General features: G+C 61.1%; 215 protein-coding genes, 1 other RNA gene and 2 pseudogenes (2 of these 218 only partly in view). 95 read left to right on the plus strand and 123 right to left on the minus strand.

The window, feature by feature from the left end; all coding sequences use genetic code 11:
- The 7 genes from RB216_RS27715 to RB216_RS27745 all read right to left on the minus strand — a co-directional run.
- Positions 1–269, minus strand: the 5' portion of a protein-coding gene (locus RB216_RS27715) for a phosphonate degradation HD-domain oxygenase (protein ID WP_308908108.1). It extends 286 nt beyond the left edge of the window; 269 of the gene's 555 nt are visible here — the first part of the coding sequence; the start codon lies at positions 267–269; its stop codon lies off the left edge, out of view.
- Positions 269–1402, minus strand: a complete 1134-nt coding sequence (locus RB216_RS27720; RefSeq protein WP_308908109.1) for a TIGR03364 family FAD-dependent oxidoreductase — start codon at positions 1400–1402, stop codon at positions 269–271. Before RB216_RS27720 ends, RB216_RS27715 begins: the two co-directional genes overlap by 1 nt.
- A gap of 129 nt (positions 1403–1531) precedes the next feature.
- A complete protein-coding gene (locus tag RB216_RS27725) occupies positions 1532–2545 on the minus strand; it encodes a putative 2-aminoethylphosphonate ABC transporter substrate-binding protein (RefSeq protein ID WP_016975997.1) in 1014 nt (337 codons plus the stop codon).
- A gap of 21 nt (positions 2546–2566) precedes the next feature.
- Positions 2567–4273 carry a putative 2-aminoethylphosphonate ABC transporter permease subunit gene (locus tag RB216_RS27730; RefSeq protein ID WP_308908110.1) on the minus strand — a complete coding sequence of 569 codons (1707 nt, stop codon included), beginning with the start codon at positions 4271–4273 and terminating at the stop codon, positions 2567–2569.
- A 1-nt stretch (position 4274) separates the two neighbouring features.
- The gene (locus tag RB216_RS27735) at positions 4275–5339 is read right to left on the minus strand and encodes a putative 2-aminoethylphosphonate ABC transporter ATP-binding protein (protein ID WP_028618341.1); all 1065 of its coding nucleotides are present in this window, start codon (positions 5337–5339) and stop codon (positions 4275–4277) included.
- 184 nt (positions 5340–5523) lie between these two features.
- Complete coding sequence (locus tag RB216_RS27740; RefSeq protein WP_028618342.1) at positions 5524–6387, minus strand: LysR family transcriptional regulator; 864 nt, start codon at positions 6385–6387, stop codon at positions 5524–5526.
- Positions 6388–6403: 16 nt separating this feature from the next.
- Positions 6404–8662: a heavy metal translocating P-type ATPase gene (locus RB216_RS27745; RefSeq protein ID WP_308908111.1), complete on the minus strand. Its 2259-nt coding sequence runs from the start codon at positions 8660–8662 to the stop codon at positions 6404–6406.
- 85 nt (positions 8663–8747) lie between these two features.
- Between RB216_RS27745 and cadR the strand changes: the two genes are divergently transcribed.
- Positions 8748–9188, plus strand: a complete 441-nt coding sequence (gene cadR / locus RB216_RS27750) for a Cd(II)/Pb(II)-responsive transcriptional regulator (RefSeq protein WP_308908112.1) — start codon at positions 8748–8750, stop codon at positions 9186–9188.
- Between the two features lie 68 nt (positions 9189–9256).
- Here cadR and RB216_RS27755 read toward each other — a convergent pair whose 3' ends face one another.
- The 3 genes from RB216_RS27755 to RB216_RS27765 form a co-directional block, all read right to left on the minus strand.
- On the minus strand, positions 9257–10090 hold the full coding sequence (locus RB216_RS27755) for a thymidylate synthase (protein ID WP_028618344.1): 834 nt from the start codon (positions 10088–10090) through the stop codon (positions 9257–9259).
- 54 nt (positions 10091–10144) lie between these two features.
- Positions 10145–10957, minus strand: coding sequence for a prolipoprotein diacylglyceryl transferase (gene lgt, locus RB216_RS27760; RefSeq protein WP_010207296.1), 813 nt, complete (start codon positions 10955–10957; stop codon positions 10145–10147).
- A gap of 78 nt (positions 10958–11035) precedes the next feature.
- On the minus strand, positions 11036–11818 hold the full coding sequence (locus RB216_RS27765; RefSeq protein ID WP_028618345.1) for a sulfite exporter TauE/SafE family protein: 783 nt from the start codon (positions 11816–11818) through the stop codon (positions 11036–11038).
- 120 nt (positions 11819–11938) lie between these two features.
- Between RB216_RS27765 and RB216_RS27770 the strand changes: the two genes are divergently transcribed.
- A complete protein-coding gene (locus RB216_RS27770) occupies positions 11939–12685 on the plus strand; it encodes an NRDE family protein (protein WP_028618346.1) in 747 nt (248 codons plus the stop codon).
- A 92-nt stretch (positions 12686–12777) separates the two neighbouring features.
- Here RB216_RS27770 and ptsP read toward each other — a convergent pair whose 3' ends face one another.
- Together ptsP and RB216_RS27780 are read right to left on the minus strand one after the other, a co-directional pair.
- On the minus strand, positions 12778–15057 hold the full coding sequence (gene ptsP, locus RB216_RS27775) for a phosphoenolpyruvate--protein phosphotransferase (RefSeq protein WP_028618347.1): 2280 nt from the start codon (positions 15055–15057) through the stop codon (positions 12778–12780).
- A gap of 22 nt (positions 15058–15079) precedes the next feature.
- Entirely contained in the window at positions 15080–15559 is a 480-nt protein-coding gene (locus RB216_RS27780; RefSeq protein ID WP_003176750.1) for an RNA pyrophosphohydrolase, read from the minus strand.
- Between the two features lie 143 nt (positions 15560–15702).
- On the opposite strand from RB216_RS27780, the gene RB216_RS27785 reads away from it, so the two are divergent.
- Positions 15703–16359, plus strand: coding sequence for a histidinol-phosphatase (locus RB216_RS27785; protein ID WP_028618348.1), 657 nt, complete (start codon positions 15703–15705; stop codon positions 16357–16359).
- Positions 16360–16465: 106 nt separating this feature from the next.
- Here the strand turns inward: RB216_RS27785 and RB216_RS27790 are convergent, their stop codons facing one another.
- Both RB216_RS27790 and ilvA read right to left on the minus strand, forming a co-directional pair.
- Positions 16466–16879 (minus strand): DUF2269 family protein, encoded by a 414-nt coding sequence (locus RB216_RS27790; RefSeq protein WP_028618349.1) that lies wholly within the window; start codon positions 16877–16879, stop codon positions 16466–16468.
- A 41-nt stretch (positions 16880–16920) separates the two neighbouring features.
- Positions 16921–18435, minus strand: coding sequence for a threonine ammonia-lyase, biosynthetic (gene ilvA, locus RB216_RS27795; protein WP_028618350.1), 1515 nt, complete (start codon positions 18433–18435; stop codon positions 16921–16923).
- Between the two features lie 137 nt (positions 18436–18572).
- Between ilvA and rpiA the strand changes: the two genes are divergently transcribed.
- The gene (gene rpiA, locus RB216_RS27800) at positions 18573–19244 is read left to right on the plus strand and encodes a ribose-5-phosphate isomerase RpiA (RefSeq protein ID WP_068936376.1); all 672 of its coding nucleotides are present in this window, start codon (positions 18573–18575) and stop codon (positions 19242–19244) included.
- 117 nt (positions 19245–19361) lie between these two features.
- Here the strand turns inward: rpiA and RB216_RS27805 are convergent, their stop codons facing one another.
- The 4 genes from RB216_RS27805 to RB216_RS27820 form a co-directional block, all read right to left on the minus strand.
- Positions 19362–20276, minus strand: coding sequence for an SdiA-regulated domain-containing protein (locus tag RB216_RS27805; RefSeq protein ID WP_308908113.1), 915 nt, complete (start codon positions 20274–20276; stop codon positions 19362–19364).
- 120 nt (positions 20277–20396) lie between these two features.
- Positions 20397–21323, minus strand: a complete 927-nt coding sequence (locus tag RB216_RS27810; RefSeq protein WP_308908114.1) for an SdiA-regulated domain-containing protein — start codon at positions 21321–21323, stop codon at positions 20397–20399.
- 213 nt (positions 21324–21536) lie between these two features.
- Entirely contained in the window at positions 21537–22202 is a 666-nt protein-coding gene (locus RB216_RS27815; protein ID WP_308908115.1) for a fumarylacetoacetate hydrolase family protein, read from the minus strand.
- A 21-nt stretch (positions 22203–22223) separates the two neighbouring features.
- Positions 22224–23618: a D-2-hydroxyglutarate dehydrogenase gene (locus RB216_RS27820; RefSeq protein ID WP_016979015.1), complete on the minus strand. Its 1395-nt coding sequence runs from the start codon at positions 23616–23618 to the stop codon at positions 22224–22226.
- A 205-nt stretch (positions 23619–23823) separates the two neighbouring features.
- Between RB216_RS27820 and serA the strand changes: the two genes are divergently transcribed.
- Entirely contained in the window at positions 23824–25053 is a 1230-nt protein-coding gene (serA, locus tag RB216_RS27825; RefSeq protein ID WP_003195214.1) for a phosphoglycerate dehydrogenase, read from the plus strand.
- A 62-nt stretch (positions 25054–25115) separates the two neighbouring features.
- On the opposite strand, the gene RB216_RS27830 is transcribed toward serA, so the two are convergent.
- Positions 25116–25556, minus strand: a complete 441-nt coding sequence (locus tag RB216_RS27830) for a DUF4399 domain-containing protein (RefSeq protein WP_028618355.1) — start codon at positions 25554–25556, stop codon at positions 25116–25118.
- A gap of 134 nt (positions 25557–25690) precedes the next feature.
- Here RB216_RS27830 and RB216_RS27835 point away from each other — a divergent pair, with 134 nt between their 5' ends.
- Positions 25691–26215, plus strand: coding sequence for a transporter substrate-binding domain-containing protein (locus RB216_RS27835; protein ID WP_068936379.1), 525 nt, complete (start codon positions 25691–25693; stop codon positions 26213–26215).
- Here the strand turns inward: RB216_RS27835 and RB216_RS27840 are convergent.
- Both RB216_RS27840 and RB216_RS27845 read right to left on the minus strand, forming a co-directional pair.
- Positions 26209–26697, minus strand: a complete 489-nt coding sequence (locus RB216_RS27840) for a 2-thiouracil desulfurase family protein (protein ID WP_308908116.1) — start codon at positions 26695–26697, stop codon at positions 26209–26211. The genes RB216_RS27835 and RB216_RS27840 overlap by 7 nt on opposite strands.
- A 2-nt stretch (positions 26698–26699) precedes the next feature.
- Positions 26700–27332 (minus strand): 2OG-Fe(II) oxygenase, encoded by a 633-nt coding sequence (locus RB216_RS27845; RefSeq protein ID WP_308908904.1) that lies wholly within the window; start codon positions 27330–27332, stop codon positions 26700–26702.
- 131 nt (positions 27333–27463) lie between these two features.
- Here RB216_RS27845 and RB216_RS27850 point away from each other — a divergent pair, with 131 nt between their 5' ends.
- A complete protein-coding gene (locus RB216_RS27850; RefSeq protein WP_308908117.1) occupies positions 27464–28216 on the plus strand; it encodes a DUF2059 domain-containing protein in 753 nt (250 codons plus the stop codon).
- Between the two features lie 43 nt (positions 28217–28259).
- On the opposite strand, the gene bipL is transcribed toward RB216_RS27850, so the two are convergent.
- The gene (gene bipL, locus RB216_RS27855) at positions 28260–29183 is read right to left on the minus strand and encodes a phospholipase BipL (protein ID WP_028618360.1); all 924 of its coding nucleotides are present in this window, start codon (positions 29181–29183) and stop codon (positions 28260–28262) included.
- A gap of 99 nt (positions 29184–29282) precedes the next feature.
- On the opposite strand from bipL, the gene RB216_RS27860 reads away from it, so the two are divergent.
- Positions 29283–29858: a DUF6436 domain-containing protein gene (locus RB216_RS27860; RefSeq protein ID WP_028618361.1), complete on the plus strand. Its 576-nt coding sequence runs from the start codon at positions 29283–29285 to the stop codon at positions 29856–29858.
- A 31-nt stretch (positions 29859–29889) separates the two neighbouring features.
- Complete coding sequence (locus RB216_RS27865) at positions 29890–32244, plus strand: penicillin acylase family protein (protein WP_308908118.1); 2355 nt, start codon at positions 29890–29892, stop codon at positions 32242–32244.
- 50 nt (positions 32245–32294) lie between these two features.
- Here the strand turns inward: RB216_RS27865 and RB216_RS27870 are convergent, their stop codons facing one another.
- The gene (locus RB216_RS27870; protein WP_308908119.1) at positions 32295–33197 is read right to left on the minus strand and encodes an AraC family transcriptional regulator; all 903 of its coding nucleotides are present in this window, start codon (positions 33195–33197) and stop codon (positions 32295–32297) included.
- Between the two features lie 103 nt (positions 33198–33300).
- Between RB216_RS27870 and RB216_RS27875 the strand changes: the two genes are divergently transcribed.
- Positions 33301–33654, plus strand: a complete 354-nt coding sequence (locus tag RB216_RS27875) for a carboxymuconolactone decarboxylase family protein (protein WP_028618364.1) — start codon at positions 33301–33303, stop codon at positions 33652–33654.
- On the opposite strand, the gene RB216_RS27880 is transcribed toward RB216_RS27875, so the two are convergent.
- Positions 33632–34597, minus strand: coding sequence for a GlxA family transcriptional regulator (locus RB216_RS27880; RefSeq protein WP_028618365.1), 966 nt, complete (start codon positions 34595–34597; stop codon positions 33632–33634). The two genes, RB216_RS27875 and RB216_RS27880, sit on opposite strands and share 23 nt — an antisense overlap.
- A 285-nt stretch (positions 34598–34882) precedes the next feature.
- Between RB216_RS27880 and RB216_RS27885 the strand changes: the two genes are divergently transcribed.
- Entirely contained in the window at positions 34883–35524 is a 642-nt protein-coding gene (locus tag RB216_RS27885) for an HD domain-containing protein (protein ID WP_028618366.1), read from the plus strand.
- A gap of 131 nt (positions 35525–35655) precedes the next feature.
- On the opposite strand, the gene RB216_RS27890 is transcribed toward RB216_RS27885, so the two are convergent.
- The 8 genes from RB216_RS27890 to RB216_RS27925 all read right to left on the minus strand — a co-directional run bounded on the left by RB216_RS27890 (position 35656) and on the right by RB216_RS27925 (position 44396).
- Positions 35656–36540, minus strand: a complete 885-nt coding sequence (locus RB216_RS27890; protein ID WP_016979003.1) for an ABC transporter permease subunit — start codon at positions 36538–36540, stop codon at positions 35656–35658.
- Positions 36537–37457: an ABC transporter permease subunit gene (locus RB216_RS27895; RefSeq protein ID WP_016979002.1), complete on the minus strand. Its 921-nt coding sequence runs from the start codon at positions 37455–37457 to the stop codon at positions 36537–36539. Before RB216_RS27895 ends, RB216_RS27890 begins: the two co-directional genes overlap by 4 nt.
- Entirely contained in the window at positions 37454–38596 is a 1143-nt protein-coding gene (locus tag RB216_RS27900) for an ABC transporter ATP-binding protein (protein ID WP_028618367.1), read from the minus strand. Before RB216_RS27900 ends, RB216_RS27895 begins: the two co-directional genes overlap by 4 nt.
- Positions 38597–38667: 71 nt before the next feature.
- Positions 38668–39762 carry a polyamine ABC transporter substrate-binding protein gene (locus tag RB216_RS27905; RefSeq protein WP_308908120.1) on the minus strand — a complete coding sequence of 365 codons (1095 nt, stop codon included), beginning with the start codon at positions 39760–39762 and terminating at the stop codon, positions 38668–38670.
- 240 nt (positions 39763–40002) lie between these two features.
- Positions 40003–41097, minus strand: coding sequence for a polyamine ABC transporter substrate-binding protein (locus RB216_RS27910; protein WP_028618369.1), 1095 nt, complete (start codon positions 41095–41097; stop codon positions 40003–40005).
- A 198-nt stretch (positions 41098–41295) separates the two neighbouring features.
- The gene (locus RB216_RS27915) at positions 41296–42660 is read right to left on the minus strand and encodes an aspartate aminotransferase family protein (protein ID WP_016978998.1); all 1365 of its coding nucleotides are present in this window, start codon (positions 42658–42660) and stop codon (positions 41296–41298) included.
- A 58-nt stretch (positions 42661–42718) separates the two neighbouring features.
- Positions 42719–44077 (minus strand): glutamine synthetase family protein, encoded by a 1359-nt coding sequence (locus RB216_RS27920; RefSeq protein WP_028618371.1) that lies wholly within the window; start codon positions 44075–44077, stop codon positions 42719–42721.
- A 79-nt stretch (positions 44078–44156) separates the two neighbouring features.
- Positions 44157–44396 (minus strand): hypothetical protein, encoded by a 240-nt coding sequence (locus RB216_RS27925; RefSeq protein WP_028618372.1) that lies wholly within the window; start codon positions 44394–44396, stop codon positions 44157–44159.
- Positions 44397–44674: 278 nt separating this feature from the next.
- Here RB216_RS27925 and RB216_RS27930 point away from each other — a divergent pair, with 278 nt between their 5' ends.
- Both RB216_RS27930 and RB216_RS27935 read left to right on the plus strand, forming a co-directional pair.
- Positions 44675–46051 (plus strand): glutamine synthetase family protein, encoded by a 1377-nt coding sequence (locus RB216_RS27930; RefSeq protein ID WP_010207341.1) that lies wholly within the window; start codon positions 44675–44677, stop codon positions 46049–46051.
- 241 nt (positions 46052–46292) lie between these two features.
- Complete coding sequence (locus RB216_RS27935; RefSeq protein WP_028618373.1) at positions 46293–46931, plus strand: TetR/AcrR family transcriptional regulator; 639 nt, start codon at positions 46293–46295, stop codon at positions 46929–46931.
- A gap of 91 nt (positions 46932–47022) precedes the next feature.
- Here RB216_RS27935 and RB216_RS27940 read toward each other — a convergent pair whose 3' ends face one another.
- The 8 genes from RB216_RS27940 to RB216_RS27975 all read right to left on the minus strand — a co-directional run bounded on the left by RB216_RS27940 (position 47023) and on the right by RB216_RS27975 (position 54275).
- Positions 47023–47238: a TOBE domain-containing protein gene (locus RB216_RS27940; protein WP_003213899.1), complete on the minus strand. Its 216-nt coding sequence runs from the start codon at positions 47236–47238 to the stop codon at positions 47023–47025.
- 28 nt (positions 47239–47266) lie between these two features.
- The gene (gene ssuB / locus RB216_RS27945; RefSeq protein ID WP_016978995.1) at positions 47267–48073 is read right to left on the minus strand and encodes an aliphatic sulfonates ABC transporter ATP-binding protein; all 807 of its coding nucleotides are present in this window, start codon (positions 48071–48073) and stop codon (positions 47267–47269) included.
- Positions 48070–48858, minus strand: coding sequence for an aliphatic sulfonate ABC transporter permease SsuC (gene ssuC, locus RB216_RS27950; RefSeq protein ID WP_028618374.1), 789 nt, complete (start codon positions 48856–48858; stop codon positions 48070–48072). The genes ssuB and ssuC overlap by 4 nt, the downstream gene beginning before the upstream one ends.
- Before the next feature lie 8 nt (positions 48859–48866).
- Positions 48867–50015 (minus strand): FMNH2-dependent alkanesulfonate monooxygenase, encoded by a 1149-nt coding sequence (ssuD, locus tag RB216_RS27955; protein WP_028618375.1) that lies wholly within the window; start codon positions 50013–50015, stop codon positions 48867–48869.
- A 25-nt stretch (positions 50016–50040) separates the two neighbouring features.
- On the minus strand, positions 50041–51009 hold the full coding sequence (locus tag RB216_RS27960) for a sulfonate ABC transporter substrate-binding protein (RefSeq protein WP_028618376.1): 969 nt from the start codon (positions 51007–51009) through the stop codon (positions 50041–50043).
- Positions 51010–51104: 95 nt separating this feature from the next.
- Positions 51105–51698 carry an NADPH-dependent FMN reductase gene (gene ssuE / locus RB216_RS27965; protein WP_015886424.1) on the minus strand — a complete coding sequence of 198 codons (594 nt, stop codon included), beginning with the start codon at positions 51696–51698 and terminating at the stop codon, positions 51105–51107.
- 292 nt (positions 51699–51990) lie between these two features.
- Positions 51991–52629 (minus strand): peroxiredoxin, encoded by a 639-nt coding sequence (locus tag RB216_RS27970; protein WP_308908121.1) that lies wholly within the window; start codon positions 52627–52629, stop codon positions 51991–51993.
- A gap of 272 nt (positions 52630–52901) precedes the next feature.
- The gene (locus RB216_RS27975) at positions 52902–54275 is read right to left on the minus strand and encodes an OprD family porin (RefSeq protein ID WP_028618377.1); all 1374 of its coding nucleotides are present in this window, start codon (positions 54273–54275) and stop codon (positions 52902–52904) included.
- A gap of 370 nt (positions 54276–54645) precedes the next feature.
- Between RB216_RS27975 and tauA the strand changes: the two are divergent.
- Positions 54646–55632: pseudogene (gene tauA, locus RB216_RS27980) on the plus strand (taurine ABC transporter substrate-binding protein).
- Positions 55633–55710: 78 nt separating this feature from the next.
- On the opposite strand, the gene argA reads toward tauA, so the two are convergent.
- Positions 55711–57012 carry an amino-acid N-acetyltransferase gene (argA, locus tag RB216_RS27985; RefSeq protein ID WP_068937307.1) on the minus strand — a complete coding sequence of 434 codons (1302 nt, stop codon included), beginning with the start codon at positions 57010–57012 and terminating at the stop codon, positions 55711–55713.
- A 136-nt stretch (positions 57013–57148) separates the two neighbouring features.
- Positions 57149–58297: an acetylornithine deacetylase gene (gene argE, locus RB216_RS27990; RefSeq protein WP_068937306.1), complete on the minus strand. Its 1149-nt coding sequence runs from the start codon at positions 58295–58297 to the stop codon at positions 57149–57151.
- Positions 58298–58455: 158 nt separating this feature from the next.
- Here argE and RB216_RS27995 point away from each other — a divergent pair, with 158 nt between their 5' ends.
- On the plus strand, positions 58456–59823 hold the full coding sequence (locus tag RB216_RS27995; protein ID WP_308908122.1) for a CYTH domain-containing protein: 1368 nt from the start codon (positions 58456–58458) through the stop codon (positions 59821–59823).
- Between the two features lie 19 nt (positions 59824–59842).
- On the opposite strand, the gene RB216_RS28000 is transcribed toward RB216_RS27995, so the two are convergent.
- Complete coding sequence (locus RB216_RS28000) at positions 59843–60313, minus strand: Lrp/AsnC family transcriptional regulator (protein ID WP_010207358.1); 471 nt, start codon at positions 60311–60313, stop codon at positions 59843–59845.
- Positions 60314–60440: 127 nt separating this feature from the next.
- Here RB216_RS28000 and RB216_RS28005 point away from each other — a divergent pair, with 127 nt between their 5' ends.
- The 6 genes from RB216_RS28005 (at position 60441) to RB216_RS28030 (ending at position 65795) form a co-directional block, all read left to right on the plus strand.
- Positions 60441–60779 (plus strand): ACT-like domain-containing protein, encoded by a 339-nt coding sequence (locus tag RB216_RS28005; RefSeq protein ID WP_028618382.1) that lies wholly within the window; start codon positions 60441–60443, stop codon positions 60777–60779.
- An 84-nt stretch (positions 60780–60863) separates the two neighbouring features.
- A complete protein-coding gene (locus RB216_RS28010) occupies positions 60864–62543 on the plus strand; it encodes a GspE/PulE family protein (RefSeq protein WP_068931514.1) in 1680 nt (559 codons plus the stop codon).
- A 77-nt stretch (positions 62544–62620) separates the two neighbouring features.
- Positions 62621–63541 (plus strand): SPFH domain-containing protein, encoded by a 921-nt coding sequence (locus RB216_RS28015; protein WP_010207363.1) that lies wholly within the window; start codon positions 62621–62623, stop codon positions 63539–63541.
- Between the two features lie 10 nt (positions 63542–63551).
- Positions 63552–63998, plus strand: a complete 447-nt coding sequence (locus RB216_RS28020) for an NfeD family protein (protein WP_016978979.1) — start codon at positions 63552–63554, stop codon at positions 63996–63998.
- Positions 63999–64067: 69 nt separating this feature from the next.
- A complete protein-coding gene (locus tag RB216_RS28025) occupies positions 64068–64382 on the plus strand; it encodes a DUF2388 domain-containing protein (RefSeq protein ID WP_003176799.1) in 315 nt (104 codons plus the stop codon).
- Between the two features lie 270 nt (positions 64383–64652).
- Complete coding sequence (locus RB216_RS28030; RefSeq protein ID WP_028618384.1) at positions 64653–65795, plus strand: DegT/DnrJ/EryC1/StrS family aminotransferase; 1143 nt, start codon at positions 64653–64655, stop codon at positions 65793–65795.
- 126 nt (positions 65796–65921) lie between these two features.
- On the opposite strand, the gene gcvH is transcribed toward RB216_RS28030, so the two are convergent.
- From gcvH to RB216_RS28075, 9 genes are all read right to left on the minus strand, one after another.
- Entirely contained in the window at positions 65922–66305 is a 384-nt protein-coding gene (gene gcvH, locus RB216_RS28035; protein WP_068931512.1) for a glycine cleavage system protein GcvH, read from the minus strand.
- 53 nt (positions 66306–66358) lie between these two features.
- Entirely contained in the window at positions 66359–67441 is a 1083-nt protein-coding gene (gene gcvT / locus RB216_RS28040) for a glycine cleavage system aminomethyltransferase GcvT (RefSeq protein WP_028618386.1), read from the minus strand.
- A gap of 156 nt (positions 67442–67597) precedes the next feature.
- The gene (locus RB216_RS28045) at positions 67598–69214 is read right to left on the minus strand and encodes an ABC transporter permease (protein WP_236318449.1); all 1617 of its coding nucleotides are present in this window, start codon (positions 69212–69214) and stop codon (positions 67598–67600) included.
- 139 nt (positions 69215–69353) lie between these two features.
- Positions 69354–70358, minus strand: coding sequence for an extracellular solute-binding protein (locus RB216_RS28050; protein WP_028618388.1), 1005 nt, complete (start codon positions 70356–70358; stop codon positions 69354–69356).
- A 160-nt stretch (positions 70359–70518) separates the two neighbouring features.
- Entirely contained in the window at positions 70519–71736 is a 1218-nt protein-coding gene (locus tag RB216_RS28055; protein ID WP_308908905.1) for a 2-octaprenyl-3-methyl-6-methoxy-1,4-benzoquinol hydroxylase, read from the minus strand.
- A 9-nt stretch (positions 71737–71745) separates the two neighbouring features.
- Entirely contained in the window at positions 71746–72231 is a 486-nt protein-coding gene (locus tag RB216_RS28060; RefSeq protein ID WP_308908123.1) for a DUF4442 domain-containing protein, read from the minus strand.
- The gene (gene ubiH / locus RB216_RS28065) at positions 72224–73411 is read right to left on the minus strand and encodes a 2-octaprenyl-6-methoxyphenyl hydroxylase (protein WP_068931510.1); all 1188 of its coding nucleotides are present in this window, start codon (positions 73409–73411) and stop codon (positions 72224–72226) included. The genes RB216_RS28060 and ubiH overlap by 8 nt, the downstream gene beginning before the upstream one ends.
- On the minus strand, positions 73408–74730 hold the full coding sequence (gene pepP, locus RB216_RS28070) for a Xaa-Pro aminopeptidase (RefSeq protein WP_308908124.1): 1323 nt from the start codon (positions 74728–74730) through the stop codon (positions 73408–73410). The genes ubiH and pepP overlap by 4 nt, the downstream gene beginning before the upstream one ends.
- 20 nt (positions 74731–74750) lie before the next feature.
- Complete coding sequence (locus RB216_RS28075) at positions 74751–75308, minus strand: YecA/YgfB family protein (protein WP_017739071.1); 558 nt, start codon at positions 75306–75308, stop codon at positions 74751–74753.
- Positions 75309–75446: 138 nt separating this feature from the next.
- On the opposite strand from RB216_RS28075, the gene RB216_RS28080 reads away from it, so the two are divergent.
- The 4 genes from RB216_RS28080 to RB216_RS28095 all read left to right on the plus strand — a co-directional run bounded on the left by RB216_RS28080 (position 75447) and on the right by RB216_RS28095 (position 76865).
- On the plus strand, positions 75447–75656 hold the full coding sequence (locus RB216_RS28080; protein ID WP_007982902.1) for a TIGR02449 family protein: 210 nt from the start codon (positions 75447–75449) through the stop codon (positions 75654–75656).
- On the plus strand, positions 75653–75970 hold the full coding sequence (locus RB216_RS28085) for a cell division protein ZapA (RefSeq protein ID WP_003176812.1): 318 nt from the start codon (positions 75653–75655) through the stop codon (positions 75968–75970). The genes RB216_RS28080 and RB216_RS28085 overlap by 4 nt, the downstream gene beginning before the upstream one ends.
- Positions 75971–76000: 30 nt before the next feature.
- Positions 76001–76179: non-coding RNA, 6S RNA (ssrS, locus tag RB216_RS28090), on the plus strand.
- 56 nt (positions 76180–76235) lie between these two features.
- Positions 76236–76865: a 5-formyltetrahydrofolate cyclo-ligase gene (locus tag RB216_RS28095; protein WP_028618394.1), complete on the plus strand. Its 630-nt coding sequence runs from the start codon at positions 76236–76238 to the stop codon at positions 76863–76865.
- Positions 76866–76872: 7 nt separating this feature from the next.
- Here RB216_RS28095 and RB216_RS28100 read toward each other — a convergent pair whose 3' ends face one another.
- Entirely contained in the window at positions 76873–77022 is a 150-nt protein-coding gene (locus RB216_RS28100) for a hypothetical protein (RefSeq protein ID WP_010207387.1), read from the minus strand.
- A 195-nt stretch (positions 77023–77217) separates the two neighbouring features.
- On the opposite strand from RB216_RS28100, the gene RB216_RS28105 reads away from it, so the two are divergent.
- The 4 genes from RB216_RS28105 (at position 77218) to RB216_RS28120 (ending at position 82645) form a co-directional block, all read left to right on the plus strand.
- Complete coding sequence (locus RB216_RS28105) at positions 77218–77667, plus strand: EVE domain-containing protein (protein ID WP_028618395.1); 450 nt, start codon at positions 77218–77220, stop codon at positions 77665–77667.
- A gap of 174 nt (positions 77668–77841) precedes the next feature.
- Positions 77842–78807 carry an HlyD family secretion protein gene (locus RB216_RS28110; protein WP_308908125.1) on the plus strand — a complete coding sequence of 322 codons (966 nt, stop codon included), beginning with the start codon at positions 77842–77844 and terminating at the stop codon, positions 78805–78807.
- Entirely contained in the window at positions 78804–81530 is a 2727-nt protein-coding gene (gene rbbA / locus RB216_RS28115) for a ribosome-associated ATPase/putative transporter RbbA (protein ID WP_236318452.1), read from the plus strand. The genes RB216_RS28110 and rbbA overlap by 4 nt, the downstream gene beginning before the upstream one ends.
- Positions 81530–82645 (plus strand): ABC transporter permease, encoded by a 1116-nt coding sequence (locus RB216_RS28120; protein ID WP_068935479.1) that lies wholly within the window; start codon positions 81530–81532, stop codon positions 82643–82645. Before rbbA ends, RB216_RS28120 begins: the two co-directional genes overlap by 1 nt.
- 19 nt (positions 82646–82664) lie before the next feature.
- Here the strand turns inward: RB216_RS28120 and RB216_RS28125 are convergent, their stop codons facing one another.
- On the minus strand, positions 82665–83072 hold the full coding sequence (locus RB216_RS28125) for a flagellar basal body-associated protein FliL (protein ID WP_016978962.1): 408 nt from the start codon (positions 83070–83072) through the stop codon (positions 82665–82667).
- A gap of 150 nt (positions 83073–83222) precedes the next feature.
- Here RB216_RS28125 and RB216_RS28130 point away from each other — a divergent pair, with 150 nt between their 5' ends.
- Positions 83223–84200 (plus strand): NADPH:quinone oxidoreductase family protein, encoded by a 978-nt coding sequence (locus RB216_RS28130; RefSeq protein ID WP_068935477.1) that lies wholly within the window; start codon positions 83223–83225, stop codon positions 84198–84200.
- 252 nt (positions 84201–84452) lie between these two features.
- Positions 84453–85790, plus strand: a complete 1338-nt coding sequence (gene glpT / locus RB216_RS28135) for a glycerol-3-phosphate transporter (protein WP_028618400.1) — start codon at positions 84453–84455, stop codon at positions 85788–85790.
- On the opposite strand, the gene RB216_RS28140 is transcribed toward glpT, so the two are convergent.
- Together RB216_RS28140 and RB216_RS28145 are read right to left on the minus strand one after the other, a co-directional pair.
- Positions 85787–86440 carry a gamma-glutamylcyclotransferase gene (locus RB216_RS28140; protein WP_028618401.1) on the minus strand — a complete coding sequence of 218 codons (654 nt, stop codon included), beginning with the start codon at positions 86438–86440 and terminating at the stop codon, positions 85787–85789. The two genes, glpT and RB216_RS28140, sit on opposite strands and share 4 nt — an antisense overlap.
- Positions 86441–86466: 26 nt before the next feature.
- Positions 86467–88854 (minus strand): TonB-dependent receptor plug domain-containing protein, encoded by a 2388-nt coding sequence (locus RB216_RS28145; RefSeq protein WP_028618402.1) that lies wholly within the window; start codon positions 88852–88854, stop codon positions 86467–86469.
- Between the two features lie 326 nt (positions 88855–89180).
- On the opposite strand from RB216_RS28145, the gene RB216_RS28150 reads away from it, so the two are divergent.
- Entirely contained in the window at positions 89181–89663 is a 483-nt protein-coding gene (locus tag RB216_RS28150; protein WP_068935472.1) for a sn-glycerol-3-phosphate transporter, read from the plus strand.
- Here RB216_RS28150 and RB216_RS28155 read toward each other — a convergent pair.
- The 5 genes from RB216_RS28155 to RB216_RS28175 all read right to left on the minus strand — a co-directional run bounded on the left by RB216_RS28155 (position 89660) and on the right by RB216_RS28175 (position 94891).
- Positions 89660–90628, minus strand: coding sequence for a CDP-6-deoxy-delta-3,4-glucoseen reductase (locus RB216_RS28155; protein WP_122686933.1), 969 nt, complete (start codon positions 90626–90628; stop codon positions 89660–89662). The two genes, RB216_RS28150 and RB216_RS28155, sit on opposite strands and share 4 nt — an antisense overlap.
- Positions 90628–92094, minus strand: a complete 1467-nt coding sequence (ubiD, locus tag RB216_RS28160; protein WP_028618405.1) for a 4-hydroxy-3-polyprenylbenzoate decarboxylase — start codon at positions 92092–92094, stop codon at positions 90628–90630. The genes RB216_RS28155 and ubiD overlap by 1 nt, the downstream gene beginning before the upstream one ends.
- Positions 92095–92250: 156 nt before the next feature.
- The gene (rho, locus tag RB216_RS28165; RefSeq protein WP_016973082.1) at positions 92251–93510 is read right to left on the minus strand and encodes a transcription termination factor Rho; all 1260 of its coding nucleotides are present in this window, start codon (positions 93508–93510) and stop codon (positions 92251–92253) included.
- A gap of 234 nt (positions 93511–93744) precedes the next feature.
- Complete coding sequence (gene trxA / locus RB216_RS28170; protein WP_015886460.1) at positions 93745–94074, minus strand: thioredoxin TrxA; 330 nt, start codon at positions 94072–94074, stop codon at positions 93745–93747.
- A gap of 121 nt (positions 94075–94195) precedes the next feature.
- Positions 94196–94891: a FadR/GntR family transcriptional regulator gene (locus RB216_RS28175; RefSeq protein WP_028618406.1), complete on the minus strand. Its 696-nt coding sequence runs from the start codon at positions 94889–94891 to the stop codon at positions 94196–94198.
- Positions 94892–95146: 255 nt separating this feature from the next.
- Here RB216_RS28175 and RB216_RS28180 point away from each other — a divergent pair, with 255 nt between their 5' ends.
- The 4 genes from RB216_RS28180 to RB216_RS28195 are packed head-to-tail and all read left to right on the plus strand — an operon-like array spanning position 95147 to position 97989.
- Entirely contained in the window at positions 95147–95932 is a 786-nt protein-coding gene (locus RB216_RS28180) for a transporter substrate-binding domain-containing protein (RefSeq protein ID WP_095013955.1), read from the plus strand.
- 17 nt (positions 95933–95949) lie between these two features.
- Complete coding sequence (locus tag RB216_RS28185; protein WP_028618408.1) at positions 95950–96618, plus strand: amino acid ABC transporter permease; 669 nt, start codon at positions 95950–95952, stop codon at positions 96616–96618.
- A complete protein-coding gene (locus tag RB216_RS28190; RefSeq protein WP_028618409.1) occupies positions 96615–97265 on the plus strand; it encodes an amino acid ABC transporter permease in 651 nt (216 codons plus the stop codon). Before RB216_RS28185 ends, RB216_RS28190 begins: the two co-directional genes overlap by 4 nt.
- A complete protein-coding gene (locus RB216_RS28195; RefSeq protein ID WP_016978950.1) occupies positions 97252–97989 on the plus strand; it encodes an amino acid ABC transporter ATP-binding protein in 738 nt (245 codons plus the stop codon). Before RB216_RS28190 ends, RB216_RS28195 begins: the two co-directional genes overlap by 14 nt.
- On the opposite strand, the gene RB216_RS28200 is transcribed toward RB216_RS28195, so the two are convergent.
- The 4 genes from RB216_RS28200 to RB216_RS28215 all read right to left on the minus strand — a co-directional run bounded on the left by RB216_RS28200 (position 97970) and on the right by RB216_RS28215 (position 102496).
- Positions 97970–98500, minus strand: coding sequence for a DUF1120 domain-containing protein (locus RB216_RS28200; protein WP_308908126.1), 531 nt, complete (start codon positions 98498–98500; stop codon positions 97970–97972). The genes RB216_RS28195 and RB216_RS28200 overlap by 20 nt on opposite strands.
- Entirely contained in the window at positions 98490–101006 is a 2517-nt protein-coding gene (locus RB216_RS28205) for a fimbria/pilus outer membrane usher protein (RefSeq protein WP_308908127.1), read from the minus strand. Before RB216_RS28205 ends, RB216_RS28200 begins: the two co-directional genes overlap by 11 nt.
- 7 nt (positions 101007–101013) lie before the next feature.
- On the minus strand, positions 101014–101715 hold the full coding sequence (locus tag RB216_RS28210; protein ID WP_372514818.1) for a fimbria/pilus chaperone family protein: 702 nt from the start codon (positions 101713–101715) through the stop codon (positions 101014–101016).
- Between the two features lie 130 nt (positions 101716–101845).
- On the minus strand, positions 101846–102496 hold the full coding sequence (locus tag RB216_RS28215) for a DUF1120 domain-containing protein (protein WP_028618413.1): 651 nt from the start codon (positions 102494–102496) through the stop codon (positions 101846–101848).
- A 444-nt stretch (positions 102497–102940) separates the two neighbouring features.
- Between RB216_RS28215 and ppx the strand changes: the two genes are divergently transcribed.
- Entirely contained in the window at positions 102941–104443 is a 1503-nt protein-coding gene (gene ppx / locus RB216_RS28220; RefSeq protein WP_028618414.1) for an exopolyphosphatase, read from the plus strand.
- 184 nt (positions 104444–104627) lie between these two features.
- Here the strand turns inward: ppx and ppk1 are convergent, their stop codons facing one another.
- Together ppk1 and hemB are read right to left on the minus strand one after the other, a co-directional pair.
- A complete protein-coding gene (gene ppk1 / locus RB216_RS28225; protein WP_028618415.1) occupies positions 104628–106850 on the minus strand; it encodes a polyphosphate kinase 1 in 2223 nt (740 codons plus the stop codon).
- 18 nt (positions 106851–106868) lie between these two features.
- Positions 106869–107882: a porphobilinogen synthase gene (gene hemB / locus RB216_RS28230; RefSeq protein WP_068935457.1), complete on the minus strand. Its 1014-nt coding sequence runs from the start codon at positions 107880–107882 to the stop codon at positions 106869–106871.
- 208 nt (positions 107883–108090) lie between these two features.
- On the opposite strand from hemB, the gene RB216_RS28235 reads away from it, so the two are divergent.
- Positions 108091–108726, plus strand: a complete 636-nt coding sequence (locus RB216_RS28235) for a DedA family protein (RefSeq protein WP_033897595.1) — start codon at positions 108091–108093, stop codon at positions 108724–108726.
- On the opposite strand, the gene RB216_RS28240 is transcribed toward RB216_RS28235, so the two are convergent.
- The gene (locus tag RB216_RS28240; protein ID WP_028618418.1) at positions 108707–109942 is read right to left on the minus strand and encodes a sterol desaturase family protein; all 1236 of its coding nucleotides are present in this window, start codon (positions 109940–109942) and stop codon (positions 108707–108709) included. The two genes, RB216_RS28235 and RB216_RS28240, sit on opposite strands and share 20 nt — an antisense overlap.
- Before the next feature lie 116 nt (positions 109943–110058).
- On the opposite strand from RB216_RS28240, the gene elbB reads away from it, so the two are divergent.
- The gene (elbB, locus tag RB216_RS28245) at positions 110059–110724 is read left to right on the plus strand and encodes an isoprenoid biosynthesis glyoxalase ElbB (protein WP_028618419.1); all 666 of its coding nucleotides are present in this window, start codon (positions 110059–110061) and stop codon (positions 110722–110724) included.
- 36 nt (positions 110725–110760) lie between these two features.
- Here the strand turns inward: elbB and RB216_RS28250 are convergent, their stop codons facing one another.
- Positions 110761–111216, minus strand: coding sequence for a YaiI/YqxD family protein (locus RB216_RS28250; protein ID WP_236320736.1), 456 nt, complete (start codon positions 111214–111216; stop codon positions 110761–110763).
- A gap of 1 nt (position 111217) precedes the next feature.
- Entirely contained in the window at positions 111218–113113 is a 1896-nt protein-coding gene (locus RB216_RS28255; protein ID WP_028618421.1) for an FTR1 family protein, read from the minus strand.
- A gap of 268 nt (positions 113114–113381) precedes the next feature.
- On the opposite strand from RB216_RS28255, the gene RB216_RS28260 reads away from it, so the two are divergent.
- Genes RB216_RS28260 through RB216_RS28275 form a run of 4 tightly spaced genes read left to right on the plus strand, consistent with a single transcriptional unit; the run spans position 113382 to position 116525 of the window.
- Entirely contained in the window at positions 113382–114776 is a 1395-nt protein-coding gene (locus RB216_RS28260; RefSeq protein WP_308908128.1) for a COG3014 family protein, read from the plus strand.
- A 10-nt stretch (positions 114777–114786) separates the two neighbouring features.
- Positions 114787–115158, plus strand: a complete 372-nt coding sequence (locus RB216_RS28265; protein ID WP_028618423.1) for a YcfL family putative periplasmic lipoprotein — start codon at positions 114787–114789, stop codon at positions 115156–115158.
- 35 nt (positions 115159–115193) lie between these two features.
- Entirely contained in the window at positions 115194–115781 is a 588-nt protein-coding gene (lpoB, locus tag RB216_RS28270; protein ID WP_028618424.1) for a penicillin-binding protein activator LpoB, read from the plus strand.
- Between the two features lie 3 nt (positions 115782–115784).
- The gene (locus tag RB216_RS28275; RefSeq protein WP_236320740.1) at positions 115785–116525 is read left to right on the plus strand and encodes a penicillin-binding protein activator LpoB; all 741 of its coding nucleotides are present in this window, start codon (positions 115785–115787) and stop codon (positions 116523–116525) included.
- Between the two features lie 91 nt (positions 116526–116616).
- Here RB216_RS28275 and RB216_RS28280 read toward each other — a convergent pair whose 3' ends face one another.
- The 3 genes from RB216_RS28280 to RB216_RS28290 all read right to left on the minus strand — a co-directional run bounded on the left by RB216_RS28280 (position 116617) and on the right by RB216_RS28290 (position 119820).
- Entirely contained in the window at positions 116617–117249 is a 633-nt protein-coding gene (locus RB216_RS28280; RefSeq protein WP_028618426.1) for a LysE family transporter, read from the minus strand.
- Between the two features lie 88 nt (positions 117250–117337).
- A complete protein-coding gene (locus tag RB216_RS28285) occupies positions 117338–117910 on the minus strand; it encodes a mechanosensitive ion channel family protein (protein ID WP_028618427.1) in 573 nt (190 codons plus the stop codon).
- Positions 117910–119820 carry an ATP-binding cassette domain-containing protein gene (locus tag RB216_RS28290; RefSeq protein WP_028618428.1) on the minus strand — a complete coding sequence of 637 codons (1911 nt, stop codon included), beginning with the start codon at positions 119818–119820 and terminating at the stop codon, positions 117910–117912. The genes RB216_RS28285 and RB216_RS28290 overlap by 1 nt, the downstream gene beginning before the upstream one ends.
- Positions 119821–119870: 50 nt before the next feature.
- Here RB216_RS28290 and RB216_RS28295 point away from each other — a divergent pair, with 50 nt between their 5' ends.
- The gene (locus RB216_RS28295; RefSeq protein ID WP_308908129.1) at positions 119871–120338 is read left to right on the plus strand and encodes a TIGR02444 family protein; all 468 of its coding nucleotides are present in this window, start codon (positions 119871–119873) and stop codon (positions 120336–120338) included.
- Here RB216_RS28295 and RB216_RS28300 read toward each other — a convergent pair.
- Positions 120335–121561 carry an AlgP family protein gene (locus RB216_RS28300; protein ID WP_308908130.1) on the minus strand — a complete coding sequence of 409 codons (1227 nt, stop codon included), beginning with the start codon at positions 121559–121561 and terminating at the stop codon, positions 120335–120337. The two genes, RB216_RS28295 and RB216_RS28300, sit on opposite strands and share 4 nt — an antisense overlap.
- A 192-nt stretch (positions 121562–121753) precedes the next feature.
- Here RB216_RS28300 and RB216_RS28305 point away from each other — a divergent pair, with 192 nt between their 5' ends.
- Positions 121754–122431: an FKBP-type peptidyl-prolyl cis-trans isomerase gene (locus RB216_RS28305; protein ID WP_028618431.1), complete on the plus strand. Its 678-nt coding sequence runs from the start codon at positions 121754–121756 to the stop codon at positions 122429–122431.
- Between the two features lie 53 nt (positions 122432–122484).
- Here RB216_RS28305 and RB216_RS28310 read toward each other — a convergent pair whose 3' ends face one another.
- The 7 genes from RB216_RS28310 to RB216_RS28340 all read right to left on the minus strand — a co-directional run bounded on the left by RB216_RS28310 (position 122485) and on the right by RB216_RS28340 (position 128870).
- Positions 122485–122943 carry an Rsd/AlgQ family anti-sigma factor gene (locus RB216_RS28310; RefSeq protein ID WP_028618432.1) on the minus strand — a complete coding sequence of 153 codons (459 nt, stop codon included), beginning with the start codon at positions 122941–122943 and terminating at the stop codon, positions 122485–122487.
- A gap of 209 nt (positions 122944–123152) precedes the next feature.
- The gene (locus tag RB216_RS28315; RefSeq protein WP_308908131.1) at positions 123153–123674 is read right to left on the minus strand and encodes a disulfide bond formation protein B; all 522 of its coding nucleotides are present in this window, start codon (positions 123672–123674) and stop codon (positions 123153–123155) included.
- A gap of 236 nt (positions 123675–123910) precedes the next feature.
- The gene (locus RB216_RS28320) at positions 123911–125152 is read right to left on the minus strand and encodes a heme biosynthesis protein HemY (protein WP_308908132.1); all 1242 of its coding nucleotides are present in this window, start codon (positions 125150–125152) and stop codon (positions 123911–123913) included.
- 5 nt (positions 125153–125157) lie between these two features.
- The gene (locus RB216_RS28325; protein WP_308908133.1) at positions 125158–126270 is read right to left on the minus strand and encodes a uroporphyrinogen-III C-methyltransferase; all 1113 of its coding nucleotides are present in this window, start codon (positions 126268–126270) and stop codon (positions 125158–125160) included.
- 18 nt (positions 126271–126288) lie between these two features.
- Complete coding sequence (locus RB216_RS28330) at positions 126289–127047, minus strand: uroporphyrinogen-III synthase (protein WP_028618436.1); 759 nt, start codon at positions 127045–127047, stop codon at positions 126289–126291.
- Positions 127044–127985: a hydroxymethylbilane synthase gene (gene hemC / locus RB216_RS28335; protein WP_236317225.1), complete on the minus strand. Its 942-nt coding sequence runs from the start codon at positions 127983–127985 to the stop codon at positions 127044–127046. The genes RB216_RS28330 and hemC overlap by 4 nt, the downstream gene beginning before the upstream one ends.
- A gap of 138 nt (positions 127986–128123) precedes the next feature.
- Positions 128124–128870 (minus strand): LytR/AlgR family response regulator transcription factor, encoded by a 747-nt coding sequence (locus tag RB216_RS28340; RefSeq protein WP_028618438.1) that lies wholly within the window; start codon positions 128868–128870, stop codon positions 128124–128126.
- A gap of 505 nt (positions 128871–129375) precedes the next feature.
- Between RB216_RS28340 and argH the strand changes: the two genes are divergently transcribed.
- Positions 129376–130770, plus strand: a complete 1395-nt coding sequence (gene argH, locus RB216_RS28345) for an argininosuccinate lyase (RefSeq protein WP_028618439.1) — start codon at positions 129376–129378, stop codon at positions 130768–130770.
- A 93-nt stretch (positions 130771–130863) separates the two neighbouring features.
- Here the strand turns inward: argH and RB216_RS28350 are convergent, their stop codons facing one another.
- A complete protein-coding gene (locus RB216_RS28350; protein WP_308908134.1) occupies positions 130864–131523 on the minus strand; it encodes a glutathione S-transferase family protein in 660 nt (219 codons plus the stop codon).
- A 126-nt stretch (positions 131524–131649) separates the two neighbouring features.
- Between RB216_RS28350 and RB216_RS28355 the strand changes: the two genes are divergently transcribed.
- The 3 genes from RB216_RS28355 (at position 131650) to RB216_RS28365 (ending at position 135294) form a co-directional block, all read left to right on the plus strand.
- The gene (locus RB216_RS28355; protein WP_028618441.1) at positions 131650–131934 is read left to right on the plus strand and encodes a hypothetical protein; all 285 of its coding nucleotides are present in this window, start codon (positions 131650–131652) and stop codon (positions 131932–131934) included.
- 96 nt (positions 131935–132030) lie between these two features.
- A complete protein-coding gene (locus RB216_RS28360; RefSeq protein WP_010207442.1) occupies positions 132031–132285 on the plus strand; it encodes a TIGR02647 family protein in 255 nt (84 codons plus the stop codon).
- Between the two features lie 168 nt (positions 132286–132453).
- Positions 132454–135294, plus strand: coding sequence for a class I adenylate cyclase (locus RB216_RS28365; RefSeq protein WP_308908135.1), 2841 nt, complete (start codon positions 132454–132456; stop codon positions 135292–135294).
- On the opposite strand, the gene rnk is transcribed toward RB216_RS28365, so the two are convergent.
- The 3 genes from rnk to cyaY all read right to left on the minus strand — a co-directional run bounded on the left by rnk (position 135291) and on the right by cyaY (position 136389).
- On the minus strand, positions 135291–135704 hold the full coding sequence (gene rnk, locus RB216_RS28370; RefSeq protein WP_236317229.1) for a nucleoside diphosphate kinase regulator: 414 nt from the start codon (positions 135702–135704) through the stop codon (positions 135291–135293). The genes RB216_RS28365 and rnk overlap by 4 nt on opposite strands.
- A gap of 131 nt (positions 135705–135835) precedes the next feature.
- Complete coding sequence (locus tag RB216_RS28375) at positions 135836–136054, minus strand: DUF1289 domain-containing protein (protein WP_015886498.1); 219 nt, start codon at positions 136052–136054, stop codon at positions 135836–135838.
- 2 nt (positions 136055–136056) lie between these two features.
- The gene (cyaY, locus tag RB216_RS28380; protein WP_308908136.1) at positions 136057–136389 is read right to left on the minus strand and encodes an iron donor protein CyaY; all 333 of its coding nucleotides are present in this window, start codon (positions 136387–136389) and stop codon (positions 136057–136059) included.
- 238 nt (positions 136390–136627) lie between these two features.
- On the opposite strand from cyaY, the gene lptM reads away from it, so the two are divergent.
- From lptM to RB216_RS28410, 6 genes are read left to right on the plus strand one after another with little or no spacing between them, the layout of a single operon-like run.
- Entirely contained in the window at positions 136628–136798 is a 171-nt protein-coding gene (lptM, locus tag RB216_RS28385; RefSeq protein ID WP_010207449.1) for an LPS translocon maturation chaperone LptM, read from the plus strand.
- A gap of 9 nt (positions 136799–136807) precedes the next feature.
- Complete coding sequence (lysA, locus tag RB216_RS28390; protein WP_308908137.1) at positions 136808–138055, plus strand: diaminopimelate decarboxylase; 1248 nt, start codon at positions 136808–136810, stop codon at positions 138053–138055.
- 3 nt (positions 138056–138058) lie between these two features.
- On the plus strand, positions 138059–138889 hold the full coding sequence (dapF, locus tag RB216_RS28395) for a diaminopimelate epimerase (RefSeq protein WP_028618447.1): 831 nt from the start codon (positions 138059–138061) through the stop codon (positions 138887–138889).
- Positions 138890–138902: 13 nt separating this feature from the next.
- On the plus strand, positions 138903–139619 hold the full coding sequence (locus RB216_RS28400) for a DUF484 family protein (protein WP_068935429.1): 717 nt from the start codon (positions 138903–138905) through the stop codon (positions 139617–139619).
- 2 nt (positions 139620–139621) lie between these two features.
- Positions 139622–140521, plus strand: coding sequence for a tyrosine recombinase XerC (xerC, locus tag RB216_RS28405; RefSeq protein WP_028618449.1), 900 nt, complete (start codon positions 139622–139624; stop codon positions 140519–140521).
- Positions 140518–141213 (plus strand): HAD family hydrolase, encoded by a 696-nt coding sequence (locus RB216_RS28410; protein ID WP_308908138.1) that lies wholly within the window; start codon positions 140518–140520, stop codon positions 141211–141213. Before xerC ends, RB216_RS28410 begins: the two co-directional genes overlap by 4 nt.
- 160 nt (positions 141214–141373) lie before the next feature.
- Here RB216_RS28410 and sutA read toward each other — a convergent pair whose 3' ends face one another.
- The 4 genes from sutA to glnK form a co-directional block, all read right to left on the minus strand.
- A complete protein-coding gene (sutA, locus tag RB216_RS28415) occupies positions 141374–141700 on the minus strand; it encodes a dormancy-specific transcriptional regulator SutA (protein ID WP_015886504.1) in 327 nt (108 codons plus the stop codon).
- A gap of 103 nt (positions 141701–141803) precedes the next feature.
- Positions 141804–142229 carry a secondary thiamine-phosphate synthase enzyme YjbQ gene (locus RB216_RS28420; protein ID WP_010567185.1) on the minus strand — a complete coding sequence of 142 codons (426 nt, stop codon included), beginning with the start codon at positions 142227–142229 and terminating at the stop codon, positions 141804–141806.
- A gap of 211 nt (positions 142230–142440) precedes the next feature.
- The gene (locus RB216_RS28425) at positions 142441–143778 is read right to left on the minus strand and encodes an ammonium transporter (RefSeq protein WP_016975881.1); all 1338 of its coding nucleotides are present in this window, start codon (positions 143776–143778) and stop codon (positions 142441–142443) included.
- 34 nt (positions 143779–143812) lie between these two features.
- Positions 143813–144151, minus strand: a complete 339-nt coding sequence (gene glnK / locus RB216_RS28430; RefSeq protein WP_002555808.1) for a P-II family nitrogen regulator — start codon at positions 144149–144151, stop codon at positions 143813–143815.
- 422 nt (positions 144152–144573) lie between these two features.
- Between glnK and RB216_RS28435 the strand changes: the two genes are divergently transcribed.
- The 3 genes from RB216_RS28435 (at position 144574) to RB216_RS28445 (ending at position 147723) form a co-directional block, all read left to right on the plus strand.
- A complete protein-coding gene (locus RB216_RS28435; protein ID WP_010207460.1) occupies positions 144574–144834 on the plus strand; it encodes an accessory factor UbiK family protein in 261 nt (86 codons plus the stop codon).
- A gap of 17 nt (positions 144835–144851) precedes the next feature.
- Positions 144852–146132: an MFS transporter gene (locus RB216_RS28440; RefSeq protein ID WP_308908139.1), complete on the plus strand. Its 1281-nt coding sequence runs from the start codon at positions 144852–144854 to the stop codon at positions 146130–146132.
- A 94-nt stretch (positions 146133–146226) separates the two neighbouring features.
- The gene (locus tag RB216_RS28445; RefSeq protein WP_028618452.1) at positions 146227–147723 is read left to right on the plus strand and encodes a YifB family Mg chelatase-like AAA ATPase; all 1497 of its coding nucleotides are present in this window, start codon (positions 146227–146229) and stop codon (positions 147721–147723) included.
- Here RB216_RS28445 and RB216_RS28450 read toward each other — a convergent pair.
- A complete protein-coding gene (locus tag RB216_RS28450) occupies positions 147720–148304 on the minus strand; it encodes a TetR/AcrR family transcriptional regulator (RefSeq protein ID WP_308908140.1) in 585 nt (194 codons plus the stop codon). The two genes, RB216_RS28445 and RB216_RS28450, sit on opposite strands and share 4 nt — an antisense overlap.
- A 111-nt stretch (positions 148305–148415) precedes the next feature.
- Between RB216_RS28450 and RB216_RS28455 the strand changes: the two genes are divergently transcribed.
- Positions 148416–149330 carry an ABC transporter six-transmembrane domain-containing protein gene (locus RB216_RS28455; RefSeq protein ID WP_028618454.1) on the plus strand — a complete coding sequence of 305 codons (915 nt, stop codon included), beginning with the start codon at positions 148416–148418 and terminating at the stop codon, positions 149328–149330.
- Between the two features lie 3 nt (positions 149331–149333).
- Here RB216_RS28455 and RB216_RS28460 read toward each other — a convergent pair whose 3' ends face one another.
- Both RB216_RS28460 and RB216_RS28465 read right to left on the minus strand, forming a co-directional pair.
- Entirely contained in the window at positions 149334–151310 is a 1977-nt protein-coding gene (locus RB216_RS28460; protein WP_122729850.1) for a methyl-accepting chemotaxis protein, read from the minus strand.
- Between the two features lie 177 nt (positions 151311–151487).
- Complete coding sequence (locus RB216_RS28465) at positions 151488–152408, minus strand: LysR substrate-binding domain-containing protein (protein ID WP_028618456.1); 921 nt, start codon at positions 152406–152408, stop codon at positions 151488–151490.
- 152 nt (positions 152409–152560) lie between these two features.
- Here RB216_RS28465 and RB216_RS28470 point away from each other — a divergent pair, with 152 nt between their 5' ends.
- Complete coding sequence (locus RB216_RS28470; protein WP_028618457.1) at positions 152561–153958, plus strand: NorM family multidrug efflux MATE transporter; 1398 nt, start codon at positions 152561–152563, stop codon at positions 153956–153958.
- A 113-nt stretch (positions 153959–154071) separates the two neighbouring features.
- On the opposite strand, the gene RB216_RS28475 is transcribed toward RB216_RS28470, so the two are convergent.
- The gene (locus RB216_RS28475; protein ID WP_028618458.1) at positions 154072–155736 is read right to left on the minus strand and encodes a putative bifunctional diguanylate cyclase/phosphodiesterase; all 1665 of its coding nucleotides are present in this window, start codon (positions 155734–155736) and stop codon (positions 154072–154074) included.
- Between the two features lie 255 nt (positions 155737–155991).
- Here RB216_RS28475 and rep point away from each other — a divergent pair, with 255 nt between their 5' ends.
- Together rep and RB216_RS28485 are read left to right on the plus strand one after the other, a co-directional pair.
- Complete coding sequence (gene rep / locus RB216_RS28480) at positions 155992–158001, plus strand: DNA helicase Rep (RefSeq protein ID WP_028618459.1); 2010 nt, start codon at positions 155992–155994, stop codon at positions 157999–158001.
- Positions 158002–158059: 58 nt separating this feature from the next.
- Positions 158060–158632: a xanthine phosphoribosyltransferase gene (locus tag RB216_RS28485; protein ID WP_025856334.1), complete on the plus strand. Its 573-nt coding sequence runs from the start codon at positions 158060–158062 to the stop codon at positions 158630–158632.
- Positions 158633–158715: 83 nt separating this feature from the next.
- Here RB216_RS28485 and RB216_RS28490 read toward each other — a convergent pair whose 3' ends face one another.
- From RB216_RS28490 to dadA, 6 genes are all read right to left on the minus strand, one after another.
- The gene (locus tag RB216_RS28490) at positions 158716–160638 is read right to left on the minus strand and encodes an acetyl-CoA hydrolase/transferase C-terminal domain-containing protein (protein ID WP_236317241.1); all 1923 of its coding nucleotides are present in this window, start codon (positions 160636–160638) and stop codon (positions 158716–158718) included.
- Between the two features lie 133 nt (positions 160639–160771).
- The gene (locus RB216_RS28495; protein ID WP_016975909.1) at positions 160772–161185 is read right to left on the minus strand and encodes a c-type cytochrome; all 414 of its coding nucleotides are present in this window, start codon (positions 161183–161185) and stop codon (positions 160772–160774) included.
- A gap of 181 nt (positions 161186–161366) precedes the next feature.
- Positions 161367–161915: a cupin domain-containing protein gene (locus tag RB216_RS28500; RefSeq protein WP_003176893.1), complete on the minus strand. Its 549-nt coding sequence runs from the start codon at positions 161913–161915 to the stop codon at positions 161367–161369.
- 116 nt (positions 161916–162031) lie between these two features.
- Complete coding sequence (gene alr / locus RB216_RS28505; RefSeq protein WP_028618461.1) at positions 162032–163105, minus strand: alanine racemase; 1074 nt, start codon at positions 163103–163105, stop codon at positions 162032–162034.
- A 79-nt stretch (positions 163106–163184) separates the two neighbouring features.
- Positions 163185–163538, minus strand: a complete 354-nt coding sequence (locus RB216_RS28510) for a RidA family protein (protein WP_308908141.1) — start codon at positions 163536–163538, stop codon at positions 163185–163187.
- Positions 163510–164811 (minus strand): D-amino acid dehydrogenase, encoded by a 1302-nt coding sequence (gene dadA, locus RB216_RS28515; RefSeq protein WP_028618463.1) that lies wholly within the window; start codon positions 164809–164811, stop codon positions 163510–163512. Before dadA ends, RB216_RS28510 begins: the two co-directional genes overlap by 29 nt.
- Positions 164812–164967: 156 nt before the next feature.
- Between dadA and RB216_RS28520 the strand changes: the two genes are divergently transcribed.
- On the plus strand, positions 164968–165456 hold the full coding sequence (locus RB216_RS28520; RefSeq protein ID WP_003176896.1) for an Lrp/AsnC ligand binding domain-containing protein: 489 nt from the start codon (positions 164968–164970) through the stop codon (positions 165454–165456).
- An 8-nt stretch (positions 165457–165464) separates the two neighbouring features.
- Here RB216_RS28520 and RB216_RS28525 read toward each other — a convergent pair whose 3' ends face one another.
- The gene (locus tag RB216_RS28525; protein ID WP_068935975.1) at positions 165465–165818 is read right to left on the minus strand and encodes a YkgJ family cysteine cluster protein; all 354 of its coding nucleotides are present in this window, start codon (positions 165816–165818) and stop codon (positions 165465–165467) included.
- A 115-nt stretch (positions 165819–165933) separates the two neighbouring features.
- Here RB216_RS28525 and RB216_RS28530 point away from each other — a divergent pair, with 115 nt between their 5' ends.
- The gene (locus RB216_RS28530) at positions 165934–167226 is read left to right on the plus strand and encodes an NAD(P)/FAD-dependent oxidoreductase (RefSeq protein WP_068935978.1); all 1293 of its coding nucleotides are present in this window, start codon (positions 165934–165936) and stop codon (positions 167224–167226) included.
- A gap of 1 nt (position 167227) precedes the next feature.
- Here the strand turns inward: RB216_RS28530 and RB216_RS28535 are convergent, their stop codons facing one another.
- On the minus strand, positions 167228–167452 hold the full coding sequence (locus RB216_RS28535) for a DUF1127 domain-containing protein (RefSeq protein WP_016975915.1): 225 nt from the start codon (positions 167450–167452) through the stop codon (positions 167228–167230).
- 167 nt (positions 167453–167619) lie between these two features.
- Here RB216_RS28535 and RB216_RS28540 point away from each other — a divergent pair, with 167 nt between their 5' ends.
- On the plus strand, positions 167620–169044 hold the full coding sequence (locus tag RB216_RS28540; RefSeq protein WP_068935982.1) for an aminotransferase-like domain-containing protein: 1425 nt from the start codon (positions 167620–167622) through the stop codon (positions 169042–169044).
- Positions 169045–169106: 62 nt separating this feature from the next.
- Entirely contained in the window at positions 169107–170675 is a 1569-nt protein-coding gene (locus tag RB216_RS28545; protein ID WP_308908906.1) for a phospholipase D family protein, read from the plus strand.
- Between the two features lie 18 nt (positions 170676–170693).
- Here the strand turns inward: RB216_RS28545 and RB216_RS28550 are convergent, their stop codons facing one another.
- Positions 170694–171839 (minus strand): MFS transporter, encoded by a 1146-nt coding sequence (locus RB216_RS28550; RefSeq protein ID WP_068935984.1) that lies wholly within the window; start codon positions 171837–171839, stop codon positions 170694–170696.
- 160 nt (positions 171840–171999) lie between these two features.
- Positions 172000–173493, minus strand: coding sequence for an aldehyde dehydrogenase (locus RB216_RS28555; protein WP_028618469.1), 1494 nt, complete (start codon positions 173491–173493; stop codon positions 172000–172002).
- A gap of 229 nt (positions 173494–173722) precedes the next feature.
- Here RB216_RS28555 and RB216_RS28560 point away from each other — a divergent pair, with 229 nt between their 5' ends.
- Positions 173723–174085, plus strand: a complete 363-nt coding sequence (locus RB216_RS28560) for a cupin domain-containing protein (RefSeq protein ID WP_028618470.1) — start codon at positions 173723–173725, stop codon at positions 174083–174085.
- A gap of 71 nt (positions 174086–174156) precedes the next feature.
- Here the strand turns inward: RB216_RS28560 and rpmG are convergent, their stop codons facing one another.
- Entirely contained in the window at positions 174157–174312 is a 156-nt protein-coding gene (rpmG, locus tag RB216_RS28565; protein ID WP_003176906.1) for a 50S ribosomal protein L33, read from the minus strand.
- An 11-nt stretch (positions 174313–174323) separates the two neighbouring features.
- Entirely contained in the window at positions 174324–174557 is a 234-nt protein-coding gene (rpmB, locus tag RB216_RS28570; protein ID WP_010207494.1) for a 50S ribosomal protein L28, read from the minus strand.
- A 458-nt stretch (positions 174558–175015) separates the two neighbouring features.
- On the opposite strand from rpmB, the gene RB216_RS28575 reads away from it, so the two are divergent.
- Entirely contained in the window at positions 175016–176605 is a 1590-nt protein-coding gene (locus tag RB216_RS28575; RefSeq protein ID WP_308908142.1) for an ABC transporter substrate-binding protein, read from the plus strand.
- Positions 176606–176688: 83 nt separating this feature from the next.
- On the opposite strand, the gene radC is transcribed toward RB216_RS28575, so the two are convergent.
- Complete coding sequence (gene radC / locus RB216_RS28580; RefSeq protein WP_028618472.1) at positions 176689–177363, minus strand: RadC family protein; 675 nt, start codon at positions 177361–177363, stop codon at positions 176689–176691.
- 157 nt (positions 177364–177520) lie between these two features.
- Between radC and coaBC the strand changes: the two genes are divergently transcribed.
- The 6 genes and pseudogenes from coaBC to RB216_RS28610 all read left to right on the plus strand — a co-directional run bounded on the left by coaBC (position 177521) and on the right by RB216_RS28610 (position 182742).
- A complete protein-coding gene (gene coaBC / locus RB216_RS28585) occupies positions 177521–178729 on the plus strand; it encodes a bifunctional phosphopantothenoylcysteine decarboxylase/phosphopantothenate--cysteine ligase CoaBC (protein WP_028618473.1) in 1209 nt (402 codons plus the stop codon).
- Positions 178730–178734: 5 nt separating this feature from the next.
- Positions 178735–179190 (plus strand): dUTP diphosphatase, encoded by a 456-nt coding sequence (dut, locus tag RB216_RS28590; protein WP_016975923.1) that lies wholly within the window; start codon positions 178735–178737, stop codon positions 179188–179190.
- A 240-nt stretch (positions 179191–179430) separates the two neighbouring features.
- Positions 179431–180852, plus strand: a pseudogene (locus RB216_RS28595) (phosphomannomutase/phosphoglucomutase); the annotation flags it as partial.
- A 19-nt stretch (positions 180853–180871) separates the two neighbouring features.
- A complete protein-coding gene (gene argB, locus RB216_RS28600) occupies positions 180872–181777 on the plus strand; it encodes an acetylglutamate kinase (RefSeq protein WP_017735763.1) in 906 nt (301 codons plus the stop codon).
- A gap of 203 nt (positions 181778–181980) precedes the next feature.
- Positions 181981–182193 (plus strand): hypothetical protein, encoded by a 213-nt coding sequence (locus RB216_RS28605; RefSeq protein ID WP_028618475.1) that lies wholly within the window; start codon positions 181981–181983, stop codon positions 182191–182193.
- A gap of 165 nt (positions 182194–182358) precedes the next feature.
- Positions 182359–182742, plus strand: coding sequence for a hypothetical protein (locus RB216_RS28610; RefSeq protein WP_236317250.1), 384 nt, complete (start codon positions 182359–182361; stop codon positions 182740–182742).
- Between the two features lie 97 nt (positions 182743–182839).
- On the opposite strand, the gene pyrE is transcribed toward RB216_RS28610, so the two are convergent.
- Entirely contained in the window at positions 182840–183484 is a 645-nt protein-coding gene (gene pyrE, locus RB216_RS28615) for an orotate phosphoribosyltransferase (RefSeq protein ID WP_028618476.1), read from the minus strand.
- A gap of 82 nt (positions 183485–183566) precedes the next feature.
- On the opposite strand from pyrE, the gene crc reads away from it, so the two are divergent.
- Entirely contained in the window at positions 183567–184346 is a 780-nt protein-coding gene (crc, locus tag RB216_RS28620) for a catabolite repression control protein Crc (protein WP_003195493.1), read from the plus strand.
- Positions 184347–184404: 58 nt separating this feature from the next.
- Here crc and RB216_RS28625 read toward each other — a convergent pair whose 3' ends face one another.
- The gene (locus RB216_RS28625) at positions 184405–184776 is read right to left on the minus strand and encodes a DUF4870 domain-containing protein (RefSeq protein WP_025856354.1); all 372 of its coding nucleotides are present in this window, start codon (positions 184774–184776) and stop codon (positions 184405–184407) included.
- A 22-nt stretch (positions 184777–184798) separates the two neighbouring features.
- Positions 184799–185521: a ribonuclease PH gene (rph, locus tag RB216_RS28630; RefSeq protein ID WP_016975928.1), complete on the minus strand. Its 723-nt coding sequence runs from the start codon at positions 185519–185521 to the stop codon at positions 184799–184801.
- Positions 185522–185706: 185 nt separating this feature from the next.
- Here rph and RB216_RS28635 point away from each other — a divergent pair, with 185 nt between their 5' ends.
- From RB216_RS28635 to RB216_RS28660, 6 genes are all read left to right on the plus strand, one after another.
- The gene (locus RB216_RS28635) at positions 185707–186570 is read left to right on the plus strand and encodes a YicC/YloC family endoribonuclease (protein ID WP_236317252.1); all 864 of its coding nucleotides are present in this window, start codon (positions 185707–185709) and stop codon (positions 186568–186570) included.
- Positions 186571–186580: 10 nt separating this feature from the next.
- Complete coding sequence (gene gmk / locus RB216_RS28640) at positions 186581–187201, plus strand: guanylate kinase (protein ID WP_308908143.1); 621 nt, start codon at positions 186581–186583, stop codon at positions 187199–187201.
- A gap of 167 nt (positions 187202–187368) precedes the next feature.
- Positions 187369–187632 carry a DNA-directed RNA polymerase subunit omega gene (gene rpoZ, locus RB216_RS28645; RefSeq protein WP_003176920.1) on the plus strand — a complete coding sequence of 88 codons (264 nt, stop codon included), beginning with the start codon at positions 187369–187371 and terminating at the stop codon, positions 187630–187632.
- Between the two features lie 60 nt (positions 187633–187692).
- A complete protein-coding gene (gene spoT / locus RB216_RS28650) occupies positions 187693–189798 on the plus strand; it encodes a bifunctional GTP diphosphokinase/guanosine-3',5'-bis pyrophosphate 3'-pyrophosphohydrolase (protein ID WP_016975931.1) in 2106 nt (701 codons plus the stop codon).
- 22 nt (positions 189799–189820) lie between these two features.
- Complete coding sequence (gene ridA / locus RB216_RS28655) at positions 189821–190201, plus strand: deaminase RidA (RefSeq protein WP_003176922.1); 381 nt, start codon at positions 189821–189823, stop codon at positions 190199–190201.
- A 56-nt stretch (positions 190202–190257) separates the two neighbouring features.
- Positions 190258–191001, plus strand: coding sequence for a hypothetical protein (locus RB216_RS28660; RefSeq protein ID WP_016975932.1), 744 nt, complete (start codon positions 190258–190260; stop codon positions 190999–191001).
- A 123-nt stretch (positions 191002–191124) separates the two neighbouring features.
- Here RB216_RS28660 and RB216_RS28665 read toward each other — a convergent pair whose 3' ends face one another.
- Positions 191125–191976: an SDR family oxidoreductase gene (locus RB216_RS28665; RefSeq protein WP_308908144.1), complete on the minus strand. Its 852-nt coding sequence runs from the start codon at positions 191974–191976 to the stop codon at positions 191125–191127.
- Between the two features lie 187 nt (positions 191977–192163).
- On the opposite strand from RB216_RS28665, the gene exbB reads away from it, so the two are divergent.
- The 6 genes from exbB (at position 192164) to RB216_RS28695 (ending at position 199080) form a co-directional block, all read left to right on the plus strand.
- On the plus strand, positions 192164–193144 hold the full coding sequence (gene exbB / locus RB216_RS28670; RefSeq protein WP_308908145.1) for a tonB-system energizer ExbB: 981 nt from the start codon (positions 192164–192166) through the stop codon (positions 193142–193144).
- Positions 193145–193150: 6 nt separating this feature from the next.
- A complete protein-coding gene (gene exbD, locus RB216_RS28675) occupies positions 193151–193576 on the plus strand; it encodes a TonB system transport protein ExbD (protein WP_003195519.1) in 426 nt (141 codons plus the stop codon).
- Positions 193573–194322, plus strand: coding sequence for a TonB family protein (locus tag RB216_RS28680; protein ID WP_016975935.1), 750 nt, complete (start codon positions 193573–193575; stop codon positions 194320–194322). The genes exbD and RB216_RS28680 overlap by 4 nt, the downstream gene beginning before the upstream one ends.
- A 143-nt stretch (positions 194323–194465) precedes the next feature.
- Positions 194466–195386: a hydrogen peroxide-inducible genes activator gene (locus tag RB216_RS28685; RefSeq protein ID WP_016975936.1), complete on the plus strand. Its 921-nt coding sequence runs from the start codon at positions 194466–194468 to the stop codon at positions 195384–195386.
- Positions 195387–195394: 8 nt separating this feature from the next.
- The gene (gene recG, locus RB216_RS28690) at positions 195395–197470 is read left to right on the plus strand and encodes an ATP-dependent DNA helicase RecG (protein WP_308908146.1); all 2076 of its coding nucleotides are present in this window, start codon (positions 195395–195397) and stop codon (positions 197468–197470) included.
- 209 nt (positions 197471–197679) lie between these two features.
- Positions 197680–199080: an aminoacyl-tRNA deacylase and HDOD domain-containing protein gene (locus RB216_RS28695; protein WP_122729884.1), complete on the plus strand. Its 1401-nt coding sequence runs from the start codon at positions 197680–197682 to the stop codon at positions 199078–199080.
- Between the two features lie 80 nt (positions 199081–199160).
- Here the strand turns inward: RB216_RS28695 and RB216_RS28700 are convergent, their stop codons facing one another.
- The 13 genes from RB216_RS28700 to tagH form a co-directional block, all read right to left on the minus strand.
- On the minus strand, positions 199161–199538 hold the full coding sequence (locus RB216_RS28700) for a hypothetical protein (RefSeq protein WP_028618482.1): 378 nt from the start codon (positions 199536–199538) through the stop codon (positions 199161–199163).
- 124 nt (positions 199539–199662) lie between these two features.
- Positions 199663–200586 (minus strand): type VI secretion system-associated lipoprotein TagQ, encoded by a 924-nt coding sequence (gene tagQ, locus RB216_RS28705; RefSeq protein WP_308908147.1) that lies wholly within the window; start codon positions 200584–200586, stop codon positions 199663–199665.
- Positions 200587–200670: 84 nt separating this feature from the next.
- Positions 200671–202380 (minus strand): formylglycine-generating enzyme family protein, encoded by a 1710-nt coding sequence (locus RB216_RS28710; RefSeq protein ID WP_068936324.1) that lies wholly within the window; start codon positions 202378–202380, stop codon positions 200671–200673.
- Positions 202373–203557: an ABC transporter permease family protein gene (locus RB216_RS28715; RefSeq protein WP_308908148.1), complete on the minus strand. Its 1185-nt coding sequence runs from the start codon at positions 203555–203557 to the stop codon at positions 202373–202375. Before RB216_RS28715 ends, RB216_RS28710 begins: the two co-directional genes overlap by 8 nt.
- A complete protein-coding gene (locus RB216_RS28720; RefSeq protein ID WP_028618486.1) occupies positions 203557–204261 on the minus strand; it encodes an ABC transporter ATP-binding protein in 705 nt (234 codons plus the stop codon). Before RB216_RS28720 ends, RB216_RS28715 begins: the two co-directional genes overlap by 1 nt.
- Positions 204261–207218 carry a serine/threonine-protein kinase gene (locus RB216_RS28725; protein ID WP_122687017.1) on the minus strand — a complete coding sequence of 986 codons (2958 nt, stop codon included), beginning with the start codon at positions 207216–207218 and terminating at the stop codon, positions 204261–204263. The genes RB216_RS28720 and RB216_RS28725 overlap by 1 nt, the downstream gene beginning before the upstream one ends.
- Positions 207215–207934, minus strand: coding sequence for a PP2C family protein-serine/threonine phosphatase (locus tag RB216_RS28730; RefSeq protein WP_122687016.1), 720 nt, complete (start codon positions 207932–207934; stop codon positions 207215–207217). The genes RB216_RS28725 and RB216_RS28730 overlap by 4 nt, the downstream gene beginning before the upstream one ends.
- On the minus strand, positions 207935–208588 hold the full coding sequence (gene tagF, locus RB216_RS28735) for a type VI secretion system-associated protein TagF (RefSeq protein ID WP_028618489.1): 654 nt from the start codon (positions 208586–208588) through the stop codon (positions 207935–207937).
- Positions 208585–212085 (minus strand): type VI secretion system membrane subunit TssM, encoded by a 3501-nt coding sequence (gene tssM, locus RB216_RS28740; RefSeq protein WP_305383290.1) that lies wholly within the window; start codon positions 212083–212085, stop codon positions 208585–208587. The genes tagF and tssM overlap by 4 nt, the downstream gene beginning before the upstream one ends.
- A complete protein-coding gene (locus RB216_RS28745; RefSeq protein WP_028618491.1) occupies positions 212082–213371 on the minus strand; it encodes a DotU family type VI secretion system protein in 1290 nt (429 codons plus the stop codon). The genes tssM and RB216_RS28745 overlap by 4 nt, the downstream gene beginning before the upstream one ends.
- 6 nt (positions 213372–213377) lie before the next feature.
- A complete protein-coding gene (tssK, locus tag RB216_RS28750; protein WP_028618492.1) occupies positions 213378–214712 on the minus strand; it encodes a type VI secretion system baseplate subunit TssK in 1335 nt (444 codons plus the stop codon).
- 18 nt (positions 214713–214730) lie between these two features.
- Positions 214731–215240, minus strand: coding sequence for a type VI secretion system lipoprotein TssJ (gene tssJ, locus RB216_RS28755; protein ID WP_028618493.1), 510 nt, complete (start codon positions 215238–215240; stop codon positions 214731–214733).
- Between the two features lie 57 nt (positions 215241–215297).
- A complete protein-coding gene (gene tagH, locus RB216_RS28760) occupies positions 215298–216593 on the minus strand; it encodes a type VI secretion system-associated FHA domain protein TagH (RefSeq protein WP_305383291.1) in 1296 nt (431 codons plus the stop codon).
- A gap of 394 nt (positions 216594–216987) precedes the next feature.
- Between tagH and tssA the strand changes: the two genes are divergently transcribed.
- The 8 genes from tssA to tssH form a co-directional block, all read left to right on the plus strand.
- Complete coding sequence (tssA, locus tag RB216_RS28765) at positions 216988–218007, plus strand: type VI secretion system protein TssA (RefSeq protein WP_028618495.1); 1020 nt, start codon at positions 216988–216990, stop codon at positions 218005–218007.
- 54 nt (positions 218008–218061) lie between these two features.
- On the plus strand, positions 218062–218568 hold the full coding sequence (tssB, locus tag RB216_RS28770; RefSeq protein ID WP_010207547.1) for a type VI secretion system contractile sheath small subunit: 507 nt from the start codon (positions 218062–218064) through the stop codon (positions 218566–218568).
- Positions 218569–218570: 2 nt separating this feature from the next.
- Positions 218571–220070: a type VI secretion system contractile sheath large subunit gene (gene tssC, locus RB216_RS28775; RefSeq protein WP_028618496.1), complete on the plus strand. Its 1500-nt coding sequence runs from the start codon at positions 218571–218573 to the stop codon at positions 220068–220070.
- A 170-nt stretch (positions 220071–220240) separates the two neighbouring features.
- Positions 220241–220729, plus strand: coding sequence for an Hcp family type VI secretion system effector (locus RB216_RS28780; RefSeq protein ID WP_005792512.1), 489 nt, complete (start codon positions 220241–220243; stop codon positions 220727–220729).
- A 78-nt stretch (positions 220730–220807) separates the two neighbouring features.
- Positions 220808–221323, plus strand: coding sequence for a type VI secretion system baseplate subunit TssE (gene tssE / locus RB216_RS28785; protein ID WP_005792513.1), 516 nt, complete (start codon positions 220808–220810; stop codon positions 221321–221323).
- Positions 221320–223179, plus strand: coding sequence for a type VI secretion system baseplate subunit TssF (gene tssF / locus RB216_RS28790; protein WP_308908149.1), 1860 nt, complete (start codon positions 221320–221322; stop codon positions 223177–223179). The genes tssE and tssF overlap by 4 nt, the downstream gene beginning before the upstream one ends.
- Positions 223143–224186, plus strand: coding sequence for a type VI secretion system baseplate subunit TssG (gene tssG / locus RB216_RS28795; RefSeq protein WP_068937812.1), 1044 nt, complete (start codon positions 223143–223145; stop codon positions 224184–224186). Before tssF ends, tssG begins: the two co-directional genes overlap by 37 nt.
- Positions 224179–226444 carry the 5' portion of a type VI secretion system ATPase TssH gene (gene tssH, locus RB216_RS28800; RefSeq protein WP_028618499.1) on the plus strand. It continues 392 nt past the right edge of the window, so 2266 of the gene's 2658 nt are visible here — the first part of the coding sequence; it begins with the start codon at positions 224179–224181; the stop codon falls past the right edge of the window. Before tssG ends, tssH begins: the two co-directional genes overlap by 8 nt.

The raw sequence follows: 226444 nt of genomic DNA on the forward strand, positions 1-226444 counted from the left end.
AAGCCCGCGCGGCGCAGGTAATCCGCCCCCAGCCGCTCATGACTGACCACGCCGTACCCGCCCATGTTCTCGCCGCCCTGGCCGCAGAGATGCCCGATGTCGTGGAAAAACGCCGCCAGCACCACTTCATCATCAAAGCCTTCGGCCATGGCGAGTTGCGCGGCCTGGGACATGTGCTCGATCTGCGACACCGGCTCGCCGATGTAATCCGCCGTGCCGTGCTGCTCATACAAGCCGAAGACCTCGGCGATGGTCTGTTCCGGGTTCATCACGCAGCTCCCCACAGGGTACTGATATTGTGCTCGGCCATCGCCGGCCCCACGCTCATGCCCACGCCCGTGTGCATCAACGCGGCGCTCACTCCCGGCGCCACGCGCAGGAATGAAAACGGCCCCGGCCCCCGCGAGCCGTACACACCCTGCCAACGCTCCACCACCTGAATTTTGCAGCCCAAGGTCTGCTCAGCCAGTTCGATCATCCAGTCATCCACCTGCTCGGCGTTGAAGGGCGACGCGTCGCTGCCGTAGTCATGGGAATCACCGATGATCAATTCGCCATGGGGCGTCGGGCTGATCAGAAGGTGAATGCCGTGTTCGTGCAGGTACGGAGCATCGCGCAGGATTTGCGCCTGCACCGGCGCCGCTTCCGGCAGGTCGGCGAAAGCGCCGTAGTGCACGCAGCTCAAGCCGGTGAGCAACGCGTGTTGCAGGTTCAGGTTGACGGCAGGTCGGGCACGCAACATTTGCAGACGGCAGATACTCGGATTGAGTTCGGCCATCGCTTCGGCCAGCAAGGTCTGGTAGTCGTGGCCGGAGCACACGATGATCTGTTCGCCGCGAAAGCTGCCTGCCGTGCTGTGCAACTGGCCCGGTTCAACGTCACGCACCAAGGTTGAGAAATAAAACTCCACGTTCAGCTCTTGCGCCAAGTAGTTGATCAGCGCTGGGATCGCTTCACGGGAATACAGTTGCTGATCGTCCTTGCCGTGCAGCGCAGCGCGGTGATGACGAAACTGGCCGCCATACAGGTCCTTCATCGCCGCGCCTTGCAGCAGTTCGACGTTGTAGCCGTGCTCTTGTGCACGTCCCTCACAGAAGGCTTCCAGCAAGTGTTCTTCCGCTTCAGTGCGGGCGAACAGGTACGCGCCGTTGCGCTTGAGTTGCAGCCCGGCGACATGCGCCCAATGGCCCCAAATGTCACGGCTTTGCCGTGCCAGGTCCAGCATCGCCCCCGGCGGTTGCCCGGTGACCAGGGCCTGGCCGAAGTTGCGCACCGAGGCGCCCAGTGGCGTGGCGCTGCGTTCGAACACCTTGACCTTGAGCCCGCGTTTGGCGGCGGCAAAGGCGTGGGACAGGCCGAGGATGCCGGCGCCGATAATCAGTAGATCACTGTGCTTCGTCATGGATTTCGCAGCCCTCTGTAGGAGCGAGCTTGCTCGCGAAGAGCGTCAACGATGACGCAGCGCTTCTGGTTGCTCGCGTCGCCTATTCGTTCTTCGCGAGCAAGCTCGCTCCTACAGGTAGAGGTAAAATTATTGTTTTTCCGACTTGCCGTCATAGCGCTTGCGCCATTCGGTCAAAATGCTGTCACGGTTCTTCGAGGCCCACGCGAAGTCGTTCTTGATCAGGCGTTGTTCATAGTCGGCTGGCAATTCGGTCTGCGGCTTGGCAATGCCAGGCTGAGCGAGGACGGCGAAGTTGTCCTTGTACAGGTCCATGGCAGCCGGGCTGGCGGAGAAATCCGCGAGCTTTTTCGCGGCGTCGGCGTTGTGGGTGCCTTTCATGACGGCAGTGGCTTCGATGTCCCAGCCCAGGCCTTCTTTCGGCAAGATGATGTCCAGCGGCGCGCCCTGGCGTTTCAACTGCACGGCCGGGTATTCGAAGGAAATACCGATCGGGAACTCACCCGAAGCCGCGAGCTTGCAAGGCTTGGAGCCGGAGTGAACGTACTGGCCGATGTTCTGGTGCAGATCGTCCATGTACTGCCAGCCTTGCTTCTCGCCGTAGGTCTGCAACCAGGCGCTGACGTCCAGGAAACCGGTGCCGGACGAGGCAGGGTTGGGCATGACGATCTTGCCCTTGTACTCAGGCTTGGTCAGGTCCTGCCAGCTCACCGGCTTGGTCAGGCCCTGCTTTTCGGCTTCGACGGTGTTGAAGCAAATCGTTGCGGCCCACACATCCATGCCGACCCAGGCCGGCGGGTTGGCGGCGTCGCGATAGTTCTTGCCGATCTTGTCCAGGTCCTTCGGCGCGTAGTTGTCCAGCATGCCCTGCTGATCGAGGATCGCCAGGCTGGAAGCGGCCAGGCCCCAGACTGCGTCGGCTTGCGGGCGGTCTTTCTCGGCCAGCAGCTTGGCGGTGATGATGCCGGTAGAGTCGCGCACCCATTTGATTTCGATATCAGGGTTGGCCTGTTCGAAGGCCTTTTTGTAGGTCTTCAACTGCTCGGCTTCGAGGGCCGTGTACACGGTCAACTCGGTCTTGGCGAAGGCATTCAGGCTGAATGCTGTCAGTACGGCAGCGACCAGCGCCAGGGGCTTGAACATGGAGCACCTCCTTCAGGGATATTATTGGCCGGGTGCGCTCTGGCGCCAGGCTTGGGAGCGGCGCAACGCGCCACGTGAGGCCCACGCCAGCAGCAGCGAGACGCCGGCTGAGGTGAACAGGATCAGGGTCGACATGGCCGCCGCGCCGCCCACGTTGCCGGCGTCGTCCATGTTCAACACGGCGACGGCGGCGAGGATGGTGTCGGGGCTGTAAAGGAAAATCGCGGCTGACACAGTGGTCATCGCCGACACAAACAGGTAGCGCACGATGTCCAGCAACGCCGGCAGACAGATCGGCACCGTCACTTTCAGGTAATGCCGGTACAGCGGTGCCTTGAGGGACAAGGCGGCGGCTTCGAACTCGGCGTCCAGTTGGCGCAGCGCCGTGGTGGCAGTCATCTGCGCGGTGGTCAGATAGTGAGCAATGGTGCACACCACCAGCAACGTCATGGTCCCGTAGAACACATGCAGCGGGTTTCCATTGAGGTTGAAAAAGAACACGTAGCCCAAGCCCAGCACCAAGCCCGGAACGGCCATCGGCACAAAGCTGAGCATGCGCAGGGCCAGGTTCAGCCCCTTCTGGCCCTTGGTCTTCTCCATCAGGTACGCGCCGGTGAAGATCAACACGCTGCCGATCAATGCGGTGCACAGCGCCATGGTCAGGCTGTTGCGATAGGCCAGCCAGCCGCCGCCAGCCGTGTCTTCGAACTGGTAGTGGTTGAGCGATAGCGACAGGTTGTACGGCCAGAACTTCACCAGCGACGAATACACCGCCATGCCGAACACCAGCAGTAACACGGCGCAGATCAGCAGCACGATGGCCAGGTAGCAGCCGTCCCTCATGCGTGATGGTGCTGGCTGAAACACTTGGGCACGGCCGCTCATGGAATCGCCATGACGGCGGCGCAGCCAGGCATCCACAGCAAAGCTGAACAGCGCCGGCAGCAGCAACACCATGCCGATCAGCGCGCCGCGACCGAACTGTTGCTGGCCGACCACCGCCTTGTAGGCTTCCAGCGCCAACACCTGATAATCGCCGCCAACCACCACGGGCACGCCGAAGTCGGTGATGGTCAGGGTGAACACCAGACAGAACGCGGCGAACACGGCCTGGCGCGTGGCCGGCCAGGTAATGCTGCGAAACGCCCGCGCCGGGCTGGCGCCCATGCTGGAGGCTGCATCGAACAGGCGCGCATCCGCCAGGGACAGCGCCGACAACAAAATCATCAAAGCGTGTGGGAAGGTGTAGATCACCTCACCCAGCACAATGCCCCAGAAGCCGTAGATATTGTCCGAGAGCAACCCGCGCAGCATGCCCTGGTTGCCGAACAAGTAGACCAGCGCAATGCCCGGCAACATCGACGGCGCCATCAACGGCAGCAACGACATGCCACGCCAGATCGCCTTGCCGGGGATCAACGTGCGTTGCAGGGCGTAGGCAAACAGGTAGGCCAGCGGTACGACGATAGCCGCCACGCTAAGGGAAACTTTCAGGCTATTGCCCAGCAGCCAGTGGAAGTTGGCGCTGGTGATCAGTTCCTGTGCAGCCACCAGACCACCGCCCTGCCCGGCTTCACTACTGAAACCGCGCCAGAAGATCGCCAGCAGCGGCATCAAGACAGCCAGGCCCAGCAGCAACAGCCACAGCAGTTTGCCGCCGACGACGAAAATTCGGTCACCGGTTTCGGCGCGGGACACCGGTCGTGGCAGCGTCATGACAGCGGCCATCTCAGGCAAACACCTGCAGGCTGCGCGGCGGCAAGGCCACCCAGATGTCCTGGGCGCCCAGGCGCGGCATGGCTTCCGGGGCCAATTCAGCGAGCAGCGGATGACCGGGCAGTTGCTCCAGCTCGAAACTCATGCGGCAACGGTTGCCGAGGAAAGTGATCTCGCGGACCTTGGCCGGAAACAGGTTTTCTTCATGCACCGGCGGGTTGACGCTGATCGCCTCAGGGCGGCAGAACAAGCGGCCTGACTTGGCCACACCGGCATCGTCGGCCAGGCGCATGTTCATCCCACCGACCTGGGCGTGACTGGCACTGTTGCGACTGAACGGCAACCAGTTGCCCTGGCCGACAAACTCCGCCACGAACGGCGTGGCCGGGCGGTCGTAGATCTCCTGGGGCGTGGCGTATTGCTCGACCTTGCCGTTGTTCATCACGGCGATGCGGTCGGCCATCAGCATGGCTTCGTCCTGGTTGTGGGTGACCATCAGCGTGGTGATGCCCAGGCGACGTTGCAGTTGGCGCAACTCGGTGCACAGATGCTCACGGACGCGGGCGTCGAGGGCCGACATTGGTTCGTCCAGCAACAACAGTGAAGGTGCAGGCGCCAGGGCTCGGGCCAGTGCGACGCGTTGTTGCTGTCCGCCGGAGAGTTGGCCGGGGTATTTCTTTTCGCTGCCGACCAGGCCGACCAATTCCAGCATCTGCCCGACACGCTTGCGCACTTCCTCGCGACCGCTGCCAGTGAGACCGTAGCCGATGTTCGCTTCGACGGTAAGGTTGGGGAAAAGCGCGTAGGACTGGAACAGAATGCCGTAGTCCCGTGCCTGGGGCGGCAGTAGGGAAACATCACGGCTGCCCAGGTACAGTTCGCCGCTGTCCTGGCGCTCCAGGCCAGCGATGCAACGCAGCAAGGTGGTCTTGCCGCAACCGGACGGGCCCAGCAGGCACACCAGTTCGCCGGCGGCGACGTCCAGGGAGACGTTGTCCAGCGCGGTGAAGGCGCCGAAGCGTTTCTGGATACCGCGCACTTTCATCGGCGCGCCGGGTTGGGTCAGGGCTGTGTTCATGCAAGGCACCTCATCGAACTGATGAAGCCCATGCTAGGCAGGCATTGCGTCCCTCATGTGGCAGAAAGGCAAAACCCGGCGATAGTGGTATTGGTGGATTTGGGTAGGACGCGAACACCATTGTGGTGAGCGGGCTTGCCCCGCGCGGGGCAAGCCCGCTCACCACAGAGATCTTACTCGACCGTTAGAGTGGAGACATTTCCTGCGCCAACCCCAGGAACGCCGCCGGCAATCGTGCGCCTTTGCGCTCCTTGAGGCAGTACAGGTACTCCGGAATCTGCGGCGCATTCTCGATAGTCAGCACGCGCAGTTGCGGGTCGTGTGGCACTTCCTGCCGCGCAATGATGCTGATGCCTATGTTGCGCAACACCGCCTCACGGATCGACTCGCGGCTGCCAATCTCCAGCAACGGGCCATAGCTCACGTTGGCGCTTTGCAAGAGTTCCTCAGTCAGGCTCCGCGTGGTTGAGCCCGCCTCGCGCATCAACAATGTGTGCCCGGCCAACGCCGAGAGCGGCACATGATCCAACTTGGCCAGCGGATGGTTGCGATGCACTGCCAGCACCAGCGGGTCGGTGCCCAGCACACGGCGGATCAGGCGCGGGTCCTCCAGCAGTTGCGAGGAGGCGGCGACGTCGACGCGGTAGTCGTCCAAGGCTTCAAGCACTTGTTGGGAGTTGCCGATTTCCACCGACACTTCCACTTGCGGCAGACGCTCGCGGAAGGCTTTGACCAGGTCGAGGATGTAGTAAGGCGCCGTGGCGGCAATCCTCAATGCGCCCTGGACCTGGCCACTGTTGCGCAGGAAAAACTCGATGTCCGCTTCTTGCTGCAACAGCGCCTTGACCATCGGCAGCAAGCGCGCACCCTCGTCGCTGACGGTGAGGCGGCGGCCGCCGCGGTAGAACAGCTCGACGCCGTACTGGCTTTCCAGGTTACGGATCTGGGTGGTGACCGTAGGTTGGCTCAGGCCGAGTTTTTTCGCCGCCTGGGTAATGCTGCCCAGGCGGGCGACCATGAAAAACGCCTTTAACTCGGCACTCAGCACACCACCCTCTCATCGTTTATTTGCGCAACAGGCGCAGGCCATTGAACACCACCAGCAGGGCCACGCCCATGTCGGCGAACACCGCCATCCACATGGTGGCCAAGCCCAGGAAGGTGACCACCAGGAAGATCGCCTTGATTACCAACGCCAGGGCGATGTTCTGCTTGAGGATACTCGACGTTTGCCGCGACAGACGAATGAATGCCGGAATCTTGCGTAAATCATCGTCCATCAAGGCCACGTCGGCGGTTTCGATGGCGGTATCGGTGCCCGCTGCGGCCATGGCAAAACCGATCTCGGCACGGGCCAACGCCGGGGCGTCGTTGATGCCGTCACCGACCATACCCACGCGGTGGCCTTGGCCGTAGAGCGATTCGATGGCTTGCAGCTTGTCCGTCGGCAACAGGTCACCCTGAGCCTGGTCGATGCCCACCTGGGCGGCAATCGCCTGGGCGGTATGAGTGTTGTCGCCGGTGAGCATCAGGGTCTTGATGCCCAGCTCGTGCAGTTGTTGGATAGCTTCGCGGCTGCTGTCCTTGACCGTGTCGGCCACAGCGAACAGTGCCAATGGGCCGGACTTATCGAGTAACAGCACCACCGATTTGCCCTGTTTTTCCAGGGCGAAGAGTTTTTCTTCCAGTTCCGGCGAGCACAGGCCCAGGTCTTCCACCAGGCGGTGGTTGCCCAGGTGGTAGGTTTCGCCGTTGATGTCGCCACGCACGCCTCGACCGGCCAGGGCCTCGAAGTTATCCACACCATGGGTGGGCAGGTTTTTATCCCCAGCCGCGTTGGCAATCGCCAGCGACACTGGGTGATCGGAACGCCCGGCCAGACTGGCGGCCAAAGCCGGCGCGCTGTCTGCGACATTGGGGAACAGCGCCAGGTAATCGGTTTGCACCGGCTTGCCGTGGGTGATGGTGCCGGTCTTGTCGAGGGCCAAATAATCGAGCTTGTAACCACCCTCCAAGTACACGCCGCCCTTGATCAAGATGCCTTTACGCGCCGCCGCCGCCAGGCCGCTGACGATGGTCACCGGGGTGGAAATCACCAGCGCACACGGGCACGCCACCACCAGCAGCACCAGGGCGCGGTAGATCCAGTCGAACCAGGCGCCGGCCATGAACAGCGGCGGAATAATGGCCACGCCGAGGGCGAACAGGAACACCGCCGGGGTGTAGATTTTCGAGAAGCTGTCGACAAAGCGCTGGGTCGGCGCGCGCGCGCCTTGGGCCTGTTCCACCGCGTGAATGATGCGCGCCAAGGTGGAGTTGTTGGCCGCTGCAGTGACTTTGTATTCCAGGGAACCGGCCTGGTTGATGGTGCCGGCGAAGACCTTATCGCCCACGGTCTTTTCGATCGGCAGGCTTTCACCGGTGATCGGCGCTTGGTCGATGGTGGATTGGCCGGCGGTGACTTCCCCGTCCAAGCCGATACGCTCGCCAGGTTTTACCCGCACGATTGCGCCCAACTCAATGCTTTTGACTTCTTTTTCAACCCAGGAACCATCAGCATGCCGCACCGTGGCTTGCTCCGGCGTCATCTGCATCAAGCCGCTGATGGCATTACGCGCACGGTCCAGGGACTTGGCTTCGATCAACTCGGCCACGGTGAACAGGAACATCACCATGGCGGCTTCCGGCCATTGGCCGATCAGGATCGCACCGGTGACGGCGATGCTCATCAGGGCATTGATGTTCAGGTTGAGGTTTTTCAGGGCAATCCAGCCCTTTTTGTACGTGGTGAGGCCGCCGCTGAGGATCGACACCAACGCTACCAATGCGATCACCCAGGTGGGCGCGACGCCACTGAAGTGCAGCACTTCGGCACCCAACGCACCCACGCCGGACAACGCCAGGGGCCACCAATGTTTCTTGGCCGGTGGCTCTGCGGCCGGGGTGCCCTCTTCGATCGGATCAGCCTGCATCCCCAGGGATTTGATCGCTTCGATGATCGGTGCAGTACTCGGCAAGTCGTGAGTGACGCCGAGGATGCGGTTGATCAGATTGAACTCCAGCTGCTGCACGCCGGCCAGCTTGCCCAGTTTGTTCTGGATCAGCGTCTGCTCGGTGGGGCAGTCCATGGCTTCGATGCGGAAAGTGCTCAGCCGCGAGCCGGCGGTGGGCGCCTCGCTCAGTTGCACCAGCGCCGGAGTTGGAGTGCCGGAACAGCAGGAGCCGCCGTGGCCGTGGTCATGTACAGGCGTGAGTTTTTTCGGGGCATGATCGTGGTCGTGATCATGCTCGTGTTTATGCGGGGTGTGGATGGAATCGCTCATTCTGTCGCGTCCGTAAAGGTGCCTGTTGCCAAGTAAAGACCCTGTAGCCACTATAGGGTCAAGCACCCATTTGGAGATTGCTGCGATGAAGATCGGCGAACTGGCCAAACTGACCGACTGCCGGGTGGAAACCATCCGTTACTACGAGAAGGAAGGCCTGCTGCCACCCCCGGCGCGCACCGACGCCAATTACCGCGTTTACACCCAAGCGTACACCGAGCGACTGGTGTTTATCCGTAATTGCCGCAGCCTGGACATGACCTTGGAAGAAATCCGCAGCCTATTGGGCTTGCGCGACAGCCCCCAGGACCAGTGCGAAAACGTGAATGCGTTGATTGACGAGCACATCCACCATGTGAAGGCGCGGATCGATGGGCTGTTGGCGTTGCAAGAGCAATTGCTGGACTTGCGCCAACGCTGTGGCGGCGGGCCCGAGTGCGGGATTCTGCAGCGGCTGGAAGTCAGCGGGAGTGTGGCAGCCAGCGAGGCTGAGCCCTCGCATGTAGGCAGAAGCCACGGCCACTAAATCAAGTGAACACCGGCTAAATGTGGGAGCGGGCAAGTCGAATCGTCGCACCGCCGCTCCCACATTGATCAGATGGCGACGTCGGCCTTGATGCTTGGGTCGGCGTCGTAACCGACGATTTCGAAGTCTTCAAACTTGTAGTCGTAGATCGACGCAGGCTTGCGCTTGATTACCAGCTCCGGCAGTTTCTTCGGCGTGCGCGCCAGCTGGGTCTGGATCTGCTCCATGTGGTTGCTGTAGGCATGGGTGTCGCCGGTGGTGACGATGATCTCGTGAGGGATCAGGTCGCACTGCTGGGCCAGCATATGGGTGAGCAAGGCCAGCGCGGCGGTGTTGTACGGCAGGCCGAGGAACACGTCGGAGCTGCGAATGTACAACTGCATCGACAGGTGACCGTCGTGCACAAACGCCTGGTACAGCAGGTGGCACGGCGGCAGGGCTTGCTTGCCGTTGCGCGCGTTTTCCTGCGGGCTCTGGGTCTCGTCGGGCAGGTACTCGACGTTCCAGCCGTGGAACAGGATGCGGCGGCTGTTGGGGTTGGTCTTCAGCGTGTGGACCATGTAATCGATCTGGTTGATCGTGCCACCGTCCTTGGTCGGCCAGGCGGTCCACTGTTCGCCGTACACCGGGCCCAGGTCACCGTCTTCGGTGGCCCATTCGTCCCAGATCTTTACGCCGTTTTCGTTGAGCCATTTGATATTGGTGTTGCCGCTCAACATCCAGATCAGTTCGTTGGCGATGCTTTTGAAGTGAAGCTTCTTGGTGGTCAGCAGCGGGAAGCCGTCGGCCAAGTTATGCCGATACTGACGGGCAAACACGGCCTTGGTGCCGGTGCCGGTGCGATCGCCCTTGGTCAATCCATTGGTCACGACGTCGTTCAGTAGTTCGAGATATTGCTTCATTTTTTTACCCGTATCGTTGAAGCCGAGGCTGCGCAACAGCCTCGGCATTCGAATTTAAAGCGCGGTGTTCTTCAAAGGTTGCGGGCGATTGTACGCCCACCACAGCAAGCCCAGGCCGCCGAGGATCATCGGCAAGCTGAGGATCTGGCCCATGGTCACCCAACCGAACGCCAAATAGCCCAACTGTGCGTCCGGCACGCGCACGAACTCGACGATGAAGCGGAAGATCCCGTAGAACAACGCGAACATGCCCGACACCGCCATGGTGGGGCGCGGTTTGCGCGAGAAGATGTACAGGATAAGGAACAGCGCCACGCCTTCCAATGCGAACTGATAAAGCTGCGACGGGTGGCGCGGCAGTTGCGCCGGGTCACTGAACGGCGGGAACACCATGGCCCACGGCACGTCGGTCGGCTTGCCCCACAGTTCGGCGTTGATAAAGTTGCCGATACGCCCGGCGCCCAGGCCGATCGGTACCATCGGCGCAACGAAGTCCATCAGCTGGAAGAACGATTTGCCGTTGCGACGGCCGAACCACCAGGCGGCGATCATCACGCCGATAAAGCCGCCGTGGAACGCCATGCCGCCCTTCCACACCTCGAAGATCAGCGTCGGGTTGGCGATGTACGCGGAGAGATCGTAGAACAACACATACCCCAGGCGTCCGCCGACAATCACCCCCATCGACAGCCAGAAAATCAGGTCGGAGAGTTTCTCCTTGGTCCAGGTCGGGTCGAACCGGTTCAGGCGTCGAGAGGCCAGAAACCAGGCACCGCCGATGCCGATCAGGTACATCAACCCGTACCAGTGGATTTTCAGCGGACCGATGGCCAGGGCCACCGGGTCGATCTGCGGGTAAGGCAGCATTGCGACTCCTCGTTAATCATTCGTTATGGCGACCGGGACCATGCCGGGCCGCGATTAAGCCTGCATTATTCAAATTCTTTAAAGCAAAAAGTTCAGACCGACACAGAACAACAGCCCGGCGAACAAGCGCTTGAGCAGACGCGGCGACAATCGATGTGCCAAGCGTGCGCCGAAGCGGGCAAACACCATGCTGGTCAGGGCAATGCCCAGCAGCGCCGGCAAATACACGAACCCTAGACTATGAGCGGGCAACAGCGGGTCATGCCAGCCCAGAATCATGAAACTTAATGCACTGGCCAGCGCAATCGGCAGGCCGCAGGCCGATGAAGTGGCCACCGCCTGCTGCATAGGCACGCTGCGCCAGGTCAAAAACGGCACCGTCAGCGAGCCGCCGCCAATCCCGAAAATCGCCGAGGCCCAGCCGATAAACGTACCGGCGACGGTCAAGCCAAACTTGCCCGGCACCGTCCGGCTGGCCTTGGGCTTCACCTCCAGTGCCAGTTGAACGGCCACCAGCAAGGCAAATACGCCGATGATCTTTTGCAGGTGCGGGCCGGAAATCGCCTCGGCGGTCAATGCGCCAAAACCGGCGCCGATCAGGATGCCCACGGTCATCCACACAAAGATCGGCCAACGCACCGCGCCCCGTCGATGATGCTCGCGCACAGCATTCACCGAGGTAAAAATGATGGTCGCCAGGGAGGTGCCCACGGCCAGGTGGGTCAGCACCTGCGGGTCGAATCCCTGCAAGGTGAAGCTGAACACCAGTACCGGCACGATGATGATCCCGCCGCCCACGCCGAACAGCCCGGCGAGTACACCCGCACAGGCACCGAGCAGCAAATACAGCAGAAATTCCATGGGAGCCCCCGAACCAAGTCCGGCATGTTAACGGATGGAAGGCATGCGACCCAACTGCATACGATGGAACGCCTCGGCTTGAGTGGGTAGAGTGGCTAAAAACACAAAAGGGATCGCCTGATGTGCCTGATTGTTTTCGCCTGGCGGCCGGGCCACGCCCAGCCACTGATCGTCGCGGCCAACCGCGACGAGTTCTACGCCCGCCCCAGCCTGCCGCTGGCCCAGTGGCTGGATGCGCCCGAGGTCTACGCCGGTCGTGACCAGGAAGCCGGCGGTACTTGGCTGGGGGTCAATGCCGATGGCCGCTTTGGCGCGCTGACCAATATCCGCGACCCGCACCAGCCTCCGGCCCGTAAGTCCCGTGGCGAGTTGGTCGCGCGATTTCTCAGCGGCTCGCTGCCGATTGAAGAGTATTTGGCCGACGTTAACGGCCGCTCGATTGAATATGCCGGGTTTAACCTGCTGATAGGCACGCGCGATGAGCTGTGGCATTACAACGCCAACCATACGGAGCCGACGCGGCTGAAGTCCGGCGTGTATGGATTATCCAACGCAGGGTTGGATACACCGTGGCCCAAATTGCTCAAGGCCAAGGCGGCGTTGAGCGAAATACTCGTAGACCCACAGCCTGACGCGTTATTGGGGATTTTGAGTGATCCGCAGACGGCGCCGTTTGCGGACCTGCCAGATACAGGGGTGGGATTGGCAACGGAAAGCCTTTTATCCAGCGTGTTTATTGCCAGCCCGAGCTACGGGACACGGGCGAGTACGGCATTGATCGTGAATGCCGACGGGACGCGGCAGATGGTGGAGCGCAGTTTTGGGCCGCATGGTGGGCGGCTTGGTGAGGTAGAACTCAGGATTTAGCGGTGTTTGGGCTGGCGCCATCGCTGGCAAGCCAGCTCCTACAATGGAATACATCCCCCTGTAGGAGCCGGCTTGCCGGCGATGGCCTCGGTCTAGAGGGTTTTCGCCGAAGCCGGGTTGATCATCCGTGTCAGCCCCAGATTCTTCAGCGCCAACTGCAGCGAGCTGTGGATAACTTGCGGGTTGTCGATGGTCATCAACTCCGCCAGCAAGTCCTTGGCCATGCTCAACTCAACCTGGCGCAACATCCACTTCACTTTCGGCAAGTTGGTGGCGTTCATCGACAGGCTGTCAAAACCCATCGCCATCAACAGCACTGCCGCCGCCGGGTCGCCGGCCATTTCGCCGCAGATGCTCACCGGCTTGCCTTCGGCATGGGCGTCGCGCACCACATGTTGCAGTGCTTGCAGAACCGCCGGGTGCAGGTAGTCGTAAAGGTCGGCCACCCGTGGGTTGTTACGGTCCACGGCCAGCAGGTATTGGGTCAGGTCGTTGGAACCTACCGAGAGGAAGTCCACCTGGCGCGCCAGCTCCTTGGCCTGGTACACCGCCGCCGGGATTTCGATCATCACGCCAATCGGCGGCATCGGTACGTCGGCACCTTCGTCGCGCACTTCGCCCCAGGCGCGGTGGATCAAGTGCAGCGCCTCTTCCAGCTCGTGGGTGCCGGAGATCATCGGCAGCAGGATGCGCAGATTGTTCAGGCCTTCGCTGGCCTTGAGCATGGCGCGGGTCTGTACGAGGAAAATTTCAGGGTGGTCGAGGGTTACGCGAATGCCGCGCCAGCCCAGGAAGGGGTTGTCTTCCTTGATCGGGAAATAAGACAGTGACTTGTCGCCGCCGATATCCAGGCTGCGCATGGTCACCGGCAACGGGTGGAAGGCCTGCAGTTGCTCGCGATAAATCGCCAGCTGCTCCTTCTCGCTCGGGAAACGCTGGTTGATCATGAACGGCACTTCGGTGCGGTACAGCCCCACGCCCTCAGCGCCGCGCTGTTGCGCACGGGCCACGTCGGCCAGCAGGCCGGTGTTGACCAGCAGCGGCACGCGATGGCCGTCGGTGGTTACGCACGGCAGTTCGCGCAATGAATCGAGGCCCAGCGCCAGTTGTTTCTCTTCCTCAACCACTTCGGCGTATTGCTTGCGCAACACTTCGCTGGGGTTGGTGAACACTTCACCGCGATGGCCATCGACGATCATGCCGATGCCGTCGACCTTGGCATACGGCAGGTCGACCAGGCCCATCACCGTCGGGATGCCCATGGCACGCGCCAGGATCGCAACGTGGGAGTTGCCCGAACCGAGTACTGAGACCAGGCCCACCAACTTGCCCTCGGGCACTTCGCCGAGCATGGTGGCGGTCAGTTCCTCACTGATAAGGATGGTGTTGTCGGGGTAAACCAGGTTGGTAGTGCGGTCTTCCTGCAGCTTGGCCAGCAGACGGCGACCGAGGTCGCGCACATCCGAGGCCCGCTCACGCAGGTAGTCGTCATCCATCATTTCGAAACGGTTGACGTGATCGGTGACCACCTGGCGCAGTGCGCCCTGGGCCCACTGGCCGGTCTTGATCACCGTCTTGACTTCGTTACCCAACGACGCGTCGTCGAGCATCATCTGGTACACGTCGAACAGCGCACGCTCTTCGGGGCGCAGCTGGGTGGCCAGCTTGTTCGACAGGTTGCGCATGTCAGCGCGCACGCCTTCCAGGGCGGTTTTGAACAGTTTGATTTCAGCGTCGATGTCGTTGACGGTCTTGTCCGGCACCACATCCAGGTCCGCTGGCGGCAACATGACTACCGCCGTACCGACCGCAGCGCCCGGTGAACCCGGCACGCCGACGAACTTGGCTTCCTGGATGCCCTTACCCTCACGCCCCAGGCCGCGAATCGAGCCGGTGGCTTCGGCGTGGGCGATAACCCCAGCAAGCTGCGCGCTCATGGTCACGAGGAAGGCTTCTTCACCTTCGTCGAACTGGCGGCGTTCTTTTTGCTGGATGACCAACACGCCGACGACACGGCGGTGGTGAATGATCGGTGCGCCTAGGAACGAGGCGTAACGCTCTTCGCCGGTTTCGGCAAAGTAGCGGTAACGCGGGTGATCGGCCGCGTTTTCAAGGTTCAGGGGTTCTTCACGCGTCCCCACCAGGCCCACCAGACCTTCATTGGGCGCCATGCTGACCTTACCGATCGAGCGCTTGTTCAAGCCCTCGGTGGCCATCAGCACAAAACGGTTGGTCTCGGGGTCCAGCAGGTAAACCGAGCAGACCTGGCTGCCCATGGCTTCCTTGACGCGCAACACAATAATCCCCAACGCCGCCTTGAGATCCTTGGCGGAGTTAACTTCCTGGACGATCTTGCGCAGCGTATTGAGCATGGCTCGGGGTCGAACTCCGTCGTCAGTCGCGCGCTAAAAGGCGCGGGGCAAGCTCTTTGAGAGCGCGACGATAAACTTCGCGCTTGAATGTCACCACCTGGCCCAACGGGTACCAATAGCTGACCCAGCGCCAACCATCGAACTCCGGTTTACCGGTCAAATCCATCCGCACCCGCTGCTCGTTGGAGATCAGGCGCAGGAGAAACCACTTCTGCTTCTGGCCGATGCACAGCGGTTGGCTGTGGGTACGCACCAGGCGTTGCGGCAAACGATAGCGCAACCAGCCACGGGTACACGCCAGAATTTGTACATCTTCGCGCTCAAGGCCGACTTCTTCATTCAACTCACGGTACAAGGCGTCTTCAGGGGTTTCGTCGGGGTTGATTCCACCTTGAGGAAACTGCCAGGCATCTTGGTTGATTCGGCGAGCCCATAGCACCTGTCCGGCATCATTCGTAAGAATAATCCCGACATTAGGACGGAAACCATCGGGGTCGATCACGGCAACAACCTCGCAAACGCATGTCGCCGCATTGTTCCACAAAGGTTGATGAAGCGGCAACGAGGCTTCTTACCTTATGTGCACTCTTGTGAAAAGACCGTATTCTGGACGCCTTTTTACAGACATTTCAGCGAGTAACTGCAATGCGCCTGGCTTTATTCGACTTGGACAACACCCTCCTCGGCGGTGACAGCGATCACGCCTGGGGCGATTACCTCTGTGAACGCGGGATTCTTGACCCGATCGCCTACAAGGCCCGCAACGACGGGTTCTACCAGGACTACCTGGCCGGCAAGCTCGACAACGCCGCCTACCTGAACTTCAGCCTGGAAATCCTCGGCCGCACCGAGATGGCCCAACTGGACGAGTGGCACAACGACTTCATGCGCGACTGCATCGAACCGCTAATGCTGCCCCTGGCCGCAGAATTGCTGGCCAAGCACCGCGCCGCCGGTGACAAGCTGGTGATCATCACCGCCACCAACCGTTTCGTCACCGCGCCGATTGCCGCACGCCTGGGCGTGGACACCCTGATCGCCACCGAATGCGAGATGGAAAACGGCCGCTACACCGGACGCAGCACTGATATTCCGTGCTTTCGCGAGGGCAAGGTGACGCGTTTGAATCGTTGGCTGGAAGAGACCGGGTATAGCCTGGAAGACAGCTACTTCTATAGCGACTCGATGAATGATCTGCCGCTATTGGAGCAGGTGACTCACCCGGTGGCAGTGGATCCGGACCCGAATTTGCGGGCTGAAGCTGAGAGACGTGGCTGGCCGGTGATTACGCTGCGAAGCTGATGGGTTTCACCTGTAGGAGCGAGCTTGCTCGCGAAAATCGTCAATGATGACGCGGGCATTCTGAATGAACGCGGTATCCTCGCGCTTTTCGCGAGCAAGCTCGCTCCTACACGGGCTTGGCACCCATCAATCCGGCAATCGCCACGAACCCCACCAGGCTGACCACCGCCAGCACCAACGTGAAGTTCAGGCTACCGCCCTCGCCCTTGCGCAGGCGATTGAGCCGCGCCACCAGCCAGAACCAGGCCAGCGCCGCCACGGTATAGAGGAGGCTGGAACCCAGGATCCAGGTCTGCCCCAGCGGCCAGCCGACCAGGTGCACCAGCCACCAACCGGTAAACGGCATGCTGACCACACACACGCCCATCAACAACCAGACGAACGCCCACGGGCGCTGCACGGTCACCGCCGGACCCGCGCTGCGTTTGCGCCAGGCCAGTATCGCCAGGCCCAGGCCGCTAAGCAGCAGCAATACCGTGGCCGCGATGTGGATAACTTTCAGGGTGATCAGGGTTTCCATGTCTCGTCTTCCTTAAAGGCCGCCCCCATCAGCGTAGTCGCTCAACCGAGGAACAGTTTGTAGGCCGGGTTATCGCTTTCATCCCAGTACGGGTAGCCGATGGCCTCCAGGGCTGCCGGTACCAGGTGACGCTCGTTCGCCGGCACTTGCAGGCCGGCGACCACACGACCGTCGGCTGCGCCGTGGTTGCGATAGTGGAACATCGAGATGTTCCAGCGCCCGCCCAATTTGTTAAGAAAGTTGAACAAGGCCCCCGGACGCTCCGGGAATTCGAAGCGAAACACCACTTCATTGCTGACGTGAGCCGCATGGCCGCCGACCATATGGCGGATGTGCAACTTGGCCAGTTCGTTCTCGGTCAGGTCCAGCACCGGAAAACCATGGCCTGTCAGGCTGGCGATCAGCGCACTGCGCGGGTCGTTTTCCGGGTGGGTCTGCACGCCGACAAAGATGTGCGCCTCGCTGCCGGAGTGGAAGCGGTAGTTGAATTCGGTGATCTGGCGCTTGCCCACGGCCTCGCAGAACGCCTTGAAGCTGCCGGGTTTCTCGGGGATGGTCACGGCGATGATGGCTTCGCGGCCCTCACCCAACTCAGCGCGCTCGGCTACATGGCGCAGGCGGTCGAAGTTGACGTTGGCGCCGGAATCGATGGCAACCAGGGTCTGCCCGGTGACGCCACGGGTCTCGACGTACTTCTTGATCCCGGCCACACCCAATGCCCCTGCCGGCTCGGTGATGGAACGGGTGTCGTCGTAGATGTCCTTGATCGCCGCACAGATTTCATCAGTGCTCACGGTGATCACTTCGTCTACATAATCTTTGCAGATATCAAACGTGTGCTGGCCGATCTGCGCGACCGCCACGCCATCGGCGAAGATACCAACGGTTGGCAACACCACGCGCTCGCCCGCGGCCAGGGCGGCTTGCAAGCAATTGGAGTCGTCCGGCTCGACGCCGATGACCTTGATGTCCGGGCGCAGGTATTTCACGTATGCCGCAATTCCGGCAATCAGCCCGCCGCCGCCCACCGGGACGAAAATCGCGTCCAGAGGCCCCGGATGCTGGCGCAGGATCTCCATCGCCACGGTGCCCTGCCCGGCAATGGTGTGCGGATCATCATAAGGATGGATGTAGACGTAGCCTTTTTCGTCGACCAGTTTTAGCGAGTAGGCCAGGGCTTCCGGGAAGGAATCGCCATGCAGCACCACTTTGCCGCCACGCGAGCGCACGCCTTCGACCTTGATTTCCGGGGTGGTCTTGGGCATCACGATAGTAGCTTTCACCCCGAGCACCTTGGCCGCCAGGGCCAGGCCCTGGGCATGGTTGCCGGCCGACGCCGTGACCACGCCGCGTGCGCGTTCCTCAGCCGTCAGTTGGGTCAGCTTGTTGTACGCGCCGCGAATCTTGAACGAGAACACCGGCTGCAAGTCTTCACGCTTGAGCCAGACCTTGTTGCCAAGCCGCTCCGAGAGCTGGCGGGCGGTCTGCAACGGGGTTTCTACGGCAACGTCGTAGACGCGCGAGGTGAGGATCTTTTTGACGTACTGTTCAAGCATCGGCGGGAATCACTGAGCAGGTTGGGCAGGGCCAAGGAGTCTAACCCAGCGTTTGGCCGGGCGACCACACGAATCCAGAGGTTTTGTTGGGTTATACTCGCGCCCCTCGATAACTCCCCGCCCGTTCCGGAGCCCGCATGACCCAGGATCAACTCAAACAGGCAGTGGCCCAGGCCGCCGTCGATTTAATCCTTCCTAAACTCGACGACAAGAGCATCGTCGGTGTCGGCACCGGCTCCACCGCCAACTGCTTCATCGACGCACTGGCCCAACACAAGGGTGCATTCGACGGCGCCGTGGCCAGCTCCGAAGCCACTGCCGCGCGCCTGAAAGGCCATGGTATTCCGGTGTACGAGCTCAACACCGTGAGCGACCTGGAGTTCTACGTCGACGGCGCCGATGAAAGCGACGAGCACCTGAACCTGATCAAAGGCGGCGGCGCAGCCCTGACCCGCGAGAAAATTGTCGCGGCCGTGGCCAAGACCTTTATCTGCATCGCCGACGCCAGCAAGTTGGTGCCCGTACTCGGCGCGTTCCCGCTGCCGGTGGAAGTGATCCCTATGGCCCGCAGTCACGTGGCCCGAGAGCTGGTAAAACTGGGCGGCGACCCGGTGTACCGCGAAGGCGTATTGACCGACAACGGCAACATCATCCTCGACGTGTTCAACATGCAGATCACTAATCCGGTGGAGCTGGAAACTCAGATCAACGCGATCGTCGGCGTGGTCACCAACGGTCTGTTCGCCGCGCGTCCAGCGGATGTGCTGTTGCTGGGCACCTCCGAAGGCGTGAAAACCCTCAAGGTTTGACGCGTTACTAAATGTGGGAGCGGGCTTGCTCGCGAAAGCGGTGTGTCAGTGAAAGATTCTTCAACTGAACAACCGCTTTCGCGAGCAAGCCCGCTCCCACATTGGTCCTGCGGTACTTCAGGGATGGGTTTTCTTGAACACGTAAAACAGGTTCGGCTCGCTGACGAGGTACAACGCGCCCTCGTCGTCCATGGCGATCCCTTCGGCCTGAGGCACCCGCTTTTTCAGGCCATGGCGCCCGTTCAGCAGTGACAGACTGCTCAGCGGGCGACCGTCGATATCCAGTTCCAGCACCAGGAACGACTCATCCGACAGCGCCAGTAAATGGCCGCTGCGCTCGTCGTATTGCAGGCTCGACAGGTCACGCACAAACAATCCGGCATCACGCTTGGGGTTGTTGATCACGTGCACCGAATAGGTCTTTTCCGGCTTGAAGTGGGGAAAACCGTGGACCTCGTAGATCAGCATCGGATCGCGCTCCTTGGCCACGAACAGGCGCTTGCCCAGCGAGTCATAGGCCAGGCCTTCAAAGCCCTTGTTGCCGCCAACGTGCAGACCCAGGGTCATCTGCTCCGCATCGGCGGCGTCGAGGAATTGGGTGTCGTCGTCCACATGCACTTTGATCAGCCGCTGCTGGCGCTCATCGCTGATCACGTAAATGTTATCGCTGATGAATTCCACCGCCTCGGCATCGCCAAACCCTATCAAGGGAATCCGCCGAAGGATCTTGCCCTCAAGGGACAGCTCGATCAGTTCGGCGTTTTTATTGGTGACGGTAAACAGGCTTTTGCGCACAGGATCGAAGGTCAAGGCCGACACATCGTCGTCCAACCCCTCGATCACTTGGGCTTCCAGGGTCACACGGTAGTCCGCCAGGCCAATGGAGCGTTCATCCGTCGGCTGGCGCCACGCCTGCCAGTTGAACCAGGCGCGCTCGAACAGGCGGAAATGTTGCGCAACGGCCCCGGCGCTGACCAAGGCGATCAGCGCAAGCATGATGAGAAGGGGTTTGGGGCTGGCTAGTCGTCGCATCGGGCGGGCTCAAAATCAAAAGTGGCGAATGAATATCACGCCTGTCTGAATTTAAACTTAAACGCGCCCTGATGTCTGGCGAATGCCGCTCATAGAGACATATCCGACGTAATCGGTGTGCTATTTCTGCTTTTCGAAACGATAGAACAGGTTTGGCTCACTGACAATGTAAAGCGTGCCGTTCTCATCCATGGTCACGCCTTCCGCCCGTGGAATGGTGTTTTTGAGACCGTTGAAACCGCCGAGCAGGGTCATGAAGCTGACTTGCTCACCCTTCTCGTCCAACTCCAGCAGCAGGTGAGAGTCGGCCGACAGCACCAGCAGATGCCCGGTGCGCGGGTCGACGGCCAGGGCCGAGAGGTTACGCATGTCCAATTCTTTGCTGGTCAGCTTTTGCTTATCGCCGGACAGGGTCGGGCCGCCGTCGCTTTTCCAGGTGAACAGCGCCGGCGGGCGCTCCTCGCCCAGCACCAGTTGCTGGTTGCGCTTGTCCCAGGTGATGGCTTCAAAGGCTTTGTTCTGGTCTTTGGACGGGCCCAGGTCATAACTCGGGAAGTCGGCCTTGTTCAACGCCGCGGTGGTGGCGTCGACCTTGACGATGGTCAGTGTGTGCTGGCGCTCATCGACCACGGCGATCAGGCCGTTTTCCATCACTGTCACGCCTTCCGGGTTATCCCAGCCGTTGAGCGGCATCTTACGCAGCACATCGCCTTGCAGGCTCAACTCAGCGAGGAACGGGTTCTTGCCCATCACGGAAAACAGGGTTTTGGTCTGAGGGTTGTAGGAGACGTCGGACGCTTCGTCCTTCTCCATGCCCGGCAAAAGCTTGCCGTCGATCACGACATGGTAGTCCGGCAGCCAGACGCTTTCCTGGCGTTCAGCGGGCGATTCAAAACGCTCCAACACCCACAGGACACCCCGATCATCCCAGTGCATGATCCAGGCAAGGCCGTAGGAAATCACTCCCACCAGCAACAGCCAGGAATACCAGCGCAAGGCAAACCGAGAACGCGGCTTGGGTGTAGCGGAGGGCAAGGACAGGGCCATTGAGCGCTTTTTCCGGAAAGTCAGCGTTAGGTGATAGCACAGGAACCACAGGCCCGCGCGCAAGAGGCTGAGGATTATCCGGATGGCGTGTGAAAAAAATGCAAAAAGCGATTGAACTGTAGAAGCCGGCTTGCCGGCGATGGGATCGACGGGGTGTGCCAGTTGCACCGCACTGACCCCATCGCCGGCAAGCCGGCTCCTACAAGAGCGGGTTCAGCGAACGCTGCTTTCGAAGCGGCTCACACCCGACAGCTCCAACACCAGCTCATCGCCCACATTCAGCGGGCCCACGCCGGCCGGGGTGCCGGTGAAGATCACATCGCCCGCTTGCAGCGAGAAGCAGCCGGCCATGTGCTGGATCATCGGAATGATCGGGTTGAGCATCTGCGCGCTGTTGCCATCCTGGCGCACTTCGCCATTGATGCTCAGGCGGATGCCGATGTCGGTCACGTCCGGGAAGGTGCTGCCCACCACGAACGGCGCGATTACCGCTGCACCATCAAAGGACTTGGCGATTTCCCACGGCAGGCCCTTAGCTTTCAGCTCGGCCTGTTTGTCGCGCAGGGTCAGGTCCAGGGCCGGGGCGAAGCCGGAAATCGCATCCAACACTTCTTCACGGCTGGGCTTGGTCGACAAGGGTTTGCCGATCAATACCGCGATTTCCGCCTCGTAGTGCACCGAGCCGCGTTCGGTCGGGATGCTGAAACCGCCTTCCAGCGGCACCACGCAGCTGCCCGGTTTGATGAACAGCAGCGGCTCGGTGGGCACCGGGTTGTCCAGTTCCTTGGCATGTTCGGCATAGTTACGCCCGATACATACCACTTTGCCGAGCGGAAAGTGGATGTTGGTGCCGTCGACATACTTGTGCTGGTAGCTCATGGAACGACTCCTTCAGGGCGATTAAACAGCGAAGATCTTGCCAGGGTTCATGATCCCGTTCGGGTCGAACACGGCTTTGACGGCCTTCATGTATTCGATTTCAACCGGCGAGCGGCTGTAGGTCAGGTAGTCACGCTTGGTCATGCCCACGCCGTGTTCGGCGGAGATCGAACCGTTGTACTTCTCGACGGTTTCAAACACCCACTTGTTCACAGTGGCGCACTTGGCGAAGAACTCGTCCTTGCTCAGGTTTTCTGGCTTGAGGATGTTCAGGTGCAGGTTGCCGTCGCCGATGTGGCCGAACCAGACGATTTCAAAATCTGGGTAGTGTTCACCGACGATCGCGTCGATTTCCTTCAAGAACGCCGGTACTTTGGAGACAGTTACCGAGATATCGTTCTTGTACGGGGTCCAGTGGGAAATGGTTTCGGAGATGTACTCGCGCAGTTTCCACAGGTTGTGCAGTTGGGTTTCGCTCTGGCTCATCACGCCGTCCAGCACCCAGCCCTGCTCGACGCAATGCTCAAAGGTTTCCAGCGCGTGGTTGGCGACTTCTTCGGTGGTGGCTTCGAATTCCAGTAGCGCGTAGAACGGGCACTCGGTTTCGAACGGCGCCGGCACGTCGCCACGGCCCATGACCTTGGCCAGGGCCTTGTCGGAGAAGAATTCGAAGGCGGTCAGGTCCAGCTTGCTTTGGAACGCGTGCAATACCGGCATGATCGAATCAAAGTCGGTGGTGCCCAGCACCATCGCGGTGAGGTTTTTCGGCGCACGGTCCAGGCGCATGGTGGCTTCGACCACAAAACCCAAAGTGCCCTCGGCGCCGATGAACAGCTGGCGCATGTCGTAGCCGGTGGCGTTCTTGATCAGGTCGCGGTTCAGCTCAAGTACGTCGCCCTTGCCGGTGACAACCTTCATGCCGGCCACCCAGTTGCGGGTCATGCCGTAGCGAATAACCTTGATCCCGCCGGCATTGGTGCCGATATTGCCGCCAATCTGGCTGGAACCCGACGATGCGAAGTCCACCGGGTAGTACAGGCCCTTTTCTTCAGCGACGTTCTGCAATTGCTTGGTGACCACGCCCGGCTGGCACACGGCGGTGCGGTCGGTGAGGTTCACGTCGAGGATCTGGTTCATATAGTCGAACGACACCACCACTTCGCCATTCGCCGCCACGGCAGCGGCCGACAAGCCAGTACGTCCGCCCGATGGCACCAGCGCCACCTTGTGGGTATTGGCCCAGCGCACAATAGCCTGGACCTGCTCAGTGGTCTTGGGGAAGACGATGGCGGTCGGCGCGGGTGCGAAGTGCTTGGTCCAATCCTTGCCGTAAGCCTCCAGGGAGTCTGCATCGGTCAGCACTTTGCCGGGCTCAACCAGGGTCTTTAGCTCATCAATCAGGGCAGGATGGGTCATCGACAGAACTCTCGAACAATTCATGGTCATCCTGAGAACGCTTCACGTCGCAGGAATAGGTGTTTAGCGGGGCGCGTATGCTAGCATACCGCCCCCGCAGGACAGAGCCCAAGGGCGTTTCTGCGGTGACGGCTTTCCTGCCGTCCGGGTCAGCTTGTGCTGCTCGATTCCCTGCCATTTTTCTCCGGGATACAGGTTTACGCAGATGAGCAAGACTTCTCTCGATAAGAGCAAGATCAAGTTCCTTCTTCTGGAAGGCGTCCACCCATCGGCTGTCGACGTTCTGAAAGCCGCCGGGTACACCAGCATTGAGTACATCACCAGTTCTCTGCCGGAAGCCCAACTCAAGGAAAAGATCGCCGACGCGCACTTCATCGGCATTCGCTCCCGCACTCAGCTGACCGAAGAGATCTTCGATCACGCCAAGAAACTCGTGGCGGTCGGCTGTTTCTGCATCGGCACCAACCAGGTCGACCTCAACGCAGCGCGCGAGCGCGGCATTGCGGTGTTCAACGCACCGTACTCCAACACCCGCTCCGTTGCGGAGCTGGTGCTGGCCGAGGCCATCCTGTTGTTGCGCGGCATTCCTGAGAAGAACGCTTCCTGCCACCGTGGCGGCTGGATCAAGAGCGCAGCCAATTCCTTCGAAATCCGCGGCAAGAAGCTGGGTATCGTCGGTTACGGCTCGATCGGCACTCAGTTGTCGGTCCTGGCTGAAGGCCTCGGCATGCAGGTGTTCTTCTACGACACCCTGACCAAGCTGCCATTGGGCAACGCCACGCAAGTGGCCAGCCTGACCGAGCTGTTGGGCATGTCCGACATCGTGACCCTGCACGTTCCGGAAACCGCTGAGACCCAGTGGATGATCGGCGAGAAGGAAATCCGCGCCATCAAGAAAGGCGGCATCCTGATCAACGCTGCCCGTGGCACCGTGGTCGAGCTGGACGCCCTGGCCGACGCGATCAAGGACAAGCACCTGATCGGCGCCGCCATCGACGTGTTCCCGGTGGAGCCGCGCTCCAACGACGACATCTTCGAAAGCCCGCTGCGTGGCCTGGACAACGTGATCCTGACCCCGCACATCGGCGGTTCCACCGCTGAAGCGCAGGCCAACATTGGCCTGGAAGTGTCGGAGAAGCTGGTCAAGTACAGCGACAACGGTACGTCGGTGTCGTCCGTAAACTTCCCGGAAGTGGCCCTGCCGGCTCACCCTGGCAAGCACCGTCTGCTGCACATCCACCAGAACATCCCTGGCGTGATGATGGAGATCAACAAGGTTTTCGCGGAAAACGGCATCAACATCTCCGGTCAGTTCCTGCAGACCAACGAGAAGGTCGGCTACGTGGTGATCGACGTCGACGCCGAGTACTCGGACCTGGCGCAAGAGAAGCTGCAGCACATCAACGGTACGATTCGTAGCCGCGTGTTGTTCTAAGGCTTCCACTGCACCACGAAAAAGGGAGCCCTCGGGCTCCCTTTTTTACATCTGAACAAATCTTATTTGACGTTAACCGTGATCACTTTCGAGGCTACAGTCGGGTTGAACTGCATGTGCAGCTTGTCGCCGGCCACCAGTTGCAAGGTGTGCTTGCCTGGGGTGAGGGTCAGTTCGGTTTCGGTCTGGGCCTTGCCGTAGTGGATCACGGTGTCGGTGGCCGGGATCGGCACGCTGGCGTCAGGCAGTTCTTTCTGGTCGATCAGCAGGTGGTGGTGACCGGTGCCTGGATCCTGGCTGGTGGCCGGGGCCAGTTTCAGGCCTTCCATGCCGAATTTGACGGTGAAGGTTTTATCGACCGTCGCGCCGTCTTTAGGCGAGACGATGAATACTTTGGCATCTGCAGGTGGAGCGCTGCGCGGGATACCGTCCGCAGCAGTGGCCAACATCGAAGCACCCAGCAGCAGGGAGGCCAGGGTGGCACGGGACAAAAGGGCTTTCATTCGCTTCTCCAGTTTTTCTATGAAATCTGTAGGGTTATGACAACTTCGCGACAAATTGCTGTCCAAGGCACTCAACACCATAGCAAAGCGATGCTGAACGGCGCCTCGCACATTAAAAATCTCTAGGAGTGACCATGCGCTTTTCGCCTGGCCTGTTACTGCTGCTTCCCCTTCTAAGTCCCTTGGCGCATGCCGAACTGCTCGATGATGTATACGATCGAGGCGAACTGCGCATTGCACTCGTGGCCGACAACCCGCCATACAGTTTCAAGGAAGGAAACAAACTCACCGGTTTGGAAGTAGAACTCGGCGAGCAACTGGCCAAGGAGATGGACGTGCGCGCATCGTTCATTACCACCGATGCGAATGACCTGCTGCCAGGAGTGGAAAGCGGCAAGTACGACGTAGCGATGAACTATATCGCTGTGACCCCCAAATTGCAGGATCGGTTCGATTTCAGTGAGCCTTACGGCGAATCCCGTGGGCGCATGACAGGCCCGTCGACCCTTTATGCGATGCCGTTCCAGAAGGGCAACCCGGCATTCAAGTCAAGCCTGAACAACGCACTGCAACGACTCAAATCCGACGATCGATTCAGGGAGCTGTTGCAGAAGTGGCTTGTAGATTACCCCAACCGTCCGGCGGCCCAGACTCAATAACCGCAGGCCTGCAATGCCTGCGCGGCTTGTGCCAGTTCCAGCTCACTGAATACCAATACACCGTGCTGCTTGAGCAGCGCAGCCGTCACACCTTCGCCACTCACCTTCACGCCACTGAAGGTGCCGTCGTAAGTCAGCAGATTGCCGCACGACGGGCTATTGGCCTTGAGCACGGCGATGCGGATGTTATAGCGCTGCACCAGCGCCAGGGCCTGGCGCGCCCCCTCAAGGAACGCCGCGCTGAAATCTTCGCCCTCGGCGGTGAGTACCTGGGCGCGGCCCTCCCAGACATCCACGCCTTGCCCGCCTGGAATTTCGGCAGCGGGGCGAGGCGTCGGCAAACCACCCGACACTTCCGGGCAGATGGCAACCACACGCCCTTCGGCCTGCCACACCGCCAGCTGGTCGAACGGCCCGCTGGCCCCACCGTCGTAGCGCACCTTGTGCCCCAGCAGGCAGCGGCTGATCAGAATCTTTTGCATACTTAAAACGGCTCGTTACCCCGCCGACGAAACCAACCGGTGAGGGACAGGCGTTCGCGCGTGGCGGGTAGAACTTCATGGGGCACTTCGCCCGACAGGAACACCACCAGGCAACCGCCGATGGGCACCACATCGTATTCGACGCCGTCCTTGAGGTACATGCGCAACTGGCCACCATGCTCGGGCAGCCAGGCATCGTTCAAGTAGATCACTGCCGAGACCATGCGCCGGTCATCGTCGCGAAAACGGTCCAGGTGCTTGAGGTAGAACGCCCCCGGCGGGTACATGGCGAAATGGCTCTCGAAATCTTCCAGGCCGAGGAACAGGCCACGGTTCATCGCCAAACGCAGGCTGTCCATCAGCGCCATGTAGGTGTCGCAGATCGCCGCGTCACCGTCCTCCAGCCACTGGATATGGTCACCGCGAATGCCTTCGCGAATCTCCTGGGCCGGGCCACGCCCTACCGCCGCCGGAGCCAGCTCACCCTCGGCCGCACGTTTACGGCACTCAGCCGCCAGTTCCAGGGTCAGAGCCTGGGGCAGGAAGCCGTCCTGCCGGGACCAGCCCTTTTCGGCCAGGTCGTCGACAATACGTTGCAGCAAGGTGTGATCGAGGGGTATTTGCATGGCGCGCATAGTATCCATACGCCTGTGAATCCGACAGAGCCACCGAGCGTCTGACTGCACTTTAGTCAGGTGACTGATAGGACTTCTCGACAAATCCTACGCCCGACACGGACAATAGTGGCCGACTGACAGGAGTCCATATGCGTCGTTTGTTTTTTTCCTTGCTGATGTTCTGCGTTTTGCCCGCCTGGGCAGACGGCCATGACCAGTTGTACAAGGTCGCCGGCTGGGCCGAACAACGTGCGCATTTCAATGACGCCCTCAGCGCCGCCCAGCAGCGCTACCGCAACAGCCTGCCGCCGGCGGTGTACCAGGCGCTGGTGGACAACAGCAATAAACGCTTTGCCGCCAAGGCGGTGGACCAGCGTGCCGAAGCACAGTTGCGCAAAAACCTGGCGGACCCTAAGCCGGCCCTGGCGTTTTTCCAATCGCCCCTTGGCCGCAAGATTGTCGCCGCCGAGTTGCTCGCCACGCGCCGTGATCAATTGGCGAAAAACGCCCAAGGCCTGCCGAAAATCGAAGCCGACGCGACTCGCAGCCTGATCATCGGCCACCTGGGCCAGGCCCTGCCGGCCCGTGAAGCCGGCGCGGAAGTCAGCCTGGCGATTGCTGGTGTGGCGGCCGATAGTCTGAGCCAGATGATTCCCGGACTGTTGGGCGGCGGGCAGGCCCAAGGCATGTTGAACGGCCAGCGTGAGCGGTTGATGCAGCAGATCGACAAAGATCTGAACAACACGCTGCTGTACGTCTATCGGGATTTGTCCGACCCGGAGCTGGAAGAATTCGCGACGTTTGCCGAGTCGCCGGAGGGCAAGGCGTATTACCAGGCGGCCCTTGCCGCTATTCGTGCCGGGCTGGCTGTCGGCCAAAGCACCTCAAGCCTCGCCCCCTGACCCCTTGTAGGCGCTGGCTTGCCTGCTCCTACAGTGGGGTGAGTCAGGTCAGGTGGTGGGTGAGATAGCTGAAGTATTGCTGGCGAATCTCTGGAATCTCATTGGCCAGGTGATGCCTGCCACGCGGCAGCATCAACACCTCGGGCTGGTCGAACTTGCTCCGTAGCACCTGCAGGTTGTGCTGCCAGTCCACCGTCATATCTTCCTCACCCTGCACAATCACCGGCCGACGTGGGCTACGCGGTGCGGCTTCGATGCGTTTGATCCAGCGCGCCAAGGCGCCGACCCAGGCGGTCGGCAGTTGGCGCGGCTGCAGCGGGTCGGCTTCCAGGAACGGCTTGAACGCCGGATCGTGGGTGTTCTCGCTGAATCGCCGCGCAATGCCTTTGACGAACGGGCGCAGCAGGTAATAGCTGACCTGCGACCACCCCCAGGCACGCGGCCGCACCAGGGGTGACAGTAGGAAAGTCTTGCCCTGGGCCGGGCTGTCGGCGCCATGGTTGAGCAGGTGATCCACCACCACCGCGCCGCCGGTGCTTTGCCCGAACAGGTGCCAGGGTTGCGGCAGTTGCAGCGCTTGCGCCTGGGTGAACAGCGCATTCACCACCTGTTGATACACCGCAAAATCATCGATGCTGGCACGCACGCCACTGGACAGGCCGTGCCCCGGTAAATCGCAGGCGATCACCACGAAGCCCTGCTCCAGCGCCCACTTCACCACATGGCGGTACAGCCCCATGTGGTCGTAGAAACCGTGGAACATGAACATCGTCGCCACCGGCGTGGGCGGCCACCACACCTGCGCCACCACCTCAAAACCCTCCACCTCGAAACGCCCCAGACGGCTCACGGCCTGGTCCAGACCGTAAAAACGCTGGTAGACCCGCGCCTCGGCTGAAAGCGGTTGCGCATCCACCAGGGGCCGCAAGCTTTCGCGCAGATGATCAGGGTCAAAGGTAACGGGCATAAAGGCTTCCAGACTTGCGGCAAAGATGAATATCGAGCTGCGATATTCATCTGTCAGGACAAGCATGGCAAGCTACGCGACCTTCGAGGATACAACTGAATGCGACAGCCCTACCGCACCGCCTTGTTCGCCAGCCTGATCCTGGTTATCTGCGCCGGCGTGCTATGGGCAGCGTATGACTGGTTCCAGGGCCGCTACCTGCGCGCCTTCAGCGAGCACACGGCGGTGTTTTCCGGCGACCCGTTGAAGCTACCCGCCGACCTTGCCGGCCCCGGCCCGATTCGCCTGGTGCACTTCTGGGACCCGGCTTGCCCGTGCAACGTCGGCAACCAGCAGCACCTGGGCGAGCTGATCGAGCAGTACGCGCCCCAAGGCGTCGAGTTCTACGCCCTGCAAAAGCCCGGCAGCCACGGCCAACTGCCCGACAACCTGCGCAGCATGAAAACCCTCACCGCCCTGCCCGGCGCCGAGCAGGTGCCGGCCAGCCCGGCCGTGGGTATCTGGGATCGCAGCGGCAAGCTCGCGTACTTCGGGCCCTACAGCGAAGGCCTCACGTGTAATTCCAGCAACAGTTTTATTGAGCCGATCTTGAAGGCCCTTGAAACAGGACGCGAGGTAAATGCCACGCACACCCTGGCGGTGGGCTGCTATTGTTCTTGGCCAAAAGGCTCGTAACTCGCCACCCCACTCTTGGTAAGGAATGTTCATGAAGCGCGTCTTGCGGGTTCTCGCGGTTCTTGTCGTGCTGGTCGCCCTAGGCGCCGGTTGGTACCTGTACAGCAAGCAGCCCACCCGCCAGGGCACGGCAACACTGGCCAACCTGCAAGGCTCGGTCACCGTGCGTTACGACGACCGTGGCGTGCCACACATCCAAGCCGAGAACGAAACCGATCTTTACCGCGCCTTGGGCTACGTGCACGCCCAGGACCGGCTGTTCCAGATGGAGATCATGCGGCGCCTGGCCCGTGGCGAGCTGGCCGAGGTACTCGGGCCCAAGGTGCTGGAGACCGACAAGTTGTTCCGCAGCCTGCGCATTCGCGACCGCGCGGCCGCCTATGTCGCGCAACTCGACCACGAGTCAGCGCACTGGAAGGCCCTGCAAGCCTATCTGGACGGGATCAACCAGTATCAGGACAACCACGCCAGCCCGATGGAGTTCGACGTGCTGGGCATCCCTAAACGACCGTTTACCGCCGAGGACACCATCAGCGTCGCCGGGTACATGGCCTACAGCTTTGCCGCCGCGTTTCGTACCGAGCCTGTGCTGACGTACATCCGCGACCAACTGGGCAGTGACTACCTGAAAGTCTTCGACCTGGACTGGCAGCCCAAGGGCGCCCTCAACCTCGCCACCAGCGATTGGCAAGCCCTCGGCGCCATCGCCTCCCTGAGCGAACAGGCCCTGGCCGACAACGGCCTGCCGCAGTTCGAAGGCAGCAACGCCTGGGCCATCAGCGGCAACCGCACCAAGAGCGGCAAACCGTTGCTGGCCGGTGACCCGCATATCCGTTTTTCGGTGCCGTCGGTGTGGTACGAGGCGCAGCTGTCTGCGCCGGGGTTCGAGCTATATGGCTACCACAACGCACTGGTGCCGGTGGCGTTCCTGGGGCACAACCTGGACTTCGGCTGGAGCCTGACCATGTTCCAGAACGATGACCTCGATCTCATCGCCGAGAAGGTCAACCCGGACAACCCCAACCAGGTCTGGTACCACGACCAATGGGTCGACATGAGCAGCACCGAGCAGCAAATCGCCGTGAAAGGCCAGGCGCCGGTGACGTTGACCCTGCGTCAATCCCCCCACGGCCCGATCATCAATGACGTGCTGGGCGAAAACGCCGGCAAGACGCCGATTGCCATGTGGTGGGCGTTCCTCGATACCCAGAACCCGATCCTTGAGGGCTTCTACCAGCTCAACCGTGCCGACACGCTGGTGAAGGCCCGTGCGGCGGCGGCCAAGGTGTCGGCGCCGGGGCTGAATATCGTGTGGGCCAACGCCAAGGGCGATATTGGCTGGTGGGCGGCAGCGCAGTTGCCGATCCGCCCGGCCGGGGTCAACGCCGGGTTTATCCTCGACGGCAGCACCTCCCAGGCCGACAAGCTGGGCTTCTACCCCTTCAGCGCCAACCCCCAGGAAGAAAATCCGGCACGCGGTTACGTGGTATCGGCCAATGCCCAGCCGGTCTCACCGACTGGCATGGAGATTCCCGGTTACTACAACCTGGCCGATCGCGGCCAACAGTTGAACGCGCAGCTGAGCGACAAGAGCGTGAAGTGGGATGTGAACAACAGCCAGGCTTTGCAGCTCGGCACCACCACCGCCTTTGGCCCACGCCTGTTGGCGCCGCTGTTGCCGGTGCTGCGTGAGGTGGTCAAGGATCCGGCGCAGTTGAAACTGGTGGAGCAGCTTGCAAGCTGGAAGGGTGACTACCCGCTGGACTCGACCAGCGCCACGCTGTTCAACCAGTTCCTGTTCAACCTGGCTGACGCCGCCTTCCACCCGAAACTGGGTGACGGAATGTTCAAGACCCTGCTCGGCACCCGCGTGATCGACGCTGCCTTGCCACGCCTGGCCGCCGCGCCGGATTCGCCGTGGTGGGACGGCAAGCGCGCCGACACCGTCAAGCTCGCCTGGGACAACAGCCTCACGCACCTCAAGGCCACCTTCGGCGATGACCCGAGCCAATGGCAGTGGGGCAAGGCCCATACCCTGACCCACGGCCATCCGCTGGGCTCGCAGAAACCCTTGGACCTGATCGTCAATGTCGGCCCGTTCCCGGCGCCGGGCACCCACGAAGTGCCAAATAACCAATCGGCCAATATCGGCCCGGCACCGTGGCCCGTCACCTACGGGCCTTCGACTCGCCGCCTGATCGACTTCGCCGACGCGGCCCACGCGTTGACCATCAACCCGGTCGGCCAAAGCGGTGTGCCGTTCGACAAGCACTATGGCGACCAGGCAGAAACCTACATCGAAGGCGGCTATGAGCAGGCGCATTTCAGCGATGAGGAAGTGACGGCGAATACGCGTGGCACACTGAAACTGCTACCCGCCAGATGAGCGCCTGGAACTCGGTCAACTGCTCCCACATTGGATATACGCTACAGCGGCTATCGTGCCCGCACCCGGCCCGGCGCCTCGCCATAGGTCTCCTTGAATTTCTTGCTAAACGCCGCCTGGTACTGGTAACCCACCTGGGCGGCGATATCCAGCAGGCTCAGGTGCGACTGGCGCAACAGGTTGAAGGCCAGTTCCATGCGCAACTGGGTCAGCAGCACCCACGGCGATACGCCCGCCACTTTCACGAACGCACGCATGAAGGTGGCACGTGACATCGTCGCGGCAGCCGCCAGGCTGTCGATGGTCCACTCATGCCCCGGATCGGCCAGCATCGCCTGCCAGGCTTTGCTCAAGCGCTTGTCGGCGAGCAACGCGAAGGTGCCGGCCACGGGCGCCTGGCGGCTCAGCCAGGTGCGCAGGATCAGCGTGAACAGCGCCGACGACAACGCGTCGATAAAGGAGCGCGCGCCCAATTGCTGGCCGTCCGCTTCACTGCGCAATAACGCGATCAACGCCGCCAGTTGGCCGTCGCCCTGCCACTCGCGGCTGGACACCACCAGGTACTCCGGCAACGCGCCGAGCAGCAATGACTGGCGGTTGTAGTGGAAACTGCCACAGAGCATGTCCAGGTCCGGCCGGTCGCCGCCCAGGCGATGCACCGGGAGCAGGCCACCGCTGACCACTTGCGGTTGCATCGGCCGAATCCGCGCACCCTGGCTGCGCAGCAAATGGGTGGCACCGCCGGGCATCAGCAGGATATCGCCCTCCTCCAGCGTCACCTGCTGCCCGCCGGACAACTCGGCACGACAGGTGCCGCTGAGCACGATGTGGTAAGGCGCCACACCGAGGCTTTCCGGTGAATGACCCAGGGCCCACTCCCCCTGGAATTGGCAACGTAGATCTAGACTGCCGCGCAGGTTGGCCAGCGCGATGAGCGTGTCGATCGAATTCATTTGCGAGCATCGGTCAAAAAGATGAGCGGATTGAACAATAACGCCACCCCCGAACAGAAGAGACTGGCTCCACACCACTCAAACCTGTTCAGGAGTTACCGCAATGTTCAATAACTGGTCCGACTTGCTGCCTACCGTAAAGAAAGCCTTTGGCACACTGGGCAAGAGCAACCCGAAGATGGTCAAAGCCTACATGGCGCTGGGCGAGGCCGCTGAAGAAAACAACGTGCTCGACGCCAAGACCCGTGAACTGATCTCCATCGCCGTGGCCATCACCACCCGCTGCGACGGCTGCATCGGCGTGCATGCCGACGCGGCGATCAAGGCCGGCGCCACTCGCGAAGAAGTCGCCGCAACCCTGGCCACAGCGATCTCGCTGAATGCGGGCGCGGCGTACATCTACTCGTTGCGCGCACTGGAAGCCTACGACACCCTCAAACCGGCGCCGCAAAGTTAAGCCGGAACTGTTGCGGCGTCACGCCCAGCCGGCGATTGAACACACTGCGCATGTGCTGGGCGTCGCGAAAGCCGCATTGGTAGGCAACGGTCTTGAGCGGCGCGGGGCTGCTTTCGAGCATGACCCGTGCCGCGTCTACCCGCGCTCGTTCGACAAATTCCGCTGGTGTGATCCGCGCCTCTCGGGCAAACACCCGGGAGAAATTACGCGCGCTCATATTGGCCGCCTTGGCCAGGTCGGCAATGGTCAAATCCCCTGTTAGGTTCGCCAACACGTACAGCTGCACCAGCGCCACCGCCGAGGTGGTTTCGGCGTGGGGGGTGAGGAACGGACTGAACTGCGACTGCCCGCCCGAGCGCTGGGTGAACACCACTAGGCGCTTGGCCACGCTCAACGCGATTTCCGGGCCGTGATCCTGGGCCAGCAAATACAGCGACAGATCGATGCCCGCCGTGACCCCGGCCGAGGTGTAGAGGTTGCCGTCCTGCACGTAGAGGCGGTCGGCTTCGACCTGGGCTGTGGGGCACAGGCGCGCCAGATCAGCCGCGTCATTCCAATGGGTGGTCACGGTTTTACCGTCCAAAAGCCCGGCGCGTGCCAGCATGAAGGCGCCGTTGCAGATCGAGCCGAAACGTTGCGCACGAGCACTGGCGCCACGCAGCCAGTCATCGAACTCGGCGCCGAAGTCTTCGAAGGGCAACTGCGGGCCGCCGGCAACCAACAGCAGGTCGTAGGCTCGCAGGGCTTCGCTGTAGTGATGGTGGGCCTGCAATGACAGGCCGTTGGAAGCGGCCATGCTGCCGTGGCCGAAGCCGATCACGTCCAATTGGTAATGGTCTTGCGGCGGTAGAAAACGGTTGGCTTCGCAGAACACGTCCATGGGGCCGGTCACGTCCAGTGACTGGACGCCGGGGAAGATCAGGATGGCGACGGTTTTGCCCATGAATGGTTAGCCTTGGTTAACTGAATGAACACAAACCCATGTGGGAGCGGGCTTGCTCGCGAATGCGGTGGATCAGTCGACACATGTATTAACCGACATACCGCATTCGCGAGCAAGCCCGCTCCCACACTTGATCCTCTCAGGCTTCAAGAGATTACTCCGGCTGGCACGATGTGACGGCACATTGGCCGGGATCGCTCCCTCGCCGCCATAGCCCCTTCGCGGGCACGCGACCAGACTGGACTCATCGGCGCCACCCCCGGCGCTTTGTTGAGGAGAACGACCATGAGTACCACCATCGCCGGCATCCAGATCCCGGACAGCGCCCTGGCCAAGGCCACCACCGAATACATCCGCGACGTCGAATCCGACCTGCTCTACCACCACTCCCGCCGGGTATTCCTGTTCGGCGCCTTGAGCGGCGAACGCAAGCAACTCGCTTACAACCCGGAGCTGCTCTACGTCGGCGCGATGTTCCATGACCTGGGCCTGGTGGAAGGCCTTCGCAGTGACAACGAGCGCTTCGAAGTCGACGGTGCCAACGCCGCCGCCGCTTTCCTCAAGCCTTACGGGCTGAGCGATGACGACATCGAACAAGTGTGGCTGTCCATCGCCCTGCACACCACACCGGGCGTACCGCAGCATCTGCGTCCGACCGTGGCGCTGGTGACGGCCGGTGTGGAAATGGACGTGCTGGGCATGGACTACGCCGCGTTTTCCAGCGTGCAGCGCGAAGCCGTGGTGCATGCGCATCCACGCGGTGAAGGGTTCAAGGAGTGCATCATCTGCGCGTTTGCCGACGGCTTGCGCCATCGTCCGCAGACCACGTTTGGCAACGTGAAGACGGATGTGCTGGTGGATCAGGAGCCGGGGTTCAAGCCGATGAATTTTGTGGAGGTGATCCGCAAATCTCCCTGGACTGCATAGTTGACCTGAAATGCAATCAACTGTGGGAGCTGGCTTGCCTGCGATGAGGCCCTGCCAGTCGACTCATCTGTCGACTGATAGACCGCTATCGCAGGCAAGCCAGCTCCCACTTCTTTACCGCATTCCGTCAGTTAGACCGGTGCAGCCGCCCGACGCTTGTCCGGCTGCTGCCAGCCATCGGCGGCGGCTTCTTCAATGGCTTGCTGGATGGCTTTCTTGCGGTGCTCTTCGGCACGACGGCTGAAGAACCACACCAGGAAGGTCACCAGCGACACCGCCAACAGGATCAGGCTGGCCACGGCGTTGATCTCGGGTTTAACCCCAAGGCGCACTGCCGAGAACACTTCCATCGGCAAGGTGGTCGAACCCGGCCCCGACACGAAGCTGGCCAATACCAAGTCATCCAGCGACAGTGCGAACGACATCATGCCGCCCGCCGCCAACGACGGCGCGATCATCGGGATAGTGATCAGGAAGAACACCTTCCACGGCCGTGCGCCCAGGTCCATCGCCGCTTCTTCGATCGACAAGTCCAGCTCACGCAGTCGCGCCGACACCACCACCGCCACATACGCCGCACAGAACGTGGTGTGGGCGATCCAGATGGTGACGATGCCACGCTCCTGGGGCCAGCCGATCATTTGCGCCATGGCCACAAACAGCAGCAACAGCGAAAGACCGGTGATCACTTCGGGCATGACCAACGGCGCAGTCACCAGGCCACCGAACAACGTGCGGCCCTTGAACTGGCTGATGCGTGTCAGCACGAAGGCCGCCAACGTACCCAGCGCCACCGCGGCCACCGCCGTGTAGCAGGCGATTTCCAGGGAGCGCGCCACCGAGCCCATCAACTGGGTGTTGTCCAGCAGGCCCACGTACCACTTGATCGACCAACCACCCCACACTGTCACCAGCTTGGATTCGTTGAACGAGTAGATCACCAGGATCAGCATCGGCAGGTAGATGAACAACAACCCCGCCACCAGCATAAAGCTGGAGAATCTGAAGCGCTTCATATCTTGCCCTCCATCTCTTTGGCTTGGCTGCGGTTGAACAGGATGATCGGCACGATCAGGATCGCCAGCATCACCACCGCCAGGGCAGACGCCACCGGCCAGTCACGGTTGTTGAAGAATTCTTGCCACAACACTTTACCGATCATCAGGGTTTCCGGGCCACCCAGCAGTTCCGGGATCACAAACTCACCCACCACCGGAATGAACACCAGCATGCACCCCGCGATGATGCCGTTCTTGGACAGCGGCACAGTGATTTTCCAGAAGCTGTTGAAGGTGCTCGACCCCAGGTCGGATGCGGCTTCCAGCAGGCTCTGGTCGTGTTTCACCAGGTTGGCGTACAACGGCAGGATCATGAACGGCAAGTACGAATAGACCACGCCGATATACACCGCAATGTTGGTGTTGAGGATCTGCAGCGGCTCGTTGATCAGCCCGATGGACATCAGGAAGCCATTGAGCAAGCCGTTATTGCTGAGGATGCCCATCCACGCATAAACGCGGATCAGAATCGCGGTCCAGGTCGGCATCATGATCAGCAGCACCAGCACGGTCTGCATCTCTTTGCGCGCACTGGCAATGGCGTAGGCCATCGGGTAGCCGATCAGCAGGCACAGCAGCGTGCTGAAGAACGCCATTTTCAGCGAGCCCAGGTACGCGGCGATGTACAACTCGTCGTCGCCGAGCATCGCGTAGTTGCCCAGGTTGAGCACCAACTGCAGTTTCTGCTCAACGAAGGTGTAGATCTCGGTGTACGGCGGGATCGCAACGTCGGCTTCGGCAAAACTGATCTTCAGGACGATGAAGAACGGCAGCATGAAGAACAGGAACAGCCACAGGAAGGGAATGCCAATGACCGCATGACGGCCACTGGGCGTTATTCGTTGCAGGCGGCGCTTGAGCTTCTTCATGTTCATGAGCGAAGTACCACGCCGCTGTCGTCTTCCCACCACACGTAGACCTGGTCACCCCAGGTTGGCCGCTGGCCACGGCGCTCGGCGTTGGCCACGAAGGACTGCACCAGCTTGCCGCTCGGCAGCTCCACGTAGAACACCGAGTGACCGCCCAGGTAGGCGATGTCGTGCACCTTGCCGCTGGACCAGTTGTGCTCGCAGGTCGGCATTTCGGTGGTGACCAGCAGTTTTTCCGGGCGAATCGCGTAGGTCACCGACTTGTCTTCCACCGACGTGGCGATGCCGTAACCCACGTAGATGTCGCGGTCCAGGTCCGGGCACTTGAGCACCGCATGGCCTTCGGCGTCATCGACCACTTGGGTGTCGAAGATGTTGACGTTGCCGATGAACTCGCACACCAGACGGCTGGTAGGCGTTTCGTAGATGTCGATCGGGCTGCCGATCTGGGCGATCCAGCCCAGGTGCATGATCGCGATGCGCTCGGCCATGGTCATGGCCTCTTCCTGGTCGTGGGTCACCATCACGCAGGTCACGCCGACGCGCTCGATGATTTCCACCAGTTCCAGCTGCATCTGCGAACGCAGTTTCTTGTCGAGGGCGCCCATGGGCTCATCGAGCAGCAGCAGTTTCGGGCGCTTGGCCAGGGAACGGGCCAGGGCCACACGCTGACGCTGGCCACCGGACAACTGGTGCGGCTTGCGCTTGGCGTACTGGCTCATCTGCACCAGCTTGAGCATCTCGGCCACACGGGCGTCGATCTCGGCCTTGGGGATCTTGTCCTGTTGCAGGCCGAACGCGATGTTCTGCGCCACAGTCATGTGTGGGAACAAAGCGTAGGACTGGAACATCATGTTGATCGGCCGCTCATAGGGCGGCATGTCAGTGATGTCCACACCGTCGAGGTAGATGCGGCCCTCGGTCGGGCGCTCGAAACCTGCGAGCATGCGCAGCAAGGTGGACTTGCCCGAACCCGAACCGCCGAGCAGGGCGAAGATCTCGCCTTTCTTGATTTCCAGGGACACATCGTCCACGGCAATCGTCTCGTCGAACTTCTTCGTGACCCGGTCGATTTTGACCAGCACCTTCTTCGGTGTCTGGTCCCCTTCGAGGGCTTTCTTATAGGCGCCGGAGGCAACTGCCATTTACGAAACTCCCAACAAAATTGCTGTTCGCCCGATGCAGGCGAACCCAGGATAGTTTGAGCTTTAAAGCTTTATTTGCCCGTCTTGACCTTGGTCCAGCTACGGGTCATCAAACGTTGCACTTTCGGGGGTAGCTCGAAGTTGACAAAGGTCCTGTCGAGTACCGCCTGCGGTGGGTAAACCGCTTCGTCCGTGCGTATCGATTGCTCCATCAGTTTGTCCGCCCCAGGGTTAGGGTTGGCATAACCGACGTAATCACTGACCTGGGCGATCACCTCAGGTTGCAGCAAATAGTTGATGAAGGCGTGGGCTTCTTTGACGTTGGTGGCATCCTTGGGGATGGCCAGCACGTCGAACCACAGGTTGCCGCCTTCTTTCGGAATCGCGTAGGCGATGTTCACGCCCTTGCCCGCCTCGGCCGCACGGGCCTTGGCCTGAAACACATCGCCGGAGAAACCAGCCGCCACACAGATGTTGCCGTTGGCCAGGTCCGAGATGTATTTGGAAGAATGGAAGTAGGTCACGTACGGCCGCACTTTCAGCAGCTTCTCTTCGGCCTTCTTGTAGTCATCCGGGTTCGTACTGTTGGGGTTCAGGCCCATGTAGTTGAGCACCGCCGGCAGCATTTCATCCGCCGAGTCCATGAACGACACGCCGCACGTCGCCAGCTTCTTCATGTTCTCAGGCTCGAACAGCACCGCCCAGGAGTCGATATGGTCGACGCCCAGCACTTCCTTCACTTTATCGACGTTGTAACCAATGCCATTGGTGCCCCACAGGTACGGCACGGCGTACTGGTTGCCCGGGTCATTCTTTTCCAGGCGCTTGAGCAGCGCCGGGTCAAGGTTGGCGTAATTCGTCAGCAATGACTTGTCGAGCTTCTGGAACGCCCCGGCTTTGATCTGCTTGCCCAGGAAGTGGTTGGACGGCACCACCACGTCGTAACCGGTACGCCCGGCCAGCAGCTTGCCTTCCAGGGTTTCGTTGGAGTCAAACACGTCATACACGAGCTTGATGCCGCTGGCCTTTTCGAAGTTGGCCAGGGTGTCGGTGCCGATGTAATCCGACCAGTTATAAATATGCACCGTCGGTGCGGCCTGCACGCTCAACGTCAGCGTGATACCTGCACCCACCAGCATGGCTTTGCGAAATAAAGAAATTGGCAAGTGGAGGTCCTCTTAAATAGTTGGGCCCAAAGTTGTTGCCCGGCAACAAAACCGGCGCGCAACTTACCCTCGATAAACCGATCCGGCAAAACTTTCTGTCATTTAATTTATGGGAGGGAGCGTGCTGTGGTGAGGGGGCTTGTCCCCCGCCGGGTTCACCGCAGATTGATTGGGCTGCTTCGCAGCCCAGCGCGGGGCAAGCCCGCTCACCACATTTCCCCCTCCCACAGCTTTTAAGGCTTATTTACCGGACTTGATCTTGGTCCAGCTGCGTGTCATTTCACGCTGGGTTGCAGCCGGCAGGTCAGCAATGGCGTAGAGCTTGGCCTGCACGTCCGCTGGCGGGTAGATGCCCGGGTCGCTGGTGATTTCTTTGTCGACCAGTGCGGTAGCCTTCTCGTTACCGTTCGGGAAGTGCACGCTGTTGGTGATTTCAGCCATGACTTCCGGTTTGAGCAGGTAGTTCATGAACTTGTAGGCGGCGTCGACGTTCTCGGCATCTTTAGGGATGGCGACCATGTCGAAGAAGCTGCCAGCGCCTTCTTTCGGAATATCGTAGGCCACCTTGACCTTGCCACCGGCTTCAGCCGCGCGGGACTTGGCCTGTTCGATGTCACCCGAGTAACCCACGGCCACGCAGATGTTGCCGTTGGCCAGGTCGGAGATGTATTTGGACGAGTGGAAGTAGCCGATCGAAGGACGGATTTTCAGGAACAGGTCTTCAGCCTGCTTCAGGTCGGCCTTCTTCTGGGTGTCGGTCGGCAGGCCCAGGTAATGCAGCGCCACCGGCAGCATTTCGGTTGGCGAATCGAGGAAGCTCACGCCGCAGCTTTTCAGCTTGGCGATGTTCTCTGGCTTGAGCAGCACGTCCCACGAATCGATCTTGTCCACGCCCAGCGCGGCCTTGACCTTCTCCGGGTTGTAGCCGATGCCGATGGAGCCCCACATGTACGGGAAGGCGTGCTTGTTGTCCGGGTCGCTGACCGACACGGCTTTAAGCAGGGATTTGTTCAGGTTGTCGTAGTTGGATAGCTTGGACTTGTCCAGCTCCTGGTAGACACCGGCCTTGATCTGCTTGGCGAGGAAGTTGTTCGACGGTACGACGATGTCGTAACCGGACTTGCCTGCCAGCAACTTGGCTTCCAGGGTTTCGTTGCTATCGAAAACGTCGTACACCACCTTGATGCCGGACTCTTTTTCAAAGTTGGCGATGGTGTCCGGTGCAATGTAGTCGGACCAGTTGTAGACGTGCAGCACTTTATCGTCGGCCTGGGCCGCGCCCGCCATTGCGCCCATCAGGGACAAGGCGAGGAGGGTCTTGCCAGCGTTCTTCAAACCTAATGCCTTCATTTGGTGATGCTCCAATTTTTTCTTTTTTGGGCCACAAGCTTCATATGTTTCGAGGCCCAGCCAAAGGGCAACAAAACAGGGCGACAGTCTGGCAAGTTCGAGGGCCGGCTTTCAACCAATGCCCCCATTTTTATAACCACTCAGACGCAGCGCCCGAAAGCCGCTGCGTTCTGAGCCTAGCACTTAGCCCTGCAATGCCGCCAAAGTCAGGTCCAGGCACTGGCGAGCTTTAGTGACCAGCTCGTCGATCTCTGCCTTGCTGATCACCAGCGGTGGCGAAATGATCATGGTGTCGCCGACGGCGCGCATGATCAGGCCATTTTCGAAGCAGAACGTGCGGCAGATCATGCCGACGCCCTTGCCTTCGTAACGCTTGCGGGTGGCTTTGTCCTGCACCAGTTCGATGGCACCGAGCATACCCACACCGCGCACTTCGCCCACCAGCGGATGATCCGCCAATTCCCTCAGACGTTTCTGCAAATACGGTGCCGTTTCGTCGTGGACCCGGTTAACGATTTTTTCATCGCGCATGATGCGGATGTTTTCCAGCGCCACTGCCGCCGCCACCGGGTGACCGGAGTAGGTGAAGCCGTGGTTGAAATCACCACCTTCGTTGAGGACGTCCACCACTTCATCGCGCACGATCAGGCCGCCCATGGGGATGTAGCCCGAGGTCAGGCCCTTCGCGATGGTCATCATGTGCGGTTTGAGGTCGTAGAAGTCGCTACCGAACCACTCACCGGTGCGACCGAAACCGCAGATGACTTCGTCGGCAATGAACAGGATGTCGTACTTGGCGAGGATTTCCTTGATGCGCGGCCAGTAGGTGGCCGGCGGTACGATCACGCCACCGGCACCCTGGATCGGCTCGGCAATAAAGGCACCGACGTTGTCCACGCCCAGTTCCAGGATCTTCTCTTCCAACTGGTTGGCCGCCCACACGCCGAATTCTTCCGGGCTCATGTCGCCGCCTTCGCCAAACCAGTAAGGCTGGGCGATGTGGGTGATGCCAGGGATCGGCAAGTCGCCCTGCTCATGCATATACGTCATGCCGCCCAGGCTGGCGCCGGCCACGGTGGAGCCGTGGTAGCCATTCTTGCGGCTGATAATAGTTTTCTTGTTTGGCTGGCCCTTGATCGCCCAGTAGTGGCGAACCATGCGCAACATGGTGTCGTTGCCTTCGGAGCCGGAACCGGTGAAGAACACGTGGTTCATGCCGGCAGGCGCGATGTCGGAAATGGCCTTGGCCAGTTCCAGCACCGGCGGGTGAGCGGTCTGGAAGAACAGGTTGTAGTACGGCAGTTCTTTCATCTGCTTGGCGGCGGCGTCAGCCAGTTCATCGCGACCGTAACCGATCGCCACGCACCACAGGCCGGCCATGCCGTCGAGGATCTTGTTGCCTTCGCTGTCCCACAGGTAAACGCCGTGGGCTTTGGTAATGATGCGCGGGCCTTTCTCTTTCAATTGCTTGAAGTCGCTGAACGGCGCCAGGTGGTGATCACTGCTCAAGGCTTGCCATTCACGGGTTTGCGGGTTGTTGCTGGACATACCAATCTCCTAGACTTTTCAGTGAAGGGCGCGCCGTTTAAAGGGCGCGCCCGGCGCATCAGACGGCGAAGAGCAGGAATTCCCGCTCCCACGAACTGATCACGCGCTTGAAGTTTTCATGCTCGGCCCGCTTGACCGCGACGTAGCCTGTGATGAATTTTTGACCCAGGTATTTTTCGATGGTCTTGCTGTTTTCCATGCGTTCCAGGGCGTCTTCGATGGTCAACGGCAGGCGCAGGTTGCGTCGCTCGTAACCACGACCCACCACTGGCGCGCTCGGGTTATGGCCTTCGACCATGCCGATGTAGCCGCACAACAAGCTGGCGGCAATCGCCAGGTACGGGTTGGCATCGGCGCCCGGCAGACGGTTTTCCACACGACGGTTCTGCGGGCCGGCATCCGGTACGCGCAAGCCGACGGTGCGGTTTTCTTCGCCCCACTCCACGTTCACCGGCGCTGAGGTGTCGGGCAGGAAGCGGCGGAACGAGTTCACGTTGGGGGCAAACAGCGGCAGCAATTCAGGGATGAATTTCTGCAGGCCGCCAATGTGGTTGAGGAACAGCTGGCTCATGGTCCCGTCTTCATTGGAGAAGACGTTCTTGCCGGTGGCGATGTCGATGATGCTCTGGTGCAGGTGCATCGCGCTGCCGGGCTCACCGGTCATGGGCTTGGCCATGAAGGTGGCGGCCACGTTGTGCTTGAGCGCGGCTTCACGCATGGTGCGCTTGAACACCAGGATCTGGTCGGCCAGGGACAGCGCATCGCCGTGACGGAAGTTGATTTCCATCTGCGCGGTGCCGTCTTCGTGGATCAGGGTGTCAAGGTCCAGCTCCTGCAATTCGCACCAGTCGTAGACGTCTTCGAACAACGGGTCGAATTCGTTGGCCGCTTCTATAGAGAAGGACTGGCGACCGGTCTCCGGGCGACCGGAACGACCAATCGGCGGTTGCAGCGGGAAGTCCGGGTCTTCGCAGCGCTTGGTCAGGTAGAACTCCATCTCCGGCGCCACGATGGGCTGCCAGCCCCTGTCGGCGTAGAGCTTGAGGACTTTCTTGAGTACGTTGCGCGGCGACAGCTCGATCGGGTTGCCTTGCTTGTCGTAGGTGTCGTGGATCACCTGGGCGGTGGGCTCGATGGCCCAGGGCACCAGGTACACAGCGTTCTGGTCAGGGCGGCAGATCATGTCGATGTCGGCCGGGTCGAGCAATTCGTAATAGATGTCGTCTTCGACATAGTCGCCGGTCACGGTCTGCAACAGCACGCTCTCGGGCAGGCGCATGCCTTTTTCGGCGATGAACTTGTTGGTCGGCGAGATCTTGCCCCGGGTGATACCGGTGAGGTCGCCAATCATGCATTCGACTTCTGTGATCTTGTGGTCTTTCAACCAATCGGTGAGCTGGTCGAGGTTGTTACTCATAAATGCCTCTGGGCTGGGTTTCCTGGCATCCATTAAAGGCCAGGCGTTGGTTGACGCAGCATCCGCGTCGTTTTTTCATTCAGGGTAGGAGCTTACCTGCCATTTGCTGCTGCGTTGCATTCCTCACGCCAAAGTTGTGCGTAATCTTGAGCAGCATGCGGGGCGCATGCCGTTCAGTGGCAAATGAGGAGGCAAAAAAGAGGCTGGCCCGGGCGTCAAGAATATTGGCCGGTGCGCGGGCATTCACGCGGGAGGAATGGACGGATGACACAGCCTGGCTGAAGCAGGCCAAGACGCCGTTGGGCGGCAGGTGAAACATGAAGCACCCCGGTATTATTGCTGTTATGGGTTTGAATCGAGCTTAGCCTTGTTCATTTTTTTACACAACACCCCCGTAAAAAATACAACACGGGGCGCTCAAGCCTGCTAGTCCCAAGACCTTCAAACCCAAAAAACCGCCCCAAAAAGCCCCAAAAAAGCCATCGCAGCGCTTTTTTAGGGCAAAAAAGGCCTCGCTTGACTTCGGCATGCCGTTCGGGTTGACTGAAACCAGAAAAGATCAATGATTGATATTTTTAACAACAAAGGTGTTGCATCATGTCGGTACCCCCGCGTGCCGTTCAGCTTAACGAAGCGAACGCGTTCCTTAAGGATCATCCTGAGGTTCTGTACGTAGACCTTCTAATTGCGGATATGAATGGTGTGGTGCGCGGCAAGCGCATCGAACGCACCAGCCTCCACAAGGTTTACGAGAAGGGCATTAACCTGCCTGCCTCTTTATTTGCCCTGGATATCAACGGCTCTACGGTGGAAAGCACCGGTCTGGGCCTGGACATCGGTGATGCTGACCGAATCTGTTATCCGATCCCCGACACCCTGTGCAATGAACCCTGGCAAAAGCGCCCCACCGCGCAACTGCTGATGACCATGCACGAACTTGAAGGTGAACCTTTCTTCGCCGATCCGCGCGAAGTGCTCCGCCAAGTTGTAAGCAAATTTGACGACCTCGGTCTTACCATCTGCGCCGCCTTCGAGCTTGAGTTCTACCTGATCGACCAGGAGAACGTGAACGGCCGCCCACAACCGCCCCGCTCGCCGATCTCCGGCAAACGCCCGCATTCGACACAGGTCTACCTGATCGACGACCTCGACGAATACGTCGACTGCCTCCAGGACATTCTGGAAGGTGCCAAAGAGCAAGGCATCCCGGCGGACGCCATCGTCAAGGAAAGTGCTCCGGCGCAGTTCGAAGTGAACCTGCACCACGTGGCCGACCCGATCAAGGCCTGCGACTACGCGGTACTGCTCAAGCGCCTGATCAAGAACATCGCCTACGACCATGAGATGGACACCACCTTCATGGCCAAGCCTTACCCAGGCCAGGCAGGCAACGGTTTGCACGTACACATCTCCATTCTGGACAAGGACGGCAAGAACATCTTTGCCAGCGAGGATCCCGAGCAGAACGCCGCATTGCGTCACGCGATCGGCGGTGTGCTCGAGACCCTGCCCGCCCAAATGGCGTTCCTGTGCCCCAACGTCAACTCCTACCGTCGTTTCGGCGCACAGTTCTACGTGCCGAACTCGCCGTGCTGGGGCCTGGATAACCGCACCGTGGCGATCCGCGTACCGACTGGCTCGTCCGATGCCGTACGTATCGAACACCGTGTTGCCGGTGCCGACGCCAACCCTTACCTGCTGATGGCTTCGGTCCTGGCAGGCGTGCACCACGGCCTGACCAACAAGATCGAGCCTAATGCACCGGTGGAAGGCAACAGCTACGAGCAAAACGAGCAAAGCCTGCCGAACAACCTGCGCGATGCATTGCGCGAGTTGGACGACAGCGAGGTGATGGCCAAGTACATCGATCCTAAATACATCGATATCTTCGTCGCCTGTAAGGAAAGTGAGCTGGAAGAGTTCGAACACTCCATCTCCGACCTTGAGTACAACTGGTACTTGCATACCGTGTAAGCGGTTGCTGCCGTAACTGCGGTGAGTAGGCTTGCTGTGGTGAGCGGGCTTGCCCCGCGCTGGGTGGCGAAGCCGCCCTAAAACCAGACGCCGCATTCTGCCTGATAGAATGCGGCGTTTTTATTGGGGCCGCTTCGCAGCCCAGCGCGGGGCAAGCCCGCTCACCACAAAAGCCTCCGCCCTAGGTATGGATCATCCTCAGGCTCTGCGTACAATGCCCCCTGCCTTGTAGGAGACCTCCATGACCACCCGCCCCGCCGCCCCTCGCAAACCCCGCGCCCGCAGCCAGGCCCGGATCGACGCGATCCTCGACGCCGCCCGCACCTTGCTGGCGGCCGAAGGCGTGGCGGGTTTGTCGATCTACAGCGTGGCCGAGCGTGCGCAGATTCCACCGTCGTCGGTGTATCACTTCTTCGCCAGCGTACCGGCCTTGCTGGAGGCACTCACGGCAGACGTCCACGCGGCCTTCCGGGCTGCGATCCAGGCGCCCATCGAGCACGATTCACTCAAGCACTGGCGCGACCTGTCCTGCATCGTCGAGCAACGCATGCTCGCCATCTACGACCAGGATGCCGCCGCACGCCAGTTGATCCTGGCCCAACATGGGCTTACTGAAGTGACCCAGGCGGATCGCCAGCATGATCTGGAGTTGGGAAACCTGATGCTGGAAGTGTTCAATCGCCACTTCGAAGTGCCGACACTGCCCAGCGATGTGGACGTGTTTGCCTTGGCGTTGGAACTGAGCGACCGCGTGTATGCGCGCTCGGTGCATCAGCATGGGCTGATCACGCCGCGCATGGCGGATGAAGGGATGCGGGTGTTTGATGCGTATGTGGGGCTTTACCTGCCGCCCTATCTGCCCAAGCGCAAAAACCTGTAGGAGCCGGCTTGCCGGCGATAGCGCTCCCGACATCACCGCAAGGCGTGAGGGCCTATCGCCGGCAAGCCAGCTCCTACAGTGGCTTGTGCAATCACAACTTGGCGATCGACACCTCGGTGGATTTAACGAAGGCAATCACTTCACTGCCAATCACCAGTTCCAGCTCTTTGACCGAGCGGGTGGTGATCACGGACGTCACGATGCCGGACGCGGTCTGCACGTCGATTTCCGACAGCACGTCGCCTTCGACGATTTCCTTGATGGTGCCTTTGAACTGGTTACGCACGTTGATCGCTTTAATAGTCATGTCGTTCTCTCTTCGTAGGACAAGTGAGTTATTGAGCCCAGCGCAATTGCGTAGGCAGCGGTGAAACAGGTTCGGGTTCCGGCGGCGACCCCGGCAGGGACAACACACGGTTGAGCACTTCAGCTTCCAGTGCGGCCAGGCGATGTGAGCCGCGGGCCCGTGGGCGTGGCAGGTCGACGATCAGGTCCAAGCCGATTTCACCGTCCTCGATCAGGATCACCCGGTCGGCAATCGCCACGGCTTCGCTGACGTCGTGGGTCACCAGCAACACGGTGAACCCGTGCTTCTGCCACAGGTTTTCGATCAGTTGCTGCATCTCGATACGGGTCAAGGCATCCAGCGCACCCAACGGCTCATCCAGCAGCAACAAGCGCGGTTGGTGGATCAGCGCACGGGCCAGGGCCACGCGTTGCTTCTGCCCGCCGGACAGCGCCGCCGGCCATTCATTGGCGCGCTCAGCCAGGCCGACCGCTTCCAGGGCTTCCAACGCTTTGGGGCGCCAGTTGCCTTTAAGGCCCAGGCCGACGTTGTCGATGATCTTTTTCCACGGCAACAGGCGCGCTTCCTGGAACATCAACCGCGTGTCTTCAATGGCTTCGCTCAGCGGTGCGGAACCGGCCAGCAGCTCGCCGCCGCTGGCCTTGTCCAGGCCGGCCAGCAGGCGCAGCAAAGTACTTTTGCCGCAACCGCTGCGCCCGACCACCGCAACGAATTGACCGGCGGGGATGTGCAGGTCGATGTCCTTGAGCACTTCGCGCGCGCCAAAGGCCTTGCGCAACTTGCGTACCGCCAGGGGAATGCCCTTGAGCAGGCGCGGGGGTTGTTGAGCTGTCATGCCGCACCTCCTTTATTCACTTGATACGCCGGGTGCCAGCGCAGCCACACACGTTCCAGGCCGCGAGCCGCCAGGTCCGCGAGCTTGCCGAGGATCGCGTACATGACGATGGCCAGTACCACCACATCGGTTTGCAGGAATTCGCGGGCGTTCATCGCCAGGTAGCCAATACCGGAGCTGGCGGAGATGGTTTCTGCCACGATCAGCGTCAGCCACATGAAACCCAGGGCAAAGCGCACGCCCACCAAAATCGATGGCAGTGCGCCCGGCAGGATCACCTGCCGGAACAGGCTGAACCCGGACAAGCCGTAGCTGCGCGACATTTCCACCAGCGCCGGGTCGACGTTGCGAATGCCGTGGTAGGTGTTGAGGTAAATCGGAAACAGCGTGCCGAGGGCGACCAGGAAAATCTTCGCGGTCTCATCAATGCCGAACCACAGGATCACCAGCGGAATCAGCGCCAAATGTGGCACGTTGCGGATCATCTGCACCGAGCTGTCCAGCAGGCGTTCGCCCCATTTCGACAGGCCGGTGATAAAGCCCAGGGCCAGGCCGATGCTGCCACCAATCACGAAGCCCAAACCCGCACGCCAGCCACTGATGGCTAGGTGAGTCCAGATTTCGCCACTGGCGACCAAGTGCACACCGGCTGCGATTACAGCACTCGGCGCTGGCAGAATGCGCGTCGACAACCAACCCGCCGAGACCGACAACTGCCACACCGCGAGTAACAAAATCGGGAGTACCCAGGGCGCTATCCGATGGCTCAATTTTTCATAGTTCATGGGCTGCCTCAGCTCGCCGACGCAGCTTTGGGAAGGATGTCGTTGGCGACCATTTCGCCGAACGGGCTGACGTAGCCGGCACTTTTCGGCAACTCGGGACGTTCGATATCCAGGTGGGGGAACAGCAGTTCCGCGACGCGATATGACTCTTCCAGGTGTGGATAACCGGAGAAGATAAAAGTGTCGATGCCCAGCGCGGCGTATTCCTTCACGCGTTCCGCCACGGTGGGGCCATCGCCCACCAGCGCGGTGCCTGCGCCGCCACGCACCAGGCCGACGCCGGCCCACAGGTTGGGGCTGACTTCGAGGTTGTCGCGGTTGCCACCATGCAGCGCCGCCATACGTTGCTGGCCGACGGAATCGAACCGCGCCAGGGAGGCCTGGGCACGAGCGATGGTGTCATCGTCCAGGTGGGAGATCAGTTTGTCGGCGGCTTTCCATGCTTCGTCGTTGGTTTCACGCACGATCACATGCAAACGAATGCCGAAACGCACGGTGCGCCCAAGCTTCGCGGCCTTGGCGCGAACCTGTTCGATTTTTTCCGCAACCGCTGCCGGTGGCTCACCCCACGTCAGCACCATCTCCACCTGCTCGGCCGCCAGGTCCTGGGCCGCCTCGGAGGAACCGCCGAAGTACAGGGGTGGACGCGGTTGCTGGATCGGCGGATACAGCAGCTTGGCGCCTTTGACGCTGATGTGTTCGCCGTCGTAGTCCACGGTTTCGCCTTCCAGCACACGGCGCCAGATGCGGGTAAATTCCACCGAGGCCTGGTAACGCTCTTCATGACTGAGGAACAAGCCGTCACCGGCCAATTCTTCCGGGTCACCGCCAGTGACCAGGTTGAACAAGGCACGCCCGCCGGACAGACGATCCAGGGTCGCAGCCTGACGCGCCGCCACCGTCGGCGAAATAATCCCGGGCCGCAGGGCGACCAGGAATTTCAGACGCTGGGTCACCGGGATCAGCGAGGCGGCCACCAGCCACGAGTCTTCGCAGGAGCGACCGGTAGGGATCAGCACCCCGCCGAAACCCAGACGGTCAGCGGCCTGGGCCACTTGCTGCAGGTATCCGTGGTCAACGGCGCGAGCGCCTTCGGCGGTGCCAAGGTAATGGCCGTCGCCGTGGGTAGGCAGGAACCAGAAAATATTGAGGCTCATGGAGTTGTCTCCTGAAGAAGTCGGATTACGGCGCTTTGGCAACGGCGGCGGGGGGTGTCCAGATCACGTCCTTGATGTTCAAGGGCTTGGGGATCAATTTGAGCTGGTAGAAGCTGTCGGCGATTTTCTGCTGGGCGGCGACCACTTCCGGGGTCAGGAACAGCGCGCCGTAGCCTTGGCGTTTCACCGAGGTCAGGGTGATGTCAGCCGGCAGGCCGAGCAGCGGGGCAACTTGCTCAGTCACTTCCTGCGGGTTGGCCTTGGACCACTCGCCCACGGCGCGCACTTCTTCGATCAGCGCCTTGACCACTTCAGGGTGTTTTTCAGCGTAAGGCTTGGTCGCGAGATAAAACTGGTGGTTGTCGGCAATGCCAGTACCGTCACGCAGGGTGCGGGCTTGCAGTTGTTTCTCGGCGGCGGCCTGGTACGGGTCCCAGATGACCCAGGCGTCCACGCTGCCACGCTCGAAGGCGGCACGCGCATCGGCGGGCGGCAGGAACACAGTCTGCACGTCGGTGTATTTCAGGCCGGCGTCTTCCAGGGCACGCACCAGCAGGTAATGCACGTTGGAGCCTTTGTTCAGGACGATTTTCTTGCCCTTGAGCTCGGACACGGATTTGATCGGCGAATCTTTCGGCACCAGGATCGCTTCGCTGGTCGGCGCGGGTGGCTCGTAGGCCACGTAGAGCAAATCGGCGCCAGCGGCCTGAGCGAAGACCGGTGGGGTTTCGCCAGTCACGCCGAAGTCGATGGAGCCGACGTTCAGGCCTTCCAGCAATTGCGGGCCGCCAGGAAACTCGGTCCACTGCACGTTCACGCCTTGGGCAGCCAGGCGTTTCTCCAAGGTGCCCTTGGCTTTGAGCAGCACCAGCGTGCCGTACTTCTGATAACCGATCCGCAGGGTCTCGGCGGCTTGAGCTTGAACAATGACGCCGAAGGACACAGCCGCAGCAAACAGTGCGACCAGACCACGACGCAAGATGACAGTGCGCATGGCGCTCTCTCCAAATAGTGCGTTCAGGGGGTTGGCTGCACCTGCTTGGCCGTTGGCGGCTGAGTAAGGTGAGTTTTTTTACATTTCGGTGTGGCTTAAATGCTCCAGCGAGCACTCAACAAACGTTCATTCAACACATGAGGGTCCAGCGGTTTCGGGCGACGGGCCATGGCGCCATACAGCGTTTCCAGGGCCTCGTGCAAACGGTGTTCAAGTACCGGCACCAGTTGCGCCTGGGCGCTGCCTTCGCCGTACGCGATCTGGCTGTCTTCGGCGAAGATGCCGTGGAGCAACTCCTGGGCCTTCAGCGCCGACAGCACCGGCTTCAGGGCGTAGTCCACCGCCAGCATGTGGGCGATGCTGCCACCGGTCGCCATCGGCAATACGATCTTGTGGGCCAGTGCGCGTTCGGGCAGCAGGTCCAGCACGGTTTTCAGCGCTCCGGAAAACGAAGCCTTGTAGACCGGCGTAGCGATCACCAGGCCATCAGCGTTAGCCACTTGTTGCAGCAGGTCGATGACCTTGGGGCTGTCGAAGCGCGCATGCAGCAAGTCTTCAGCCGGGAAGTCCCGTATCTGGTAACTCACCACTTCTACGCCTTTGTCTTGCAACCACTGACGGGTTTTATCCAGCAACACCCCGGAGCGGGAACGCTGGCTGGGACTGCCTCCAAGTGTTACGACCAACATGCAGGAATTCCTTGAGCAGGTGTCGGCGGTTCGCTGTGTGGCGATGGCGCCAAGATGGAACAGACATTATCAGCAGATTCATATATCTTTAAATCTTATTTTTTCATGTGTTTATTCCTTAAATGCATATAAAAGTTATCAAATCCCAGGCGAAAAAAAAGGCCGTTAAAACGGCCTGAAAACCCCTGCTATGTGATTCTTCAGAACGATCGCCATCGCCGGCAAGCCAGCTCCTACAACTGGAATGTGATCACCTGTAGGAGCCGACTTGCCGGCGGTAGCGACATCAGCATCAACGGTTGGGCTGAGGGGTAAGCCGCAGGTAAGGCTTCACCGCCCGGTAACCCTTCGGAAAGCGTTTCTTGATTTCCTCCTCGTCCTTGAGCGACGGCACGATCACCACTTCATCACCGTCCTGCCAGTTGGCGGGCGTGGCGACCTTGTGGTTGTCGGTCAGTTGCAACGAGTCGATGACCCGCAGGATTTCGTGGAAATTGCGCCCGGTGCTGGCCGGGTAGGTGATGGTCAGGCGGATCTTCTTGTTCGGGTCGATCACGAACAAGGAGCGCACGGTGAGCGTGTCACTGGCGTTGGGGTGAATCAGGTCGTAGAGGTCGGACACCTTGCGATCGGCGTCGGCCAGGATCGGGAAGTTGACGATAGTGCTCTGGGTTTCGTTGATGTCTTCGATCCACTTGTGGTGCGAGTCCACCGGGTCGACCGACAGGGCGATGGCCTTGACGCCGCGCTGGGCGAATTCGTCCTTGAGCTTGGCAGTGAAGCCCAGCTCAGTGGTGCACACCGGGGTGAAGTCCGCCGGGTGGGAAAACAGCACACCCCAGCTATCGCCCAGCCATTCGTGGAAACGAATTTTGCCGGCGCTGGAATCCTGTTCGAAGTCGGGGGCGATATCGCCCAGTCTTAGGCTCATGGTGTGGCTCCTGGTGAGTGCTTATGGAGCCCACTGTGCATGGATTGTGGATTATTTAAAAAGAATAAATATCGATTTATCTAGACGATAAAGGAATATTAAAAATCTGTTCATTGGACGTATTCGAAGGCGAGGAGCACCATCGTTTCCAAGGTTCGAGAAGGCCTTGAGACGCTGTACACAGAGGGGTTCAGGAAGGGCTTGCGGGGGTTTAGCCCGACTTGAAAGCAAGACACCTTGCCCGGTGTTGCACCGGGCAAGGTTTTACGCAGTTACTTGAACGCGTAGGTGTAGCTTACGATGACGCGGTTTTCGTCTTGATCGCGCGCGGCAGCAACATCGTTGCGCCACATAGCGTTTTTCCAGGCAACACCGACGTTTTTGAACAGACCTTCTGGCACAACGTAGGCAACAGTAATGTCACGCTCCCACTCGGACTGGCCGGTGAACTCAGCGCGGCTACCGTTGACGGTGTCGATGTCAGTGCCTTTGAGGTACACAACACCAGCGGTCAGGCCAGGAACGCCAACCTTGGCGAAGTCGTAGGAGTAGCGAGCTTGCCAGGTACGTTCGCCAGCACGGGCGAACTTGGCGATCTGCATGTCAGTGGTCAGGTAAGCGGACGAACCGTCGCCTTGGTTCAACCAAGGGAAGTCACTGCTACCGTTGCTGACTTGATAACCACCACCGAAGGTGTGACCGGCAACGGTGTACAGGAACAGACCGCTGTACAGGTTGTTATCAACCTTGCCGCGACCGGAGTTGACACCGCTGTAGTTGCCCGACGAGAAGTAGGCGGATTCGTGACCGTTCTTACCGTCGTCGGAGCTGTTGAAGTAACGCAGGTCAGACTTCAGCACGCCCGGGCCGATTGCCCAGTTGTGAGTCAGGCCGAGGAAGTGTTGCTTGTAGAAATCTTCCAGGTTGCCATAGTAGTACTGTGCGGTCAGATCCTTGGTGATCTTGTAGTCACCACCGGCATAGTAGAACTTGTTGCTGTCACGCCAGGCGGCGCCACGGGAGTTGGCACCCGAGATCGACAGATTGTCGACGTTGCTGGAGTTACGACCTTTGGCTTTTTCGATCTGACCCGCAACCAGCGTCAGGTCTTTGTTGAGATCGTTGGTGGTGATCTGGCCACCTTGGAAGGTCTGCGGCAGCAGACGACCATCGTTGGTCACGATAACCGGCAGTTTAGGCTGCAGAGTACCCAGCTTCAGTTCGGTCTGGGAGATCTTGGCTTTGGCAGTCAGGCCCAGGCTCGAATAGTTATCAACGGCTTCGCCATTGGACTTGCTCGGGAACACAGTGCCGCCGTACGAGGAAGCAGTGGCGCCGTTGGTGCCGCCGCCGGAATCCAGGCGAACACCCAGCAGGCCGATTGCGTCAAGGCCGAAACCTACGGTGCCTTGGGTGTAACCGGAGATGAAGCGCAGGTCGAAGCCTTGGCCCCACTCTTCCTGCTTGCTCTGAACACCGGCGCGCTTGTTGGCAGCAGTGCCAGCAGCGGAGTCACGGTTGTCAGTGTTGATGTAAAAGTTACGCAGACCCAGTGTTACTTTGCTGTCTTCGATGAAACCGGCAGCGCCTGCTTGCTGAGCGATTGCGCCCAGGGCTACAGCCAGTGCCAAGGTGGACTTCTTCATGTACCGCTCCTCTCATTTCTAATTTTTGTATTTCTTTGGTCTCGGGTCTGACGCCCTCGATCCACAGATGCGCGATTAGCGCCAGATAGTGACTACCAAGTCAATCGTAACCTTGTGTGTCTACTACCTTCGTCTAATCGCAGTTGATTTGGTCCCTGCAGGGTAATGAGTTTTTCATACACCCAAAAAGAATTGTTTCATTCTTTTTCATACGATTCGGGAATAAGCCTTTCCATGATGCGGACAAGTCAGGGTAGACAAACCGCTCCATAAGCTAATTCCTAAAGGGTATTTGTTAGCGTTTTTTTAGATCGATTAGTGTGGCCGTACTGTTGCATACGTCACCCACGATCAAAAAGGCGACGCCATCATGGCCAAACGCACATCCTCCCGTCAATTTGTTACAGTTTTTGTGTCACTAATACTTTCTTTTGGTGTCAAAGCCGCCGATTTAACCATCGGCTACCAAACCGGCATTGACCCCAGCAAAGTCCCACAGGCCGACGGCCTCTATGAGAAGGCCATCGGTGAAAAAATCGCCTGGCGCCGGTTCAACAGTGGGCCGGAAGTCGTAACCGCTATTGCCTCAGGCGATGTGCAGATTGGCAATCTCGGTTCCAGCCCCCTCGCGGCAGCGGCTTCTCGCAATCTACCCATCGTCGCGTTCATCGTATCGGCCCAGATCAATACTTCTGAAGCATTGGTGGTGCGTAACGGCAGCCACATTGACGCCCCCAAGGATCTGATCGGCAAAACCATCGCCACGCCATTTGTCTCAACCTCGCATTACAGCCTGCTCGGCGCGCTGAAGCACTGGGGTCTGGACACCAGGCAAGTCAAGGTGGTGAACCTGCAACCGGCAGAAATTGCCGCCGCGTGGAAACGCGGCGATATCGACGGCGCATTCGTGTAGTCGCCGGCTCTGGGCGAAATCCGCAAGACCGGCAAGACCCTGACAGACGCGGCCCAGGTGGGTCAGTGGGGCGCACCGACCTTTGAAGTATGGGTGGCGCGTAAGGATTTCGCGGAAAAACATCCTGACGTAGTGGCCAAGTTTGCCAAGGTCACCCTGGATTCGTTTGCCGAGTATGCGGCCCATAAGGACGGTTGGACGGTGGACTCCGAGCCGGTGCAAAAAATCGCGAAACTGACAGGTTCAAATGCTGCCGACATCCCTGAGCTGTTAGCCGGTACCACGTTCCCGGATGCGCAGGCACAGCAAACTGACGCGCTGCTAAAGGGCGGCACGGCGAAGGCGATTGGGGAGACGGCGAAGTTCTTGAAGGAACAAGGAAAGGTTGAGGCAGTGTTGCCAGACTATTCAGCGTACGTGACCGACAAATTCGTCAAGCCCTGACCCTGTAGGAGCCGGCTTGCCGGCGATGGCTCCCTTGAAAACGCCATCGCCGGCAAGCCGACTCCTACAGAATGGGGATTACAGGGCCTTCTCGAAAATCTTCGAATTACGCTGATAGTTGTACAGCGATGCCCGCGCCGACGGCAGACGGTCCACGCTACTCGGCACAAACCCCCGCTCACGGAACCAGTGGGCGGTGCGGGTGGTGAGCACAAACAAAGTCTTCAACCCCTGCGCACGAGCGCGGGCCTGGATGCGTTCCAACAACACATCGCCGCGCGCGCCATGACGGTATTCCGGATTCACCGCCAGGCACGCCAGCTCACCTGCGTCCGAATCTGCGATCTGGTACAGCGCCGCACAGGCGATGATCATGCCTTCGCGCTCCACCACACTGAACTGTTCGATCTCACGCTCCAGCACTTCCCGCGAACGGCGCACCAGGATGCCCTGCTCTTCCAACGGGCTGATCAGGTCGAGCAAGCCGCCCACGTCTTCAATCGCCGCTTCACGCACCTGCTCAAATTGTTCTTGGGCCACCAGCGTACCGCCGCCGTCCCGGGTGAACAGTTCGGTAAGCAAGGCACCGTCTTCGGCGTAGCTGACAATATGACTGCGCCCTACCCCACCCCGGCACGCTTCGGCAGCCGCATCGAGCAGTTCAGCCTGATAGTTGCTGTTGCCCAAGCGCTGCAAGTGAGCCGGCACTTGTTGCGGGCGCAGTTCGCGCACCAGGCGACCGTTCTCATCGAGCAGGCCCATGTCGGCACCGAACAGCAGCAGCTTGTCGGCACCCAGGTCGATGGCGGCGCGGGTGGCGACGTCTTCGCAGGCCAGGTTGAAGATTTCACCGGTCGGCGAGTAGCCCAACGGCGACAGCAGCACGATGGAGCGCTCGTCCAGCAGGCGGTTGATGCCCTTGCGGTCGACACGGCGCACTTCGCCGGTGTGGTGGTAGTCCACGCCGTCCAATACGCCGATGGGGCGTGCGGTCACGAAATTACCGCTGGTTACACGCAAGCGCGAGCCCTGCATCGGCGACGAGGCCATGTCCATCGACAGGCGCGCTTCAATGGCGATGCGCAGGTGGCCGACCGCGTCGATCACGCACTCCAGCGTCGCCGCGTCAGTGATGCGCATGCCTTCGTGATAAGTCGGGATCAGGCCACGCGCCTCAAGGCGCACTTCGATCTGCGGACGCGAACCGTGTACCAACACCAAGCGCACACCCAGGCTGTGCAGCAGCACCAGGTCGTGGACGATATTGCCGAAGTTGGGATGTTCCACACCATCGCCGGGCAACATGACCACAAAGGTGCAGTCGCGATGGGCGTTGATGTAAGGGGACGCGTGACGAAGCCAATTAACGTAGTCGGGCATAAAACCTGGGCCTGTAATAAAAAGCAGCCGAAAAAGGATGAATCGTGAAAGCGCACAGCGGGCTGATGGTTATCGTCGGAACAGGCTTGGCGACACGCTCACTCTCCTTTCTATGTACGAACAGGTTGGGGTTAATTTATGCAGGTTTCAGGCAGTAATGGTCGATCAGTTCCCGCAATAGACGCACTGTAGGCGTCAAGCGTGACATTTCGAGGTACTCGCCGGGTTGGTGAGCGCAGGCGATGTCGCCAGGGCCGAGCACCAGGGTTTCACACCCAAGGCGCTGAAGATAAGGCGCTTCGGTGCCGAACGCTACTGCTTCGGCACGATGGCCAGTCAATCGTTCCGCGACCCGCACCAGTTCGGCATCTTCGGGTTGCTCGAAAGGCGGCACTTCGGGGAACAGCGGCGCGTAATCGATCTTGACCTGATGGCGTTCAGCCAAGGGGACGAGCTTTTGCCGGATGGCGTCGCGCAGCACTTGCGGGTCCATGCCGGGCAGAGGGCGAAGGTCGAACTCCAGGGAACACTGACCGCAGATGCGGTTGGGGTTGTCGCCGCCGTGGATGCAGCCGAAGTTCAGGGTCGGTTGCGGCACGCTGAATTGCGGGTTGCGGTATTCGCGCTGCCAGGCCAGGCGCAAGCCGCGCAGTTCGCCAATGGCGTCGTGCATGGCTTCGAGGGCGCTGTGCCCAAGGCTGGGATCCGACGAATGGCCGCTTTGGCCAAGAATGTCGATGCGTTCCATCATTACGCCTTTGTGCAGGCGGATCGGCTTGAGCCCGGTTGGCTCGCCAATCACCGCGGCGCGGCCCAACGGGCGCCCTGCCTCTGCCAATGCGCGAGCGCCGGACATGGAGCTTTCTTCATCGCAGGTGGCGAGAATCAGCAGTGGCTGCTTGAACGGCTGATCCAACAACGGCAGCACCGCCTCGATGGCCAGGGCGAAAAAGCCTTTCATGTCGCAACTGCCCAGTCCTACCCAACGACCGTCGACTTCCGTCAGCTTGAGCGGATCGGTCTTCCACAACGCGGCGTCATAGGGAACGGTATCGCTATGGCCTGCCAACACCAGCCCGCCGGGGCCGCTGCCGTAACTGGCCAGGAGGTTGAACTTGCCGGGGCTGACTTGTTGAATGTCGATGGCGAAACCCAGGTCGCCCAGCCAACTGGCGAGCAAATCGATCACCGGGCGGTTGGTCTGGTCGAGAGACGCCTGGGTACAACTGACCGATGGCGCGGCAATCAGCGCGGCGAACTGCTCTTTCATGGACGGTAATGGCATGCGCGGCCTCTCGACTTCCCGGATGAGCCCCACTATAGAGCCATCTGCACGACACAATAAACCGTTGCGGCACGTTGCCGGGCTCACTCCTGTACACTGCACGACCTTGGCAGCCACTCTTTTCCCCGGCTGCGCTCCCGATCCTGGATGTACCGGCCATGCAAAAAGAAACTGAAATCAAGCTTCGCGTCAGCCGCGAGACCCTCGCCGCGCTGCGTGAGCACCCGCTGCTGAAAAAACGCAACAAAAGTGGCTGGGAACGCCGTGAGTTGATGAACCAGTATTTCGACACCCCCGAGCGCGACCTGGCCCAGGCCAAAGTCGCCCTGCGCCTGCGCAAGGACGGTGACGACATCATCCAGACTCTCAAGACACGTGGCCAGAGCGTCGCCGGCTTGTCGGAACGTAACGAATACAATTGGGACTTGCCCAAAGCCAAGCTCGACGTGAAAAAACTCGACGGCGAATGCTGGCCCGAGCAACTGGCCGAGCTGGACAAAAAGACCCTCAAGCCGATCTTCACCACCGACTTCGTGCGTGAACGCGCCGAAATCGCCTGGGGCCGTGGCAAGGCCAAGGTGGTCATCGAAGCTGCTCTGGACCTGGGCCACGTGGTGGTCGGCAAGCAGAAAGAAGAAATCTGCGAGCTGGAACTGGAACTGCGCGAAGGCGAACCGGCCGCCCTGCTGGAGTTGGCCGCCGAACTGGCCGCCACCCTGGCCCTGATGCCGTGCGATATCAGCAAGGCCGAGCGTGGCTACCGCCTGTACGACGCCAGCAGCTACTCCCTGAGCCTGCCGGCGCCGCAGATCCACGCTGAAATGCCGCTGGACGATGCCTTCGCCGCGATCATGTGGCACCTGCTGGGCAGCAGCCAACGCCTGGCCGAGCAATACCGCTTCAATGGCCACTGGCGCCTGCTGCAAGATTGGGTCGACAACCTCGGCGAACTGCGCGCCTTGGTCGGCAGCCTCGGCCAGGCAGCACCACGTCAATCCACCAGCGAGCTGCGCAGCGCATTGGATGCCCTGCTGGAAGACTGGCGCCCACTGGTGCAAGCCGGTGACGACGACGAAGACATCCGCAAAGCCGCGCCGGAACAGTTCGCCGAAGAACTGGAAGACGTACGCTGGGGCCTGTTCTCACTAAACGCTTCACGCTGGCTGCTGGCCCGTACCTGGACCGCCGACCGCAACGTGCGTGGCAACCGCCAGGGCGCTGCACAAATCACCAACTGGCTGCCACGCCTGCTGGCCGAAGACGCCGTCGCCCTGCAACTGCCGCGCTACCAGCAACAGCCGGAAGACCTGGCCGAGCAACTGCCGCGCATCGAACGCATCCAGGCCTGGCTGCACCATGCGCGTCATGTGGTGGACACCCCGGAACTGGACCGTCTATACGGCGAGCTCAACAAGTTGGCACAACTGGCTAACCAGCCGATTACCGATGAGTCGCTGGATGCGCGGATGCATCAGGCGATTGCGGTGTACCAGAACCGTGCGTGGAAGACGCTGCTGCGTCTGTAAAATCGCTACCTCCAGCCTGTCAGCGCAACACTGGCAGGCTGGTGGTGGACTTGATCTCCGACAACGCCACAATCGAATTGACCTCCTGAATCCCCGGCACCATCGACAACTTCTCGAAGAAAAACCGCTCGTACGCCTCGATATCCGAGGTGACGATACGCAACAGAAAATCCACCGCCCCCATCAGCACATAACACTCCAGCACTTCCGGAAACCCGCGAATCGCGTCGGTGAACTCGGTGAAGTTGGAGCGGCCGTGGGCGTTGAGTTTGACCTCGGCAAAGATCTGCGTGTTGAGGCCGATCTTCTTGCGGTCCAGTAACGTCACCTGGCCGCGAATTACCCCCTCTTCCTTGAGACGTTGAATACGCCGCCAGCACGGTGACTGGGATAAGCCGACCTGCTCGGCGATCTGAGCACTGGACAGCGAGGCGTCCTCCTGCAGCAAGGCCAGGATACGGCGGTCGTAGGCGTCCAACTCACTGTGCATATAAATACCCTAAATGGTGCTTGTCTTGAATTGATCAATTCGATTAATCCTGAAACAGCCTCATCTTAGATAAGAAATCTCCGTTGGCGAATGTAAAAATTTCTACAGTCGAATCTGGAGCTTTCCCATGCACGCCGTTGAAACCACCCACCCTATTACCCGCGTCGATGCGTGGGCCGTCACCAGCGTTCATTGCCAGGCGCATTACCGGATCGTTGCCGAGGCGGAGCCTGATGTTTTGTGCCGAGTCCTCAACTATTTCGCGCTGCAATTCCTCACGCCGCGACAGGTCATGGTGAACCGGGAAGGTGACCTGCTGAACATCGACATCATGATGGACGGCCTGAGCTGGCACCGCGCGCAAGTGATCGGTGAAAAGATTCGAAACCTGATCAGCGTGTGCACGCTGGATGTGTGGTCGGCTGACTCCATGGGGCCTCAAGCGGTGGTGGCGGTCGCCCAGTAAAAGCCTGCAATACACGCTGGGAGGCAGATATTCAGGGGCTGGCTAGCCTGGGATTTACACCCACTGCCACCCAGGAAAACCTTCATGCCGGTTGATCAACGATTGGAACTGCATCAGCTGTTGCCGGCTTTGGTCGAAGGGCGGCTGATCACGCCTGAACTCGCCCACCGCTTGTCGGCGCTGCCGGCCAGCAACACCCAGCATCCACTAGAGAGCATCGCAGCCCAAGGCGCATGCCTGGAAACCCTGACCGAATGGCTCGCCCAGCAGGCCAGGCAACCTTATCTGCGCATCGACCCGTTGAAGATCAACGTGGCGACAGTGGTGCCGCTGATGTCCCACGCATTCGCCCAGCGCCACGCCATCCTCGCGGTGGCGGTGGATGCGCAAACCGTTACCATCGCCAGCGCCCAGCCCCATGTCACCAGCTGGGAAGCCGGGCTTGCGCAGGTGCTCAAGCGCTCGATCAAACGCGTGGTCGCCAATCCCCAGGACATTACGCGCTGTATCGATGAGTTCTACCGACTGGCGAAATCCGTCAGCAGCGCCGATCAAAAGGTCACGGCGCCTGGCAATGTCGACCTGCTCAACCTTGGCGCCAGCGACCAGGAACCGGATGCCAACGACGCGCACATCGTTAATATCGTCGATTGGCTGCTGCAGTACGCGTTCGCCCAGCGCGCCAGTGATATCCATGTCGAACCCTGCCGTGAACAAGGGCGTGTGCGGTTTCGCATCGACGGGCTGCTGCACGACGTCTATCAATTTCCGCCCCAGGTGACGATGGCCGTCGTCAGCCGCCTGAAAAGCCTGGGTCGCATGAACGTGGCAGAAAAACGCAGGCCCCAGGACGGACGGGTCAAGACCAAAAGCCCGGCGGGCGTGGAAGTTGAGCTGCGCCTTTCCACCTTGCCTACGGCGTTTGGCGAGAAGCTGGTAATGCGGATTTTCGACCCGCAGGTCCTGCTCAAGGGCTTTGACCAGCTGGGTTTGTCGGCTGATGACCAGCAACGCTGGCAATCCATGACGCGCCAGACCCACGGCATCATCCTGGTGACCGGTCCGACCGGTTCGGGCAAGACCAGCACGCTCTACACCACGCTCAGGCAACTGGCGACCCGGGAGGTCAACCTATGCACCGTGGAAGACCCGATTGAAATGGTCGAGCCGGCGTTCAACCAGATGCAGGTGCAGCACAACATCGACCTGACCTTCGCCAGCGGCATCCGCGCCCTGCTGCGCCAGGACCCGGACATCATCATGATTGGCGAGATCCGCGACCAGGAGACCGCCGAAATGGCGATCCAGGCCGCACTGACCGGGCATCTGGTGCTGTCGACCCTACATACCAACGACGCACCCAGCGCCATCAGCCGTTTGCAAGAACTGGGCATTGCTCACTATTTGATCAAGGCCACGTTATTGGGGGTGATGGCGCAGCGGTTGGTGCGGGTTCTGTGTCCTCACTGCAAGCCGACGCTGGGTGAGGTCCATGAGGCGGTCGGATGCGTGGAATGTCGACACAGCGGTTATCGGGGCCGAGCGGGTGTTTACGAAATCATGGTGCTGAACCAAGCGCTCAAGATGCTGATCACACCCGGCGCCGATGTACAGGCCTTGCGCCAGGCGGCGATTGCCCAAGGTATGTGCAGCCTGCGCATGGCTGGCCTGCATAAGGTCGAGACGGGGCTGACCACGATGGCGGAAGTGTTACGAGTGACACCTGGGGATTCGGTAACAAATCCTTTATTTGATGAGCAGTGAAACCGTTCTTATCGGTGACAACACCGTTACAATCGGCCCAACGTCGTTTCACTGACACATTCAGATAGGGAATCGCTATGCAGATCGGAACCGTACTGCTTCTTTTCGTGGGCTTGGCCATCGCCATCCTGTTCATGGGCTTCAAGGTCGTCCCCCAGGGTTACCAGTGGACAGTCGAGCGTTTCGGCCGCTACACCAACACCCTCAAGCCTGGCCTGAACATCATCATCCCGGTCATGGACCGCATCGGTCGCAAGATCAACGTGATGGAAAGCGTGCTGGATATCCCGCCCCAGGAAGTCATCACCGCCGACAACGCCACCGTGCAGATCGACGCCGTGTGCTTCTTCCAGGTGGTCAACACCGCCCAGGCCGCGTACGAGGTCAACAACCTCGAACACGCCATCCGCAACTTGCTGCAAACCAACATCCGTACCGTGCTCGGTTCCATGGAGCTGGATGCCATGCTCAGCCAGCGTGACGGCATCAACGAAAAACTCCTGAAAACCGTGGACGAAGCCACCGCACCGTGGGGCATCAAGATCACCCGTATCGAGATCAAGGACATCAGCCCGCCTGCCGACCTGATGGCCGCCATGTCGGGCCAGATGAAAGCCGAGCGCATCAAGCGTGCGCAAATCCTTGAGGCTGAAGGCCTGCGAGCGTCGGCAATCCTGACCGCCGAAGGCAAGAAGCAAGCGCAGATCCTGGAGGCCGAAGGTAGCCGACAGGCGGCATTCCTTGAGTCCGAAGCCCGTGAGCGTCAGGCCGAAGCCGAAGCCCGCGCGACCCAGGTGGTGTCGGAAGCGATTGCGTCGGGCAACGTGCAAGCGGTCAACTACTTTGTCGCGCAGAAATACATCGATGCGCTGGGCAAGCTGGCATCGGCCAACAACAGCAAGGTCATCCTGATGCCGCTGGAAGCCAGCCAAGTGATCGGTGCGGTCGGCGGTATCGGCGAAATCGTCAAGGCAACGTTCGACAACAAGAAAGGCTGAGGCCAGCGCCATGTGGGATTTCCTGCAGCATCTGTCGTTTTGGGATTGGCTGGCGCTGGGTACGGTCCTGTTGATTCTTGAAGTATTCGGCGCCGGTGGTTACCTGCTGTGGATGGGCATCGCCGCGGCAGCCGTGGGCGTGATCAAGTTCCTGGTGCCGCCTTTGGGGCTGGAGTGGCAACTTCTGTTGTTTGCCGTGTTGTCGATCCTGACAGCCGTGTATTGGTGGAAGCGCCAGCGCAGCAGTGCCAAAGCCAGCGACCAGCCGGGCCTCAACGAACGCGGTTCGGAATTGATCGGCCGCACATTCATGGTGCATCAAGCGATTGTGGATGGCCGGGGCAAGGTAAAAGTCGGTGACGGCGTGTGGATGGTGACGGGTCCAGACAGTCCCGTAGGCGCTCAAGTCCGGGTGGTTGGCCAGGATGGTGTGGTGTTAAGGGTTGAAACTGTTTAGTCAGTGATGGAACTCGGTTGGGTTAACTACAATCATAAAGTACAGATAACCCACCCGGAGTCACCCATCATGCGTCTCAAATATGCTGTCGCAACCCTTGCTGTGCTTTCCCTCCCAGTCGGTTCAGCCATGGCCGACAGTTTCTGGCGCAATGTCATCTCGTCGGGCGCCACTACCGGCTCGACGTACCTGACCTTCAAGGACCATAAGCTGGTGGTCGCTGCGCAAGACGACGCAGGCAGCTTTGTTGCCAGCGACGGCGGCATCCGTGGCCCGTACCTGGAAGCCGCCATGCAGAAAGTCCGCGCCGACAACCCTGGCCTGCAAGCCACGGATATGGAGCTGGCCAACGCCATCCTCGCGAAAAACGCCGTTACCGAATAACTCGGGTTTAGTAAAAAATACCGCTTTGAACAGCGGTATTTTTTTGTCTTCAATTCCTATGATCATCGCGGCTGAGCACTACGTAAGCATTCCTGCTTTCACAGCTGATAAAGCCCGGTAGAGAATGCCGCTGTTGAAGCGGCATTTTTTTGCCCGGACGGTGACGATTCATTCACAGGCGACAGGCTATATTCAGTCAAGCCGTGCAACCATGCCGGTACTGATACCTCGCCTACTCATCGCCAATCTGAAACGGATGCCTTCGTCGTCATGAGCCAACAGCCCTTCCTGCCGTTCTCCAAACCCACCATTGATGAAGCCACCATCGCGGCGGTCGGCGATGTACTGCGCTCGGGCTGGATCACCAGCGGGCCGAAAGTGCAGGCATTCGAAGCTCAGCTGTCGGAATACTTTGGCGGCCGGCCGGTGCGCACCTTCAACTCGGGCACCTGCACCATGGAGATTGCCTTGCGCATTGCAGGGATCGGGCCTGGCGATGAAGTCATCACCACGCCGATCTCCTGGGTTGCCACGGCCAACGTGATCCTGGAAGTCGGCGCCACGCCGGTGTTTGCCGATATCGACCCGGTCACCCGCAACATCGACTTGGCCCAGTTGGAAGCCGCGATTACCCCACGTACCAAGGCGATCATCCCGGTTTACCTGGCCGGCCTGCCGCTGGACATGCCGATGCTGTATGCACTGGCGAACAAGTACAACCTGCGCATCGTCGAAGACGCGGCCCAGGCACTGGGGTCGAGCTGGGATGGCCAACGCATTGGCGCCACCGGTGATTTCGTGTCGTTCAGCTTTCAGGCCAACAAGAACATCACTTCTTCCGAGGGCGGTTGCCTGGTCTTGAACAACGCCGAAGAAGCGCGGCTGGCGGAGAAGTATCGCCTGCAAGGCGTGACCCGCACCGGCTTCGATGGCTTGGATGTGGATGTGCTGGGCGGCAAATTCAACATGACCGACATCGCCGCAGCCATTGGCTTGGGGCAGTTTGCCCATATCGAGCAGATCACCACGCATCGCCAGCACCTGGCGCGGCACTATTTCAAATGCTTTGGCAGTGATTTTGAAGAGAAGTACGGCGCACAACTGCCACCAGCCGACTTCGAAAACAGCAACTGGCACCTGTTCCAACTGGTGCTACCGGAACGCCAGGACGGCCAGCCGGCCCGCGCCACCTTCATGGAACAGATGCAGGCCCACGGCGTCGGCATTGGCTATCACTACCCGCCAATCCACCTGCTGAGTCTTTATCGGGCACAGGGCTTCAAGGAAGGCATGTTCCCGGTGGCGGAAAAAGTCGGTCGTTTGATTGTGTCGTTGCCGATGTTCACGGCGATGACGGAGGCGGATGTGGAGCGGTCGGTGGCAGCAGTGAAAGCGGTTCTGAAAGCGAACTAAGCACTCACAGCTGACACAATCCAATGTGGGAGCGGGCTTGCTCGCGAAAGCGGTGTATCAGAAACACATTCAGTGACTGACATTCCGCTTTCACGAGCAAGCCCGCTCCCACAGTGGGTTTTGCGTTTACTCGCCGATGGCGGCTTTGTAGCCAGCAGCATCCAGCAGTTTTTCCAGATCAGCCGGGTTGCTTGGCTTGAGCTTGAAGATCCACGCGCCGTACGGGTCGGAGTTCAGCAGCTCAGGGCTACCGCTCAGTTCCTCGTTGACTGCAATCACTTTGCCGGCAACCGGGGCGTAGATATCCGAAGCAGCCTTCACCGACTCAACCACACCCGCCTGGCCTTCGGCTTCAAACGTAGCGCCGACTTCAGCCAGCTCAACAAACACCACATCACCCAACGCTTCCTGAGCATGGTCGGAGATACCGACGGTCACGGTGCCGTCAGCTTCCAGGCGTGCCCATTCGTGGCTTTCGGCAAAACGCAGGTCGGCAGGGATATCGCTCATAATCTGTGTCCTCAAGAAGTAATGTCAGCGGCCATTGGCCTGCCGGAAATAGGTTAGATCAAGGTTTTGCCATGGCGCACGAAGGTCGGTTTGACCACTCGAACCGGGTACCACTTGCCGCGGATTTCCACTTCGGCCCGATCAGCGGTTGCCGTCGGTACTCGCGCCAGGGCAATGGATTTGCTCAGCGTAGGAGAGAAACTACCACTGGTGATCTCCCCTTCGCCAATATTGGCGATACGAACCACCTGGTGAGCGCGTAAAACCCCACGTTCTTCCAGTACCAGCCCGACCAGTTTGAACTGCACACCCGCCGTTTTTTCCGCTTCCAGCGCGGCGCGGCCGATGAAATTGCGCTCGGCCGGCTCCCACGCAATGCTCCAGGCCATGTTCGATGCCAACGGCGAAACCTCCTGATGGATGTCCTGGCCGTAGAGGTTCATACCGGCTTCCAGGCGCAGAGTATCGCGAGCACCGAGGCCAATGGGGGAAATACCGGCGCCTACCAGATCGTTGAAAAAGCCCGGCGCCTGATCAGCCGGCAGGACAATCTCCAGTCCATCTTCGCCGGTGTAACCCGTGCGTGCGATAAACCAATCGCCATCGGCCTGGCCTTCGAAAGGCTTGAGCTGGTGAATCAGCGTGCTGCGAGACTGCGTGACCAACTCGGCGATCTTCTGCCGGGCGTGGGGGCCTTGGATGGCGAGCATGGCCAACTCAGGGCGTTCATGCAGCTGCACCTGGTAATTGCCCAGTTGCGCGTGCATCCAGGCCATGTCTTGGTCACGGGTAGCAGCATTCACCACCAGCCGATAAGCGGCTTGCGTGCGGTAGACAATCATGTCGTCCACCACGCCGCCCTTTTCGTTGAGCATGGCGCTATACAACGCACGGCCGCAGCCATGCAGACGTTCGACATCGTTGGCCAGCAGGTACTGGAGCCATTCCTTGGCCTGGGGGCCGGTGACATCGATCACGGTCATATGAGATACATCGAACACCCCGCAGTCGCGTCGCACCTGATGGTGTTCTTCAACTTGCGAGCCGTAGTGCAGAGGCATATCCCAACCGCCAAAATCGACCATTTTCGCGCCGAGGGCGAGATGCAGGTCATACAGAGGCGTACGCTGTCCCATGGGTTTCTCCTTCCGGGCGTGGCGAAGGTGCGCGGAGCTACTGTTCGTGCTGAACGCCTTGAATTACAAGGCCTGCAGCCACGCCCAGCGACCCGCTCCGAAAGACGAAGCGCACCGAATGCCGCGCATTGTAGCCGCAAGCTGTAGGACTGGCACCTAACCGATTTGCCGGGCGGAGCGTCGAATCAGCCCGATCACCGGCAACAGGCCGACCAGCACCAGTGTCAACGCGGGCAGAGAAGCCCGTGCCCATTCGCCTTCACTGGTCATTTCAAAGATCCGCACCGCCAGCGTGTCCCAGCCGAACGGGCGCATCAGTAGGGTCGCGGGCATTTCCTTGAGCACATCGACGAAGACCAACAGCGCTGCACTCAAGGTCCCCGGCAGCAGCAACGGCAGATACACTTTGCAAAACAGTCGTGGGCCGCTGACGCCAAGGCTGCGCGCTGCCTCCGGCAACGAGGGCCGGATGCGCGCCAGGCTGTTTTCCAGCGGCCCATAGGCCACTGCCAGGAATCGCACCAGATACGCCAGCACCAGCGCCGACAGGCTACCCAACAGCAAGGGCTTGCCCGCGCCGCCGAGCCAGCCGGACAACGGCACCACCAGTTCACGGTCCAGATAGCTGAACGCCAACATGATCGACACCGCCAGCACCGAACCCGGCAAGGCATAACCGACATTGGCCAGACTAATGCCGGAGCGGATCGCCCGCGTCGGTGCCAGCCGATTGGCGAAGGCCAGCACCAGCGCCACACTGACCGTGATCAAGGCGGCGATCCCGCCCAGATAAAGCGTGTGAACTATCAAGCCGGAGTAGCGCTCATCCAGATCGAAGCGACCGCGCTGCCAGAACCAGGCGACCAGTTGCAGCATCGGGATGACAAAAGCGCAGGCGAACACCAGCCCACACCAACCACTGGCCGCCGCCGCCTTGAACCCGCGCAGGTGATACAGCGCCTTGCCCCGTGGCCGCTCGTTGCTCGGCCGGCTGGCGCCGCGTGCTCGGCGCTCGCCATACAGCACCAGCATCACCACCAGCAGCAACAGGCTGGCCAACTGGGCGGCGCTGGATAGGCTGAAAAAGCCGTACCAGGTCTTGTAGATGGCTGTGGTAAAGGTATCGAAGTTGAACACCGAGACCGCACCGAAATCCGCCAGGGTTTCCATCAATGCCAGGGCCACCCCGGCCCCAATCGCCGGCCGCGCCATGGGCAGGGCCACATGCCAGAACGCTCGCCACGGCGATTGCCCCAACACCCGCGCCGCTTCCATCAGGCCTTTGCCCTGGGCCAGGAATGCGCTGCGCGCCAGGAGGTAAACGTAGGGGTAGAACACCAGCACCAACACGATGATCACTCCACCGGTGGAACGTACCCGTGGCAGCCTCAAGCCGCTGCCGAACCATTCGCGCAGCAAGGTTTGCACCGGGCCGGAGAAATCCAGCAAGCCGACAAACACAAAAGCCAGGACGTACGCAGGAATGGCAAACGGCAGCATCAACGCCCAGTCGAGCCAACGCCGACCGGGGAACTCACAGAGGCTGGTCAGCCAGGCCAGGCTCACGCCCAGCAGGGTCACGCCGACACCGACACCCAACACCAGGGTCAGGGTGTTGCCCAGCAGGCGCGGCATCTGGGTTTCCCAGAGGTGGGACCAGATTTGTGCGTCGATACTTTGCCAGGACAGCAACAGCACACTCAGCGGCAGCAGCACCAGGGCGGCGACGGTGAAGACCGGCAGGTACCAGCGGCGTTGGGCGGGGTGGGCCAAAGTCAGTTCTCAGTGAGTGAATAGCTTGAAAACACCACAATCGAATCTGGGAGGGGGCTGCTGCGCAGCCCAGCGCGGGGCAAGCCCGCTCACCACAGCAAGCCCGCTCCCACATTTCGATCTGCGGCGTTTTACAAATTTAGTTCCAGCCAGCTCGATCCATCAACCGGATCGCCTCGGCCTGGCGCTTGCCCGCCACTTCCACCGGCAAGGTGTCCGCCACGAACTTGCCCCAGCTCGCCACTTCCGCCGACGGCGGCACGGCCGGGTTGGCCGGGAATTCCTGGTTCACGTCGGCAAAGATCTTCTGCGCCTCAGGCGTGGTCATCCACTCCACCAGTGCCTTGGCGGCTTCCGGGTGCGGAGCGTGTTGGGTCAGGCCGATGCCCGATAGGTTCACGTGCACACCACGGTCACCCTGGTTCGGCCAGAACAGTTTTACCGCCAGGTCCGGCTTCTGCTTGTGCAAGCGACCATAGTAGTAGGTGTTGACGATGCCCACGTCGCATTGCCCGGCGTTGATGGCCTCCAGCACGGCAATGTCATCGGAGAACACGTCGGTGGACAGGTTGTTCACCCAACCCTTGACGATCTCTTCGGTCTTGGCCGCGCCATGGGTTTCGATCAGGGTGGCGGTCAGCGACTGGTTGTAGACCTTTTTCGCCGTGCGCAGGCACAGGCGGCCTTCCCACTGCTTGTCGGCCAAGGCTTCGTAGGTGGTGAGGTCACCCGGTTTTACCCGGTCGGTGGAATAGGCGATGGTCCGCGCGCGCAGGCTCAGGCCGGTCCAGGTGTGTTTGGAAGAACGGTATTGCAGGGGGATGTTCTTGTCGATCACCGGGGAGGTGAACGGTTGCAGGATGCCCATTTGCTCAGCCTGCCAGAGGTTGCCGGCATCGACGGTGAGCAGCAGGTCGGCGGTGGCGTTTTCGCCCTCGGCCTTGATGCGCTGCATCAGCGGGGCTTCCTTGTCGGTGATGAACTTCACCTGCACGCCGGTTTTTTTGGTGTAGGCATCGAACACCGGCTTGATCAGTTCGTCGATGCGCGAGGAGTAGACCACCACTTCGTCGGCGGCCTGCACGGTGGTGCTGCCGATCAGGGTGAGTGCCAGGGCAGTCAGGAGGCGCTTGGGTGCCAACATGGGTGCGGTCTCTCATTTGCAAAAAGTGGGCAAATGATAAGGACTCACATTTGGTAGCGCTCGGTGGAGGCGTTACCAGATGTTGCATGGCCGGGATTTGCAGTGCGGCTTATGGCCTCATCGCGGGCAAGCCGGCTCCCACAGAGGTCGTATTTCAATGTCAGGGCTTGGCCAGCTCCGGCAGATCCCCGCTCAGCCCCAGCGCCTGGCGCACAAACACGGCCTTGGCTTCGGGCATTTGATCGACCATCTTCAATCCGGCATTACGCAACCAGCGCAGCGGCAGTTGATCGGCCTGGAACAGTCGCTCAAACCCTTCCATTGCCGCCATCAACGCCAGGTTATGCGGCATGCGTCGACGCTCGTAGCGGCTCAACACCTTCACATCGGCCAGGCGCTCGCCGCGCTCGGTTGCCGACAACAAGACTTCAGCCAATGTCGCCGCATCCAGGAAACCCAGGTTCACACCCTGCCCCGCCAAGGGATGGATGACGTGAGCCGCGTCGCCAATCAACGCCAGGCCTTCGGCCACATAGCGCTTGGCGTGGCGCTGGCGCAGTGGCACGCAGACGCGCGGGTCGGCGCTTACCACCGTACCGAGCCGCCCCTCAAAGGCGCGCTCCAGCTCACGGCAGAAGCTTGCATCATCCAGCGCCATCAAGCGCTCAGACTCAGCAGGCGTGGTCGACCAGACGATCGAACACCAATCCTCCTGACCATCGCGCACCAGCGGTAAGAACGCCAGTGGGCCGGTGTCGGTAAAGCGTTGCCACGCAGTGCGCTGGTGCGGCTGGCTGCTGCGCACGCTGGTGACGATGGCGTTATGCAGGTAATCCCATTCGCGGGTCGCGGTGCCGGTCAGGCGGCGCACGGCGGAGTTGGCGCCATCGGCCGCCACCACCAGCGGCGCGCGTAACGTGCGGCCGTCAGCCAGGGTTAGCAGCCAGTCATCGCCGGAACGGCGCATCTGTTCCAGGCGCGCATTGGCCAACAGGCCCAGGTCGCAGTCGTGCAGACGGTCGAGCAGCGCATCCTGCACCACGCGGTTCTCGACGATATGCCCCAGCACCTCGGCATGCACGCTGGCGGCCGAAAAGTGAATCTGACCGGTGCCGCTGCCGTCCCACACCTGCATCTCGCCGTAAGGGCTGGCGCGGCGCGACACAATGCCGTCCCACACGCCCAGGCGCTCAAGGGTGCGCTGGCTCGCGGCCGACAAGGCGCTCACGCGCGGTTCGAAAGCGGCCTCGCGGTCGAACGGCTTGACGCTCAGCGGGCTGCCGTCGAGCAGCAGCACCTGCAGGCCACTGCCCTGTAACGCCAGCGCCAGGGCGCTTCCGACCATTCCGGCCCCGACAATCAGCACATCTGCGCGCATGTCCATGCTTTAAGCCTGTCTCACTGGCGGCTTGCGCCGCACGTAAAGGGTTTTGTCGACCTGCGCCACCAGGGTGCCGGAGCCGTCATGAATCTGGACCTTCAGGTGGGGCAAGTACTTCTCGCCTCCTTCGGTCTGCCGGCGGACCTCATCGAGCAAGGCGTCGTCGATGGAGAACTCCGCGTACACCGGGCCTTTGCCCGGCGAAATGAAGTCGATACTCGCGGCCTTGTCCCACACGATGTAATCGCGGCCCAGGTTCTCCATCAGCATCAGCATGTAGAACGGATCAACCATCGAATACAGGCTACCGCCGAACTGCGTGCCGACATAGTTGCGGTTGTACCAGCCCAGGCCCATGCGCACTTTGACGTGACGAAAATCGGTGCTCATGTGCCGCACGCTCACTCCCGCACCCAAGTAGGGCGGATACAAGGTCATGATCCAACGCAACAACCGCGCCTTGCCCAGGCGCTCGATCAACCACTTACGCATCGGGACGCGTGCCCAGGCCCATGGCCTGACGGGCGAACCAGCGCTTGGCCGGCGGCAGCAAGTCCAGGCCCAGCAGGCCCATATTGCGGCCCAGGGCGACCAGCGGCTGGGCGCTGCCGAACAGGCGCGTGACCTGGTCGGAGAAGCCCACGGTGAGTTTCTGGTCCAGGCGCTGACGCTCGCGATAGCCTTGCAAGGTCGCCAGGTCACCTGGCACTTGCGGTCCGGCCAGCAAGGCCTCGGCCAGCGCATTCGCATCGCGCAGGGACAGGTTGAAGCCCTGCCCGGCAATCGGGTGCAAGCTGTGAGCGGCATTGCCGAGAATCGCCAAGTGCGAGCGTACTTGCTCCTCGGCTTCCACCAATGTCAGCGGGTACAGATGACGGGCGCCCACTTGCTTAAGCGTACCCAGACGGTAGCCGAACACGCCCTGCAATTCACTCAAGAAGCTGCGCTCATCGAGATTGGCCAGGCGCTGGGCGTCCATGCCGATGCGCGTCCACACCAGTGCGCAGCGGTTGTCCGGCAGCGGCAACAGGGCCATCGGGCCTTCGTCGGTGAAACGTTCGAAGGCTTCGCCGTTATGGGATTCGCTTGGCGTGATGTTGGCGATCAACGCGCTCTGGTTGTACGGGCGGGTTTTCACGCCGATGCCCAACTGCTCGCGCAAGCCGGAACGGCCACCGTCAGCCAGCACGGCGAGGTCGCATTCCAGCACGGTTTCATCATTGAGGGTCAGGCGGTAGCCGTCGGGCAGCGGCTCCATGCGTGTGACTTCGGCCGGGCAACGCCAGCTGACCACGTCTTTGTCCAGGCCCTGCCACAGGCATTGGCCCAGCCAGGCGTTCTCCACCACGTAGCCGAGGGCCGGCACGCCCTCTTCCATGGCAGACAAGCGCGCGGTGGAGAAACGCCCACGATCAGACACATGGATTTGCTTGATCGGTTCGGCGCGGCGCGAAATGTCCTGCCACAGGCCCAGGCGCTGATAAATCTGCCGGGCGCCGTAGGAGAGCGCCGAAGAACGCGCATCGTAGCTCGGCTGGTAGCTGTCGCCCGGCGCAAAGGGCTCGATCAGCACGATCTTCCAACCGCGCGCTTTGGCCCCAGCCTGCAACGCCAGCGCCAGGCTGGCGCCGACCAGGCCGCCGCCAATGATTGCCAGGTTGACCCGGCTCATCGGGCAGCCGCCATCAGCGCTTCAATTTCAGCGACGGTCTTGGGCACGCCACTGGTCAGGATTTCACAGCCTTGCTTGGTCACTACCACGTCGTCCTCGATGCGTACGCCAATGCCACGCCATTTCTTTGCCACGTTCGGGTTGTCCGGCGAAATGTAGATGCCCGGCTCCACGGTCAACGCCATGCCAACTTCCAGCACCCGCCATTCACCGCCCACTTTGTACTCGCCCACGTCATGCACATCCATGCCCAGCCAGTGGCCGGCGCGGTGCATGTAGAAGGCTTTATAGGCTTCGCTGGCGATCAACTCGTCGACGTCACCCTGCAACAATCCCAGCCTCACCAACCCGGCGGTGATCACCTGCACGGTTGCCTCATGCGCCTGGTTCCAATGCTTGTCCGGGGCGATCTCGGCAAACGCGGCTTCCTGGGAAGCCAGCACAATTTCGTAGATCGCCTTCTGTTCCGGCGAAAACCTGCCATTGACCGGCCAGGTGCGGGTGATGTCGCTGGCGTAGCAGTCGATCTCGCAGCCGGCGTCGATCAGCACCAGATCGCCGTTCTTGAGCACCGCGTCATTCTGCTGGTAATGCAGGATGCAGCTGTTGCGCCCGGCGGCGACGATGGAGCCGTAGGCTGGCATTTTCGCGCCGCCTTTGCGGAATTCATAATCCAGCTCGGCTTCCAGGCTGAACTCATGGAGACCGGCACGGCTGGCCAGCATCGCCTTCACGTGGGCGGCGCAGGAGATTCGCGCGGCCTCGCGCATCACCTTTACTTCCGCAGCCGATTTATACAGGCGCATGTCGTGGAGCAGATGATCCAGGGCAACGAATTCGTTCGGTGGCTGGGCGCCCAGGTGGGCCTTGGAGCGGATCACGTTGATCCATTCCATCAGGTGCCGGTCAAACTCGGCATTGCTGCCCATGGCCGAGTACACCCGGTCGCGGCCTTCGATGAGGCCGGGCAGGATGTCGTCAATATCGGTGATGGGGAACGCGTCGTCGGCGCCAAAGTCACGGATCGCGCCTTCGGTGCCGGCGCGCAGGCCGTCCCACAGTTCGCGTTCGGCGTTGCGCTCGCGGCAGAACAGCACGTACTCGCCGTGCTGGCGACCGGGCATCAGCACGATCACCGCTTCCGGCTCCGGGAAACCGCTCAGGTACTGGAAGTCACTGTCCTGGCGGTACACGTGCTCGACATCACGGTTGCGGATCGCCACGGCGGCAGCCGGCAGGATCGCGATGCTGTTGGGTTCCATCTGCGCCATCAGCGCCTTGCGGCGTCGGGTGTATTCCGCTCGGGGGATATGGATCATGGGCAGATGGACTTCCTTTCTTAGTGCAGCGAAGGCTTGGGCGCGGCTGGCTCAGCGGACTTCTTGGTCTCGGTGAACAGCAGCAACGGCGCGACGCGCAGGTATTCCATGACTTCCATGTAGTCGCCTTCGCCATCTTCGGACTCTTCCAGGGCGTCTTGCACCTGGGAGATCGCCGCGAGGTCCTGCAACACTTCCTTGGCGTCGGTGCTCAGTTCCAGGCCGCCGGCGTTGACGCCGAAACCGTGGAGGAAGCCTTGGCACCATTGGCCCAGGGCGGCGGCGCGCTCGGTGAGCGGCGCGTCGTCGGTCGGCAGCAGCAGGACCACGGTGACGTCATCACCGGTCAGCTCGCCCTTGACCATCTCTTGCAGGCCGATCAGTGCGTTACGCACGTTCTCGGTCGGTTCGGTTTCCAGCAGCTCGGCCACGTCGGCCAGCCAGTTGTCGGCATCAAAGCCAACGCCAGTGCAGCTGCGGCCCAACAGCACGCCGTGCAGTTCGGCAGGCGAGCAAGGGTGGCCGCTGGTGCTCAGCAGTTTGGAAAAAGCATCGTACGGGGAGTTCTGAATGGGCATGGTGAGCTAGGCGCCAGACGGCGCAATGTCTAGAATGGAGCGCTGTATCCTAGCACCGGCAGACGTACCAAGACTATCAAGGGCGTCAGATCGTTTATCCTGCAGTTGCCATTCATCAGACAAATCCAGTGGAACCCAATGGAAGACACCGACCTGCAAGCGCTGATGGCCAGACTCGAACTGCTAATTACTCGGGTCGAGCAACTTAAGAGTCAAAACGGACTCCTATTAGCTCAGGAAAAGACCTGGCGCGAGGAACGCGCTCACCTCATTGAAAAAAACGAAATCGCCCGGCGTAAGGTCGAATCGATGATTTCGCGCCTGAAGGCCCTGGAGCAAGACTCATGAGTTCAAGCAATAGCGTCACCGTGCAGATCCTCGATAAAGAATATTCGATCATCTGCCCCCAGGAAGAGCGCAACAACCTGGTGAGCGCCGCCCGCTACCTGGATGGCAAGATGCGCGAAATCCGCAGCAGCGGCAAAGTGATCGGCGCAGACCGTATCGCCGTGATGGCCGCGCTGAACATTACCCACGATTTGCTGCATAAGCAGGAACGCCCTGACGTACAGGCCAGCGGCTCGACGCGTGAGCAGGTGCGTGACCTGCTGGAGCGTGTCGATCTGGTGCTTTCCAGCGATTCAGACGCACCCAAGGGCTGATTGCCGCGACTGTTTAAGGTATACTCGCCCCACTCCCTGGCGTGTTTGCCAGTCGGCGATGTCCCTGAGCCGATTCGCACTACCCTGGAAGTTGCACGTTGGGCTGGTGTGCATGTCCGCTAGACGGAAAGCCTTAAAGCCTACTGCATCTTCCACCTTGAACTTTCGGGTTCAAGGGCTAAGTCGACAGCGGCTCTGTCGGGGAGCCTGAATTCCTAAACTCAATGCCAGTCCTCGGACTGGCATTGTTTTATGAGCCGAAACCATGACCGAACCTGCGCCGCTTTCCCGTCCGCAACTTCGACGCATGTTGCGTAAAGCCCGCCGCGCCCTCACGCCGAGCGAGCAACGCAAGGCCGCCCACGGCCTATATCGGCAACTGGCACAGCACCCGCTGTTTCGCCGGGCCAAACATATCTCTTTGTATCTACCGACGGACGGTGAAATCGATCCGCGCCTGCTGCTGCGCGCCGCCCAGCGCCGTGGCAAGGCCACTTACCTGCCGGTGCTCAGCGCGTGGCCGCGAACCAAGATGGTGTTCCAGCGTGTACGGCCTGGGGAAAAGCTGCTGCCCAACCGTTTTCGCATCCTGGAGCCACGGGTGAATATCAGCCGCCAACGCAAAGTCTGGGCGCTGGACCTGGTGCTGCTGCCGCTGGTGGGGTTCGATGATGCCGGGGGGCGCCTGGGCATGGGCGGCGGGTTCTACGATCGCAGCCTGGCTTACCTGGCGCGGCGACAGAGCTGGCGCAAGCCGACGCTACTGGGCCTGGCCCATGAATGTCAGAAGGTTGATCGGTTGGCACAGGCAAGCTGGGATGTGCCGTTGGCGGGCACCGTCACTGATAAGCATTGGTATATTGCGAAGACGCCACTGGAGTCAGCGGCGCCTTGAAGACGGGTCAGCGTTTGAACGGTTGCGGCTGCTGCTGAGCCAGTTCAACGGGAGCATCGGTCTTGTTCGACCATAAGCTTTGGGCATACCCGGTGGTCACGACGCCCAGACCAAACAAAATCACCAAAATCCATAGTAAATCCGGTTTACGTTGCATCGATTGCCCCCCTGCAGGCACCTCGTACACGATGACAACAACGTTCCAAAGTAGTCCGTTGCAGCTGCGTCAAGCTTTAAAAGCCGGCATTCTGCGGTAACGTGAACCAACACGCAAACCTTGACGCCAACCGACTGTCGGTTTGTCACCAAATTGCCTGACAACTTGCCCACTGCCTTTTTCAGGAGCCCCAAAATGGCCTACTGGCTGATGAAATCCGAGCCCGACGAACTCTCTATCAAAGGCCTGGAAAAGCTCGGCGAAGCGCGCTGGGACGGGGTGCGCAACTATCAGGCGCGCAACTTCCTGCGTGCCATGGCGGTGGGTGACCAATTTTTCTTCTACCACTCCAGCTGCCCGGAGCCGGGCATTGCCGGCATCGGCAAAATCGTCGAGGCGGCCTACCCGGACCCCACCGCGCTGGAGCCCGATAGCCACTACTTCGACGCCAAGGCCACCCCGGAAAAAAATCCGTGGAGCGCGATCAACGTCGCGCATGTCCAGACGTTCCCCAAAGTGCTGGGCCTGGGCTACCTGAAACAGCAAACCGCCCTCGCCGAAATGCCTTTGGTGCAAAAAGGCAGCCGGCTTTCGGTGATGGCCGTCACGCCCGAGCAATGGGCCGCCGTACTGGCGCTGCGCTAAGCACTGTAGGAGAGAGCTTGCTCGCGAAAAACGCCAGGACACCGCGTCAAATCAGAGAGGACGCGTTATCGTTGACGTTTTTCGCGGGCAAGCCCGCTCCTACAGTTGATGGGTATCAACACTACGCAGGGGCGAACCGCTCACACTAGGACGCTAATGCCGCAGGAAGCAGCCATGTCGACGAACCACCACACCTCCCGTCTTTTCGCTATCGCCCTCATCGCCCTGTTGTTGGGTGCCGGTGGCTTCGGCTACTGGCGCTCCACCCAGGACCGCTTGCCCGAAGGCCTGAGCATGGGCAACGGCCGCCTGGAATCCACCGAAGTGCAGATCGCCGCCAAGATCCCAGGGCGCCTGGCAGAGGTGCGGGTGGACGAAGGCGACAAGGTCCTCAAAGGCCAACTGCTCGCACGCATGGATACTCGCACGCTGGAAGCCCAGCGCGCCCAGGCCGAAGCCGAAGTGCTGCGCGCCAAGGAAAACTTCGCTGCCGCCGAGGCCAACGTGCAATTGCGCCAGAGCGAGCAACTGCTGGCCAACCAGGAACTCAAGCGCACCCAGGAGCTGTACAAACGCGGCTTCGCCAGCAGCCAGTTGATTGACCAACAGCAGGCGCGGCAGAACACCGGCAATGCGGCCGTGATCGCAGCACAAGCCCAAGTCAACTCGGTGAAGGCCGCGATCGGCGCCGCCGAGGCCCAGGTCGCCCAGCTCACCAGCGAGATTGACGACAGCAGCCTACGCGCGCCCATCGACGGGATTATCCAACTGCGCCTGGCCGAGCCAGGCGAAGTACTCAGCGCCGGCGGGCGTGTCCTGTTGCTGATCGATCCCAACGATCAATACATGAACCTCTACCTGCCGGCCTCCGTCACCGGCCGGCTCACCGTCGGCAGCGATGCGCGCATTCTGCTCGACGCCCTGCCCGGCCAACCGCTGCCGGCCAAGATCAGCTTTGTCGCCGCCAAATCCCAGTTCACCCCCAAGGAAGTGGAAACCCGAGACGAACGCCAGAAACTGGTGTTCCGGGTCAAACTGCGCCTGACCCAACCCAGCGCCGTGCCCCAAGCCAAACCGGGCATGCCCGGCGCCGGCTACGTGCGCACGGCTGATATCGACTGGCCGGCCAACCTGCGATGAGCGCCCTGGCGCTGCAAGCCACGGCAATCAACCATCGCTACGGCAAGCAACAGGCCCTGGTCGACATTACGTTCAGCCTGCCAGCCGGTACGCGTTGCGGGTTGATCGGACCGGATGGCGCGGGCAAGTCGAGCCTGCTGGGGTTGATCGCCGGGGTTAAAAAGCTTCAGGACGGTCAACTGCAAGTGCTTGGTGGTGCGATTGAAGACCGCCGCCACCGCAACAGCCTGTACCCGCGCATCGCCTTCATGCCTCAAGGGTTGGGCGGCAACTTGTATCCTGAGTTGTCCATCAGCGAAAACATCCGTTTCTTTGCCACGCTGTTTGGCCTGTCGAAAGCCGACTGCGACCAACGCATGCACAACCTGCTGCTGGCCACCGACCTTGCGCGCTTCGCCGAACGCCCGGCGGGCAAGCTCTCCGGTGGGATGAAGCAGAAACTCGGCCTGTGTTGCGCGCTGATCCACGACCCGGACCTGTTGATTCTCGACGAGCCCACCACCGGCGTCGACCCACTGTCACGTCGGCGCTTCTGGGAGCTGGTCGAAAGCGTACGCAGCGAACGCCCGCAACTGACACTGCTGGTGGCCACGGCCTACATGGAAGAAGCCGAGCAATTCGAACATTGCCTGATGCTCGATCGCGGCAAGCTGATTGCGGACGGCCTGAGCCGTGAATTGGCGGGCGCGACCGCCAGCGGCAAACTGGACGAAGCGTTCACCCACTTCCAAGGCGACAGCGCCCACGACAACCAGCCGCTGGTGATTCCACCGCGGCAAAGCGACAACGCCGATATCGCCGATATCGCCATCGAAGCTCACGACCTGACCCTGCGTTTCGGCGATTTCACCGCCGTGAACAAGGTCAGCTTCGCCATTGGCCGCGGCGAGATCTTCGGCTTCCTCGGCTCCAACGGCTGCGGCAAGACCACCACCATGAAGGTGCTCACCGGCCTGATGCCCGCCACCGAGGGCAGCGCGACGCTGCTGGGCAATCCGGTGAACGCCAAGGACCTCGCGACCCGCAAGCGCGTGGGCTTCATGTCGCAAAGCTTCTCGTTGTATGGCGAGCTCAGCGTGCGCCAGAACCTGGTGCTGCATGCGCAATTGTTCGACCTGCCCAAGGCAGACAGCGGCCCGCGCATTGATGAGCTGATCCAGCGTTTCGACCTCGCTGACGTGGCCGAACAACCGTCCGGCGAGCTGCCGCTCGGCTTGCGTCAGCGTTTGTCATTGGCCGTGGCGGTGCTGCATCGCCCGGAAGTGCTGATCCTCGACGAACCTACGTCGGGCGTCGACCCGGCGGCGCGGGATGACTTCTGGCGACTGCTGATCGAGCTGTCCCGCGAACAAGGTGTGACAATTTTCCTGTCCACGCACTTTATGAACGAGGCCCAGCGCTGCGACCGCATTTCCCTGATGCACGCGGGCAAGGTGCTCGCCTGCGATACGCCGGATGCGTTGCAACGGCAGTTCCAGGGCGACACCTTGGAAGCCGCGTTCGTCACCTGCCTGGAGCAAGCCCAGGGTGAACCGGAGCCCACTGCGCCCGCCGCGACCGTCAGCGAAACCAGTGCCCCTCCCGTGAGCAAACGCGGCTTCAGCCTGGCCCGCCTATTGGCCGTGGCCAGCCGCGAAGGCAAAGAGCTGCTGCGCGACAAGGTGCGCATGGCCTTCGCGTTGCTGGGCGCGATGTTCATGATGGTGATCTTCGGCTACGGCATTTCCCTGGATGTGGAAAAACTCGCCTTCGCCGTCTACGACCAGGACCAGACACCGCAAAGCCGCGCCTACCTGGAGGCATTTCGCAGTTCACGCTATTTCGCCGAGCAGCCGCCGATTCAGGACTCAACCGAATTGCACCGGCGCCTGCAACGTTCAGAAATCAAACTGGCCCTGGAGATACCACCCGGCTTTGGCCGCGATCTCTACGCCGGCCGCCAGCCCAGCGTGGCCGCCTGGCTCGATGGCGGCATGCCGTTTCGCGCGGAAACCAGCCGCAACTATGTCGAGGCCGTGCACCAGGAAAACCTGCAGCAACTGGCCGAACTGAGCAGCCTGCCGCGCAACACCCCAGCGGCCGCCAAGCTGGAAACGCGCTTTCGCTATAACCAAGACGTGGTCAGCGTGAATGCCATCGGCCCCGGTGTGATGGCGCTGATCCTGGCGTTTATCCCGGCGATGCTCACCGCCCTCGGCATCGTGCGCGAGAAGGAACTGGGCTCGATCACCAACTTCTACGCCACACCGCTGACGCGCCTGGAGTTCCTGCTCGGCAAACAGGCGCCGTACCTGGCCGTGAGCCTGGTCAACCTGGCAGTACTGGTGGCGATGAACCGCTGGCTGTTCGGCGTGCCGTTCAAGGGCAGCGGCCTGACGCTGGCGTTCGGCGGCCTGCTCTATGTGCTGGCGACCACCAGCATGGGCCTGCTGATTTCGGCGTTCACCCGTACGCAGATCGCGGCGATCCTCGGCACCATGATCATCACCAGCCTGCCGACCATTCAATTCTCCGGACTGATCGTGCCGCGCTCGTCCCTTGAAGGCGCAGCGGCGTTGATGGGCATGCTGTTTCCGGCGGGGCACTTCCTGGATGTCGCCGTGGGCACCTTCACCAAGGCCTTGGACCTGCGCCAGTTGTGGCCGCAATGCCTGGCGCTGTTCGGGTTCTTTGTCGGGTTTACCGGGCTGAGCCTGGTCATGCTCAAGAAGCAGGAGGCCTGATGCATAAGTTCGCGCACATCCTGCGCCTAGGGATCAAGGAACTGACCAGCCTGCGCCATGACAGCGTATTGCTGCTGTTTCTGTTCTACGCCTTCACCGTCGCCATCTATATGCCCGCCGCCGGCTCGGTGATCGGCGTGCATAACGCCAGCGTGGCGTTTGTCGATGAAGACCACAGTTCGCTGTCGCGGCAACTGGCCGAGGCGCTGCAGCCGCCCGAGTTTCAAACCCCCACGCCGTTGGCCTATGACCAGTTGGACAGGGTCATGGACAGCGGCGAATACACCTTCGTGATCAATGTGCCGGCGAACTTCCAGGCTGACCTGTTGGCCGGTCGCCAACCCGGCGTGCAGGTGAACGTGGACGCCACGGCCATGAGCCAGGCGTTCATGGGCGCGGGCTACATCGGGCGGATTTTCCAGCGGGAATTGCTGACCTACAGCGGGCAAGCCGCCGCCAGCCAGACGCCCGCCCTGCTCACGACTCGCGCGCTGTTCAACACCAACCTGGAGGGTGGCTGGTTTTTGGCGGTGATCCAGATCGTCAACAACATCACCATCCTCGCCATTATCCTGACCGGCACCGCGCTGCTGCGTGAACGCGAACACGGCACCCTCGACCATCTGCTGGTATTGCCGCTGACAGCGCTGGAAATCATGCTGGCGAAAATCTGGAGCAATATGCTGGTGGTGGTGCTGTGCACTTGGCTGTCGCTGGAAGTGGTGGTCAAAGGTTTGCTCGGCGTGCCGCTGGCCGGGTCGCTGAGTTTGTTTCTGTTGGTGACGGCGCTGTACTTGTTTGCCAGCACCGCGCTGGGCATCTTCCTCGCCACCCTCGCCCGCTCGACGCCGCAGTTCGGCCTGCTGGCAATCCCGGTGATCATCCCGATGCTGCTGCTCTCCGGCGGCAGTACGCCGTTGGACAGCATGCCCGAGTGGTTGCAGTGGGTGATGCAGGGCTCGCCGTCGACGCATTTTGTGAGTTTGAGCGCGGCGATTCTGTTCCGCGATGCGGGCGTGAGCGTGGTGTGGCCGGACTTGCTGGCGCTGGCGGGGATTGGGTTGGTGTTCTTTGCAGTGGCACTGGCGCGGTTCAGGAAGAGCCTGGCTTCCTGAAACCGCACCCTATTGGTGATTACTGGATGATCAAGTTGTTGAACAGCAGATCTTCCACCACCGGTTTGCCGGTCTCGTCATTCATCACTTGCTGGGTTTGCTTGAGGGCTTCCTGGCGCAGTTTTTCCTTGCCTTCAACGGTGCTCATAGCCTCGTTGGTCTGCTGGGTGAACAGCGCCACCAGCTGATTACGGATCAACGCGTCGTTGGCTTTGACGGCAGCAGCCGCTTCGGGGCCGGTCACGCGCAGGGCGATGTCGGCCTTGAACACCTTGAGTTTCGCCGTGCCATCCAGGCCGTAGTTGCCCACAAATGGCGGGCTCAGGCTGATATAGCTGACCTTCGGCGCCTCGCCTTCTTTGGCTTCTTCGGCTTGGGCCGCCATCGGCAACGTCAGGGCCAGCATCAACAGGATCCACGCTTTCACAGTTCATTCCTCACATTCGGTTGCCGGGTAGCATAACGCTAGCAAGGCAGAGCACAAGCTTATGGCGGCTTATCAGGCCCGGGCATGCTCGTTGACCCACGGGCGTACCCTCCTACACTTATCGGCCACGATGCCAAAAGGAATAGTCCGATGAAAGCTGTGCTGTGCAAAGCCTTCGGCCCCGCCGAAACCCTGGTGCTGGAAGAGATCGCCAGCCCGGCGATCAAGAAGAACGAAATCCTGCTGGACGTGCATGCCGCCGGGGTCAACTTCCCGGACACGCTGATCATCGAGGGCAAGTACCAGTTCAAGCCGCCTTTCCCGTTCTCGCCGGGTGGCGAGGCGGCGGGCGTGGTCAGTGAAGTCGGGGAAAAGGTCAGCCACCTGAAAGTCGGTGACCGGGTGATGGCGCTGACCGGCTGGGGCAGTTTTGCCGAGCAGGTCGCGGTGCCCGGCTACAACGTGCTGCCGATCCCGCCTAGCATGGACTTCAACACCGCCGCCGCCTTCAGCATGACCTACGGCACCTCCATGCACGCGCTGAAACAACGCGCCAACCTGCAACCCGGCGAAACCCTGCTGGTGCTCGGCGCCTCCGGTGGCGTGGGCCTGGCCGCCGTAGAGATCGGCAAGGCCATGGGCGCGCGGGTAATCGCCGCCGCCAGTAGTGCCGACAAACTCGCAGTGGCCAAGGCCGCCGGCGCCGATGAGCTGATCAACTACAGCGAAGCCAGCCTGAAAGACGAGATCAAGCGCCTCACCGACGGCAACGGCGCCGATGTGATCTACGACCCAGTGGGTGGCGACCTGTTTGACCAGGCCATCCGTGCCATTGCCTGGAACGGCCGCCTGCTGGTGGTGGGTTTTGCCAGCGGGCGCATACCGGAGCTGCCGGTGAACCTGGCGCTGCTCAAGGGTGCCGCGGTGGTCGGGGTGTTCTGGGGTTCGTTTGCCCAGCGCCAGCCGCAGGATAATGCCGCGAATTTCCAGCAGTTGTTCAGTTGGTATGGTGAAGGCAAGCTCAAGCCGCTGGTGTCGCAGGTGTATCCGCTGGAACAAGCCGCCCAGGCGATCAATGACCTGGGGCAGCGCCGGGCTGTGGGCAAGGTCGTCGTCCAGACTCGCTGACCTTCCCCTGTAGGAGCCGGCTTGCCGGCGATGACCGCCGAAAGATCACCGCCACCTTTCGGGCCTCATCGCCGGCAAGCCAGCTCCTAGAGATCTATTTACGACCATCACTTATCTATTCGCGACATGTTCGTAAGAGAACATGCAATTGCTCTGATTTCCGGTGTTTGCAGATAAGAGGCGATGCTATTTTCGGTAACGAAACTGTAACATTCGCATCCGCAGTCAAAACAAGAAATTTGGAGCTCTTGAATGTTTGCTTTCTTTCGTCCTGCCGCCCATCAGGCGCCCCTGCCTGAAGAAAAAATAGACAGTACCTACCGACGTCTGCGCTGGCAGATCTTCGCCGGTATTTTCTTCGGCTACGCCGGTTACTACCTGCTGCGCAAAAACTTCTCCCTGGCCATGCCCTACTTGATCGACGAGGGTTACACCCGCGGCGAACTGGGCCTGGCGATGTCGGCCATCGCGATTGCCTACGGCCTGTCCAAGTTCCTCATGGGCCTGGTGTCCGACCGCTCCAACCCACGCTACTTCCTGCCCTTCGGCCTGCTGGTTTCCGCCGGGGTGATGTTCATTTTCGGTTTCGCACCTTGGGCGACGTCCAGCGTGACCATGATGTTCATTTTGCTGTTCATCAACGGCTGGGCCCAAGGCATGGGCTGGCCGCCAAGTGGGCGCACCATGGTGCACTGGTGGTCGCAGAAAGAACGCGGCGGCGTGGTTTCGGTATGGAACGTGGCGCACAACGTCGGCGGCGGCCTGATCGGCCCGCTGTTCCTGCTGGGCATGGCCTGGTTCAACGACTGGCACGCAGCCTTCTACGTACCGGCCACTGTGGCCCTGCTGGTGGCGGCCTTTGCCTTCATCACCATGCGCGACACCCCACAGTCGGTGGGCCTGCCCCCGATCGAGCAGTACAAGAACGACTACCCGGAAGGCTACGACGCCAGCCACGAAGACGAATTCAGCGCCAAGGAAATCTTCGTCAAGTACGTACTGCGCAACAAAATGCTGTGGTACATCGCCTTCGCCAACGTGTTCGTCTACCTGCTGCGCTACGGCGTGCTGGACTGGGCACCGACCTACCTGAAAGAAGCCAAGCACTTCACCGTGGATAAATCCTCGTGGGCGTACTTCTTCTATGAGTGGGCCGGTATCCCGGGCACGCTGCTGTGCGGCTGGATGTCGGACAAGATCTTCCGTGGCAACCGTGGCCTGACCGGCATTGTGTTCATGGCGCTGGTAACGGTGGCGACCCTGGTGTACTGGCTCAACCCGCCAGGCAACCCGATGGTCGACATGATCGCGTTGTTCTCCATCGGCTTCCTGATCTACGGCCCGGTGATGCTAATCGGCCTGCAGGCGCTGGAGTTGGCTCCGAAGAAAGCTGCGGGTACGGCTGCGGGCTTTACCGGCCTGTTCGGTTACCTGGGTGGTTCGGTGGCGGCCAGTGCGGCCATGGGCTACACCGTGGACCATTTCGGCTGGGACGGTGGTTTCGTGCTGCTGATCGGTGCGTGCCTGCTGGCGATCGCCTTCCTGATCCCAACGCTGTGGCACACCAACAGCGTCAGCTCGGCGCGTTAAGCGCCTGAGCCACCCTTTGCACAACGCTTGAGCCGCGCCTCCAGATTCTTGTCTGGCATGGCGTGGCTACGCAGGGCGTTGACGGTCTGCTCGACATAATCGCGAGTGGTACCGTAACGCCCGCAAGCACTCTGCAACACATGGTTCAACACGATATCGGGCAAGTTGCCGGCGTAGCTGGGCAAGTGCCGCTCCAAGACAAATCCCAACGCCTGCACCGTGCTGCCATCTTCGAGACGGCAACTGAGCCAATGCGGCCGGTAAGAAGGATAGGGCATCTCGCGCTGCCACAAGGCGTAGAGCGAGGCCTCCAGCTGATCCTCCGGCAAGCGGTAGGCAAACCCGCTGCAGGAACCGCCGCGATCCAGCCCAAAGACCAATCCTGGAATTTCCGGTGTCCCACGATGCTCATGGGACCACAGGTAAAGGCCCCGGTGATAACCGTGGACCCGTGCCCGCATCCGCTCGGTGGACGAACACTCAGGGCGCCAGATCAGCGAACCATAAGCGAAAAGCCAGACCGGCCCACCCTTATGCTGGGCCATGGTGGCCTGCATCGAGCTCATCAACTGTTCGTGAGTGAGTTGCGGCCCAAGATCGAGCCGCGGAGGGTAAGCCAATTGCAAAAGATCGGATTCAATAACGGTCATGGCGGATCGCTTAGGTCTCCTGTGCTTTACCAGTTATAGGCAACTTTACCGTAATAGAACGCGCCGCTGTAACCGTACGGCGAAAAAGTGCTATAGGCCAAATTGCCACCACTGCTGGCGAAGGCATTGACCTTTTCCGGGTATTTATCGGTGACGTTGTCGCCGCCGAGGGTGAAGGTCCAGTTCTTCAACTTGTAGTCCGCCGACAAATCCAACACCCAGGCCGCCTTGAAGGTCTGGTCGTTGGCCTTGTCGGCCTGGTAGCTGGTGAATTCACCATAGCGCACCAGGTTACTGTGCAGTGCCCAATTGCCGAAGGTGAAGTCGTTACCCAGGCTCAGCTTGTGTTCAGGCGTGGTATCGCCCAGCAAACCGCTCTTCTCGCGACGGTCCACGCGCACCAGATTGGCGCCCAGGCTGTCGAGGATGGCCGGATTGGGCTTCACGTCCGTGACCTTGGTGTGGTTGTAGTTGTAGCCCACTGTGCTGTTCCAGCGGATGCCGTTATCGAACTGGTAGCGGTAGTTGGCCACCAGGTCGACGCCGTCAGTGCTGGTATCGGTGGCGTTGGTGAAGTAGCGGGCAGTGGTGTAGTTGATGTTGCCCACGCCATTGGCGCGCAGATAAGCCTGGGTTGCCGGGTCCAGGTTGAGGTTGGACGACAGGCTGATGCGATCACGAATGTCGATGCGGTACACGTCCACCGTTACGGTCAGGTCGTCGGCGGGCTCCAGTACCAGACCAAGACTGTAGTTACGCGACTTCTCGGCCTTCAGGTCCTCTGCGCCCAGCAGGCGTGCGACCTGGCTGGAGGCTGGGAAAGTACCGGCCTCGCGGATGTCGCTGCCGATCAACTGCGACGAAGTAAACGCGAAGTTCTGCTGAGCCAGGGACGGCGCGCGGAAACCGTTGGAAATACTACCGCGCAAGGCCACCTGCGGGGTGAAGTCGTAGCGGGCCGACAGCGAGCCGCTGACATTGGAACCGAAGTCACTGTAATCCTCATGCCGTACGGCTGCCGACGCGCTGAGTTTGTCGGTGAAGTTGGTTTCCAGGTCCAGGTACTGCGCCCAATTGTGACGTGAACTGCTGCCGGCGTCGGCATCACGGAAACCACCGAGGCCCGAACTGCCGGTCTGGTAGTAGGACGCCGGCTCACCTGCTTCAATCTCATAGCCCTGGCGCAGGTATTCTCCGCCAAAAGCCACGGAGACCGGGTATGGCAGGAAGCCCACGTCGAATTCACGGGACAGGTCCAGGCTGACTTGTTTCTGGTCGTTGCTCAGGGTGCCGTTGTCGAACTTGCGCGGCGTGGCCAGGCCCAGTGACGTGTTGATGGTTTCGGTGCTCAGCTCGTACTGGTTCTTGCCGTAGTTGGCCGACAGGTCGTAATGCCAGTCATAGGCCAACAGCCCACGCAGGCCCACCACCAACGACGTGTCTTCCAGGTTGCCCTTGATCAACGGCAGGTAGCCATTGGGGTTGAGCGCCGGAATATTGTTGGACGCATTGCTCGCCCGGTAGAACGCCGCCGTCTCGCCGCGACGCTTGCTGTAGCCGCCGAAGGTGTAGAACTCGGCCGCATCGTTGAAGGAATATTCCGAGTTGAACTGGAACTTGCCTTCATTGGTAGCCGGCTCGCCCTGGCGAAACACCTGCTGGCCGTAGGTCGTAGAACCTACGCTGGCCGGGCGCAAATCCTTGCCGGCGCGGTTGGTGTAGTCGTTGTCGGCGCCTTCGGCCGAGAGGTTGATAAAGCCGTTGTCACCCAATGCCACGCCGGTATTGCCACTGAGGTTGCGCTGGATGCCGTCGCCCTTCTTGTACTCGCCGAACTTGGAGGAGATAGAACCACCATGGTCGGCGTGTTTGAGGATCACGTTGATCACCCCGGCAATCGCATCGGAGCCATAGCGCGCGGACGCACCATCGCGCAGCACTTCGATATGGTCGACTGCCGACAGCGGGATCGCATTCAAGTCCGCCGGGGCCGAGCCACGGCCCACTGCCCCGCCCAGGTTGACGAAAGCACTGGTGTGGCGGCGCTTGCCATTGACCAACACCAGCACCTGATCCGGCGACAACCCACGCAACTGCGCAGGGCGCACCAGTTCGGCGCCGTCCACCAGGCTTGGGCGCGGGAAGTTGATCGACGGAATCAGCCGCGCCAATACCGCCCCCAGCTCATCGGAGCCGGTGCTGCGCAGGGTGTCGCCGGAAATCACATCGATCGGCGACAGCGACGCACTGGCCGTGCGCTCTTGGGCGCGGGTGCCGGTGACGATCACGGTGTCGAGCTTGGGTGCATCGGTGGCGGACGTTTCGGCCGCGAAGACTGGATTGAAACTCACGGCGGTCAGCAAATTGGCCGACAAAATCGCCGAGTACAGCGCGTGTTGCTTGTAGCTCCCCATACCGCTCCCCTTGAATCAAAAACCAGAACGTCGTGTCCTGAGTTCATACGATCGATCCGGCTGGCGGGCGGTGGCGGTCAGTTATTGGTGGTTGTGAATGAGTCGGTAGTCCGTTGCGATATAGCTTAAGGATATTTATGCAACAAATTAAATACCTTTAAAGCATAAGCGAATGCATAAGCAAATGGCCCATTCGTCAGGATTGCATGGGCCAATCCAGCTACTTTCAGCCCCGGTTCAGCCTGGGAACACGCCAAGCCGTCAAAATGGCGCACAGATCACGACCCACCTAGCCGCCCATCACATCGACTACCGAGGTCGCACCCATGAAAAAATTCCGCTTGCCTGGCCTGCTGTTCCTGGCCCAGGCCACCACCGCCCTGGCGGGTGAAGCGCCGGTCACCGAAGACGACAAAGGCTTCTGGTACGCGCAAACCAGCGTCTACACCCGGCATTTCGCGCCCGACCCCGAGCACAACAATAACCAGGACTTGATTGGCCTGGAGCGCAATGAAGCCTCAGGTTTTGTGTATGGCGGGGCGACGTTCCGCAACTCGTTCCGGCAGCGCTCGTACTATGCGTATGCGGGAAAACGCTACGACATGGCCGACTATCCGGTGTATTTGAAGCTGACGGGCGGGGCGATCCAGGGTTATCGCGGCAAGTACCGCGACAAGATCCCGTTGAACCGTTTCGGCGTGGCGCCGGTGATCATTCCGTCCGTGGGCGCGCATTACGGGCCGGTGGCGGCGGAATTGGTGTTGCTGGGGTTCAATGCCGCAATGGTCACGACTGGCGTACGCTTTTAGGGCCGAGGCGCGTAGGCAAATACATCGGCACGCATCTGGTGCGCATCCATACCAGCCTCGACCAGTGCGTCCAGCGTGCCGTAGATCATGGCCGGTGAACCGCTGGCGTAGACGTGTACCGACTTGAGGTCGGTGATGTCTTCGCACACGGCTTCATGCAACAACCCGCAACGCCCCTCCCAGCCGCACAGGTCACTGACGACTTTGTGCAGGAACAGGTTGGGCAGTTGCAGCCACTGGTCCCAGTGTTCGATCTGGTAGAAATCTTCCGGGCGACGCACGCCCCAGTACAGGTGCACCGGGTGCTTGAAGCCGGACGCGCGGCAATGTTCGATCAGGCTGTGCATCTGCGCCATGCCGGTGCCAGCAGCGATCAACACCAGCGGCCCATCCGGCAGCTCGGCCAGGTGGGTATCACCAAATGGCAGCTCGACGCGGGCCATCTGGTTGCGCTGCAGTTGCTCCAGCAGGCTGCGCGCGCTGTCTTCACGCACCAGCACATGCAGCTCCAGCTCGCGCCCCGCATGGGGTGCCGAGGCCAGGGAGAATGCCGACTTCTCGCCGTTCTCGCGCTCGATCATCAGGTACTGACCGGCGTGGTAACGCACCGCCTTGCCGGCCGGCGCGCGCAGGCGCACACGCCACACATCGCCACCGACCTCGACGCATTCACTCAATTGGCACGACAACTTGCGCAACGGCAACTCTCCCGGCGCCAGCACGCCATCCCACAACACCACGCAATCTTCCAGCGGCTCGGCAATGCAGGTGTAGAACTCACCATGGTCACGCACTTCCCCGGCTTGCTGCACCCGGCCTTCTACCAACAGCGCGGCACACACGTGGCACACGCCGTTGCGACAGGCCTGAGGGCATTCGTACCCTAGGCGGCGCGCGCCTTCGAGGATTCGCTCGCCAGGGACCAGCTCCAGCACGGCGCCGGAAGGTTGCAGGGTTACACGCATCAATCTATTCCCAATTCTTTCCAGATCGCATCGACACGGGCGGTGACAGCCTCATCCTTGACGATCACCCGACCCCATTCGCGGGTGGTTTCACCCGGCCACTTGTGGGTGGCGTCCAGGCCCATCTTCGAACCCAAGCCCGACACCGGCGAGGCGAAGTCGAGGTAGTCGATCGGCGTGTTGTCGATCATCACCGTGTCGCGCTTGGGGTCCATGCGCGTGGTGATGGCCCAGATCACGTCGTTCCAGTCGCGGGCATTGATGTCGTCGTCGGTGACAATAACGAACTTGGTATACATGAACTGTCGCAAAAACGACCACACACCGAGCATTACCCGCTTGGCATGGCCTGGGTACGACTTCTTCATGGTCACAATGGCCATGCGGTACGAGCAGCCTTCCGGCGGCAGGTAGAAGTCGGTGATCTCCGGGAATTGCTTTTGCAGGATCGGCACGAACACTTCGTTGAGTGCCACGCCCAGAATCGCCGGCTCATCCGGCGGACGGCCGGTATAGGTGCTGTGGTAAATCGGTTTGATCCGGTGGGTGATGCGCTCGACGGTGAACACCGGGAAGCTGTCGACTTCGTTGTAGTAGCCGGTGTGGTCGCCGTAAGGGCCTTCATCGGCCATTTCGCCCGGATGAATCACACCCTCAAGGATGATTTCGGCAGTAGCCGGCACTTGCAGGTCGTTGCCACGGCACTTCACCAACTCGGTGCGGTTACCTCGCAGCAGGCCGGCGAAGGCGTATTCGGACAGGCTGTCGGGCACCGGGGTCACGGCGCCGAGGATGGTGGCCGGATCGGCGCCCAGGGCCACGGAGACCGGGAAAGGTTTGCCGGGGTGTTTTTCGCACCATTCGCGGAAGTCCAGCGCGCCGCCACGGTGGCTCAGCCAACGCATGATCACCTTATTGCGGCCGATCACTTGCTGGCGGTAGATACCGAGGTTCTGGCGGTCCTTGTTCGGGCCCTTGGTGACGGTCAGGCCCCAAGTGATCAACGGGCCGACATCGCCGGGCCAGCAGGTTTGCACCGGCAGCATGGACAGGTCGACATCGTCGCCTTCAATAACTACTTCCTGGCACACCGCGTCCTTGACCACTTTGGGGGCCATGGCAATGATCTTGCGGAAGATGGGCAGCTTCGACCAGGCGTCCTTGAGCCCCTTGGGCGGCTCGGGCTCCTTGAGGAAGGCCAGCAGCTTGCCGATCTCGCGCAGCTCGCTGACCGACTCGGCGCCCATGCCAAAGGCCACGCGCTCGGGCGTGCCGAACAGGTTGCCGAGCACCGGGATATCAAAGCCGGTCGGGTTCTCGAACAGCAGCGCCGGACCCTTGTTACGCAGGGTACGGTCGCAAATCTCAGTCATCTCCAGCACCGGGGAAATCGGCATCTGGATACGTTTCAACTCTCCGCGCTGCTCAAGTTGCTGCACGAAATCCCGAAGATCCTTGAATTTCATTAACCATGCCACCCGTAAAATAGGCGTACATCCTACCTGCTATGGCGGCCGCTGGCAGCTTATCGCGGTGCATTTGGGTGCCAACGGCGCTTAAAAAGCAGGCGAAAAAAAATGGCGCCCCTGAGGGCGCCATTCTTTCGGACCTGAAACGTCGTATTACTTACGCTTCATCGACAGGAAGAACTCGTCGTTGGTCTTGGTGGTTTTCAGCTTGTCGACCAGGAACTCGATGGCTGCAACTTCATCCATCGGGTGCAGCAGCTTGCGCAGGATCCACATGCGCTGCAGTTCGTCGTCGGCGGTCAGCAACTCTTCGCGGCGAGTGCCGGAACGGTTGATGTTGATCGCCGGGAACACGCGTTTTTCCGCGATGCGACGGTCCAGGGGCAGTTCCATGTTACCGGTACCCTTGAACTCTTCGTAGATCACTTCGTCCATCTTCGAACCGGTTTCAACCAGTGCGGTGGCGATAATGGTCAGCGAGCCGCCTTCTTCGATGTTCCGCGCGGCGCCGAAGAAACGCTTCGGTTTCTCCAGGGCGTGGGCATCGACACCACCGGTCAATACCTTGCCAGAGCTTGGGATCACGGTGTTGTAGGCACGGGCCAGACGGGTGATGGAGTCGAGCAGGATCACCACGTCTTTCTTGTGTTCGACCAGGCGCTTGGCCTTCTCGATCACCATTTCGGCAACCTGCACGTGGCGGGTTGGCGGCTCATCGAACGTGGAGGCAACCACTTCGCCGCGCACGGTGCGCTGCATTTCGGTCACTTCTTCCGGACGCTCATCGATCAACAGCACGATCAGGTGAACTTCAGGATTGTTACGCGCGATGTTCGCTGCAATGTTCTGCAGCATGATGGTCTTACCGGCTTTCGGCGGTGCGACGATCAGGCCACGCTGGCCCTTGCCGATCGGGGCGCACAGGTCGATCACACGACCGGTCAGGTCTTCGGTGGAACCGTTGCCGGCTTCCATCTTCATGCGCACGGTCGGGAACAGCGGGGTCAGGTTCTCGAAGAGAATCTTGTTTTTCGCGTTCTCGGGACGATCGAAGTTGATCGTGTCGACCTTGAGCAGGGCGAAATAACGCTCGCCTTCCTTCGGAGGTCGGATCTTGCCAACGATGGTGTCACCGGTGCGCAAGTTGAAGCGACGGATCTGGCTCGGCGAGACGTAGATATCGTCTGGGCCGGCAAGATAGGAGGCGTCAGCAGAGCGGAGGAAGCCGAAGCCGTCCTGGAGAATCTCCAGCACGCCATCACCGGAGATTTCCTCGCCGCTTTTCGCGTGCTTTTTCAGCAGGGAGAAAATCACGTCCTGCTTGCGCGAACGGGCCATATTTTCTATGCCCATTTCTTCGGCCAGCTGGAGCAGGTCGGTAATCGGCTTTTGCTTGAGTTCAGTCAGATTCATATAGGAATGACGTAATCATTTATGGAGGGGGGAAATTAAGCTTTTGGCTTAATGAGGCCGCGCCGCGGAGAAGGCGACAGGATCGCGTACTAATCGAAAAGGAGTGCGTCGGCGACGGCATGCAGGGGGCAGTGGAGAAACCAGTGCGGGGCCGAATGTACCACCTGAGTTTCGGAGCGTCTAGCCCTGTTTCACGAAAAAGCCCCGCTATTTGCGGGGCTTTTTTGACGACGCTTAGATGTTCGCGTCGAGGAAAGCTTGCAGCTGAGACTTCGACAGCGCGCCTACTTTGGTCGCTTCGACGTTGCCGTTCTTGAACAGCATCAGGGTCGGGATACCACGCACGCCGTGCTTGGCCGGGGTTTCCTGGTTGTCGTCGATGTTCAGCTTGGCAATGGTCAGCTTGCCTTCGTAGGTGGTCGCAATGTCGTCCAGGACTGGAGCGATCATTTTGCAAGGGCCACACCATTCAGCCCAGTAGTCAACCAGCACCGGGCCAGCAGCCTTGAGTACTTCGGCCTCAAAGGTCGCGTCGGTGACGTGCTTGATAAGATCGTTGCTCATGGATGTCTCCGGATTGTAAGCAAAAAAAACGTGGCCCATCATAGCCGCCCTTCCACCGTTCAGGAAGCCGCCTCTGATTGAGTCTTGCTATGGTGATGCATGAGTTTGGGTATAGCCCAACTCAGGGCGTGACGGGAATCACGAAGGCAATACCTGTACGCAGCGCCGCATTGCGCACGTGTTCCTGCATGGTTTTCTGCGCCGCCGCACTGGCGCGCCGAGCCAGGGCGCGCAGGATCCGGCGGTGTTCCTGCCAGGTTTCCATGGCCCGCTCCGGCCGGATGAACGGTAGCTTCTGACTCTCCAGGAACACCTCGGCGCTGGCACTCAGGATGCTCACCATGGCCTGATTACCGCTGGCCAGCAGGATGCGCTGGTGGAATTCGAAGTCCAGTCGGGCGGCCGCCTCGAAGTCGCCAGTCTTGAGTACCTTGCGCATGGCCTCGACGTTATCTTCCAGGCTGTCCAGCTCATCAAGGGTCAGCGTCACCGCCGCCAATCCCGCCGCGAACCCTTCCAAGGCATAACGCAGTTGGAAGATATCCAGTGGCGTGGCCTGGGCCGCGAAGGGCCAGGCAAACCCTGGCGATTCCTCCGCGGCCTGCACGAACACGCCCTTGCCGGGCTGCACACTGACCACACCCAGCGCGCTGAGGGACGACAACGCCTCGCGCAACGACGCCCGGCTCACGCCCAACTGCACCGCTAGGTCGCGTTGGGACGGCAGTGCATCGCCCGGCCCGAAGCCTTGCTCCTTGATCAGTTTGCGGATGGCCTGCAGGGCCGCTTCCGGTACGGCTTGGGCGATGGAATTCATAGAAAACTCAAGGTTCCAGTCAACTGAGCGGCTAGTTGTAAAGCTATTCGAAGCCGGCGGCAAGCCACGCCCCAAAGGGGCTCGCGGGGTTTTGTCGGCGCTCGAAAAGGGTGCGAAAAGTCCGCGAACTGTTCAGACCAGTCCGACCACCAAAACGCAATGGGTGCCTGGCTTTCAAGCGTTATTGAGCGTGATGGCATGGGCTGTGCACTGAGCAAATCCAGAAAATTCCTTCGCCCTTCTCGGAGAGTTGCCATGACCAAGCGCTACAGCGCCCTGCTTACTGCCCTGTTTGCCAGCCTGATGCTGAGCCAGGCACCCGCCCAGGCCAACGGTCTGGACGACATCGTCGCCCGTGGCACCCTCAAGGTCGCCGTGCCTCAGGACTTCCCGCCGTTCGGCTCGGTCGGACCCGACATGAAGCCCCGCGGCCTGGACATCGACACCGCCAAGCTGCTGGCCGACCAGCTCAAGGTCAAGCTGGAACTCACCCCAGTCAACAGCACCAACCGCATTCCCTTCCTCACCACCGGCAAGGTCGACTTGGTGATCTCCAGCCTGGGCAAGAACGCCGAGCGGGAAAAGGTCATCGACTTCTCCAAGGCCTATGCACCGTTCTACCTGGCCGTGTTCGGCCCGCCTGAAGCGGCCATCAGCAGCACCGACGACCTCAAGGGCAAGACCATCAGCGTGACCCGTGGCGCCATTGAAGACATCGAGCTGACCGCCGTCGCGCCCAAGGAAGCCACGATCAAGCGTTTCGAAGATAACAACTCGACCATCGCCGCCTACTTGGCCGGCCAGGTCGACCTGATCGCCAGCGGTAACGTGGTGATGGTGGCGATCAGCGAACGCAACCCGAAACGCGTGCCCGCGCTGAAAGTGAAGCTCAAGGATTCGCCGGTGTACGTGGGCGTGAACAAGAACGAGCCGGCACTGCTGGAGAAGGTCAACCAGATCCTGGTCGCGGCCAAGGCCGATGGCAGCCTGGAAAAGAACGCACTGCAATGGCTTAAAGAGCCACTGCCCGCCGATCTCTGAAACGACGGAGCTGACTCATGGCGTATCAATTTGACTTCGTGCCGGTGCTGGCCAATACCGACCTGCTGTTGCGCGGCGCGCTGTTCACCCTGGAGCTGACGGCCATCGGCGCTATCCTCGGCGTGGCCCTGGGCACCGTTGGCGCAGTGGTGCGGGCGTGGAAGATCCAGCCGTTTGCGTGGATCTTCGGTGTGTATGTCGAGTTGATCCGCAACACGCCATTCCTGGTGCAGTTGTTCTTCATCTTCTTCGGCCTGCCGTCCCTGGGGCTGAAGATCACCGAATGGCAAGCCGCGGTGCTGGCGATGGTGATCAACCTGGGCGCCTACTCCACAGAAATCATCCGCGCCGGCATTCAAGCGATACCGCGCGGGCAGCTGGAAGCCGCCGCCGCGCTGGCCATGACGCGCTTCGAAGCCTTCCGCCACGTAGTCCTGCTGCCGGCGTTGGGCAAGGTGTGGCCGGCCCTGAGCAGCCAGATCATCATCGTGATGCTCGGTTCGGCGGTGTGCTCGCAGATCGCCACGGAAGAACTCAGTTTTGCCGCCAACTTCATCCAGTCGCGCAACTTCCGCGCCTTTGAAACCTATGCCCTGACCACCCTGGTGTATCTGTGCATGGCGCTGATGATTCGCCAGTTGCTCAACTGGATCGGCCGCCGCTTCGTGATGAGGAACAGCCGATGAGTGATTTTTCGTTCTGGGACATCGTGCGCAACCTGGCTACAGGCCTGCAGTGGACCTTGCTGCTGTCATTGGTGGCGTTTGTCGGTGGCGGGGTGATCGGTTTGCTGGTGATGACGATGCGCATCAGCCGCAACGCGTTCCCGCGCAACCTTGCGCGCACCTATATCGAACTGTTCCAGGGTACGCCGCTGTTGATGCAGCTGTTCCTGGTGTTTTTCGGCATCGCCCTGCTCGGCGTGGATATCTCGCCCTGGCTGGCGGCGGCAATTGCCCTGACGTTGTTCACCAGCGCCTACCTCGCCGAAATCTGGCGGGGCTGCGTCGACTCCATCGCCCACGGGCAATGGGAAGCTTCGGCCAGCCTTGCACTCAACCCGCTTGAGCAACTGCGCTACGTGATCCTGCCCCAAGCGCTGCGGATTGCCGTCGCGCCCACCGTGGGGTTTTCGGTGCAGGTGGTCAAAGGCACCGCCGTGACCTCGATCATCGGCTTTACCGAACTGACCAAGACCGGCGGCATGCTCGCCAACGCGACCTTTGAGCCCTTCATGGTCTACGGCCTGGTGGCCCTTGGTTACTTTTTGCTCTGCTACCCCTTGTCCCTCAGTGCGCGCTACCTGGAAAGGAGACTGCATGCCTCTGCTTAGAATTTCCGCCCTGCATAAGTATTACGGCGATCACCATGTACTCAAAGGCATCGACCTGACCGTTGAAGAAGGCCAGGTGGTGGCGATCATCGGCCGTAGCGGTTCGGGCAAATCCACTTTGCTGCGTACCCTCAACGGCCTGGAGTCGATCAACGACGGCGTGATCGAAGTCGATGGCGAATACCTCGACGCCGCCCGCGCCGACCTGCGCAGCCTGCGGCAGAAAGTCGGCATGGTGTTCCAGCAATTCAACCTGTTCCCGCACCTGACCGTCGGCGAAAACGTCATGCTCGCGCCGCAAGTGGTGCAGAAAGTGCCGAAGGCCAAGGCGGCCCAGTTGGCCAGGCAAATGCTGGAGCGCGTCGGGCTGGGCGAAAAGTTCGACGCCTTTCCCGATCGCCTGTCCGGTGGACAGCAACAACGCGTGGCGATTGCACGCGCCCTGGCCATGTCACCCAAGGTGCTGCTGTGCGACGAAATCACCTCGGCCCTCGACCCGGAACTGGTCAATGAAGTGCTCAGCGTGGTGCGCCAACTGGCCAAGGACGGCATGACCCTGATCATGGTGACCCACGAAATGCGCTTCGCCCGTGAAGTCGGCGACAAACTGGTGTTCATGCACCAGGGCAAGGTGCATGAGGTGGGCGACCCCAAAGTGTTGTTCGCTAGCCCGCAAACCGCCGAGCTGGCCAATTTCATTGGTTCTACGGAACAGCCGGGCTGACCAGTTCGAATTGGCCATGGCCTTCCAGCAGCGTCTCACGAGTCAACGCGAGGGCATTGGCCGGCAGTTGAACCGCGACCTCCACCTGGGCTGTCAGCCGACGGCCCGTCACCGGCGTACCGCCTACGCTTGCATACAACATACGCCCCGGTAGCAACTGTCCGCTGGAGGTGTCATCGGACTGCCACGATACCGGCCTGCCGTCGACCTGAGCCTGCCTCAGGTTCAAGGTAAAACGTCCCTGTCGACCAAACTGGAAGCCCTGGGCATCGGCGGCTGCACCGTTGAAACGCAGCGACATCGCCGAAGGGTCCGTGCAAAGCACGCTCAAGTGCAGCGTGCGCGGTGTGTCCAGCGTCATTAGCGTCCTGCTGGAGGAAGCTTGCGCTGGGCGAATCACACCATAGTCGACACGGGGCTCACTCAGGGTCATCCGGCAGTTTTCAGCCTGCACCTGGGTCGCCACAAGGGCCACCCACAACAGCCACAGGTTCCTGCGCTTAGCGAACATGGCAGACCACCGGTGCGGTTTCATAGAGTTTGTCATCGTCAGGCTCTTGCTCCGGGTTGACTTGCAGCAGGCAGGATTGCGAATCCGGCAGTGAAACCTTCAAGGTTTGAGGACCATCGATATTGCTGAGGAAAATCATGCCGTCACCCACCACACTGGTCACAAAGGTGTTGTCCTGACCAAACACTGCGGCGCCTTGAGGCAGTGGCCGGCCCTGTTCGTCCTGGGCTTCAAGCAACAGACGACGGACTTTCACCACATCAAAGTTGAGAATATTGACTGAACCCCGACCGGCAGCGAGCACCTTGGTGCCGTTCTTCAAGTCGACGCGCTTGGGCAGCGACTGGGTCTGCACCTGCAGATGGTTGTTGCTGTAGGCCTGCAGCCCGGGGATCACCGCCTGGCCGCTGAAATCGGTCCATACCGGTCCTTGGGGCGTCGAAACCTTGGCCGTCCCGATATCGCCCACCGAAACAATGCCAAAGGTGTCCTGCACCGCATACGGCGAGAAGGTTACCCCGCGCTCATGGGCTACGATGCCGCCTTGCAGTTGGCCGGAATAGTTGGTGTTCGACGGATCGCGGTCGATACCCAAGCTCACGCGGGTATACAGCGGTAAGGCGTCCACACGACCGCGCACACTTTGCTCGCGCTCTTTCATGTCCCGATCAACACCGACTTCGTAGTTCACATAGTCGTTGACCCGCTCGCTGAGGGCGGTGCCGGCATCCAGCCGGTCACCTCGACGACTGACGTAAGTGCTCATACTCCGATCGGCCCCGAGTGGCACCGTGACCTGCAGCCTGACAGACGTGCCCTCATCCAGCCGATCGTCGCGGCGACTGCCCCGAGCCGGGTCCAGGCGCCGAGGCTCGGTCGCACCTACCTGGGCGTCGGCAATCAGTGCAACACCCACGCCGTTGAACGTGTTGTTCCACGAGGCAAAGAGGTGATCGTTGGATTGCCCGTCGAATTGCGAATTGCGGGTAAAACCGAAGGAGAAGCCGCCCAAGGACGGGTCCGCCCAGTTCAACCCTGCCGTGTACTGGCGCTTGAAACGCGCATCGAGGTTGTACCCCCGCGACGCCTGGCCGGCGTCCAGTACCTCACGGTAGCCGCGAGTCTGTGCCGAAGCGCTCAGGTTGATATCAAGATTGGCGAATAGAGGAGCTCCCAAAGACAGCGTGCTACGCGCGCCACCCACTTCATCTTGAGCATCACGGGACAGGTTATGACGCACGCCCACGGTCATCTGATGGAAAAACACACTGCTCAGTGATCCGCCGGCCGACTGGTACTCGTCGGTACTCAGCAAACCGAAGCCCAGCGACGAGCGCTGGCCCAGCCCCCAGGTGCCGCTGCCCATGGCGACCACTGGTGAGTCCTGGTTGTCGATGGACGTTTCACGCACCTTGCCGAGGGAAAAGTAATATCCCGGCTCGATCGGAGCCCCACCCCGAAAGGACGCAGCGGGCACCACAAAACTGCGCTTTGCCCCACGCACGTCAATCACGCTCACGTCGAGATCGCTGGTGCTGTTCAGCAACGGCAAACCGGTCAGCCTGAACGGACCTTCCGGTACCAGGGTGGAATGGATCAATGCACCTGATTGACGAACCTCGACCCGCGACTGGCTTTGAGCCAGCCCTTCAACCACAACGTTGCTGTCGCCCGTACCACTGCGCTGCTGGCCGTCCGGAGAGAACTGCAAGCCTGTGAGTTGTACACCGCCAAAAATCGGGTTATTGCTGGAAATCTGCCCCACCTGGAACGTCGACTGCAACGCCGCGATATCACGCTGGGCATAGGCGTTCACCTGTTCGGTGCGCATCTCGCCATTGTCGGAGACATAAAACTGGCGGCTACGCACAATCCAATTACCCAGATTGAATCCCGCCTCGGTATAGGCCGATACGAAGCGACTTGACCCACTGCGCGAGTGGGTATCGAAACCCAATATGTCGTAGTTGAAGATGGCGGCCGCGCCACCCTCGGAAAAACTCCCGCCCTCCCACTCCGGCGCACGCAGGGACTGGGTCGGCACCACCAGGGTGACTTCGTCGCTGCTGGGGCGCAGCCGCACCATGGTCGCGGGGTATTCGCCAACGAAATCATGGCAGGCCTGGTCAGGGGTGATGCCCTCGCGCAGAAGCCTGGACGGAGTAACCAGACCGGCCTTTGCCAGCAACGCGGGGGTGAAGCACAACTGCCCCTGGTAATCGAAACGGGCGTCAACCAATCCCAACGGAGTGCCATTGACTCGCAGTCCGACCACATGGACACCTTCACGAAAGCGCGCTGCGCTGCGAAAGTATTCAGACACCTGCGGATCAATCCCGAGGGAGGTCAACGCGGCCACGTCAAAACCCTGCCCCAGCCCAACCGCTGCGCTGGTGCCTGGCAGACTCCAGAGCGTCGCGAGCCCCAGCAAAATTCTGGAATGAAGCTGGGAAACATTGCTCGGCACGCTATTGGCAGAACGACGGGTATGCCTGATCTTTTTCATAGGCCCGTCAATCCGCATCAGCCGTAACGGGCGCGCGGTAATTGTCCACCGTAAACCCATAGACCGTGGCCGGATGAATCTCCACGGCCATCACTCTCGCCAGCGAGCCGGCCGACGCGAGCGTCAGCACTTCGCCCGGCAGGATGTAGGTTCGCGGCAACGTTGCCAAGCTTGCCTGCGGGTGCAGTTGTACTTCCATCCCCAGGCGTACGACGTAGGCGCTGTTGTTGTGGACCTTCAACTGATCCCCTTCACGCTTCCAGGTCAGCAACTGCCAGGGCGCATCATGCCTGGGCAAGCCCTTAGGGTGCAGGATCAATGGCAGGCTTTGGCGCAGAGTGATACCAATGGTCGCACCGCCGGGAGCACGTGCCTCGGGGATACCTTCAAATGAAACCCGTTTCAGGCGCTGGGTCTTGAGCGGTTTCTTCGTAGTACTGATGAAGCGCACCAGTTGAGTGTCACCCGCTTCGACCCGAGTAATCGGGGGCGTCACGATCAACAAAGGTTCCAGGTCTTCCGGTATGTTTTGTATGACCGAATGAAGTAACGCAGGGCCAGGGTCCGTATTTTTAACATTAAGTGTCGCCTCACCCTCTTCCTCATTCAGAATGACAACGGTTGTTTCCGGTTGCATTCCGTCCGCTACTGCCATACCACACAAAAAAAGGCACAAGCTTATATAGCGCAACAACGACTTCAGGATTATTGATAGAGCATTCACCGATTTTCCCCACAACCATAAAGTCGAACACCAACAAACGCACACATCAAAACAGCCGACACTTAACAAAGAGAGGTAAGTATCTTTGCGTTCATGTCGGCCATTAATGACGTACTTAGATGTAATCCACTGACAGACTGGTGCGACCATCCAGCGTTACATCACGGGTCAGGTCCAAATCGTTCGTGCGGTTGATAACGGCTTTCACTTCAAGCGTGCCTGTAAGACTGGTGATGGATGCAGGTACCGCAGTGGTACCGCTACGCCACGAATACTGGGCAGGCGATTGGGCGACTTTACCGTCACTGTTCTGCCAGGCCGCCCCCTGGCTGGTGCGCATGATAGGGTTCAGGGCCCCGCTGGACGATTGCAGGTTTTTGAGAGTAACGGAGTACCCACCGGTACGCTTGTTATTGGCGAGTCCCAGGCCGTAGTTCTGCGCCTCGGTGAACCCGGCACCGAGGATGCCTGCCACCTTGCTGGCGGATTTCAGGTCGCTTAGCGCCACTCGAAACTGCGCCGGCGATTGGCCGCAACTGATGTTCAAGCTCACCGTTTTCGCGGCAAGAGGAGTGAAGTTCGTCGGCGACAGGCTTGAGGCGGGAATTGTCTGGTAATCGACGATGCCGCTACCGGCGAGGCTAAGGTTGCAAGCCACCGGTTTGATAGTCCCTCGTACAATCAGTTCAGCAACATCAGCTGCGTGGGCCCCAATACTTGCGGCCAAGCAAAGAGCACCCACTGTCACACCAAGCATTTTTTTCATATTCAACCTGTCATCTGTAATGAGTAGGTGCATTTACGACAGCCGAAAACTCTGACCATAAATAAATAACACCACGGCAAAATTGCCGGATGACAGTCTGTAGCGTTGGCACCTAATTAATGAATCAGAGAACACGCCAATATTTGTGGGAGGCGTAAAAATAAAAAGTGGGCCGAACCTAAGTGCCGAGTAGGTTTAAAGTCAATTCCGACAAGCTATTAATCTCCACGTTGTAGGCAAAGTCGTAAACACCACAACTACAATCAATCGTTAATAACTCCTACAAAGACAACCACCACTTTTCTTTCAACTTAGAAAACCTCCCTACATATCCCCCAAGAATTCCTCATAGACACCCGCAGGAAAATTACCGAAGCCGTACGCGTTGGCACCAAAGGTCGATCGTGGCACGATGGCTGGGTTATCGACCGAGACCCCCTTACCATGCCGCAATCCCAAGCCAAGAATCTGTCCCTGATCGCCGCCATCGACCTGGGCTCCAACAGCTTTCACATGGTCGTGGCCAAGGCCCAGAACGGCGAAATCCGCATCCTTGAGCGGCTCGGCGAGAAAGTACAACTGGCTGCCGGCATCGACGACGAGCGCCAGCTCAATGAAGAGTCCATGCAGCGTGGGCTCGATTGCCTGAAGCGATTTGCCCAGTTGATCAACGGCATGCCCCTGGGTGCCGTGCGAATCGTCGGCACCAACGCGTTGCGCGAAGCCCGCAACCGTGGCGAATTCATACGCCGCGCCGAGGAGATCCTTGGGCATCCCGTCGAAGTCATCTCCGGTCGTGAAGAAGCGCGCCTGATCTATCTAGGCGTGTCCCACACCCTGGCCGACACCCCCGGCAAACGCCTGGTCGCCGACATCGGCGGCGGCAGTACCGAATTCATCATTGGGCAAAGATTCGAGCCCTTGCTGCGCGAAAGCCTGCAGATGGGTTGCGTCAGCTACACCCAACGTTACTTCAAGGACGGCAAGATCACCCCGGCGCGCTACGCCCAGGCCTATACGGCGGCGCGGCTGGAGATCATGAGCATCGAGCACGCCCTGCACCGCCTGACCTGGGACGAAGCCATCGGTTCGTCCGGCACCATCCGCGCCATCGGCCTGGCCCTGAAAGCCGGCGGCCACGGCACTGGCGAAGTAAATGCCGAAGGCCTGGCATGGCTCAAGCGTAAGCTGTTCAAGTTGGGGGACGCCGAGAAAATCGACTTCGACGGTATCAAGCCCGATCGTCGCACCATTTTTCCGGCCGGCCTGGCGATTCTCGAAGCGATCTTCGACGCCCTTGAGCTGCAACGCATGGACCACTGCGATGGCGCACTGCGTGAAGGCGTGCTCTACGACCTATTGGGCCGCCACCACCATGAAGACGTGCGTGAGCGCACGCTCACCTCGTTGATGGAGCGTTACCACGTCGACCTGGAACAAGCCGCCCGTGTGGAGCGCAAAGCCCTGCACGCCTTCGACCAGGTGGCCGAGGACTGGGACCTGGAAGACGGCGTCTGGCGCGAGTTGCTGGGCTGGGCCGCCAAGGTGCATGAAGTGGGCCTGGACATCGCCCACTATCATTACCACAAGCACGGCGCCTACCTGATCGAACACTCGGACCTGGCCGGTTTTTCCCGCGAAGACCAGCAAATGCTCGCCCTGCTGGTGCGCGGCCATCGCCGTAACATCCCCAAGGACAAATTCGCTGAATTCGGTGACGAAGGCATCAAGCTGATCCGCCTGTGTGTGTTGCTGCGCTTTGCGATCCTGTTCCACCACATCCGTGGTACCCAGGAAATGCCCCAGGTGACGCTGCGCGCCGACGGCGACAGCCTGGATGTGGTGTTCCCGAAAGGCTGGCTGGATGAAAACCAGCTGACCCAGGCGGATTTTGCCCAGGAAGCCGAGTGGTTGACGCGGGTGGGGTTCAGCCTGAACCTGCGTTAACCCAATCCAATCGGGGTGGGCTTGCTGTGGTGAGCGGGCTTGCCCCGCGCTGGGCTGCGAAGCAGCCCCAATAAAAACGCCGCATTCTGTCAGGCAGAATGCGGCGTTTGGTTTTAGGGCCGCTTCGCAGCCCAGCGCGGGGCAAGCCCGCTCACCACACAAGCCTGCTCATACAAACCGCTACTCAATTCACAGTCAAAATCGGGCTACCCAGCTTCTCCAACAACGTCGCCTGCGCACTGCGCGGGTTCTGGTTGCCGGTCGGTGTGTTGCGCACGTAGCGGCCGTCCGACTGCAGGCTCCAGCTGTGAGTGTTGTCGGTCAGGTAGCTTTCCAGCTCCTTCTTGACCCGCATGATCAGCTTCTTGCCTTCCACCGGGAAGCACGTTTCTACCCGCTTATCGAGGTTGCGCTCCATCCAGTCGGCACTGGAGAGGAACATCTGCTCTTCGCCGCCGTTGAGGAAGTAGAACACCCGCGTGTGTTCCAGGAAGCGGCCGATGATCGAGCGCACATGGATGTTGTGCGACACCCCGACAATGCCTGGACGCAGGCAGCACATGCCGCGCACCACCAGGTCGATGCGCACACCGGACTGGCTGGCCTTGTACAACGCACGGATGATCTTAGGATCGGTCAGCGAGTTGAACTTGGCGATGATGTGCGCCGGTTTGCCGTCGAGGGCAAACTGGGTTTCGCGGGCAATCATGTCGAGCATGCCCTTTTTCAGAGTGAACGGCGCGTGCAGCAGCTTCTTCATGCGCAAGGTCTTGCCCATGCCGATCAACTGGCTGAACAGCTTGCCGACGTCTTCACACAAGGCATCGTCGGAGGTCAACAGGCTGTAGTCGGTGTAGAGCTTGGCATTGCCGGCGTGGTAGTTACCGGTACCCAAGTGGGCGTAACGCACGATTTCACCGGCCTCGCGACGCAGGATCAGCATCATCTTGGCGTGGGTCTTGAAGCCGACCACACCGTAGATCACCACTGCACCGGCCGCTTGCAGACGGCTCGCCAGTTGCAGGTTGGATTCTTCGTCAAAACGCGCACGCAGTTCGATCACCGCCGTGACTTCCTTGCCGTTACGCGCGGCGTCGACCAAGGCGTCGACGATTTCCGAGTTGGCGCCAGAACGGTACAGGGTCTGGCGTACCGCCAATACATGCGGGTCCTTGGCCGCCTGGCGCAGTAGGTCGACCACCGGGGTGAAGGACTCAAACGGGTGCAACAGCAGGATGTCCTGCTTGCTCACCACGCTGAAAATGTTCTCGCTGTTTTGCAGCAGTTTCGGGATCTGCGGCGTGAACGGCGTGTATTGCAACTCCGGATGGCTGTCCAGGCCGGTGATGCTGAACAGGCGCGTCAGGTTGACCGGGCCGTTGACCTGGTACAGCTCGGATTCGGCCAGGTTGAACTGCTTGAGCAGGTAGTCCGACAGGTGTTTCGGGCAGGTGTCGGCCACTTCCAGGCGTACCGCATCGCCGTAGCGCCGCGAGAACAACTCGCCGCGCAGCGCACGGGCCAAGTCTTCGACGTCCTCGGAGTCCAGCGCCAGGTCGGCGTTACGGGTCAGGCGGAACTGGTAGCAACCTTTTACCTTCATGCCCTGGAACAGGTCATCGGCGTGGGCGTGGATCATCGACGAGAGGAATACATAGTTATCGCCAGCCCCCCCCACCTCTTCAGGTACCTTGATGATGCGTGGCAACAGGCGCGGGGCCGGGATAATGGCGAGGCCGGAATCGCGACCGAACGCGTCGATACCTTCCAGCTCGACGATGAAGTTGAGGCTCTTGTTCACCAGCAACGGGAACGGGTGCGTCGGGTCAAGGCCGATCGGGGTAATGATTGGCGAGATCTCATCACGGAAGTAACGACGCACCCAGGTCTTGATCTTGGTGGTCCAGTGACGGCGACGGATGAAGCGGACCTGATGTTTCTCCAGTTCCGGCAACAGGATGTCGTTGAGGATCGCGTATTGGCGGTCTACATGGCCGTGCACCAGCTCGCTGATGCGCGCCAGGGCCTGATGCGGCTGCAGGCCGTCGGCGCCGGCTTGCTCACGAGCGAAGGTGATTTGCTTCTTGAGGCCGGCGACGCGGATCTCGAAGAACTCGTCCAGGTTGCTGGAGAAAATCAGCAGGAACTTCAGGCGCTCCAGCAGCGGGTAGGACTCATCCAGCGCCTGCTCCAGCACGCGGATGTTGAATTGCAGTTGTGACAGCTCGCGGTGGATGTACAGGCTGCTGTCATCCAGGTTGGTCACCGCCGCCACCGGGGCCGGCACGGGCGGCTCAGCCACCACGGCAGGCGCCGCAGGCTCATGTTCCGGCGGGGTCTCGGTGACTTGTTCAACCACCGGGTGAGCGTCTTTTACGGCAACTTCTGAGAGTCCTTCGGTATTCATTGAATGTTCCTGTGAGGGCTATTGTTGCTCTCTAAGCAATTGGGCGGCGCGGGCGGCGAAGTAGGTCAGAATGCCATCAGCCCCGGCGCGTTTAAAGGCTGTCAGGGATTCTAGGATCACCCCTTCACTCAGCCATCCATTCTGTATTGCAGCCATGTGCATCGCGTACTCGCCGCTGACCTGGTAGACAAACGTCGGCACTTTGAATTCTTCTTTGACCCGGTAAAGGATGTCCAGGTACGGCATCCCCGGCTTGACCATCACCATGTCAGCGCCTTCGGCCAGGTCGGCCGCCACTTCGTGCAGGGCTTCATGGCTGTTGGCCGGGTCCATCTGGTACGAAGCCTTGTTCGCCTTGCCCAGGTTAAGCGCCGAGCCCACCGCATCGCGGAACGGCCCGTAATAGGCGCTGGCGTACTTGGCCGAGTAGGCCATGATCCGCACATTGACGTGACCGGCCAACTCCAGGGCTTCGCGAATCGCCTGGATGCGGCCGTCCATCATGTCTGACGGCGCAACCACCTGGGCGCCAGCGGCGGCGTGGGACAAGGCTTGCTTGACCAGCGCATCGACGGTGATGTCGTTCTGAACATAGCCGTCTTCGTCCAGAATGCCATCCTGGCCGTGGGTGGTAAACGGGTCCAACGCCACGTCGGTGATCACCCCAAGCTCCGGGAAACGCTCGCGCAGGGCGCGGGTGGCGCGCTGGGCGATCCCTTGAGGGTTCCAGGCTTCGGCAGCATCCAGGGACTTGAGTTCAGACGGCGTGACGGGGAACAGCGCCAACGCCGGAATCCCCAACTCGACCCAACCGGCGGCTTCTTCAAGCAGCAGATCAATGGTCAAACGCTCCACTCCCGGCATCGAAGCCACCGCTTCCCGACGATTTTCCCCGTCCAGCACAAACACCGGCAGGATCAGATCGTTGGTCGTGAGCACGTTTTCACGCACCAGGCGGCGAGAGAAATCATCACGACGATTGCGACGCAGACGGGTGGCGGGGAACAGACGATTGGCAGGGGTAAAGCTCACGACAGACTCCTGAGCCCGGGTTCACGGGCGAGCGTTGCAGTTATAAGCGGCCATTATGACGAAGGTATGACAGTTGTGCTTAAGCATGCGACCTGTAGCCGCATTCGTCATTTACGTAGGAATTGTTCACTTCGTGACACATCTCGATACTTTCATGAATCTTCGTGAAGGCGTAGGCTGCGCGTTCATTTCGCCAGCACCCCAGACCATGCTTCAACAATTTCTGCATGACTTCGGCTACTTTGCGCTCTTCCTGGGCACCTTCTTTGAAGGCGAGACCATTTTGGTTCTCGCAGGCTTCCTGGCGTTCCGTGGCTACATGGATATCAACCTGGTGGTGGTCGTTGCCTTTTTCGGCAGCTACGCCGGCGACCAGCTTTGGTATTACATGGGCCGCAAACACGGTCGCAAGTTGTTGGCGCGCAAGCCACGCTGGCAATTGATGGGTGACAAGGCCCTGGAGCATATCCGCAAGCACCCGGATATCTGGGTGTTGAGCTTCCGCTTCGTCTACGGGCTGCGCACGGTCATGCCGGTGGCGATCGGCCTGTCCGGCTACCCACCTCTGCGCTACCTGATCCTCAACGGCATTGGTGCCGCGATCTGGGCGTTGGCCCTGGGCGCTGCGGCCTATCACTTCGGCGCGGTGCTGGAAGGTATGTTGGGCAGCATCAAGAAGTACGAGCTGTGGGTGTTGGGCGCGTTACTGCTACTGGGCTTCGGCCTGTGGCTGCGCCGCCGCATCAAGAATGCACGCATCGCCCGCGAGGCCTGCGCCGAGGCCAAGGCCCGGCTCGCGGCCGAGCCGGTCCCGGTCGAAACGCCTAAGACACCAGTCGAGTAAACCGGCTTCTACAGCAGTAGAGGCCGATCACGCTGAGCAGGCTGTAGCTCAGCAGGCCCAGCCAGCCCAGGTTGCTGGCGGGCCATAGCCCAACCAACGGCGCCAGCCAGATCAGCGGCACATTCAGCACCAGCCGCGAAAGCTCGGCCTTCAGCGCCCAAGGGCGATTCTCCAGGGCCACACCCAAGGTAAACAACCCCAGCGCCATGGCACTCCAACCCAGGATCAGCGCCGCCGTGGACAAGCCTTCGCCGAAATTCATCAAATAGCTGCCAAAACCCACGTACGCCGCGAATTGCAGGGCGATGTAGACCTGCTGGCGACCATCCAGCGGCACTTCGAATTTACGGAACTGGGTCAGGTCATGCTTGGCCAGCGGGTACTTGGCCTTCACGTCGGCCGGGCGCCAACCGGTGCGCATGAACCAGATGCGTAACTTGTCCCACCAGCGCTCTGTACGTCGCGCATCACTCCACAACTGCGCATAAAACTGCAGGTTGGCCCACAGCGGATTCCAGCTGGCCAACGGCGTGGTCACGCCGAAAATCACCGGTTCGTTGTCATCCTCTTCCTGGAAGGTGCCGAACAGCCGGTCCCAAATAATGAACACCCCGCCGTAGTTGCGATCCATGTAGAGAGCGTTCTGTGCATGGTGGGCCCGATGATTGGACGGCGTGACGAAAAACCATTCATACCAGCCGAGCTTGGGCACATGCCGGGTGTGCACCCAGAATTGATAGAGCAAATTGAGCGATGCCACGCTGATAAACACCACCAATGGCACGCCGAGTACGGCCAGAGGCAGGTAGAAGATCCAGCTCAGCAGGAAGCCGGTGCTGGTCTGGCGCAGGGCGGTGCTGAGGTTGTAGTCCTCACTCTGGTGATGCACCGAGTGCGCGGCCCACAGGATGTTGCGTTCATGGCCCATGCGATGCAGCCAGTAGTAGCAGAAGTCGTAGAACACAAAGGCGAATACCCAGGTCCAGACGCTTTGGGCCGGGAGATCAATCAATGCAAGATGTTTGAGAGCGAACGCGTAGGTCAAAATCCCTACACCCTTGGTCAACAGCCCTGTGGTGGTAGACAGCACGCCGGTGCTGAGGCTGTTGATGGCATCCGCCACCCGGTAGTTGCGCTCGCCGCGCCAGCGGTCAGCAAGCAGCTCTACCACGATCAAGGCGATGAAAAACGGTACCGCGTAAGGCACGAAGTCCATGGTCTGGTCCGGTCTGATTTTGTTACATCAAGATTAGGTGCAGCGACACGAGATCCCATTGGCAACAGATGACAAATTAGTAGACATTTAACGCCAAGACCCCAGGAGAAATGCCCATGAGCAAAAAGATTGCAGTGATCCTTTCCGGCTGCGGCGTGTACGACGGCGCAGAGATCCACGAAAGCGTGATCACCTTGCTGCGCCTGGACCAGCGCGGCGCTCAGGTCCAATGTTTTGCCCCCAACATTGCGCAACTGCATGTCATCAACCACCTCACCGGCGAAGAAATGCCCGAGTCGCGCAACGTCCTGGTGGAGTCGGCCCGAATTGCCCGCGGTGATGTGAAAGACATCCGCGAAGCCAATGCCGAAGATTTTGATGCGCTGATCGTGCCCGGCGGGTTTGGCGCGGCGAAGAATCTGTCGAACTTTGCCGTGGAAGGCGCAGGCTGCAGCGTCAACCCACAGGTGCTGGAGCTGGCCGAGGCCTTTGCCGAAGCGGGCAAGCCGGTGGGGCTGATCTGCATCTCACCGGCCCTGGCGGCGAAGATCTATGGCCCGGGCGTGACCTGCACCATCGGTAACTGCGCCGACACCGCCGCCGCGCTGGACAAGATGGGCGCTACCCACCAAGAGTGCACGGTGGAAGATATCGTCGAGGACAAGGCGCGCAAACTGGTGAGCACGCCGGCCTATATGCTTGGCAAGAGCATCAGCGAGGTCGCTTCGGGGATCAACAAGCTGGTGGACCGGGTGTTGGAACTCACCCACGAAAACGACTGATCACCGATGCTGGCGAGGAATCTCCCTCGCTATAGGTCAGGGTTGGCGCATCAGGCGCGTGAGGATTCGGTCCAGGGCATTGGCAAACGCCTGCTTTTCTTTTTCACCGTGAGGCGGTGGCCCCCCACCCATCTGGCCCAGTTCACGCAGATCCGTGAACAGGTTACGCACCGCCAGGCGTTCGCTCATGTTCGCCGGGCTGAACTCCTTGCCCCGTGGATCGAGGGCGGTGACGCCCTTTTTCACCAGGCGGTCGGCCAAGGGCACGTCGCTGCAGATCACCAACTCACCAGGCAGCGCGTGCTCTACGAGGTAGTCATCCGCCGCGTCCGGGCCGCTGGGCACCACAATCAGCTTCACACACGCAAAGCTCGGCTTGATCTGGCTTTGCCCGGCCACCAGCACCACCTCGAACTGACGCTTGAGGGCGAACTTCACCACTTGGTCCTTGGCTGCCCGAGGGCAGGCGTCGGCATCGATCCACACGCGCATGTCAGGCCGCCACTCGGCGTTTCTCGGCCAACCGACTGCGACCATACAGCACCACAATCGCCAGGATCGCCACAGCCTGCGCACTCAGCGAGTACGCATCGGCGTGGATGCCCAACCAGTCGAAGTCAAAGAACGCCACCGGCCGCGTACCGAAGATGCCGGCTTCCTGCAACGCCTTCACGCCATGCCCGGCGAACACCACCGACAGCGCACACAGCAACGCCGCATTGATACCGAAGAACAGCGCCAGCGGCAGCTTGGCCGAACCGCGCAGAATCACCCACGCCAGGCCCACCAGCAGCACCAGCGCCGTCGCACCGCCCGCCAGCACGGCGTTGTGTCCAGCCGGGCCGGCTTGCAGCCACAGGGTTTCGTAAAACAGGATCACCTCGAACAGCTCGCGGTACACCGAGAAAAACGCCAGCATCGCAAAGCCGAAACGCCCACCGCCGCCTACCAGGCTGCTCTTGATGTAGTCCTGCCAGGCGGCCGCGTGGCGGCGGTCGTGCATCCACACGCCGAGCCACAGCACCATCACACTGGCAAACAGCGCCGTGCAGCCTTCAAGCAATTCACGCTGGGCGCCGCTCACGTCAATCACATACGCGGCCAACGCCCAGGTGGCGAGACCCGCCAACAGCGCCAGGCCCCAGCCCACGTTGACGCTACGCACCGCCGACTGCTGGCCGGTGTTGCGCAGGAACGCGAGGATCGCGGCGAGCACCAGAATGGCTTCCAGGCCTTCACGCAGCAGGATCAGCAGGCCCGAGATGTAGCTCAGCGACCAACTCAGGCCATCGCTGCCCAGCAGGCCGGCGGATTCGGTGAGTTTGCCTTTGGCCACATCCAGGCGCTGCTGCACCTGCTCGACCGGCAAACCGTCCTGCAACGACTGCCGGTAGGCCATCAGCGCCTTCTCGGTGTCCTTGCGCACGTTGGCGTCGACGTTATCCAAAGAGCTTTCCACCAGCTCGAAGCCTTCCAGGTAGGCGGCTACCGACAGGTCGTAGGCCTGTTCGTGGTCTCCGTTGCGGAACGCGGCCAGGCTCTTGTCGAGGGTGGTGGCGGTGTAGTCGAGTAGCTGCGCCGGGCCACGCTTGACCTGCGGCGGTTGCGCACGCTGGGCGCGGAATGTCGTAGCGGCAGCTACACCGTCGGCGGCCAGGACTTCGTTCGGAGTCTGGCGCGCCAGGTCGGCGAGGTTGAACGGTTGCTCGCTTTTCGCCGCGGCCGGGTCGGCGGTGAAGCCGGCGATGTAGGTGGCCAGGTCCCAGCGCTGACGGTCGTCCAGTTGATCAGCGAAGGACGGCATATCGGTGCCTTCGACGCCCAGGCCAAGAGTGTTGTAGATCGCATAGAGGCTCAAGCGGTCCAGGCGCACAGGGTCGCGCAGATTGGCCGGTGGCGGCGTCATACCGACGCTGGCCGGGCCATCACCGGCGCCCGCGGTGCCGTGGCACACCGAGCAATGCTGGGCGTAGAGCGGCGCACCTCGCGTTGGATCAGGGGTGATTGCCGGGGCCTGGCTGACTTCATAGGCCACGGCCAGTTGGGCACCCAATTGGCGGGCTTGCCGAGCAACCGTTGCGCCGTCCTGATGGGCAGTTACAGCCGCTAACAGTTCATCGACACCTTTGACCAACGCCGCGCGCTCCGGGCGCTGAGGCAACTCTGCCACCAGCCCTTGCAACACCCCGAGAAACTCCACCTGTTCGCGGTATTCGGATTCATCGATAACCTTGCCCGCCTCCACCGTCGGAGGATAGTCAGCGCCAATGTAGTCCAGCAAATGCAGGGCTTGTGGCGCGCCCTCGGCAGTCGCAGCCAGCAGGTTGAAGCTGCACGACATCAACGCCGGCAGCATCAGCCAGGCGAGAAAACGGAAGGGGGCAGTCATGAACGAATCTCAAATGGAAATACGAAGTAACACATTGTTAGGGCTTAAGGGGTTTGACTCAAGGCGTAAGTGATTTGTCGTTGGTAAAAGCGAAGCATTTTTAGAAGCGGACTGGTCGCGCATTGGGCGACTTCGTCGGGCAAATAGCCATTGTTTTGCCAGTAATGGTGCTTATAATGCCGCGCCCTGTTAGTGCGAAAGGGAATTTCGTTCCTCGTTTTTATGAGGAATTACCACATCGGTTACTACTTTCAGGGAAGAAGGCTGCATGGCATTTCGCGCTTTACCTTTGCTTGCGCTCTCGGCGGTAACGTTGTTGTCGGGCTGTTCGATGTTCCGCAGCTATGACACCGAGTTGCAGGCTACCAATCAGCAATTGGCCACCGGGAATGTCGACGCGGCGTTGACGCTGTTGGAGAAGAACAACAGCGGTGAAGACAAAGACTTGCTCTATTTCTTCGAGAAGGGTGAGTTGCTGCGGGCCAAGGGTGATTTGACGGGGAGTCAGACCGCGTGGCGCAGTGCTGATTTGCAGGTCTACAAATGGGAAGAGACGGTCAAGTTCGACAGCGCCAAATACCTGGCCCAGTTCGGCAGTTTCCTCGCCAACGACAAGGTGCGGCGCTACGAAGGCTATGACTACGAGAAGGTCATGCTGACCACGCAGATGGCCCTGAACCTGCTGGCCTTGAACGACTTCGATGGCGCGCGCACCGAGATCAAGAAGACCCACGAACGCGAAGCGGTGATCGCGGACCTGCGGGATAAGGAATACCTCAAGCGCGAGGACGAAGCCGAGCGTGAAGGCGTGACCACCCAGATGAAAGACCTGCGCGGCTATCCGGTAGCAGCCCTCGACGCGCCGGAAGTGGTCGGTCTGAAGAACAGTTACCAGAGTGCGTTCAGCCATTACCTGGCCGGTTTCGTCTACGAAGCCCTGGGCGAAAAAGATCTGGCGGCCCCCGGTTACCGTAAGGCGGCTGAGTTGCGCCCCAACACACTATTACTTGAACAGGCCTTGCTGGACCTGGACAAATCCAAGGTCGGTGCCGATGAAACCGACGTGCTGATCGTGGTGCAGAGCGGTCTGGCGCCGGCCCGCGATTCGATTCGCCTGCCGATTCCGATCCCGATCAACGGCAACCTGGTGATCACCCCGCTGTCGTTCCCGGTGATCAAGGCCGACACGTCCACCGCGACCTTCGCCCAGATCGGCGTCGACGGCCAGCAACGGAACCTCACGGCACTCAACAGCACTACGGCCATGTCCCGCCGTGCCCTGCGCGATGACATGCCGGGGATCATCCTGCGTACCACGGTGCGTGCGGTCAGCCGTGGCGTGGCGCAAAACAACCTGAACAAGACCAACCCCATGGCGGGCCTGGTGCTGGGTATCGCCTCGGCGGTCACCGAAGGTGCCGACACCCGCACCTGGCGCACCCTGCCGGACATGACCCAGGTGACGCGCCTGCGCCTCAAGCACGGCGAGCATCAAGTCAGCCTGCCCAACGCCCTGGGCGGCACCTTGGTGACGGTCAAGGCTGACCAGCGTTACCAGGTGATCACGCTGCGTGTGGTGGGTAACCAGGTATTCGCTGGTGGCCTGGCCGCTCATGTGGTGCCGAGCACCGCCAACCAGGCCATCGCCCTCAAACAACCTTAAGGAGCACGCTATGCGTCATTTTATCCTCGGCGCCTTGGCGCTGGTCCTGCTGGCCGGCTGCGCCACCCCGCCACCCCCGGAGCCTGGCAGCGCCGCAAGCAAAATCGTGGTGATGGGCAAATTCAAAGGCATCGCCGTCGGCGCCATCCGCGTTGCGCGCGAGAACGGCTTCCTCACCGCCAAGGTGCAGTTGAGCAATATCACCAGCAGCAACCAGACGATGTATTACCGCTTCGCCTGGCTAGGCGCCGACGGCTTCCCGGTAGGCGACGAAGAAACCTGGAAAGTGCTGAGCCTGTACGCCAACCAGGCGACCTTCCTGCCGGCCATTGCCAACCTGCCCCAGGCGGCGGACTTCCGTCTTGAAGTGAAGACGCCTTGAGCCGTTCCCCTTTTACGTTTCAGAGAGAGTTCCCCATGTTTGCACGCTTCTCGATGCTCGCTGTCGTTGCCCTGCTGGCCAGCGGCTGCTCCAACACCTCGCCCGTACTGGGCAGCAAGAACATCAGCTACGGCGACACCAAGGCCGTAGAAACAGTCACCAACGAGTTCGGCTCCACCGACCTGCAGATGATCGCCGAAAGCATGACCCGCTCCCTCGCCCAATCCGGCATCTTGCAGGGTCGCCCGGTGGTGCAGGTGTATGACGTGAAGAACAAGACCAGCGAGTACATCGACACTCGCGAGATCACCACGTCGATCAAGACCCAGTTGATGAAGACCGGCACCGCCCGCTTCGCCAGCGACAACACCGACATGCAGAGCCAGGTCGACCAGCTCAAGCTGCAGAACCAGAGCGGCCTGTACAAGAAGTCGACCGTCAGCAAGACCGGCAACATGGTCGCCGCCAAGTACCGCCTGGAAGGCTCCATCAGCTCCATCGTCAAACGCAGCTCGGACTACAAGGACGTGTTCTACAAATTCAGCCTGCAACTGGTGGACGTCGAGAGCGGCCTGGCCGAATGGATGGACGAAAAAGAAATTCGCAAGACCACGGAGCGCTAAGCAATGCGTGCATGGATCGGCATGATCGGCCTGTTGTGCGCCTTTGGCGCCTCGGCCGCCCCGAAGATCGCGGTGACCGACCTGGCCTACGAGGCGCGGGTCGAGGAATACATCCACCAGGTATCGGCCAGCAACAACTTCCAGGCAAGCAGCCACTACGCCAGCGGTGCGTCGAACTACAGCGAGTACGAAAGCCGTACCAGCTATATCGAACAGACCGAGCTGCGCAAATTCAGCGGTGACATCAAGGGCGAGATCCTCAAGTCGCGTCAGTTCCAGCTGGTACAGGGCACGCCCTACACCGCCGATGCCAAGGGTGACGTCTACGACGTGATCAAGCGCATCAAGGCCGGTAACTTCAAGGGCGCCGACTATGTACTGTTCGGCACCCTGTCGGACATCGACTTCACCCAGGACATCAACGCCCTGGACCACACCAACAGCTACTCGGCCGTACTGGGCCTGACGTTGGTGGCGGATTTCAGCCTGATCAATACGCGCACCTACGAGATCACCTCGGCGTTCACCGCCATGGGTGAAGGCCAGGACACCAAGCTGGTGAACAGCCGCGATGTACGCGTGAGCCTGAACCGGCCGCGTGTGGTGAAGGAAGTATCGAAAGCACTGGGTGAGGATGTGGCGCGGCAGTTGGCGGAACAGTTGGGTGGCGGGTATCAAGACCCCGGCAAGCCGCCGCTACGCAACAACCTGCCAAGGGATGAAGCACCGAAGATTTTGCGCTGAGCCTAGAACTCACTGCCAACACAAAACCAATGTGGGAGCGAGCAAGCCCGCTCCCACATTTTTGATTCGGTTTCTTCAGTTGGCGTGCGGTTTACGCCGTTGCGCGATGCAAGCTGGCCAGGAAACCCGCAGCGCCGACAAATAACCCGGCAAACGTACGGTTCATGCGTTTCTGCTGCTTAGGCGTGCGCAACAGGCGCAACACCTTCGACGCCAACCCCGTATACCCCGCCATCACCACCATGTCGACGCAGATCATCGTTGCACCCAAGATCAGGTACTGGATCAGCAGCGGCGCCTGCGGGTTCACGAACTGTGGCAGCACCGCCAGCATGAACACCAAAGCCTTGGGGTTGCTGGCATTGACCAGAAAACCACGGAACATCATCGCCATCGGCTTACCGATCGGGCGCACAGCGGCGTCATCGGTCATGTCCATGGGCAAGGCGCGCCATTGCTTGATGGCCAGGTACACCAGGTACGCCACGCCAAACCATTTGATCGCATAGAACGCGGTGGAAGATGTCGCCAGGATGGCACCCAGGCCGCAAGCGACGACGGCAATTTGCATCGCCAGCCCCAGTTGCAGGCCGATGGCGTTCCAGTAGCCGCGCAGGAAGCCGTATTGCAGGCCGCTGGACATCGAAGCGATGGCGCCGGCGCCGGGGGAAAGGGAGATGATCCAACTGGCCAGGAAAAAGGCCAGCCACGTATCAAGTGCCATTGCACACCTCAAGAGGGAGTTTGCTGTTGTGCCTTAAGCTAACTCCGCCGACCAAAGGCTGGCTATAGTTTTTTACAAGATGTGAATACTAGCGGTCGCCCGGAAACACGTGAGTACCGGGCCAACGCCGCACAGAGCGCTGAAAGAACAGGCTGTTGGGCACTTGAACCATTGCGCTGTCGGTACCGGCCTCTGCCACTTCGACCAGCGTGGTGTAGAGCAGGTTGATCGCCACGACCCGCCCCTTCACCCCCGGTTTGTCGACGGTATCCACCAACTCGACGATATCGCCCAGGCGAAACGGCCCGACGGTGAAGATCAGAATGGCGCACAGCAGGTTGGACAGTACCGACCACATGGCGAAGAACGCCACGGCGGCAACCGCGACAAACCCCGACAACGCCGTCCACAACACCGTGGCGGACACACCCAGGCGCCCCAGCACAAAGATCAGCGCACTGCCCATGATCAGCCAGCGCAGACCACCGCGCAGCGGCATCAGCAGCTGCGGCGGGAACGGGTAACGCTCACCCAGCCGGGTCAGGCCTTTGGCGACAAAACGCTGGGCAAGGTAACCCGCCAGCAGGATCAGCAGGATTTGCACGCCAACCCACACGGGCTCGACCCACTGCGTCGGTATCGGCAACTGCAACGCTTCCATCAGGACAGCGCCTCCAGCTCCGCTTGCAGGGTTTCGAGCAATTCGAGGGCTTCCATCCAGGTCTCCTCCAATTGCCCTTCACGCACCTTGAGCTTGGCCTGTTCGGCCAGCAGGTCGCGCAACTCATCCTTGCGGGCGGCCTCGTAGACGGCGCTATCGCCCAGGCTGGCTTCGATCTTGGCCAGGCGCTCATGCACCTTGCCCAACTCGGCTTCCAGCTTGTCAGCCTCACGCTTGTGCGGCGCCAGTTGCTGACGCAACGCGGCGGCGGCTTGGCGCTGGGCCTTTTTGTCGGTCTTGTCCGGGTTGACCGGGGTGTTGCTGACCGGCGCGTTGCGCAGGCGGTAGTCCGTCAGCCAGCGCGCGTAGTCGTCCAGGTCGCCGTCGAATTCCTCGACTTTGCCGTCCGCCACCAGCAGGAAGTTATCCGTGGTGCTTTTGAGCAAATGGCGATCGTGAGACACCACCAGTACCGCGCCGCTGAACTCCTGCAGCGCCATGGTCAGCGCCAGGCGCATTTCCAAGTCCAGGTGGTTGGTCGGTTCGTCGAGCAGCAGCAGGTTCGGACGGTCCCAGGCGATCAATGCCAGGGCCAGGCGGGCTTTTTCGCCGCCGGAGAAGTTCAGCACCGGCTCGTCGATGCGCGCGCCACGGAAGTCGAAACCGCCGAGGAAGTCGCGCAGGGTCTGCTCGCGCTCGGTCGGCGCCAGGCGCTGCAGGTGCAGCAACGGGCTGGCCTTGGAATCGAGAGAGTCCAGCTGATGCTGGGCGAAGTAACCCACCACCGTGTTCTCGCCTCGGGTCAGTCGGCCGGCCAGGGGCGAAAGCTCACCGGACAGGTTCTTGATCAGCGTCGACTTACCCGCGCCGTTGGGGCCAAGCAAACCGATGCGCGCACCCGGCGTGAGCTGCAGCTTCACTTTTTCCAGGATGGTTTTGTCGCCGTAACCCAGGCGCGCATCGGAAAGATCCAGCAACGGGCTGGAGATCTTCACCGATTCGCGGAACACGAAGTCGAACGGCGAATCGACATGGGCCGCCGACAACTCCTCCATGCGCTCCAGGGCCTTGATCCGGCTTTGGGCCTGGCGGGCCTTGGTGGCCTGGGCCTTGAAGCGGGCGATGTAGCTTTCCATATGCGCACGCTGCGCCTGTTGCTTCTCGAACGCTTGCTGCTGCTGGGCCAAGCGTTCGGCACGGGCACGTTCGAACGCGGTGTAGCCGCCACGGTAGAGGGTGATTTTCTTCTGTTCGACGTGGGCGATGTTGTCGACCACGGCGTCAAGGAAATCCCGGTCGTGGGAAATCAGCAGCAAGGTGCCCTGGTAACTTTTGAGGAAGTCTTCCAGCCACAGGATCGCATCGAGGTCCAAGTGGTTGGTCGGTTCGTCGAGCAGCAACAGGTCCGAGGGGCACATCAAGGCCTGGGCCAGGTTAAGGCGCATGCGCCAGCCGCCGGAGAAATCAGCAACCGGGCGGTCCATCTGTTCGTTGGTAAAGCCAAGACCGGCGAGCATTTTGCGGGCGCGGGCGTCGGCGGTGTAGCCGTCGGCACTGTCGAGTTCCGAGTGCAGGCGCGCCTGGGCGGCGCCGTCCTGGGCTTTCTCGGCCTCGGCCAGGTCGTGTTGCACCTGGCGCAGGCGCAGGTCGCCATCGAGCACGTAGTCGATCGCGATACGGTCCAGGGTGTCGATCTCCTGGCGCATATGGGCGATGCGCCAGTCGGCCGGCAGCAAGCAGTCCCCGGAATCCGGGGTCAGCTCACCCAGCAACAGGGCGAACAACGTGGATTTGCCGGCGCCGTTGGCACCGATCAGGCCGGCTTTGTGACCGGCGTGCAGGGTCAGCTCGGCGTCTTCGAGAAGACGTTGCGGGCCACGCTGTAATGTTAGGCTTTGAAGTCGGATCATAATGGCGGCGGAGTCTACCAGCTTCGTTGGCCGCTGGCTTGGGTGTGAATATGTACGCTGACCTGTGGAGCTTTGCCCTCTCGACTTACGCCCGCCCAGGGTGCGAAGCCGCTTGCCTGCGTTTGCAGGCGCAAGGTGCGGACGTGTGCCTGTTGCTGTGTGGCGCGTGGCTGGAACAGCGTGCGGTGACAGTAACCGCCGAACGCATACAGGCGCTGAAGCACATCGCCAGGCCTTGGCAGACAGACGTGATCGAACCGCTAAGACGGGTGCGCACACAATGGCGCGCCATGGCGCAGCAGGATGAGGATTTGGCTGGGTTGCGCGAGCGAGTCAAGGCCCTGGAGCTGGACGCCGAACGGCAGTTGCTGGCGCGCCTGGAAGCGTTGGCGCAAACATGGCCTATAGGAACGGCGATAGATCAACTGCACTGGCTGGAAGGACTGGCAGCTGAGGATGCCGCCAACCTTGACCACGACGCGCTGCAGCAGCTGCGCGTCGTGGTCACCAACGCTTAGGAAGCGCTGGTTGGAGTGGTGCTTGGCGCTACCGGTGCAGTCGCGCTGCTGGCCGGTGCAGTTGGAGCGGTGGACGCTGCCGGGGCAGCAGCAGGCGTTGCTGGCTTGGCCGGTGCTGGTTTTGCGGCAGTTGGCTTGGCAATGGCTGGCTTCGCAGCGGGTTTTGCAGCGGCAGGTTTAGCAGCTGGCTTCGCGGCTGGTTTCGCAGCAGCAGGTTTAGCGGCTGGCTTGGCAGCCGGTTTCGCAGCAGCAGGTTTAGCGGCTGGCTTGGCGGCCGGTTTTGCAGCAGCAGGTTTAGCAACTGGCTTAGCGGCAGGTTTCGCAGCAGCAGGTTTAGCAACTGGCTTAGCGGCAGGTTTCGCAGCAGCAGTTTTGGCAGCTGGCTTGGCGGCTGGTTTCACAGCAGCAGTTTTGGCAGCTGGCTTGGCGGCTGGTTTCGCAGCAGCGGTTTTAGCAGCTGGCTTGGCGGCTGGTTTCGCAGCAGCGGTTTTAGCAGCTGGCTTGGCGGCTGGTTTCGCAGCAGCGGTTTTAGCAGCTGGCTTGGCGGCTGGTTTCGCAGCAGCGGTTTTAGCAGCTGGCTTGGCGGCTGGTTTCGCAGCAGCGGTTTTGGCCGCTGGCTTGGCGGCTGGTTTCGCAGCAGCGGTTTTGGCCGCTGGCTTGGCGGCTGGTTTCGCAGCAGCGGCTTTGGCAGCTGGCTTGGCGGCTGGTTTCACAGCAGCAGTTTTGGCAGCAGGTTTTGCCACAGCTTTAGCAGGTGCCTTGGCAGCAACAGCCTTGCTCGCTGGCTTTTTCGACGCGCTCGCTGCAACCGCTTTTGCAGGGGTACGAGCACCCAGCACTTTAGCCACAGCTTCCTTCACACGACCAACGCCCTGGGCCAGTTTCAGGCTTTCCTGGGCATCTTTTTTCAGTTGGGAAATGTAGGCGCGGGTTTCAGCTTGGCGATCCTTGAGGGCGTCCAGCAGGTCCTCAAGTTCTTTGACAGCGTCTTTGGCTTTGGCTTGTGCCTTGGCCTTGCCGGCAGTGGCGGCGTCTTGCAGTTTGGTGCGGGATTTGTGCAGCTTTTCTTGCGCTTTACCGCGTTGTTTTTCCAGCTTGGCGAGCAGTTTTTCTGCATCGGCCAGAGCTTGGGAACAAGCGCTTTCCAGATGTTCGAGCAAGCTGCCCGAGAGTTGTTGGAGTAAGTGCAACGGGGTATTAACAGGCTTCTGTTTGGCCGACATGGTTTACCTCCTGGCTGACGTGGGTGCGGCTCATACTAGCCCTCTGCTCTTACCGCCGCTAGGGCATGTTGACAGTATCGTTTGCCTTGCGTTGCACCGTGTGAAAATTCTTATCGATATAACGAAAATACACGGCACTTTTTGCGCCTTCACACTGGCATAATCCGTCGCACTTTCGGCGGGAGAATGCCCATGTCGCGTTACCTTTTTCTTGTGCTGGGCTTGGCGGTTTCGGTGGCCAATGCAAGCGATCAATTGCCGACAAAAAACACTGATCAGAATCAGCATGACCTCGCCTACAGCCTGGGCGCCAGCCTTGGTGAACGCCTGCGCCAGGAGGTTCCCGACCTGCAAATCCAGGCGCTGATCGAAGGCCTCAAACAAGCCTACCAAGGCAAACCCTTGGCGCTGGACAACGCTCGCATCGAACAGATTCTCGCCCAGCACGAAGCACAAAACGAAGCCGACGCACAGGCGCCTCAAAGCGAAAAAGCACTCGCGGCCGAACAACAATTCCTGAGCAAAGAAAAAGCGGTAAAAGGCGTGCGTGAATTGGCGGATGGAATCCTGCTCACCGAACTCACCTCTGGCACAGGTGAAAAACCCAAAGCCAGCGACCAGGTCCAAGTGAAATACGTGGGGCGGTTACCCGATGGCACGGTGTTCGACCAGAGCACACAACCACAATGGTTTCGCCTGAACAGTGTGATCAGCGGCTGGAGCATTGCGCTGCAACAGATGCCGGTGGGGGCGAAATGGCGGCTGGTGATTCCATCGGCCCAGGCCTATGGCGCGGATGGCGCCGGCGAATTGATTCCGCCTTACACGCCATTGGTGTTCGAGATCGAATTGCTCGGAACGCGTTCCTGATCCAATAAAAAACGGTGCGTCATGCGCACCGTTTTTTGTATGGCTATCGAGGGTCAGGCCTGAGTGGCAGGCTCTTCCTTGTGGGCGTTGTGCAGCACTTCGATCAGGCAGTCTTCCAATTCGAAACGCTCGTGAAGCAGTGCGCCCAATTCTTTGAATTTCTCTGCAACACATTGCCCGGCATCACACAGGTCGGTGAACGCCAGCAGCTTCTCGGTAATGGCATCGATGCGCGGGTAAAGGGTCTCAGCCAATTCCAGGCCACGCTGATCGTCGAAGGCTTCCGCTTCCTTGGTCAGCTGTTCGTAGACGCCGAAATGGCCGGCTGACACGTAGTCCACCAACACACCGCAAAAATCCTGCAACGGTTCACGGTTCTGCGCCAGTGCCTCGGGCTTGGCGCCGAGCGCATCAAAGGCCCGAACCAGTTCGTGACGTGCCTTCAGCCAGCTGTCGATCAGCTTGTGCACCCCACCCCAGCGTTCCTGAGCATTCTGACAACTTTCCAGCATGATGATCTCTCTTCCCTATAGGGGCGCTGCCGCCTGGTGCCCGCGCAACACTTCAAGGATAAAGCAGCAGCCGGACAAGGCCGCATCTGACAAACGGTTTCAATCATACGTGCGGGCCAGATTATGCCCGCATGACTGTGGCTTCAAGGTACGCAGGACAGAAAGTTCATACAAGTGTTTAATCCCGTCCTACGAACCGCAACTGACCTTCAGCGTTTCACCGGACGCAAATGATGGCTTAAAAGCAGCCGTGAAAACTGCATGCCCCCCAGGATCAACATCCCGACGAAGAACAACAAGCTCCATTCCGGCACACTCAAGTCAAACAGCGTCCAGTTGATCTCCACACAGTCAACAGTGCCTTTGACCGTCAATTGCAGGGCCTGCGAAAACGACAGGTTTTCGATCATGTAGTGCAGGCTAGGCCAGCAATCAGCCGCCTGACCCGGTGCGGCGTTTTGTAGCAATACCTGGCGTGTGGCGGTAATGGCGCCGAGCAACGCGAAGGCCATGCCCGCCAGCCCATACACGCAGCCCACGGAGCGCTGGGGGTTATGGATCACGGCGACCAGATTGATCAATGTGAAAGCAGCCAGGAACCCCCTTTGCATCTGGCACAGGAAGCAGGGGCGCAAGGAGACGCCGAACTCGAGGTAAAAGGACGCGCCCAATGTCAGCGCACTTGCCAGGAACGCAAGGAAAAACAAGGAGCGTGAAGGGGCCAAAGACATGCTTTATCCGCACCGCGAAAGATAGGTCGCTACGGTAGAGGAAAGGCCTGACCCCTTTCAATACGTGCCAGAGCAGACGATTCCGCGAGACGGTAAGGACTTACCGCCAGAAGATGGAAGACGTTGGGCTATTGAGCGTCGGACGCTGCCCACAAACGCTCTACAGCCCGTCTTTTCTACGTAATGAGGGGGTGGCTGCCAGACATATCCGAGCCAACCATCAACCATCGCCTACATCAAGCGCGGACCGGAACAGGCAGCGGTGACGCCAGCAAACGGTTATCCAACAACCCCAGCCCCTCTTGGAACAGCTGGTTGCTGCGCTCCGTATCACCCAGTTGCGCCAACAATCGCGCCAACTCGGCACAGGCCTCGGGATTACGCTGCACCTGAAGGCTACTTTCCAGATAATCCCGCGCTTTGCCCCACAGGCTGTTTTGCAAGCACAGGCGGCCAAGCGTCAGCAGCAGGCTGGCATCACCTGGGTGATCCTTGAGCCAACCTTCGGCAAACTTCAATTGCTTGGCGGGGTCACTGCCACGCAGCAAGCCGTAGAGTCGAATCAGGTGGCTGTCGTAGCCGCGCTTGATCGCACCACGCAGCGCTTCTTCGGCGTTGGCATCGGCGCCCAACTGGCGCAGTTGCTCGGCATAAGCCAACACCAATTGCGGCTCCTGGCGCTGGGCTGAAGTGAGTTGCTGCCAGGCCCGCTCGAGGGATTGCAAGCCGGCCTCGCCCTGCTCTTCACGCTGGGCCGCGAGGCTCAGGTTCTCGCCCCACGCGCGACGCTCAAGCTCGGCCAGCTCGCTGGCGGGCAGCACTTTATCCTTGCGCAGTTCCGGCAGCAGGCGGATCACCGACGACCAATCGCCCCGCTGCTGATGCAAACGCTGCAATTGACGCAGGACTTGGGCGTTGTGGGGATGACGTTCGTGCATGGCCTGCAAGGTGGTCAGTGCGCCGTCAGTATCGCCGCGGTCCAGTTGCAGTTGTGCATGGCTCAGGGCAACCGCGAGCTCGGCTTGGGGCTGACGCTCCAGGGCGCGCTCCAGCAGACCGTCGGACTCTTCGTAACGCCCCTGCTCATTGGCGGCACGGGCTGCGCCGAGGTAGTAGAGCAGTGGCTGACGCTCGGCTTCGGCGGCACGGTGCAAGTGGCGCTCGGCACTGGCCCAGCGGCCTTCGGCGAGGTCCATCTGGCCCTGCTCGATGGCGATCTGCACGCGACGGCTGCGGTTACGCCGCGACCACGGGTTGACCACCCCACCGGAGGTGGTGACCAGGCTCAGCAGCACACGGACCAGGTAGATCGCCAGGCCGATGGCAAACACCGCTACCAGGGTCGCCCACAAGCTCGACTCGTAATGCAGCACATGAGGGTAGGTAATCAGCACGTAGCCGGTGTGTTTCGAAATGCCCACGGCCAGTGCCAGCGCGATTGCAATCGCCAGCACCAGAATCACATAGAAACGTTTCATCGGCTCTACTCCTGCTTCGCCGGCGTGGCCGCCGCCTTGGCTTCGTCGGCAGACAGATGACGACGTTCAAGGTACGCCTGCACGGCAGCAAGGCTCGCAGCCAGGTCCGGCGTCACCACCGATACCGCCTTGGGCTCAAGCTCGGCGATACGCGCCAGCATCGCCTTGCTCTGCGGGTTGTCCTGGTTGAAGTTGTCCTGCAACACGCTGCGCGCCTCGCCCAATGAGCGGCTATAGACCGCCGACTCACCATTGAGCGCTGCCCATTGCGCCTGTTCCAGCGCCAGGCTCAGGGCCAGGCGCACCTGGTTCAAACCTTGGCCGGCCAGCAGCGGACGGACGTTGTCATCCGGGTTGAAGTCGATGCGGAAGTAACGGGAAATCTGCTCCCACCATTGGCTCCAGCGGCTTTCCGTATCGGTGCTTGGACGACCCTGGGAAGCAGGTTCGGTCAACTGATATTCAGGAGCGATAGCTGCCAGTTGCACCACTTGATCACGCAAGGCCGCCAATTGCAGGTACAACCCGGTGCGGTCTGGCTGCTCGGTACTGCGCAACGCGGCAAGGCTCTTGGCCAACTGCTCACGCGCGGCGTAGGCGCCTGGATCGCTTTGCTCGCGAAGAATCTCGTCAGCACCCTGGACCAACGCCTGGGCGCTATTGATATCTTGAAGGGCAGAAAGGCGCAGGCTCGCCAGGCGGATCAAGTGCTCCGCCTCAGCCAGGCGCCAGTCCTTGCGGCTGGATCCCAGCACAGTTTCCAGGCGTTGGCTCAGGCGCTGCTGATCACCCTGCAATTGGGCCACCAGGCGACGGCGCTCCTCCAGCTCATCCGCAGCCGGCAACTGCGCAAGTCGCGCTGCCAGTTGTTGCTGGCTTTGCTTGAGGGACTGGGATTGGTCATCGAGGGTCTGCACCTGGCCCAGCTGCTGCTGGCTGCTGGCTTGCAGGGCGCGGACCTGCCAGATTCCCCAACCGCCAGCGGCCACACCGGCAACGCCGAGCAACAGGGCGACGATTGCCAGGCCATTGCCACGGCGCGGCGCGGAGACCGGTGACTCAACCGGCGCATCAAGTGCGGGTTGGGTTTCATCTTTAGGCAAGGCTGTTTGGCTCACGTATCCGTCCTTTGCGTTTCAGAGAGTGGGAACGGGATAGCTCCGTATCGCCACTAACAAAGCCGCGGCACTCGCGCCGCGACAATCCACAACTTTTTCTGCGCCAGCGGCCCGCGCCATCTCTAGGACTCGCGGGCTTGGCACGAACAACGGCAGCTGTGCAACTTGGGGCCAATCGGCTCCAGCCAGGGTTTGCAGGTGTAAAAAACCCTGCCCACTGCTGACCACCAGGCCGTTCAAGCGTTCCAACTGGATGCGTTGCATCAGTGCCCCGGCGTCGTAGGCCGGCAGGAAACGGCGATACAACTCCAGATAGTCGACACTAGCACCTTGTTCACGCAAACGCTCCGCCAGCAGCTCCCGACCGCCCTCGCCGCGCAGGATCAACACCTGGGCATCCGGGCGGGCGATAGCCTCGCGTAACGCGGGCAATTGAAGCAAAGCCTCGCTGTCGTCGCCAGTAGGCGGATACTGAACATTGAGGCCATGCTCGGCCAGCACCTGCGCGGTAGCCGCGCCGACACTGAACCACGTCAGCTGTGGCCATGCGCGATCCAGCTGCACCACGGCAAGGCGCGCCGCCGGCTTACTGACGACGATCACCGCACAGTAACGCCCCAGGTCATGGAAGACGGATTGCTGTTCAGGTGTGACGGGGAGCGGCTCAATATCCAGCAAAGGCAGGCTGCTGCTGAAAATGCCAGCTTCGGACAACGAGGCGGCCAGGGCCACCGACTCCTCGGCAGGCCGTGTCAGCAACACGCGCCATTCAGTCACTGCGGACCGGCCTCGCCGTAGACTTTCTGCAGGATGGCACCAGCGCCTTTGTCCAGCAGCTCCTCGGCTACCTGGATACCCAAGGCCGTGGCTTCACGCTGCGGGCCGCGCACCTCGGCGGTCAGGAGGGTGCCGCCGTCCGGATCGCCCACCAGGCCACGCAACCAAAGATTTTCACCTTCAAGCACGGCGTAGCAGGCGATCGGCACCTGGCAGCCACCGTTGAGGTGCTTGTTCAGGGCACGCTCGGCCGTGACGCGGACTTCGGTGTCATGGTGATCCAGGGGTTCGAGCAGGGCGTGGATTTCACAGTCGGCGGTGCGGCATTCGATACCCACGGCGCCCTGTCCGCCTGCAGGCAGGCTGTCCTCGACACTGATGGCCGAGGTGATGCGGTCTTCGAAGCCCAGGCGAATCAAGCCGGCCGCGGCGAGGATGATCGCGTCATATTCACCGGCGTCCAGCTTGGCCAGTCGAGTGTTGACGTTGCCGCGCAGGAAGCGGATCTGCAGGTCCGGGCGACGGGTCAGCAGCTGTGCCTGACGACGTAGGCTCGACGTGCCGACGATGCTACCCAGAGGCAACTCATCCAGGGACGCGTAGGTGTTGGATACAAAAGCATCACGCGGGTCTTCGCGCTCGCAGATGCAAAACAGACCCAGGCCTTCCGGGAAGTCCATGGGCACGTCTTTCATCGAATGCACGGCGATGTCAGCTTCGTTTTCCAGCAGCGCGGTTTCCAGTTCCTTGACGAACAAACCCTTGCCGCCGATCTTCGACAGTGGCGAGTCGAGCAGCTTGTCACCGCGACTGACCATGGGCACCAGGGACACCTTGAGACCAGGATGGGCCTGTTCCAGGCGTGCTTTGACGTATTCGGCCTGCCACAAGGCCAGGGCGCTTTTACGGGTGGCGATGCGGATTTCGCGAGAGGACATGGATCAATCCGTACTGAATAGATACGGCAGATAATAACAGCTCAGGCAAATACGCTTTGATTTGAATCAGCAAGTGCGGGGCCTCCCTGGCCTCGTCGCACCGGGATATGGAATGCAAGCCTCGCCACAGCCCTGGGGCTAAAGCTGCTGCATCATCTTGCGCACACCGGCGACGTGCCGTCGGCTGACGATCAACGCGTCACCGTTAAGGCCTTTCAGGAATAGCTGAAAGTGGCCCAGGGGCGTGCGTTGCAGGCGTTCGATTCGCTCGCGGGCCACCAGCGCATTGCGGTGGATACGCACGAAGCGGTCGCCGAATTCATCCTCAAGCGCCTTGAGCGGTTCATCGAGCAGCACTTCGCCGCCCTGATGGCGCAAGGTCACATACTTGTGATCGGCGATAAAATAGACCACCTCGCCCAAGGGGATCAGCTCGATACCTTTGCGGGTGCGTGCGCTGATATGGCTGCGCGGCCCGTTGCCACTCTGGGCTGCTGGCTGAGTCAGGGCGGCGAGTTGCACACGGGTTGGGCGCTCGGCTTTTTTCAGGGCCTTGAGCAATGCTTCGCCAGCCACCGGTTTGGTGAGGAAGCTGACACCGCTAGCTTCCAGCGTCTCCGCGGAAAACTCATCGCCTGCTGCGCAAAACACCACGGCGGGTGGCGACTCTCGCTCGCTCAGTCGGGCGGCAACTTGCAGGCCATCGAGGCCTGGCATACGGATATCGAGCAACACCACATCCGGCTTGAGGCTGTCGATCAGCGTCAAGGCCTCTTCGCCCGTGGTGGCGCTCGGTTCGAGTACTGCGTAACCCTCGAGATCACTGACCAAACGGCTCAGTCGCTCGCGGGCTTGGGGTTCGTCATCAACGATCAGGACATTCATATTGCGCTGGATTCCTGCGTGAGTCTCGCACAAGGATAGCGTAGACAGGTGCGGTGACTTGCGTCACAGCGATCCACGCTAAGACTAGCGCGAGCGGCAAAAAGTGCCCTGAGAGTGGCACCCATATTTACCCGGACCTGTTCAATAGCGCCCAAGACCTGCTGCCTTCGGGCATCGTCGTAGGGTTTGCTGATACACAATCCGAATACCCCCCTTTTTTAATGGATAGTCTGGGCTCTGACCGCATCACCCGACTTTGGTGCATTCACACACTATCAGTCCAACTGTAGACGCTCACTGAGACGACATTGCTCAATCGTCAAATATCGTTTCAATAAACCCCTGTACCCAGTCTCGTCCTGGACGCGTTCGGCGGCAAGGCACTTAGCCATCCTTTGCACAAATAAAAATGCCGACGACCCGCAGCACCGCGTCCACGGGCAACCCTGTTATTATCGCCGGCACACTTCCATGCCTCTTTATTAAGCAGATCACGAGCGAATCCATGAGCACCGACAAGACCAACCAGTCCTGGGGCGGCCGCTTCAGTGAACCCGTCGACGCCTTCGTCGCCCGCTTCACCGCCTCCGTCACCTTCGACCAGCGCCTGTACCGCCACGACATCATGGGCTCCATCGCCCACGCGACGATGCTGGCCAAGGTCGGCGTGCTGACCGACGCCGAGCGCGACAGCATCATCGACGGCCTGACCACCATCCGTGGCGAGATCGAGGCCGGCACCTTCGACTGGCGCGTCGACCTGGAAGACGTGCACATGAACATCGAGGCCCGCCTAACCGACCGCATCGGTGTGACCGGCAAGAAGCTGCACACCGGCCGTAGCCGTAATGACCAGGTGGCCACCGATATCCGCCTGTGGCTGCGTGATGAAATCGACCTGATCCTGTCCGAAATCACCCGCCTGCAAAAAGGCCTTCTGGAACAGGCCGAGCGTGAGTCGGACACCATCATGCCGGGCTTCACTCACCTGCAGACCGCACAGCCTGTGACCTTCGGCCACCACCTGCTGGCCTGGTTCGAAATGCTCAGCCGCGACTACGAGCGCCTGGTGGATTGCCGCAAGCGCGCCAACCGCATGCCATTGGGCAGCGCCGCGCTGGCCGGCACCACCTACCCGATCGACCGCGAATACACCGCGCAATTGCTGGGCTTCGACGCCGTAGGCGGCAACTCCCTGGACGGCGTGTCGGACCGTGACTTCGCTATCGAATTCTGTGCCGCCGCGAGCATCGCCATGATGCACCTGTCACGTTTCTCCGAAGAGCTGGTGCTGTGGACCAGCGCGCAATTCCAGTTCATCGACCTGCCGGACCGTTTCTGCACCGGCAGCTCGATCATGCCGCAAAAGAAAAACCCCGACGTCCCCGAACTGGTGCGTGGCAAGAGCGGCCGCGTGTTCGGCGCCTTGATGGGCCTGCTGACCTTGATGAAAGGCCAACCCCTGGCCTACAACAAGGACAACCAGGAAGACAAGGAACCGCTCTTCGACGCTGCCGACACCCTGCGCGACTCACTGCGCGCGTTTGCCGACATGATCCCGGCGATCAAGCCCAAGCACGCGATCATGCGTGAAGCGGCGCTGCGCGGATTCTCTACCGCGACTGATCTGGCGGACTACCTGGTACGCCGTGGCCTGCCGTTCCGCGACTGCCACGAAATCGTCGGCCACGCAGTTAAGTACGGCGTGGACACCGGCAAGGACTTGGCGGAAATGAGCCTGGAAGAACTGCGTCAGTTCAGTGACCAGATCGAGCAGGACGTGTTTGCCGTGCTGACCCTGGAAGGCTCGGTAAATGCCCGTAATCACATCGGCGGTACTGCACCGGCGCAGGTGAAAGCAGCTGTGTTGCGCGGCCAGGAATTGCTCGCCAGCCGCTAAAAGCATCGCAGGCAAGCCAGCTCCCACAGGAAATCGCATTCCAATGTGGGAGCCGGGCTTGCCCGCGATAGCGTCCTGCCAGACGCCAAAAATCTATTTCTTGGCCGCGATCATCGCCATAAACGCCGGCATCGCCGCCTCTCTGTCCGCCGCCACTTTCTGAGCGTTGGGCATGGCGTGCAACCTTTCCAGCAACGCCTTGGCCGCCGGCATTTCAGCCAGCAGATCCAGGCCAAACAGCTTCTCGCCCACCGCGCAGGCGAGGTTCACGCTGTACATGAAATACAGATCGGCAATGGTGAAACTCTCCCCCGCCACATAGGGTGCGAACTTGCCGTGCCTGCCCAACGACCCGAAACCCAACAGCAACTCGGCCTTGGACTTCTCCTTGATTGCCTCCGGTACCGACATGCCAAAAAACGCCTCGGCAAAACACGCACGGGCAGGCAACTCGATGTACAGCTCGATTTCTCGGCACAGCGCCAGCACCTGTGCACGCTGGAACGGCTCGGCCGGGAGCAGTGCCGGCCCTTCCTGGGTGTGTTCGATGTATTCGAGGATCACGCTGGTCTCGTTGATATACCCCTGCTTCACGCCCAGCACCGGCACCTTGCCGCGCGGGCTCACGGCCAGGGCTTCGGGGGTTTGACCTGCGTAAAAAGGCACCTCTTCGAAAGGCAGCCCTTTCTCCAGCAGCGCCAGCTTGACCATGTTGTAGTAGTTACTGACCGAGAATCCGTAGAGCTTGAGCATTGCAGGTGCCTCCAGGCCGGGAATGGGGTTGGCTGCAAGTGTTATAGATCCCGACGCCAGCCCTGACCAGAAGCATCACCGGCCTGAATGGAGTTAGACTGGCGCCCTTTCCTTGAGGAGCCTGCCATGAGCGAGCCGACCGATATCGACAACGACGAAGAAGAATTCGCCGAAACCACCCTGATCGAAGCGATCGAGAACCAGATCGAGAGCGAAAACCCACCGGCCGCCAAGGCCACGTTCAACAAGCTGACCCTGGTGGGCTACGAGCGTGAAGAGATCCTGCAACTGATGGCTCACGTGCTGGCTATCGAGATCGACGCGCTGCTGGAAGAGGACCGCGCCTTCAATACCGAATGGTATGAAACTGCACTGCGCGCGCTGCCGGAATTGCCGCCCGAAAAGCAATAAATCCAACACGCGGCAACACACTGGACAGTTCGGCAAAGTGCGTTCACCTTATGGCCTGCTAGCCTCTAATAAATTCTTAGAAAGTCTGGAGTCCTTATGTCGTATACCCCTGAGTTGGTTGCCGAACTGGAAATCCTTGTACTCTTCCCATTGGACAGCACCAAAGAAGGTCTGAAAGTCCACCAGACCGCCGCGCCGACTGCCATCGCCGCTGCCAAACGCCTTCACGCGAAAGGACTTATCGACCAGCCGGACGGGGGCTACCTGACCAGCCTTGGCCGGGACGCCGCAGAGCAGGCCCAGACCCTGCTGACTATCTTGACCACTGCCACGACCAAAGAAGCCGCCTGATACCGGATACCGCCCATGGAGTCCGCCCTTTGCGGATTCCAAGGGCGTTGCTGTGTAAGTGCAAAAATTCTGACGTCAAAAACCATTTGCCTCTAAAACTCCTACGCTACTGGCTGTAAACTCCTACACGGCCGCCCACGTCGGGCCCTGCGAGCCACCGAGTTCGACATGACCCGCACCCATGAAATCCGCCCCGACCTGGACGAAGGCATCGACCGCAAGGTGCTGGCCCAGTTGCGCGCGCGGTTCATGGCCCTCAATGAAGGCCGCATCGCCCGGGCCATCGAGGGGCTGACGCCGCGCCAGCAAAGCGTGCTGAACCTGTTGCCGCTGTTTTTCCACGTCAACCATCCGTTGCTGCCAGGTTATGTGTCGGGCAGTACGCCGGCAGGCTTGTCTAATTACGAACCGGACGCCCAAGCCCTCACCGAAGCCCAGCGCCTGACCCGTTCGTTCTCCTACAAACCGCGCCATGGCAACCCGCCGCGACCGATCCATGGCCTGTTCCTGATGGGCAGCCTGGGCACCCTGGCCCAGGCCGACCAGAGCGATATGGATGTGTGGGTGTGTCACGCCCCGGACCTGAGCGAAACTGAGCTGGCCGAACTGCGCAAAAAGTGCCAGTTGCTGGAGGCCTGGGCCCTGACCATGGGCGCCGAGGCGCACTTCTTCCTGATCGAGCCGACACGCTTTGTGCTCGGAGAGCGTGACACGCAACTGAGCTCCGACGACTGCGGCACCACTCAGCATTACCTGTTGCTGGATGAGTTCTACCGCACCGCCATCTGGCTGGCCGGACGCACACCGATCTGGTGGCTGGTGCCGGTGTATGAAGAAACCCGTTATGCCGAGTTCACCCACACGCTGATTTCCAAGCGTTTTATCCGCGCCGACGAAACCCTCGACCTGGGTCACCTGGCGCGCATTCCCCCAGGCGAATTCATTGGTGCCGGGCTGTGGCAACTGTTCAAAGGCATCGAGTCACCCTACAAATCCGTGCTCAAGCTGCTGCTGACCGAGGTCTACGCCAGCGAACACCCGAACGTGCACTGTCTGAGCCTGCGCTTCAAGCGAGCGGTGTTCGCCAACCAGATGGATCTGGATGAGCTGGACCCGTACATCGTGGTGTATCGCCGCATCGAGGAATACCTCAAGGCCCGCAACGAGCCCGAGCGCCTGGAACTGGTGCGGCGCGCGCTGTACCTGAAGGTCAACCGCAAGCTCAGCGCGGGCCAGCGCACCACCAGTTGGCAACGCCTGCTGCTGGAGCGCCTGGCCCATGAATGGGGCTGGGACCAGCGCCAATTGGCGTTGCTCGACAGCCGCAGTCAATGGAAGGTGCGCCAAGTTGCCTCCGAGCGTCGGGCGCTGGTCAGCGAGCTCAATTACAGTTACCGCTTCCTGAACCAATTCGCCCGCACCGAACAAACGGTCAGCCTGATCAACAAGCGCGACCTCAATGTGCTGGGTAGGCGCCTGTACGCCGCCTTTGAACGCAAGGCCGGCAAGGTCGAGTTCATCAACCCCGGCATTGCCCCGGACTTGGCCGAAGACACCCTGACCCTGGTGCAATCGCCCAATCGCAAGGAGCCGGGCCAGCACCACTGGGGCCTTTACAACGGTAACCTCACGGCGCTGGAATGGGAGCATTTTGCGCCGATCAAGCGCAGCCGCGACCTGCTGGAAATGCTCACTTGGTGCCATCGCAACGGCGTGATCGACAGCAGCACCCGCCTGGCCTTGCACCCCGGCACCAGCGACATGACCGAATTCGAGCTGTTCAACCTGCTGGGCAGCCTGCAACAAACCATCGCCCTGCCCCTGGCCAGTGTGGATGAAGAGCGCCTGCTGCGCTCGGCCGTGCCGGAGGAAGTGTTGTTGCTGATCAACGTCGGCGTCGACCCGCTCAAGCATCACCGCGACCTGAATATCCTGATGACCACCGAGCGCACCGACTCCCTGAGCTATGCCGGTGTACGCGACAACCTGGTGCTGACCCTGGACCAGGTCACGCTCAACAGCTGGAACGAGGTGATGGTCAGCCGCTTTGACGGCCCGCACGCGCTGCTCGACTGCCTGCGCGACTACCTCAACCAGTTGCCGCCGGACCATCTGCCACGCCTGCGGGTACGCTGTTTCTGTCACAACCGTGCGCAATTCATTGCCCAGCGCGTGGAAGAAATCTTCGACACCGCGCAGAACCTGCTGCTCGGCCAGGGCAATCACCGCTATTTGCTTCAAGTGCAGCAGCACTATCACGTCATGGAGCTGATTCCGGGCCAGGCCACCCATGTATCCCTGCCGACCCAGGATGCGCTGATCGCCTACCTCAGCGAAGAATTAGCCAACTACAGCCCGTTGCACCTGGACGCCATGGCCCTGGAAGACCACGACCTGGCGTTGCTGCTGCCGATGGGGATGGCCGATTGCGTGCAGGTGTTCTACCGGGTCAACGAAGGCTTCGCCGAACTGTATGTGCTGGATGAATTCAACGCGCTCTGGCAACAGCGCCTGCCGTTTCACGATGAACAGAGCCTGTTGGCGCCGTTGCAGCGTTTCTTGCAGTCGATCATTTATCGCCGGGACGCGCTGTCGCCGCTGGACCCGCAAGAGCCGCTGGGCGCGGTACAGGTCTTGTATTACCAGCTATTGCCATCTGGCAACGGCCGCGCGCGCGGCATCGAACCTCGACCTGCGCCGCTGAACCCGGCGAACAAACCGTTTTACGACGTGCAGGCGATTATCGGCAAGGCCGCCCCAGGCCAGGTGGGCATTACCTTGTACTGCAATCAGCGAGAGTTTTCCGAACTGGAATTTGGCGACCAACTCTTTGCAGTGGTCGCCCAGGAAATCGTCGGGCAACGGCGGGAGATCGAGCGTTACCGCTGCTACATCACCGACCTGGACCTGTCCGGCCTGCTCGGCGATGTGCAAAGCCCGAGCAACCTGTACCTGCGTTACAAGGCCGAGCTGGAGCTGTCGCTCAACGTGGCGCTGAGTCAGATTTAGAGAGGGAAGGCGCCGCCGTCTTTAGGTTGTCCTTCAACATTGAGCAGTTCCAGCTTGAGGGTCTTGCCGCCCGGCGCCGGCCAATCGATGTGCTGGCCAACCTGCAAACCGAGCAACGCGCTGCCCACGGGAGCCAGGATCGAGATCTTCCCTTCGTCCGCATTGGCGTCTTTCGGGTAGACCAGAGTCAGGTGGTAGTCCTTGCCGCTGCCTTGCTCACGGCAATGCACGCTGGAGTTCATGGTCACGACACCCGCGGGCACTTCATCGTGGCCAACCACGTCTTCGGCGCGGTCGAGTTCGGCTTGCAACGCTTCGACGCCGGGAGATTCGTCGCCCAAGCGGTCGATCAGTTGCTCCAGACGCTGCACGTCAAGACGGGTGAGGATGATGGACGGTGCGGTGGTCATGATTCAGGCAGACTCCTTTTTTCTGCACAAAAAAGCAAAACCCCGCCAGGAAAAGGCGGGGTTCTCACGGGCCTCGATGAGTTGAGGCGTACCCGGACACTACCACAGCGTCACAAATAAACAAGACGGGCTCAGGCGTGGGCCCGGCGCTGCTCGGCCTCGGCGCAGATCACCCGGCGCCGCGCGTCGTCGGCAGAGCGCCATTCCCGGATGTCTTCCACGTGGCGGAAGCAGCCGAGGCAGACTTTCTGCTCATCCAGGCGACACAAACTGATACAAGGTGATGGCACCGCGGGGCTGACATTACTGAACAGCGGCTTGGGCGGGCGGACGGGTGCAGGCTGGGTCACAGTCAGATCTCGTCGAAATCCAGCGCTTCGCCGGTATATTCCTCGACCAGGCGCGCGAGCATTTCACCCAACAGCTCCTCACTTTTGTCGCACTGCCATTTGCCGCTTTCTTCGTCGAAGTCGAAGTGCACACCACCGGAGCGCGCCGCCAGCCACAGCTGACGCAACGGCTCCTGGCGGCTGAAGATCAGTTGCTGGCCAGTGTCGAACTTGACGGTCAGCACGCCGGCCGAGTTTTCCAGGTCCACGTCCAGGCCGCTGTCGTCGAAAATATCTTCCAGCGCCTGCTGGGTCGAATCCACCAGGTCGTGAAAACGGGCTTCGGTCAAACTCATTGTGGCAACCTCAAAAGTGTCTGGTTTTGCTCAAGCGCCGCACGATACGGGCGAGCCCCGCCGATTGCAAAGGATACCGATTTCAACACGATTGACGGTGTGAAAAATCCTCAAGCAGCGTAGTCCGCTTCCCGGCCGTGTCGGCAAACCCCCGCCGGACGGGTATTCCAGCGCATAGGCAAGCTGGCGGGTGGTCGGTATACTCAGGCGCAATTAATGCATATTCAAGGATTTCGCCATGAAGCGCCTGATCTCTTCCCTTGCTGCGCTCGTCGCGGTCGCTTGCCTCGTTAGTGCCTGTGGTCAAAAAGGCCCGCTGTACCTGCCCGATGACAGCAAAGATCCGAATGAGCAGGCGCAATCGTCGCAAAAGCCTTCCAAAGCGCATAAGCACGACACCTACGAATAAGGGACTTCCATGGACGCTTTTAACTACCGGGACGGCGAGCTGTTCGCGGAAGGCGTGGCGTTGTCCGCGATTGCCCAGCGCTTTGGCACCCCAACCTATGTGTATTCCCGTGCGCATATCGAAGCCCAGTACCGCTCGTTCACCGATGCCCTCGACGGTGTGCCGCACCTGGTGTGCTACGCGGTCAAGGCCAACTCCAACCTCGGCGTACTGAATGTCCTGGCCCGCCTCGGCGCTGGTTTCGACATCGTGTCGCGTGGCGAGCTGGAACGTGTACTGGCCGCTGGCGGCAAGGCTGACAAGATCGTGTTCTCCGGCGTCGGCAAGACCCGCGATGACATGCGCCGCGCCCTGGAAGTCGGCGTGCATTGCTTCAACATCGAATCCACCGACGAGCTGGAACGCCTGCAGGTCGTGGCCGCCGAAATGGGCGTTCGCGCGCCGATCTCCCTGCGCGTCAACCCGGACGTCGATGCCGGCACCCACCCATACATTTCCACCGGTCTCAAAGAGAACAAGTTCGGCATCGCCATTGCCGACGCCGAGGACGTATACATCCGCGCCGCGCAACTGCCGAACCTGGAAGTGCTGGGTGTCGACTGCCATATCGGCTCGCAACTGACCACGCTGCCGCCGTTCCTGGATGCGCTCGACCGCCTGCTGGCGTTGATCGACCGTCTCGGTGAATGCGGCATCTACCTGCACCACATCGACCTCGGTGGTGGCGTGGGCGTGCGTTATCGCGACGAAGAGCCGCCGCTGATTGCCGACTATATCCAGGCTGTGCGCGAGCGCATCGAAGGCCGTGACCTGACGCTGATGTTCGAGCCTGGCCGCTATATCGTCGCCAATGCCGGCGTGCTGCTGACCCAGGTCGAGTACCTCAAGCACACCGAGCACAAGGATTTCGCCATCGTCGATGCGGCGATGAACGACCTGATCCGCCCGGCGCTGTACCAGGCCTGGATGAATGTCACCGCCGTGACGCCGCGCGCCAGCGAAGCCCGCGCCTACGACATCGTCGGCCCGATCTGCGAGACCGGCGACTTCCTGGCCAAGGACCGTCAGCTGGCCCTGGAAGAAGGCGATCTGCTGGCCGTGCATTCGGCCGGTGCCTACGGGTTTGTCATGAGTTCCAACTACAACACCCGCGGCCGTATCGCCGAGGTGTTGGTGGACGGTGATCAAGCGTTTGAAGTGCGTCGCCGCGAGACGGTAGCCGAGTTGTATGCTGGCGAAAGCCTGCTGCCGGAGTAAGCCATGCTGCTGCGTTTTACCAAGATGCACGGGCTGGGCAATGATTTCATGGTCCTCGACCTGGTCAGCCAGCACGCGCATATCCTGCCCAAGCACGCTAAACAGTGGGGCGACCGTCACACCGGCATTGGTTTCGACCAATTGCTGATCGTCGAAGCGCCGAGCAACCCGGAGGTGGATTTCCGTTACCGGATCTTCAACTCCGACGGTTCCGAAGTGGAACAGTGCGGCAACGGTGCACGCTGCTTCGCCCGCTTTGTGCTGGACAAGCGCCTGACCGCCAAGCGGCAGATCCGCGTCGAGACCAAGAGTGGCGTGATCGAGCTGGATATCCGCAGTGATGGCCAGATCAGTGTCAACATGGGCGCGCCACGCCTGGTGCCGGCGGACATCCCGTTCCAGGCTACCGAGCAAGCTGTCAGCTACGCGCTGGACGTTGATGGCAAGACCATCGATATCGCCGCCGTGTCCATGGGTAACCCTCATGCGGTGCTGCGGGTCAACGACATCAATAACGCCCCCGTGCATGAATTGGGGCCGAAAATCGAACACCACCCGCGCTTTCCGGCGCGGGTCAACGTGGGTTTCCTGCAGGTGATCGACCGTACCCGCGCGCAATTGCGTGTATGGGAACGCGGCGCCGGCGAAACCCAGGCCTGCGGTACCGGTGCATGCGCCGCTGCCGTGGCCGCGATCAGCCAGGGGTGGATGGATTCGCCGCTGCTGATCGACCTGCCCGGTGGACGCTTGTCCATCGAGTGGGCAGGCCCAGGCCACCCGGTGATGATGACCGGGCCGGCCTCGCGCGTATACGAAGGACAGGTCCGTCTATGAGTGAGCCAATCCAATGACCGATAAGCCTCAAGTACCCGCAGAAGCGTTCCCGAGCGAAAGTCTGGAGGCCGCTGCCGTCGCGGCGTACCTTGAGGCTAATCCGGACTTCTTCGTCGAGCACGAAGAACTGCTGCCGGCGCTGCGCATCCCCCACCAACGTGGTGACACGGTGTCGCTGGTGGAGCGGCAGATGAAGATCCTGCGCGAGCGTAATATCGAGATGCGCCACAAGCTCTCGCACCTGATGGACGTCGCCCGCGACAACGACCGCCTGTTCGAGAAAACCCGCCGCCTGATCCTGACCCTGATGGACGCTACCAGCCTGGAAGAAACGGTGATCGCCGTGGAAGACAGCCTGCGCCAGGACTTCCAGGTGCCGTTCGTGAGCCTGATCCTGTTCAGCGACAACCCGATGCCGGTGGGACGCTGGGTCAGTGGCAGCGACGCACAAACCGCCATCGGCGGCCTGCTGTCCGAAGGCAAGACCATCAGCGGCACCTTGCGCGAACATGAGCTGGACTTCCTGTTTGGTGCCGAACAGCGCAAGCAGATCGGTTCCACGGCGGTAGTCGCGCTCAGCCATCAAGGCCTGCACGGCGTGCTGGCCATCGCCAGCCGTGATCCACAGCATTACAAAAGCTCAGTGGGCACGCTGTTCCTGACCTACATCGCCGAGGTACTGGGCCGCGTCCTGCCGCGCTTCACCACCGCCCTGCGCGCGGTGCGCTAGCCATGGAACGGCAACTGGACGCTTATTGCGCTCACCTGCGCAACGAGCGCCAGGTGTCGCCCCATACCCTGGAAGCCTACCGGCGGGACTTGAACAAGGTCCTGGCGTACTGCGAAAAACAACAGATCGGCAGCTGGAAGGCCCTGGATATCCAGAGCCTGCGCAGCCTGATCGCACGCCTGCACCAGGCAGGTCAATCCTCGCGCAGCCTGTCGCGACTGCTCTCGGCGGTACGCGGGCTCTATCACTATTTGAACCGCGAAGGCCTGTGCGATCACGACCCGGCCAACGGCCTGTCACCACCCAAGGGCGAACGGCGCCTGCCCAAGACCCTGGATACCGACCGCGCCCTGCAATTGCTGGATGGCGCCGTTGAAGATGACTTCCTGGCCCATCGCGACCAGGCCATCCTTGAGCTGTTCTATTCATCGGGCCTGCGCCTGTCGGAGCTGACTGGCTTGAATCTCGACCAGTTGGACTTAGCGGACGGCCTGGTGCAGGTACTCGGTAAAGGCAGCAAGACCCGCGTGTTGCCGGTGGGCCGCAAAGCCCGCGAAGCCTTGCTCCTGTGGTTACCGCTGCGCCTGCTGACCAATCCGGCGGATGATGCGGTGTTTGTCAGCCAGCAAGGCCGGCGCCTGGGGCCACGGGCGATTCAAGTGCGGGTCAAGGCCGCCGGCGAGCGCGAGCTGGGCCAGAACCTGCACCCACACATGCTGCGACACTCTTTTGCCAGCCACCTGCTGGAATCATCCCAGGACCTGCGCGCGGTTCAAGAGCTGCTCGGCCACTCCGACATCAAGACCACACAGATCTACACCCATCTGGACTTCCAACACCTGGCAACGGTGTACGACAGCGCCCATCCACGGGCCAAACGAATCAAGGGCGGCGACTCATGAGTATCAAGCTGATCACCTTCGACCTGGACGACACACTCTGGGACAACGTACCCGTCATCATCAGTGCCGAAGCGTCGATGCGAGAATGGCTGGCGCTTAACGCCGCCAAGGTCGGCGACTTGCCGCTGGAGCACTTCGCCAGTCTTCGCCAACAGGTGCTGGAACGCCATCCCGAGCTGAAACACCGAATCAGCATCCTGCGCCACCGGGTGTTGATGCATGCGTTTGAAGAAGCCGGTTATCCACAGCCCAAGGCTACGCAAATGGCGGATGTGTGCTTCGAAGCGTTCATCCATGCGCGCCACCAGCTCACGGTGTTCCCGGAAGCCGAGCCGATGCTGCAAGCCCTGCGTCAGCACTTTTTGCTGGGGGTGATCACCAACGGCAATGCCGATGTGCAGCGTGTTGGCCTGGCGGATTACTTTCATTTTGCCTTGCGCGCCGAAGATATCGGCATTGCCAAGCCGGATGCGCGGTTGTTTCAGGAGGCGTTGCAGCGTGGTGGGGTGGATGCCAATGCAGCGGTGCACGTTGGCGATCACCCAGGGGATGACATTGCTGGGGCGCAGCAGGCGGGGCTTCGAGCGGTGTGGTTTAACCCGATGGGCAAAAAATGGGACGCCGATAAACGCCCTGACGCAGAGATTCGCAACTTGAACGAGCTGGCGCCACTGCTCCAGAGCTGGAAATAATCAACCTGTAGGAGCTGGCTTGCCGGCGATGAGCCCCTTGAGTCCAGCACATATTTCAAGGACGCCATCGCCGGCAAGCCGGCTCCTACAGGTTACCTGCCCGCAGGCATGAAAAAGCCCGCAGCGACGGCGGGCTTTTCCTACAAGCAGGTGACTGACCTCAGATAGGTCGGCTGCCGTACTTGTTATCCGGTTTCTTCGGTGGATCCGCCACCACGTTGGCCTCGACCTCCTGCACTTTGCCGCCTTTAGCGAGGAACTCTTCCATCGCACGGGCCAGGGCATCACGCTCTTTGTTCTTGGCTTCAACGCTCGGCAATTCATCTACCGACACCGCTGCCTTGGCTTTGCCTTTGGCAGCCGGGACAGGTGCATCATCGCCACCGTCGTCGTCAGCAACGTCTTCCGCCGCCGCTTCAAGACCTTCTTCGGTGTCGTCTTCGTCACCTACTTCGAGTTCGTCGTTTTCCAGATCATCGTCGCTCATGTTCTACCTCATGACTTGCGAAAAGCAGATTAGTTATAGCCCAGCTTCACCCTCTGTCGACGGCTGCCGGAAAAAAATCAACATCCACTGGATAACCAGTGGCTTATGCCCCGTCACCGTGCAAGGTGGCGAGGACTTTACGAGCACCGCCATGATCACGGTGCTCGCCCAGATAAACACCTTGCCAGGTCCCCATCGCCAAGCGGCCGGCCTTCACCGGCAAACTCAGCTGGCAGCCCAGGAGACTGGCCTTGAAGTGCGCCGGCAAGTCATCCGGACCTTCGTCGTTGTGTTCAAACCCTGCAAGGCCTTGGGGCACCAGCGAGTTGAAATAACGCTCGAAGTCACGGCGAACCGCCGGGTCGGCATTCTCGTTGACGGTCAACGAGGCCGAGGTGTGCTGCAGCCACAGATGCAACAAGCCCACGCGACAGGCCTTCAATTCAGGCAAGCCGGCCAGCAACTCATCGGTTACCAGGTGAAAGCCCCGGGGCTTGGCCCGCAGGGTAATCAGGGTCTGTTGCCACATACAGTTCTCCGCCCATCGGCGCGCATTCTAGCGCGCTCTGGGAAAAAACAAAGTGCCGAATACGCCCACATACCTGTAAGACATTGGCACGCAGAAAAGTGCCGAGTGCATCCCATCACAAACACTGGATAAAAACCGGTACAGCTCGTTATGACTGACAAACAACAGACAAAAAAATGCCCGGCAAGCCGGGCATCTTTTTTTCACGCTATTACAAGTTGTAGCCGCGTTCGTTGTGTTGCGCCAGGTCGAGGCCGACGGCCTCTTCCTCTTCGGTCACCCGCAGGCCCATGACCATGTCCAGCACCTTGAGGATGATGTAGGTCACGATCGCCGTGTAGATCACAGTGAAGCCAACGCCTTTGCACTGGATCCAGACTTGCGCAGCGATGTCAGTCACCGTGCCGAAGCCGCCCAGCGCAGGGGCTGCGAACACACCGGTGAGGATCGCACCGACGATGCCGCCGATACCGTGCACGCCGAAGGCGTCCAGGGAGTCGTCGTAGCCCAGCTTGCGCTTGAGGCTGGTGGCGCAAAAGAAGCAGATCACACCGGCAACCAGGCCGATCACCAGGGCGCCCATCGGGCCCACGGTGCCTGCGGCTGGGGTGATTGCAACCAGACCAGCGACTACGCCCGAGGCAATGCCCAGTGCGCTTGGCTTACCGTGGGTGATCCACTCGGCGAACATCCAGCCCAGTGCAGCAGCAGCGGTAGCGATCTGGGTGACCAGCATCGCCATGCCGGCAGTACCGTTGGCCGCAGCCGCGGAGCCGGCGTTGAAGCCGAACCAGCCGATCCACAGCATCGCCGCGCCGATCAGGGTGTAACCCAGGTTGTGCGGAGCCATCGGGGTGGTCGGGAAGCCTTTGCGCTTGCCGAGCACGATGCACGCCACCAGGCCAGCCACACCGGCGTTGATATGCACCACGGTGCCGCCGGCGAAGTCCAGCACGCCCCAGTCCCACATCAGGCCACCGTTGCCGCTCCACACCATGTGCGCGATCGGCGCGTAGACCAGGGTGAACCAGATCGCCATGAAGATCAGCATCGCAGAGAACTTCATACGCTCGGCGAAGGCACCGACGATCAGCGCCGGGGTGATGATGGCGAACGTCATCTGGAAGGTAATGAACACCGCTTCCGGGAACAATGCCGCAGGGCCAGTGATGCTGGCTGGGGTCACGCCCGCCAGGAACGCCTTGCCCATGCCGCCGAAGAAGGAGTTGAAATTGACGACGCCCTGTTCCATACCGGTGGTATCGAACGCGATGCTGTAGCCGTAGACGACCCACAGGATGCTGATCAGGCCGGTGATCGCGAAGCACTGCATCATCACCGACAGAATATTCTTGGAGCGGACCATGCCGCCGTAGAACAGCGCCAGGCCAGGGATGGTCATGAACAGCACCAAAGCGGTGGCGGTCAGCATCCAGGCGGTGTCGCCGGAATTGAGGACTGGAGCAGCCACTTCGTCTGCCGCCATGGCCAGGCTTGGCATTACGATGGACAACAGGGCTCCGAGCCCTGCGAATTTACGCAGAGTCATATTGTTTTCTCCTGGGGCGTTGGGGTTTGGCGGCTTAGATTGCGTCGGTATCGGTTTCGCCGGTACGGATGCGAATAGCCTGTTCCAGATTGACCACGAAGATCTTGCCGTCACCAATCTTGCCGGTGTTGGCGGCCTTGGTTATCGCCTCGATAACCCGATCAAGATCCTTGTCGTCAATGGCGACATCAATCTTCACCTTCGGCAGGAAATCGACCACGTATTCCGCGCCGCGATACAGCTCGGTATGACCCTTCTGCCGACCGAAGCCTTTGACCTCAGTAACGGTAATGCCCTGCACGCCGATCTCGGACAACGACTCGCGCACATCGTCCAACTTGAACGGCTTGATGATGGCAGTGACTAGCTTCATGAAAACTCTCTCCCGAATTGGTGGACTTGCCCCAGGAAAACAAACCCGTCTCAAGTCTAAGCGCAGTGCCTGGCTTTGTAACGCGTCGTCGCCTCGGCATTTGCCTTTGCGACGCCAGCGAACCACTGGTGACGAAACCTGTACCCCTGATCCGTCGGCGCACTGCATTCGTCACAGCGACTGCATCAGTGCATGGGTCATGATCGTCTAAGCAGAAACCTTGCCAGCTCCGTAAAAATCACTGAAATCAGTCCTTTGTCCCCTTATGCCCACCTGCGGGCCTCTTCGGCGGTTGCAATGCGCACAAAAACAGTGCGCCGCCGCCCGACCCTCTGCGCGAAAAGCGTGCGCCCGCCGTCGTGAAAAAGACTATAGACGCTGCGTGATACACTGCCGGCCAACAGTTTTCCGGAATATTTCCCATGCTCGCGCCCAAAGACCTCCTCGACGCCCTGAGCGGCCACGCCTCTCGCCTGTTCAGCGGTGACACGCCGTTGCCCCGCAATGAAATCGAAAGCCAATTCAAGGCATTGCTGCAAAGCGGTTTCAGCAAGCTCGACTTGGTGAGCCGGGAAGAGTTTGATAGCCAAATGGTAGTGCTGGCCCGAACGCGTGCGCGGTTGGAAAGCCTGGAGGCTAAAGTGGCCGAGCTGGAAGCGCGGTTGACGCCAGCCGGCGAATAACCGGCATCAATCGGTCCATGTGGGGCTTGCCGGCCCTCGACCGGCGCCTGCTGAAAATACAATTCAGCTTTTTGCTGGTGGTACTCGGTGGCCGCTGCAACCAACTCGCCGTGGCGTGGTGGGCCTTGCAGGAAACCGGTTCCGCCGTCGCCTTCGCCAACATGATCGCCTGCTCCATCGCGGCAGAGGTGCTGGCCCGCCCGCTGCTGGGATGGCTGGGCGACAAGTACAACAAGATCCTGATCCTGAGGCTGGCCTCCCTGACCAGCGTGCTGACCGCGCTGTGGATGGTTTTTCTGTCTGCAACGCAGCTGTTCAACCCCTGGAGCGTCGGCGCCTTGATGCTGGTCAGCAGTGCCGTCGCCGGTGTGCGTGACCCGTTGCAGTCATCGATCATTCCCTTGTTTGCGCGTGACGATCAGGTCTCACTGGCCATGCGCACCAAAAGCATGCTCTCGTCCATTTCCAACCTGCTTGGGCCAGTCATGGCCAGCGCGTTGATTTTCAGCTTCGGCACCACGCTGGCGTTTACCGTCGACTTCTTTGCGATGCTTGGCGCGGCAGTGCTGATTACCTCGATCCCACTCCGCCTCGACGCCAGCGCCCCCGATGAACAAATCCCGGCTGCCAGCGGCTGGCGCATGATTTACTCGGGCTTCAAGGCGGTCTATCAGGTGAAGGTCGAGTTCTACCTGGCCCTTGTGGCGATGCTCATCAACTTTGCCCTGTTTCCGTTTTTTACCATCCTGCTGCCGCTCTACGTGAAGACGGTTATCCACTTCCCGATCACTTACCTCGGCCTGCTGGATGCGTGCTTCGGCCTGGGCATCCTGGCGGGCAGCTACAAGATCACCGGTTGGTTGACCTATCGGGTGTCCCGCGACCTGTGTGTCGCCGCAGGCTTTGCGCTGTTGGGCGGCAATATGTGGCTGGCCGGCACGCTCTCATCGATAGTCGTCGTACCCCTGGCGTTTTTCTGCGGTGGGGTGGGCCTGATGCTGATCAACATTCCGACCTCTGCGGTGAGGCTGCTGGCGACCCCCAAGCAACATCGCAACCGGATGTTCGCCACCGTGTCCTTCCTGTCCGCGGCAGCCAGCCCGTTGGGCAGTTTCGCCATGAATGGCTTGATCGCTTACCTCGGCGTCGCCCTGACCATCGCGTCGCTGGGGGCGATGGTGCTGGGGTTGTCACTGCTGGTGTTCCTGATTCCCGATTTCCGCACCTTTATGCGCACCCCAGACACTCAACTCAACAGCGCTTACCTGGATAAGTATCCCGGCGCCTTTGCACGTTGATACGTCCTGTAAAAGTCTGATTCGTTGTACTTCCGTTCCCTCGACTACCTTTGAGAAACCGCAGGAAGCGGTCTCCATTGTTCAAGGAACGAGCATGTCCCTCGCCATCGTCCACAGCCGCGCCCAGATTGGCGTGGAAGCCCCCGCCGTCACCGTCGAAGTGCATATGGCCAATGGTTTGCCATCCCTGACGCTGGTGGGCTTGCCGGAAACGGCGGTCAAGGAAAGCAAGGACCGGGTGCGCAGCGCCATTCTCAATTCTGCGCTGCAATACCCTGCCCGCCGCATCACGCTGAACCTGGCGCCCGCCGACCTGCCCAAGGACGGCGGGCGTTTTGACCTGGCGATTGCCCTGGGAATCCTGGCGGCCAGCGCGCAGGTGCCGGCGTTGACGCTCGACGACGTGGAATGCCTGGGAGAACTAGCACTGTCCGGCGAAGTGCGGGCAGTGAAAGGCGTGCTGCCGGCGGCCTTGGCGGCACGCAAGGCCGGACGCACCGTGATAGTGCCGCGGGCGAATGCCGAGGAAGCTTGCCTGGCGTCGGGGTTGAAAGTGATCGCCGTGGATCATTTGCTGCAGGTGGTGGCGCACCTGAACGGACATCAGCCTATCGAGCCCTACAAATCCGACGGTTTGCTGTACCTGAACAAGCCTTACCCGGACTTGAGCGAAGTACAGGGCCAGCTTGCTGCCAAGCGCGCACTGCTGATTGCCGCGGCGGGGGCGCATAACCTGCTGTTCAGCGGCCCGCCCGGCACCGGCAAGACATTGCTCGCCAGCCGGCTGCCGGGTTTGTTGCCACCGTTGAGTGAGCAGGAAGCGTTGGAAGTGGCGGCGATTCAGTCGGTTGTCAGCCTGGCGCCCTTGAGCCACTGGCCCCACAGGCCGTTTCGCCAACCGCACCATTCAGCGTCGGGCCCGGCGTTGGTAGGGGGCGGGTCAAAGCCGCAACCGGGAGAAATCACCCTGGCCCATCACGGCGTGCTGTTTCTGGATGAGCTGCCAGAGTTCGACCGCAAAGTGTTGGAGGTGCTGCGCGAGCCACTGGAATCAGGGCATATCGTAATTTCCCGTGCCCGCGACCGCGTGAGCTTCCCTGCCCGCTTCCAACTGGTCGCCGCCATGAACCCCTGCCCGTGCGGGTACATGGGCGAACCCAGCGGACGCTGCCGCTGCACGCCGGAGCAGATCCAGCGCTATCGCAACAAGCTCTCTGGGCCACTGCTGGACCGCATCGACTTGCACCTCACTGTGGCGCGAGAAACCACCGCGTTGAATCCTACCCGGCAGGCGGGCGATAACACGGCCGAGGCCTCGGCACGGGTCGCCCACGCCCGCGATCGCCAACAGCAACGCCAAGGCTGTGCGAATGCTTTCCTTGATCTGCCGGGGCTACGCAAGCACTGCAAGCTGGCGAAGGTCGACGAATGCTGGCTGGAAAACGCCTGTGAACGGCTGACGCTTTCCCTGCGCGCAGCCCATCGGCTGCTCAAAGTGGCGCGTACCTTAGCCGACCTTGAGCACGCTGATAGCATCACCCGGGCGCATCTGGCGGAAGCGTTGCAGTATCGGCCCGCGGCTGTTGGCTAGGGTGACTCTGGGAAGTCGAGCAGCAACCGCGCCACTTCCATCACTTCATCCAAGGCCGCCTCGGCCGATTCCGTGGAGGGTTTGAGCATCAAGTCGTCGGCGTAGCCCATCGCCACGGCAAAGATCTGGCGGGCGGCGCGTTGTGGCGAGTCACAACGCAGGACATTGGCAGCGACACCTCGCTCGATCACTTCGGCGAGCATACCTTGCCATTGAGCATTGATTACCAGGTAAGCCTGGGCCATTTGCGGGTCTTGCATCGCTTCGTCCCAGGCATCCAGCCACAGCGCCCAGCCTGCATCCGCGGTGCTCGGAAGGCAGTCACGCAGAAAACGCACGAAGGCTTCCAGAGGTGGTGCTTCTGCCAGAGGCGCCCGCACTTCGTCCAACTGTTCGTTGGCAAACCGCACAAAGGCTTCGCGGCGCAGCTCCTTCCAATCACTGAAGTAGTGATAAACGTGGCTACGGGACAACCCGGCATGTTCGGCCAGGTCGCGGGTGGACACATCGGCAAACCCCTTGCTGCGAAACAGCTCCAGGGCGGCGGCGATGATCTGGTCTTTACGGTCGATACGCGACATGGCAATTCCTTTCGGCACCGGCAGATAGGCGGCGCTTGCTTTTTGAGCGAGCGCTCAAGGATACTTGAGCAGTCGCTCAATAATAGCGTCTATCATCCCTTTGGTGCACCCATGACATCCGTCACTCCTCAAATCCTGATCGAAGAAAGCAAGAAAATCGGCCAGCAATCCGCCGGCCAAACCCTCAAGGCGATCGCCAAAGCCTATCCCGGCAAGCTGTTCGGCACGCTGTCATTGGTTGCACTGGAAAATGCCCTGCTGCTGGCATACCCGTTGTTTGCCGGGTTTGCGGTGGATGCAATCATCCGTGGCGATGCCAGCAACGCTCTGTTCTATGCCGCCGTGGTCCTGGCGTTCTGGGTCGTCGGTGCGGCACGCCGGGCGCTGGACACCCGAACCTTCACCCGGATCTACGCCGACCTGGCGGTGCCGGTGATCCTGAACCAGCGCCTGCAGAACCACAGCACCTCCAAGTCAGCGGCACGGGTGGTGCTCGCACGGGAATTCGTCGACTTCTTTGAGAAACACGTGCCGATCATCGCCACGGCGCTGGTATCGATTATTGGCGCGGCGGTGATGCTGATCGTGATCGAGCCCTGGGTCGGCCTTGCGTGCTTGGGCGCACTGGTGCTGTGCATCACGCTGTTGCCGCGCTTTGCCCAACGTAACCAAGAGCTGCATGAGCGCCTGAACAACCGCTTGGAAAAGGAAATCGACCTGGTGGAAAAAGTCGGTGCGCCGACCTTGCGCCGCCACTACCAGGTGCTGTCGCGCCTGCGGATCTGGCTGTCAGACCGCGAGGCCGCTGCGTACCTGTTTCTCGGTACGCTGGCCGCCTTGCTATTTGTGGTCGCCATCAGCCAACTGGCCTTGTCCCCCGCCGTCAAGGCCGGTCACGTGTACGCGGTCATGACTTACCTGTGGACCTTCGTCACCAGCATGGACGAAGCCCCAGGCATGGTCGACCAACTGGCGCGCCTCAAGGACATCGGCAAGCGCGTGGACCCAGGGCTGGGCGACCGCTAGGTCTCAACGAAACCGATCCACCTCATGCCGCAAGCCTGCCGCCAGGGTCTCCAGTTCCTTGGCGGTGATCGCCAGGTTCGACACCACTTCGCGCTGCTCGCTGTTGGCCAGCGCGATGCTCTGCAGGTTGCTGCTGAGCAAGGTTGCGGTGCTGCTCTGCTCTTGGGTGGCGGTGGTGATCGCCGCGAACTGCTGACCGGCCGAGCGGCTTTGCTCGTCGATGCGCGCCAGGGCCGACGCCACATCGGCGTTACGCGAAAGGCCTTCCTGCATCAACACATTGCCGCGCTCCATGGTGCTGATGGCGTTGCCGGTTTCCTGCTGGATGCTCTGGATCATCCCGGAGATCTCGTCGGTGGCCTCGCGGGTACGCGACGCCAGGTTGCGTACCTCATCGGCGACCACGGCAAAGCCTCGGCCTTGCTCACCCGCGCGTGCGGCTTCGATGGCGGCGTTGAGTGCCAGCAGGTTGGTTTGTTCAGCAATCGAGGTGATCACACCGACGATCCCGCCGATTTCCTGGGAGCGCTGGCCGAGAGTGTTGATCACCGTGGCAGTGCTGTTCAGGGCGGTGGCGATGTGTTCCAGGGACGACGAAGCCTCTTGCATCGAGTTGCGCCCGATACGGGTTTGCTGGGCGTTTTCCTGGGCCAGCCGTTCGGTGCTGCCCATATTGTCGGCGATGTTCAGCGAGGTGGCGCTGAACTCTTCTACCGCGCCGGCCATGCTGGTGATCTCGCCGGACTGCTGCTCCATGCCTTCATACGCACCACCGGACAACCCGGACAACGCCTGGGCGCGGCTGTTGACCTCTTCGGCCGCCTTGCGGATATGCGAGACCATGGTCGACAGCGCTTCACCCATCTGGTTGAAGCTGCGCGCCAGTTGACCGATTTCGTCATGGCTGGACACATTCAGGCGTGCGCTCAAGTCACCCGCACCCAAGGCTTCGGCCTGGCGCACCAGGTCGCCCAACGGCGCTAATTTGCTACGCAGCAGCCAAACCGTTGCGCCGACCGCCAGCAACATGGCCAGGACGCTACCGATCACCAGGCGGATGCCGACGTCCCACGTCACCGAGCGAATCTCAGCCTTGGGCATGCTCGCGACGACTGCCCATGGCCCGCCTTCGAAGGGCACCGAGACACTGTAGAAGTCTTCGTTCTTGTCCGCCCAGAAGCGGCCCGAACCCGGCGCCTTGGCCAGGTCCAGCATCACCGGGATCGCCTGGTCCAGCGCCTGCACACCAGCCGGCGGCACCAGCCAGCGCTTCTGCTCGTCCAGCAACGCCAGGGAGCCGGTCTGGCCGATACGGAAGCGCTTGAGGTTCTCGAATTGGGCATTCTGCGCATCGGTGTAGTCAAACCCGATGAACAACACGGCGATGACCTGGCCGCTGCTGTCACGCACCGGGCTGTACTGGGTCATGTAGGAGCGGTCGAACAACACCGCACGGCCGATGTAGGTCTGGCCGCCGAGCACGCGCTGATAGGCTGGCCCCTGACGATCCAGCACCGTACCGATGGCACGGTTGCCGTCCTGCTTGGTCAAGGAGGTGCTGATACGGATGAAGTCTTCGCCGCTGCGCACAAACACCGTGGCCACGCCGCCGGACATCTGCTTGAACTCATCCACTTCATCGAAGTTGTTGTTCAGCACTTCACTGCCCAGGTACAGGCTAGGGGTTTGTACCCCAGCCACAGTCACCGGCTGGTCTGCATGCACACTCAAGCCCGCGCCGAAGCGCTTTTCAAACAGCCCGCTCAAACGCTGGGTACTTTCGCGCAAGGTGCTGTGGAAGGTATTGAGTTGGTCGGCGAGCAAGCGCGCCTCACTGGCCAGGTGTTCCTCGCGGGTCGCGAGGTTGGCGGAGTCGAGAGAACGCAAGGCAAACACCGTACTGCCGCTGATGACGACAGCCAGAATCACCGCTAACGCGAGGCCTAACTGGGAGGCAATCCGAGCACGAGGTTGAGACATGACAGCTCCTGGCCGAGGCCAGGATCATCCTGATCTCATAGCGCTGCTCGGCAAATTATCTAGTGGGTAGCGTTGGTGCACGATGGTTCCAACACACCTACTTCGGCGGGCCGAGGCAATACTTGAGCGAATCACAGGGGTATCGCGCAAACGATTGCACGAATGGTCTGCGAGCACTCAATCGAGGCGTTCGACTGGCGGCAGTTCCATCGCCTTGACCTCGGCCTGCAGAAACTCCGCCAAACGCCTCAATCGCTCGCCGCCGGGGCGGGTTTTCGGCCACACCAGGTAATAATTTTCGCCACTGGCGACCGCCGTCGGCCAGGGTAGGCTCAGCCGCCCCTGGGCCACATCTTCGGCCACCATCAGCAAGTCTCCCATGGAGACGCCGTAACCTCGCGCGGCGGCGATCATGCCCAGTTCGAGGGTGTCGAACACCTGTCCGCCCTTGAGCGACACCTGTGATGACAAGCCCATGCGCTCCAGCCAGTTGCGCCAATCGCGACGGTCAGGCGTGGGGTGCAGCAGTTCGGCGGTGGCCAGGCGCGCCGCATCCCAGGGCCCATCCTCCAGCAGATTTGGCGCACCTACGGGGATCAGCAATTCCGGAAATAGATAACTGGCCTCCCAATCCGCCGGAAAATGCCCGTAGCTCAGCAGCACCGCACAGTCGAACGGCTCCTGGTTGAAATCCACCTCGTCCACACTCATCCAGGCGCTGGTCAGTTGCACTTCGTTGCCTGGCTGCAATGCCCGGAAACGGCTGAGCCGCGCCAACAGCCAACGCATGGTCAGGGTGGACGGCGCCTTCATGCGCAGGATGTCGTCTTCGGCATTCAAGGTATGGCAGGCCCGCTCCAGCGCGGCGAAACCTTCGCGCACGCCGGGCAATAGCAGGCGCGCCGCTTCGGTGAGCTGCAAGGTGCGGCCACTGCGCTGGAACAGGCGGCAGGCGAAGTGCTCTTCCAACGTGCGGATATGTCGACTCACCGCACTTTGCGTGATCGACAACTCCTCCGCCGCGCGGGTGAAGGAGTTGTGCCGGGAAGCGGCCTCAAAAGCCCGCAAAGCGTAAAGAGGAGGAAGACGACGGGACATAGGGAAGGCTCCGACAGCGCAATGCGCAAACCCTACCAGAATCGAACAGGTATGAGTTTTAATCATGTGAACGATCGCATTTATCCCTTTGTGCAATGTGCTGAGAGCGCCGAGAATCAACCCTTCCCCAATCCTCCGATTTCTCGAGTGTGATGATCATGCAACATCCGGCACGTACCGAACTCTGGGCCATTCTGCGGTTGTCAGGGCCGTTGATTGCCTCACAGTTGGCGCACATGCTGATGGTGCTGACCGACACCCTGATGATGGCGCGCCTGAGCCCCGAAGCCCTGGCCGGTGGAGGCCTGGGCGCAGCGAGCTATTCGTTCGTGTCGATTTTCTGCATCGGCGTGATTGCCGCCGTGGGCACGCTTGTCGCTATCCGTCACGGCGCCGGTGATATCGAAGGGGCTACCCGCCTTACCCAGGCCGGACTGTGGCTCGCCTGGCTGATGGCCTTGGCGGCTGGCTTGCTGCTGTGGAACCTCAAGCCGCTGCTGCTGATATTCGGCCAGACGGAAACCAACGTGCAGTCGGCCGGGCAATTCCTGACGATCCTGCCGTTCGCGCTGCCCGGCTACTTGAGCTTCATGGCCTTGCGCGGCTTTACCAGCGCCATCGGCAAAGCCACTCCGGTGATGATCATCAGCCTCGGCGGCACAGTACTGAATTATCTGCTCAACCACGCACTGATCGAGGGCATGTTCGGACTGCCCAAACTCGGCCTGATGGGCATCGGCTTGGTCACCGCCATCGTCGCGAACGGCATGGCACTGGCGCTGATGTGGTACATCCGCAGCAACCGCGCCTATGCCGCCTACCCACTGGCCCCCGGCCTGATGCGCCTCAATACCCAGTACCTGCGCGAGTTGTGGCGCCTGGGCCTGCCGATTGGTGGCACCTATGCGGTGGAGGTCGGGTTGTTTGCCTTTGCGGCGCTGTGCATGGGCACCATGGGTAGCACGCAGTTGGCGGCGCACCAGATCGCGCTGCAGATTGTGTCGGTGGCGTTTATGGTGCCGGCGGGGATGTCTTACGCGGTGACCATGCGCATCGGCCAGCATTACGGCGCCGGGCAGTTGCTGCAGGCACGCCTGGCCGGGCGTGTCGGCATAGGATTTGGCGCAGCAGTGATGTTGGGATTTGCCGCCATGCTGTGGCTTTATTCCGACCCGTTGATCGGACTGCTCATCGACCATAACGACCCGGCGTTCCACGACGTGATCGTCCTGGCCGTCAGCCTGCTGGCCGTAGCGGCGTGGTTCGAACTGTTCGACGGCGTGCAAACCATCGCCATGGGCTGCATTCGCGGACTCAAGGACGCCAAGACCACCTTCCTGATCGGAGCGGGCTGCTATTGGCTGATTGGGGCACCGTCGGCCTGGCTGATGGCCTTCACCCTGGGCTGGGGGCCGACCGGCGTATGGTGGGGCTTGGCCCTGGGCCTGGCGTGCGCGGCAGTCAGCCTGACCTGGGCGTTTGAAGCCAAGATGAAGCGCATGATTCGGCAGGAGCCGGAACCTCACCAGGCACTCCACACCGCGCATTAACCTGTAAGAGCCGGCTTGCCGGCGATGGCGGCGTGTCAGTCAGAACATCTGATACTGATACACCGCTATCGCCGGCAAGCCGGCTCCTACAGTTGACTGGGTTCGCAACCCGTTCATCCCAGCAAGGCCTGCTGGCTTTTCCCGAACGTCAGGTACTCCACCAACTCCGGTAGCGGCAGCGGCTTGCTGATCAGGTAACCCTGGGCCTGGTCACAACCAAACAGCCTCAACAACGCCAACTGCTCCGGCGTTTCCACACCTTCGGCAACCACTTCCAGATTGAGGTTGTGCGCCAGATTGATCATCGCGTGCACCAACTTGCGGTTCTCTTCACGCTCTTCCATGCCACCGACAAAGCTCTTGTCGATCTTCAACAGAGCAATCGGCAGGCTGTTGAGGTGCACGAACGATGAGAAGCCGGTGCCAAAGTCATCCAGGGAAAACCGCACGCCGAGGCGGCCGAGGGCGTCCATGGTCTGCTTGACCAGATCGCTGCGGCGCATCACGGCGGTTTCGGTGAGTTCAAACTCCAGCCACTGCGCCTCCACGCCCCGCTCGGCAATCAGCCGACTGAGGGTGGAGAGCAACTGGCTGTCCTGGAACTGGCGGAACGACAGGTTGACCGCCATGTGCAGCGGCGGCAGGCCACGTTCGCGCAGGTCCTGCATATCGCGCAGGGCGCGGGAGATGACCCAGTAGCCCAACGGCACGATCAGGCCGCTTTGCTCAGCCAGGGGCACGAACTCACTCGGCGGCAACAGGCCGCGCTCGCCATGCCGCCAGCGCACCAGGGCTTCAAGGCCGACGATATGCCCGTCGTCCAGGTCCAGGCGCGGTTGGTAATGCAGCTCCAGTTCGTCACGCCGCAAGGCGCGGCGCAATTCACTTTCCAGGTCGGCCAGGCTGCGCGCGTTGCGGTTGATGCGTTCGTTGAAAATATGAAAGGTGCAGCCCTGGGTGCTCTTGGCCTGTTGCATGGCGATATGCGCGTGCCACATCAGCGGGTCGGCACCGGCACGGGCGCGGGCATGGGCCACGCCCAGGCTGCAGCCGATCAGCAGGCTTTCGCCATCCACCCAATAGGGTTCGGCCATAACTTCGGTGATGCGCTCGGCCATCCACTCGGCACGCTGGGGCGCGCGGCGGGTGTCGATCAATAGGGCGAATTCGTCGCTACCCAGACGCGCCAGTTGGTCCCCGACCTCAAGCTGGCTTTTGAGCCGCGAAACCACTTGCAGGATCAACCGGTCGCCGGCCTGGTGGCCGAGGGCGTCGTTCGCGTGGCGAAAATTGTCGAGGTCCAGATGACCAAGGGCCAGGCCACGGCCTTCGTTCTCGGCCAACCGCGCGGCGAGCAAGGTCTGAAAACCCTGGCGGTTGGCGATGCCGGTCAGCGGGTCCTGTTCGGCCAGGCGTTGCAGGGTGTTTTCCAGCACACCGCGCTCGCGGACGTGGCGCAGGCAGCGGCGCACTGTATCGGCGTCCAATACATCCCGTACCAGCCAATCGCTGACGCCAAGCGGCGCAAGCAACGGTTCCTGCTCCAACAGCAATACGCACGGCAGGCTGCAGCGCCCAGGGCCGGGTTGCAGGCTGGGCGTGGTCAACAGCACGGCGCTGTGGTCGTCATCGAACAGACGGCTCACGGACTCCCAATTTGGTGCGCTGATCAGCACAGCCCCATCGCCCATCGGCGCCAGGCACTCGCGCAACAACGCTGCCCACGCCGGCTCATCGGCCAGCAGCAGCAAACGCAAGGGTTCGACAGGCGTAGACAAGCTAGCTCCCTAGACTCTGCAAAATTTCGTGGCGGCGGGCATTATGACGCGCGGCCGGATAATCACCAATGATAGGGGTTATCAAACACGCGAACTGTAAACATTAGTCGCAAACAACCCCGACATCCTGCGGCAAAGTATCAAAACCGGCAAATTTAGATCGAGCGGTACGTCACACTGTCGTTCTGACAGAGCAGAATCCTGCGAGCCTGTTAAAATGCCCGCCCTTTTGAACAACGACTCCTAAAATTCCGTATGTCCCGACTCAATCCCCGGCAGCAAGAAGCCGTGAACTACGTCGGCGGCCCTCTATTGGTGCTCGCCGGTGCAGGCTCCGGCAAGACCAGCGTGATCACCCGCAAGATCGCGCACTTGATCCAGCAGTGCGGCATCCGCGCCCAGTACATCGTCGCCATGACCTTTACCAACAAGGCGGCGCGGGAAATGAAAGAGCGCGTCGGCACCCTACTCAAGGGTGGCGAAGGCCGTGGCCTCACTGTGTGCACCTTCCACAACCTGGGGCTGAACATCATCCGCAAGGAGCATGTGCGGTTGGGCTACAAGCCGGGCTTCTCGATCTTTGACGAGACCGACGTGAAGTCGCTGATGACCGACATCATGCAAAAAGAGTACGCAGGCGACGACGGCGTGGACGAGATCAAGAACATGATCGGCGCCTGGAAAAACGACCTGATCCTGCCCGCCCAGGCGCTGGAAAACGCACGCAACCCCAAGGAACAGACCGCCGCCATCGTCTACACCCACTACCAGCGCACGCTAAAGGCGTTCAACGCGGTGGACTTCGACGACCTGATCCTGCTGCCGGTGAAGCTGTTCGAAGAACACGCCGACATCCTCGAAAAATGGCAGAACAAGGTGCGCTACCTGCTGGTGGACGAATACCAGGACACCAACGCCAGCCAATACCTGCTGGTGAAAATGCTGATCGGCAAGCGCAACCAATTCACCGTGGTCGGCGACGATGACCAGTCGATCTACGCCTGGCGCGGCGCCCGCCCGGAAAACCTGATGCTGCTCAAGGACGATTACCCGTCGCTGAAAGTGGTGATGCTGGAGCAGAACTACCGCTCCACCAGCCGCATCCTGCGCTGCGCCAACGTGTTGATCTCGAACAACCCCCACGAGTTTGAAAAACAACTGTGGAGTGAGATGGGCCACGGCGACGAGATCCGCGTGATCCGCTGCCGCAACGAAGACGCCGAAGCCGAGCGCGTGGCCGTGGAAATCCTCAGCCTGCACTTGCGCACCGACCGGCCCTACAGCGATTTCGCGATCCTGTACCGCGGCAACTACCAGGCCAAGCTGATCGAGCTGAAATTACAGCATCACCAGGTGCCGTATCGCCTGTCGGGCGGCAACAGCTTTTTCGGACGCCAGGAAGTGAAAGACCTGATGGCCTACTTCCGCCTGATCGTAAACCCGGACGACGACAACGCCTTCCTGCGCGTGATCAACGTGCCGCGCCGCGAGATCGGCTCCACCACCCTGGAAAAACTCGGTAACTACGCCACCGAACGCAAGATCTCGATGTACGCCGCTACTGACGAAATCGGCCTGGGCGAACACCTGGACACGCGCTTCACCGATCGCCTGTCGCGCTTCAAGCGCTTCATGGACAAGGTGCGCGAGCAGTGCGCCGGCGAAGACCCGATCAGCGCCCTGCGCAGCATGGTCATGGACATCGACTACGAAAACTGGCTGCGCACCAACAGTTCCAGCGACAAGGCCGCGGATTACCGCATGAGCAACGTCTGGTTCCTGATCGAGGCACTGAAGAACACCCTGGAAAAAGACGAAGACGGCGAAATGACCGTCGAAGACGCCATCGGCAAGCTGGTGCTGCGCGACATGCTCGAGCGCCAGCAGGAAGAGGAAGACGGCGCCGAAGGCGTGCAGATGATGACCTTGCATGCGTCCAAGGGTCTGGAATTCCCCTACGTGTTCATCATGGGCATGGAAGAGGAAATCCTCCCGCACCGCTCCAGCATCGAAGCCGACACCATCGAAGAAGAACGCCGCCTGGCCTACGTGGGCATTACCCGCGCGCGTCAGACGCTGGCCTTCACCTTTGCCGCCAAGCGCAAGCAATACGGCGAAATCATCGATTGTGCCCCCAGCCGGTTCCTCGACGAACTGCCGCCGGACGACCTGGCCTGGGAAGGCAATGACGACACCCCTACCGAGGTGAAGGCCGTTCGCGGCAACACCGCCTTGGCGGATATACGCGCGATGTTAAAGCGCTAGAATCGACTACTTTTTAATCTACTTTCGGCGCGCACCGCGCCATTAGAGGAAGCTTTCCGTGGAAGCACTGCACAAGAAAATTCGCGAAGAAGGCATCGTGCTTTCCGATCAGGTACTCAAGGTCGACGCCTTTCTGAACCACCAGATCGACCCGGCACTGATGAAACTGATCGGCGACGAATTCGCCGCACTGTTCAAGGATTCGGGCATCACCAAGATCGTCACAATCGAAGCCTCCGGCATCGCCCCGGCGATCATGACCGGCCTGAACCTGGGCGTACCGGTGATTTTTGCACGCAAGCAGCAATCCCTGACCCTCACGGAAAACCTGCTGTCGGCGACGGTGTATTCCTTCACCAAGAAGGTCGAAAGCACCGTGGCGATTTCCCCTCGCCACCTGACCAGCAGCGACCGCGTGCTGGTGATCGATGATTTCTTGGCAAATGGCAAGGCGTCCCAGGCGCTGATCTCGATCATCAAGCAGGCCGGCGCGACCGTCGCCGGTTTGGGGATTGTGATCGAGAAGTCGTTCCAGGGTGGCCGTGCAGAGTTGGATGCGCAGGGATACCGAGTGGAATCCCTGGCACGGGTGAAATCGTTGGAAGGCGGCGTAGTGACCTTCATCGAATAATCACGCCTGGCGGTATTTTTGTAGTGAGCGAGCTTGCCTCGCGCGGGGCAAGCCCGCTCACCACAAAAGCCCGGCGCTGCTGGCTAATTCGCGGTGGCCTGCAGGCCAGCGAGCAACAGCCGCTGATACAAATCTTCTTTCAGCCCATCGGGCTTATTCAATCCCATACGCTCCAGATGCTTGGGAAACGCCTCCGGCTCCGGCGCATCCAACGCCGCCTTGCCCAACTCCAGAATCTCAGTGAGCTTGAATTTGCTCTTGAGCCAGTTCAGCGCCCGCAGCAAATCCCGCTCCTCGTCCGTGAAATCGCTGCCCAGCGGATACTCCGGGAACAGCCGACGATGGCGCGCTTGAATCGCCTGTAGCCGCTCGGGCGTATTATCGGCAAAACGCGGGGCCAGCTTGAAATCCTTGGGCAACTTGCCGGCCTTCTGCGCCTGTTCGATCAAATCATCCTGGAAGCGTGAGTCGGCGATATTGAGCAACGCCTCGATCACCTTGGCATCCGTCTGCCCACGCAAATCGGCAATGCCATACTCGGTGATGACAATGTCCCGCAGGTGCCGAGGAATCGTGCAGTGGCCATAGTCCCAGACGATATTGGAGCTGACCTCCCCCGCCGACTCCCGCCAGCTGCGCAGGATCAGGATCGAGCGCGCACCTTCCAGCGCATGGCCTTGGGCAACGAAGTTGTACTGCCCGCCCACGCCGCTGAGTACACGACCATCCTCCAACTGATCGGCCACGCCCGAGCCGAGCAACGTCACCATGATCGCGCTGTTGATAAAGCGCGCATCCAAGCGCTGCAGGCGCTTGAGCTCTTCCTGTCCGTACAGTTCGTTGATGTAGCTGATGCGGGTCATGTTGAATTCGAGGCGTTTGGCGTGGGTCATTTCCTGCAGGCGCTGATAGAAACTTCGTGGGCCGAGGAAGAAACCGCCGTGGATCGAAATGCCATCCGGCTGTGCGGCATCATCCAGCAAACCGGCGTTGGCTTGCTCCTGTGTCGCCACGTCGGGGTAGACCTTGCGGCGGATAATCCCTGCGTCCGCCAGCACCAGCAGGCCGTTGACGAACATTTCGCTGCAACCGTAAAGGCCACGGGCGAACGGATCGACGCCGCCTTCGCGGCTGATCAACGGCGCCCATTGGTACACATCGAGGTCTGTCAGCAGCAGTCGATAGGATTCATTGTCCGCCTGGCGGGCCAACAGCGCGGCCGTCAGCGCATCACCCATGGAGCCGATGCCGATCTGCAAGGTGCCGCCGTCGCGCACAAGGGTGCTGGCATGCAGGCCGATAAAGTGGTCCTGGAAACCCACCGGCATATTCGGCGTGGAGAACAACGTGGTGCTGTCTTTTTCATCGATCAGGTAATCGAAAGCGTCCATGCCCAGTTCAGCGTCCCCGGGCATGTAGGGCAAGTCACTGTGAACCTGGCCGACCACCAGAATGGTTTCGCCGGCCTCACGACGCTTGGCAATCATGGGCAATAGGTCAAGGGTGATATCCGGGTTGCAGCTCAGGCTCAGGCGATCCGGGTGTTCGCTGCTGCTGGCGACCAACTGCGCGACCAGGTTCAGGCCCGCTGCGTTGATGTCGCGGGCAGCGTGGCTGTAGTTGCTGCTCACGTAATCCTGCTGCGCCGACTCGCTGTGCAGCAAGCTGCCGGGCTGCATGAAGAACTGCTGCACATGGATATTTTTCGGAAGGCTGCCTTTGTGCAGGTCGGCCAGGAAATCCAGCTCGGGATAATCGCCAAACACCCGCTCGATAAAGGGTTCGAGAAAGCGTTTCTGCAAGCCATCTCCCATCGTCGGCCGGCCCAGGCTCAGCGCGGTGTAGATCGTCAGTGCCCGCTCCGGCAACTTGGCGACGCGCCGGTACAGCGCGTTGGCAAACAGGTTCGGCTTGCCCAAGCCCAACGGCATGCCCATATGGATATGCGCCGGCAACCGTTCCAGTACATCGTCAACTGCTTGCTCGATTGAACACAACTGCACCATCCGACCCTCCTGAACATTCCATGATTAGGGGTTGGACCGAGCTTGCCGGGTCTTTGCTGCAAAGAACAGCGCTGAAACACAAATCACGGGTACAAAAAAGCCGCTCGAAAGCGGCTTTTTGGCGAAGATCGGTTTATTTCAAGCCGGACATCTTCTCGATCGCACCTTTGAGGTCGTCATCCGAGCAGTCGGAGCAGGTGCCTTTGGGTGGCATGGCATTGATGCCCGTAATCGCCTTGGCCAGGATGCCATCCAGGCCGCCTTGATGGTCGGCGCGTTCTTTCCAGGCAGCGGTGTCACCGATTTTTGGCGCACCTAACAGGCCGGTGCCGTGGCAAGCGTTGCAATGCTTGGCGATGATCTCATCCGGCGTCTTCGCAGCGCCGCCGCCTGCGGCGACCGCCACTTCCATGCCCTTGCACTCCTGGCCCTGGACACATACCTGGCCGACAGGCTCCAGGCGCTTGGCAATGTCATCATTGGTCGCAGCTTGAGCGCTGACAGCCCATAGGGCCAGTACGGTTGCTGGTGCAGCCAGCATTTTCATAATTAGGTTCACGCGTTCACCCTCAATGGTGGCTATTCACGCCTGCGGCCACGGTTTCGCAGGCGGCGAAAGTATAACGGTTAGCCCGCCCGGCCGAAACAACCCTATTAAATAAAGGGAGATTCGGCTTCACGGATACAGCTACGGGAGTCTCTGCAACGCTGGCAGGACGCCTCTTTTCTTAAAAGTTCGCGGGTGTGGCTGCGCTGATTAGTCGCGCCGGCACGTCGAACGGATTGCGAAAACGATGGGGCTTGGTACTTTCAAAGTAGTAGCTATCGCCCGCTTCGAGCACAAAAGTTTCAAGACCGACCACCAGCTCCAGGCGACCTTCCACCAGAATCCCGGTTTCTTCGCCTTCGTGAGTGAGCATTTCTTCGCCCGTGTCGGCGCCCGGTGGGTAGATTTCGTTGAGAAACGCAATCGCCCGGCTGGGGTGAGCCCGGCCTACCAGTTTCATGGTGACGGCGCCGTCAGAGATGTCGATCAGCTCATTGGCTTTATAGACGATCTGCGTCGGTATTTCCTGGAGGATCTCCTCGGAAAAGAACTCGACCATGGACATGGGGATGCCGCCCAGCACCTTGCGCAAGGAGCTGATCGAGGGGCTGACGCTGTTTTTTTCGATCATCGAAATGGTGCTGTTGGTGACACCCGCGCGCTTGGCGAGCTCGCGCTGGGAAAGACCCTTCAGTTTACGGATGGATTGCAGTCGTTCGCCGACGTCCAATGCAGGAGCCTCCTAGAATTCAGGCTTTGTTGTAATTGAGCGTTATCATGGCGACAGCGTTCAGTATTTACAACACTTGGGCCTAAATCCCGGGCGGTTGTGTTCGTACCGGACGATCAAGCCCCGGAATAGAGCCTTGGCACGCGGCGCAGGTTGCAAAACAGCTGGTAAGGAATGGTCTCGGCGGCGACCGCGACGTCACTGGCGAGGATGTTTTTACCCCACAGCTCCACCGTGGAACCGAGCCCGGCCTGGGGTACGTCCGTCAAGTCGATGCACAGCATGTCCATGGACACGCGGCCCAGCAAATGGCTGCGCTGCCCCGCCACCCATACCGGCGTACCGGTCGGCGCGTGACGCGGGTAGCCATCGGCATAACCCATGGCAACCACGCCGATGCGCATCGGTTTGGGCGTGATGAATTTGGCGCCGTAACCCACCGGCTCACCAGCCGGCAGTTCACGCACGCAGATCACCTTGGACTCCAAGGTCATCACCGGCTGCAAACGCGCGGCCACGGCCTGGTCTTCGCCAAACGGCGTGGCGCCGTAAAGCATGATGCCGGGGCGCACCCAGTCGCTGGACACATTCGGCCAGCCCATCACCGATGGCGAATTGCGCAGGCTAACCTCAGCCGACAAGCCCTGTCGCGCCGCCTCGAACACCGCGACCTGTTCATCGCTGCGCACACAGTCGAGTTCATCGGCGCGCGCGAAGTGGCTCATCAAAACGATCTTGGCGACTTTGCCACTGGCCAGCAGGCGTTGGTAAGCCTCCTGATAATCCTTCGGATGCAGGCCAACACGGTGCATGCCGGAATCGAGTTTGAGCCAGATAGTCAGCGGTTTGCTCAGCTTGGCTTGCTCAATCGCATCCAACTGCCACAGCGAATGCACCACGCACCAGAAATCATGCTCGATGATCAGCGGCAGCTCGTCAGCCTCGAAAAAGCCTTCCAGCAGCAGCACTGGCGCGCGAATTCCGGCAGCGCGCAGTTCCAGTGCCTCCTCGATGCAGGCCACTGCAAACCCATCCGCTTCGCCTTCCAGCGCCTGGGCCACGCGCACGGCGCCGTGCCCGTAGGCATCGGCCTTGACCACGGCAAGGGCTTTGGCCGCCGTGACTTCACGGGCCAATTGATAGTTGTGGCGCAGGGCTTGGAGGTCGATCAGGGCACGGGCAGGACGCATGGCGGCAGGCTTCTAGGCGGCAAAGTGAAAAAAAACCGGCACCGACCGACAACGTCGGCACCGGGAGAGGGATCTGGGTTTAAGGCAAGGCCGCCACGACGGACAGCTCTACCAGGATTTCCGGTTCGCACAGCTTGGCTTCAACGGTGGCGCGGGCAGGCGCAACACCCTTGGGCAGCCATTTGTCCCACACCGCATTCATGCCGGCGAAATCCGCGTCGATGTCTTTAAGGTAGATCGTCACCGACAGCAGCTTGCTCTTGTCAGTGCCAGCCAGGTCGAGCAAACGCTCGATATTGGCCAGGGTTTCACGGGTCTGCTGTTCAATCCCGGCGTTCATGTCGTCGCCGACTTGCCCGGCCAGATACACGGTACCGCTGTGGACAACGATCTGGCTCATGCGCTCATTGGTGAGCTGGCGCTGGATTAACATGTTGTGCGGACTCCTGGTGGTTGCCATAACGGGAAATATCGAGGCCTTCGGCACTGATCTGCGGGGTTTTCTTCGCCATCAGGTCGGCCAGCAAGCGACCGGAACCACAGGCCATGGTCCAGCCGAGGGTGCCGTGGCCGGTATTCAGGAACAGGTTCTTGAACGGGGTGGCACCGACAATCGGCGTGCCGTCGGGCGTGGTCGGGCGCAGACCGGTCCAGAAACTGGCTTCGGTCAAATCGCCGCCCTGAGGATAAAGGTCGTTGACGATCATCTCCAGGGTTTCGCGCCGACGTGGATTCAGCGACAGGTCAAAACCGGCTATTTCAGCCATGCCACCGACGCGGATGCGGTTGTCGAAACGGGTGATCGCGACCTTGTACGTCTCGTCGAGAATGGTCGAAGTCGGCGCCATGGCCGGGTTGGTGATCGGCACGGTCAGCGAGTAACCCTTGAGTGGGTACACCGGTGCCTTGATCCCCAGCGGCTTGAGCAACTTCGGCGAGTAGCTGCCGAGGGCCAGCACGTAGCGGTCGGCGGTTTCCAGCTTGCCATCAATCCACACGCCGTTGATGCGGTCACCGGCGTAGTCGAGACGCTGGATGTCTTGTTCGAAGCGGAACTCCACGCCCAGATGCTTGCACATCTCGACCAGGCGGGTGGTGAACATCTGGCAGTCGCCGGTCTGGTCGTTCGGAAGGCGCAAGGCGCCCGCGAGGATATCGGTGACGCTGGCCAGGGCCGGCTCGACGCGGGCAATGCCAGCGCGGTCGAGGACTTCGAACGGCACGCCGGACTCCTTCAGCACAGCGATGTCCTTGGCCGCACCATCCAGCTGCGCCTGGGTGCGGAACAGTTGGGTCGTCCCGAGGCTGCGGCCTTCGTAGGCAATGCCGGTTTCTGCGCGCAGTTCGTCGAGGCAGTCACGGCTGTACTCGGACAGGCGCACCATGCGCTCCTTGTTCACCGCATAACGGTTGGCGGTGCAGTTGCGCAGCATCTGCGCCATCCACAGGTATTGGTCGATATCGGCAGTGGCCTTGATCGCCAGCGGCGCGTGGCGTTGCAACAGCCATTTGATGGCCTTGAGCGGCACGCCCGGCGCAGCCCATGGCGACGCATAGCCTGGGGACACCTGGCCGGCGTTGGCGAAACTGGTTTCCATGGCAGCGGCGGGCTGACGGTCGACGACCACCACTTCAAAGCCGGCCCGCGCCAAATAGTAGGCACTGGTCACACCAATGACGCCGCTACCCAAGACCAGAACGCGCATTTTTATATCCTCATCGCGGGCATGGCCGCTGACGTGTGTTATTCGAGCAATGATGAGCGCAGTTTAAAAAACAATTGCCAGTGCATTTCACTATATAACTGCCTATATTTGGCGACAATTCTCGGCTAAAACCCTTTTCACAGAGGCGTATCCCCTATGCGTACCAACACCCAGACCAAGCGGGAGCTGGACAAGATCGATCGCAACATCCTGCGCATCTTGCAAACCGATGGGCGTATTTCGTTCACGGAGCTGGGGGAAAAAGTCGGGCTGTCGACCACGCCCTGTACCGAACGTGTGCGCCGGCTGGAGCGCGAAGGGATCATCATGGGCTACAACGCGCGGCTCAACCCGCAGCATTTGAAGGGCAGTTTGCTGGTATTTGTCGAGATCAGCCTCGATTACAAGTCCGGCGACACCTTTGAGGAGTTTCGCCGCGCGGTGCTGAAACTGCCCCATGTGCTGGAGTGCCACCTGGTATCAGGCGACTTCGATTACCTGGTAAAGGCACGGATTTCCGAGATGGCGTCGTACCGCAAACTGCTGGGCGATATCCTGCTCAAACTGCCCCATGTACGGGAGTCCAAGAGCTATATCGTGATGGAAGAGGTGAAGGAGAGCCTTAACCTGCCGATTCCGGACTGAAGAGCGGGCTAAACCAAAACCTGCCGCGTGCTCGCCATGTACTCATGGATCTGCTTCTCCACCCGCGGATGAATCAGCTCCACCGGGCGCCGCCCATTCGGGCACGGCAAGGCCTTGGTGGTGCCAAACAGCCGGCAGATCAACGGTCGCTCGTCATACACCGTGCAGCCGTTGGGGCCCAGGTGCACACAGTTCAGTTCATCCATGGCCGCATCTTGCTCGGCGGCGGTCTTGCGCGGCAGGCGCGACATTTCCTCGGGTGACGTGGTCACCGGCCCACAGCAGTCGTGGCAACCGGGGACGCAATCGAACGAAGGAATCTGCCGACGCAGTGCGCTGATTTTCTGACTGTTGCAACTCATCGAAACACATACCGAACGGCGAATAGGCGTGGATTCTGCCGCAAAACGCCCTGCGCAGACAGCTTCATCCGACCACTGTATCCTGCGTCAAATTTTCCAAACAGGGATGCTCCCCATGACTGCCAGCGCCCGGCACACCCCGTCCTATTACGCCGCCAGCAGCGTGCCGCAACCCGATTACCCGGTGCTGACCGGCGAAGTGACGGCCGATGTATGCGTGGTGGGCGGCGGTTTTTCCGGGCTGAACACGGCGCTTGAACTGGCCGAGCGGGGTTTCAGCGTGGTGTTGCTGGAGGCGCGCAAGGTCGCCTGGGGCGCCAGCGGACGCAACGGCGGCCAGTTGATCCGTGGCGTCGGCCATGGCCTGGACCAGTTCGCCAATGTGATCGGCACCGATGGCGTGCGCCAGATGAAGCTGATGGGCCTGGAAGCCGTGGAGATCGTGCGTGAGCGCGTCGAACGCTTCCAGATTCCCTGCGACCTGACCTGGGGCTACTGCGACCTCGCCAACAAGCCTCGCGACCTGCAAGGCCTGGCCGAAGACGCCGAAGAGCTGCGTGGCCTGGGTTATCGCCACGAAGTGCGCCTGTTGCAAGCCAACGAGATGAGCAGCGTAATCGGTTCGGACCGCTACGTGGGCGGCATGATCGACATGGGTTCCGGTCACCTGCACCCGCTGAACCTGGCCCTTGGCGAAGCCGCCTCCGCGCAGCAACTGGGCGTGAAGCTGTTCGAGCGGTCTGAAGTCACCCGTATCGACTACGGCCCCGAAGTCAACGTGCACACCGCCCAGGGCAACGTGCGCGCCAAGACCCTGGTGCTGGCGTGCAATGCTTACCTCAATGGCCTCAACCCACACCTGAGCGGCAAAGTGTTGCCCGCCGGCAGCTACATCATCGCCACCGAGCCGTTGAGCGAAGTGCAGGCCGCCCACCTGCTGCCGCAGAACATGGCGGTGTGCGACCAGCGTGTCACCGTGGATTACTTCCGACTGTCCGCCGACCGTCGACTGCTGTTCGGCGGCGCTTGTCACTACTCCGGTCGCGATCCGAAGGACATCGGCGCCTACATGCGTCCGAAAATGCTCCAGGTTTTCCCGCAATTGGCGGACGTTAAAATCGATTATCAATGGGGCGGCATGATCGGTATCGGCGCCAACCGTTTACCTCAGATTGGCCGCCTGGCCGACCAACCCAACGTGTATTACGCCCAGGCCTACGCCGGCCATGGCCTCAACGCCACCCACTTGGCGGGCAAGTTGCTGGCCGAAGCCATCAGTGGCCAGCAACAGGGGCGCTTCGACCTGTTCGCCCAGGTGCCGCACATCACCTTCCCCGGCGGCAAGCACCTGCGCTCGCCGCTGTTGGCACTGGGGATGTTGTGGCATCGCCTCAAAGAGCTGGTGTGATTCAGTCGCGCCAGAAGGGCTTGAGACCTTCCTGGCGCGCCTGTTCGGCGGTCAACCCGACATCGCGCAGTTGTTCGCGGGTCAGATGCAGCAACGCCTTGCGCGTGTGACGACGGTGCCAGAACAGACCCCAGCGGCTGATATCGCGCGGCGCCGTCGCCCGCTCTTGTCCTGCCTGCAGTTCCTGACCGTGTAGCGCCAGCCGCACATCGCTCATGCCGTTCATTTTGCCGCCCCTCATTTGCCTTGTTGCCTTGAGTGACAAGGATGGGCGCAGGGCACAAACCATTACAGATTCAACCCGAATTTATTAAATCCATACAGATACTGCCTATCGGCGGCTGAATCCTGTATTTTCGGGCGATCTGTAATGGTTTCTCGGGAGCGACCGCCATGACCCTGTACATGAACCTCGCCGAATTACTGGGCACCCGCATCGAACAGGGCTTCTATCGCCCTGGAGACAGGCTGCCTTCTGTACGGGCTTTAAGCGTGGAACACGGGGTCAGCCTGAGCACCGTGCAGCAGGCCTATCGCTTGCTGGAAGACAACGGCCTGGCAATGCCGAAGCCGAAATCCGGCTACTTCGTGCCAGTCGGCCGCGAGTTGCCGGCCCTGCCCGAAGTTGGCCGTCCGGCACAGCGGCCTGTGGAGATATCCCAGTGGGACCAGGTACTGGAGCTGGTTCGCGCAGTCCCGCGCAAAGATGTCATACAGATGGGGCGCGGCATGCCGGATGTATTGTCGCCGACCATGAAGCCGCTACTGCGTAGCCTGGCTCGCGTGAGCCGCCGCCAGGATCTGCCGGGCCTGTATTACGACAATATCCTCGGCTGTATGGAGTTACGCGAGCAGATCGCTCGACTGTCACTGGACTCCGGCTGCCAACTGACGGCCGAGGACATCGTAGTAACCACCGGCTGCCATGAGGCGCTGTCCGCCAGCATCCATGCGATCTGCGAGCCTGGTGACATCGTCGCGGTGGACTCGCCGAGCTTCCACGGCGCCATGCAGACCCTCAAGGGCCTGGGCATGAAAGCCCTGGAAATCCCCACCGACCCGATCACCGGCATCAGCCTCGAAGCCCTGGAGTTGGCGCTGGAACAGTGGCCGATCAAAGTCATCCAGCTGACCCCCAACTGTAACAACCCCCTGGGCTACATCATGCCCGAGGCGCGCAAAAAGGCGCTGCTGACCCTGGCCCAACGCTTTGACGTGGCGATCATCGAAGACGATGTTTATGGCGAACTGGCCTACAGCTACCCACGCCCGCGCACTATCAAATCCTTCGATGAGGACGGCCGTGTAGTGCTGTGCAGCTCATTCTCGAAAACCCTGGCGCCGGGCTTGCGCATTGGCTGGGTCGCGCCGGGTCGCTACCTCGAGCGGGTGCTGCACATGAAATACATCAGTACCGGCTCCACCGCAACACAACCGCAGATTGCCATCGCCGAGTTCCTCAAAGGTGGCCACTTCGAACCGCATTTGCGGCGGATGCGCACCCAATACCAGCGCAATCGTGACTTGATGATCGACTGGGTCAGCCGCTACTTCCCGGCAGGCACTCGCGCCAGCCGGCCTCAAGGCAGTTTCATGCTCTGGATCGAGCTGCCGGAAGGCTTCGACACGCTCAAGCTCAACCGCGTGTTGGTGGAGCAAGGCGTACAGGTGGCCGTCGGCAGCATCTTTTCGGCGTCGGGCAAATACCGGAACTGCCTGCGCATGAACTACGCTGCCAAACCGACCCCGCAGATTGAAGAAGCCGTGCGCAAGGTGGGCACTGCCGCAATCAAGATGCTGGCCGAGGCCGCCGACTGACCTTTCGCGGGAATTTGCCGTCATATGCCGACAACCGTCTTGATCTGGAAGCAACTCCCTTGATGATTCAACGGCTATTACCGTTTTTCCTGTTGGGAGCCCTGGCTCTGGGCGGCTGCGCGACGGTGAGCACGCCGCGCATCCCCAGCGACGCCCTGCCCGCCGCGCAATCGTCGTTCGGCCGCTCGATCCAGGCCCAGGCGGCACCGTATCAAGGCCGCTCCGGCTTTCGCCTGCTGCCCAACAGCAGCGAGGCTTTCATGGCCCGCGCCGAGCTGATCCGCAACGCCCAGACCAGCCTCGACCTGCAGTACTACATCGTGCACGACGGCATCAGCACCCGTATGCTGGTGGACGAACTGCTCAAGGCTGCTGACCGCGGCGTGCGCGTGCGCATCCTGCTGGACGACACCACCAGCGACGGCCTCGACCAGATCATCGCTACCCTAGCCGCCCATCCCAGGATCGAGATCCGCCTGTTCAATCCCCTGCATCTGGGGCGCAGCACAGGCGTTACGCGAGCCATGGGCCGGTTGTTCAACCTGTCGCTGCAACATCGGCGCATGCACAACAAGTTGTGGCTGGCGGACAACAGTGTGGCCATCGTCGGCGGGCGCAACCTGGGGGATGAGTATTTCGACGCTGAGCCCAACCTGAACTTCACCGACATCGACATGCTCAGCGTGGGCCCGGTGGCCGAACAGCTGGGTCACAGTTTCGACCAGTACTGGAACAGCGCGCTGAGCAAGCCGATTGACGACTTCGTCTCCAATACGCCCTCCAAAGGCGACCTGACCGCCGCGCGCGTGCGCCTGGAAGCGTCCCTGGCCGAGTCGCGCCAACAGAACCACGCGCTGTACAACCGCTTGCGCACCTATCAGACCCAACCGCGCATGGACACCTGGCGCCGCGAGCTGATCTGGGCCTGGAACCAGGCGCTGTGGGACGCGCCAAGCAAGGTGCTGGCCAAGGCCGATCCGGACCCTCGGTTGTTGCTCACCACGCAACTGGCGCCGGAGCTGGAAGGCGTCAACCATGAACTGATGATGATCTCGGCGTACTTCGTGCCAGGGCAACCTGGGCTGGTGTACCTGACCGGGCGCGCCGATGCCGGTGTGTCGGTGAGCCTGCTGACCAACTCCCTGGAAGCTACCGACGTGCCTGCCGTGCACGGCGGTTATGCGCCCTATCGCAAGGCGCTGCTGGAGCACGGCGTGAAACTCTTCGAGCTGCGCCGCCAACCGGGCGACCCCAGTGGCGGCAGCGGCCCACACCTGTTTCGTCGCGGCACCTTCCGGGGCTCGGATTCGAGCCTGCACAGCAAGGCGATGATCTTTGATCGGGAGAAGTCGTTTATCGGTTCATTCAACTTCGACCCGCGCTCGGTGCTGTGGAATACCGAAGTGGGTGTACTGGTCGACAGCCCGGAGCTGGCAGAGCACGTGCGCAACCTGGCGCTGCAAGGCATGGCGCCACCCTTGAGCTATGAGGCGAAACTGCAGGACGGCCAAGTAGTGTGGGTGACCGAAGACAACGGTCAACTGCACACCCTGACCCGTGAGCCGGGCAGTTGGTGGCGACGATTCAATGCCTGGTTCGCCACCTCAGTAGGCTTGGAACGCATGTTGTAGGAGCCGGCTTGCCAGCTCCTACAGGGCAGGCTGTGTTGCACCGAATGCGCCTTGGCGCAGCAACAGCAGCACCAGGCCCAGCGCCCCCGCGGCCATCAGCAACGGCAATGCATGCCCGCTGATCCACTGGCTCCCGGCACCCGCCACCAGTGGGCCGACCAGACAACCGATCCCCCACAACTGCGCCACATGCGCATTGGCACGCACCAGCGCATCGTCGCGGTAACGCTCGCCGATCAGGATCAGCGACAGCGTGAACAAGCCACCCGCACTCGCACCGAACACGACCCATACCGGCCAGATCAGCGGCGTATGCATCAACAACGGAATGGCCAGGCTCGACGCCAGCAACAGCACTGCACACGCCAGGAACAACGTGCGCCGTGGCAGGTAATCGGCCAGTGCGCCGATGGGCAGCTGCAGCAGCGCGTCGCCGACCACTACGGTGCTGACCATCGCCAAGGCAATCTCAGCAGTGAAGCCTTGTTGCAGGCAATACACCGGCAACAACGTCAGAATCATCGCCTCGAAAGCGGCGAATAACGCCACTGCCCAGGCAATCGCCGGCAGGCTCAGGCAGAAGCGCCACAGTTGCGCGAAGGTCACGCTGAAGGACTCGGCGCTTGGCGCGCCGGAGCGGCCCAGCAACAGGAATGGCGCCACCACCAACAAGCCCACGCCTACCCAGAAGCCATAATCATGGTCGGTGCCGATCAAGCCCAGCAGCAACGGGCCTGACAGTTGGCTCAAGGCATAACTGCAGCCATACAGCGCCACCAGCCGGCCGCGCCACTGCTCCACCACCAACTGGTTGATCCAGCTTTCGCCGAGGATAAACACGATGGTCAGAATCACGCCGATCATCAGGCGCAGCACCAACCAGACCGGGTAGCTGGGCAGGATCGCCAGCAAGCCGATGGACACCGCACCCGCCCACAGGCACAGGCGCATGAGGTTGGCGGTGCCGAGCCATGAGGCCATGCGGCTGGAGATTTTCGCGCCGAGCAGTACGCCAAAGGCCGGCATGGCTGCCATCACGCCGATAGCGAAACTGCCGTAGCCCCAGCTTTCGAGGCGCAGGGACACCAGCGGCATACTGACGCCCAGGGCCAAACCGACGCTGAGCACCGAAGCCAGGACGGCGAAATAAGTCGCCCAACGCATTTCCACGCTCCTGCGGATAATTTTCAGGGAGTGCAAAACGAACTGTAGGAGCGAGCTTGCTCGCGAAAAACGTTAACGATGACGCGCCTATCCTGGATAAACGCGGCGCCTTCTAGTTCTTCGCGAGCAAGCTCGCTCCTACAGGAATCAGCGGTGTTGCTTAGAGCTTGATCCAGGTCGCCTTCAGCTCGGTGTACTTGTCGAACGCATGCAGCGACTTGTCGCGACCGTTGCCCGACTGCTTGAAGCCACCAAACGGCGCGGTCATGTCGCCGCCGTCGTACTGGTTCACCCATACGCTACCGGCGCGCAGGGCCTTGGCAGTCAGGTGGGCCTTGGAGATATCCGCCGTCCACACCGCTGCGGCCAGGCCGTAGATGGTGTCATTGGCAATGGCGACTGCTTCTTCGGCGCTGTCGAAGGTGATCACCGACAGGACCGGGCCAAAGATCTCTTCCTTGGCGATCTTCATGGCATTGGTCACGCCATCGAAAATCGTCGGTTCGACGTAAGTACCACCCGTTTCTTCCAGCGTGCGCTTGCCACCGGCGACCAACTTGGCGCCATCGGCATGACCGGCTTCGATATAGGACAGCACGGTGTTCATTTGCTGGGTGTCCACCAGTGCGCCGACGTTGGTGGCCGGGTCCAGAGGGTTGCCGGGCTTCCAGCCCTTGAGGGCTTCGATCACCAGCGGCAGGAATGTGTCCTTGATGGATCGCTCGACCAGCAGACGCGAACCGGCGGTGCAGACCTCGCCCTGGTTGAACGCGATAGCGCCAGCGGCGGATTCGGCAGCAGCTTGCAGGTCCGGTGCATCGGCAAACACGATGTTCGGGCTCTTGCCGCCCGCTTCCAGCCACACGCGCTTCATGTTCGATTCGCCGGAGCGGATCAACAGTTGCTTGGCGATCTTGGTGGAGCCGGTGAACACCAGGGTGTCGACGTCCATGTGCAGCGCCAGCGCGTTGCCGACCGTGTGGCCATAACCTGGCAGCACGTTGAACACACCTTTTGGAATACCGGCTTCAACGGCCAGGGCCGCGATGCGGATCGCAGTCAGCGGGGATTTTTCGGACGGCTTGAGGATCACCGAGTTACCGGTGGACAGCGCCGGGCCGAGCTTCCAGCAGGCCATCATCAGTGGGAAGTTCCACGGCACGATCGCGCCAACCACACCAACCGGTTCGCGGGTCACCAGGCCCAACTGGTCGTGCGGGGTGGCGGCAACTTCGTCGTAGATCTTGTCGATGGCCTCGCCGCTCCAGCTCAGGGCATTCGCCGCGCCGGGTACGTCGATGTTCAGGGAGTCGCTGATTGGCTTGCCCATGTCCAGGGTTTCGAGCAGCGCCAGCTCTTCGGCATTGGCCTTGAGCAAGGCTGCGAAACGCAGCATGGCGGATTTGCGTTTGGCGGGCGCCAGGCGCGACCACACACCGGAATTGAAAGTGGCGCGGGCGTTTTCAACGGCGCGCTGGGCGTCGGCCACGTCACAGCTGGCAACGGTGGCCAGCAGGCGGCCGTCGACCGGGCTGATGCATTCGAAGGTGTCACCGGAAGCGGCGGCGGTGTACTCGCCATTGATGTAGGCGCGGCCTTCGATCTTCAGATCCTTGGCGCGTTGTTCCCAGTCGGCACGGGTCAGGGTGGTCATGCGAGTGTCCTCCTCTTATTGAATACGAGAGCCAGGGGATGTCCCACGGCAGCCTCAAAGAATTCTTGCCCGCCAGCCAATGGTTCGGCGCAAGGCAGCTGCCACCCTAAACCAGCGGCTGGGGGTGTTTCAATATATTTGACATAACGCCAGTAAACGCCCTTGCGATGTTCATTTTAATAAACATAGACTTTGGGCTCTCCAACCGCAGGCCAGACGGGACACGCACATGAGCATCCAGGACATCGTCGACTTCAGCCAAGCCAAGACCGCCGCCGAGCGCTACCGCCCTGCCGCCGAAAAAATCCTCAAGGGCGATCCCGAACAGACGATCTACAACCACTACAACAGCCCCTGCGGCCAGATGAGCGCGGGCGTGTGGGAAGGTGAAGTCGGGCACTGGAAGGTTAGCTACACCGAACACGAATACTGCGAGATTGTGCAGGGCGTGTCGGTGCTACGAGATGCCGATGGCAACGCCAAGACCCTGCGCGCCGGCGACCGTTTCGTGATCCCGGCCGGGTTCAGCGGCACCTGGGAAGTGCTGGAGCCGTGCCGCAAGATCTACGTGGTGTTCGAACAGAAAGCCTGACCGGTAAATCGCAGGCAAAAAAAAGCCCGAATCGTGAGATACGGGCTTTTTTTCACAAGGAGGAAAATCAATTACTTGATTTTGCCTTCTTTGTAGATCACGTGCTTGCGAACGCGCGGGTCGAACATTTTCTTTTCGAGCTTGTCCGGGGTAGTACGCTTGTTCTTGTCGGTAGTGTAGAAGTGACCAGTACCGGCGCTAGAGATCATTCGAATCAATTCACGCATGATATAGCTCCTTAGATTGTGCCAGCGCGGCGCAATTCAGCCAGCACGACAGTGATGCCACGCTTGTCGATGATGCGCATGCCTTTAGCAGATACGCGCAGACGGACGAAACGTTTCTCTTCTTCAACCCAGAAGCGGTGATGCTGCAGGTTCGGCAGGAAACGACGACGGGTTTTGTTATTTGCGTGGGAAATGTTATTCCCAGTCACCGGACCCTTACCGGTAACTTGACAGACTCTCGACATGCCTCAGCCCTCTAAAACCACATGCCCAACCCGGCATGGGTTGGCCGCTTAATCTCTCAGTCATTTGGCGCCAGGCGCCGCGTTTCTTTAGGGTCTTACCGGCTACACCTACAAGCGAAGGAACCGGGCCCCTAGAAAAGAGCGCTGCTTTATACCAGAAAGACCCAGGTGCAACAACAGCCCGAATGTTTTTACTGGCGTAAATCTTGGCGGCAGACGCCTGAACCGTTGCCAGGAGGGGCCGCTGTCACAGCCGACCGCTCGTCGCACAGAATGATTTACAGCGCCCGCGCGCACCATTAAGTGCTCGGCAAAATGCGCTGAGGTGCCATCAAAACAGCATTTGGGGCAAAAGCACAGGCAAAAATGGGCTAGTCATTTACCAATCAGACCTCTACGGTAGGACTTTTCCAGACTGCACTCGCAGATGGGCCTTCGATCTGCAAAGGAAACCGAACATGCGCCTCGCTGCCCTACCGCTATTGCTCGCCCCTCTCTTTATCGCGCCGCTGGCCTCTGCCGCCAGCAACTTGAGCGTCTGCACCGAGGCCAGCCCCGAAGGGTTCGATGTGGTGCAATACAACTCGTTGACCACCACCAACGCCTCGGCCGATGTGCTGATGAACCGCCTGGTGGACTACGACGCGGCCAGCGGCAAACTGGTGCCCAGCCTGGCGGACAGTTGGGAAGTCTCGCCGGATGGCCTGACCTATACCTTCAAGCTGCACCCGGATGTGAAATTCCACCGCACCGAATACTTCACCCCTAGCCGTACCCTGACCGCCGAAGACGTGCGCTTCAGCTTCGAGCGCATGCTCGACCCGGCCACCCCCTGGCACAAGATCGCCCAGAGCGGCTTCCCCCATGCGCAGTCGCTGCAACTGCCGACGCTGGTCAAGAAAATCGACGCCCTTGACCCGCTGACCGTGCGTTTCACCCTGGATCACGCCGACTCTACCTTTCTCGCCGCCCTGAGCATGGGTTTTGCCTCGATCTACCCGGCGGAATACGCCGACAAACTGCTCAAGGCGGGCACGCCGGAGAAGCTCAACAGCCAGCCAATCGGCACCGGGCCGTTCATCTTCAGCCGGTTCCAGAAAGATGCCGTGGTGCGCTACAAGGCCAACCCGGACTACTTCGCCGGCAAACCGTCTGTGGATAACTTGATCTTCGCCATCACCCCGGACGCCAACGTGCGCCTGCAAAAATTGCATCGCGACGAATGCCAGATCGCCCTGTCCCCCAAACCGCTGGATGTGGGCGAAGCCGAAAAGGACCCGGCGCTCAAGGTGGAAAAAACCGCCGCATTCATGACCGCCTTCGTGGCCATCAACAGCCAGCACCCGCCTCTGGACAAGCCCGAAGTGCGCCAGGCAATCAACTTGGCGTTCGACAAAGGCAGCTACCTCAAGGCCGTGTTTGAAGGCACCGCCGAAGCTGCCAACGGACCTTTCCCGCCCAACACCTGGAGTTACGCCAAGGAGCTGCCGGGTTATCCACAGGACCTCACCAAGGCCAAGGCGCTGCTGGACCGCGCCGGACTCAAGGATGGTTTCAAGACCACTATCTGGACACGCCCCACCGGCAGCCTGCTGAACCCTAACCCGAACCTTGGTGCACAGCTGTTACAGGCTGACCTGGCCAAGGTCGGCATCCAGGCCGAGATCCGCGTGATCGAATGGGGCGAGCTGATCCGCCGCGCCAAGGCCGGCGAACACGACCTGCTGTTCATGGGCTGGGCCGGCGACAACGGCGACCCGGATAACTTCCTGACCCCGCAGTTCTCCTGCGCAGCGGTGAAATCCGGCACCAACTTCGCCCGCTATTGCGACCCCGCGCTGGACAAGCTGATCAGCGCTGGCAAGACCACCAGCGAGCAAGGCGTACGCACCAAGCTCTACCAGCAGGCCCAGGCGCAGATCCAGCAACAGGCGCTGTGGTTGCCGCTCGCGCACCCGACCGCGTTTGCCCTGGCCCGCAAGAATGTCGAGGGCTACCAGGTGAGCCCATTCGGACGCCAGGACTTCTCCAAAGTCAGCGTCAAATAACCCTTGTAGGAGCTGGCTTGCCAGCGATGGCGTCAGCGAAGTCCATCGCGATCTTGCGGACCTGATCGCCGGCAAGTCGGCTCCTACATCCACCCATACTCCGCCATCGACAACGGGTCGCCATCCCCCACGATGATGTGGTCGAGCACCCGCACATCCACCACTTCCAAGGCTTTTTGCAGCAACCTGGTCAATTTTCGATCAGCCGCACTCGGCTCAAGGCTGCCGGAAGGATGGTTGTGGCACAGGATCAACGCCGCCGCGTTGTACGCCAGGGCGCGCTTGACCACTTGCCGGGGATAGACCATCGCCGCATCGATGGTGCCCTGGGACAACGCCTCGAAACCCAGCACCCGGTGTTTTGAGTCGAGAAACAGGCAACCGAAGGTCTCATGAGGCTCGTGCCGCAACAACGCCTTGAGGTAATCCCGCACGGCCACAGGGCTTTCCAGCACCGAGTCCTGGCGCAAGCGTTCGGCCATGTGGCGCCGGGCCATTTCCAGCACCGCCTGCAACTGGGCAAACTTCGCCGGTCCCAACCCCAATTGCTGGCTGAACAGCGCCTGGCTGGCCTCCAGCAAGGGACGCAAGCCGCCAAATTGCGCCAACAGATGGCGCGCCAGGTCCACCGCGCTCCGACCGGAAACCCCGGTACGCAGGAAGATCGCCAGCAGCTCCGCATCCGACAGGCTCGCCGCGCCCCCTTCCAAAAGCTTTTCCCGGGGCCGCTCCGCCACCGGCCAATCACGAATACTCATCTCACCTCCCTCTCCATACGCGCCGTGGCATGTGCGCCGCTGTTGCCTAGCGGACGCTGTGTTATCGTAGGCCCTCTTTTTTGCAGGCGATTTCCCCTGGGGAGGGGGCATCGCAGGCGTCACTGAACTGGCATCACTGAACTGGAAAGGCAAACCAATGCAGCGTCTGTATCGGAAACGCATCGTTCTCGGCGTTGGCGGCGGCATTGCCGCCTACAAGAGCGCAGAACTGGTTCGCAGGCTCCTGGACCAAGGCGCCGAAGTGCGCGTGGTCATGACCCGCGGTGGCAGTGAGTTCATCACCCCACTGACCATGCAAGCGCTATCCGGCCACCCGGTTCACCTGGACCTGCTGGACCCGGCCGCCGAAGCCGCCATGGGCCATATCGAACTGGCCAAATGGGCCGACCTGGTGCTGATCGCCCCGGCCACCGCCGACCTGATCGCCCGTCTGGCCCAAGGCATCGCCGATGACCTGCTGACCACCCTCGTACTGGCCACAGACGCCACCGTCGCCATCGCCCCGGCCATGAACCAAGCCATGTGGCGCGACCCAGCCACCCAGGCCAACACCCAACTCCTGCAAAGCCGTGGCCTCAAGGTGTTCGGCCCGGCGTCCGGCAGCCAGGCCTGCGGCGACGTTGGCATGGGCCGCATGCTCGAAGCCACCGACCTGGCGCTGTGTGCGGCCGAGTGCTTCCAGCACCTGGCCCTGACCGGCAAGCATGTGCTGATCACCGCTGGCCCGACCCAGGAAAACATCGACCCGGTGCGCTACATCACCAACCATAGCTCAGGAAAAATGGGCTTCGCTTTGGCTGAAGCGGCGGTCGAGGCAGGCGCGCGCGTCACCCTGATCACCGGCCCGGTGCATTTGCCGACCCCGGATCGGGTCACACGAATCGACGTAGTCAGCGCCCGCGACATGCTGGCGGCCTGTGAGGCGGCCATTCCGTGCGACCTGTTCATCGCCTCGGCAGCAGTTGCAGACTACCGCCCGGAAGTGGTCGCCCCGCAAAAGCTCAAGAAGGACCCTACAAGCGGCGACGGCCTGCTCCTGCAAATGGTGCGCAACCCAGACATCCTGGCCACCATTGCCACCCGCGCGGACCGTCCGTTCAGTGTCGGCTTCGCCGCCGAGACCGAGCATTTGCTGGACTACGCCGCACGCAAATTGAAAGACAAAAACCTCGACCTGATCGTTGCCAATGATGTCGCCAACCCGAGTATCGGCTTCAACAGCGAGGAAAATGCCTGCAGCGTGATCGACCGCGACCTGCATGCCACCCTTTTCGCCCAGACCAGCAAGGGCAAGATTGCCCGCCAACTGATCTCTTTTATCGCCCAACGGCTGAACCAGGTTTAATTTCCATGCACGCTTTGCAAGCCAAGATCCTCGACCCACGCATCGGCAACGAATTCCCACTGCCGGCCTACGCCACCCCTGGCTCCGCCGGCCTCGATCTGCGCGCCATGCTCAAGGAAGACACTGTCCTTGAGCCGGGCCAGACCATTCTTATTCCGACCGGCTTGTCGATCTACGTAGGCGATCCTGGCCTGGCAGCCCTGATCCTGCCGCGCTCTGGCCTGGGCCATAAACACGGCATCGTGTTGGGCAACCTGGTCGGCCTGATCGATTCGGACTACCAGGGCGAACTGATGGTGTCATGCTGGAACCGTGGCCAGACCGCGTTCAACATCGCTGTCGGCGAACGCATTGCCCAGTTGGTACTGGTTCCGGTGGTGCAGGCGCACTTCGAACTGGTACAAGAGTTTGATGAAACCCAACGCGGCGCAGGCGGTTTTGGGCATTCCGGCAGTCACTGACTAAGCTAATTCTGGCCGGGCGCTGTTGCCCGGCCCGACGCCACCGCAAGGCTTTTCAGGACGAAGAATGCGCGGATTTTATCAGCGAGATTTCCCCATAGAAATCAAAGCATTACGCAGACATAAACACGGAGCCAGCGCTCCGATGGCATTTTTGCACCACGAACTCTCTGCCGAAAACACCGTCATACCCTTCAGTTTGCGCCTGCCGGCCAGCCACATTAAGGCCAGCCTTGCCCCCTTCAGATGGAGTTTCCCCCCGCGATGAGTACCGCAGCCCGCGTAGCCCCAGCATTCCCCGACAGTATCTTTCGCGCCTATGACATCCGTGGCGTGGTGCCCAAGACCCTGACGGCCGAAACCGCCTACTGGATTGGCCGCGCCATCGGCTCCCAGAGCCTGGCCCAGGATGAACCCAACGTTTCGGTCGGCCGTGACGGTCGCCTGTCAGGCCCGGAGCTGGTGGAACAACTGATCCAGGGCCTGGCCGACAGTGGTTGCCATGTCAGCGACGTGGGCCTGGTGCCAACGCCCGCGCTGTACTACGCCGCCAACGTACTGGCCGGCAAGTCCGGGGTGATGCTCACAGGTAGCCACAACCCGTCGGACTACAACGGTTTCAAGATCGTCATCGCTGGCGACACCCTGGCCAACGAACAGATCCAGGCCCTGCACGACCGCCTGAAAAACAACGATCTGACCAGCGGCAAGGGCACCATCACCAAAGTCGACATCCTGCAACGCTACTCTGATGAAATCACCCGTGACGTCAAACTCGCACGCCGCCTTAAAGTGGTGGTGGACTGCGGTAACGGCGCGGCCGGCGTGATCGCCCCGCAGTTGCTCGAAGCCTTGAACTGCGAAGTGATTCCGTTGTTCTGCGAGGTCGACGGCAACTTCCCCAACCACCATCCGGACCCGGGCAAGCCTGAGAACCTGGTGGACCTGATCGCCAAGGTCAAGGAAACCGGCGCGGATGTGGGCCTGGCCTTCGACGGCGACGGTGACCGCGTGGGTGTGGTGACCGAGACCGGAGAAATCGTGTTCCCGGATCGCCTGTTGATGCTGTTTGCCCGTGACGTGGTGGCGCGCAATGCCAACGCCGAGATCATCTTCGACGTGAAGTGCACCCGCCGCCTCACCCCGCTGATCAAGGAATATGGCGGTCGCCCGCTAATGTGGAAGACCGGCCACTCGTTGATCAAAAAGAAAATGAAGGAAACCGGCGCGCTATTGGCCGGCGAAATGAGCGGCCACGTGTTCTTCAAAGAACGCTGGTTCGGCTTTGACGACGGTATTTACAGCGCTGCGCGCCTGCTGGAGATCCTCAGCAAGGAAAAATCCACCGCCGAAGAGCTATTCCAGACCTTCCCGAACGATATTTCTACGCCAGAGATCAATATCCATGTGACCGAGGAGAGCAAATTCAGCATCATTGACGCACTGCACGATGCGCAATGGGGCGAAGGTGCCAACCTGACCACCATTGATGGTGTGCGAGTCGATTACGCCAAAGGCTGGGGCCTGGTTCGCGCGTCCAACACCACACCGGTGCTGGTCCTGCGTTTCGAGGCGGATACCGAGGCTGAGTTGCAGCGCATCAAGGACGTGTTCCACGCCCAGTTGAAACGTGTTGCCCCTGATCTCCAATTACCGTTCTGATTTTTTACCGGAGCCCTGAATGACCCTCGAACGCGAAGCCGCTGCCAACACTGCCAAGGTCCTGTCCGAAGCGTTGCCTTACATTCGACGCTATGTCGGCAAGACGCTGGTGATCAAGTACGGCGGCAATGCCATGGAAAGCGAAGAGCTGAAAACCGGCTTTGCCCGCGACATCGTGTTGATGAAAGCCGTGGGGATCAACCCGGTGGTAGTGCACGGCGGCGGCCCGCAAATCGGCGACCTGCTCAAGCGCTTGTCGATCGAGAGTCACTTCATCGATGGCATGCGTGTCACTGACGCGCAGACCATGGACGTGGTGGAGATGGTCCTCGGCGGCCAGGTCAACAAAGACATCGTCAACCTGATCAACCGTCACGGCGGCAGCGCCATTGGCCTGACCGGCAAGGACGCGGAACTGATCCGCGCGAAAAAACTGACCGTGACTCGTCAGACGCCGGAAATGACCCAGCCGGAAATCATCGACATCGGCCAGGTGGGTGAAGTGATCGGCATCAACACCGACCTGCTGAACCTGCTGGTCAAAGGTGACTTCATCCCGGTGATCGCGCCCATCGGCGTGGGCGCCAACGGTGAGTCCTACAACATCAACGCCGACCTGGTGGCCGGCAAGGTGGCCGAAGCATTGAAGGCTGAAAAGCTGATGCTGTTGACCAACATCGCCGGCTTGATGGACAAGGAAGGCAAGGTGCTGACTGGCTTGACCACGCAACAAGTGGACGAGTTGATCGCTGACGGCACCATCTACGGTGGCATGCTGCCGAAGATCCGTTGCGCGCTGGAAGCGGTGCAAGGCGGCGTGGGAAGCTCGCTGATCCTGGATGGTCGCGTGCCGAACGCGATCCTGCTGGAAATCTTCACCGATACCGGTGTGGGTACGCTGATCAGCAACCGCAAGCGTCCATGATGTAAAAATCTTGAATAGACCGTAGTTTTCGACGGCTCTTTCGGCGACACGTACCTATGTACGAAACCTCCGAAGGAATCGACGAAATCTGCGGTCTTTTTTATGCAAGAGGGAAATGCCCTACCGCAATGATCGAAGCATCCGACATCTTGCCGGCATACATCTGCTTAGGATCTTCCTTAAATCCACAGGAGATCTTCCCCATGCAAAAAACCTACACCCCCTACGGCAGCGACGTATCGGCAGGCACCTATGAGTGTGCCGACTGCGGACGCCACTACAGCAATCAGTCGAAGACTTCCCTTCCACCCTGCCCAAACTTCAAAGCAAGCCCGCACCTGCTGAAAGGCTGGAATATCCTCACCGGCCAGGGTGACGCTGTCGAAGATCCGTACCCGAACCAGCCTTCCCAATAACGGTGGGAGACTGAACCATGCAGATCTCATTCACTATTGATGCCCATACTTTCCAGCAGGAACAGCGGGAGCCGGTCAATAAAACCCTAAAAATTTCCGACAGCGAGATTGCAAGCGCGCTATAACGCATCGCCAAAGCACTGTTATGCCAGACGCTGGGCCTGAATGCCGTTGGGTGAAATCGTCGCGGTCAGCGGCCTGCTGCTGACCCTGACCACCTTCATGTTCAACTTGGCGTGGCCCAAGGTACATGATGCATTAGCAATGGATGAGAACCAATCAGGCGCGCAGGCCAGGAAACGAAGCAGGACGAAAGTCATCAATATTTTGCTTGCCTGCGCACTGCCCATGACCAGTACTTTCATGGCGCTGTTTTACGTAAACCTGCCCACCGCGGTCCGTGTCATGAACAGCAGCACACTGGACCTGTGGAACTTCGACGTGGATCGCACGCTGTACGTGCTAGTGGTCCTGGCATTGCGGGTGTTTGCGCTGTTCAATGCCTGGCTCGTCGTGCGACTGATCGATAAATGGCGGAAATTGGGTTAACCGCCAGTCGGGCTGCCGTGTTTCAACGCTCATGAGCGCCATAGCAACCCTGACCCTTATTCCAAAAAAAAGGCCCTGTTTTCACAGGGCCTTTTATTTAGACGCCGAACTGCTCGCGGTACGCCCGCACGGCCGGTAGATGCTGCTTAAGCTGCGGGTCGTCTTCCAGGAACTGCAACACTTGGTTCAACGACACAATGCTCACCACCGGAATGCCGAAATCGCGCTCCACTTCCTGGATGGCCGACAATTCACCGTTGCCACGTTCCTGGCGGTTCAGCGCGATCAGCACGCCGGCAGCCTTGGCGCCATCCTGGGAGGCGATGATCTGCATGACTTCGCGGATCGCAGTACCGGCGGTGATCACGTCGTCGATGATCAGCACGTCGCCCTTGAGTGGAGCCCCGACCAGGCTACCGCCTTCGCCGTGGGCCTTGGCCTCTTTGCGGTTGAAACACCATGGCAGATCCTGCCCGTGATGCTCAGCCAAAGCCACGGCCGTTGCCGCCGCCAGGGGGATACCCTTGTAGGCTGGGCCGAACAGCACGTCGAAGGAAATACCGCTTTCAACGATGGCTGCCGCGTAGAAACGACCCAGCTGGGCCAGGGCCGAACCCGAGTTGAACAAGCCTGCATTGAAGAAGTACGGGCTGGTGCGCCCGGACTTCAAAGTGAACTCACCGAAGCGCAAAACGCCGCGATCGATGGCAAAACGAATGAAATCGCGTTGATACGCCTGCATGAAAAAAGCCTCAGATACCACGGATTTAGCTAATTAGGTGGACGGCGTGTATCATACACGCACGCGATTTTTGGGGCCATTTATGCGGATCATCAGTGTGAACGTTAATGGTATTCAGGCTGCAGTCGAGCGTGGTTTGCTCAGTTGGCTGCAAGCCCAGAATGCCGACGTCATCTGCCTGCAGGATACCCGCGCCTCCGCCTTTGAACTGGACGACCCAGCCTTCCAACTGGATGGCTACTTCCTTTATGCCTGCGATGCCGAAGTGCCCACCCAAGGTGGCGTGGCTTTGTATTCGCGGTTGCAACCCAAGGCGGTCATCAGCGGCCTCGGCTTCGAGACAGCCGACCGCTACGGGCGCTACCTGCAAGCCGATTTCGATAAGGTCAGCATCGCGACCTTGCTGCTCCCTTCGGGGCAGAACGGCGATGAAGACTTGAACCAGAAGTTCAAGCTAATGGACGATTTCGCCCGTTACCTGGATAAACAGCGACGCAAGCGTCGCGAGTACATTTATTGTGGCTCGCTGTACGTGGCGCAACAGAAGCTGGATATCAAGAACTGGCGCGACAGCCAGCAATCCCCGGGTTTCCTGGCGCCGGAACGTGCCTGGATGGACGAGATTGTCGGCAACATGGGCTATGTGGATGCCCTGCGCGAAGTCAGCCGCGAAGGCGACCAGTACAGCTGGTGGCCAGACAACGAACAAGCTGAGATGCTTAACCTGGGCTGGCGTTTCGACTACCAGTTGCTCACCCCAGGTCTGCGCCGGTTCGTGCGCAGCGCACGCCTGCCGCGCCAGCCACGCTTCTCGCAGCACGCGCCGCTGATCGTGGACTACGACTGGACATTGACCATCTAAGGTCTTTTTCCAGGCACAAAAAAACCGACATCGCTGTCGGTTTTTTTGTGGGTGCTCATTATTTGATCAGGCGCCAGGTCAAGGGGTAGCGATAAACAATTCCCTTGTTGGCCTTGATGCTGCCAATGATAGTCAGCACCACCGTGGCGATCGCCAGGGCAACCATCAGGAAAAAGCCAATCACTGCAAAAGCCAGCACGATGCAAGCGATCCAGGCGATGGCCACGGTGATCTGGAAGTTCAGCGCTTCCTTGCCCTGATCATCAATGAACGGGTCCACTTCTTTCTTCATCTGCCACAGGATCAGTGGCCCCACGACGCTACCGAAGGGGAACACGAAGCCCAGAAACGCCGCGAGATGGCACAACATTGCCCCCTGGCGCACTTCGTAGGAAGGCGTAGGCACCGGCATTTGGCTGTTGTCATTCATGGCGTTTCTCCTTGAAACGGGCTCAGTCAGCCAGGGCGGCGTTCTGCAGCTCGAAGATTTCGGTCATGCCTTTCTGGGCCAGGGCCAGCATGGCGTTCAGCTCGGCCGGCTGGAATGGCGCGCCCTCGGCGGTGCCCTGTACTTCGATGAAACCACCGGTGCTCGTCATGACCACGTTCAGGTCGGTCTCGGCAGCCGAGTCTTCCAGGTAGTCCAGGTCCAGCACAGGCTCACCCTGATACATGCCTACCGATACCGCAGCAATCATCTGCTTGAGCGGGTCACCGCCTTTCAGGCCGCCACGCTTCTTGATCACTTTGAGTGCATCAACCAGGGCCACCATGGCGCCGGTGATGGACGCAGTACGGGTGCCGCCGTCGGCCTGGATCACGTCGCAGTCGACATACAGGGTCACGTCGCCCAGCTTGGACATGTCCAGGGCTGCGCGCAGGGAGCGGCCGATAAGACGCTGGATTTCCAGTGTACGGCCGCCCTGCTTGCCACGGCTGGCTTCACGCTGGTTACGCTCACCGGTGGCGCGCGGCAGCATGCCGTACTCGGCGGTCAACCAACCCTGGCCCTGGCCTTTGAGGAAACGCGGCACGCCGTTTTCGACGCTGACGGTGCAGATGACCTTGGTATCGCCAAACTCGACCAGTACAGAACCCTCGGCGTGTTTGGTGTAGTTGCGGGTGATGCGGATCGAGCGGAGCTGATCGGCAGCGCGACCACTTGGACGTTTCATAGGGAGACACCTGTACTGAGGACGAAAAACTGCCGAGCATTATAGAGCCGCGAGCCGTTTCGGGGCACTGCTAAAAAATTCGGTTACGAATGCTCGGGTTTGGGCGTGTCCGCCCCACTGCGCTACAATCCTGCGCCTTCTTAATCATCAGCCCGTGTTTGCGGGCTGCAACGCGAGGTACCTCCATGGTGCACAGCATGACCGCCTTCGCCCGCGTCGAAAAAGCCGGCGTCCAAGGCACCCTGAGCTGGGAACTGCGCTCGGTCAACAGCCGTTACCTGGAGCCGCACCTGCGCCTGCCGGAGTCGTTCCGCGATCTCGAAGGCGCCGTGCGTGAAGCACTGCGCCAGGGTATTTCCCGCGGCAAGCTGGAATGCACCCTGCGTTTTACCGAAGAAACCACCGGCAAGGCCTTGCAGATTGACCGCGACCGCGCCGCGCAACTGGTCGCCGCAGCCGAAACCATCGCCGGCCTGATCAAGCAGCCGGCCGCGCTCAACCCGCTGGAAGTGCTGGCCTGGCCCGGTGTACTGGTGGCCGACGCCACCGACCCGCAAACCCTTAACGCCGAAGCGCTCGCCCTGTTCAACCAAGGCCTCAAGGAGCTGAAAGCCGGCCGCGAGCGCGAAGGCGCCGAGCTGGCGCGCTTGATCAGCGAGCGCCTGACCGCCATTGAAGCAGACGTTGTCACCCTGCGTGAACTGGTGCCGCAGATGCTCGCCAGCCAGCGCCAGAAGGTGCTCGACCGCTTCACCGACATGAAGGCCGACCTCGACCCCACGCGCCTGGAGCAGGAAATGGTCCTGTTGGCGCAGAAGAGCGACGTTGCCGAAGAGCTCGATCGCCTGAGCACCCACATCCGCGAAGTGCGCCGCGTGCTCAAGTCCGGCGGTGCCGCCGGTCGGCGCCTGGACTTCCTGATGCAGGAACTCAACCGCGAAGCCAATACACTGGGCTCCAAGGCGTTCGACCCGCGCAGCACCACGGCGGCGGTCAACCTCAAAGTGTTGATCGAGCAGATGCGCGAACAAGTACAGAATATTGAGTAAGGCAACCTCCATGACCCACAGCACCGGCACCCTGTACATCATTTCCGCCCCTTCGGGCGCGGGCAAGAGCAGTCTGGTCAAGGCCCTGACCGACGCTGACGAGCAGATCCGCATTTCGGTTTCCCACACCACCCGCGCCATGCGTCCGGGTGAGGTAAACGGCGTGCACTATCACTTCGTCGAGCGCACCGAGTTCGTCAAGATGATCGAACACGGCGACTTCCTGGAGCGTGCCGAAGTGTTCGGCAACCTCTACGGCACCTCGCAAAGCCACCTGCAGCAGACTCTGGATGAAGGCCACGACCTGATCCTGGAAATCGACTGGCAGGGCGCCGAGCAAGTGCGCAAGCTGATGCCCCAGGCGCGCTCGATCTTCATCCTGCCGCCTTCGCTGCAAGCCTTGCACCAACGCCTGACCAACCGTGGCCAGGACAGTGACGAGATCATCGAAGGTCGTATGCGTGAAGCCGTCAGCGAAATGAGCCACTACGTCGACTACGACTACCTGATCATCAACGACGATTTTGCCCACGCACTGGACGATTTGAAGGCGATTTTCCGCACCAATCAGCTCCAGCAAAAGCGCCAGCAACAGCGTTTCGGCAAATTACTGGCCGAACTGCTCGGTTGATTGGCTCTTCCCAAAACCGCTGCAAGGGCTTTACATTGGCACTTGTAGCGGTTTTGCGAGGGCCTGCGAAAAATCAGCGCTTCCCTAAACGCTGGTGATTTTTTAAACTGTTTAGTCCGCTCGCCCAACCGGGCAGCGCGCATCTTGCATTCGCTCCGAGGAATACCATGGCCCGCGTAACCGTTGAAGACTGCCTAGAACACGTGGATAACCGCTTTGAGCTGGTCATGCTCTCTACCAAGCGTGCCCGTCAACTGGCCACTGGCGGCAAAGAGCCCCTGGTCCAGTGGGAAAACGACAAGCCTACCGTTGTAGCCCTGCGTGAAATCGCTGAAGGCCTGATGAGCTACGAGTTCATCGCCAACGCTGAAATCGTTGAAGACGAACCGCTGTTTGCAGCGTTCGAGGACGAGTCCAACGAGGCCGTCTAAGCCTATGCCTGGTCGACGTAGCACGGCGCGGGGTCACAGCCAACGGCAGGAGTTCACACTTTGCCGAGCATAGACGCCCTCGCCGATCGCTTATCGGCCTACCTCGGCCCAGACCAGGTCAACCTGGTCCGCCGAGCGTATTTCTACGCCGAACAAGCCCACGACGGCCAACGCCGGCGTAGCGGTGAGGCGTATGTCACCCATCCTCTTGCGGTGGCAAATATTCTTGCCGACATGCACATGGACCATCAGAGCCTGATGGCCGCGATGCTGCATGACGTGATCGAAGACACCGGCATCGCCAAGGAAGCGCTCAGCGCACAATTTGGCGAAACCGTGGCCGAACTGGTCGACGGGGTCAGCAAACTGACCCAGATGAACTTCGAGACCAAGGCTGAAGCCCAGGCGGAAAACTTCCAGAAGATGGCCATGGCCATGGCCCGCGATATCCGGGTGATTCTGGTCAAGCTGGCCGACCGGCTGCACAACATGCGCACGCTGGAAGTGCTGTCCGGCGAAAAACGCCGGCGCATCGCCAAGGAAACCCTGGAAATCTACGCGCCCATCGCCAACCGGCTGGGCATGCACGCCATTCGTATCGAATTCGAAGACCTCGGTTTCAAAGCCATGCACCCGATGCGTTCGGCGCGCATCTACCAGGCGGTCAAGCGCGCCCGGGGCAACCGCAAGGAAATCGTCAACAAGATCGAAGAGTCCCTGAGCCATTGCCTGGCGATCGACGAGATCGAAGGCGAGGTCAGCGGCCGGCAGAAACACATCTACGGCATCTACAAGAAGATGCGCGGCAAGCGTCGGGCCTTCAACGAGATCATGGACGTGTATGCGTTCCGGATCATCGTCGACAAGGTCGACACCTGCTACCGCGTGCTGGGCGCTGTACATAATTTGTACAAACCGCTGCCGGGGCGCTTCAAGGATTACATCGCGATTCCCAAGGCCAACGGCTACCAGTCGCTGCATACCACGCTGTTTGGTATGCACGGGGTGCCGATCGAGATCCAGATCCGCACCCGCGAAATGGAAGAGATGGCCAACAACGGCATCGCCGCCCATTGGCTGTACAAATCCAGCGGCGACGAGCAGCCAAAAGGCACCCATGCCCGTGCCCGCCAGTGGGTCAAGGGCGTGCTGGAAATGCAGCAACGTGCCGGCAACTCCCTCGAATTTATCGAAAGCGTGAAGATCGACCTGTTTCCGGACGAGGTCTACGTGTTCACGCCCAAAGGCCGGATCATGGAGCTGCCCAAAGGCTCCACGGCGGTCGACTTTGCCTACGCCGTGCACACCGATGTGGGCAACAGCTGCATCGCCTGTCGGATCAATCGTCGTCTCGCGCCGCTGTCCGAACCGCTGCAAAGCGGCTCCACGGTCGAGATCGTCAGCGCACCGGGCGCACGCCCGAATCCGGCATGGCTCAACTTTGTGGTCACCGGCAAGGCGCGCACGCACATCCGCCACGCCTTGAAACTGCAGCGCCGCTCCGAGTCCATCAGCCTGGGCGAACGCCTGCTGAACAAGGTGCTCAACGGTTTCGACAGCGCCCTGGACAAGATTCCTACAGAGCGCGTGCAAGCGATGCTCCACGAGTATCGCCAGGAAACCATCGAAGACCTGCTGGAAGATATCGGCTTGGGCAACCGCATGGCCTACGTGGTCGCCCGCCGCCTGCTCGGCGAAGGCGAACAATTGCCAAGCCCCGAAGGTCCGCTGGCGATTCGTGGCACCGAGGGCCTGGTGCTCAGCTACGCCAAGTGCTGCACGCCGATCCCGGGCGACCCGATTGTCGGCCATTTGTCGGCGGGCAAAGGCATGGTGGTGCACCTGGACAACTGCCGCAACATCACCGAAATCCGCCACAACCCGGAAAAATGCATCCAGCTCTCATGGGCCAAGGATGTCACCGGCGAATTCAACGTCGAGTTGCGGGTGGAGCTGGAACACCAGCGCGGCCTGATCGCCCTGCTCGCCAGCAGCGTCAACGCAGCCGACGGCAATATCGAGAAGATCAGCATGGACGAACGCGATGGTCGCATCAGCGTGGTCCAGTTAGTGGTCAGCGTTCACGACCGCGTGCACCTGGCCCGCGTGATCAAGAAACTGCGTGCCTTGACGGGTGTGATCCGCATCACTCGCATGCGCGCCTAAGCCACATTACAAGGAGTCATTCATGACCAAGACTGTTATCACCAGCGATAAAGCCCCGGCCGCCATCGGCACCTACTCCCAGGCGATCAAGGCAGGCAACACCGTCTACATGTCCGGCCAGATTCCACTGGACCCAAAGACCATGGAACTGGTTGAAGGCTTCGAAGCACAGACCGTGCAGGTCTTCGAAAACCTCAAGTCGGTGGCCGAGGCTGCCGGCGGTTCGTTCAAAGACATCGTCAAGCTGAACATCTTTCTCACCGACCTGAGCCACTTCGCCAAGGTCAACGAGATCATGGGCAAGTACTTCGAACAGCCTTACCCAGCCCGCGCCGCCATCGGCGTTGCCGCCCTGCCAAAGGGTGCACAGGTTGAGATGGACGCGATTCTGGTCATCGAGTAAAACACCCGGCGCAGCCCCCATAGGCTGCGCCGACTTCGTTTTAAAAGGATTTCATGATGCGCAAAGCGCTTGTAGCCTCATCACTGCTCGCCCTGTTGCTCGGCGGCTGCGCCAGCAACCCTGCCGACCGGGATGTGAGCGGCACCTGGATCAACCAGGTCGCCATCGATGCGGCGGCCAAAGGCGGCCCTTTGCGTGAAGCCCTGCAGAGCTTTGGCCCGAACCTCGAATGGGAGGTCAATACCAAGGCCTCGCAGGCACGCTACTACAACGGTTTTGAAGTAGCGGAAGGCAAATTGCTGGGTGAAAAGTCCGGCGCGTGGAGTGTGGACTTCTACGGCAGCTCCGCCACCGAACTCAAGCGCAAAGGCAAACAGCTGCTGCAAGTGGCCAACGACAACGAGCCGGAACAGCTGTTCGCTCGCCCCAAAGAGCCCGCACCGGAAGGCGCGCCACTGGGCGCAAACTTCGAGCGTGCGCTGTACGCCGCTTATATGGGGGGTGACTGGAAGATCCTCGACGGTTTCGGAAGCGGCGCCATCGTGCAATTCCAGGCCAACGGCAAGGTCGCTGGCCTGCCGAATGTCGATCAGTACTCGCTGTGCCTGGCGGGCGATTGCGCGTCCATGAGCGGTGGCTACGACAGTATCTGGCTGCAGTTGAACGGCCAGGGCAACCCGTGGATTTTTGTGCGCAAAGGCAAGCAACTGGAGATCTTCCAGGCGATCAATACCGCACAGGCGGATGAGGTGCCTTCGTTTACGCCAGGGCCTCGCCAGTGGTTGCTTGAAAAGCAATAAGCAGCCGAACGCGTATCCAAATGTGGGAGCGGGCTTGCTCGCGAAAGCGGTGTATCAGAAGCACATTCAGTGACTGACACAGCGCTTTCGCGAGCAAGCCCGCTCCCACATTTTCACCGCATTTCAGCCTTTCAGGATCGCCGCGTAGCCCTCGCGGTAAGTCGGGTACGTCGGCACCCAACCCAACGCCTTGGCTCGGGCATTGCTGCATTGCTTGCTGCCAGCACGCCGCACACTCGCGTCATCAGCCCATTCGGTCACACCCAGATACTCACGCAACCAATCCACCACCTCGGCCAGCGGCGCAGGCGCATCGTCGACGCCGATGTAGACCTTCTCCAGCGAGCCGCCCTTTTCCACATGATGCAACAAAAACGCCAGTAAACCCGCTGCGTCATCTGCGTGAATGCGGTTGCCATATAAAGGTGGGTCGATTGCCACGCGGTAGCCTTGGCGAACCTGGGTCAACAGCCATTCGCGGCCCGGTCCATAGATACCAGTCAGACGCACAATGCTGGCGGGGATGCCACTGTCGAGTGCAACTTGCTCAGCCTCCAACATTACTTGCCCGGAATATCCCTTCGCCTGAGTCTTCGACGTTTCGTCGACCCACTCGCCATTTTGCTGCCCGTAGACGCTGCTGCTGGATACAAACAGCAGGTGCTTAGGCTCCTGCCCGTAGTCGCCCAGCCACTCCAACACATTTTTCAGCCCTTCAACATAAGCAGCGCGATAGCCGGCTTCGTCATGGTCCGTCGCGGCAGCGCAGTACACCAGATAATCCACCCCGCCGATCGGCCAGGTGTCAGGGCAATCCTTGTTGAACAGGTCACCGGCAATACCGATCACGCCCTCGGGCAGCCGCGAAATATCGCGGCGCAGGCCATGAACCTCCCATTCCGAGTCGAGCAACTGGCTGGCCAGCCGGCTCCCTACATCGCCACAGCCGGCAATCACAACAGAAGGCGCAGACATCACAAAACTCCGTACTGAAAGGTCTAGGTTAGCCCTCGCGAGTGACCGACGGCCAGAAAAAGGGCAAATAAAGTAACTGTATTACTTCTGTTAACAAGAATTACTTGCAATAATAACCGCCCATTTGTCCTCGACCCCTTGGGTCTGGAAGGACGATCACTCATTTTTTCTCTCAGGTCCGGCCAGCATGACACGTAATACAACCCCCGCTTCGCCAACCAAGCTTCACAGCCCATCCCGCGCCTGGCGTGCGATTGCTGCGCTGCTGTTCAGCGTACTGCTGGCACCGACCGCCGCCTTCGCTGACGCCACCGCACCCGCCACCCCGGCTGCCGCCGAGCAAAATGCCGCGGCACCGGCAGCTCAAGTGGCTGCGCCGGCCGCCACCGACCCGGCCCTGGCGGCTGACCCAGCCTCCGCCGAAGACACCGGTGTGGTGCTGGAAGAAGACAACACCCTGGGCATGGCCCATGACCTGTCGCCGTGGGGCATGTACCAGAACGCTGACGTGGTGGTGAAAGCCGTGATGATCGGCCTGGCCATCGCCTCGATCATCACCTGGACCATCTGGATCGCCAAAGGCTTCGAGCTGCTGGGCGCCAAACGTCGTCTGCGCACTGAAATCGTCCACCTGAAAAAGGCTACCACCCTCAAGGAAGCCAGCGAAAGCGCGACCAAGAAGGGCACCCTGGCCAACACTCTGGTGCACGACGCGCTGGAAGAAATGCGCCTGTCGGCCAACACCCGCGAAAAAGAAGGCATCAAGGAGCGTGTGGCCTTCCGCCTGGAGCGCCTGGTGGCAGCCTGCGGTCGTAACATGAGCAGCGGCACCGGCGTGCTGGCAACCATCGGTTCTACCGCGCCGTTCGTCGGCTTGTTCGGTACCGTGTGGGGCATCATGAACAGCTTCATCGGCATCGCCAAAACCCAGACCACCAACCTTGCCGTCGTTGCCCCTGGCATCGCCGAAGCCCTGCTGGCGACCGCCCTGGGCCTGGTTGCCGCGATTCCTGCGGTGGTGATCTACAACGTCTTCGCCCGTTCGATTGCCGGCTACAAAGCCCAGGTATCGGACGCGTCGGCAGAAGTCCTGCTGCTGGTCAGCCGCGACCTCGATCACCTGCCTACCGAGCGCAGCTCGCAACCGCACATGGTGAAAGTGGGGTAATCGGCCATGGGCCTGCATTTGAATCAAGGCGACGACGAACTCGTCGAGAACCACGAAATCAACGTCACGCCGTTTATCGACGTGATGCTGGTGCTGCTGATCATCTTCATGGTGGCGGCACCGTTGGCGACCGTGGACATTAAGGTCGACCTGCCCGCGTCCAGCGCCAAACCTGCGCCACGGCCAGAGAAACCGATCTTCCTCAGCGTCAAGGCGGACCAACGCCTGTTCCTGGGCGAAGAAGAAGTCAAAGCTGAAACCCTGGGCCCGGTGCTCGACGCCAAGACCCAAGGCAAGAAAGACACGACGATCTTCTTCCAGGCTGACAAGGGCGTGGACTACGGCGACCTGATGAGCGTGATGGATGCCCTGCGGGCAGCCGGCTACCTCAAGGTCGGCCTGGTCGGACTTGAGACGGCAGCCAAGAAATGATCACGACGCGCCACAAACTGACGCGTTATGGCACCAGCCTCGCCGTCGTACTGGGCGTGCATGCCGTCGCGATCGCTATCGCGCTCCATTGGTCCGCGCCGCGCACGGTGCAGTTGCCGCCGGCTGCCATGGTCATCGACCTGGCACCGATGCCAGCCCCGCCGCCGCCAGCGCCGCCCAAGGTGGTAACGCCGCCGCAACCGCCTGCACCGGTGGAAGAGCTGCCCCTGCCGAAACTGGCCGAGGCACCCAAGCCAACGATCCAGGTGCCCAAGCCGGTCAAGCCCAAGCCTAAACCGCAGCCGCCGAAGCCTGTGGAGAAGAAGATCGAGCCGCCCAAGGAGAAACCCTCCGAGGATCCGCCGAGCGATGCTCCGCCGACCCAGGCACCGGCTGAGAAATCGGCCCAACCTGTACCAGGCCCTTCTCCGCAGCAAATCGCAGCGAAGGCTTCCTGGGAAGGCACGCTGCTGGCTCACTTGCAGAAGTACAAAAAGTACCCGCCAGGCGCGCAGGCCCGTGGCAAGGAAGGCCTGAACCGCCTGAAGTTCGTGGTGGATGCCGAAGGCAACGTGCTGTCCTACGAGTTGGTGGGCCGCTCCGGCAACGCCGACCTGGACCGCGCCACGCTGGACATGATCCGTCGCGCCCAACCGCTGCCCAAGCCACCGGCAGACATGCTCAAAGGTGGCAGCATCGAGATCGTTGCACCGTTCGTGTACAACATCGAGAAGCGTCGTCGCTGAAAAATGAAGGTGGTGAGGGGCAACCCTTACCACCTTCAGCAAAATCTGCGTAACTCCCCGCTCAATCCCCAGTAAAGTTCTGATAACGTGCGTCTATCGATTGCAGCCGGTATGCTTGGCCCGCAACCTCATGGACGCCCGCTATGACTCTTACAGAATTACGCTACATCGTTACCCTCGCCCAAGAGCAGCACTTCGGCCACGCGGCCGAGCGTTGCCATGTCAGCCAGCCGACGCTGTCGGTGGGCGTGAAAAAGCTTGAAGACGAACTCGGTGTGCTGATTTTCGAGCGCAGCAAGAGCGCCGTGCGCCTAACGCCTGTGGGCGAAGGCATTGTGGCCCAGGCCCAGAAGGTGCTGGAGCAGGCGCAAAGCATTCGCGAACTAGCCCAGGCCGGCAAGAACCAGCTGACCGCACCGCTGAAAGTCGGCGCCATCTACACCGTCGGCCCGTACCTGTTCCCGCACCTGATCCCGCAACTGCACCGCGTCGCGCCGCAGATGCCGTTATATATCGAAGAAAACTTCACCCACGTGCTGCGCGACAAACTGCGCAACGGCGAGCTGGACGCGATCATCATCGCCCTGCCGTTCAACGAAGCGGACGTGTTGACCCTGCCGCTCTACGACGAGCCGTTCTACGTCTTGATGCCCGCTTCCCACCCGTGGACGCAAAAGGACACCATCGACGCCGGCCTGCTCAACGACAAGAGCCTGCTGCTGCTGGGCGAAGGCCACTGCTTCCGTGACCAGGTATTGGAAGCCTGCCCGACCCTGACCAAGGGCAACGACGGCGCCAAGCACACCACCGTGGAATCCAGCTCCCTGGAAACCATCCGGCACATGGTCGCCTCCGGCCTGGGCATTTCGATCCTGCCGCTGTCGGCGGTGGACAGCCACCACTACGCCCCCGGCGTGATCGAAGTGCGCCCACTGACGCCGCCGGTACCGTTCCGTACCGTGGCGATCGCCTGGCGCGCCAGCTTCCCACGACCGAAAGCGATTGAGATCCTCGCCGATTCGATCCGCCTGTGCTCGGTGGCCAAGCCGACGGCTGCGAGCTAAGCAACGGTATGACTGAGCTGTCGCAGGTGTCGGTGACGGCACTCAAGGGTGTCGGTGAAGCCATGGCCGAGAAGTTGGCCAAGGTCGGCCTGGAAAACCTCCAGGACGTGTTGTTCCACCTGCCCCTGCGCTATCAGGACCGCACCCGCGTGGTGCCCATCGGCCAGTTGCGCCCTGGGCAGGACGCGGTGGTCGAAGGCACGGTCAGCGGCGCCGACGTGGTGATGGGCAAGCGTCGCAGCCTGGTGGTGCGTCTGCAGGATGGCACCGGTGGCCTGAGCCTGCGCTTCTACCATTTCAGCAACGCGCAGAAAGAAGGCCTAAAACGCGGCACCCGCGTACGCTGCTACGGCGAAGCGCGGCCTGGTGCATCGGGCCTGGAAATCTATCACCCGGAATACCGCGCCATTACCGGCGATGAACCGCCGCCAGTCGACACCACGCTCACACCGATCTACCCGCTCACCGAAGGCCTGACCCAGCAACGCCTGCGCCAGCTGTGCATGCAGACGCTGACGATGCTCGGCCCGAAAAGCCTGCCCGACTGGCTGCCGCTGGAGCTGGCCCGCGACTATCAACTGGCGTCGCTGGACGATGCGATTCGCTACTTGCATCACCCGCCTGCCGATGCCGATGTCGACGAGCTGGCGCTGGGTCATCACTGGGCCCAGCACCGCCTGGCGTTTGAAGAACTGCTGACTCACCAACTCTCCCAGCAGCGCCTGCGCGAAAGCATGCGTTCCCTGCGTGCGCCGGCGATGCCCAAGGCCACGCGTTTGCCCGCGCAATACCTGGCCAACCTGGGCTTTGCGCCGACCGGCGCCCAACAACGCGTAGGTAATGAAATCGCCTACGACTTAAGCCAGCAGGAACCCATGCTGCGCCTGATCCAGGGCGATGTGGGCGCAGGCAAGACCGTGGTCGCCGCTCTCGCCGCCTTGCAAGCGCTGGAAGCTGGTTACCAAGTGGCGTTGATGGCGCCCACCGAAATTCTTGCCGAGCAGCACTTCATCACCTTCAAGCGCTGGCTCGAGCCTCTGGGCCTGGAAGTGGCGTGGCTGGCCGGCAAGCTCAAGGGCAAGGTACGCGCAGCAGCACTGGAGCAGATTGCCGGTGGTGCACCCATGGTGGTGGGCACCCACGCGCTGTTTCAGGATGAAGTGCAATTCAAGAATCTGGCGCTGGTGATCATCGACGAACAGCATCGATTCGGCGTGCAACAACGCCTGGCCCTGCGCCAGAAAGGCGTGGGGGGGCGCATGAACCCGCACCAGTTGATCATGACCGCCACGCCGATCCCGCGCACCCTGGCGATGAGCGCCTACGCCGACCTCGACACCTCGATCCTCGACGAACTGCCGCCCGGCCGGACGCCGGTCAACACCGTGTTGGTCACCGACACCCGACGTGTCGAAGTGATCGAGCGCGTGCGCGGCGCCTGTGCCGAAGGGCGCCAGGCGTACTGGGTGTGCACGCTGATCGAAGAGTCCGAGGAGCTGACCTGCCAGGCTGCCGAGACCACCTTTGAAGACCTCACCAGCGCCTTGGGCGAGCTCAAGGTCGGCCTGATCCATGGCCGCATGAAGCCCGCAGAAAAAGCCGCCGTGATGGCCGAATTCAAGGCCGGTGACCTGCAACTGTTGGTGGCTACCACGGTGATCGAGGTCGGTGTGGACGTACCCAACGCCAGCTTGATGATTATCGAGAACCCCGAGCGCCTTGGCCTGGCGCAACTGCACCAGTTGCGCGGCCGGGTCGGCCGGGGCAGCGCCGCCAGCCATTGCGTGCTGCTCTACCACCCGCCGCTGTCACAGATTGGTCGCCAGCGCCTGGGCATCATGCGTGAAACCAACGACGGTTTTATCATTGCCGAAAAAGACCTCGAGCTGCGCGGCCCCGGTGAAATGCTCGGCACCCGCCAGACCGGCCTGCTGCAATTCAAGGTCGCCGACCTGATGCGCGACGCTGACCTGCTGCCGGCCGTGCGCGATGCGGCGCAAGCGCTGCTCGAACGTTGGCCGGATCATGTCAGCCCATTGCTGGACCGCTGGCTACGCCATGGGCAGCAATACGGCCAAGTGTGACGCCTGACTTTGTAGGAGCGAGCTTGCTCGCGAAGCGCGTTAACGATGACGCGGACACCGGGGAATGAACGCGGTGACCTGGGATGTCTTCGCGAGAAGCTCGCTCCCACAGAGGTTCAGCGCCAACCGCGTCACAAACAACAGTTAACCGACCAACACTTGTATCAAGCTGGTTATACTTCGTGGACTGTAAGAAATTGGATCAGGCCATGTCAGAAGTTGCCCTCGCCACAGCCCCACTGACCGCCCCGCCGGTCATTCGGGCTCTGCTCGCAAAACTCGCCATCCCCTACACGGAAGTCACCGACCTACCGGGCCTGAATCCTGCGCGAAAGGTCCAGGCCGTGTTGCTGGAAGACGCGGTGGGCGCACTGATGGTGCTGTTCCCGCAGAACCAATTGCTCGACCTCAACCGCCTCGCCGAACTCACCGGTCGCCGCCTCACGGCAGTATCGCCGGATCGCGTCGAACGCATGCTGGGCAAGCACGAACTGAGCCTGTTGCCAGGCCTGCCGCCGCTCACCAGTTCGCCGTGCCTGTACGAAGGCAGCCTGCTCAACGAGCCGAGCCTGCTGGTGCATTCGGGCGAAGCCGGGCTGCTACTGGAAATACCGACCGACACGTTCAAGACGATGCTGACCAAGGCCAGCGCCGGCCACTTCGGCGAGCCGCTGAGCAACATCCGCCCCAACCTTGACCGCCCGAATGATGACCGCGAGGAAATTACCCAGGCGATGCAGGCATTCACCGCCCGCCGCATCCAGCAACGCCTGGAAGCGACCATCGAGATTCCACCGCTGGCCGACACGGCGCAGAAGATCATCAAGCTGCGTGTCGACCCGAATGCCACCATTGATGACATCACCGGCGTGGTCGAAACCGACCCCGCTTTGGCTGCGCAAGTCGTGAGCTGGGCCGCGTCGCCCTACTACGCGTCGCCGGGCAAGATCCGCTCCGTGGAAGACGCCATCGTGCGCGTGCTGGGTTTTGACCTGGTGATCAACCTGGCGCTGGGCCTGGCATTGGGCAAGACCCTGAGCCTGCCCAAGGATCACCCGCACCAGTCCACACCCTACTGGCACCAGTCAATCTACACCGCCGCCGTGATCGAAGGCCTGACCCGCGCCATGCCCCGTGCCCAGCGCCCGGAAGCCGGACTGACCTACCTCGCGGGCCTGCTGCACAACTTCGGTTACCTGCTGCTGGCTCACGTGTTCCCGCCGCACTTTTCGCTGATCTGCCGTCACCTGGAGGTCAACCCGCACCTGTGCCACAGCTATGTCGAGCAACACCTGCTGGGCATCAGCCGCGAGCAAATCGGTGCGTGGCTGATGCGCTACTGGGACATGCCGGATGAACTGTCCACTGCCCTGCGCTTCCAGCACGATCCGACCTACGATGGTCAGTACGCTGAATACCCGAACCTGGTGTGTCTGGCGGTACGCTTGTTGCGCAGCCGTGGGATTGGCTCCGGGCCAGATGAGGCGATTCCGGATGCGCTGCTTGAGCGTCTGGGCTTGAGCCGTGACAAGGCTGAGGAAGTGGTGGGCAAAGTGCTGGATGCCGAGGTGCTGTTGCGCGAGTTGGCGTCCCAGTTCAGCCAGGGCTAACCCACCACCTGTTACATCGCCATCGCCGGCAAGCCGGCTCCTACAGAGTTTGTGTAGGAGCCGGCTTGCCGGCGATGAATTCAACCCTTCTTTTTCTTCGGCTTCAAATACTTGGTCAACCCCTGGAACCAGATCACCAGCGCCGGGTTGCCCTTGATCTGGATCGACTTGTCCTGAATCCCCGTCATGAACGCCAGTTGCTTGTTCTTCGCCTGCATCGTGGCGAAGCCGTAGGCCGCATCTTTAAAGGCGATGGCGAACGCCGGCGAAGGGTGAACACCCGAACGGCTGGTGATGCGCTGGTCTTTGACGATGAAGTGACGGGCAACCTTGCCGTCGAGGGTCTGCAGCTGGAAGGCCAGGTCTTTGTCACCCAGTTGCTGCTGGAAGGCGGGATTGGTGCGGCTGGCTTTGCCCATCATCAGGCCCAGCACCCACAGGAGAAGACGAAATTTCATGCACACGGCCTCGGTGTAATTATTGAGTGGCCGCAGCAGTTTAACGATTTGCTAAAAGAACGCCACCGATCTAGCGCATTAGCGGAAGATCGGCTGGCGTTTGACGCTTATAGCAGCATGTTACTTAAACGTTAGGGCAAGGTACCGGGGCCCAATCGGCCAGGTTCGGATCGCGGCAGCTGCCTTCGAGCTGGGCCTTACCGGCGCTGGCGACCTGCTTGCTTTCAGCTTGCTTGGCCTGCACGGTCTGAATGCTCTTCTCGGTGGTGACAGCTTCTTTCGGCACGACTGGCAGAGCCTGCTTTTTCGCAACCTTGACCGGCTTCTTGCCCTTGGCCGGAGCAATCACAGGAGCGGTATCGGCGGTCGCCACGGTCACCACGTCGTTACGCTGCACGCCCACTTGCTGCAGGTCTTTCTCGTAGGCCTGGGTGTAGTTGTTCAGGTCTTCGCTGGCTTTGCCGTTGACCGCGACGATCAGGTCATTGGATTCCTTCAGGCCCGCCACGATTTCTGCCAGGCGCTTGCGGCCTTCGGTGTCGTTGACGGTCTTGGCCTTGCGGTCGGCCACCAGCTTGGTGAACGCGCTCTGGTAGCACTGTTGCGACGCTTTGGCGTACGCGGTGCTGCGGTCGATGTCGGACGCGCTTTTGTTGAAGTCGGTGGAGTAGGACGCAATGCGCTGGTTGTCATCGCTGATCTGCTTCTGGCGCTCGGTGTAGTAACCCGCCGCGCCGCCGGCCAGGGCGCCGCCCGCTGCACCGATGGCGGCGTTACGGCCGCGCTTGTCGGAGTCGCCGGTCAGGGCGCCCAGCAGTGCACCGCCGGCCGCGCCGATGGCTGCGCCGGTGACGACCGACTTGGTCATGTCCGAGTCAGTCGCACGCAGGTGCTGCACCGGCTCGTAGCAGTTCGGGTAGTACTCGACCTTGGTGCTCGACGCGACCTTAGAGGCCGGCGACGTGGCACAACCGGTCAACACAGTGCTGAAACCGGCCGCGATCAGCAGCAAGTGACGCTTGGAAACCGCCTTACGGGAAAAAAGCATAGGTGTGTTCTCGTTTAAGTTTGACTTGCCCAGCACGGCCCACCGCCGCCTGAGTCCCTTCCAAGCTCGCCATACAGCCAGCGCTCATCGCTGACCGCTCGCTGCGAGCAATTCCTTCAAGATCGTTGCCGGGTCGGCCCGCTGTTGCTTGCGGTAGTTGCCGACATGGCGAACGAACAGTGTTGCGCGCGTCACCAGGCTCTTACCGAGCACCGGCTTGCGATCCAACTCTTCCTTGATCCGTTGAAACTGCGCCTGGATCACCGCATCGGTGTAACGCGTGCCAGTGGCCAGGTTGTCGATATAGATCGCCACCGCGCCATCGAGCGCGCTACGGCCATTGGCAATCGCCATGTCGAACAGCTGCGCGCTGGCCTCGTCCTTGTTGTCCAGGGACTGTTGGCGGCTCTTCTGCAGGTTGGCCAGGCGGATGTTGTAGTTGGCGATGGTTTCGGCCACCAACGCGGCCGACTGGATCAGGTTGCCCGCCGCCTCTTCGCGTTGCTGGGCGATCAGCGAGACGTTGCGCTTGAGCTCTTCGTTGACCAGCCCCAGCTCGGCTTGCAGCTTGGGGTCGGCGCTGGCGGCAATGATGCTGTCCAGGCGCTTGGTCGGGTCCTGGGCATCGTCGATGGCGTCGGTCAGCGAAGCCAGGCGACCTTCTTTCTGCCATTGGGCGAACAACTCCTTGTAACGTGAACGCGGCGCCGACAAGGCACCAATCGCCACGCGGAACCCGGTGGTCTCGTTGCTTTGCTCGGTGCCGTCGGCGGCGAACAGCGGGTACTCGCGGCGCATGCCGGTGAACAGCGTGCCCTCGCCTTCCAGGTAGTTGCCACCCTTGACCACAAAGCCGCCGTAGGTGCCCTGACGACGCCCGGCGTGCACCAGTTGGAAGGATTCCTGGACCATTTCCGCCGCGTTGCCGATCACATCGAACAGACCGATCGGGTTGGGCAACTTGGTGCCGATAGGCATCAGGCGCGCGGCCTGGCCGGTACCGCCGGCGACCTGGTTGAACACGGCGTAATCGCCGAGCGGGCCGTCGCTGTCACTGCCTTCAGTACGGCGCGGGAACAGCCGCGCTTCCAAGTCCTGGCGGCTGACGGCATGACCGCCACGCGCGGCGAATTCCCACTCCACTTCGGTGGGCAGGCGCACAAAACCCAAACCGCCGTCGTCCGCCGAAGAGCCGCGTCCGCTCACCGGCAGCAATTCGCGGTGATATTTCATCAGCCAGGCGCTGTACACCGCCGAAAAACGCTCGGCCTCAAAGCGCGACAGTTTGACCTTGGGCAAGCGTCCGGCCATGCCGGTGGGTGCGTCGCACGCAGGCGCGGGTTCACCACTGGCCAACGATTGCGCCTGGGACATCACCTGGGCGTACTGGCGTGCGGTCACTTCGTACTTGCCGATGAAGTAGAGCATGGGCTTGAGCGGGGTCTTGGCGTCGGTCTTCGGCATCAAGGGTGCGATGATTTTGTTCCAGTCTTTGGGCAGGTCCTTGAGGGTGAACTGGCCGTTGATGAAGTCGCGACGGTAGCCGGAAATAAACGACTGCTGATAACCCGCCTCGCCTTCGGCAAAGGGGTAGCCGAGACTGATCTCGCGGTCATCCAGGGTGCCTTGAGCCAACACGTAGGCGTAACGAAATACCATGTTGCCTTCGCACGGCAGCGGCAGGCTGACGTCGCCCTCCAACGGCTTGGGGTTATCGAGTTTGTCACTCGCCTCATCGGCCCAGGCCATCGAGGCCAGGGTCAGCGCCACACAGGCGCCCAGTAACTTATACATCTCTGATTCCTTCAGAAGCCTGGATCCGCGCCACTCGCCAGCCACCACAGGCCGCCGCCACGGCGCTGACGCCCATGACTGCAGCCAGGGCCAGGCCGTAATGACGTGCCAACAGGTGGCTGGCGTGTTCGCCCGGCACCTGCACAAATAACGTGTTCAAAGCCGCCTCGGCCAAGCCATACAGGCCGGCACTGAGCACGGCGGCGAAACCTGCGCTGTACAGCGCCTGCACCACCACAAACAACAACAGCCCACCGGTGGAAAACCCCAACAGGCGCAACACCGACAATTCCCGACGCTTACGCACCACGGCGGCCAACGCTCCAGCAAATATCGCCGCAAACGCCCCCGCCAACGCCAACCCGCAGATCACCCAGAAAACGATCGACAGGTTGCGGCTCAACGACTGCACCTGCGCGATGGTCTGCGCCTGGGTCGACACCAGCAGGTTCTGCCCGGCGAAAAACACCCGCAGCGGTTCCACATCGGTGAGGTTCTGCGCATACAGGCGGAATGCCGGGTACACGCGCTGTTCACTCACACCGACCGCTTCACCCTCCCAGCCCAAGGCCGGCACCGCGCGACCATCGCGGTAATCTTCTGCTGCTTCCAGCAATTTCAAATCGGCAAACAGCCCATCACGGGCGAAGGCTTCCAGCGGCAATACCGCCAGCACCTGCAAACGCGTGCGCTGGGCCTCGAAGCGTCCTGCCACTTGCCGTGCAAAGCTGGTCTCCAGCCAATCCCCTGGCCGCGCTGCCAGCTTCTCGGCGGCGGTGTGACTCAGCACGATCTGTTCCAGGCCCCTCGGCACCGGAAGACCCGCCAGCAAGGGATCACCCGATGCGGTCGGCAGCATTTCCAGGGCCAAGGCGCCCACCTGCGCGGTCGCCGCAATTTGTCGCGTGCGCGGGAGTGCAAACGCCACATCGCTGCGCTGGCCGAGTTGCTCGATAAAGGCGCTGCTGAATCGACCACCGCCCAACGGAATAATTTCACGGGTGGCGGGGTCGGTCTGCAAACGTTCGGTCAAACTGCTAACCAGTCCAAATTTCAGGCCGAATAACACTAGCAACGGTGCAATGACGGCGACCAGCGCCAATACCGAACAAACCGACAGCCAGGCATCGTTGCGATAGTCCTGCCAGGCCAGCGACGCCACCAGACCGAGGCGCATCAGCACACCTCCCCGAGGGTCGCGGTGACGCCGCCGTCGGTGTCGCGACGGCAACTGATACGCCGCACCTGCAAGCCACTGGCGCGGGCCAGGGGTTCGTCATGGGTGGCAATCACACAGGCGGCACGGTGTTCGCGCGCCTGGGCCAGCAGCGCCTGCATCACGCGCTCGGCATTCAAGGGGTCGAGGGACGCCGTCGGTTCATCCGCCAACACCAGTTGCGGCGCATGAGCCAGGGCGCGGGCACAGCTGACGCGCTGGCGCTGGCCCACCGAGAGCGCCGCCGGTTTCTTGGCCAACTGGTCGCTGATCTCCAACTGCTCGGCCAGGCGCGCCACGCTGCCGTCGTCCTTCAAGCCCAACAGTTGCCGTGACAAGGCGATATTGCCACGCACATCGAGAAACCCCAGCAAGCCGCCGGTTTGCAGCACATAGCCCAGATGCTGGCTACGCAGCGCGGCCAGCATGGATTGCTGATCACCGCGCCACAATCCGGCAATGTCCTGCTGATGAAATTCAAACTGCCCGACCTGATCCGGCGCCAATACCAACGCCAGCAAATCCAGCAAGGTGCTTTTGCCACAACCGCTGGGCCCGACAATCGCCAATTGCTCACCCTCACGCAGCGTCAGCGCCGGAATCACCAGGCTGTAGCGCTGGCTGCCGACGCCCCGGCTCTTGTGCACCGCGTTCAGGTTCAGCATCACGGCAACGTCGACAACGGCACGCGGTACAACGCGTCACCCGGCTCGGCATCGCCGAAACGGACCCAGTTGGCCACATCATTGTGGAAGGTTTCGTAGAGGCGGATCTTCGAATCCAGCTCGTCGATAAAGTCTTCCTGCTCGGCCACGCTCAACGACAACCACAGGTCCTGGGTCATGTTCAGCGACTTGCTGCGGTACGGCAGGCCTTCCAGGTATTCACCCAAGATGCCGCCGTCGGCCAGGTTGCCGCCCTTGCGCAGGGCCTGTGGGTCGCGGCTCATATAGGCGGAGGCGCTGGCGATTTCCTGGAAGAAGTCCTTGGGTGAAGTCTGGGTCTTGCGTGCCGCGTCGACGATCAATTTCAGCGACTGCTGCAGGTCATTGAGCTGCAACTTGGTCAGCATCACACACACCTGGAACGCCGGCAGTGCCGGGTTGGTCAGGTCGCGGTCGGCAGTCCAGGCGCTGACCAGTTGCGGTGCCTGACTCGCAGCTTTACGGCCGAGGAAATCCATGTGCATGGCATAACCGACGGCGGCGGACTTATCCGCCAGACTCGGCGCGCTGTTCAACAACGGCACCGGCTGTGGCGTGTTGCTGCGCACTTGATGCACAAGATTGGCGAACACCGTACCGATCTCATCCACACGCTCTCCGAGCTTGCGCACATCACCACCGGGCACCGCCGTGTAGAGGTCGCCGATCTGAGGGTTGGCGTCGGCGGTGAGGATGCGGTACTGGCTCTCGGCGCCGGCATGGGTTTTCTTGCCGGCGTCGGTACGCAGGTGCAGGGCGTAGATCTTGATCTGTTTGCCCAGCGCGGCCTGGCGTACCTCGGCTTCGTTCATCTGGGTGGCGGCGAACGGATCGTTCTTGCGCAGCGCACCGGCATCGGTGACCAGCAGGATGATGCGTCCGCCATAGCCGGACCAATCCATGCCATCCACTGCCTGCATCACGCCGGCGAACGCATCTTCGTTGAACGAATGGCTGGACACAGTGGACGCCTTGACCTGGCGCGCCATGTCGAGGAAACGTTGCGGGTCGCGGCCCTGATCGAGGGTGATCAAGGTCTTGGCGACGTATTCCAGGCCAGGGGTTTTCTTGATGCTGCTGCGAAAGCCGACCATGCCGAAGCTCACGCTGTCCAACTCGCCGCGTTCGCCGATGCGCGTTTGCAGTTCGTGCACCACGTCGCGGATCTGGTCGATGTAGGGCTGCATGGAAACGGTGGTATCCACCACCAGCACAACAGCCGTGCGGAAGGCGTCAGCATTGGCGTTGATCACCGGCGTGGCCGGTTTAGCGGCGCTGGTGCCTGGGTCGATGGAGGCCACATTGAGCAACTGCACCGGCTGGCCGTTTTCGTCGAAGCTCTCTTTGGCGTCGAAGATCGGCAGCAGGTAGAACTGGTTTTGCGGCACAGCGCTGGCGGTCGGTTCCAGGGCCAGGATCTGGCTGTTGTCCTCACTGTTTTTCTGCGCCTTGGCCAGTACGCCTTTGGCGGCGGCCGGGTCAGCCAGCAACCTTTCCACTTCAGCGGATTGGCGCAGGAACATTACCGGCGCGCGGCCTGAACGCTCGGTGAACTTGAGCACCAGGCTCTGCTTCCAGTCGCTGACCAGGGACGCGGGCAACCAGCCGTCGCTGCGGCCATCGGTGGCGGCGCCGACGCGTACCCATGGGTTGCCGTCAACGTCCTTGCGTTGGTAGACGTAAAGCACGGAAAACGCCGGCAAAGCCTTGCCCGGCGCACTGCCGGCGTCCGTTGAAAGCTTGGCGCCGGGTTTGCTGAGGACGCGTTGGAACAGGGTTTTCTTACCCGCCATCAGCAACGGACGCTGACCGCCATCCACTTCTGCCACAGGCGGCGCCACAGGGGGCACAACCACCGCAGCCGGGGGCTTGGCCACGGGCTCATCGCTGCCGCTCAACCACCAATAACTCGCACCACCAATGGCCAACGCAACCGCCACTGCAACAGCGGCGAGTGCCAACACCGGCCCACGGCGCTGCTCGCTGTGCTGGGTCGGCGGCACCACCGGTTGGCGCACCGGCTGGGGTTTCTCGGTGGGGATCTCGATGGATTCCGGGGTGATGCCGGCCAGATCAAAACTCATGGGGATCGGCAACGGCCGCACCAAGGTAGCCTCTGGCGATTCCGACGGCAGGTTATCCAACGCCCGCAACAACGCCGCCGCATCCGCGAAGCGCTCCGCCGGATCCTTGGCCAACAGCTTGCGCAGCACCTCCTGATAACGACCGTGGTGCACCGGCAATTCGGGCAGCGGTTCAGTCAGGTGCGCGAGCGCCGTGGAGAGCGCATCGGTGCCAGTGTATGGCAGCTTGCCGACGAGAATCTCGTACAGCACCACGCCCAGCGCGTACAAGTCGGCGCGACCATCAATTTCTTGTCCCCGCGCCTGCTCTGGGCTCATATAACTCGGCGTGCCTACGGCAAACCCGGCCTGGGTGAACTGAGTGCGATCATCCAGCGATTTGGCGATACCGAAGTCCGACAGCACCGCCGTACCATCGGCACGGAACAGAATGTTCGCCGGTTTCACATCGCGGTGCACCAAGCCCTGGGCGTGGGCATAGCCCAGCGCCGAGGCGATCTGGCGAATCAGCGTCACGCCCTGCTCCGGCGTCATCCCGGCGGCGATGCGCTCCTTGAGCGTGCCGTTGGGCAGGTATTCCATGGCCATGTAATACAGCTCACCGACGTTGCCGATGTCATGGATGGTCACCGTGTGCGGATGCGACAAGCGCGCCAGGGTCTTGCCCTCACGCAGGAAGCGTTCGCAGAAGCTCGGGTCAGCCGCCAATGCCGCCGCCATCACCTTCAACGCCACCTTGCGCTCCAGGGAACGCTGGGTCGCCAGGTACACGCTGGCCATGGCGCCTTCGCCGATCTCGCCTTCGATGTCATAACCCGGAATCAGGATGTTCATGCCGATACCTTCACAACGATGGCGGTGATGTTGTCCGGCGCACCCCGGTTGAGTCCCAGGTGCACCAGGCTGCGCACGATTTCATCCGGCGTGTCGTGGCCGAGGACTTCGCGGATCTCATGGTCTTCGACGGTCTTGTTCAGGCCATCGCTGCACAGCAAATAGCTGTCACCGGGAGCGATCAGCAGGTCGACCACCGCCAGTTCCAGGTGCGCTTCCACGCCAATCGCACGGGTGACGATATTGGCGCGTGGATGCGTGCGGGCGTCGGCTTCGCTGAGCAGGCCGCTGTCTTGCAGGTCTTGCACGTAGCTGTGGTCGCGGGAGATACCTTCCAGCACGCCGTCGCGCAGGCGGTACAAGCGGCTGTCGCCGGCCCACAGGCAAACGCCGCGCAGGCCACGGGCGGCCAACACCACCACGGTGCTGCCCATCATGGTCACGCCACGATGGGCGGTTTCTTCGCGCACGGCGGCGTTGATGCGCAGCAGGTCGTTGCGCAGCGCCGCCGTGTATTCATCCAGCGAGCGCCCCACCGGCACGCTGCGCAAGCTGTCGACGATCAGGCTGCTCACGTAATCCCCCGCCGCGTGCCCGCCCATGCCGTCGGCCACCACCCACAGGCGGTTTTCCGGCAGGTCCAGGCAGGCGTCTTCATTGACCTGGCGGACCATGCCTACATGGCTTTTGCTCGCGGATTTGTACGTCGACCCCATCTACACCACACCTTCTTGTCCGAGCAAAAACTGCGCAAAATCGTCGGCGGCAGGCAGGCCCTGACACCGCAACAAACCAGGAGAAATCGTCTGCGAGCCACGGCCCCACCACAGGCTCGCGCCTTCGCAGGCCTGTTCGGCCAGGGCGGTCAGACGCCCCTGAGGCACGGTGGTAGCCACCCGTTGCAGGCCGGCGAAACGGCTGCCCACGGTACGCGGTTCGCTCGCCGGGAAACCCAGGCCATCGAGGCCTTCATTGAAGCCTTCGAAGGTAGCACCGGCATCCAGGGTGCTGAGCAGCAACGCTTCGGCCTGCTCGAACCAGGTGTCCGGCCCGCCGACCAGGGACGCGGGATTGGTGTCGTGATCGAGCAAGGTCACCACCGCCAGAGGGAAGTAGCGCCCGACCCGGTCGATGCTCGGCATCACCACACCCGCCGCCGCGTCCGGTCCGCATACACCCGGCGCCAGCACAAAGCGCCACAACGGGCTGACCAGGTAGGTGTTGAGCCAGTCGCCGCCCAGGCTGCTCTGGCTGGCGAGCAGACCCGCCGCCAACCAGCTGTCCCACGGGCCGATAAAACTCTGGGGTAGCGCGCGGCTGACAAAGTCACCACGACTGGCCAACTTGCCGTAGAAACCCAGCGTCGTCATAGCCGCTCCGGCAGGCTGAAGCCACTGAGCACGCGGCTCTTGAACGGGTTGAAGGCGCTGTTGGCGCGCAGTTCGTAGGCGATGCTCGCACCGTCGACGCGCAGGCGCAGGTTGAAGCGGTCCGGGGAATTACCAGCCGTAAGGTCCGATTGCTCCAGCAGGCGGAACCAGGCCCACGGTCCGTCCAGGGTCACGCCGGAACGGCCACTGGCCGACGGCGGCATGATGGAAATACGCACCACGCCAATGCTGCCGGGGTTTGGCCATTGCATCGCCACTGGGCGGCTTGGGCCGTGGTCGTAGCTCAGTTGCTGACCGTCCAGGTCCAGCAGGAACTGGGTGATGGTCGGGTCCATCGACACCGGTTTGAGTTCGAAACGCACGATGGGCTGGGTGCCACCCGAGCGGAAGAACGCATCGCGGATCGTCGCTGCGCGCTGGAAGGTTTGCAGCACGCCCGGAGCAATGCCGAGCTTCTGCGCCGCGCCCGGCTGCCAGCGCCAGGTCTGCGCGGAGGTGTCTACGTAAGGCTGCAGGTATTTGCGGAAGTAGTTGTCCATCACTCCGCCCACGCCGAAGAACTGGCCGAAGTCATCCAGGGTCGCGTCCCGTGCGCTGCCCGGCGACATCGGGTAGCGGCCGGCCAGCGACTGGCGATACACGTTGACTACTTCGCTGACCCAGGCCGCGTTCAGTTGATTGCGCACCCCGCCCATCATGCTGTTGGTGGTGGAATTGACCACCGACTTGACCATGCCCTGCACCAACGGTGGCTGGCGTTCGGCATTCAGGCTGACCCGCGTGGCCGCAGCGGCCGCCTGGTTCTTCGCCTCACCGAGCAAGGCATCACCGCTGGCGCCGACCATGGCGCTGACCTGCACATACAGCGCATTCATGTCGGTGAGCAGGCCATCGATGGCCGCTGGCTCGCCTTCATTCTTGCTGACGATGCTGTTGAGTTCGGCAAAGTGTGCGGTCACCGGATCATCCGCAGCAGCAGGTGCATTGGCGGTCGGTTGTTCCTGGCCAAGCAGGCTGCCCAGGCGCTCCTTGAGCTTGTCGACGCCTCCTTCCACCGGTACGCCTTTAGCGGCCAATTGGCGCTCTTCGGCTTGCAGATCGGTTTCCTTGGCCACCGCCACCAGCAGTTTTTTCAGCGGAGAAGTCGGACCGGAAATCACCCGCAATACGTCGGCCGCCTGGGCCACGCTGGTGATCGGCACAAAGTCGATGTCCGCCAGCAACGCATCCCACTGACGCTGGTAATCCTGGAAATACAGGCGGCGTACGTCGGCGGCGAGGCTCACCACGTTCTGCTGGTCGGCCTGTTCGTGCCCCAACACCCACTGCTCTTCAGCCAGGGTGCCGGTCTGGTTCAGGCTGCTCAACAAAAACGCCTGGCGATAGCCCTTGGCGGTGAAGAACCCACTCAACGGCTCGCCCAGTGGTTTGCCACTTTTGCGGCTGAACACCAGCGCCGCATCACGACCGGCGGCTTCGTTGATGCGAAAGTCCGGGATGCCTTCGGGCAGTTTCTGGCGCTTGACCCGGTCATACACACGCTGGGCCACCGGCAGTTGCTGCAACTGGCGACGCAGGTCGTCGATCAGCCGGGGATCCAGGCGCGCATTGGGCGGATGGCGTTCGAACAGCGACTGCAAGTGCCCGGCCAATGCCTGGCGCTGATCGGCCGGCAGGTCGCGCGGCAGGTTGCGGTCCCAGTCGAGGGCGATCCAGGCCTTGATGAAGTCCGGGTCGTAATGCTCGGAATCGGCGAGCATCAGGTAGGCCTTGAGGCCTTCGTAGAGGAAGTCGGAATTGCCGCCGCCGTGCAGTTGCTCTTCGATGCGCGTCACCAGGCGTGGCGCGAACACGGCGATCAACAGCTTGCGGTAGACACTGGCGGACTCGGCTTCAAGCATGTCGCCCTGGTACAGCCCCAGGCCTTCGGACCAGCTTGGCGAGTCGCCGGCCAGGTTCTTCACGGCGTTGAGCAATGGCAGCACCGCGAGGATGTCACGCTGCGCGGGGCTCAGGTTCTGCACGGACTGGCCCAGCGGTGCGACCTTCTGGTCGACCTGGGCGATATACGCCTGGTTGGCGCGGTAACTCACCCACCACAAACCGCTGACCACCACGACAGTCGCCACGGTGGCGGCCAGCACACCGCGTGCAATCCACTTGCGCCGACGCTCGACCTTCGGGTTCACCCCCACCAAGCCACGCTCGGCAAACGCCACCGCAGTGAAGAGTTTCTCGATGAAATAACTGCGTCCGGTGCCGCTCTGGCGCGCCAGGTGCTGGCGGTCCAGGTTCATGCTCTGGGCCATCGCGCCGATCAGGCGGTCGATCGGGCTGCCTTCCTGGGTGCCGCTGGTGAAATACACACCGCGCAGCAACACGCGCTCTTCAAAGGCATTGGGCTTGAACACGCCTTCGAGGAAGCTTTGCAGGCAATCCTTCAACGCACCGAACTGCTGCGGGAAGCCGTAGATCAGGTCGCGCCGCGCCGGGTCGCGTTCCTGTTGCAGGCGTTCGACCAGACGTTCGTTGAGGCGCTGTTCCAGGCCAGCGAACTCGCTTTGCAGGTGTGCCAGCGGGCTGTCGCTGTTCTTGCCGTCGTCCAGAGCAAAGGTCATGCCCCACACCTGGGCGCGCTCTTCCTTGCTCAGGTTGTCGAAGAACTCCATGAAGCCTGGCACCAGGTCGAGCTTGGTCAGCATCAGGTAGATCGGAAAGCGCACGCCCAGCTGGGTGTACAACTCCTGGATCCGCAGGCGGATGGCGGCGGCATGGGCGGCGCGCTCGGCGTCGGTGCCGAGCAACAGGTCCGACAGGCTGATGGCGATGAAGGCACCATCGATAGGCCGGCGCGAGCGCTGTTTTTTCAGCAGGTCGAGGAAACCCAGCCACGCGGCTTTATCCACCGTGGAGTTGCTGTCCTGGGTGGTGTAGCGGCCGGCGGTGTCGAGCAACACAGCCTGATCGGTAAACCACCAGTCGCAGTTGCGCGTACCACCGACGCCGCGCACGGCACCGGCGCCCAACTGTGCCGCCAGCGGGAAGTGCAGGCCGGAGTTGACCAGCGCCGTGGTCTTGCCCGAACCCGGCGGGCCGATGATCACGTACCACGGCAGCTCGTAGAGGTTGCGGCGTTCATCGCCACCCAGCTTGGCCTTCTTCAGCAGCGCCAGGGCCTCGTCCATGCGCTGGCGCAGGGTGCTGAGTTCTTCGGCGGTGGCGACGCTATTGGGGTCTGCCGGGGTTTCGGCGGCCAGGCTGCGCATCACTTCGGCGGCCTGGCGACGGGCCTGGATAATGCGGAACACGCGGTAGGCAATCCACACCGCGAACACCAGGATGATCAGCGCCCAGCGGCGCCCTTCCGGCACCAGCACGTCGAGCAGCGGCCCGACAAACCAGATGATCAGGCTCAGGGCGATCAGGCCCAGCACGGGAATCACCCAGCGAATCATGAAACTGAAAAACGCCTTCACTCGACGCCCTCCGCCAATACGGTGATTTCAACCCGACGATTGCGGGCGCGGCCTTCTGCGGTGGCGTTGGTCGCCACCGGCTCGGTGTCGCTTCGGCCCTCGGCGCTGAAGCGCTCCGCCTGGCCAGTCTTGGCCGCGAGGATTTCCAGCACAGACTTGGCCCGTGCTTCCGACAGCGCCCAGTTGGACGGGAAGCGCAGCGTGGCAATCGGGCGGTTGTCGCTGTGCCCGGTCACGCGTACCTGGCCTTTCACTTTGCGGATGGCATCGGCGATGCGCAGCATCAGCGGTTGGTAGTCATCGACAATGCTGGAACTGGCGGACGCAAACAGCTCGTCGCCACGGATGGTCACCACTGAACGGTCGACCGCATCTTCCACGGCAACGCGCCCGGCCTTGATGTCTTCCACCAGGAAACCGGCCAGGCGTGGGCGCTCGATGACTTTGGGTTGTGCCACCGGGCGGTCGATGGCCTGCACCGGGATTTCGCCCAACGCGTGAATATTCTTGAACACCGGCTCGGCATCCGACGCCAGCTTCATGCGCAAACCAAACAGCAGCGCCAGCAACAGCGCCACGCCGATAGCCACGGCGATCCATGGCGGCATGAATTGCGCCAGGCGATCCCGCGCCACCGTCACGCCGCGCCAGTGTGGCGACAGTTCACGTTCGTGTTCGCCACGGGCGCTGCGAATGGCGGCAGCCGTGCGTTCACGCAGGGTTTCCAACTGACTGCGGCCGTCGTTCATTACGCGATAACGGCCTTCAAAACCCAGGCACATGCACAGGTACAGCAGCTCCAGCAGGTACAGGCGTTCCCGTGGACTTTGCAGGCAATGGTCGAGCAACTGAAAGACTTTCTCACCGCCCCAAGCTTCGTTATGCACCGTGATCAGCAGGCTCTGTTTGCCCCAGTCACTGGTGCTGCCCCATGGCGTACTCAACACCGCTTCATCCAGCGCGGTGCACAGCGCATAACGGGCCAGCAGTACTTCGTTGCGGGCGATACCGGCCGCTTCGGCGCGTTCTTCGAACTGGCGCAGATACGCCAGCAACTGCGCGCGCAGGCTGGCCGGCGCCGGGTGGGCGATGGTGTTGCGCAGGCGCGTCAGCAGTGCCAACAACGGGCCGGCGGCGCTTTCCAGCGGGTTGAGGCCCTGGCTTTTGCCGGTGAGCATCGGCGCGGCCGGCATGGCCAGCGGCGACGGTTCGGCACGCGCAGGTTCCGGCGCCCGACCACCCGGACGCGGCATGAACTGGGTGCGGTCATCATCATTGGGATGCATCGCGGATTATCCTCGGATCGCCCAAAAGGCCAGGTTCAAGCCCGGGAACTGCCCGGCGATGTGGAAGGCAAAGCCGCCGGAATTGCCCAGCTGTTGCCAGGCCTCGCTGCCGCGATCCAGCTCGTAATAGGTGGAACCTGCGTGGTACGGCAATTGGCGCGGCGCCACGGGCAGAGGCAACAGGGTGATGCCCGGCAGTTGCAAGTTGACCAGGTCGCGGATGTGCTCCACCGAACCAACCTTGCTCTGCTGGCCGAAGCGCGCGCGCAGGGTTTCGCCGGGGACATCGGCACGCACCACCAGGATGAAGCTGGCGTTGTCGAGCAGGGTTTTGTCGGCCAGCATCGCCACGTGGACGCCGTAGGCTTTCTCGACAATCGGGATCGGCGTGGCCTTGCTGTCGATCAACATCGACAGCGCTTCACGCAAGGCGGCCATCACCGGAGCAAAGCTCAGCGCCAGGTCGTCGTGCTGGTACTGCGGGTATTCCTGGGGACGGCGGCCTGAGGTCGAGAAGGTGGAGAACTCTCCCGCCAGGCTGACCAGTTCGCTGAAAAAGCGCTCCGGGTGCAGCGGGCTCAACTGGCTCAAATGCTGGATCAGCGGTTGGGCGCGGTTGACCAGTTGCAGCAGCATGAAATCGGCAATCTCCGACGCGCCACCGGCGCCCGAAGCGACCACGCGCCCCGCCAGGGCTTCGCCGCGTTGGTGCAGCAAGCCGAGCAGTTCGCTGCGGAATGCGGTCAGCGGCTTGCTCGCGGCGACGTCCAGGACCGGCGGGATGTAGGTGTCGTCGAGCACCAGCGCACGGTCGGCGCGCTTTTCCTTGATGCGCACCAGGCCGATGGCGGCGTAATCGCTAATGCCATCCTGGGCGGTCAGCAGGCGCAGAGCCCGTGAGCCCAAGGCCACCGGTGCGCGGTTTTCGAAGGGTGCGTTGTCGTCACGCACTTCGCGGACCTGGCTCACGTAACGCGCCGCCTCCAAGGCTTCGCCTTCCTCCACGGTATCGCGGGCACCGGCACGCTTGAGCGGCAGCGCCAGGTACACCAGGCCATCGCGCAGGTTGTCGTCGATGTTCAGCGGGCTCGGCGCCAGATCGTCCTGGGGAATGTTGAACGGCGTGCCGTCGGGCAACAGGCCACGCGCCGAGACGATCGCCAGCTTGCCCTGGGCCAGCAGACCCTGGTCGATCAGCAGCTCGGAAAAACCCCAGGCCCCGGCCGACAAAGGGCGGCTGCGGGCGTCGATCAGGTTTTCCAGGTAACGGTCATGCTGCTGGAAGTGCTGCGTTCCGATGAACATGCCTTCCGACCAGACCACGCGATTGTTCCAGGACATGGGGGCTCCGATTGCTTCTTATTGGGCAGGGCTGGATGGGGTGACCACGACGTCGGCGCGCACGGCACGCACATCGAGGCTGATCTGGTATTCGGTGTATTGGCGCGCGGGCACGTTGATCACCGTGCGCCATTGCGCGCGGTCCAACTCGCGATAGCCCACCAGCAAACCGATCTGGCGCGTGGACGGGTCGAGGTCGCGCTGGATGCTCAGTTGCTCGCCGGGCTGCACCATCACTTCGTCCTGGTCCAGCAGGTCCAGGCCCAGGGTCGATTGCGCCCGGTCAGCCAGGGCGAAGTAATCGGAGCGGGCAAAGGTGGCGGCGTTTTTCAGTTCGAAGATGCGCACCCGCACCGGCGCAGCCTGGCCGTTGGCGCCGGGGTTGAGCCCGTTGATCGCATGAAAGTGCAGCTCGACGGCGGCCGTCTCCGCTTCGGCCTCGGCGGCTGTTTCGGGTTTGGCGGCGTCTTTGGCACACGCCGTCAGCAGAAGCAGTGTGGCGACTGCGAGTAAAAACCTGGGAATCATCCTGCGTCCTCAATGACGTATTTAGCTATCCGTTGATCCATGTGTTGCGGCGCGGTTTTACCGACGCTGTCGTGCGCTGTGCTCTTCGTAGGCCCGGCTGAATTCGCGGCCGAACAGGTCCTGGAAATCCTCCTGGGCCTCGCGGGAAATATTGCTGTAGAGCTCGGTGAATTGCTGCCAGTACTGAGCCTGGCGTGAGCCGTTGAAAATACTTGAGAGCCCGCCGGGCTTGCCCATGCGCTCTTCCAATTGCGCCGGTTCAAAGCGCGTGAGCAGGTGTTTGATCGCCGCTTCCACGCCGGCCATCACCGCCAGTTGGTGGGCACGCAGGTCGTTGAAACTGTCGCGTACGGCGAGGTCCGGTGCCATAAACGCCTGATTGCCGTGGCGAAGCAAAAGCAGTAACGCTTCGTCAGCATTCGGGGCGAATTTCAACGGATTGTTTTCAGCGGGCTGGATCATGGTCTGCTGCATGCGGAACTCGCCCTTGAGGCTGGCGCGGGCACGCAACACGTCGATCAGGCCTTCGACCATCAGTCGGTAGCTGCGGCCGATGTTTTCCATCTGGGCCTCGGCCTGGGCTTTGTCCAGGCGCAGTTGATCGAGGCCAGCGCCGCGCAGAAAGGCTTGCAGGAGGTCGGGTTGCTGAGTGTTTGCCACAGGCTCGACCGCAGGTGGCGGCTGAATGACCGGTGCGGGCGGCGGAGCAACGGGCGCAGGTGCATCGCCAAACAGGTCCCAATCTTCGGGAATCACCGAGCCCGAAACCACGGGTTTCTCGAGCGCAACGGGCGTCGGCGGACGGAAGTCATGCTGCTCGGACGGCACATGGTCCGGCACGGTCGGCGGCGGCACGGCGGTGGGGCTGAGGAAGTCGAACAGGTCCGGCAGCGTGTCCATCGACGAAGCGCCCTGGAATTGCGGCGCGATCACCGGCACCGGCGTGGGCTTGCTCGCCACGGCCCCCATCAGCGCTTCAAAGCTGTTCGGCGAATCGCCGGCAAACGGCTGGCTGTCGACGGCCTGCACGTTGAAGTCGATGCGCGCCTGGATCTCGTAATCACCGATGCGGATCAACTCACCGTCTTGCAACGGTTCGCTGTTACCCCGACGCATACGGATACCGGCTTTAACCAACTCCACACCATTAGTGCTGTTATCGGTTAAATAATAACGACCCTCTTTGTATTGAATAACGCAATGTTGCGAGGAGACCAAGCGCTCTGGATCAGGCAGTACCCAGTCATTATCGGAACTGCGGCCAATAGCCATCGAGCCCTGATTCATGGACTTTTCGGAGCACTGCCCAGGGGTAATCTTGTGATAACTAGTGATAGTCAAACACAGCGACATCTTGCCTCCTTGCTGATACTTCGCGCGCGGTCGACTCCCAGGACAGCGCCTCCCGGGATATCGCCATCAGGTCGAGCGATCGACCGTCTAAAACCTGCCAATGCCAGCATGATCGCTGATCTTAACTGGGCTCTATGACAAAAATCCTGTCCCGGTGCGTCGTTCGACCCACCAGTCGCGCAGGTTGTTAAGCACCGCACATCTGTCACAGAGGGCGAATAGCTTACCTTGACAAGCCCTAAGTACTACACCAAAAATGCACAACTTCTTGAATACCAGTGATGGCACATTAGTGGCATCTTGCTTATATGACCAAGAAAACATGCAAAGTTCCTCGCGCAACTAATGCATGAATTGCCCGCCGTCTAACGGGCTGATAGGGAGATCAAATTCAGTGGATGTGCCGTTGCTGCTCACCGCCGTTTCCGCGACTTCGCCCTGTGGCGAAGACATGGAATATGACGCGCAATTTCTGCAATTGGAGCGTGATGCCAAGGGCCAACCCGAGCGCAGCATGGGCGACTCCATCCTGCCCGCTGAACCGCCGGAATGGCGCAGCATCCAGCAGCAAAGCCTCGACTTGCTCGGGCGCAGCAAAGACCTGCGCATCACCCATTTCCTGCTGCAAAGCGCCCTCGCCCTCCAGGGTGTGGCGGGCCTTGCAGAAGCACTGACGCTGATCGACGCGTTGCTGCGCGATTACTGGGCCGACCTGCACCCGCGCCTGGATGCCGACGATGACAACGACCCCACCGTACGCATCAACGCCCTCACTGGCCTGACCTGCGACACCAATATTCGCTTGCTGCGCGAAAGCATCCTGACACGCTCGCGCACTTTCGGGCCCGTGAGCCTGCGCGCGGCGCTCAACGCCAGTGGCCTGTTGAGCTTCCCCGACGAGCAACTCGGCGCCCAGCAGCTCAACGCCGCGTTCCTCGACAGCGACCCCGAGCACCTGCAAGCCACCCGTAACGCGCTGATTGCGGCGCGTGCGGCGTGCGAAGCCATCGAACGGCAGGTCAACGATCAGGTCGGTTCCGCCCAGGGCGTGGACCTCAGTGCCTTGAAGCAACCCCTCAAGCAGGCGTTGCAGATCCTTAATCAAGCGGTGCCCGGCACCGACAGCAGCAGCGAACCCGAGGCCGTCAGTGACGACAATGCCCCCTCGGCCGACTTCGCCGCTGCGCCCGCAGCACCGCGCCCAGTTGGCGACATCGCCAGCCGCGACGATGTGCTGCGCAGCCTCGACAAGATCCTTGCGTATTACACCCGGTACGAGCCTTCGAGCCCGCTGCCGGTGCTGTTGAACCGGGCGAAGCATCTGGTGCACGCCGACTTCGCGGCCATCGTGCGCAATCTGATTCCCGACGGCATGTCCCAATTTGAAAACCTGCGCGGCCCGGACGGCGAATAAACCGCCCGACTGTGCAGTAACAACACCGTCGCTCAAGCGACCAGGAGCAGCAACGTGGCGAAGCAAAGTTCTCAGAAATTCATCGCGCGCAACCGCGCGCCTCGAGTGCAGATCGAGTACGACGTCGAGCTTTACGGCGCCGAGAAAAAGGTCCAGCTGCCCTTCGTAATGGGCGTGATGGCCGACCTCGCTGGCAAGCCCGCCGAGCCTCTGGCGCCGGTGGCAGACCGCAAGTTCCTTGAAGTGGACGTCGACAATTTCGACTCACGCCTCAAGGCCATGCAGCCGCGCGTGGCGTTCCACGTGCCCAACGAACTGACCGGCGAAGGCAACCTGAGCCTGGACATCACCTTCGAAAGCATGGACGACTTCAGCCCGGCCGCCGTGGCCCGCAAGGTCGACTCGCTGAACCAACTGCTCGAAGCCCGCACCCAACTGGCCAACCTGCTGACCTACATGGACGGCAAGACCGGCGCTGAAGAAATCATCATGAAGGCGATCAAGGACCCGGCATTGCTCCAGGCACTTGCCAGCGCGCCGAAGCCTGCAGGGGATCAGTAATCATGACCGACAATACCGCCCGCGAAGGCAGCCAGATCCTGGGTACCCAGACCGAAGAAGCCAGCGAGTTCGCCAACCTGCTGCTGCAGGAATTCAAGCCCAAGACCGAGCGTGCCCGCGAAGCCGTGGAAACCGCCGTGCGCACCTTGGCCGAACAGGCTCTGGCGCAAACCGATCTGGTGTCCAATGACGCGATCAAGTCGATCGAATCAATCATCGCTGCCATCGACGCCAAGCTGACCGCCCAGGTCAACCAGATCATCCATCACCAGGATTTCCAGCAGCTGGAAAGCGCCTGGCGTGGCCTGCACTACTTGGTCAACAACACCGAGAGCGATGAGCAGCTGAAGATCCGTGTGCTCAACATCTCCAAGCCGGACCTGCACAAGACCCTGAAGAAATTCAAGGGCACCGCGTGGGACCAGAGCCCGATCTTCAAGAAGATGTACGAAGAAGAATACGGCCAGTTTGGCGGCGAGCCTTACGGCTGCCTGGTGGGCGACTACTACTTCGACCAGTCGCCACCGGACGTGGAACTGCTGGGCGAGCTGTCGAAAGTCTGCGCAGCGATGCACTCTCCGTTCATCGCTGCGGCGTCGCCGACCGTGATGGGCATGGGCTCGTGGCAAGAGCTGTCGAACCCGCGCGACCTGACCAAGATCTTCACCACGCCGGAATACGCCGGCTGGCGCTCGCTGCGTGAATCGGAAGACTCGCGCTACATCGGCCTGACCATGCCGCGTTTCCTGGCACGCCTGCCGTACGGCGCCAAGACCGACCCGGTGGAAGCCTTTGCCTTCGAAGAAAACACCGACGGTGCCGACAGCTCCAAGTACACCTGGGCCAACGCCGCGTACGCGATGGCGGTGAACATCAACCGTTCGTTCAAGCACTACGGCTGGTGCTCGCGCATCCGTGGCATCGAGTCCGGCGGAGAAGTGGAAAACCTGCCGGCGCACACGTTCCCCACCGATGACGGTGGCGTGGACATGAAATGCCCGACCGAAATCGCCATCAGCGACCGCCGTGAAGCGGAACTGGCGAAGAACGGTTTCATGCCGCTGCTGCACAAGAAAAACACCGACTTCGCCGCGTTCATTGGCGCCCAGTCGTTGCAGAAACCGGCCGAATACGATGACCCGGACGCCACCGCCAACGCCAACCTGGCCGCACGCCTGCCGTACCTGTTCGCCACCTGCCGTTTCGCCCACTACTTGAAGTGCATCGTGCGCGACAAGATCGGTTCCTTCAAAGAGAAGGACGAAATGCAGCGCTGGTTGCAGGACTGGATCCTCAACTACGTGGACGGTGACCCTGCGCACTCCACCGAAACCACCAAGGCCCAGCACCCATTGGCTGCCGCCGAAGTGATCGTGGAAGAAGTGGAAGGCAACCCGGGTTACTACAACTCCAAGTTCTACCTGCGCCCGCACTACCAGCTCGAAGGGCTGACCGTGTCGCTGCGCCTGGTATCGAAGCTGCCTTCGGCGAAAAGCGCATAACCACGAATGAGCCGGCTCTTCTGTGGGAGCCGGGCTTGTCCACGATGCACGCGACGCGGTCTGCCAGTCAGACCGCGGCGAAGCAATCGCAGGCAAGCCAGCTCCCACAGAACAGCATTGCCCATTGGGCTTAAACAAATATCGTGGCTGAGTCCACACAGGGAGAAAACATGGCTGTTGATATTTTCATCAAGATCGGCGACATCAAGGGCGAGTCCATGGACAAGGCCCACAAGGACGAAATCGACGTGCTGAACTGGAGCTGGGGCATGGCCCAGTCCGGCAACATGCACGTAGGTGGCGGCGGCGGCGCGGGCAAGGTGAATATCCAGGACCTGTCGCTAACCAAATACGTCGACAAGGCCTCGCCGAACCTGATGATGCACTGTGCCAGCGGCAAGCACATCGACAAGGTCAAGCTGACCGTGCGCAAGGCCGGTGGCGAAAGCCAGGTCGAGTACATGGTGATCAACCTGGAAGAAGTGCTGGTCACTTCCCTGAGCACCGGCGGTTCGGGCACCGATGACCGCCTGACCGAGAACGTCACCCTGAACTTCGCCCAAGTGATGGTCGATTACCAGCCACAGAAAGCCGACGGCACCAAAGATGGCGGCGCGATCAAGTTTGGCTGGAACATCCGTTCCAACACCAAGCGCTGATAGCCCTTGAGGCCGTGGCTTCGCGCCACGGCCACAACCCACTTGTCCCTCTCACAACCCGTCCGTGGAGCCGCTTTGGTGGTCACTGAAATCGCTTCCCGCGACCGTCTGCAACCGTCCCTGTTGGACCGGTTGACTGACGACGATCCAACCAACCCCAAGGAAAGCGCCGACAAACGCGTGCTGTCCCTGACCCAATTGAAAGCCTCGGTGCTGCGCGACCTGGCGTGGCTGCTCAACACCACGTCGTTGCTCGATGCCGATGCCACGCTGCATACACCGGCCGGTACTTCGGTGGTCAACTACGGCCTGCCGGCGCTGGCGGGCAACAGTGTTTCAAGCGTGGATATCAAGGCCTTGGAAGCGTTGATCTACCAGGCCATCGCTACCTTTGAGCCACGCATTCTGCGCCACACCCTGCGCGTAAAAGCCCGCGTCGGCCATGGCGAGATGAACCATAACGCGCTGAGTTTCGAGATCGAAGGCGACCTGTGGGCACAGCCCGTGCCGTTGCGCCTGCTGCTGCAAACCGACCTGGACCTGGAATCCGGCCACGTACGCGTGGTCAACGCTGACCAGCGGAGGCGCCCATGAACCCACGCCTGCTGGAGCTGTACAACCAGGAACTGCACCACGTGCGCGAAAGCGCCGCCGAGTTCGCCAAGGAATATCCGAAGATCGCCAGTCGGCTGACCCTGTCCGGCATGGACTGCGCCGACCCGTACGTCGAACGTTTGCTCGAAGGCTTTGCCTACCTAACGGCCCGCGTGCAGCTCAAGCTCGACGCCGAGTACCCGACCTTCACCCACAACCTGCTGGAAATCGCCTACCCGCATTACCTGGCACCCACGCCGTCGATGACCGTGGTGCAATTGCAGACCGACCCGGATGAAGGTTCGCTGGCCAGTGGTTTCCCGCTGCCTCGCGACACCGTATTGCGCGCTGCGCTGGGCCGCGAAACCCAGACCTGCTGCGAGTACCGCACCGCGCACGCGGTGACGCTGTGGCCGTTGCAGGTGAGCAATGCCGAATACTTCGGCAACCCTGCCGCCGTGTTGGGTCGCCTGGCCGCCAGTGAGCCAAAAGCCAAGGCCGGCCTGCGCCTGACCCTGCGCACCGGCGCCGAATTGCCGTTCAACAGCCTTGACCTGGATAACCTGCCGCTCTACCTCAGCGGTGCCGACGAGCAACCATTCCGCCTCTACGAACAACTGCTGGGCAATGCCTGCGCGGTGTTTGCACGCAAGCCGGGTGGCGATTGGGTCGAGCGCCTGCCGCAGGATGCACTGCGCTCCCGTGGTTTTGACGATGCCGACGCCGCCATGCCGGTGGTCGCACGCGCGTTCCAGGGCTATCGCCTGTTGCAGGAATACTTCGCCCTGCCCCACCGCTACCTGTTCGTCGAGTTCGCCGAGCTGAGTCGCGCAGTCAAACGCTGCGACGGCCAGGAGCTGGAACTGATTGTGCTGTTCGATCGCCACGAACCGAGCCTGGAAGGCAGCGTCGGCGCAGCGCAGTTCCTGCCGTTCTGCACGCCAGCAATCAACCTGTTCCCCAAGCGCGTGGACCGCATCCACTTGTCCGACCGGGTCAACGAACACCATGTGATCGCCGACCGCACGCGGCCGATGGACTTCGAGATTCACTCGCTGAGTGGCATCACCGGCCATGGCACCGGGCCGGAGCAGCCGTTCTTGCCGTTCTATGCGGTGCGCGACCCGTCGCGCTATGGCCGCGACCAGGCCTATTACACCGTGCGCCGCGAGCCGCGCGTGCTGTCCAGCGACCAGCGTCGCAACGGCCCACGCTCCACGTACGTGGGCAGTGAAACCTTTGTCAGCCTGGTGGACAGCGGGCAAGCGCCCTACCGCCACGACCTGCGCCAGCTCGGCGTGACGGCGCTGTGCACCAACCGCGACCTGCCGCTGTTCATGAGTGTTGGCAACGGCAAGACCGACTTCACCCTGGCCGACAGCGCCCCGGTATTGGCCGTGCGCTGTGTCGCAGGCCCGAGCCGTCCCCGCGCCAGCCACGCCCATGACGCCAAGGCCTGGCGCTTGATCAGCCAGTTGTCGCTCAACTACCTGTCCCTGAGCGAACAGGGCCAAGGCGCGGCGGCCTTGCGCGAACTGCTGCGCCTGTACGGCGACAGCAACGACGCCGCCCTGCAATTGCAGATCGAAGGCCTGCGCGAGGTCAGCAGCAAAGCCGTGACCCGACGTTTGCCGATGCCCGGCCCGATCGTGTTTGGCCGTGGCCTGGAAATCACCTTGGAATTCGATGAAAACGCGTTTCGCGGCACCGGCGTGTTCCTGCTCGGTGCGGTGCTGGAACGCTTCCTGGCACGCTACGTGTCGATCAACAGTTTTACCGAGACGGTGATCCGTACCACCGAACGCGGCGAGATCATGCGATGGAAAGCCAAGCCCGGACGTCGTCCGACCCTGTGAGTACCCTGGATGCGATGCATCAGGAGCCCTGGGAATACGATTTCTTCCAGGCGCTGCGCCGTATCGAGTGCGAATCGCCAAACCTGCCGCGGCTGGGCCATTCCCTGCGCCTGGCGGATGACCCGCTGCGCCTGGGGCAACAGGCTGATTGCACCTTTGCGCCGGCCACGCTGGCGTCGGTCGACCCCGGTGGCGACGGCAAGCCGGCGCGGCTGGAGCAATTCTTCTTCGGCCTTGGCGGCCCCAATGGCCCGCTGCCGCTGCACATCACCGAGTACGTGCGCGAGCGTCAGCGCAACAACGCCGACAGCACCAGCAAACAGTTCCTCGATGTGTTCCACCATCGCCTGCTCAGCCTGTTTTACCGGGCCTGGGCCGAGGCGCGGCCGACAGTCAGCCACGACCGTCCTGACGATGATTACTGGTCCGCGCGCCTAGCCGCCCTGAGTGGACGGGGCATGCCGAGCCTGCTGAATCAGGGGCTCATCCCGGACACCGCGAAGCTGCATTACAGCGGCCACCTGTCGGCGCAAACCCGCTATCCAGACGGCCTGAAAGCCATTCTCAGCGAGTACTTCGGCCTGCCGGTGGAGATTGAAGAGTACGTCGGCCAATGGCTGGAACTACCCGAGCGCAGCCGCGTCAGCGTGAGCGCCAACCGCCTGGGCGTGGACTTTTGCCTGGGCAGTTTCGTGTGGGACCGCCAGCACAAATTCCGCATCCGCCTGGGGCCGCTCACGCTGGATGACTACATGGGCATGCTGCCTGGCCACCAGCCGTTCAACGAGTTGGTGGCGTGGGTGGCCGAGTACCTGGGCCATGAACTGGACTGGGACCTCAACCTGGTTTTGCAACAACCCGAAGTGCCGGCGCTGCAACTCAATGGTCAGTTCCGCCTGGGCTTCAACACCTGGCTCGGCAAGCCCGAGCATGACGCCAACGACCTAATCCTGGCCCGGCATTACGCCGATCACGCCACCACCTCAAGGAATCCAGAGCATGGGTGAAATCAGTCGCGCCGCACTGTTCGGCAAACTCAACAGCGTGGCCTACAAGGCCATCGAAGCCGCCACCGTGTTCTGCAAACTGCGGGGCAACCCGTATGTGGAACTGGCCCACTGGTTCCACCAGTTGCTGCAATTGCAGGACTCGGACCTGCACCGCATCATCCGTCAGTTCAACGTGGAGCCGGCGCGCCTGGCCCGTGACCTGACCGAAGCGCTGGACCGTTTGCCGCGTGGCTCGACGTCGATCACCGACCTGTCCTCTCACGTGGAAGAAGCCGTGGAACGCGGTTGGGTCTACGGCAGCCTGATGTTTGGTGAAAGCCAGGTGCGTACCGGCTACCTGGTACTCGGTATCCTGAAAACGCCAAGCCTGCGCCATGCGCTGTTGGGCTTGTCTGCCGAGTTCGACAAGATCAAGGCCGAGGCCCTGAGCGAGCGTTTCGACGAGTACGTCGGTGATTCGCCGGAGAACGCGCTGAGCGCCAGTGATGGTTTCAATGCCGGTGCCGTGCCCGGTGAAGCCAGCGGTGCCATGGCGCCGAGCGCGATGGGCAAGCAGGAAGCCCTCAAGCGCTTCACGGTCGACCTGACCGAACAGGCCCGCAGCGGCAAGCTCGACCCGATTGTTGGCCGTGACGAAGAGATCCGCCAACTGGTCGACATTCTCATGCGTCGGCGCCAAAACAACCCAATCCTCACTGGCGAAGCCGGGGTGGGCAAGACCGCCGTAGTCGAAGGTTTCGCCCTGCGCATCGTCGCCGGTGACGTACCGCCAGCCCTGAAAGACGTGGAACTGCGCAGCCTCGACGTGGGCCTGCTGCAAGCTGGCGCGAGCATGAAAGGCGAGTTCGAACAGCGCCTGCGTCAGGTTATCGAAGACGTGCAGGCCTCGCCCAAGCCGATCATTCTGTTTATCGACGAAGCCCACACACTGGTGGGTGCCGGCGGCGCCGCCGGCACCGGTGACGCAGCCAACCTGCTCAAGCCGGCCTTGGCCCGCGGCACCTTGCGTACCGTGGCCGCCACCACCTGGGCCGAGTACAAGAAGCACATTGAGAAAGACCCGGCCCTGACCCGTCGCTTCCAGGTGGTGCAAGTCGCCGAGCCGTCGGAAGACAAAGCGCTGCTGATGATGCGTGGCGTGGCGTCGACCATGGAAAAGCATCACCAGGTGCAGATTCTCGACGAAGCGCTGGAAGCCTCGGTGAAACTGTCCCACCGCTACATCCCGGCGCGCCAGCTGCCGGACAAGTCCGTGAGCCTGCTGGACACCGCCTGCGCTCGCGTCGCCATCAGCCTGCACGCGGTGCCGGCGGAGGTGGACGACAGTCGTCGTCGCATCGAGGCGCTGGAAACCGAGTTGCAAATCATCGCCCGTGAGCATGCCATCGGCATTGCGATTGGTGCGCGCCAAACCAACACCGAGGCGCTGTTGAGCGCTGAGCGTGAGCGTCTGGCGACCTTGGAAAGCCGCTGGGCTGAAGAGAAAACCTTGGTGGACGAGTTGCTAGCCACCCGTGCAACGCTGCGTGAAAAGGCGGGCGTGGTGGACAGTGGCAACGATGAGCTGCGCGCCCAACTGGTCGACCTGCAACAGCGCCTCACCGCCCTGCAAGGCGAAACCCCGCTGATCCTGCCCACCGTGGATTACCAGGCCGTGGCCTCGGTGGTCGCCGACTGGACCGGCATCCCGGTGGGCCGCATGGCGCGCAATGAATTGGAGACGGTGCTCAACCTCGACCAGCACCTGAAAAAACGCATCATCGGCCAGGACCATGCCCTGCAGATGATCGCCAAGCGCATCCAGACCTCCCGCGCCGGCCTCGACAACCCGAGCAAGCCGATTGGCGTGTTCATGCTGGCCGGCACCTCCGGCGTGGGCAAGACCGAAACTGCCCTGGCCCTGGCCGAAGCCATGTACGGCGGTGAGCAAAACGTCATCACCATCAACATGAGCGAATTCCAGGAAGCCCACACGGTGTCGACCCTCAAGGGCGCGCCACCGGGTTATATCGGCTACGGCGAAGGCGGCGTGCTGACCGAAGCCGTACGACGCAAACCCTACAGTGTGGTGCTGCTGGACGAGGTGGAAAAAGCCCACCCGGACGTGCATGAGATCTTCTTCCAGGTGTTCGACAAGGGCGTGATGGAAGATGGCGAAGGCCGGGTGATCGACTTCAAGAACACCCTGATCCTGCTGACCACTAACGCCGGCACCGAGCTGATCTCCCATGTGTGCAAAGACCCGGCGAACATCC

It is taken from the genome of Pseudomonas canadensis (assembly GCF_030980095.1).
Lineage (GTDB): Bacteria > Pseudomonadota > Gammaproteobacteria > Pseudomonadales > Pseudomonadaceae > Aquipseudomonas > Aquipseudomonas canadensis.

Excerpts from the sequence above, each read along its gene's own strand:
- RB216_RS27720 (WP_308908109.1), bottom strand. The coding sequence starts at position 1,402 with ATGACGAAGCACAGTGATCTACTGATTATCGGCGCCGGCATCCTCGGC.
- RB216_RS27725 (WP_016975997.1), bottom strand. The coding sequence starts at position 2,545 with ATGTTCAAGCCCCTGGCGCTGGTCGCTGCCGTACTGACAGCATTCAGC.
- RB216_RS27730 (WP_308908110.1), bottom strand. The coding sequence starts at position 4,273 with ATGGCCGCTGTCATGACGCTGCCACGACCGGTGTCCCGCGCCGAAACC.
- RB216_RS27735 (WP_028618341.1), bottom strand. The coding sequence starts at position 5,339 with ATGAACACAGCCCTGACCCAACCCGGCGCGCCGATGAAAGTGCGCGGT.
- RB216_RS27745 (WP_308908111.1), bottom strand. The coding sequence starts at position 8,662 with ATGAGCGATTCCATCCACACCCCGCATAAACACGAGCATGATCACGAC.
- cadR (WP_308908112.1), top strand. The coding sequence starts at position 8,748 with ATGAAGATCGGCGAACTGGCCAAACTGACCGACTGCCGGGTGGAAACC.
- RB216_RS27755 (WP_028618344.1), bottom strand. The coding sequence starts at position 10,090 with ATGAAGCAATATCTCGAACTACTGAACGACGTCGTGACCAATGGATTG.
- lgt (WP_010207296.1), bottom strand. The coding sequence starts at position 10,957 with ATGCTGCCTTACCCGCAGATCGACCCGGTGGCCCTGGCCATCGGTCCG.
- RB216_RS27765 (WP_028618345.1), bottom strand. The coding sequence starts at position 11,818 with ATGGAATTTCTGCTGTATTTGCTGCTCGGTGCCTGTGCGGGTGTACTC.
- RB216_RS27770 (WP_028618346.1), top strand. The coding sequence starts at position 11,939 with ATGTGCCTGATTGTTTTCGCCTGGCGGCCGGGCCACGCCCAGCCACTG.
- ptsP (WP_028618347.1), bottom strand. The coding sequence starts at position 15,057 with ATGCTCAATACGCTGCGCAAGATCGTCCAGGAAGTTAACTCCGCCAAG.
- RB216_RS27785 (WP_028618348.1), top strand. The coding sequence starts at position 15,703 with ATGCGCCTGGCTTTATTCGACTTGGACAACACCCTCCTCGGCGGTGAC.
- RB216_RS27790 (WP_028618349.1), bottom strand. The coding sequence starts at position 16,879 with ATGGAAACCCTGATCACCCTGAAAGTTATCCACATCGCGGCCACGGTA.
- ilvA (WP_028618350.1), bottom strand. The coding sequence starts at position 18,435 with ATGCTTGAACAGTACGTCAAAAAGATCCTCACCTCGCGCGTCTACGAC.
- rpiA (WP_068936376.1), top strand. The coding sequence starts at position 18,573 with ATGACCCAGGATCAACTCAAACAGGCAGTGGCCCAGGCCGCCGTCGAT.
- RB216_RS27805 (WP_308908113.1), bottom strand. The coding sequence starts at position 20,276 with ATGCGACGACTAGCCAGCCCCAAACCCCTTCTCATCATGCTTGCGCTG.
- RB216_RS27810 (WP_308908114.1), bottom strand. The coding sequence starts at position 21,323 with ATGGCCCTGTCCTTGCCCTCCGCTACACCCAAGCCGCGTTCTCGGTTT.
- RB216_RS27815 (WP_308908115.1), bottom strand. The coding sequence starts at position 22,202 with ATGAGCTACCAGCACAAGTATGTCGACGGCACCAACATCCACTTTCCG.
- RB216_RS27820 (WP_016979015.1), bottom strand. The coding sequence starts at position 23,618 with ATGACCCATCCTGCCCTGATTGATGAGCTAAAGACCCTGGTTGAGCCC.
- serA (WP_003195214.1), top strand. The coding sequence starts at position 23,824 with ATGAGCAAGACTTCTCTCGATAAGAGCAAGATCAAGTTCCTTCTTCTG.
- RB216_RS27830 (WP_028618355.1), bottom strand. The coding sequence starts at position 25,556 with ATGAAAGCCCTTTTGTCCCGTGCCACCCTGGCCTCCCTGCTGCTGGGT.
- RB216_RS27835 (WP_068936379.1), top strand. The coding sequence starts at position 25,691 with ATGCGCTTTTCGCCTGGCCTGTTACTGCTGCTTCCCCTTCTAAGTCCC.
- RB216_RS27840 (WP_308908116.1), bottom strand. The coding sequence starts at position 26,697 with ATGCAAAAGATTCTGATCAGCCGCTGCCTGCTGGGGCACAAGGTGCGC.
- RB216_RS27845 (WP_308908904.1), bottom strand. The coding sequence starts at position 27,332 with ATGCGCGCCATGCAAATACCCCTCGATCACACCTTGCTGCAACGTATT.
- RB216_RS27850 (WP_308908117.1), top strand. The coding sequence starts at position 27,464 with ATGCGTCGTTTGTTTTTTTCCTTGCTGATGTTCTGCGTTTTGCCCGCC.
- bipL (WP_028618360.1), bottom strand. The coding sequence starts at position 29,183 with ATGCCCGTTACCTTTGACCCTGATCATCTGCGCGAAAGCTTGCGGCCC.
- RB216_RS27860 (WP_028618361.1), top strand. The coding sequence starts at position 29,283 with ATGCGACAGCCCTACCGCACCGCCTTGTTCGCCAGCCTGATCCTGGTT.
- RB216_RS27865 (WP_308908118.1), top strand. The coding sequence starts at position 29,890 with ATGAAGCGCGTCTTGCGGGTTCTCGCGGTTCTTGTCGTGCTGGTCGCC.
- RB216_RS27870 (WP_308908119.1), bottom strand. The coding sequence starts at position 33,197 with ATGAATTCGATCGACACGCTCATCGCGCTGGCCAACCTGCGCGGCAGT.
- RB216_RS27875 (WP_028618364.1), top strand. The coding sequence starts at position 33,301 with ATGTTCAATAACTGGTCCGACTTGCTGCCTACCGTAAAGAAAGCCTTT.
- RB216_RS27880 (WP_028618365.1), bottom strand. The coding sequence starts at position 34,597 with ATGGGCAAAACCGTCGCCATCCTGATCTTCCCCGGCGTCCAGTCACTG.
- RB216_RS27885 (WP_028618366.1), top strand. The coding sequence starts at position 34,883 with ATGAGTACCACCATCGCCGGCATCCAGATCCCGGACAGCGCCCTGGCC.
- RB216_RS27890 (WP_016979003.1), bottom strand. The coding sequence starts at position 36,540 with ATGAAGCGCTTCAGATTCTCCAGCTTTATGCTGGTGGCGGGGTTGTTG.
- RB216_RS27895 (WP_016979002.1), bottom strand. The coding sequence starts at position 37,457 with ATGAACATGAAGAAGCTCAAGCGCCGCCTGCAACGAATAACGCCCAGT.
- RB216_RS27900 (WP_028618367.1), bottom strand. The coding sequence starts at position 38,596 with ATGGCAGTTGCCTCCGGCGCCTATAAGAAAGCCCTCGAAGGGGACCAG.
- RB216_RS27915 (WP_016978998.1), bottom strand. The coding sequence starts at position 42,660 with ATGTCCAGCAACAACCCGCAAACCCGTGAATGGCAAGCCTTGAGCAGT.
- RB216_RS27920 (WP_028618371.1), bottom strand. The coding sequence starts at position 44,077 with ATGAGTAACAACCTCGACCAGCTCACCGATTGGTTGAAAGACCACAAG.
- RB216_RS27925 (WP_028618372.1), bottom strand. The coding sequence starts at position 44,396 with ATGTTTCACCTGCCGCCCAACGGCGTCTTGGCCTGCTTCAGCCAGGCT.
- RB216_RS27930 (WP_010207341.1), top strand. The coding sequence starts at position 44,675 with ATGTCGGTACCCCCGCGTGCCGTTCAGCTTAACGAAGCGAACGCGTTC.
- RB216_RS27935 (WP_028618373.1), top strand. The coding sequence starts at position 46,293 with ATGACCACCCGCCCCGCCGCCCCTCGCAAACCCCGCGCCCGCAGCCAG.
- RB216_RS27940 (WP_003213899.1), bottom strand. The coding sequence starts at position 47,238 with ATGACTATTAAAGCGATCAACGTGCGTAACCAGTTCAAAGGCACCATC.
- ssuB (WP_016978995.1), bottom strand. The coding sequence starts at position 48,073 with ATGACAGCTCAACAACCCCCGCGCCTGCTCAAGGGCATTCCCCTGGCG.
- ssuC (WP_028618374.1), bottom strand. The coding sequence starts at position 48,858 with ATGAACTATGAAAAATTGAGCCATCGGATAGCGCCCTGGGTACTCCCG.
- ssuD (WP_028618375.1), bottom strand. The coding sequence starts at position 50,015 with ATGAGCCTCAATATTTTCTGGTTCCTGCCTACCCACGGCGACGGCCAT.
- RB216_RS27960 (WP_028618376.1), bottom strand. The coding sequence starts at position 51,009 with ATGCGCACTGTCATCTTGCGTCGTGGTCTGGTCGCACTGTTTGCTGCG.
- ssuE (WP_015886424.1), bottom strand. The coding sequence starts at position 51,698 with ATGTTGGTCGTAACACTTGGAGGCAGTCCCAGCCAGCGTTCCCGCTCC.
- RB216_RS27970 (WP_308908121.1), bottom strand. The coding sequence starts at position 52,629 with ATGAGCCTAAGACTGGGCGATATCGCCCCCGACTTCGAACAGGATTCC.
- RB216_RS27975 (WP_028618377.1), bottom strand. The coding sequence starts at position 54,275 with ATGAAGAAGTCCACCTTGGCACTGGCTGTAGCCCTGGGCGCAATCGCT.
- argA (WP_068937307.1), bottom strand. The coding sequence starts at position 57,012 with ATGCCCGACTACGTTAATTGGCTTCGTCACGCGTCCCCTTACATCAAC.
- argE (WP_068937306.1), bottom strand. The coding sequence starts at position 58,297 with ATGCCATTACCGTCCATGAAAGAGCAGTTCGCCGCGCTGATTGCCGCG.
- RB216_RS27995 (WP_308908122.1), top strand. The coding sequence starts at position 58,456 with ATGCAAAAAGAAACTGAAATCAAGCTTCGCGTCAGCCGCGAGACCCTC.
- RB216_RS28000 (WP_010207358.1), bottom strand. The coding sequence starts at position 60,313 with ATGCACAGTGAGTTGGACGCCTACGACCGCCGTATCCTGGCCTTGCTG.
- RB216_RS28005 (WP_028618382.1), top strand. The coding sequence starts at position 60,441 with ATGCACGCCGTTGAAACCACCCACCCTATTACCCGCGTCGATGCGTGG.
- RB216_RS28010 (WP_068931514.1), top strand. The coding sequence starts at position 60,864 with ATGCCGGTTGATCAACGATTGGAACTGCATCAGCTGTTGCCGGCTTTG.
- RB216_RS28015 (WP_010207363.1), top strand. The coding sequence starts at position 62,621 with ATGCAGATCGGAACCGTACTGCTTCTTTTCGTGGGCTTGGCCATCGCC.
- RB216_RS28020 (WP_016978979.1), top strand. The coding sequence starts at position 63,552 with ATGTGGGATTTCCTGCAGCATCTGTCGTTTTGGGATTGGCTGGCGCTG.
- RB216_RS28025 (WP_003176799.1), top strand. The coding sequence starts at position 64,068 with ATGCGTCTCAAATATGCTGTCGCAACCCTTGCTGTGCTTTCCCTCCCA.
- RB216_RS28030 (WP_028618384.1), top strand. The coding sequence starts at position 64,653 with ATGAGCCAACAGCCCTTCCTGCCGTTCTCCAAACCCACCATTGATGAA.
- gcvH (WP_068931512.1), bottom strand. The coding sequence starts at position 66,305 with ATGAGCGATATCCCTGCCGACCTGCGTTTTGCCGAAAGCCACGAATGG.
- gcvT (WP_028618386.1), bottom strand. The coding sequence starts at position 67,441 with ATGGGACAGCGTACGCCTCTGTATGACCTGCATCTCGCCCTCGGCGCG.
- RB216_RS28050 (WP_028618388.1), bottom strand. The coding sequence starts at position 70,358 with ATGTTGGCACCCAAGCGCCTCCTGACTGCCCTGGCACTCACCCTGATC.
- RB216_RS28055 (WP_308908905.1), bottom strand. The coding sequence starts at position 71,736 with ATGCGCGCAGATGTGCTGATTGTCGGGGCCGGAATGGTCGGAAGCGCC.
- RB216_RS28060 (WP_308908123.1), bottom strand. The coding sequence starts at position 72,231 with ATGCGTAAGTGGTTGATCGAGCGCCTGGGCAAGGCGCGGTTGTTGCGT.
- ubiH (WP_068931510.1), bottom strand. The coding sequence starts at position 73,411 with ATGAGCCGGGTCAACCTGGCAATCATTGGCGGCGGCCTGGTCGGCGCC.
- pepP (WP_308908124.1), bottom strand. The coding sequence starts at position 74,730 with ATGATCCATATCCCCCGAGCGGAATACACCCGACGCCGCAAGGCGCTG.
- RB216_RS28075 (WP_017739071.1), bottom strand. The coding sequence starts at position 75,308 with ATGCCCATTCAGAACTCCCCGTACGATGCTTTTTCCAAACTGCTGAGC.
- RB216_RS28080 (WP_007982902.1), top strand. The coding sequence starts at position 75,447 with ATGGAAGACACCGACCTGCAAGCGCTGATGGCCAGACTCGAACTGCTA.
- RB216_RS28085 (WP_003176812.1), top strand. The coding sequence starts at position 75,653 with ATGAGTTCAAGCAATAGCGTCACCGTGCAGATCCTCGATAAAGAATAT.
- RB216_RS28095 (WP_028618394.1), top strand. The coding sequence starts at position 76,236 with ATGACCGAACCTGCGCCGCTTTCCCGTCCGCAACTTCGACGCATGTTG.
- RB216_RS28100 (WP_010207387.1), bottom strand. The coding sequence starts at position 77,022 with ATGCAACGTAAACCGGATTTACTATGGATTTTGGTGATTTTGTTTGGT.
- RB216_RS28105 (WP_028618395.1), top strand. The coding sequence starts at position 77,218 with ATGGCCTACTGGCTGATGAAATCCGAGCCCGACGAACTCTCTATCAAA.
- RB216_RS28110 (WP_308908125.1), top strand. The coding sequence starts at position 77,842 with ATGTCGACGAACCACCACACCTCCCGTCTTTTCGCTATCGCCCTCATC.
- rbbA (WP_236318452.1), top strand. The coding sequence starts at position 78,804 with ATGAGCGCCCTGGCGCTGCAAGCCACGGCAATCAACCATCGCTACGGC.
- RB216_RS28120 (WP_068935479.1), top strand. The coding sequence starts at position 81,530 with ATGCATAAGTTCGCGCACATCCTGCGCCTAGGGATCAAGGAACTGACC.
- RB216_RS28130 (WP_068935477.1), top strand. The coding sequence starts at position 83,223 with ATGAAAGCTGTGCTGTGCAAAGCCTTCGGCCCCGCCGAAACCCTGGTG.
- glpT (WP_028618400.1), top strand. The coding sequence starts at position 84,453 with ATGTTTGCTTTCTTTCGTCCTGCCGCCCATCAGGCGCCCCTGCCTGAA.
- RB216_RS28140 (WP_028618401.1), bottom strand. The coding sequence starts at position 86,440 with ATGACCGTTATTGAATCCGATCTTTTGCAATTGGCTTACCCTCCGCGG.
- RB216_RS28145 (WP_028618402.1), bottom strand. The coding sequence starts at position 88,854 with ATGGGGAGCTACAAGCAACACGCGCTGTACTCGGCGATTTTGTCGGCC.
- RB216_RS28150 (WP_068935472.1), top strand. The coding sequence starts at position 89,181 with ATGAAAAAATTCCGCTTGCCTGGCCTGCTGTTCCTGGCCCAGGCCACC.
- RB216_RS28155 (WP_122686933.1), bottom strand. The coding sequence starts at position 90,628 with ATGCGTGTAACCCTGCAACCTTCCGGCGCCGTGCTGGAGCTGGTCCCT.
- ubiD (WP_028618405.1), bottom strand. The coding sequence starts at position 92,094 with ATGAAATTCAAGGATCTTCGGGATTTCGTGCAGCAACTTGAGCAGCGC.
- rho (WP_016973082.1), bottom strand. The coding sequence starts at position 93,510 with ATGAATCTGACTGAACTCAAGCAAAAGCCGATTACCGACCTGCTCCAG.
- trxA (WP_015886460.1), bottom strand. The coding sequence starts at position 94,074 with ATGAGCAACGATCTTATCAAGCACGTCACCGACGCGACCTTTGAGGCC.
- RB216_RS28175 (WP_028618406.1), bottom strand. The coding sequence starts at position 94,891 with ATGAATTCCATCGCCCAAGCCGTACCGGAAGCGGCCCTGCAGGCCATC.
- RB216_RS28180 (WP_095013955.1), top strand. The coding sequence starts at position 95,147 with ATGACCAAGCGCTACAGCGCCCTGCTTACTGCCCTGTTTGCCAGCCTG.
- RB216_RS28185 (WP_028618408.1), top strand. The coding sequence starts at position 95,950 with ATGGCGTATCAATTTGACTTCGTGCCGGTGCTGGCCAATACCGACCTG.
- RB216_RS28190 (WP_028618409.1), top strand. The coding sequence starts at position 96,615 with ATGAGTGATTTTTCGTTCTGGGACATCGTGCGCAACCTGGCTACAGGC.
- RB216_RS28195 (WP_016978950.1), top strand. The coding sequence starts at position 97,252 with ATGCCTCTGCTTAGAATTTCCGCCCTGCATAAGTATTACGGCGATCAC.
- RB216_RS28200 (WP_308908126.1), bottom strand. The coding sequence starts at position 98,500 with ATGTTCGCTAAGCGCAGGAACCTGTGGCTGTTGTGGGTGGCCCTTGTG.
- RB216_RS28205 (WP_308908127.1), bottom strand. The coding sequence starts at position 101,006 with ATGAAAAAGATCAGGCATACCCGTCGTTCTGCCAATAGCGTGCCGAGC.
- RB216_RS28215 (WP_028618413.1), bottom strand. The coding sequence starts at position 102,496 with ATGAAAAAAATGCTTGGTGTGACAGTGGGTGCTCTTTGCTTGGCCGCA.
- ppx (WP_028618414.1), top strand. The coding sequence starts at position 102,941 with ATGCCGCAATCCCAAGCCAAGAATCTGTCCCTGATCGCCGCCATCGAC.
- ppk1 (WP_028618415.1), bottom strand. The coding sequence starts at position 106,850 with ATGAATACCGAAGGACTCTCAGAAGTTGCCGTAAAAGACGCTCACCCG.
- RB216_RS28235 (WP_033897595.1), top strand. The coding sequence starts at position 108,091 with ATGCTTCAACAATTTCTGCATGACTTCGGCTACTTTGCGCTCTTCCTG.
- RB216_RS28240 (WP_028618418.1), bottom strand. The coding sequence starts at position 109,942 with ATGGACTTCGTGCCTTACGCGGTACCGTTTTTCATCGCCTTGATCGTG.
- elbB (WP_028618419.1), top strand. The coding sequence starts at position 110,059 with ATGAGCAAAAAGATTGCAGTGATCCTTTCCGGCTGCGGCGTGTACGAC.
- RB216_RS28250 (WP_236320736.1), bottom strand. The coding sequence starts at position 111,216 with ATGCGCGTGTGGATCGATGCCGACGCCTGCCCTCGGGCAGCCAAGGAC.
- RB216_RS28255 (WP_028618421.1), bottom strand. The coding sequence starts at position 113,113 with ATGACTGCCCCCTTCCGTTTTCTCGCCTGGCTGATGCTGCCGGCGTTG.
- RB216_RS28260 (WP_308908128.1), top strand. The coding sequence starts at position 113,382 with ATGGCATTTCGCGCTTTACCTTTGCTTGCGCTCTCGGCGGTAACGTTG.
- RB216_RS28265 (WP_028618423.1), top strand. The coding sequence starts at position 114,787 with ATGCGTCATTTTATCCTCGGCGCCTTGGCGCTGGTCCTGCTGGCCGGC.
- lpoB (WP_028618424.1), top strand. The coding sequence starts at position 115,194 with ATGTTTGCACGCTTCTCGATGCTCGCTGTCGTTGCCCTGCTGGCCAGC.
- RB216_RS28275 (WP_236320740.1), top strand. The coding sequence starts at position 115,785 with ATGCGTGCATGGATCGGCATGATCGGCCTGTTGTGCGCCTTTGGCGCC.
- RB216_RS28280 (WP_028618426.1), bottom strand. The coding sequence starts at position 117,249 with ATGGCACTTGATACGTGGCTGGCCTTTTTCCTGGCCAGTTGGATCATC.
- RB216_RS28285 (WP_028618427.1), bottom strand. The coding sequence starts at position 117,910 with ATGGAAGCGTTGCAGTTGCCGATACCGACGCAGTGGGTCGAGCCCGTG.
- RB216_RS28290 (WP_028618428.1), bottom strand. The coding sequence starts at position 119,820 with ATGATCCGACTTCAAAGCCTAACATTACAGCGTGGCCCGCAACGTCTT.
- RB216_RS28295 (WP_308908129.1), top strand. The coding sequence starts at position 119,871 with ATGTACGCTGACCTGTGGAGCTTTGCCCTCTCGACTTACGCCCGCCCA.
- RB216_RS28300 (WP_308908130.1), bottom strand. The coding sequence starts at position 121,561 with ATGTCGGCCAAACAGAAGCCTGTTAATACCCCGTTGCACTTACTCCAA.
- RB216_RS28305 (WP_028618431.1), top strand. The coding sequence starts at position 121,754 with ATGTCGCGTTACCTTTTTCTTGTGCTGGGCTTGGCGGTTTCGGTGGCC.
- RB216_RS28310 (WP_028618432.1), bottom strand. The coding sequence starts at position 122,943 with ATGCTGGAAAGTTGTCAGAATGCTCAGGAACGCTGGGGTGGGGTGCAC.
- RB216_RS28315 (WP_308908131.1), bottom strand. The coding sequence starts at position 123,674 with ATGTCTTTGGCCCCTTCACGCTCCTTGTTTTTCCTTGCGTTCCTGGCA.
- RB216_RS28320 (WP_308908132.1), bottom strand. The coding sequence starts at position 125,152 with ATGAAACGTTTCTATGTGATTCTGGTGCTGGCGATTGCAATCGCGCTG.
- hemC (WP_236317225.1), bottom strand. The coding sequence starts at position 127,985 with ATGTCCTCTCGCGAAATCCGCATCGCCACCCGTAAAAGCGCCCTGGCC.
- RB216_RS28340 (WP_028618438.1), bottom strand. The coding sequence starts at position 128,870 with ATGAATGTCCTGATCGTTGATGACGAACCCCAAGCCCGCGAGCGACTG.
- argH (WP_028618439.1), top strand. The coding sequence starts at position 129,376 with ATGAGCACCGACAAGACCAACCAGTCCTGGGGCGGCCGCTTCAGTGAA.
- RB216_RS28350 (WP_308908134.1), bottom strand. The coding sequence starts at position 131,523 with ATGCTCAAGCTCTACGGATTCTCGGTCAGTAACTACTACAACATGGTC.
- RB216_RS28355 (WP_028618441.1), top strand. The coding sequence starts at position 131,650 with ATGAGCGAGCCGACCGATATCGACAACGACGAAGAAGAATTCGCCGAA.
- RB216_RS28360 (WP_010207442.1), top strand. The coding sequence starts at position 132,031 with ATGTCGTATACCCCTGAGTTGGTTGCCGAACTGGAAATCCTTGTACTC.
- RB216_RS28365 (WP_308908135.1), top strand. The coding sequence starts at position 132,454 with ATGACCCGCACCCATGAAATCCGCCCCGACCTGGACGAAGGCATCGAC.
- rnk (WP_236317229.1), bottom strand. The coding sequence starts at position 135,704 with ATGACCACCGCACCGTCCATCATCCTCACCCGTCTTGACGTGCAGCGT.
- cyaY (WP_308908136.1), bottom strand. The coding sequence starts at position 136,389 with ATGAGTTTGACCGAAGCCCGTTTTCACGACCTGGTGGATTCGACCCAG.
- lptM (WP_010207449.1), top strand. The coding sequence starts at position 136,628 with ATGAAGCGCCTGATCTCTTCCCTTGCTGCGCTCGTCGCGGTCGCTTGC.
- lysA (WP_308908137.1), top strand. The coding sequence starts at position 136,808 with ATGGACGCTTTTAACTACCGGGACGGCGAGCTGTTCGCGGAAGGCGTG.
- dapF (WP_028618447.1), top strand. The coding sequence starts at position 138,059 with ATGCTGCTGCGTTTTACCAAGATGCACGGGCTGGGCAATGATTTCATG.
- RB216_RS28400 (WP_068935429.1), top strand. The coding sequence starts at position 138,903 with ATGACCGATAAGCCTCAAGTACCCGCAGAAGCGTTCCCGAGCGAAAGT.
- xerC (WP_028618449.1), top strand. The coding sequence starts at position 139,622 with ATGGAACGGCAACTGGACGCTTATTGCGCTCACCTGCGCAACGAGCGC.
- RB216_RS28410 (WP_308908138.1), top strand. The coding sequence starts at position 140,518 with ATGAGTATCAAGCTGATCACCTTCGACCTGGACGACACACTCTGGGAC.
- sutA (WP_015886504.1), bottom strand. The coding sequence starts at position 141,700 with ATGAGCGACGATGATCTGGAAAACGACGAACTCGAAGTAGGTGACGAA.
- RB216_RS28420 (WP_010567185.1), bottom strand. The coding sequence starts at position 142,229 with ATGTGGCAACAGACCCTGATTACCCTGCGGGCCAAGCCCCGGGGCTTT.
- RB216_RS28425 (WP_016975881.1), bottom strand. The coding sequence starts at position 143,778 with ATGACTCTGCGTAAATTCGCAGGGCTCGGAGCCCTGTTGTCCATCGTA.
- glnK (WP_002555808.1), bottom strand. The coding sequence starts at position 144,151 with ATGAAGCTAGTCACTGCCATCATCAAGCCGTTCAAGTTGGACGATGTG.
- RB216_RS28435 (WP_010207460.1), top strand. The coding sequence starts at position 144,574 with ATGCTCGCGCCCAAAGACCTCCTCGACGCCCTGAGCGGCCACGCCTCT.
- RB216_RS28440 (WP_308908139.1), top strand. The coding sequence starts at position 144,852 with ATGTGGGGCTTGCCGGCCCTCGACCGGCGCCTGCTGAAAATACAATTC.
- RB216_RS28445 (WP_028618452.1), top strand. The coding sequence starts at position 146,227 with ATGTCCCTCGCCATCGTCCACAGCCGCGCCCAGATTGGCGTGGAAGCC.
- RB216_RS28450 (WP_308908140.1), bottom strand. The coding sequence starts at position 148,304 with ATGTCGCGTATCGACCGTAAAGACCAGATCATCGCCGCCGCCCTGGAG.
- RB216_RS28455 (WP_028618454.1), top strand. The coding sequence starts at position 148,416 with ATGACATCCGTCACTCCTCAAATCCTGATCGAAGAAAGCAAGAAAATC.
- RB216_RS28460 (WP_122729850.1), bottom strand. The coding sequence starts at position 151,310 with ATGTCTCAACCTCGTGCTCGGATTGCCTCCCAGTTAGGCCTCGCGTTA.
- RB216_RS28465 (WP_028618456.1), bottom strand. The coding sequence starts at position 152,408 with ATGTCCCGTCGTCTTCCTCCTCTTTACGCTTTGCGGGCTTTTGAGGCC.
- RB216_RS28470 (WP_028618457.1), top strand. The coding sequence starts at position 152,561 with ATGATCATGCAACATCCGGCACGTACCGAACTCTGGGCCATTCTGCGG.
- rep (WP_028618459.1), top strand. The coding sequence starts at position 155,992 with ATGTCCCGACTCAATCCCCGGCAGCAAGAAGCCGTGAACTACGTCGGC.
- RB216_RS28490 (WP_236317241.1), bottom strand. The coding sequence starts at position 160,638 with ATGGTGCAGTTGTGTTCAATCGAGCAAGCAGTTGACGATGTACTGGAA.
- RB216_RS28495 (WP_016975909.1), bottom strand. The coding sequence starts at position 161,185 with ATGAAAATGCTGGCTGCACCAGCAACCGTACTGGCCCTATGGGCTGTC.
- alr (WP_028618461.1), bottom strand. The coding sequence starts at position 163,105 with ATGCGTCCTGCCCGTGCCCTGATCGACCTCCAAGCCCTGCGCCACAAC.
- RB216_RS28510 (WP_308908141.1), bottom strand. The coding sequence starts at position 163,538 with ATGTTAATCCAGCGCCAGCTCACCAATGAGCGCATGAGCCAGATCGTT.
- dadA (WP_028618463.1), bottom strand. The coding sequence starts at position 164,811 with ATGCGCGTTCTGGTCTTGGGTAGCGGCGTCATTGGTGTGACCAGTGCC.
- RB216_RS28520 (WP_003176896.1), top strand. The coding sequence starts at position 164,968 with ATGCGTACCAACACCCAGACCAAGCGGGAGCTGGACAAGATCGATCGC.
- RB216_RS28525 (WP_068935975.1), bottom strand. The coding sequence starts at position 165,818 with ATGAGTTGCAACAGTCAGAAAATCAGCGCACTGCGTCGGCAGATTCCT.
- RB216_RS28530 (WP_068935978.1), top strand. The coding sequence starts at position 165,934 with ATGACTGCCAGCGCCCGGCACACCCCGTCCTATTACGCCGCCAGCAGC.
- RB216_RS28535 (WP_016975915.1), bottom strand. The coding sequence starts at position 167,452 with ATGAACGGCATGAGCGATGTGCGGCTGGCGCTACACGGTCAGGAACTG.
- RB216_RS28540 (WP_068935982.1), top strand. The coding sequence starts at position 167,620 with ATGACCCTGTACATGAACCTCGCCGAATTACTGGGCACCCGCATCGAA.
- RB216_RS28545 (WP_308908906.1), top strand. The coding sequence starts at position 169,107 with ATGATTCAACGGCTATTACCGTTTTTCCTGTTGGGAGCCCTGGCTCTG.
- RB216_RS28550 (WP_068935984.1), bottom strand. The coding sequence starts at position 171,839 with ATGCGTTGGGCGACTTATTTCGCCGTCCTGGCTTCGGTGCTCAGCGTC.
- RB216_RS28555 (WP_028618469.1), bottom strand. The coding sequence starts at position 173,493 with ATGACCACCCTGACCCGTGCCGACTGGGAACAACGCGCCAAGGATCTG.
- RB216_RS28560 (WP_028618470.1), top strand. The coding sequence starts at position 173,723 with ATGAGCATCCAGGACATCGTCGACTTCAGCCAAGCCAAGACCGCCGCC.
- rpmG (WP_003176906.1), bottom strand. The coding sequence starts at position 174,312 with ATGCGTGAATTGATTCGAATGATCTCTAGCGCCGGTACTGGTCACTTC.
- rpmB (WP_010207494.1), bottom strand. The coding sequence starts at position 174,557 with ATGTCGAGAGTCTGTCAAGTTACCGGTAAGGGTCCGGTGACTGGGAAT.
- RB216_RS28575 (WP_308908142.1), top strand. The coding sequence starts at position 175,016 with ATGCGCCTCGCTGCCCTACCGCTATTGCTCGCCCCTCTCTTTATCGCG.
- radC (WP_028618472.1), bottom strand. The coding sequence starts at position 177,363 with ATGAGTATTCGTGATTGGCCGGTGGCGGAGCGGCCCCGGGAAAAGCTT.
- coaBC (WP_028618473.1), top strand. The coding sequence starts at position 177,521 with ATGCAGCGTCTGTATCGGAAACGCATCGTTCTCGGCGTTGGCGGCGGC.
- dut (WP_016975923.1), top strand. The coding sequence starts at position 178,735 with ATGCACGCTTTGCAAGCCAAGATCCTCGACCCACGCATCGGCAACGAA.
- argB (WP_017735763.1), top strand. The coding sequence starts at position 180,872 with ATGACCCTCGAACGCGAAGCCGCTGCCAACACTGCCAAGGTCCTGTCC.
- RB216_RS28605 (WP_028618475.1), top strand. The coding sequence starts at position 181,981 with ATGCAAAAAACCTACACCCCCTACGGCAGCGACGTATCGGCAGGCACC.
- RB216_RS28610 (WP_236317250.1), top strand. The coding sequence starts at position 182,359 with ATGCCGTTGGGTGAAATCGTCGCGGTCAGCGGCCTGCTGCTGACCCTG.
- pyrE (WP_028618476.1), bottom strand. The coding sequence starts at position 183,484 with ATGCAGGCGTATCAACGCGATTTCATTCGTTTTGCCATCGATCGCGGC.
- crc (WP_003195493.1), top strand. The coding sequence starts at position 183,567 with ATGCGGATCATCAGTGTGAACGTTAATGGTATTCAGGCTGCAGTCGAG.
- RB216_RS28625 (WP_025856354.1), bottom strand. The coding sequence starts at position 184,776 with ATGAATGACAACAGCCAAATGCCGGTGCCTACGCCTTCCTACGAAGTG.
- rph (WP_016975928.1), bottom strand. The coding sequence starts at position 185,521 with ATGAAACGTCCAAGTGGTCGCGCTGCCGATCAGCTCCGCTCGATCCGC.
- RB216_RS28635 (WP_236317252.1), top strand. The coding sequence starts at position 185,707 with ATGGTGCACAGCATGACCGCCTTCGCCCGCGTCGAAAAAGCCGGCGTC.
- gmk (WP_308908143.1), top strand. The coding sequence starts at position 186,581 with ATGACCCACAGCACCGGCACCCTGTACATCATTTCCGCCCCTTCGGGC.
- rpoZ (WP_003176920.1), top strand. The coding sequence starts at position 187,369 with ATGGCCCGCGTAACCGTTGAAGACTGCCTAGAACACGTGGATAACCGC.
- ridA (WP_003176922.1), top strand. The coding sequence starts at position 189,821 with ATGACCAAGACTGTTATCACCAGCGATAAAGCCCCGGCCGCCATCGGC.
- RB216_RS28660 (WP_016975932.1), top strand. The coding sequence starts at position 190,258 with ATGCGCAAAGCGCTTGTAGCCTCATCACTGCTCGCCCTGTTGCTCGGC.
- RB216_RS28665 (WP_308908144.1), bottom strand. The coding sequence starts at position 191,976 with ATGTCTGCGCCTTCTGTTGTGATTGCCGGCTGTGGCGATGTAGGGAGC.
- exbB (WP_308908145.1), top strand. The coding sequence starts at position 192,164 with ATGACACGTAATACAACCCCCGCTTCGCCAACCAAGCTTCACAGCCCA.
- exbD (WP_003195519.1), top strand. The coding sequence starts at position 193,151 with ATGGGCCTGCATTTGAATCAAGGCGACGACGAACTCGTCGAGAACCAC.
- RB216_RS28680 (WP_016975935.1), top strand. The coding sequence starts at position 193,573 with ATGATCACGACGCGCCACAAACTGACGCGTTATGGCACCAGCCTCGCC.
- RB216_RS28685 (WP_016975936.1), top strand. The coding sequence starts at position 194,466 with ATGACTCTTACAGAATTACGCTACATCGTTACCCTCGCCCAAGAGCAG.
- recG (WP_308908146.1), top strand. The coding sequence starts at position 195,395 with ATGACTGAGCTGTCGCAGGTGTCGGTGACGGCACTCAAGGGTGTCGGT.
- RB216_RS28695 (WP_122729884.1), top strand. The coding sequence starts at position 197,680 with ATGTCAGAAGTTGCCCTCGCCACAGCCCCACTGACCGCCCCGCCGGTC.
- RB216_RS28700 (WP_028618482.1), bottom strand. The coding sequence starts at position 199,538 with ATGAAATTTCGTCTTCTCCTGTGGGTGCTGGGCCTGATGATGGGCAAA.
- tagQ (WP_308908147.1), bottom strand. The coding sequence starts at position 200,586 with ATGCTTTTTTCCCGTAAGGCGGTTTCCAAGCGTCACTTGCTGCTGATC.
- RB216_RS28710 (WP_068936324.1), bottom strand. The coding sequence starts at position 202,380 with ATGTATAAGTTACTGGGCGCCTGTGTGGCGCTGACCCTGGCCTCGATG.
- RB216_RS28715 (WP_308908148.1), bottom strand. The coding sequence starts at position 203,557 with ATGCGCCTCGGTCTGGTGGCGTCGCTGGCCTGGCAGGACTATCGCAAC.
- RB216_RS28720 (WP_028618486.1), bottom strand. The coding sequence starts at position 204,261 with ATGCTGAACCTGAACGCGGTGCACAAGAGCCGGGGCGTCGGCAGCCAG.
- RB216_RS28725 (WP_122687017.1), bottom strand. The coding sequence starts at position 207,218 with ATGAACATCCTGATTCCGGGTTATGACATCGAAGGCGAGATCGGCGAA.
- RB216_RS28730 (WP_122687016.1), bottom strand. The coding sequence starts at position 207,934 with ATGGGGTCGACGTACAAATCCGCGAGCAAAAGCCATGTAGGCATGGTC.
- tagF (WP_028618489.1), bottom strand. The coding sequence starts at position 208,588 with ATGACGACGCTGGGTTTCTACGGCAAGTTGGCCAGTCGTGGTGACTTT.
- RB216_RS28745 (WP_028618491.1), bottom strand. The coding sequence starts at position 213,371 with ATGCATCCCAATGATGATGACCGCACCCAGTTCATGCCGCGTCCGGGT.
- tssK (WP_028618492.1), bottom strand. The coding sequence starts at position 214,712 with ATGTCCTGGAACAATCGCGTGGTCTGGTCGGAAGGCATGTTCATCGGA.
- tssJ (WP_028618493.1), bottom strand. The coding sequence starts at position 215,240 with ATGATTCCCAGGTTTTTACTCGCAGTCGCCACACTGCTTCTGCTGACG.
- tagH (WP_305383291.1), bottom strand. The coding sequence starts at position 216,593 with ATGTCGCTGTGTTTGACTATCACTAGTTATCACAAGATTACCCCTGGG.
- tssC (WP_028618496.1), top strand. The coding sequence starts at position 218,571 with ATGACCGACAATACCGCCCGCGAAGGCAGCCAGATCCTGGGTACCCAG.
- RB216_RS28780 (WP_005792512.1), top strand. The coding sequence starts at position 220,241 with ATGGCTGTTGATATTTTCATCAAGATCGGCGACATCAAGGGCGAGTCC.
- tssF (WP_308908149.1), top strand. The coding sequence starts at position 221,320 with ATGAACCCACGCCTGCTGGAGCTGTACAACCAGGAACTGCACCACGTG.
- tssG (WP_068937812.1), top strand. The coding sequence starts at position 223,143 with ATGGAAAGCCAAGCCCGGACGTCGTCCGACCCTGTGAGTACCCTGGAT.